The sequence below is a fragment of the Pseudomonas sp. QL9 genome, assembly GCF_041409665.1.
Classification (GTDB): domain Bacteria; phylum Pseudomonadota; class Gammaproteobacteria; order Pseudomonadales; family Pseudomonadaceae; genus Pseudomonas; species Pseudomonas knackmussii.
Genome location: NZ_CP166971.1, coordinates 1,015,527 through 1,237,297 on the forward strand (window position 1 = coordinate 1,015,527; position 221,771 = coordinate 1,237,297).

The following is a 221,771-nucleotide window of genomic DNA, read 5'->3' on the forward strand; positions in this document are numbered from 1 at the left end:
TTGAACGGCGAGGCATCGCTGCCATAATCGTGGGAATCGCCGATGATCAGCTCGCCGTGCGGCGTCGGACTGATCAGCAGGTGGATGCCGTAGGTGTCCAGTTCCGGCGCCTCGCGCAGGATCTGCTGGCGAATGGCCTCGGCCTCCGGCAGCTCGGCGAAGGCGCCGTAATGCACGCAGCTCAGGCCGGTGAGTACCGCGTGGCCCAGGCCGATGTCGCGCTCGGCGCGGGCGCGCAGCATCTGCAGGCGGCAGACCTGAGGCTTGAGCACGGCCATCTGCTCGGCCAGCAGCGTCTGGTAGTCGTGGCCCGAGCAAACCACGATGTGCCCGGCGCGGAATTCGCCGGCAGTGGTGCGCAACACGCCCGGTTCGATGTCGCGAACCAGCGTGGAGAAATGGAACTGCACGTCGTGCTCGCGACGCAGCCAGTCGATCAGCGCGGGCAGCGCCTCGCGGGAATACAGCTGCTGGTCGTCGAGGCTGTGCAGGGCCGCGCGGTGCTTGCTGAAGGCGCCGTCATAGAGCTCGTCCAGCGAGGCGCCGCGCAGCAGTTCGGCGCGATAGCCGTGGGTCTTCGCGCGACCGGCGATGAAGGCTTCCAGCAGCGCTTCCTCGGCCTCGGTGCGGGCGAACAGCAGCGAGCCGTTGCGGCGGATGGAGAAGCCGGCGCGCTCGGCCCACTCCGCCCAGAGCGGCCGACTGGCCCGCGCCAATTCCAGCATCGGGCCCGGCGGCTGGCCACCGACCAGCGCCTGGCCGAAGTTGCGCACCGAGGCGCCCAGCGGCGTGGCGCTGCGCTCGAAGACGGAAACACGCAAGCCGCGACGGGCCGCGGCGTAGGCATGGGAAAGACCGAGGATGCCGGCGCCGACGATGGCGACGTCGCTGTGCGGGTGATTCATGGCGGGAAATCCTTGCAGGCGAAAAAGGCCCGGACCGGCCCGCCCGCCGCTGGCGAGGGGTGGACGGCGCTAGCGCACCGTCCTGCCGACAAATCCCCCCGCCGTCGGCGAGGGGCCGGTCATGGGCGAACGCGGGGTTACTGCTGGGCGACCTTCTCCGACTTGCCGTCGTAGCGCTTGCGCCATTCGTTGAGGATGTTGTCGCGGTTCTTCGAGGCCCAGGCGAAGTCGTTCTTGATCAGGTGCTGCTCGTAGTCCGCCGGCAGCTCGGCCTGCGGCTTGGCGATGCCCGGCTGGGCCAGCACGGCGAAGTTTTCCTTGTACAGGTCCATGGCCGCGGGGCTGGCGGAGAAGTCGGCGAGTTTCTTCGCCGCGTCCAGGTGCGGGGTGCCCTTGATGATGCCGGTGGCCTCGATCTCCCAGCCCAGGCCTTCCTTCGGCAGGATGATGTCCAGCGGCGCGCCCTGGCGCTTGAGCTGGATGGCCGGGTACTCGAAGGAGATGCCGATCGGGAACTCGCCGGCGGCGGCCAGCTTGCACGGCTTGGAACCGGAGTGGACGTACTGGCCGATGTTCTCGTGCAGCTTGTCCATGTAGCCCCAGCCGTTCTTCTCGCCGAAGGTCTGCAGCCAGGCGGAGACGTCGAGGAAGCCGGTGCCCGAGGAAGCCGGGTTCGGCATGACGATCTTGCCCTTGTATTCCGGCTTGGTCAGGTCCTGCCAACTGGTCGGCTTGGGCAGGCCCTGTTTCTCGGCCTCGGCGGTGTTGAAGCAGATGGTCGCGGCCCACACGTCCATGCCCACCCACGCCGGCGGGTTGGCCGGGTCGCGGTAGTTCGGGCCGATGGCGACGAGGGTCTTGGGCGCGTATTTGTCGAGCATGCCCTGCTGGTCGAGGATCGCCAGGCTGGAAGCGGCCAGGCCCCAGACCGCGTCGGCCTGCGGGCGATCCTTCTCGGCCAGCAGCTTGGCGGTGACGATGCCGGTGGAGTCGCGCACCCACTTGATCTCGACGTCCGGGTTCTGCTTCTCGAAGGCCTGCTTGTAGGCGGTCAGTTGTTCCGGCTCGAGCGCGGTGTAGACGGTCAGTTCGGTGGCGGCGCTGGCGTGCAGGCTGATACCGGCGAGTACGGCAGTGGCGAGGGCGAGACGTTTGAACATGGTGCGCTCCTTTTATTTACTGGGTCCCCGCGTTCGCGGGGATGACGGGTGCGTTCGCGGGGACAACGGGTGCTTTCGCAGGGACGACGGTCAGTGCAACAACAGGGAAATCAGTGGCCGGGCTGGCGCCAGGCCTGCGAGCGGCGCAACAGGCCGCGCGAGGCCAGGGCCAGCAGCAGCGAGGCGGCGGCCGAAGTAAGCAGGATCAGGGTGGACATGGCGGCGGCGCCGCCGACGTTGCCGGAGTCGTCCATGTTCAGCACCGCCACCGCGGCGAGGATGCTGTCCGGGCTGTAGAGGAAGATCGCCGCCGAAACCGTGGTCATGGCCGCGACGAACAGGTAGCGGACGATGTCCAGCAGCGCCGGCAGGCAGATCGGCAGGGTCACCTTCAGGTAGTGGCGCCACAGCGGCATCTTCAGCGACAGCGCGGCGGCCTCGAACTCGCCGTCGAGCTGGCGCAGCGCGGTGGTCGCGGTCATCTGCGCGGTAGTCAGGTAGTGGGCGATGGTGCAGACCACCAGCAGGGTCATGCTGCCGTAGAAGATGTGCAGCGGGTTGCCCGGCAGGTTGAAGAAGAACACGTAGCCCAGCCCCAGCACGAGGCCCGGCACCGCCATGGGCACGAAGCAGAGCATGCGCAGCAGCTGGTTCAGCCAGGCCTGCTCACGGGTCTTCTCCAGCAGGTAGGCGCCGGTGAAGATCAGCGCGCCGCCGAACAGCGCGGTGCAGGTCGCCAGGGTCAGGCTGTTGCGGTAGGCCAGCCAGCCGCCGCCGGCGGTTTCCTCGAAGGCGTAGTGCTTGAGCGACAGCGACAGGTTGTACGGCCAGAACTTCACCAGCGAGGAGTACACGGCCATGCCCAGCACCGCCAGGATCACCGCGCTGACCGCCAGCACCACGCCGAGGTAGGCCAGGTCGCGACCGGTCGAGGGCTTGGGCTGGTAGACCTGGGCGCGGCCGCTCATCGAGTCGCCCTGGCGGCGACGCAGCCAGGCGTCCACGGCGAAGCTGAAGATCGCCGGCAGCAGCAGGAGCATGCCGATCTGCGCGCCGCGGCCGAACTGCTGTTGGCCAACCACCGCCTTATAGGCTTCCAGGGCCAGTACCTGGTAGTCGCCACCGACCACCACGGGCACGCCGAAGTCGGTGATGGTCAGGGTGAAGACCAGGCAGAAGGCAGCGAACACGCCCTGCCGCGAAGCCGGCCAGGTGATGCTGCGGAAGGCCTTCCAGGGGCTGGCGCCCATGCTCGAGGCGGCGTCGAACAGCCGCGCATCGGCCAGCGACAGCGCCGAGAGCAGGATCATCAGCGCATGCGGGAAGGTGTAGATGGCCTCGCCGAGGACGATGCCCCAGAAGCCATAGATGTTGTCCGGCACCCAAGAACGCAGCAGGCCCTGGTTGCCGAACAGGTAGATCAGCGCGATGCCCGGGAGCATCGACGGCGCCAGCAGCGGCAGCAGGGAAATCCCCCGCCACAGGCCCTTGGCCGGGATCAGCGTGCGCTGCAGCGCGTAGGCGAAGACATAGGCAGTCGGCACCACGATGGTGGCCACGCTCAGCGAGACCTTGAGACTGTTGCCCAGCAGCCAATGGAAGTTGGCGCTGCGCAGCAGTTCGGCCATGGCTGCAATGCCCGCGCCCTGTTGCGCTGTGCCGCTGAAGCCACGCCAGAAGATCGCCAGCAGCGGCAGCAGCACCGCCAGGGACAGCAGCGCGAGCAACAGCAGCTTGCCGCCGAGGATGAACAGGCGGTCGCCGATGTCGCTGGGCGCACGCTCGGCGGCCAGGGTCTGCTCGAGTTTCATCACCGCATCCATCTCAAGCGAACACCTGCAGGCTGTGCGGCGGCAGCGACACCCAGATGTCCGGGCTGGCCAGGTGCGGCATGCGCTCGGGCGCCAGCTCCGCGAGCAGGGCGTGGCCGGGCAGTTCGTGCAGCTCGAAGCTCATGCGGCAGCGGTTGCCGAGGAAGGTGATCTCGCGCACCTGGGCGCGGAACAGGTTCTCCTCGTGCACCGTGGGGTTCACGCCGATGGCTTCCGGACGGCAGAAGATCCGCCCGTGGGCGATAGCTGCGCGCTCGCCGTGCAGGCGCAGGCTCAGCCCGCCAACCCGCGCATGGCCGTCGGCGCCGCGCTCGAAGGGCAGCCAGTTGCCCTGGCCGACGAACTCGGCGACGAAGGGCGTGGCCGGTGCGCTGTAGATTTCCTGGGCAGTGCCGTACTGCTCGACCTTGCCGTGGTTCATCACGGCGATGCGGTCGGCCATCAGCATGGCCTCGTCCTGGTTGTGGGTAACCATCAGGGTGGTGATGCCCAGGCGCTTCTGCAGCTGGCGCAGCTCGCCGCACAGGTGCTCGCGGACGCGGGCGTCGAGCGCCGACATCGGTTCGTCGAGCAGCAGCAGCGAAGGCGACGGCGCCAGCGCACGGGCCATGGCCACGCGCTGTTGCTGGCCGCCGGAAAGCTGGCCGGGGTACTTCTTCTCGCTGCCGGCCAGGCCGACCAGCTCGAGCATCTCGCCAACGCGGCGACGCGCCTCTTCGCGGCTCGCGCCGGTCAGGCCGTAGGCGATGTTCTGCTCGACAGTGAGGTTCGGGAACAGCGCATAGGACTGGAACAGGATGCCGTAGTCGCGAGCCTGCGGCGGCAGGCGCGAGACGTCGCGCGAACCGATGTGGATGACGCCGCCATCCTGCCGCTCCAGCCCGGCGATGCAGCGCAGCAGCGTGGTCTTGCCGCAGCCCGAGGGGCCGAGCAGGCAGACCAGTTCGCCGCCCTTCACGTCCAGCGACACGCCATCGAGGGCGGCGAACTGGCCGAAGCGCTTGTGCATGTCCTGCACCCGCAGCGGGGTACCGGTGGAGAGGGAATGGGGCATGGCGGGACCTCATGGAACTGGCCGACGGCGACGGGCCGCGCGACTCGATGAGGGGTCATGCTAGGGACGGAATACGACCGCACTGTTGCGATGGCGAAAACTGAGCCAATAGATGTATTGGCAGATTTGGGATGCTGGCACGGGGGTTTTCGTGGCTGGCGAACGTCACGGCACAGCACGGTGCTCACCTGTAGGAGCGGCCCATGGCCGCGAATCGCGCGCATGGCGCGCTCCTACAGGTGGGACTCGGTGCGGGGAATTTCGCGGATGACTCCGCGCCTACAGGGAAACGCCGATCAGTCCCCTCTCCCGCTTGCGGGAGAGGGTTGGGGAGAGGGAATGGAAGCACAGCGGTATACCGGCGCATCCGGGACACGCCGTTCGCAGACGAGGTCCGGGCCTCGGCGTTACTCCAGCCCTTCCGCCCGCTCCCGCGCCAGGCTGAGGAAGGCGCTGGTCAGGCGCGCCTGGCGGCGCTCCTTGAGGCAGAACAGGTATTCGGTGATCAGCGGCGCGCCTTGCAGCTCCAGCACGCGCAGCTCCGGGTTATCCGGCACTTCCTGGCGGGCGATGATGCTCACGCCGAGGTTGCGGATCACCGCTTCGCGGATGGACTCGCGGCTGCCGATTTCCAGCATCGACGCCGGCGTCACGCCCGCCTCGCGCAGCAGTTTCTCGGTCAGCTCGCGGGTGGTGGAGCCGGGTTCGCGCATCAGCAGGCAATGGTTGCGCAGCTCGCCGAGTGCCACCGCGCGTTGCGTTGCCAGCGAGTGGCTGCGATGGACCGCGAGCACCAGCGGATCGCGACCGAGCACCAGGTGGACCAGCCGGGCGTCGTCCACCGGCTGCGACGAGGCGGCCAGGTCGACGCGGCATTCGTAGAGGGATTCCAGCACCTGCTGCGAGTTGCCGATCTCCACCGACACCTCGATCTGCGGGTACAGCAGGCGGAACTCCTTGATCAGACCCAGCACGTAGTAGGGCGAAGTGGCACCGATGCGCAGGCTGCCCTGCATCTGCCCACAGTTGCGCAGGTAGAACTCGATGTCCGCCTCCTGCTGCAGCAACCCCTGGACCATCGGCAAAAGGCGCACGCCCTCCTCGGTCAGCGTCAGGCGACGGCTGCCACGGTAGAACAGCTCCACCGCGTACTGGCTTTCCAGGTTGCGGATCTGCGTAGTCACCGTCGGCTGGCTGAGGCCGAGCTTCTTCGCCGCCTGGGTGATGCTGCCCAGGCGGGCGACCATGTAGAAGGCCTTGAGTTCGGCGCTCAGCATCCGTTCATGCACTCCGTGTTGTGGCGACTGTATCCAAGGCAACCCCGCCCAAACGCCGACACCCTGGCGTCAATCCTTTGAATTCAAGCACTTGGCTGATGCTCGCCGTGAAATAAAAGGTCAATGAATTTGACCTGCGTCATCGGTGCCCGGCTTTGCGCTGGACAGGCCTGGCGGCGGGGACTTTCATTTCCTCGGAACTTTCCTACTCGACTGCGACTAGACCGGAAGGACCCGGCCTGACGGATGGAATCGACATGACCTACAAAGTGATGATGGTCTTCGGCACCCGCCCGGAAGCCATCAAGATGGCCCCGCTCGCCCGCGTATTGCGGACGATGCCGGAACTGCAACTGCACATCTGCTCCACCGGCCAGCACCGCGAGATGCTACAGCAAGTGCTGGACTCCTTCGAGTTGAAGGCCGACGAGGATCTGGACGTGATGACCCAGAACCAGAGCCTCAACGGCATGTCCCAGCAGATGCTCGGCAAGCTCGACGCCGCCTTCTCGCGCTTGCACCCGGACATGGTCCTGGTCCACGGCGATACCACCACCAGCTTCATCGCCGCCCTCGCCGCCTTCTACCGCAAGATCCCGGTCGGCCACGTCGAGGCCGGCCTGCGCACCGGCAACCTGCAGCAACCCTGGCCGGAGGAAGCCAACCGGCGCCTCACCGGGGTGATCGCCGACCTGCACTTCCCGCCGACCAAGAAGGCCCGCGACAACCTGCTGCGCGAAGGCACCTCCATCGACCAGATCGAGGTCACCGGCAATACCGTGATCGACGCCCTGCTGTGGATGCGCGACCACCTGCACGAAAGCGGGTGGCAGCCGGCCGCCGACTCGCCGCTGGCCGCCCTCGACGCCGACAAGCGCCTGGTGCTGATCACCGGCCACCGGCGGGAGAACTTCGGCCTGGGCTTCCAGCACATCTGCGAGGCGCTGGCCGAGCTCGCGCGGCGCTATCCCGACGTGCAGTTCGTCTATCCGGTGCACCTCAATCCACAGGTGCAGCAGGCGGTCTACGGATTGCTGGCCGACAAACCGAACATCCACCTGATCGCTCCGCAGGACTACCAGCACTTCGTCTGGCTGATGGACCGCGCCTACCTGATCCTCACCGACTCCGGCGGCATCCAGGAGGAAGCGCCGGCCCTGGGCAAGCCGCTGCTGGTGCTGCGCAAGGTCACCGAGCGACCCTCGGTGCTCGAAGGCGGCACCGTGATGCTGGTGGGCACCAACACCAAGCGCATCGTCGGCGAGACCTCGACCCTGCTCGACGACGCCGAAGCCTATGCCCATATGAACCGGGTCTACAGCCCCTATGGAGACGGGCACGCCAGCGAGCGCATCGGCGCCCGGCTGATCGCCTGGCTGCAGGAACACAAGGCGAGTGAGGTCTGATGAGTCTGTTGCTGGTCGACGTACTGGCCTATGTGCTGTACGCCCTGAAGTGGTTGGCCATCGTCCTCGCCATCCTGATGTTCCTGCTCGGCCTGGATGACCTGTTCATCGATCTCGTCTACTGGGGACGCCGCCTGATCCGCCGGCTACGCATCTACAGCCGCTTCGAGCCGGCCGACGAGCAGCGCCTCTACGCCACCCCGGAGAAGCCGCTGGCGATCATGGTGCCGGCCTGGAACGAGGTCGGTGTGGTTGGCGAGATGGCGCGCCTCGCGGCCTCGACCCTGGACTACGAGAACTACCAGATCTTCGTCGGCACCTACCCCAACGACCCGGACACCCAGGCCGACGTCGACGCCGTCTGCCTGCACTTCCCCAACGTCCACAAGGTGGTCTGCGCGCGCCCAGGGCCGACCAGCAAGGCCGACTGCCTGAACAACATCATCGACGCCATCCTGCGCTTCGAGGCTGACGCCCGCGTGCAGTTCGCCGGCTTCATCCTGCACGACGCCGAGGACGTCATCTCGCCGCTGGAACTGCGCCTGTTCAACTACCTGCTGCCGGCCAAGGACATGATCCAGATCCCGGTGTATCCCTTCGCCCCCGAATGGAAGGGCTTCACCGCCGGGCACTACGTCGACGAGTTCGCCGAGAACCACGGCAAGGACGTCATCGTCCGCGAGGCGCTCACCGGCCAGGTGCCCAGCGCCGGGGTCGGCACCTGCTTCAGCCGCAAGGCCATCGCCTCGCTGCTGGAGGATGGCGACGGCATCGCCTTCGACGTGCAGAGCCTCACCGAGGACTACGACATCGGCTTCCGCCTCAAGCGCAAGGGCATGAAGTGCATCTTCGCGCGCTACTCGGTGAGCGATCCGCGGCTGGCCCTGGAGCGCCACTTCAGCTTCGGCATGAACCGCCGCTTCGCCCAGGTGATCTGCGTGCGCGAGCACTTCCCGCGCAACCTCGAGCACGCCATCCGGCAGAAGTCGCGGTGGATCACCGGCATCGTCTTCCAGGGCACGCGCAACCTCGGCTGGAGCGACAAGGGGATGCTCAACTACTTCCTCTGGCGCGACCGCCGGGGCCTGATCGCCTACCTGCTCAGCTTCCTGGTCAACCTGCTGTTCCTGGTGCTGATCAGCATGTGGCTGATCACCCTGCTGGCGCCCAACGCCTGGCACTTCCCCTCGCTGCTGGCCGACAGCCAGTTGCTCAGCACGCTGCTCTGGCTCAACGGCCTGATGCTGCTCAACCGACTGTTCCAGCGCGGCTGGTTCGTCACCCGCTACTACGGCATCGGCGAAGGCCTGCTGTCGGCGCCGCGGATGATGTGGAGCAACTTCGTCAACTTCTTCGCCAACCTGCGCGCCCTGCGCCAGGTGCTGGAAATGGGCGACTCGCGGCGCGTGGCCTGGGACAAGACCACCCACGAGTTCCCCGCCCTGGCCAGCCCCAAGCGCATGGCACTCGGGCAGAAGCTGATAGCCCAGGGGCTGATCGACGAGGCGCAACTCGAAGCCGCGGCGACCAACCCGATACGCCGGCGCCTCGGCCATGAACTGCTGCTGCGCGGCCTGATCGACAGCCGCCAGCTGGTCGAGGCCCTGGCCGAACAGCTGGACGAACCCTGGGCGCCGCTGAATCCCTTCAAGCTCGACGCTGCGCTCATTCATGCCTTTCCGCGCCGACTGGCGATGCGCTACGCAGTGCTGCCAGTGGCGGAGGAAGACCAGATGCTGGTGCTGGCCAGCGAACGCCAGGTCAGCCAGGTATCCCTCGGCGCCATCAGCCGGCAACTCGGCCGCCCGGTGACTTGGCGCCTCGCCCCCCAGGGTCGGGTCACCCTGGGCCTGCGCTACTGGTACGGCGGCGACCGGCTGAACGAGCAAACGCGCACCGTGCTCGAGGTCGCGCACAAGCACCAGGACGACGAGGCCCTGCTCGAGCGGATCTGCGTCCGCCAGGTGCTCTTTGGCGATCTCCTCCAGGTGCGCGGGATCCTGCCTTCGGCACTGTTCAACCAGGCGCTGATCGACTTCGACCCCGAGCGCCAGTCCCTCGGCCAGCACCTGATGGAGCGCGGCATGATCGACCGGTCGGTACTGGACGACGCCTTGCGGCGGCAGGCCGAGGAACAGCACGAGTCCTACCTGCTCGCCAAGGAGGCCCTGTGAAGCTGCATCACAGCGCCCTCCTCGGCGCCCTGCTGCTGGCCGTGGGAACTTCGCTCTGCGCGGCCCAGCCGCTGACCGACTTCCAGAAATTCCGCAGTTATCCGTACATGGATCGCGCCTACCGCGAGGCCGGCAAGGACAACTGGAGCGAGGTCGAGCACTTGATGCGCCACCTCCTCAAGTCCGTGCCGAACAACCAGGAAGCGCGCGTGCTGCTGGTCGAGGCGCTGGCCAAGCAGCGCCGCTATGCCGATGCCGAGCGCGAAGCCCAGACCGAAACCGACGGCCGTGCGCTGATGGAACTGCGCCTGGCCTGGATCGAGCAGGACCCGCCGCCCGCCGCGACCGTCAATGCCTGGCTGACCCAGGCCGAAGGCAACGACCGCGTGCGCCTGTGGCAGGCCTACAGCCTCAGCCTCGGCAAACGCCAGGGCGCCCGCGCGGCGCTGGACTGGCTCGCCACCGTGCCGCCCGGCAAGGACGGCCGGGTGCTGCGCGAAGCCCGCGCCAACTGGGCCGAGCAACTGCGCGACTGGAATACCACCATCGACCAGTTGGCACCGCTGGCCGAGCGCGGCCAACTCTCGACCGAAGACTGGCAGCGCCTGGCCAACGCCTACGCCCAGCGCCTCGACGAAGCGCCGCTGGAGAAGCTACTGCTGAGCGCGCCCAACCCGGCCGCCGAGCGCCGCGCACGCCAGGCCATGGCTGAACGCGCCATCGCCGTCGGCGACCAGCCACTGGCCAAGCGTTGGCTACAGTCGCTGCCCGCCGCCGACCAGGCCGACCCACGCCAGCGCGAGCAGCTCTGGGAGCTGGCCCGGCAAAGCGGCGACGTCGCCCTCACCCAACGCCTGAGCAATGAACTGCAACGCCCCTGCCTGGAAACCGTGGACTGGCTCTCCAGCCGCGACCAGCAACTGGCGCTGCAGCAGCTGCGCCAATGCCCTCCGCAAGAGAATCCACAGGCCTGGCTGGCCCTGGCCCAGCGCCTCGGCGCGAGCGACCTGCTGAGCCAGACGACCCTGCCCGAACCCTGGGACAGCAAGCGCCGCCAGGGCCTGGTGGACACCCTGCGCGCCGAAGGCCGCAGCCGCGAAGCCCTGGCCCTGCTCGCCAACCAGCCACAGACCCCGACGGTGCTGCGCCAGCGCGCCGAGCTGCTGCAGGCCAGCGGGCGCCGTGCCGAGGCCGCCGACCTGTGGGAACGCTACTATCGCCAGAGCGGCAACCTGACGGCGCTCGACCAGGCCAGCTACCTGACCCTGAGCAATGGCCAGGCGGACCGCGCCCAGGCGCTGCTCGAACCGGCCTTCGACCGCTACGGCGCGCGCCTGCCGCGTCCCCTGCTGCAACGCCTGGCCGACCTCTACAGCCGGCCTGGCGCGCCGCTCGATCTGGCGCGCATGCAGAAGCTGCTCGCCGTCCTGCCCGCCGACCAACGCGGCCAATTGGTCGCCCGCCTGGCCGAGAGCGGCAATTGCGCAATAGTGCAGCGCCAGATCGGCGCCAATCCGACCTCCGCCGGCGACTTGCGCGCCCTCGGCCGCTGCGCCATGCCCGGCCAGCCGGGCAGCGCGGTGGTCTACTACCAGGCCGCCCTGGCCAAGGGCGACACTAGCGCGCGCCTGCCGCTCGCCTATGCGCTGGACGCCGCTGGGGACCCGGCCGGCGCCCTGCGCATCTGGCGCAGCGTCCCGGAAACCGAGTTGGATGACAGCGCACGCCTGACCGCCGCCCGCGATGCCCTGGCCGTGCAGGACAACGCCGCTGCCGAGCGCTATTGGCAACAAGCCAAGCGCCGCGGCGCGGATGACTGGGCTCTGGGCGCGACCATCGCGACCGGCCGCAAGGATTATCGCGAAGCCCTCGCCCGCCAGCGCCAAGCCCTGCAGAACCAACCAGAAGCCGCGCATTTCTACGCCGCCGCCGGCACTGCTCAACTCGCTGGCGACAGCGCGCAGAGCACCGCCTGGCTGGCGGAGGCGGTACGTCGGGAACCGGACAACCCGCGCTATCGCGCCGACTACGGCATGCGCCTGGCCGGCGCGGCCACACCCGAGGAACGCCGCCAGGCCATCCCCTACCTGCAACGCGCCACCCGCGACTATCCCGAGGACTATCGCCTGGGCGAGACCCTCGCCTGGCGCTACGACGAAGCCGAAGACAGCGCCGCCGCACGCAGCGAACTGCGCCGCGTCATCGACCTGGAACAGGCCCCGGTGGCCGGCGACGACGACTACGGCAGCCTGGAAGAGCGGCGCTTCCGCCAGCGCCGCGCCCACCAGACGCTGTCCCAGCGCGACAACCTGACCCTGGCCAGCACCTGGTCGCCGGCCGGCACTTCGACCAACGACTTCATCCGCGACGACGGCAGCACCGGGCAGCAACGCCGCGCCCGCGCGCAGAACGTGCAGATGGCCGTCTGGGACCACGCCCTGGGCGAGGAACCGACACGCAACGGCAGCAGCCTGTCGATCTACGGCCGCGCCCTGGTCGGCGGCGACGAGCGCGACCGCTACGGCCGCTTCGTTGCCACCGGCGTCGGCCTGCGCTACAAGCCGTTCGGCGACTACAACCTCAACCTCTACAGCGAGCTGTACAAGCAGAACTCGGTGGACGAGAGCGTGTTCGACGGCCTGCACCTGCACGACCTGCTCTCTCCCGACAAGGTCAACAAAGGCATCCGCGACCACGAGCGCGACGGCCAGACCAGCACCGACTTCCTCCTGCGCGCCACCGCGTCCTTCCTCGACCAGGGCAAGTACCGCAACGACTGGCGCGTCGACGAGGACCAGTGGGACGAGCGCTTCCTCTACCTCGATGCCGCCTGGTGGACCCACGCCGGTGACCACCAGTGGGTCTCGCGCTTCCAGCAGGGGCACGCCTGGAAACTGCCCACGCAAACGCCGCAGACACTCATGCCCTACGGCTTCGGCGAGTTCTCCGCGCAAGACCCGAGCAACGACTGGCGCCAGGACCTGCGCAGCGGCGTCGGCCTGCGCTGGCAGTACTGGTACGGCGAGGATCGCTACAACGCCTACCGCGCGCACGTGACGGTGCGCAGCGAGTACCAGCTCGGCCTGGGCGGCAACCTGTACGAACAGGCCAACGGCTGGCTGGTCGGTGTGGAGGTGAATTTCTGATGCGCCGCTTCCTGTTCGTCCTGGCCCTGCTCTGCACATTCGCCAGTGCAGTGCGAGCCGAGGAAAGCCTGTTCTACCAGCCGCTGAACGCCGATGCCTCGCTCTCCCAGGAGCAATGGCGACAACTCTGGCAAGCCACCGCCAAGCAGGGCGTACACACGCTGATCGTGCAATGGAGCGCCTATGGCACCGAAGACTTCGGCGGCCCGCACGGCTGGCTGGCGCAGTCGCTGAAACAGGCCCACGCAGCCGGGCTGCAGCTGGTGCTCGGCCTGTACATGGACCCGGCCTACTACCAACGCCTGAGCGAGCTGGACGGCCCCGGGCTGGAGAGCTACTGGCAATACCAGCTGGGCCGCTCGCTGACCCAACAGCGCATCCTCCGCCGCGACTGGCAATTACCGCTGTCGGCCTGGTACATGCCCATGGAGCTGGACGACCTGCACTTCCTCGACGCCGCCCGCCGGCAGAACTTGCAACGCCAGCTCAAGGACTTCGCCAGCCAGCTGGATGCGCCGCTGCAGCTCAGCGCCTTCAGCACCGGCAAGCTCGCGCCGACGGTCTATGCCGCCTGGCTGCAGGACATCGCCGGCCTCGGCATCCAGGTCTGGTGGCAGGACGGTGCTGGCACCGGCAGCCTGCCGGCGTCCGTGCGCCAGGCGTACGCCGGCGTCCTGCCCTGCAGCATCGGTGTGGTCGACGAAGCCTTCCGCCAGACCAGCGCGCCTGGCCAGCCCTTCCGCGCAGAGCCGGCAGCACCAGAAACCATCGGCAGTACCTGTCACCCTCGGGCTTCGTTCGAGCTACGCTATCGGCCATGGGCCGCAGTCCTGCTCGAAGCACACAGGAGCAGCGCCCACCCCTGACCCCGAATCCCGCAAGGCACGACGCCCACCGACATGTTCAAGACCGTCGAACAAGAAGCCCTGCAGCGCCCCATCACGGCGGCGCTGCGCCAGGAATTCCAGCAGTACGAGTACGAGCGGCAGCACAGCTTCTGCCTGCTGGTATACGCCATCAGCATCGGCATCTGGTTCCTCTTCGACCTGATCGTGAGCTTCCAGGGCGGCCAGGGCTTCACCCTGTATTCAGTGCTCGCCCTGGTCCTGCTCTACGCGCAGCTGGCCATCCTGCAAGGCATCCGCAAGGCCTGGCAGTTCGACCTGTTCAACCTGGTCTTCGCGCTCAGCTACGGTATCGGCCTACGGCTGATCATTGATGGATTGCCGGTGATCCTGCAGCCGGTCTGGGCGACCCTGAGCGCCTCGGCAATGCTCTATTGCGCCTCGATCCTGCCGCTGCGGACCTGGGCCTTCGCCGGCGTGATGGCGCTGGACTGGCTGCTGCTTTCGCCGATCTTCGGTTCGACGGAAGTCGGCCCCTTCCGCATGACCCTGCTGATCAGCTACTGGCTGTTCTTCACCGGCATCATTTCCTACAACTTCCACCACACCCGGGAGGCCAGGCTACGCAACTTCGCCATGGCCAAGCTGCTGCTGGACCAGGCGTACATCGACGTGCTGACGGAGATACCCAACCGCCGCGCCTTCATGCTCAACGTCGAGCAGCGGATCCACGCCGCCAACGGGCAGCGGCAGTACCTGGCGATGGTCGATGTCGACGACTTCAAGAAGGTCAACGACCGCTACGGCCATGACATCGGCGACGAAGTGCTCAAGCATGTCGGCCGGCAGTTGAAGCACGTGATGAATGGCCACGAGTTCGCCCGCCTGGGCGGCGAAGAATTCGGCATCTTCCTGTGCGGGCTGACGCGCCTGGAAGCCGAGCGGGCGGTGGACGAACTCTGTCGCCAGGTCCGCGAGGCGCCCAGCGAGCCGCCCGTGACGATCAGCATCGGCCTCGCCCTGCTGGGCCCCGGCGACAGCCTTAGCCAGGCGCTGATCAAGGCCGACAAGGCCCTGTACGAGTCCAAGCACAACGGCAAGAACCGCTTCACATACGCGGCGTGAGGGAGAGACGCAGAAGAACGGGCGGGATGGCGTCCCCAACTGGATTCGAACCAGTATCTAGCCCTTAGGAGGGGCTTATTCTATCCATTGAACTATGGGGACACGCCGAGGAGCAGTACGCCTGGTGGCGACCGGGTCGGCATGTTAACCAGCGTCGACGGATTTGTCATGCCGCCGGCAGGCCGCATAGGGCGAAATCGTCCTCTCCCGTGGAATTCGCAGATGACCCAGGACAGCCACAGCTCACACCCGTTGATTCCCGACTCGCCGCTTGCCACCTTTGACGTGCGCTCCGCCGAGGGTAGCGACGCCGTGGCCCTGGCAGCGCTGCTGCAGCAACTCGGCAATGACGAGCCCCCGCTGGATACGCTGCGACTGGCTCGCTGCCTGGAACAGCCGGGAACGCAAACCCTGACCCTGGTCGCCGAGCGCGACGGCACCCTGCTGGGCACATGCAGCCTGCACCTGATCGAACATATCGCGCACAACTTCGCCCGTTCCGCAGTGCTGGAAGACATGGTGGTGGACAGCCGCGCACGCGGCCAGGGAGTCGGCCAGGCGTTGATTCGCCGAGCGGTGGAACAGGCGCGAGAGTGGGGTTGCTACAAGCTGGCGCTGTCCAGTCATCTGCAACGCGAAGCCGCCCATCGCTTTTATGCGGCCATGGGCTTTAGCGCCCACGGTGTCAGCCTCTCGTTGTCTCTGGACTGATAGCCGCAGTGCTTGCCACAAGGACCAGCAGGCGCTGCACGCAGTCTTCCAGTGCGGCCGAGTTGTCCAGCACCACCAGCGGTCCCTGCAACCCTTCGGCGAACGAGGCATTGCGGGCCAGGCGCGCTTCGATCTCGTCCAGCGACTCGCGTCCACGCGCCAGAAGACGTTTCCGGAGCACCTCCGGTTCGACCTTGAGCAATACGGCAAGCAAGTCCGGATAACGTCGGCGTGCCTCAGCCAGGTATCCGCGCGAGCCATTCACCAGCACCGCCTTGCCTTGCGCGAGCCACGCGTCTATTTGTCGCGGAATGCCGTAGCACAGCCCGTTGGCGCGCCAGCTCATGGCGAAGGCGTCAGTCGCTTCGCGCTCGGCAAAGGCCTCAGGCGTGACCGCCTCGGCATCTTCGCCAACCGCCTCGGCCGAGCGTGTGATCACCCGCCGCACGATGTGCGCGCCGTGATCGGCCAGGGGCCGCGCAGCCGCTTGCAACAGGCTGTCCTTGCCCGCCCCCGAAGGTCCCATCAGATAGATCAGTCTGCCCGTCATTTCATCTCTGCCCGCATCCGCCGAGTGCCTGGCGAACGGCGTGCATCATACCCTCGGGAGATGTAGCAATGAGAAAAGCCGCCGATTTTGCCGGGCTGCACCGGCGCCCGCACTGTGCCATCATTTCATCCAACGCGGGAAATGCCGTTTTTAGCCCGTAGAATGCTGGCGCAATGGCAGCTGAGCCCTTGGACATGGACTAATCTCAATAACGTGTCTCAAGGTGTCATTAACCAATCGAAAGAAAGTTCTGCCGATAGGCTCGCATTTCGGACGATTGGTGCTGGCAATTAGCCTTCATCGAAAGCAAAATACGTCGCAGAATTGACGTCAAGTAATTGGTTATTCACCAGAACACTGACTCTGCGCTGAACGGCCGACGGATTTCGCTGTCCAAGGGACTCGAACATAGCCCTGGCACCGTTTCCCTGACTTACAGGTTTATTGTATGCGCCCACTGAAACAGGCAACCCCCTCCTACTCCAGCCGCACCGCTGACAAATTCGTTGTCCGCCTGCCCGAAGGCATGCGTGAACGCATCGCCGAGGTCGCCCGCGGCCACCATCGCAGCATGAACTCGGAGATCATCGCCCGCCTGGAGCAGAGCCTGCTGCAAGAGGGCGCCCTGCAGGACCACATGAACCTGCGCCTGGACAGCCCCGAGCTCAGCCTGCACGAGCGCGAGCTGCTGCAACGCTTCCGCCAACTGACCCATCGCCAGCAGAACGCGCTGATCGCGCTGATCGCCCACGATGCGGAAATGGCGCAAAACGAAGGCTGATCGCCTTCACCCCGAAAAAGCCGGCCCAGCGCCGGCTTTTTTCGTTGGACGCCGACATGGCGGCTGCGGACTGACCTACCCGTTCGAAGACCTGGCCCGTGACGGCCTGATAGGACTCGCTTTCGCTCGTCACGTCGAGATGCACGGCGAGCAGGTTCGATCGCATCCCAGATGATCGATGACGTCAGGAGCCTTGCGTGCAGCGGCGATAACCGCGTCACCCGCCTGCACGGTGACCGGGCACATCGTCGCGGTCTTGTTGATGAGCGGGAGAAGTTCTATGGCAGGAACACTACCGTGATAATCCCTGCTGCATTTCACCGGCCTTTGAGAAGCTTTCACCGACTTGGCACCCACCTAGCGCCCCCCAAAAGCAAAAACCGCCCGAAGGCGGTTCGCTTGCAGCCTTGGAGGCTACATGAGGAACAGGGTGGCCAGGCCGAGGAAAATGAAGAAGCCGCCGCTGTCGGTCATCGCAGTGATCAGCACGCTGGAGCCCATCGCCGGGTCGCGCCCCATGCGCAGCAGGGTCATCGGGATGATCACACCGGCCATGGCCGCAAGCAGCAGGTTGAGCGTCATGGCCGCGGTCATCACCAGGCCAAGCTCCCAGTTGCCGTAGAGGTAGTAGGCGACGATACCGATCACGCCGCCCCATACCAGGCCGTTGACCAGGGAGACGCCTACTTCCTTGCGCAGCAGCCTTGAGGCATTGCTGGCCTGCACCTGATCCAGTGCGATGGCACGGACGATCATGGTGATGGTCTGGTTGCCGGAGTTGCCGCCGATGCCGGCAACGATCGGCATCAGCGCAGCCAGCGCCACCAGCTTCTCGATGGAGCCTTCGAACAGGCCGATCACGCGCGAGGCGATGAAGGCCGTGATCAGGTTGGTGGCCAGCCAGGTCCAGCGGTTGCGTACCGACTTCCACACCGAGGCGAAGATGTCCTCCTCCTCGCGCAGACCGGCCATGTTCAGCACTTCGCTTTCGCTTTCCTCGCGGATGAGGTCGACCATCTCGTCGATGGTCAGACGGCCGATCAGCTTGCCGTTCTTGTCCACGACAGGCGCGGAGATCAGGTCGTAACGCTCGAACGCCTGGGCCGCGTCGTAGCCGTCTTCGTCGGGCTGGAAGGTGACCGGGTCGGTAGCCATGACCTCCGCCACGTCCTTGTCCGGATCATTGACCAGCAGGCGCTTGATCGGCAGCACGCCCTTGAGCACGCCGTCGTAGTCGACCACGAAGAGCTTGTCGGTGTGGCCCGGCAACTCCTTCAAGCGACGCAGATAGCGCAGGACCACTTCCAGGCTGACGTCGTCGCGGATGGTGACCATCTCGAAGTCCATGAGCGCGCCGACCTGGTCTTCCTCGTACGACAGCGCAGAGCGAACACGCTCGCGCTGCTGCGCATCGAGGGTTTCCATCAGTTCGTGGACCACGTCGCGCGGCAGTTCCGGCGCGAGGTCGGCGAGTTCGTCGGCGTCCATCTCCTTGGCCGCGGCGAGGATCTCGTGATCGTCCATGTCGGCGATCAGCGTCTCGCGGACGGCGTCGGATACTTCGAGAAGGATGTCGCCGTCGCGCTCGGCCTTGACCAACTGCCAGACCGTCAGGCGGTCGTCCAGCGGCAGGGACTCGAGGATGTGGGCGATGTCGGCGGGGTGCAGGTCGTCCAGCTTGCGCTGGAGCTCGGCGAGGTTCTGCCGGTGGACCAGGTTCTCGACGAGCCCCTGGTGCTGGCCTTCCTGGCGGTGCGCCAGGTCTTCAACCAGCTTGTGCTTGTTCAGCAGTTCGACCACCTGGTTCAGGCGGTCCTGCAGGCTTTCCTGCGGCTTTTTGGCTTCTACTTCAGTCATGGCACGGCTCCACCCCCAGCGGCGGAGCGCGTGGGGGCTTAAAACATCAGGTCGTGTTCAGGCAATCGAGGTTCGGAGTAACTACTGGGTAAGTCCATGGTGGTGTGCCCACGCGCCCATGTCGGGCAGATAGAGGGAATGATAACACTCAGTTGCGGCTTTCGCGTCACAAAAACACGGATATAACAATCGCTTGCACGAAAAAGCTCGCAGGTCTCTCACTCAGCAAATGCGACGCCGGAAGTCTCACTCAGGGCACTCGGAGAATTCGCTTTCAGGGTCGCGGATAAGCTGCGCGCAGGCTCGGCAATGAGGACCGAATATGTGCAACCCCCACCCACGATGGATAGCCCTCGCCTTAACAATCGGAACAGCCCTGGAATGCCAAGCAGCGACGCTTTACCGCTGCGAGTCGGCAGACGGACACCTGACCTTCAGCCAGCATGGTTGCCCGCCAGATCAGTTGCAGAACCTGCAGAAAGCTTTCAACCCAACACCTGGAAGCGGCAAACCGGTCCCCCTCGCCCGCCCAAAGGCACCACGCACGACAAAACGCACGACAGCCGAAGAAAGCCCAGCACTGACCATTGTCGGGGAACGCCAGGATGGATGCGGCAACCTGCTCGACGAGAGCGAACGCCGCACGGCGATCATCCAAGGCCGGATCAGGACCGGCATGACCCGCGCCGATGTGGAGAACGCTTTCGGCAAACCCGACAGAGTCGCCCAGACCGACAGTCGCACCCGCTACATCTACAACGCCCGTCCGGGCAAGGCACAGCGCAGTGTGACCTTCGACGAGTTCGGCTGTGTGAAGGGATCGGCGAAGAAAAAGCGCTAGGAAAAAAAATCGGCGCAAAGAAAAAGGGCCTGCATTTCTGCAGGCCCTTTCGTATATGGCGCACTCAGGAGGATTCGAACCTCCGACCGCTCGGTTCGTAGCCGAGTACTCTATCCAGCTGAGCTATGAGTGCGCTGGTTGGTGCAGTTTAGCCAGATTCACCAACTGGCGCAGTATCTCGGGCCTAGGCCCTTGTTACCGCTGACGCTTGCTTGCGCAACCGCCTTGAATAATGGCGCACTCAGGAGGATTCGAACCTCCGACCGCTCGGTTCGTAGCCGAGTACTCTATCCAGCTGAGCTATGAGTGCGCTGATGGGGCGCAAATTCTAGTTTGAACATCTCGCTCTGTCAACAAGATTTTTCAATCTTTTCAGCAGCTTAGCTACCTGACAGCGCATTCACACCAGAGCGTGCAAATGGCGGAGAGGGGGGGATTCGAACCCCCGACACCCTTTTGAGGTGTACTCCCTTAGCAGGGGAGCGCCTTCGGCCACTCGGCCACCTCTCCGCAACACGGGGCGCATGATAACCATGTTTTCCCCGTTTGCAAAGGAAAAATTTGAGAAAAATTAATGGTTTGGTTCTTGATCTTTTTCTTTCTGGATCCGCTGGTAGATCTCTTCGCGGTGCACCGCGACTTCCTTCGGCGCATTCACACCGATGCGCACCTGATTTCCCTTGACGCCCAGCACGGTCACAGTGACGTCATCACCAACCATCAGGGTCTCTCCGACCCGGCGAGTCAGAATCAGCATTCCTTTCTCCTTACGTGTTTCGGATAAGCAGTCTGCAAAAAAGAAATGGCGGCAGAGCCACGAAAATCAAGTGTGTGCTCCTTCACCCAAGTATTGACCAGTCCGCTGGGAATGAAAGTTCCTACGCCCCGATCAAAAACGACAAAAGGCGCGGGATTAGCCGCGCCTTTTGCATAACCTGCTCTTACTCGCCCTGACGGGCCGGAGCGTCGAGCTCGAATGCGGTGTGCAGGGCACGTACCGCGAGCTCCAGATACTTCTCCTCGATGACCACGGAAACCTTGATTTCCGAGGTGGAGATCATCTGGATGTTGATGGTCTCCTTGGCCAGCGCCTCGAACATGCGGCTGGCGACGCCAGCGTGGGAACGCATACCGACACCGACGATGGAAACCTTGGCGATGTTGGTGTCGCCAGTAGCTTCGCGCGCACCGATGTTGGCGGCGGTCTGCTTGAGGATTTCCAGAGCGGCGAGGTAGTCGTTGCGATGGACGGTGAAGGTGAAGTCGGTGGTGTTATCGTGCGAAACATTTTGCACGATCATGTCGACTTCGATGTTCGCCGCGCTGATCGGACCAAGGATCTTGAAGGCCACGCCGGGAGTATCCGGTACGCCACGGATGGTCAGCTTGGCTTCGTCGCGGTTGAAGGCGATGCCGGAGATGATCGGCTGTTCCATGGATTCCTCTTCATCAAGGGTAATGAGGGTGCCCGGACCCTCCTGGAAGCTGTGCAGCACGCGCAGCGGAACGTTGTACTTGCCGGCGAACTCCACCGAGCGGATCTGCAGCACCTTGGAACCGAGGCTGGCCATTTCCAGCATCTCTTCGAAGGTGATCTTGTCCAGTCGGCGAGCCTGCGGCACTACGCGCGGATCGGTGGTGTAGACGCCATCGACGTCGGTATAGATCTGGCACTCGTCGGCCTTCAGCGCCGCAGCCAGGGCCACGCCCGTGGTATCGGAGCCACCACGGCCGAGGGTGGTGATGTTGCCGTGTTCGTCGACGCCCTGGAAACCGGCGACTACAACCACGCGACCGGCCTTGAGGTCGGCACGGATATTGGCGTCGTCGATGCTCAGGATGCGTGCTTTAGTGTGCGCGCTGTCGGTCAGGATGCGCACCTGGTTGCCGGTGTAGGAGACCGCCGGCACGCCGCGCTTGATCAGGGCCATGCTCAGCAGGGCGATGGTGACCTGCTCGCCGGTGGAGACCATGACGTCCAGTTCGCGCGGAACCGGTTGCTCCATGATCTGCTTGGCCAGGCCAATCAGGCGGTTGGTCTCGCCGCTCATGGCGGAAACCACCACGACGATGTCATCTCCCGCTTCGCGGAATTTCTTGACCTTCTCGGCCACCTGCTCGATTCGCTCGACGGTGCCGACGGAGGTCCCTCCAAATTTCTGTACGATCAAAGCCATTTCAAAGCCGCCTGATTCCTGAAGGGCGCCCATTTAACATGCATCGCAGCATGCTGCCAAGGTCCGCCGGACGCGCTGCGGACCTTGGTTTTCGAGGTTTTAGCCAGCCTGTTCGACGAAGGTCTTCGCCAGTGCCAGTGCTTCGTCCAGCTTGCCGGCTTCGGTGCCGCCGCCCTGGGCCATGTCCGGACGACCACCGCCCTTCCCGCCCACGGACGCCGCGGCCTGCTTCATCAGGTCGCCGGCCTTCAGCTTGGCGGTCAGGTCCTGGGTTACGCCGGCAACCAGCACCACTTTCTCCTCGAAAACACCGCCGAGCAGGATGACGCCGCTGCCCAGCTTGTTCTTGAGTTGGTCGACCAGCGCCAGCAGCGCCTTGCCGTCCAGGCCATCGAGACGCGCAGCCAGGACCTTCACGCCAGCCACTTCGACAGCCGAGCCGGCCAGGTCATCGCCTGCTGCGCTGGCAGCCTTAGCCTTGAGCTGCTCGAGTTCTTTCTCCAGCTGGCGATTGCGCTCGATCAGCCCGGAGAGCTTGTCCAGCAGGTTGTCGCGGCTGCCCTTGACCAGATTGGCCGCTTCCTTGAGCTGCTCTTCGGCACCATTGAGGTAGGCCAGCGCGGCAGCGCCAGTCACCGCTTCGATGCGGCGCACGCCAGCGGCCACGCCGCCTTCGCTGGTGATCTTGAACAGGCCGATATCACCGGTACGGGACACGTGGGTACCGCCGCACAGTTCGACGGAGAAGTCGCCGCCCATGCTCAGCACGCGCACCTGGTCACCGTACTTTTCACCGAACAATGCCGTGGCACCCTTGGCCTTGGCGGTCTCGATGTCGGTCTCTTCGGTCTCGACTTCGCTGTTCTTGCGGACTTCGGCGTTGACGATGTCTTCCAGCTGCTTCAGCTGCTCTGGCTTGATCGCCTCGAAGTGGCTGAAGTCGAAGCGCAGGCGCTGGCTATCCACCAGCGAGCCCTTCTGCTGAACGTGATCGCCCAGCACCTGGCGCAGCGCAGCGTGCAGCAGGTGGGTGGCGGAGTGGTTCAGCGCAGTGGCCTGGCGCACCGAGGCGTCGACTTCGGCTTTGACCGCAGCGCCAACAGCCAGGCTGCCCTGGGCTACGACACCGTGGTGCAGGTGGGCGCCACCGGCTTTGGTGGTGTCGCGCACGTCGAAGCGCACGCCGGCGCCAGCGAGGATGCCGCAATCGCCAACCTGGCCGCCGGATTCAGCGTAGAACGGGGTCTGGTCGAGGACGACCACGCCCTCCTCGCCTTCATTCAGTTGATCGACGGCCTTGCCGTCCTTGAACAGCGCAATGATCTGACCGGCGCCGGAAACGCCCTGGTAGCCGAGGAAGCGGGTGTCCCCATCGACCTTGACCAGGCTGTTGTAGTCCATGCCGAAGGCGCTGGCGGAACGAGCGCGCTCGCGCTGGGCCTCCATCTCGCGCTCGAAGCCTTCTTCGTCGATGGTCAGGCTGCGCTCGCGGGCGATGTCGTTGGTCAGGTCGACCGGGAAGCCGTAGGTGTCGTACAGCTTGAACACCACGTTGCCGGGGATGACGCTGCCTTTGAGTTCGTTCAGGTCCTGCTCGAGGATCTTCAGGCCCTGCTCCAGGGTCTTGGCGAACTGCTCTTCTTCGGTCTTCAGCACGCGCTCGATGTGCGCTTGCTGCTGTTTCAGTTCGGGGAAGGCTTCGCCCATCTCGCCGACCAGGGCGGCGACGATCTTGTGGAAGAAGCTGCCCTTGGCGCCGAGCTTGTTACCGTGGCGGCAGGCGCGACGGATGATGCGGCGCAGCACGTAGCCGCGACCTTCGTTCGACGGCAGCACGCCGTCGGCGATCAGGAAGCTGCAGGAACGGATGTGGTCGGCGACCACCTTCAGCGAAGGCGCGTCGTCGTTGCCGCAGCCGATGGCCTCGGCGGAGGCCTTCAGCAGGCTCTGGAACAGGTCGATCTCGTAGTTCGAGTGGACGTGCTGCAGCACGGCGCTGATGCGTTCAAGGCCCATGCCGGTGTCCACGCTTGGCGCCGGCAGCGGGTGCATGACGCCGTCCGCGGTGCGGTTGAACTGCATGAACACGTTGTTCCAGATCTCGATGTAGCGGTCGCCATCTTCTTCCGGCGAGCCGGGCGGGCCGCCCCAGATGTCGGCGCCGTGGTCGAAGAAGATCTCGGTGCAGGGGCCGCATGGACCGGTGTCGCCCATCGCCCAGAAGTTATCCGAGGCGTAGGGGGCACCCTTGTTGTCGCCGATGCGAACCATGCGCTCGGCGGGGATGCCGACCTCTTTGGTCCAGATGTCGTAGGCCTCGTCATCGCTGGCGTAGACGGTGACCCAGAGCTTTTCCTTCGGCAGGTTCAGCCACTTCTCGGACGTCAGGAACTCCCAGGCGTAGGTGATGGCGTCGCGCTTGAAGTAGTCGCCGAAGCTGAAGTTGCCCAGCATTTCGAAGAAGGTGTGGTGGCGCGCGGTGTAGCCGACGTTTTCCAGGTCGTTGTGCTTGCCGCCGGCGCGGACGCACTTCTGGCTGGTGGTGGCGCGGGTGTAGGCGCGTTTTTCCAGGCCGAGGAAGCAGTCCTTGAACTGGTTCATGCCGGCGTTGGTGAACAGCAGGGTCGGGTCGTTCGCCGGAATCAGCGAACTCGACGCTACGCGGGTATGCCCCTTCTCTTCGAAGAAGCGGAGGAAGGCTTCACGGATTTCAGCGCTTTTCATAGGTTCTTCCACGGAAAAATGCGGCCACGAATCGCCGACAAAGGGCCGCATTATATCGGCCCTTGATCAAGGTTGTAGTGTCTTTGCGCGATAGTTAACGCCGATAGCGACGCAGACGAGGCTCAGTTTCGACGAAAGGCGGCAAAAGCCTCGACGATACGCGGAATATCCCCGGCTTTCACGTCGAGGTGGGTGACCAGGCGCAGGCGCGGCGCGGCACTGACGCGAATGCCCCGCTCGCCAAGGAAGGCGCGGAGGGCTGCGGCCTGCGCGCCGATGTCGACGTAGACCATGTTTGTCTGCACCGGCTCGACGCCGTAGCCCAGCTCCGCCAGTTCGCGGCCCAGGGCTTCGGCGTTGGCGTGGTCCTCGGCCAGGCGCTCGACCTGATAGTCCAGCGCGTACAGCCCGGCCGCCGCCAGCCCGCCAGCCTGGCGCATGCCGCCGCCGACCATCTTGCGCAGACGCCTGGCCTTGCCGATCAGCTCGGCGCTGCCGCACAGAACCGAGCCCACCGGGGCACCCAGGCCCTTGGACAGGCACACGGAAACCGAGTCGAAATAACGGGTGATCTCGCCGGCATCGACGCCAAGCTTCACCGCAGCGTTGTACAGACGAGCGCCGTCCAGGTGCAGGCCAAGGCCACGGCGGCGAGTCAGCTCACGCGCGGCAGCCAGGTAAGACTGCGGCAAGACCTTGCCCTGCATGGTGTTTTCCAGCGCCAGCAGGCGCGTGCGGGCGAAGTGGAAGTCGTCTTGCTTGATCGCTGCTTCGACCTTGGCCAGGTCGAGCGTGCCGTCGGCCTCGCCGTCGATGGGCTGTGGCTGGATAGATCCCAACACGGCAGCCCCGCCGCCTTCATATTTATAGGTGTGTGCCTGCTGGCCGACGATGTACTCGTCGCCCCGGCCACAGTGCGCCATCAGTCCGAGCAGGTTGCTCATGGTGCCGGTCGGCACGAAGAGCCCGGCTTCGAAGCCCAGGCGCTCGGCCAGGGTCGCTTCCAGGCGGTTGACGGTCGGGTCTTCGCCGTAGACGTCATCGCCCAGCTCGGCCCGAGCCATGGCTTCGCGCATGCCGGTGGTCGGCAGGGTGACGGTATCGCTGCGAAGATCGACGACGGACATGACGGGCTCCTGGGAAACGGGAAAGGAGCCCGATGCTATGCGCTTGATGCCCCAGGGACAAGGCAAGCTGAGCGTAGGAGCGGACCTTGTCCGCGATGGCCGGAAGGACCGGCGCGATTCGCGGATGAGATCCGCTCCTGTGGAGGGAGTCAGAGCTCGGTGGGGACTACCAGGATGCCGGCGCGCAGGCCGTTCTTCACCCGCGGATTGGGGAAGATGATACGGGCGCCCTGCTCTTCCACTATCCAGCGGGTTCCACCGATGTCCTCGGCCAGCAGGTAGCCATGATCCAGTTCGGTGAAGTTATCCACCGCGTCGTCCAGGTGCAGGCGGAAGTGATCGCTGTGCTTGATCACCTCGCGCGACACGGCGAACAGCTGGAGGCCGTCCAGCCCGGCATCGCCCGATGCTGCTTCGCTGCCGTCGACCAGCGACTCCAGCAGCGCTTCCAGGCGCTCCAGGTTGACCGTCTGGTTCTGCCCGAACGGGCGCGCCTTGCCCAGTTCAAGGGTAAAGGCCTCGGCGCCGAGTTGGCTGTAGGTGTAGGAGCTGAATGTGATGCCGGTCTTTTTCTGCAGCAGCACCGCATCGATGCCTGCGCGGCGCAGGCGCGCCAGCTCGGAACGGGAATGCTCGCGCCCCTCGCTCCAGGGATAGAGGGCGAACTGCTCGATCTTCGAGCCGCGGATCGCCGTATGCAGGTCGTAGTGCAGACGCGGACGCCCATCGCGGGAAAAGAAGGCTGCCGCGAGTCGTTCCAACTCGGAGGCGCGCAGGGCTTCGTTGCCGCTGCCGTCTTCATGGCGCCCGCAGAACAGGCGGTTGATGTCCTGTTCCAGGTAGCGTTCGCCCTGACGCATGGCATCGGGATTGCCGAACAGGAACAGCAGACGCACCGCCGGTTTCAGCTGCCCCCGGGCGATACGCTGGATGAGCCGGTCGAGCAGTTCGATCGGCGCCGTCTCGTTACCGTGAATGCCGGCTGAGAGCAGCAGGTCCAGGCCATTGTCCCGGCCGCTGGCAGGAGTCACTTCGAGGGCGCCTTCGGCCAGCCAATGCAGGCGGGTGCCGTCGGCGGTCAGCTGGATCTTTTCAGTCGGTTCGCGACCGACGAGTGTCAGGTCGAGCAGCTTGCCCAGTGCTAGCATGCGCGGGTCTCCCTGGCAGCCACCGCCCTAAGCGGGCGGCGGCTCCGGCGATCAATGATGGTCACATCCACAGTCTGGACCATGTTCGTGGACTTCGGCGGGTTCCAGCTCCAGGCTCAGGCCCAGCTGGTTGACCGCCTGCGGACGAACCACCAGCAGCGGCACCTCGGTGTCCTCTTCGAAGGACTCTGCGTAGATCAGCAGGCCGCCCTTGCCGTCGGCCTCCAGCCACAATTCGCGGCCTTCCAGGCGGATGGCCAGGCGCGCGGTGTGGGTCTCGCGGCGCTCGCCCTTGTTGTCTTCGAGAATCAGCGGGAGGCTTTCGGTGGTCATGGTGCTCAACTCATCTGGAAGGGATAGACGGAGCCCAGTTTAAGGATCTGGCTCAGTTCATCCAACGCCGTCCGGCATTCCACGAGCAACTGCGGGTCGGCCAGATCGGCCTCGGACAGACGGTCGCGGTAGTGCTTGTCGACCCACGCGACCAGGGTGTCGTAAAGGCTCGGGGTCATGATCACGCCCGGGTTCACCGCCGCCAGCTCGGCGTCGTTGAGCGCCACGCGCAGGCGCAGGCAGGCCGGGCCGCCGCCGTTCTGCATGCTCTGCTTGAGATCGAAGACCTTCACCTCGCGGATCGGGCCGTCCTCGGCGGTCAGGCGCGACAGGTAGTTCCACACGCGCTCGTTCTTGCGGCATTCCTCCGGAACGATCAGCAGCATGCTGCCGTCGGCGCGGCTGAGCAGCTGGCTGTTGAACAGGTAGGAACGTACCGCGTCTTCCACGGTGACCTGCTCTCGCGGCACACATACGGCGCGGAAGCGGCCGCCACGGCGGCCCAGCTTGTCGTGCAGTTCGGCCAGTACGCGCTCGGTGTCGAGGAAGGCGTCTTCATGGTGGAACAGCACTTCGCCATTACCCACCGAAATCACGTCGTTGTGGAACACGCCCTGGTCGATCACCGCCGGGTTCTGCTGGGCGTAGACCACGCCCTCCTCGCCCAGGCCGTGTAGACGGGCGACCGCCTGGCAGGCTTCCAGGGTCTGCCGCGCCGGATAGCGTTGTGGCGCCGGGAAACGGCTGTCGAAGGCACTGCGGCCAAAGACGAAGAACTCCACGCCGGCTTCGCCGTAGGACTTGCAGAAGCGCGTGTGGTTGGCCGCACCTTCGTCACCGAACTGCGCCACCGCCGGCAGCGCGGCGTGATGTGCGAAGTGCTTCTCGTCGCGGAACATGGCGCCGAGGATGCGGCTGGTGACCGGGTGTTCGATGGAGCGGTGGAACTTGCAGTTCAGGTTGGCCGCGGTGAAGTGCACGCGGCCGTCTGCCGTGTCAGCGCTAGGGCTGACAGTTGCGGCGTTGGCCGTCCACATGCAGGAGGCCGAGCTGACCGCGGCGAGCAAAGGCATTGCTTCCTTCGCTGCCTTGGCGATTACCTCGGCGTCGGTGCCGGAGAAGCCGAGCGCGCGCAGCGAGGCGACTGCCGGGCGCTCCTGCGGGGCCAGCACGCCCTGCTTGAAGCCCATCTCCATCAGCGCCTTCATCTTCGCCAGGCCCTGCTTGGCGGCTTCCTTCGGGTTGGAAGCCGCCTGGCTGTTGCTCTGCGAAGCGACGTTGCCGTACGACAGTCCACCGTAGTTGTGAGTCGGTCCGACCAGACCGTCGAAGTTCATTTCATAGGCAGTCATCACAGGCTCACTCCCGGAGTCAGGGTTGCAGGCAGGCTGAGGCTTTCGCTTTCCAGCGAGGCGACCGGATAGGCGCAATAGTCGGCCGCGTAGTAGGCGCTCGGACGGTGGTTGCCGGACGCGCCGATGCCACCGAAGGGCGCGCTGCTGGCGGCGCCGGTGAGCTGCTTGTTCCAGTTGACGATGCCGGCGCGGCTCTCGAGGAGGAAGTCCTCGAAGCGCTCGCGGGAGTCCGACAGCAGGCCGGCGGCCAGGCCGTACTGGGTAGCGTTGGCTTCGCGCACGGCGGCGTCGAAGTCGGCGTAGCGGATGACCTGCAGCAGCGGGCCGAAGAATTCCTCGTCCGGGCGATCGGCAACCGCCGTCACGTCGAGGATACCCGGGGTCAGCAGGGCCGCGCCCGGCTGCGGCTGGGTCATCGCCAGCAGGGCCTCGGCGCCCTTGGCCAGCAGGTTTGCCTGGGCCTTGAGCAGTTGCTCGGCGGCGGCCAGCGAGACCACGGAGCCCATGAACGGTGCTGGCTGCTCGTCGAAGCGACCGACCTTGATGTTCGCTGCCACCGCAACCAGGCGCGCCAGCAGGGCATCGCCCCACTCGCCGGCGGGCACCAGCAGGCGGCGCGCGCAGGTGCAGCGCTGGCCAGCAGAAATGAAGGCGGACTGGATGATGGTGTAGACGGCAGCTTCGACGTCCTTCACCTGATCGACGATCAGCGGGTTGTTGCCGCCCATCTCCAGCGCCAGGATCTTCTGCGGCTGCCCGCCGAACTGGCTGTGCAGCAGGTTGCCGGTGCGGCTGGAGCCGGTGAAGAACAGGCCATCGATGTCGGCATGGCCGGCCAGGGCGACACCGGTTTCACGGGCACCCTGCACCAGGTTGAGCACGCCGGCCGGTAGGCCGGCGTCGATCCAGGCGCGCACGGTCAGCTCGGCGACCTTGGGGGTCAGCTCGCTGGGCTTGAAGATCACCGCGTTGCCGGCCAGCAGCGCCGGAACGATGTGCCCGTTGGGCAGGTGGCCGGGGAAGTTGTAGGGACCGAACACGGCGACCACGCCATGCGGCTTGTGCCGCAGCACAGCGGTGGCATCGGCCAGCGGGCCGGACTTCAGCCCGGTACGCTCGCGATAAGCCTGCACCGAGATGGCCACCTTGTTGACCATGCTGGTGACTTCGGTGGCCGCTTCCCACAGCGGTTTGCCGGTTTCCTCGCCGATCGCCCGGGCCAGCTCGTCGCTGCGCGCCTTGAGGGTTGCAGCGAAGGCCTCCAGCACGGCGATGCGCTCTTCCAGCGGGCGACGAGCCCAGGCCGGGAAGGCCGCACGGGCGGCCGCGACTGCGGCGCCGACCTGCGCGGCACTGGCGCCACGGCCGTGCCAGACCACGGCCTGGCTGACCGGGTCGAGGGATTCCAGGGTCTCGCCCTCGCCCGCCAGCCACTGGCCGGCGATGTAGTGGGTAGTCATCTCTTGTTCTCCTCCGATCCGCGCGGGATCAGCTGCGTTTTCCGGCGGACAGCGGCACCGCGCGCACCGAGGCGCCCGCGGCAAGACGCAAGCGCTTGGCGGTCTGCGCGTCGACCACCAGGGAGCCGGCGGCGACCCGCGCCGGCGCCGCGGTGATGCGGCACTCCTCGCGCTTGCGGTTGTGGATCAGGAAGGGCTCGGCGTCGTCACCCGGCGTGCCGATGGCCAGCACCAGCGTCTGGCTGTCGGCGATGGCACGGATCTTCTCGGTCGGCGCCTCGATGGCCGGGCCGGCGTCGAAGATGTCGACGTAGCCCTGGTAGCTGAAGCCTTCCCCCTTGAGCATGGCCAGCGCCGGCTCGGTGTCCGGATGCACGCGGCCGATCACGTTGCGCGCCTCTTCCGAGAGGAAGCAGGTGTACAGCGGGAATTTCGGCATCAGTTCGGCGATGAAGGCCTTGTTGCCGACGCCGGTCAGGTAGTCGGCCTGGCTGAACTCCATCTTGAAGAAGTGCCGGCCCAGGCTTTCCCAGAACGGCGAGCGGCCGGCAGCGTCGGACATGCCGCGCATCTCGGCGATCACCTTGTCGCCGAACAGTTCGCGGAACTCGGCGATGAACATGAAGCGCGCCTTGGACAGCAGTCGACCGTTGAGGCCGGTCCGCGCATCGGCGTGCAGGAACAGCGAGCACAGCTCGGACTGCCCGGTGAGGTCGTTGGCCAGGAACAGCGTGGGAATCTCGCGATGGATGCCCAGTTCCTGGGAGGCGCTGACGGTGAGGCCGACGCGGTAGTTGTACCAGGGCTCGCGCAGGCCGACTGCGCCAGCTACGGCGGAGATGCCGACGACCTTGCCGTCGTCGTTTTCGAGGACGAACAGGTAGTCGGCGTCAGCGCGCTCGGCTTCGCCGCGGAAGGCCTTCTCGGCCCAGCTGACGCGGTGCGCCAGGCGCTGCTCGTTGGCCGGCAGTGTAGTCAGGCCGGTGCCGGTGCTGCGCGCCAGATCGAAGAGGGCCGGCAGGTCGGCGCTGGTGACAGGACGAACGATCATATGGATTCCCCGGAACTGGTTAGACCGCCACCAGGCGGACGCTGGCGCCTTCGCCGATGCCCAGGGCCTCGGCGGTTTCCGCACTCAGGGTGACCGGCTTGCCGGGAACCCAGTCGAGCTCGGCGACCACCGCGCGGTAGTCCTGGAGCAGGCCGTTGGTGACCAGGTAGCTGCGGGTCGCCTTCGGCACTTCGCCGATGCGCACCGGCACCAGGCGGCTCTGGGCGATAGAACGGATGCCCGAAGTGCGCGCATGCAGGGTCGGACCGCCATCGAAGATGTCGATGTAGTTGTCGGTCTCGAAGCCTTCGCGCATCAGGATGTCGAAGGTGATCTGCGCGCGCGGATGCACCTGGCCCATGGCCTCTTGCGCCTCGTCCGGCAGCAGCGGCACGTAGATAGGGTAGTGCGGCATCAGCTCGGCGAGGAAGGTGCGGCTCTTCAGCCCGGACAGCTTCTCGGCCTCGCTGTAGTTGAGGTCGAAGAAGTTGCGCCCGACGGCATTCCAGAACGGCGACTCGCCCTGCTCGTCGCTGTAGCCGACGATCTCGGTGACGACAGCATCGGCGAAGCGCTCCGGATGACTGGCCATGAAGAGCAGGCGACCACGGGAGTTGAGCTCGGCGATGGGCGTATTCACCAGGTCGCGCTCGACGTAGAAGCTGGTCAGCAGGCTGTTGCCGGTGAGGTCGTGGCACAGCGAGAGGACATGGATCTTGTTGTGGATCTTCAGCTCGCGCGAGGCGTGCACGAAGGTCTCGTTGCGGAAGCTGTAGAACGGCTCGGAAAAGCCGGCCGAGGCGACGATCGCCGAGCAGCCGACCAGGCGCCCGCTCTGCGTATCCTCGAGCACGAAGAAGTAGCTTTCTTCGCCGTTGAAGCTGACTTCGGCGGCGAACGAGGCCTCCGAGGCGAGAATCTTCTCTTTCAACCGTTCCGCGTCGTCCGGCAGCGACGTGACGCCGACCGGGCTGTCCGCGGCGAGACGCTGCACCTGCTGCAGGTCGGCCACTTGGGCGGGGCGCATCACCAGCATGGCGTCACTCCTCTATCCAGACAAAACCACATGAAACATCCCTCCCTGGGTTGCGCGCAGGACGCAGCCTGCGCCAACGCATTCGGGGCCTGCTAAGAACGGCCGGACCACGTCCGGCCGGATCGAACCGGCGCCGGAGACTCCCGGCGCCGTACGGCGAATCAGCCGCGGGTCAGCTTGGCGACCGCGCGCTCGAGGCGATCCAGGCCTTCGTCGATGTCGGCATCGGCGATCACCAGGCTGGGCGCGAAGCGAACCACGTCCGGACCGGCCTGCAGGACCATCACGCCTTCCTTCTCGGCGGCGTTGAAGACGTCCTTGGCCTTGCCTTTCCAGGCGTCGGAAAGCACCGCGCCGATCAGCAGGCCGAGACCGCGAACCTGGGTGAAGATGCCGTATTCCTGGCCGATCTTCTCCAGGCGCGCCTTGAAGCGCTCGTGCTTGGCGCGCACGCCTTCGAGCACTTCAGGAGTATTAATCACATCGAAGGCGGCGCCAGAAACGGCACAGGCCAGCGGGTTGCCGCCGTAGGTGGTGCCGTGGGTACCGACGACCAGGTGCTCGGCGATCTTCGCGGTGGTCAGCATGGCGCCGATCGGGAAGCCGCCGCCCAGGCTCTTGGCGCTGGAGAGGACGTCCGGGGTCACGCCGTAGTGCTGGTAGGCATACAGGTGGCCGGTCCGGCCGAAGCCGCTCTGCACTTCGTCGAAGATCAGCAGCGCGCCGTTGTCGTCGCACAGCTTGCGCACGCCTTCCAGGTAGGCCTTGTCGGCCGGCAGCACGCCGCTCTCGCCCTGAACCGGCTCGAGGATCACCGCGCAGGTCTTGTCGGAGATGGCGGCTTTCAGCGCGGCCAGGTCGTTGAACGGAATATGGGTGATGCCCTGTACCTTCGGACCGAAGCCGTCGGAGTACTTGGCCTGGCCACCGACATTGACGGTGAACAGGGTACGACCGTGGAAGCTGTTGACCATAGAGATGATCTCGAACTTCTCGGGGCCATATACGTCATGGGCATAGCGACGGGCCAGCTTGAGCGCGGCTTCGTTGGCCTCGGCGCCCGAGTTGGCGAAGAACACGCGTTCGGCGAAGGTGGCGCCGATCAGTTTCTGCGCCAGGCGCAGGGCCGGCTCGTTGGTGAACACGTTGGACACGTGCCAGATCTTGTTGGCCTGTTCGGTCAGCGCACCGACCAGCGCCGGATGGCAATGGCCCAGGGAGTTCACGGCGATGCCGCCGGCGAAGTCCACCAGCTCTCGGCCGCTCTGGTCCCAGACTCGCGAACCCTGACCACGCACCGGAATGAAAGCGGCCGGGGAGTAGTTGGGGACCATCAGCTGGTCGAAGTCGGAACGTTGAACCTGCGCTTGCGGAGCGGACATCGGAGTTCTCCTGCCTGGTAGGGCGGCTATCGATGGAGGGATTGTAGGGGCTGATCAGGGGCTGGCATTGCCGCGAAGCGACAACTTCTTATAGCGCCAACCCGGGGATTTCCGCGGTTTTCGGAAATGCGACAGAAAGCGTCGGGAAGGCGCAGTGTAAAGGCAGGGAGCCCCAGTGGGTACAAGGCGCTTGGTGAATTTGTGCGGTGTAAGGACAGGGCCGGCCCAGGTGATTCTCCGGAAACCCAAAAGCTGTTCGTAGAAGCGAACCTCGATGCACGACGTGCCCCTGTAGGAGCGGACCTTATCCGCGATTCGCGCGCATGGCGCGCTCCTAGGTGGATGTATCGGTGCGGGGATCTTCGCGGATGAGATCCGCTCCTACAGGGAGGCCCCCTGCTGGGAACGGACTCAGCCGCGCTCGCTGCCTGCAGCCGGCGTAGCTTCCGCGGAGCCCTGGCCGCGACGCTGGTTGCGGTCTTCGCGCGGGGTCACGCCGAAGAAGTTGCGGTAGGCGCTGGAGAAGTGCGGGCCGCTGGAGAAGCCGCAGGACAAGCCGATCTGGATGATCGACTTGCTGGTCTGCATCAGCATCTGCCGCGCGCGGTTCAAGCGCAGCTCCAGGTAGTACTGGCTGGGCACGCGGGTCAGGTACTGCTTGAAGATGCGCTCCAGCTGACGACGCGAGACGCAGACGTGCTGGGCAATCTCGTCGGTGGTCAGCGGCTCCTCGATGTTGGCCTCCATCAGCAGCACCGCCTGGGTGAGCTTCGGGTGGCTGGAGCCGAGGCGGTTCTTCAGCGGGATGCGCTGGCGCTCGTTGCCTTCGCGGATGCGCTCGACCACCAGCTCTTCCGACACTGCACCGGCCAGTTCCGCACCGTGGTCTCGAGACAGCACGGCCAGCAGCAGGTCGAGCACAGCCATGCCGCCGCAGGCACTGAGGCGGTCGCGATCCCACTCGAACAGGTGGTTGGTGGCGATGACTTTCGGGAAGCGCTCGGTGAAGTCGTCGTGCCAGCGCCAGTGCACCGCGGCGCGATAGCCGTCGAGCAGGCCGAGTTGGGCCAGCGGGTAGATGCCGGCCGACAGCGCGCCGATGCTCACGCCGCCGCGGGCGAGTTGCTTGAGCGCGGCAGCCAGCGGTGCGGAGATATGTTGCGGCGCCTCGTCGGCAACCAGGAAGACTCGCTGGCACTGTTCCAGCATGCCCTGCCAGGACTGCCCCGGCAGGCGCCAGCCCTCCCCTTCGACCGACGGCTCGACGGACATGAAGACCGGATCGTAGAGCGCTTCGGGGTGCAGGCGCCGGGCGACCCGCAGGGCCTCCTCGGCGAGCGCCAGGGTCAGCGCGCGAGTCTGGGGCCAGAGCAGGAAACCGATGCGTTGGGCAGTCATTCGAAGGCTTCTGTCGACATGGACGAGGTACAGCTTACTTCAAGCTGCCGGACAGGAACTGCTTGAGGCGGTCCGATTGCGGGTTGGCCAGCACTTCCTTCGGGCATCCACGCTCTTCCACCAGCCCCTTGTGCAGGAACACCAGCTGGTTGGAAACCTCGCGGGCGAAGCCCATCTCGTGGGTCACCACCACCATGGTGCGGCCTTCCTGGGCGAGGTCCTGCATGACCTTGAGCACCTCGCCGACCAGCTCGGGGTCGAGCGCCGAAGTCGGCTCGTCGAACAGCATCACCTCCGGCTCCATGGCCAGCGCACGGGCGATGGCCACGCGCTGCTGCTCACCGCCGGACATATGCGCGGGGTAGGCGTCCTTGCGGTGCGAAACACCGACCTTCGCCAGGTAATGTTCGGCCTTCTCGCGGGCTTCCGCCTTGGATACGCCCAGCACGTGCACCGGCGCTTCCATCACGTTGTCCAGGGCGCTCATGTGCGACCACAGGTTGAAGTGCTGGAACACCATCGACAGGCGCGAACGCATGCGCTGCAGCTGCTTGGTGTCGGCGGCCTTGAGCCCGCCGTCCTTGTTCGCTACCAACTTCAGTTCCTCGCCATTGAGGAGGATCTTGCCGGCGTGCGGCTGCTCCAGCAGGTTGATGCAGCGCAGGAAGGTACTCTTGCCCGAGCCGGAGGAGCCGATGATGCTGATCACGTCGCCCGCCTTGGCCGCCATGGAGACGCCCTTGAGCACTTCGTGATTGCCGTAGCGCTTGTGCAGGTCTTGGATTTCCAGTTTGTACATGTCGGTTACTCGAATTCAGTCGTTGATCAGCCGGCCCGTACGGAACGGCTCACGCCCGGCCACCTTGGCCATCCAGTGTCCTGCCAGCGCGTATCGCCCTCGCTCGAGGGCGAAGAGCACGCCGGAAGTCCCGGCGCGCACGGTGCTGACCTTGTCGTTCAGGGGGTCCACCACCTCGAACAGCGCCTCGCCCTTTTCCACCCACTCGCCGGCGTAGCGCAGGAAGCTGACTACACCCGCATGGGGCGCGGCCAGGTATTCGGTGCCTTCGAAAGGCATGCCCTCGCAGCACTGCTCGGGCATTGCCGGCCATTCGCCGGCGATCAGCCCCTGTTCGGCGAGGAAGCCGAGGATCGCCTCGGCGTTGTCGCGAGCCTGTTCGACGCGGGTGTCCCCCATGCTGCCCAGCTCCACGGTGGTGGCCAGGCAAGCCGGCGGAATCGCCGCCTGTGGATAAGCCCGCGCCAAACGCAGCCAGGGCAGCGAACAGGATTCGTCGAACGAGTTGCCGCCGGAATCTTCCGCCAGCAATGCGACTCCCGCCTTGAGGCGTGCAGCCAGCGAGCGCCAGCGCGGCCAGTGCTGCGGGAGGGCGTAGAGGTGCACGCAGGCCTCGAAGTCGCAGTGCAGGTCGAGCACGATTTCGGCATCGCAGGCATGGCGCAGCAACAGGCGCTGCATGGCCTGCAGCTCGCCGACCGGTGGCGGCAGTTCGTCCAGCACTTCGCGCATGGCCTGCCGGATGAGCCGCACGTTGGCCTGCTCATCACCACTCAACTGGGCGACGACGCGCGGACCGACCAGCGATGCCAGCTCGACGAAGCCGCGGTTGAAGTTCTGCCCGCCGCTCATCTCGAAACGCCCGAGGTGGCTGGCCTGCAGCCACTGGCCGAGGCCGATCGGGTTGGCCACCGGGACCAGCTCGACCACGCCGTTCAGCCGACCTTCTGCCTCCAGCGCGGCGAGGCGCTGCTTCAGCTCCCAGGCGGTGCGCATGCCCGGCAGTTCGTCGGCATGCAGGCTGGCCTGGATGTAGACCTTGCGTTCGCCGGCGCCGAAGCGGAATACGCTCAGGTGCCGCTCGCTGCCCAGGCTCGCGCCGGGCAGCAGGTGATCGACTCGTTGCATGCTGCTTCCCTCTTCCGGCTCAGTGCTTGCGCGGCGCCAGGTAGGCCAGCCAGCGGCGCTCGGCCATCTTGAACAGGCGCACCAGGATGAAGGTGAGGATCAGGTAGAACAGGCCGGCGGTGATGAAGGCCTCGAACGGCAAGTAGTACTGCGAGTACACGGTGCGCGCGGCGCCGGTGATGTCCACCAGGGTGACGATGGACGCCAGGCTGGTGGTCTGCAGCATCATGATCACTTCGTTGCTGTACTGCGGCAGCGCGCGGCGCAGCGCCGAGGGCAGGAGGATGCGGCGGTACATCTTCAGGCGCGACATGCCGACCGCCTTGGCCGCCTCGATCTCACCGTGCGGGGTAGCACGGATGCTACCGGCGAGGATTTCGGCGGTGTACGCGCTGGTGTTGATGGCAAAGGCCAGGCAGGCACAGAAGCTGGCATTGGACAGCCACGGCCAGAACACGCTGTTGCGCACCGCCTCGAACTGCGCCAATCCGTAGTAGATGAGGAACAGCTGCACGAGCATCGGCGTGCCGCGGATGACATAGGTGTAGAGCCATGCCGGCAGGTTCACCGCCGGCTGCTTGGACACACGCATCAGCGCCAGCGGTACGGCGAACAGCAGGCCGATGAGCAAGGAGATGGCGAGTAGCTTGAGAGTCACCAGCAGACCACTGAAGTACAGCGGCAGGTTTTCCCAGACGATGGCGTAATCGAAGATCATTGCTATGCCCTCTCCTTACAGGTCCGCGACTTTCACGCCGACCGAATAGCGGCGCTCGAGCACACGAAGCAGAACCAGGGAGACAGTGGTGACGACCAGGTACAGCGCCGCCACGGCCAGGTAATAGGTGAAGGGCTCGCGGGTGGCGTCGGAGGCCTGCTTGGCCTTGAACATCATGTCCTGCAGGCCGACCACCGAGATCAGCGCGGTGGCCTTCACCAGTACCAGCCAGTTGTTGGTGAAGCCGGGGATGGCCAGGCGGATCATCTGCGGCACCTGCACACGGAAGAACACCTGCAGGTGGCTCATGCCGTAGGCGAAACCGGCTTCGGCCTGGCCCTTGGGGATGGCCATGAACGCGCCGCGGAAGGTTTCCGAGAGGTAGGCGCCGAAGATGAAGCCAAGGGTACCGACACCAGCCACGAACGGGTTGAGGTCGATGTAATCCTCGTAACCCAGCTGTGGCGCGATCCAGTTGAGCAGGCCCTGGCCGCCGTAGAAGATCAGCAGGATCAGCACCAGGTCGGGCACGCCGCGGATCACGGTGGCGTACAGATCGCCCAGCCAGGCCAGCCAGCGAATTGGCGAAAGGCGGAAGGCCGCACCCGCCAGGCCAAGCACTATGGCCAGCAGCATCGACAGCAGGGCCAGCTGAAGCGTCAGCCAAGCGCCGTCGACGATGGTCGCCCCGTAACCGTGAATCATGGTCAGCACCTCATGGAACTACTCGCCGTCCGGGCAAGCGCAGATCGGCAGGCTGCGCGGCGCGCAGCCCGGATTGTCCGCGGCGGTCGCTACAGCGTCCGCCGCCCAATAAAAAAGTGGCACAAACTTCAGGTCTCGGCCCGGGTTTGCGCCACTTCGGGATCAGGCGTCAGTTCGAGCCGTAGACGTCGAACTTGAAGTACTTGTCCTGGACCTGCTTGTACTTGCCGTTGGCGCGGATGGCGGTGATGGCATCGTTGAACTTGCCAGCCAGGGCGCTATCGCCCTTGCGCACGGCGATGCCCACGCCTTCGCCGAAGTACTTCTCGTCGGTCAGCTGCGGGCCGACGAAGGCGTAGCCTTTGCCAGCATCGGTCTTCAGGAAGCCGTCATCCAGGTTCACCGAGTCGGCGACGATGGCGTCCAGGCGACCGGCAACCAGGTCCATGTTGGCTTCTTGCTGGGAGTTGTAGCGCACGACCTCGACGCCGGCCGGAGTCAGCTCGGCGGTGGCGTAGCGATCGGCGGTGCTGCCGCGCAGAACGCCGATCTTCTTGCCTTTGAGGTCGGCCTTCGGATCGTTGAGGCTGGCGCCCTCCTTCATCACGAAGCGCGCCGGGGTGTTGTAGTACTTGTTGGTGAAGTCGACCGACTTCTTGCGCTCGTCGGTGATGGTCATCGACGACAGGATGGCGTCGATCTTGCGCACTTTCAGCGCCGGGATCAGGCCGTCGAATTCCTGCTCGACCCACACGCACTTGACCTTCATCTCTTCGCAGAGGGTGTTGCCGATGTCCACGTCGAAGCCTGCCAGCTTGCCGTCGGGAGTCTTGAAGGAGAACGGCGGGTAGGCCGCTTCGATACCGATACGCACCGGTTTGTCATCGGCGTGGGCCAGGGCGGTAAGAGCGGAAAGCGCCAGCGCGCCGAGAAGTGCGAACTTCTTCATCAGAGACTCCTTCGAGGGTAGGACTTCGATTGGCAGGAGAAAGGGGGTTGGCCCAGGCTGCCTGTGCAGAAGTGAAGGTTGTTGTTTTCTGCGCATTGCCGTGGCGTGTTTCTCGTGAAAATCACGCCTACCAGGGTGAGCGGAATGATAGCGACAGCACCCGAGTGGTTATTTCTTCAATGCGACAAGTAATTACAGAAGCGCCGGACAGAGGCAGCCAGCGCCTTGACGGAGGGGATTTTAGGTGATCAAGGAATGAATAGTAAAACCAATTCTTAAAGCATGTTATGGGCCAACTTTGTATAACCTCAATAACGGCGCGGCCTGCAGCGAAGTTTCACCTGAATGCCCTACAGATAAAGCGCACTGAACTTGTGCGAATGTTCCCGGCGACCCCACTTTCGCGCTCCTGTTCCGTGTGAGGTGTTACCGCGCGAAGGGCGAGTCGAGCATGCCAACTTGACGTCGGGCTCCTATCACCCCCGAATCCAAAGGTTCGCTCCAAAAGAAAAACGCCCCGGCAAGCGGGGCGTTTTCGTTTCACGGACGGATCAGGCGGCTTTCATCGCCCGATGGGTGTCCACCAGGTGCTGTACCACGCCCGGGTCGGCCAGGGTGGAGATGTCACCCAGGGCGTCGTACTCGGCGGTGGCGATCTTACGCAGGATGCGGCGCATGATCTTGCCCGAGCGGGTCTTCGGCAGGCCCGGGGCCCACTGGATGACGTCCGGGGTTGCGATCGGGCCGATCTCCTTGCGCACCCAGGCCTTGAGCTCCTGGCGCAGTTGCTCGTTGGCTTCCTCGCCGGCGTTCAGGGTGACGTAGACATAGATGCCCTGCCCCTTAATGTCGTGCGGTACGCCAACCACGGCAGCCTCGGCCACTTTCGGGTGGGCGACCATGGCGCTTTCGATCTCGGCGGTGCCCATGCGGTGGCCGGAGACGTTGAGCACGTCGTCGACGCGGCCAGTGATCCAGTAGTAGCCGTCTTCGTCGCGACGGGCGCCGTCGCCGGTGAAGTACATGCCCTTGAAGGTCTTGAAGTAGGTGTCGACGAAGCGGTCGTGGTCACCGAACAAAGTGCGCGCCTGACCCGGCCAGGAGTCGAGAATCACCAGGTTGCCCTCGGCGGCGCCCTCGATGATGTTGCCCAGGTTGTCCACCAGCGCCGGCACCACGCCGAAGAACGGCTTGGCGGCGGAGCCCGGCTTCATGGCGTGGGCACCCGGCAACGGGGTCATCAGGCAGGCGCCGGTTTCGGTCTGCCACCAGGTGTCGACGATCGGGCAGCGCGACTGGCCGACGGTCTCGTAGTACCACTGCCAGGCTTCCGGGTTGATCGGCTCGCCCACAGAACCCAGCAGGCGCAGGCTGGAGCCGTCGGCGCCGGCGACCGCCGCCTTGCCCTCGGCCATCATGGCGCGAATGGCGGTCGGCGCGGTGTAGAGGATGTTGACCTTGTGCTTGTCGACGATCTTGGCGACGCGGGTGATGTCCGGGTAGTTCGGCACGCCCTCGAACAGCACGGTGGTCGCGCCGTTGGCCAGCGGGCCGTAGACCACGTAGCTGTGGCCGGTGACCCAGCCGATGTCGGCGGTGCACCAGAAGACTTCGCCGGGGCGGTAGTCGAACACGCGCTCGTGGGTCAGCGAGGCATACACCAGGTAGCCGCCAGTGGTGTGCAGCACGCCCTTGGGCTTACCGGTGGAGCCGGAGGTATAGAGGATGAACAGCGGGTCCTCGGCGCCCATTTCCTTCGGCGCGCAGGTGGAGCCGGCGACCTTCATCAGGTCTTCGTACCAGACGTCGCGATGCTGGTTCCACTTGATGTCGGAGCCGGTGCGCTTGCAGACGATGATCTTCTGCACGCTGCTGGTTTCCGGGTTGGTCAGGGCGTCGTCGACGTTGGCCTTCAGCGGGGTTTTCTTGCCGCCGCGCACGCCTTCGTCGGCGGTGATCACGATCTTCGAGCGGCAGTCGATGATGCGGCCGGCCAGCGCTTCGGGGGAGAAGCCGCCGAACACCACGGAGTGGATGGCGCCGATGCGGGTGCAGGCGAGCATGGCGACGACCGCTTCCGGGATCATCGGCATGTAGATGGTCACTACGTCACCGCGGTGCACGTCCTGGCCGCGCAGGGCGTTGGCGAACTTGCAGACTTGCTCGTGCAGTTCGCGGTAGGTGATTTCCTTGTGGTCGGCGGGGTCGTCGCCTTCCCAGATGATCGCCACCTGGTCGCCGCGTTCGGCGAGATGGCGGTCGAGGCAGTTGTAGGAGACGTTCAGGGTGCCGTCGGCGAACCACTTGATGTCGACGTGGTGGTCGTCGAAGGAGGTCTGCTTGACCTTGGTGAAGGGCTTGATCCAATCCACCCGCTGCCCCTGCTCGCGCCAGAAGCCGTCCGGGTTCACCACCGACTGCTGGTACAGCTTCTTGTAGGTGGCTTCGTCGGTCAGGGTATTGGCGGCCACTTCGGGACGCACGGGATACACGGATGCCGCAGTCATGACGCATTACCTCGGTACGGAGTGTTGTTTTTGTTGCGTCAAGTTGTAGCGAGAGGGGTCTGTAGGAACCATACGACCATGGTCTTACCAATCCATGTTCGTACTGATGAGGCGCATAAGCCCGACTGACGGGGCCTGCGACAAAGCGCCACAGGCCCCGTTCAGGGAGAGAGGGAAGCTGGAAGGGAACCTCAGGAGGCCGGGTGCAGCCGCGCGCTGTGCTCGACCATCAGTTGCTCGTGCTCGGCGAGCATGCCGGGGATGCAGTCGCGCAGGAACTCGACCCAGGTGCGGATCTTGGCGTCGAGGAACTGCCGCGATGGGTAGAGCGCATAGATGTTGAGGTGGAACAGGCTGAAGTTGGGCATCACCCGCACCAGCTTGCCGCTGCGCAGCCCTTCGACGGCCGAATACACCGGCAGCGCGCCTATGCCCATCCCGGCGACCACCGCCTCGGTCAGGGCGTCGGCGGTGTTGACCTGGAAGTGCGTGTGGTCCACGTGGGCCAGCTCTTCGCCGTCCGGGCCGTGGAACAGCCACTTGTCCAGGGACATCACGTTGTTCACCAGGCGCAGGCAGCGGTGCGTGGCGAGGTCGGCCGGCACGTTAGGGAAGCCGTGCCTGGCGACGTAGCCCGGCGCAGCGCAGAGCACGCTGTAGGTCTGCCCCAACTGCTTGGAGACGAAACCGGAGTCCGGAAGCTCGGGGGCGATCACCACCGAGATGTCGTAGCCCTCGTCGAGGATGTCGGTGGTGCGGTTGGCCAGGGTCAGGTCGAAGCCGACCTCGGCGTACTTCTCGCAGTACCGCGAGATCGCCTTGATCAGGTAGTGCTGGCCGATCCCGGTCATGGCATGCACCTTGAGCTTGCCGGCCGGACGCGAGTGCGCGTCGCTGGCCTCGGCCTCCGCTTCCTCGATGTAGCCGAGGATCTGCTGGCAGCGCAGCAGGTAGCGCTGGCCGGCCTCGGTCAGGGCTATGCGGCGGGTGGTGCGGTGCAGCAGGCGGGTACGCAGGTGGGCTTCGAGCTTGGCCACGGTACGCGAGACGTAGGCCGTGGTGAGGTCCATGCGCTGGGCGGCGGCGGTGAAGCTGCCGGTCTCGGCGACACAGACAAAGGCACGCATGTTGTGCAGCAGGTCCATCATTTCTCCTCAAAGCCTGTCGGCGAGCCAAGGCTTGCGGCGGCACTCGCCACCAAGCAAAACCTTGTTACAGACTCAAGACAGGCGGCGAATTGTCGCACATCGACCCCGGCAAAATTATTGCTCCATCAGGCAACAATCATTCTTCCATCCGTCAACTTATCCCGCCTCCGCCCGCCTTCTAGAATCGCCCTCCCACCGCGGCCCCCGCTGTATCCAGGATCCGAAGCTGTGTTCCGCCATTCGTGCCAGGCGCTTCATCCCGCTGTTATCCCTTCGACCTTCCCAGCCCTTCCTGCATCGATCTCGAGGCATGTCCCATGAGCAGTCTGAGCATGCGTCTGCCCGACGCGAACGCCCTGCGCCAGGCCCTGGCCGAGTGGGCACGCAGTGACGGCATCACCTGGGTGTTCATCGCCAAGACCCTGATCACCGCCTTCACCGCCCTGTGGCTGGCCTACCGCCTCGAACTGCCGCAGCCGAACACCGTGCTGGTCAGCGCCTTCATCGTGCTGCAGCCGCAGAGCGGCCAGGTGCTGGCGAAGAGTTTCTACCGCATCCTCGGCACCCTCGCCGGGCTGACGGTGATGGTCACCTTCATCGCCCTGTTCGCCCAGGAGCGCGTGCTCTTCCTGCTCTGCGTGTCGATCTGGGTCGGCCTGTGTACCGCCGGCGCCGCACGCTACCGCGACTTCCGCGCCTACGCCTGCCTGCTTGCCGGCTACACCGCGGTGATGATCGGCATCCCCGCCACGCTGCACCCCGAAGGCGCCTTCATGCAGGCGTTGTGGCGCGTGCTGGAGATCACCCTGGGCATCTTCTGCACCGGCCTGGTCAGCGCGCTGATCTTTCCGCAGACCAGCAGCGCCGCCCTGCGCAATGCCCTGGATGCCCGCTTCGGCGACTTCGCCGGGCTGGCCGCCGCCGGCCTCGAAGGCACCCTCGACGCCACACGTTTCGAGCAGGCCGCCGCACGCATCGCCGCCGAAGCGGTGGGCCTGGAGAACCTGCGCAACGTCACCGCCTTCGAGGATCCGCACATGCGCCTGCGCAGCGGCCGCCTGGCGCGCCTGAACAGCGAGTTCATGCAGCTGACCACGCGCTTCCACGCCCTGCAGCGCCTGCTCGATCGCTTGCGCGAACGCCAGGCCGCCGCCGTGCTGGAAGTGCTCATGCCGTGCCTGGTCGAGGTCGGCAGCCTGCTCGCCGGCTGGCATGGCCGGCCCCTGCGCGATGCCGACGCGGCCTTCCTCGCCGCCCAGCTGGAGCACTGCCGCCAGCAGCTCATGGCGCAGATCCGCGAGGCGCGCGCCAAGCTCGGCCACAGCTGCCCGCGCGAGGCCGACCAGCTCGATTTCGAGACCGCCGCCGAGCTGCTGTACCGCTTCGCCGGCGACCTCCACGACTACGCCCAGACCCACGCCTCGCTGGCCGCGCACAAGCATGCCCGCGAACACTGGAAGGAACGATTCACACCCAAGGCCAACGCGTTGGCCGCGAGCGTCGCCGGCCTGCGCTGCGCGCTGCTGGTGCTGGTCGGTGGAGTGCTCTGGATCGAAACCTCGTGGCTCAGCGGCGCCACCTTCACGCTCACCTCGGTGCTGATCGCCGCGCTGTCCTCGGCCTCGCCCAACCCCAAGCGCCTGTCGCTGCAACTGACCCTCGGCACGCTGCTCGGCGCCACCCTCGGCTTCATCCTGACCTTCCGCGTGCTGCCGCACCTGGATGGCTTCCCGCTGCTGTGCTTCGTGCTCGCCCCGGTATTCGCCCTCGGCGCCTTCCTCCTCTCGCGGCCGCAGTGGAGTGGCTACGGCGTCGGCCTGCTGGTGTGGTTCTGCATCGCCTCGCTGCCGGCCAACCTGGCGCGCTACGACGCCTACACCTTCATCAACGAGTACCTGGCCATGCTGCTGTCGATGGGCATGGCGGTGATCGCCTCGATGGTGATACTCCCGCCCAACCGCCCCTGGCTGTGGAAACGCCTGGAGACCGAGCTGCGCATGCGCGTGGTGCACACCATCAGCGATCCGCTGAAGGGCCTGTCGTCAGGTTTCGAGAGCGGCACCCGCGACCTCCTAAACCAGGCCTACGGCCTCGCCAGCGGGCGCCCCGACGTGCAGCACCGTCTGCTGCGCTGGATGTTCCAGGTCCAGGAAGTGGGCCACGCGATCATCGAACTGCGTCTCGAGCAGGCCAACCTGCCAAACGAGCCCTGGTACGCCGAGACCATGCCCTGGCGCAACGCCATCCGCGTCATGGGCCGGGCGCTGATCCGGCTGTTCATCCAGCCCGGCGAGAACAACCGGCTGCGCGCACTGGCGGCGGTCGAGCACGCCATCTACTGCACCCGTACCACCCACGAGCCGCGCCCGCCGCACTTCGAAACCTCGCCGCTACGGCGAACTTGCAGCTACCTGCACTTCATCCGCACGTCCCTGCTCGACCCCAGTTCGCCGCTGCGCGGCTGAACATCGCCCCCTGTAGGAGCGACTGTCTTTTGGGCTCCCGCGTTCGCGGGAGTGACGGGATTGGGACTCGTGCCCTCCTTCATCTTCCCCGCGAACGCGGGACGCGGCTTCATCGCGAACAGCGCTTGCGCTGGCCCGAAGGGGAATCACCCAGACAACAACGTAGGAGCGGACCTTGTCCGCGATTCGCGCGCCTGGCGCGCTCCTACAGGGGCACCTCCTGCACGACCATTCGCGGACAAGGTCCGCTCCTACGAGAGCATTCGGGCTGTGACGCCAGGTCACGGGCGACGATTTCGCACGCCCTGTCTCCAACCGCACGAAAACCTCGCCGCCAGATCGCCCGCCCCGCCCGCAAACCCGCGCCACAGCTGGATTATTGCCTTTTAGTACGAGGTATTTAAGGCGTCCAGACATATGAATCGACGCCCTGCGGACCTACCATTTGCTTGCTGTCGAAGCGCGCTGAAACACCCCAAGAACCCGATCGAAATTCCCTAAAGACACCCTCCCGATGAAGCCGAATATCTTCGTCCTGGCCGCGTGCGCCCGGATGCGGCTCCCGCTCGGGAAAAAGGCAGGTAAAAACATGAAAGCCCTAGTCGTTCTGGCCCTGGCCGGTTTCTCTTCGCTCGCCCTCGCCGAGCAGGCGGACGCCGCTGCCCAACCTCAGAGTCCGGCTGTCGAGCAATACACCTACGGCATGAAACTGGACATCGCCCACGTGGTTTCCACCACCGATGTTTCCAACGTCTGCGGCGTCGTTCCGGCCCAGATGACCTACGAGGATTCCCAGGGTCAGCGCCACACCCTCGAATACCAGGTCATGGGCAGCGGCTGCACTGGCGGCTAAGCCCTACCCGATGCCACCGCGAAGGGTCCACGCCCCCTTCGCGGCGCGTCGCCCGCACCGCTCCACTCCCCGCTCCTCTCAAGGCTCCAGCACCGAACGCACCAGGTTGCGGCTGTGCGCACCGAACGCCTTCAGCAACCCCAGCAACTGCTCGTCCAATTGCGCATCGTGCTGCAGCGGCGCCAACTGATTCCCCGCACTGAAACCCTGGCCGGCATTCGCCGGGATTGTTGCCAACCAGTGACCTATTGCCGCATCTAAGGCCGCTGCGTGGGCATGCGATTCCGCCGCTACCACTTCGCGCGGATACTCGCTGGAGTACGCCGGGTAATCCCCATCGCTGCTCGTGTCGTCGTAAGCCATCAGCAAAGCCGCGCCCTGCGGATTGCGCAGCGATTCCAGCAACCAGTCCAGCTGGTAGTGCTCCATGCCGATGTGGCGGGCCGCCACGCGGCTGATCGCGGCCTTCTTGTCGGCATCGAAGCCGGCCATGGCCTTCACCGCCGTCCACAGCATGCTGGTGGTGGTTTCGCCGGGCAGCGGCGTGCTGTGGTAGGGCTGGGTCAGGTCCTGGACGTAGTGCAGGGACCAGCCGAGAAAGCGGTAGCCCCAGTACGGATGGCCGTGTTCGAAGGCGTAGCGCGCCAGGCCGTGGAACTGGTAAGCACGCCACTCCGGCCAGCTGCGCTTCAGGTAGGGCGCGCCGGCGAAGATGATCGCCGACTCATGGTAGAAGCCCATGTGGAACGGCGCCTGCGAGCTGAACTCGTAGCCCGGATCGCCAAAGGGCTGCGGGCCGAAGCCATAGCGCTGGCCGGCCGCGCCGGGGTTGTCGCTGAACAGGTGGATGTCGTGGCCGAAATCCGGCTCGTCGCTGGCGCTGGCCAGCACCGCCAGGGCGGCGACCGATTCACCCGGCTGCAAGGCGATGAAACGCCAGGTCGCCCAGCCGGCGAGTTCGTGGAACACCAGCACCTCCGATGCCTTCAGGTGCGGGCGCCCGGGCTGGTCGTTGCCTGGCAACGGCTGGATCGCGTCGGCCAGCTTGATCTCGGGATTCAGGCGCAGCGCCATGAGGAAGGCCTGGCGTCGTTCGCCCTGTTCCTCACCACTGAAGCGCAAGTCGTCCGGCCGCGACGGATAGGCGCGGAAGTGCTCGCGGGCGAAGCGCTCCTGCTCATCGAGCAGTTGCGCGAGCCCCGGGCCTTCGGCGGCGAGGAAGGCCTCCAGCGTCTCCACCGAAACCGCCGGCGCCTGGGCCACGGCCGGCAATTTCTCCAGGGCCTCATAGGTGCCCATGGCGTGATTGGACCAGGCCCACAGGCAGCGTGGCAGGAGCAGCAGGGACGACAGCAGGGCCAGGCGGGTCAGGCGATTCATCGAGATTCCCTTGTTGTTTTTTGCCGCGCAGCCTAGCAACCCTGCCGGCGCCGGCCCAGCCGCGGCGGGCCAGCGCAAGTCACCGATAGCGCCATGCCTGACCATCATCAATGGCACCCGCGATGCCGGCCACTACACTTCCCCGGCATGGCGGGCCGACGCGCGACCAACGGCGCCGGCCGCTCCGCACAAGGACTCACCCCATGCTGCAATCCGTTTCGCCCAAGCACGACCTGCCGCTGCAGAACGACCCCGAACCGCAACGCAGCGGCGTGCTCGCGCCCTTCTCCATCGCTGCCTTCCGCATCATCTGGATCTGCAACCTGTTCGCCAACCTGGGCACCTGGGCGCAATCGGTGGCCGCCGCCTGGGTGGTCACCGAGGCCCACGCCAGCCCGCTGATGGTGGCGATGATCCAGGTCGCCTCGGCGCTGCCGCTGGTGCTGCTGTCGATCCTTTCCGGGGTGCTGGCGGACAACCACGACCGCCGCAAGATCATGCTCATCGGCTTGTCGATCGAACTGTCCGGCGCGGCGCTGGTGACGCTGCTGGCATTCCTCGGCTACCTCGACCCGCTGATGCTGATCCTGTCGATCCTCTGGCTGTCGCTGGGCAGTTCCATCACCATCCCGGCCTGGCAGGCGGCGGTGAACGAACAAGTGCCGGCGCGCCTGGTGGGCGACGCGGTGCTGCTCAACAGCGTCAACTACAACGTCGCTCGCGCTGTCGGCCCGGCCATCGGCGGCCTGCTGCTGTCGGTCACCGGTGCTCCCTGGGTCTTCCTCTTCAACTGCCTGTGCTACGCCTCGCTGATCTGGGCGATCTGGCAATGGCGCCGCGACGTACCCAAGCGCAGCCTGCCGCCGGAGCACCTCCTCGAGGGCGTGGTGGCGGCGCTACGCTTCACCCAGTACTCCAGCGTCACCCGCCTGGTGATGCTGCGCTCGGCGGTGTTCGGCCTGTCCGCCAGCGCGGTCTGGGCGCTGCTGCCGCTGCTGGCGCACCGCAACCCGGACGGCAGCGCCTCGGTGTACGGCTACATGCTCGGCGCCCTGGGCCTGGGCGCCATCCTCGGCAGCACCCTGGTCGGCCGCCTGCGCCGGCACATCGGCACCAGCCGCCTTATCAGCCTGGGCGGCGGCACCCTGGGCCTGGTGCTGCTGGTGCTCGGCGCGGTGGACAACCTCTGGATACTGTTCCCGGCCCTGATCCTCGGCGGCACCTGCTGGATCGCCGCGGTGGCCAGCTACAACTCGGCGGTGCAGATCCTCGTGCCCGACTGGGTCAAGGCGCGCGCCCTGGCGCTCTACCAGACCGCGATCTACGGCGGCCTGGCGGCGGGTTCGTTCCTCTGGGGCCACTTCGCCGAGACCATGGGCGTTCAAGGCGCAATGCTCGCCGCGGGCTGCCTGCTGCTGATCTCGGTGGCGCTGCTCTACAACTCGCGCCTGCCGGAGCTCGACCCCGGAGGCATCGCCCGCGCGCCGGCACCGCGTCCGGGACAACCGAGCTTCGCCTTCGACGAACAGCGCGGCGCCGTGCTGGTGAGTATCGAGTATCGCATCCCGGCCGAACGCACCCGCGACTTCGTCCGCGCCGCCAAGCCGCTGCGCCGCCTGCGCCTGCGCAACGGCGCCGAACGCTGGTCGCTGTACCGCGACGTCAGCGACCAGGAGTCCTGGCAGGAGCTGTTCCTGGTGGACAACTGGATCGGCCACCTGAGGATGCTCGACCGCCTGACCCTCGAGGACAAGACGATCATCGACAACGTCGCGAGCCTGCATGTCGGCGACGCGCCACCGAAGGTGCGGCATGGGGTGAGCTACGAGTCGGGGAGCTACGAGGCGCCGCCGGATACGTTGGGGTGAGCGTAGGGCGTACAACCGTTCGCGGTTGTACGCCGTTACACGGGCCTCATCGCCCTGCCAGGGCTGAACCTGACGCTTTCGGATCGCCCCGTTCAACCTCGAGCGGACCGGCAGCCATGGTTAAACGGCGGATAAGCCGGAGGCTTATAGGCCCTGTGCCCTACATAGCAACGCCGCATCCTCCCAACGTCATCCCCGCGAACGCGGGGACCCAGAAGCGCTTTTGGCTTGGGTGTTTCTGCGCCGCTTAGGCGTGCGTTGAAATTTCTTGTTTCGCCCCCTCGGGCGAGTCACTTTCTCAAACGCCAGAAAGTAACCAAAGCGCTTGCCCCGACATACGGGTCCGGCGGAGCCGGACTTCCCTCGCACATCCCCACGCACCCGGAGGCCCGCCCCGACAGTACGTCCCTGTACTGGTCGGGGCTTTTGCGACATCCATGTCGCGCAACCTCCTCTGCGTGGGCTTAGCTCGGCCTTCTGTAAGGGGCGTTCGGCGCGCGCGGATGTTTCTCTGGAAATCCCAAGAGCGAAGCGCGCGTGCGCTCTTCGTAGGAGCGGATTTATCCGCGAACCGCACGGCACGATGCTTCCCTTGTAGGAGGGTCGGGGACGCCTAGCTCTTGTCCGCGAATCGCGGGCATGGCCCGCGACAAGCCACACCGCCCCTCAGATCGCCAACGCCACCAGTACCGCACATTCGACCAGCTCGACCAGCGCCCCGGCGGTGTCGCCGGTGGTGCCGTCCAGGCGCGCCATCAGGCGGCTGCGCCACCAGATGAACACGGCCAGCGCCACTACTATGGCTACTACGCCCGTCAGGCCGGTGAGCGGCATCAGCACCACGTTCAGCGCCAGCATCCAGGGCAGCGCGCGGCGCGGCAGGTGGTCGGACAGCGCCTGGCCGAGGCCGCCGGGGCGGGCGTAGGGCGTGGTGAGGAACAGCAGCGGCAGCGCGGTGCGCGCCAGCCAGGGCGCCAGCAGCAGTGGCCACAGGTGGCCTTTCTCCAGAAGCGTGAGGATCGCGGCGAACTTCAGCAGCAGGATCATCACCAGCACCACCACGGCCACCGGGCCGCTGCGCGGGTCCTTCATGATCGCCAGGGTGCGTTCGCGGTCGCCCAGGCCGCCGACCCAGGCATCTGCCGTGTCGGCCAGGCCGTCGAGGTGTAGCGCGCCACTGAAGGCGACCCACGCCGCCAGGATCAGGGCCGCATGCAACGCCCCCAGGGTATCGCCCAGCCACCAGCCTAGGCCGCCCAGCGCGGCGCCCATCAACAGCCCGACCAGCGGATAGAACAGCGTCGCCCGGCCGAACTGCTCGGGCGTCGGCGCCTCGCCCAGGCGAATCGGCAGGCGCGTGAGGAACTGCAGGGCGATCAGCGGCAGGTACAGGTTGCTCATCGGGGCGTGCTCGCGTCCTCGGGCTCGACCGGTCGAATGTCCCAGCCACCGGCGCGCGGTTCAACGCGCAGCCTCAGCAGCTCACCGTGGGCGACGCTCACCTGCAGCAGTTGCTCGCGCGCCAGCCCCTGGGCGCGGGCGCCGAGCAGACGCATCACCCCGCCGTGGGTCAGCAGCAACAGGTGCTGTCCGGCATGCGCCGCGTACAGTCGCTGCAAGGCTGCGTCGACCCGCGCTTCGAACGCCGGCAACGGCTCGCCGCCCGGCGGATAAAAGGCATAGGGGTCGGCCCAGAAGCGGGCCAGTGCTTCGCCATCACTCTCCATCAGCGTAGCCGCGGAAAGCCCCTCCCACTCGCCGAAGTCGAGCTCGCGCAGGTCCGCTTCCAGCTGCAAAGGAAGGCCGCTGTCGGCGGCCAGTCGCTCGGCGAATGCCGCACAACGCCGCAGCGGCGAGCTGACCAGCGCGTCCCACGGCCGCGCATCGCCGATGCCGGCACGCATTTGCGCCCAGCCCTGCGCGGTCAGCTCGTCGTCCAGGCGACCGCGAAAGCCGCCGCCGAGCTCGGTCTCGCCGTGGCGCAGCAGGTCGAGGCGCAGGCTCATGCCGGGCGGTCGGACACCGCCGCCTCGGCGAAGGTAGCCATCTCACCGTGCAGCTGGCAGGCCTGGCGCAGCAGCGGCACTGCCAGGGCGGCGCCGCTGCCCTCGCCCAGGCGCAGGCCGAGGTCGAGCAACGGCTGCGCTTCCAGCACTGCGAGTACGCGACGGTGACCCGGCTCGGCGCCGTTGTGGGCGAACAGCAGCCAGTCGCGGCATTGCGGGTTCAGGCGCACCGCCAGTAATGCGGCGACGCTGCAGATGAATCCGTCCACCAGCGCGACCATGCCCTTCTGCGCGCACGCCAGGTAGGCGCCGGCCAGCGCCGCCACCTCGAAGCCGCCGAGACGGCACAGTGCCTCGAAGGGATCGGCGCAATGCTCGCCGTGCAGGGCCAGGGCGCTCTCGATCACTTCGGCCTTGTGCGCCACGCCCTTCTCATCCAGCCCGGTGCCCGGACCGACCAGGGTCACGGCGCGCTCGCCGAGCAGACCGCAAGCCAGGGCGGCAGCGCAGGTGGTATTGCCGATACCCATCTCGCCGCCGATGAAGAGTTCGCTGCCGGCCTGCTGCGCTCGGCGCACCGACTCACGCCCGGCTTCCAGGGCGAGCAGTGCCTGGGCAGCGGTCATCGCCGGCTCGCGGGCAAAGTTCAGGGTGCCGGCGCCGAGCATCAGGTGCAGCACGCCGGGCAGCGGCTCCAGGGGCACGGCGGTGCCGAGGTCGATGACTTCCAGGCGGGCATCCAGGTTGCGCGCCAGCACGCTGATGGCCGCACCGCCGCGCACGAAGTTGCGCAGCATCTCGACGGTCACCGCCTGTGGATAGGCCGACACGCCCTCTTCCACCACGCCGTGGTCGCCGGCGAACAGCGCGATCCACGGGCGATTCAGGCTCGGCCGCTCGCGGCCCTGCAGGCCGGCGAGCTGGATGGCGACTTCTTCCAGCCGCCCCAGCGCACCGCGCGGTTTGGTCAGCTGGTCCTGGCGTGCGGCAGCTTTGTCGCGCGCCACGCGGTCCACGGGTTGGCACGGCTCGCGCCACCACTGCAGGCTCATACGGGTTCTCCCTTGAGGGTCATGGGCAGGCCGGCGACGGTGAAGACCACCCGCTCGCTGCATTCGGCGACGGCCTGGTGCAGCCAGCCGGCTTCGTCGACGTAGCGGCGGGTCAGTTCGCCCAGCGGCACCACGCCCAGTCCGGTTTCGTTGCTGACCAGGATGATCCGCCCCGGCAGGGCAGGCAGCGTGGCCAGCAGCTCGTTGATCTCGTGTTGCAGGTGCGCGCCGTCGTCGGCGAGCAGCAGGTTGGTCACCCACAGGGTCAGGCAGTCCACCAGCAGGCAACGATTCGGTGCGGCGTGCTCGCGCAACGCCTGCGCCAAGCGCAACGGTTCTTCGACCAGGCCCCATTCGGCGGGGCGGCGCTCGCGGTGCTGAAGGATGCGCGAGCTCATCTCGCCATCGCCGGCCTGGGCAGTGGCGAAATAGGTGACCGGCAAACCGCTGTCGCGCGCCAGGCGCTCGGCCAGGCGGCTCTTGCCGGAGCGGGCGCCGCCGAGGATGAGTTCAAGCATTCGGGTGCTCTTTATTGGGTCCCCGCGTTCGCGGGGATGACGAATCTTCAAGCGCGTACCCCAGGCGTCTTCCCCGCGCACGCGGGGACCCAGAAAAGCGCGTCAGGCCAACCGACATAACGCCCTCAACCGCTCGGTATCCAACTGCGCCTCGACCTGGTCGGCCAGGCGCTCGATGTCGCGCTCGCGCAGGGCCTGGTAGTCCAGCTCCGCCACCTCACCCAGCCCCGCCCAGCGCAGCAACGCGGCGCAGGCGGCGGAGGACTCGAACAGGCCATGCAGGTAGGTGCCCATCACCTGGCCATCGGCACTCAGGGCGCCATCGCAGCGGCCGTCGTCGAGCCGCACCGCCGGGCGCTCCAGCGCAGTCCCCGAAGTGACGCCAGCGTGAATCTCGTAGCCGCCCACTTCGGCGTCATCCAGCGCCAGGCGGCCACGCACGTTGCGCAACTGTTTCTCCGGCTCCAGCACGGTGTGCAGATCGAGCCAGCCGAGGCCGGCGCTCTCCCCCGCCGCGCCTTCGAGGCCGTGCGGGTCGGCCAGCGTTCGCCCGAGCATCTGCAGCCCGCCGCAGATGCCCAGCAACTTGCCGCCGTAGCGCAGGTGCCGCTCGATGGCGGCGTCCCAGCCCTGGGCGCGGAGGAGGGCCAGGTCGGCGCGCACGCTCTTCGAGCCAGGCAGGATGATCAGGTCGGCGGCCGGCATCTTCTGGCCGGGGCCGGCGAACGTCAGATCCACCTGCGGGTGCAGGCGCAGCGGATCGAAGTCGGTGTGGTTGCTGATGCGTGGCAGCACCGGCACCACCACCTTCAGGCGCTCGCCGTCCTTCGCGGCCTGGCGGGTGTCGATGGCGTCCTCGGCTTCCAGGTGGAAGTCCATCAGGTACGGCAGCACGCCCAGCACCGGGATGCCGGTGCGCTCTTCCAGCCAGTCGAGTCCTGGCTGCAGCAGCGCGATATCGCCACGGAAGCGGTTGATGACGAAGCCCTTCACCCGCGCCCGCTCGCTGTCGGAGAGCAGCTCCAGGGTGCCGACCAGATGGGCGAAGACACCACCGCGGTCGATGTCGGCGACGAGGATCACCGGACAGTCCACCGCCTCGGCGAAGCCCATGTTGGCGATGTCGTTGGCGCGCAGGTTGATCTCCGCTGGCGAGCCCGCGCCTTCCACCATCACCACGTCATAGGCGCCGCTCAGGCGCTGGTGCGACTCCAGCACAGCCTGCATCGCGACACGCTTGTAGTCGTGGTAGGCGGCGGCATCCATGCTGGTCACCGCGCGGCCGTGGATGATGATCTGCGCGCCTATGTCGCTGTTTGGCTTGAGCAGCACCGGGTTCATGTCGGTGTGCGGCGCCAGCCGGCAGGCCTGGGCCTGCACCGCCTGGGCGCGGCCGATCTCGCCGCCGTCGGCGGTCACCGCGCTGTTCAGCGCCATGTTCTGCGGCTTGAACGGCGCCACCGCCACGCCCTGGCGCTGCAGCCAGCGGCACAGCGCGGTCACCAGGGTGCTCTTGCCGGCATCGGAGGTGGTGCCTTGCACCATCAGGGTGGTCATGCGGGTCTCCATTCGCCGAGGGCCTGGTCCAGGCGCGCCCAGCCGGCTTCGTCCGGCGGCAGGCCGAAGCGCAGGCTCGGCGGCGTATCGAAAAGGCGGACGAGAATGCCTCGACGCGCCAGGTGTTCATGCAGCTCGGCGGCTTGTGGATAAGCGAGCCACTGGAACAGCGCCGTGCCCTGCGCAGCCAGGCCGTGCCCACGCAGCAACCCGGCCAGGCGCACGCCAGCTTCGCCCAATTCACCACGCCGGGTTTGCTGGGTACCGACATCGGCCAGCGCCGCGCGCGCCACCCAGCGGGTCGGCCCGCTGACGGTCCAGGGACCGAGCAGCTCGGCCAGTTGATCCAGCAACACGGCTTCGGCGAAAGCGAAGCCCAGCCGCGCACCGGCCAGGCCGAAGAACTTGCCCAGCGAACGCAGCACGATCAGCCCCGGCTCGCCGCCGGCCCGCGGCAGCAGGCTGTGCTGCGGGGTGCAGTCCATGAAGGCTTCGTCGACGACTAGCCAGCCGCCGCGCGCCCGCAGGCGGGCATGCCAATCCAGCAGGCGCTCGGCGTCGAGGCGGCGGCCCGTGGGGTTGTTCGGGTTGACCAGCAGCAGCACGTCGAGCTGGTCGATCAGCCCGTCCACCTGCTCGTCGGCGAGCTCGATAACTTCGTGACCGTGACGCTGCCAGGCTGCCGCGTGCTCGGCATAGCAAGGCGCGAGCACGCCGATTCGCCCCGCCGCACGCAGGCGCGGCAAGGCCTGGATCGCCGCCTGGCTGCCGGAGAGCGGCAACAGCGAGTCGCATTGGTAGTAGTCGCGCGCAGCCTGCTCCAGCCCATCGTCGTCTTCCGGCAGTCGTTGCCAGAGGCTCGAAGGAATCGCCGGCAGCGGCCAGGGCCAGGGCGCGATCCCGGTGGACAGGTCGAGCCAGTCGCGCAGCTCGATGCCGTAGCGCTGCGCCGCCGCGCGCAGGCGTCCGCCGTGCTCAAGCATGCAGCAGCACTCCCGCGCCGAGGATCGCCAGCAGCCAGAGCAGCACGCCCTGGCGGACCAGAGCGAGCGCGCGCCAGATGTCGCCAGCGCCCGGCGCGGAGCCGGCGCCCAGCTGCGGACGCTCGTGCAGTTCGCCGTGGTAGACGGCATTGCCGCCCAGCTGCACGCCGAGCGCACCGGCTCCGGCAGCCATCACCGGGCCGGCGTTGGGGCTGTCCCACTGCGGCGCCTGCTCGCGCCAGCTGCGCAGGGCCAGGCGGGTGTTGCCGAGCAGCGCGTAGGTCAGCGCCACGAGCCGCGCGGGGATGTAGTTGAGTACGTCGTCGATCTTGGCCGCCGCCCAGCCGAAGCGCTCGAAGCGCGGGTTGCGGTAGCCCCACATGGCGTCGAGGGTGTTGCTCAGACGATAGAGCACCACGCCCGGTGCACCGGCCAAGGCGAACCAGAAGAGCGCAGCGAAGACCGCATCGCTGCCGTTCTCCAGCACGGACTCGGTCGCTGCCTTGGCCACCGCGCTGGCATCCAGCTCGGCGGTTTCGCGGCTGACCATGTAGCCCACACGCAGGCGCGCTTCGGGCAGGTCGCCCTGGCGCAGCGCTCGCGCCACCGGCTCGGCATGCTCGCCCAGGCTGCGCAGGCCAATGGCGGCATACAGCGCCACGGCTTCGACCAGCCAGCCGATATGCGGAATCAGCGTAAGTAGCCAGGCGACCAGCGTCAGCGGCAGCACCGCCAAGGCCCAGGCGGTGACGCCATGGCTGCGCCAGCCAAGGCCGGGCGCGTCTGCTGCGAGCCCATCGCGCGGGCCGTTGAAACGGCGTTCCAGGCGATTGGCGAAACGACCGAAGGCGACCAGCGGGTGCCAGCGTTTCGGCTCGCCCAGCAGGCTGTCCAGGGACACGCCCAATACGCTCAAAAGGGCCAGGCTCATGGGTGTTCTCCCCAGTGGTTCTCGTACAACAAATCCGCCAGCGGGCGCGGCTGGCGCCAGCCTTCCAGGGCGAGCATCGGCGCCGGGTAGAACTCGCGTACCGGCCCCAGGCAAAGCACCGCAACCGCCTCGCTGCCTTCCGGCAGACCGAGCAGTTCGCCCAAAGCGGCGGGATCGAACAACGACACCCAGCCCATCCCCAGCCCTTCGGCGCGCGCCGCCAGCCAGAGGTTCTGGATGGCGCAGGACAGCGAGGCCACGTCCATCTGCGGCAGGGTGCGGCGGCCGAAGACATGGGCCTCGCGGCCATCCATCAGCGCCGCCACCAGCAGTTCGGCGCAGTCGCGGACGCCCTCGACCTTGAGCTTCATGAAGTCGTCGGAACGCTCGCCCAGCGCCTCGGCGGTCTTCACCCGCTCCTCTTCCACCAGACCGTGGATGGCCTCGCGCAGCTCGGGACGGGTGATGCGAATGAAGCGCCAGGGTTGCATCAGGCCGACGCTCGGCGCCTGGTGCGCAGCTTCGAGCAGGCGCGCCAGCAATTCGGGCGCGACCTCGCCACCGCTGAAGTGACGCATGTCGCGGCGCTCGGCGATGGTCCGGTAGAGGGCGGCGCGCTCTTCGGCGCTGTAGGCGTGTTCGCTCATGGGCGGAAGATCGCGGCGGCCGCCGCCGGGTTGGACGGCAGGTAGAAGTGGATGTACGAAGCCGTCAGCCGGCCCAGGCGGAACACCGCCTCGGCCACCGGCTTGGCGTTCGGGCAAGTGCCGCGCAAGGCAGGCTCCACCTCGGTATCCAGCAGCGAATGGTGGAAGGTGTGACCGCGCAGCGGCCCCTCCGGCAGCTCGACTTCCTGCAGCGCAAGGGCAGCCAGCCTTTTTTGCAGCGTGGCGCGGCCGGGCAGCAGGCCGAGCAACTGGCCGCACAAGCCATTGGCGTCGGTCAGGTGGTCGAGCAGGTAGAGCATGCCGCCGCATTCGGCGAGCAACGGCTTGCCGTCGGCGTGATGGGCGCGGATGGCATCGGCCATGGCGCGGTTGTTTTCCAGCTGCGGCAAATGCAGCTCGGGGTAGCCGCCGGGCAGGTACAGGCTGTCCACCTCCGGCAGGTGCTCGTCGTGCAGCGGCGAGAAGAATTCCAGTTCGGCGCCCAGCTCACGCAACAGGTCGAGGTTGGCCTGGTAGAGGAAGGCGAATGCCGAGTCACGGGCCACGCCGATGCGCACGCCGGCCAGCGACGGCGACACCCCATGCTCGGTTGGCGGGGCAAAGGCCACCGGCGGCGGCAGGTCCACCGCGCTGCTCGCGGCCAACGCATCGGCGGCGGCGTCCAGGCGGGCGTCGAGGTCGGCCAGTTCGTCAGCCTGCACCAGACCGAGGTGGCGGCTGGGCAACTCCAGATCGGCGCTGCGCGGCAAGGCGCCGTACCAGCGAATCCACTCCGGCAGGCTTTCGCGCAGCAGGTCGCTGTGGCGCTGGCTGCCGACACGGTTGCCGAGTACGCCGGAGAACGGCAGCCCCGGCTGGTAAGTGGCGAGGCCCACGGCGAGGGCGCCGAAGGTCTGCGCCATGGCCTGGCCGTTGATCACGCCGAGCACCGGCACATCGAAGGTGCGCGCGAGATCGGCAGCGGACGGCGTGCCGTCGAACAGGCCCATCACGCCCTCGATGAGGATCAGGTCGGCGTCTCCCGCCGCTTCCCAGAGCAGCCGTCGGCTCTGCGCCTCGCCAACCATCCACAGATCGAGCTGGTAGACCTGCGCACCACTGGCGCGGGCGAGGATCATCGGGTCGAGGAAGTCCGGGCCGACCTTGAACACCCGCACCTTGCGCCCCTGTCGCGCATGCAGGCGAGCCAGGGCGGCGGTGACGGTGGTCTTGCCCTGCCCGGAGGCCGGCGCGGCGATCAGCAGCGCCGGGCACTGGCGCGCCTGCGGCATCAGAACTCCACCCCTTTCTGCGCCTTGATCCCGGCCTTGAAGGCGTGCTTGACCAGGCCCATCTCGGTGACGGTGTCGGCGGCCTCGATCATCCCAGGCTGCGCGGCGCGGCCGGTGACGATCACATGCTGGTGCGCGGGGCGCGCGGCGATATCCGCGAGCACCGTCTCCAACTCCAGGTAGCCGTGCTTGAGGGCGATGTTCAGTTCGTCGAAGACGATCAGGCTGACGGCCGGATCGGTCAGCAGCTCGCGGGCAACGTCCCAGGCCTGCTGAGCCTTTTCGATGTCGCGCTGGCGGTCCTGGGTCTCCCAGGTGAAGCCCTCGCCCATCACGTGGTAGCGGACTTCCTCGGGGAAGCGGCGGAAGAAGGCTTCCTCGCCGGTGCTGGCGGCGCCCTTGATGAACTGCACCACACCCGCCTTCATGCCGTGGCCGAGGGCGCGGGCGAGCATGCCGAAGGCCGAGCTGCTCTTGCCCTTGCCATTGCCGGTGAGCACCAGCAGCACGCCGCGCTCGTCCTGCGCCTGGGCGATCATTTCGTCGATCACCGCTTTCTTGCGCTGCATGCGTGCGCGGTGACGCTCGTCCTTTTCCACGGATTCGCTCATCGGGGATTCTCCTGGCCACGGGCGGCCGTGCTCGCGACGCTCGTGCGCCGGGGCTGAAGGGGCGGGATGAAGGACGCGGCGGCAATGACCGCAGGATGACGACGGACGACAGCCGCGCGGCCTGGGGCCGTGGCTGCAAGAGAAATGCTCATCTGCCTGATCGCTCCACCGCTCTCACCCGCGCGGTACAAAACCTTGAGGACGTCGGGGCGGTCGGAACGCGGTCAGGAAGGCACGCGGCCGACGGCTTCCTGCACGTCGTCTGCGCTACGGGCCGGTCTCCGGGCTCGCGAGTGGAGGTCCGTATGGACTTCCCCGATCGCGCCTTCCCATGCCGGAGCACAGTGGCCATTGCGATCGTCTGACTCGCCTACCGTTGCGGGGGCAGCGCCGGAATGACCGAAGGTTCGGTGTCACCGGCTTCCCTGTTTCACCTTCAGATGGATCTGAAGGCACCTGTAGCAGGCGCGCAGCTTAGAGGCTGGCGGGGTGGCCGGTCAATCGACGCCAGCCAGGCCTTCGAGAGCGGCGGCCGACGGCGCCCGCGCTGCCGGAGGGATTGCAGCTGGAAGGATGTCCATCGCCGCACGGCTCATTTGTCTTGCGCCTTGCGTGCAATGAAGGCGGCCTTTATCTCCGCTAGACTCGCCGGCATGACCGAAACCACTCAGACCAGCCAGCTGCGCCTGGACACCTCCGCCTCCCCGCCCCTGCTGCGCATCAGCGGCGACTGGACACTCGCCCACTTCGCCGACCTGCAGAAGCAGATAGCCGGCCTCGACGCCCAGCACCGCCAAGCCGCGCATTGCGATCTCGACGGCCTCGGCGCGCTCGACACCGCCGGCGCCAGCCTGCTCGCCGACCTGCTGGGCAGCACCGGCCTGCAACACCTGGACGAGCTGGCCGCCAACGTGCCGGCCGAGCGCCGCGCCCTGCTCCGCGCGGTCGGAACCTCTATCCGCCAATGCCGGCTGGAAGAGCGCACACCACCCCCGGGCAACGCCCTGATCGATCTGCTGGAACGCATTGGCCGCGCCATGCTCGCCTTCCGCAGCGACCTGGTCGGCGTGCTCGGCTTCATCGGTCTCACCCTCGAGAGCCTGCTGCGCTGCATGCTCAACCCGCGTCGCTGGCGACCCACCGCACTGGCCGCACACATGGAACAGACTGGCCTGGACGCCGTGCCGATCGTGGCGCTGCTGACCTTCATGGTCGGCGCCGTGGTGGCCTTCCTCGGCGCCACGGTGCTGAACAAGTTCGGCGCGGCCATCTACACCGTCGACCTGGTCGGCTTCTCCTTCCTCCGCGAATTCGGCGTGCTGCTCACCGCCATCCTGCTCGCAGGGCGCACCGCCAGCGCCTTCACCGCACAGATCGGGTCGATGAAGTCGAACCAGGAAATCGACGCCATCCGCGCCCTCGGCCTCGACCCGATGGAGCTGCTGGTGCTGCCACGGGTGCTCGCCCTGCTGCTGGTGCTGCCCATGCTGACTTTCCTCGCCATGCTCGCCGGCATCGCCGGCGGCGGCGTGGTCTGCGCGCTTGCCCTGGACATCTCGCCGCGGCTGTTCATCGTCACCCTGCAGAACGACATATCCTTGCAGCACTTCCTGGTCGGCATGGTCAAGGCGCCGATCTTCGCCTTCCTGATCGCCGTGATCGGCTGCCTGGAAGGCTTCCGCGTCAGCGGCAGCGCGCAATCGGTGGGCGAGCACACCACCTCGGCGGTAGTGCAGTCGATCTTCGTGGTGATCCTGCTCGACGCGGTGGCCGCGCTTTTCTTCATGGAGATGGGCTGGTGAATACGGACGAACCCATCATCCAGGTCCGCGACCTGTGCAACCGCTTCGGCGACCACGCGGTGCACGAGCACCTCGACCTGGACGTGCGCCGTGGAGAAATCCTCGGCGTGGTCGGCGGCTCGGGAACCGGCAAGTCGGTGCTGCTGCGCAGCATCGTCGGCCTGCGCCGGCCGCAGGAGGGCGAGGTGCGGGTGTTCGGCCAGAACCTGCTGGCGCTGTCCCCCGAACAGCGTTCGCCGCTGGAGCGACGCTTCGGCGTGCTGTTCCAGAACGGCGCGCTGTTCTCCTCGCTGACCGTCGCGGAGAACGTCTGCCTGCCACTGATCGAACACGCCGGCCTGCCCCGCGAGGCCGCGCAGTACCTGGCCAAGGTGAAGATCTCCCTCGCGGGTCTGCCGCCGGACGCCGGTGACAAGTACCCGTCCGAGCTGTCCGGCGGCATGGTCAAGCGCGCCGCCCTCGCCCGCGCCCTGGCGCTGGACCCGGACATCCTGTTCCTCGACGAACCCACCGCCGGCCTCGACCCCATCGGCGCGGCGGCGTTCGACCAGTTGATCCTGACCCTGCGCGACGCCTTCGGCCTCAGCGTGTTCCTGGTCACCCACGACCTCGACACCCTCTACACCATCTGCGACCGGGTCGCCGTGCTGTCGCAGAAGCGCGTGCTGGTGATCGGCACGCTGGACGAGGTCGCTGCCACCGACGATGCCTGGATACAGGACTATTTCCATGGCCCGCGTGGCCGTGCTGCGCAGCAGGCGACGCAGCGCCTTACGGAGGAAAACTAATGGAAACCCGCGCCCATCACGTGCTGATCGGCCTGTTCACCGTGCTGGTGGCGGCCGGCGGGCTGCTCTTCGGCCTGTGGCTGGCCAAGTCCAGCAGCGACCAGGCCTACAACTTCTACGACGTGATCTTCACCGAGGCGGTGACCGGCCTGTCCCAGGGCGGCACCGTGCAATACAGCGGCATCAAGGTCGGCGACGTGGTCAGCCTGCGCCTCGACCCGCAGGACCCGCGCAAGGTGCTGGCGCGCATCCGCGTGTTCGACAGCACCCCGGTCCGCCAGGACACCCGCGCCAAGCTCGCCATCACCGGTGTCACCGGGACCGCGATAATCCAGCTCAGCAGCGGCTCACCGGAGAGCCCGCCGCTGGTCGGCGAGAACGGCAAGATCCCGGTGATCAAGACGATACCCTCGCCGCTCAGCAAGCTGCTGGCCAACGGCGAGGACATCGCCACCAACGTCAGCAACCTGATCAACAGCGTGAACCGAATGTTCTCCCAGGAGAACGCCGACCGCGTCAGCCGCACCCTCGACCACATCGACCAGGCCACCGCGACCATCGCCGAGCAGCGCAGCGACATACGCAAGATCGTCAGCGAACTGGCCACCGCCAGCACCCAGGCGCGGCAGACCCTGGCCAATGCCAACCAGTTGCTCGGCAACGCCAACCAACTGCTCGGCAGCCAGGGCAAGCAGACCCTGGAGAGCGCCCAACAGACCCTCGCCGCGTTGCAGCGCAGCAGCGAGAAGATCGACCGCCTGCTCGACAGCAACTACAACGCGGTCAACGGCGGCCTCAATGGCCTCGGCGAAGTGGGCCCGGCCCTGCGCGAGTTGCGCGCGACCCTGGAGAGCCTGCGCGGGGTGACCCGACGCCTGGAAGAAAACCCCACCGATTACCTGCTCGGCGGCCACCGAACCAAGGAGTTCCAGCCATGACCGCGCCCCTGCGCCTGCTCGGCACCTGCGCACTCGCCACCCTGATCGGCGCCTGCTCGATCCTGCCCAAGGCGGAAACCCCGGACGCCTACCTGCTGCCGGCCAAACAGCACCCGGCGCGCGCCACGCCGCCGGTGAACTGGTCGCTGCGGATTACCGCGCCCAATGCCAGCCAGGTGCTGGACAGCAATCGCATCGCGGTGCTGCCCAAGGGCGACCTGCTCAGCGTCTACCAGGGCGCCCGCTGGAGCGACACCGCCCCGCGGCTGCTGCGCGACCGCCTGCTCGACGCCTTCCGCGCCGACGGCCGCATCCAGGCCCTGAGCAGCGACGCCGTCAGCCTGCAGGCCGACCTCGAACTGGACGGCGACCTGCGCGCCTTCCAGAGCGAATACCAGGGCCAGCAAGTGGCAGCAGTGGTGGTGCTGGAAGCCCGCCTGGTGCAAACCGCAACCCAGCGCATCGTCGCCAGCCGCCGTTTCGAAGCACGCCAGCCAAGCAGCGGAACCCAGGTCGCGGAAGTGGTCACGGCCTTCGGCCAGGCCAGCGACCGCCTTGCCGCGGAAGTGGTGAGCTGGACGTTGCAGCAGGGGCAGAGGCAGAAGCTCGAGCGCTGATCCGAGGCGCCCAGGCTTCCTGTAGGAGCGAATTTATCCGCGAATATCCCTGCGCCGATGCCAACCCGTAGATACCGTGTCATCTACCCCCGAGCAAGGGCCAGTTCCGGATTGAAGGGCTGGCCCGACTTGAGGACGCCGTAGGCGATCTGCAGCAGCTTGCGCATCGCCGCGCAGATGATTTGCTTACCGACTTTGCCGTTCTTTTTCAGCCGTATCCGCAGTGCTCGAATCGGCGCGTTGTGGCGCATGGCGCTGATGGCGGGCATGAACAGGCCGGCTCGCAGGAGCCGTGAACCCATCTTGGAAATGCTCGTCTGGCCCTTGGCTGGCCGGACTCGCGCAACCTTGGGTTGAGCCCGGCAAAGGCCACGACGGCACGAGCACTGTCGAAGCGGCTGATCGTTCCGAGCTCGGCCAACAGCAGCGCGGCAGTCTGGTCACTGATGCCGTCGATGCTTTTGAGCAGATCACGCTTGCCGCGCAAATCCGGGTCATCGTCGATGTGATCTCGGATGGCCTTCGCAGTCTGTTCGATCTGCCGTTCCAGATGTGCCGCTACCGACAGGATCGATTCCTTGACCGGGTCGGTCTTCGCCGTTTCCAGCCGATTAACCTCCATCTGGAACAGCTCTTTGAGCTCCTCGTAGCGGCGCACCAGGGCTTGCAGCTGGCGCACACTCAGCGGCTCCGGCTGCCAGGGCTGGAGGTCGCCGACATGCCGGTCGCCGTACAGTGCAATTAGCTTGGCGTCGACCTTGTCGGTCTTCACGCGCTGCATCTGGCTCTGCGCGTAGCTGGCAATGCGCGCCGGGTTCATCACGCAAACCCGGTACCCCCTGGCCAGCAGGAAGTCGCCCAACGCTTCATGGTAGATGTTGGTCGCCTCCACCACGATCCAGGCCCCTGGCTCGGCATACTGCTGCAACCATTGCTCAAAGACCCTAAAGCCCGAGGAGTCGTTGCTCAGATTCCCTTTGGTGCGGTACTTGCCATTGCCTTGCAGTACCGCGATGTCGAACGTTTTCTTGGCGATATCCACGCCAACGACGATGGTCATATTCGATTACCCCCGATGTAGCCGCTGTCCCAGAACACCACTCCATCCAACCTTGCTTATGCGAGCTCTCACCTGCGGTGGGCTCTAGATACCGTTCGGATTCGTGAGTGGGGTGGGAAGGCAGGAGACCATCTACGTTGCAAGCTCGAAGCTTAAGGGCGCATTCGTCTTCCTGGCCTTCCTTCCGGGGATCAGCCGGAGACTACCCACCAATCTGGCGGGGCGTCGACATACAAGGGCGCATAACCGTTCGCGGTTATGCGCCGCAGCCCAACACGAAACGGCGGATAACCCCTTCGGGGTTATTCGCCCTACAGGGTCGACATTCGTGTCGTGCGGTTCGCGAGGATGACGAAGAATTGTAGGAGCGGATTCATCCGCGAAAATCCCCGCGCCGATTCCAACCTGTAGGAGCGCGCCATGCGCGCGAATCGCGGATAAATCCGCTCCTACAAGGGAATGCCGAGCCGTGCGGTTACGGTCTGGCCTTAGTCTTCGGCCTTGCGCAGCAGGTAGGTATCCATGATCCAGCCATTGGCTTCGCGGGCCGCCAGGCGAGTCTCGCGGATACGCTCGGCGACTTCGTCCAGGCGACCGGCGATGAGCAGCTCGTCCGGCGTGCCGACGTAGGCGCCCCAGAAGATTTCCAGGTCCTGGCCGCGCAGGCCGGTGTAGCTGTCCTGGGCGTCGAGCATCACCACCACGTCCTGCACGCCCGCCGGCATGCCTTCACGGGCGAGGCGGCGGCCGGTGGTGATCTGCACCGCACCGCCGATGTGGTTCAGCGCGATGCGATGCCGCGCAGCCAGTGCCTGCACGCTGGTGATGCCGGGAATCACTTCGTAGTCGAAGCTCAGTCGGCCGCTGGCGAGGATGGCGTCGAGGATGCGGATGCTGCTGTCATACAGCGCCGGGTCGCCCCAGACCAGGAAGGCGCCGCACTCGCCTTCGGCGACATGCTCGTCGATCAATTGCTCGAACAGAGCCTGCTTGGCTGCGTTGAGGTCGACCACGCTGCCGGCATAGTCGGCCACGCCGCGCTCGCGCTCCGGCAGCTCGGCCTCGACCATGCGGAAGTCGCGGTTCTCGACGTAGCGCTCGCAGATCTCGCGGCGCAGGTCGAGCAGCTTGGTCTTGCTGCTGCCCTTGTCGAGCAGGAAGAAGACGTCGGCGCGATTCAGCGCCTTGACCGCCTGGATGGTCAGTTGCTCGGGGTCGCCGGCGCCCACGCCGATCAGCAGCAGTCGTTTCATGGTCACTTGCAGTGATGGGGGCTTTCGCCGGCCAGCTCCTGGTCGGCATCGACGTCGCGGATGATCACCGTCGCCTTGGGGTAGCTGGAGCAGAGGGTGTTGCGCACGGTGTAGATGCCGCTGCCCTGGGCCAGGAAGGGCTTCTTGTTCAGCTTGTGGCCGTTGGCGTCCACCGCGTCGAGCTCGTAGTGGCCGCCGAAGGTCTTGCAGCCGGCCAGGGCCAACAGGCCGACGCCCAGCAGCAGGGGAAGTGCTCTCATCACTGCTCCTTCAAGAGAAGGCCGACAGGGAAGCCCGGCCGGCCGATCAGGAAATTCAGGACCTGTTTCGACAAGTCCCAGCGCCCAACGCTCCCGACCGCAGGTCGGCTCAGCGCTTGCCCATCGAGCGGCGCGAACCGCGCGGCGCCGGCGGACGACGCACGTCCTTGTCGTGGGCCTTGCGGTGCTGGTAGCCGGAGGCGGCTTCCTTCTGCGCGGCGAGGGCGGCCTTGGCCAGTTCGGCGAGGGACAGCGGGGCCTTGGTTTCTGCGCTGTCGTCGCGCGGCGGCTGTTGCGAAGTCATGGGGGTGAACCGATGGGTAACGAAAAATGGCGCCTATCATACCCGATAGGCGCCCTGCCCGCTCTCTCAGGCGCTGGCCGTCTCGCCCAACGGCAGCGGCGGACGCGGCTGGCCAAGGCTTTCATCGAAGCGCAGCAGGCGCCCGGCATTGCCCAGCACCAGCAAGGTGCTGAGGTTGTGCAGCACAGCGGCGATCATCGCCCCGGCGGCGCCCAGCAGCCCGAAGGCGGCGGCCGCGACTATCGCCAGGGTCCAGCCCAGGCCGATCAGCACGTTGACCTGCAGGGTGCGCCGGCACTGGCGGCTCAGGCGCACGCAGGTGCCGAGGCGGCGCAGGTCGCTGCCGATCAGCACCACGTCAGCCGAGGCCAGGGCGATGTCGGCGCCACCAGCCCCCATGGCCACGCCGACCACGCCGGCCTTGAGCGCCAGCGAATCGTTGATGCCGTCGCCGACCACCAACGGGCGGAAGCCCTTGCGGATTTCGTCGCTCACCCGGCGCAGCTTGTCTTCCGGCAGCGCCTGGGCGCTGACCTCGGCGATGCCGACCTCGCTGGCCACGGCATCGGCCACGCTCTGCCGGTCGCCGGTGAGCAGCAGCTGGCGGCCCAGGCCCAGTTCGCGCAGGTCGGCCAGCGCTTGCGGCGCTTCCGCTCGCAGGCTGTCTGCCAGGCGCAACCAGGCGCGGAAGCGGCCATCCAGGGCCAGGCCGGCTATCGGGCCGTCATGCGCTGGCACGGGCGGCGTGGCGATGCCCAGTTGGGCGAAGAGTTCGGGACGACCGAGCGCCGCCTCGCCGTGCGGCGTATGGGCAATCACGCCCAGGCCCTGGCGCTCGCGGATGTCCTGCAGCGGGTGGTAGGCGTCGTGCGGCACAAGCGCGGCCAGCGCACGGCTGACCGGGTGGCTGCTCGCCGCGCCGAGGCTGGCGGCCAGTTGACGCAAGACCTGTGGGTCTTCGCCGGGTTCACCGTCGAGGGCCTGCAGGCGCAGGCTGCCGTGGGTCAGGGTGCCGGTCTTGTCGACCACCAGCGAGGTCAGGTCGGCCAGTTCCTCGAGGAAGGCCGAACTGCGGATAAGGATGCCGTGTCGCGCAGCCACGGCGATGCCGGCGATGGCCGTGGCCGGCGCCGACAGCACCAGGGCACAGGGACAGGCGGCGACCAGCACGGCGAGCATCGCCTGCGGGTCGTTGGTGATAAACCAGGTGACCGCGGCGATCAGCAGCACCAGCACCATGTAGCGCCCGGCGTAGCGCTCCAGCAGGCGGGTGATCGGCGGCTTGGAGCGCTCGGCGCGCTGCATCAGGGCGATCACCTTGCCGAGGGTCGAGGCCTCGCCGGTGCGGGTCACTTCGATGCGCAGCAGGCCGTCGAGGTTGATCGCGCCACCGTAGACCTCCATGCCGGCGCGCGCCTCCAGCGGCACCGACTCACCGGTGATGGGCGCGGTGTCCAGGCTGGCCTGGCCTTCGAGCACGCGGCCGTCGGCCGGCACGCGGTCGCCGGCGCGCACTTCCACCTGGTCGCCGGCGCGCAGCTCGGCGTTGTCCACTTCCTCCACGCTGCCGTCGGCGCGGATGCGCCGCGCCAGGCTACGGGTCAGCCGGCCGAGGGCCTCGATGGCCTCTTGCGAGCCGATCACGCTGCGCTCTTCGAGGACGTGGCCGAAGATCATGATGATCGGCAGCAGCGCCGCCGTAAGCAGATCGCCGGTGGCCCAGGCGCCGAGCATGGCGAGGGCGATCAACTGGTCGGTAATGCCGTGCAGGCTCGGATGGCGCAGGCTCGACCAGGCCGAACGCAGCACCGGCACCGCCACCAGCAGCGAGGCGACGCCCAGGAGCATCTGCGCCACGCCCTCCTGCTGCGGCGCGAACCAGCGCCAGAGCAGGCCAAGCAGCAGCAGGCCGAGGGCGACCATGGCCAGGCTCAGTTGGCGCGCGGCGACCCGTTGCTCGTCCTGGCTGAGCATGCCGCCGGTGAGGTGGCCATGATGGTGGTGATGGCCGTGGTGGTGATGGTGGTGTGCGCTCATCTATCGATCATTCACTGGACGCAGTGCTGCCGTCCTTGAGGATGGTTGCCTGCGGCGGGAAACGGGTGCCCGGACGCTTCACGTAGTCGGCGGCCTCGGCCTCGGTCATCACCCAGATCTGGTTGACCTCGCCGTTGATGCCGTTCTTCAGGCCGACGAACTTGCCCTTCAGCTGCGGCATCAGGCCGTTGACGACGAACAGGTTGTTCTCGTTGCGGATGCGCACGGAAACCGCCACCGGGTAGCTGACGGTCTTCTCGTAGAAGCCCAGGCTGACCACTTGCTTGACCAGGCTGGGTTTGGGCCGCTTGAGGGTGATCACCGGGAAGCTGGCGCTATCGACCACGCCAACCAGCATGCCCGCGGGCAGGTCACGCCCGGCCTCGGCGGTGCCGGTGAAGAGCAGAAGCATGGCCGCCAGGGCCAGCGCCCCGCGCAGCGGCGTCGCCCATCCGCGGGCCTTGAGGAAGTGCTGTAGTCCTGCAGCGATCATGGGGTGTCCTGCCTTTTCTGAGTCGTCGGGAAATGCTGGCGATGGGCCGCCGGGGTCCTTTGCGAGCCTAGCGCGTCCGCATGACAGTGTCCGCTCATTGCTTCACAGCCGCCGCTCACGGCTTGGGCCCCGGAAGGATCAGGTGGCCGGCGTCGCGCGGATCGACCGTAGTCACCGCCCCGGCCTTGCCGAGGATCGCCGGCAGGCGCTCACGGTACAGCCGCTGCAGCAGGCCCGGGTCCTGGCTGCCGGCCAGGCTGGCGATGGTCGCGGTGTCGGTACGCGCCTTGGCCAGGCGCTCGCCGGCCTGGGCATGGGCGACCTGCAGGGTGCGGTCGGCCGACTGGGTCGCCGCCTGGGTCTGCCGCGCCGCGTCGTTCTGCGCAGCGGCGACGTTCTGCTCGGCGAGTTGGCTCGCAGTCAGCACGGCATTGAAGGCGCTGACCGCATCGCGCGGCAGCGAAGACTGCACGTCGACCCGCTCGATCTGCACGCCCAGCCCGTTGCCGGTGGCGGCCAATGCCGCCAGATTCTGGTTGATGCCCTGTTGCAGGTCACCGCGCAGGCGCTCGCGGCGCTCCGCTACATGGCTGTCGCTGCCGACCAGCTCGGGGCGGGCGACCAGGATGGTGTCCAGGTCACGCGCGGCGCACACGGCGACCGCACTGCGCTCGACCAGACGGTCCAGCGCTGGCAGCACGTGCTCGCCCTGCAGCACGAAGGCGTAGGGATCGGTGACCTTGTAGAACACCCGCACATCCAGCTGAACCACGCCGGCGTCGCCCGTCAGCAGGTATCCGGAACCGGCGGTGGCGTCGTTCGAGAGGCTGACGTCGAGATCGGCCTTCTGCGCCTGGACCGAGCGCAGCAGGGTCTCGACCCGACGCTCGATCACCCGCTCAGCCGACGGCAGCATCACCACCTGCTCGAAGGGGCGCGGCCAGGCCAGCAGCAACCCGGGGTTCTGGATGCGGTTCAACGCGCCCATGCGCAGCACCACGGCGCGGCTGTCCGGGCCGACCTCGCGGACGTTGGACAGCGCCCAGCCGAGCGCCGCCAGCAGGGTCACGCCATAGAGTGCGACGAACGCCAGGCGCCCGGCCTGCAGCCAGGGCCCGCCGCCCTGCTCGCGCTCAGTCATGTTGCGCATCCGCCTTCGGCGCCGGCAGCTGCGGCGGGCCGTCGACCAGCACGCGGAACGGTGCGGCGTCGGTACGCAGCACCAGGCGGGTGCCGGAGTTGACGATGGTGCCGAGGGTGTCGAGCGAGCGCAGCAGGTTGTACAGCTCCGGCGAGCCGGCATAGGCCTTGGCGTAGATCTGCGCCGCCTCGACGCGCGACTGCGCCTCGATGTCGGCGGCCTTCACGGTTGCATCGGCCAGCGTGATACGCGCGTCGCGTTCGGCAGCGGAGCGGATTTCGGCGGCCTTGCGCTTGCCCTCGGCAGTGCGTTCGGTGGCGATGGTCTCGCGCTCGGCGCGCATGCGGTCGACGGTCGCGCCGAGGGTCACGGAAGGCAGGGTCAGGCGCTCGACGCCAACCTGCAGGACGCGCACGCCATAGGTTTCCAGCAACTGCTTGTCGATCTGCTCGCGCAGGCGCTGCTCGAAGTCGGCGATGCGCACCTTGCTGCCATCGGTGTTCACCAGCTCGGCCAGGTCGAAGCCGCTGGCGGTGGTTTCCAGCGCCGAGCCGACGAAGGTGCGGATCTGCCGCGCCGCCTCGTCCGGCTGGTTCTGCACCGCGCGCATGAAGCGCTGCACGCTGGCGGGATCCGGCTGCACCTGCCAGGCGACGTAGGCCTGCACGATGATCCGCAGGCCATCGCGGGTGCCGACGTCCTGCAGGCCGCTGGAAGTGGTGCGCAGGCGCAGGTCCACCGGAATCGCCGCCTCGAAGGGGATCGGCAGGCGCCAGGCCAGGCCCGGCTGCAACAGCACCCGCGCCGGGTTGCCGAAGCGGGTGATTACCGTGGCCTCGCCGGAACGCACCTGCACCAGGCAAGCGGTGGCGGCGGCGAACAGCACCAGCAGCGCGGCCAGGCCGGCGCGGCGCCACGGGAAAGGAGTGGCCTCGTCGTGGTCGTGATCGTGGTCGTGATGGCCGTGGTCATGATCATGTTCGTGATCGTGCGCGTGGCCGTGATCGTGGGTATGCGGCGAACTCAAGGGACGAGCTCCTATCTGGCGGCCGGCGGGCGCGCCGGATCGATGGGCGCGGCGAAGCTGCGCAGGTCGAGGGTCGGGGCCTCGGCGGCGCCCAGGCGATGATCGATGACCAGGGCCGGGGCATTGCCCAGGGCCTGGCCGAGACGGTCGAAATACTGCTCCAGCAGGAAGGCCTGGCCGGCGTCCTGCCAAGCCTTGCGCTCGGCGCCGAAACGCAGCTCGGCGGCCTGCGCCGCGGCGAGGTTCTCGCGGGCGTCGGCGTTGGCCTTGTCGATTGCCGAACTGGCCGCCAGCTGCGCCTCGTTGGTCTGCTCGGCGGCCTTGCCGCGCTCGCGGGAAATCAGCGCCTGCGCAGTGATCTGCGCGGCCTGCACGGCATGGTAGGCGTTGGCCGCACCGGCCGGCGGATGGATCGCCTCGACCACGGTTGCGAGGATTTCCACGCCGCTGTGCAGGCGCTCCAGGTCGGCTTGCACCGCCTTGCCGATGTCCTCCGCCAATGCCTGGCGCTGTCCGCTGAGGACCTCGTCGAGGGTACGCGAAGCGAAGTCATGCACCAGCACACGGCTGGCAGTACTACGGATCAACGCCGGCACATCGGCGCTGTTGTAGGTCGCGGCCAGGGCGGCCTCATCGCTCAGGCCGATCCGATAGACGAAGCGCACGTCCATGTTGACCACCTGGAAGCTCTGCTTGCCCCCCGCCTCGCTCGCGATCACCTGCGACTTCTCGCTGGCATGGGAGGCATCCCACAGCCGGTTGGCGGCATCCGGCGCCGGGCCTTCGGCGGGGGCCAGTTGGTCCGCCACGTTGGAGTCGCCGGAAGTGGCCAGCTCATGGATGGTGCCGTTCTCGACCGCGATCACCCGGCCCAACGGCCAGGGCAGCCCGGCGTGCAGGCCTGGCTGCAGCACCGCTTCGGGCTTGCCGAAGCGCTCGTAAATGCCCCGGCCATCCATGGGAATCTCATGAATGCCGCTGAGCAGCCAGCCCACCAGCGCCACCAGCGCCGCCACCGGCAGGAAGGCGCGGCGCATGAAGGAGAAGGCCCAGATCTGCCGCAGGTCGATGCCGAAGCGCTGCTGCAGTTCGTCCTGCAGGAACGCCAGCGGACGCGGCGGCCAGCGCAGTTGGCCGGCGACCAGGCTTTCGCCGACCAGGCGCGGTTCCAGGCGTGCGCGCTGCGGGCTGAACACCGAAAGCAGCGCGCGCAGGATCAGCTCCAGCGCAACCGCCGCCGGCAGCAGACCGATCAGCACCAGCAGGCGCTCCGGCCAGACACTCTCGGCACTGGCGAACAACAGCCCGGGAATCGACAGCAGCTGCACTGCAATGACCATCCGCAGCAGCGGCGCCAGCCCGGCAGCTTCCGGCCACTGCGCCTCGCTGTTGCTTGCGAAATGCCGCTCCAGCACCAGCAACCCGAAAGCCACGAGCAACAGCAGGCCGGCACCGACATACGCGGACTGGCCAAGGGCAGTGGCGGGCAGTGCGAGGTTCCAGCCGGCGCGGATCACCAGCAAGGCAGCGAGCGCCAGGCCAGCCAGCCAAAGTGCGCCCACTCCGATCCGCTGCAGAAGCGTGCGCAAGCCACGGCCAATGCCGTCGAGGAAGCGGTCGTAGGCGCTCAGCGTATCGGCCGTCGTGGTTTCGTCCGACTCCTCACGTGCGCCGAACCATCGCGCAAAAGGGGAAGCCGGTTGGCCAAGGACGGCGGCGCGCCAGGCATCCACGCGCCAAGCCGACTGCGCGGCAGCAGCCAGCAGCAGCATGGCAGCGGCGTTGTTGCACAGCAGCGGAAGCCAGGGAGAGTCGGCGGCGAACAGGCCGATGAGAATGGCCAGAAGGAACAGCAGCGCAGCCAAAACCCCGCTGCCCAGGGCCAGGAAGAACAGGCGTCGTGCATGCCCCGCGGCCTGCTGGAAACGCGGCAGCGCCTGCAGCTCTTCGCCCGCGCTATCCAGGTCGACTCTCATCGCAACTCCAAAGGCGGCCATCGCCGGCCGGCCGGTACTTCAGTGGTGTCGGCTTGGCGCAAGAGCCAGCTGACGCTGGGCGCGGCGACGAAAATGTAACCTTATAACAATCGGCGTGAAATTCTCGTCGAAGGCGCAGGTAAAGGGAAGCCCTGATCAGGGCGCCGATTGCCCGGAAGTTGTCCACGAACTATCTTGCTCAATCGTTCAACTACCGCGAGCCGCCCCATGAGCACCCTGCGCGAAGCCCTCGCCCGCTTTCCCCGACTGGACCTGATCGGCGCCCCTACCCCGCTCGACAAGCTGGAACGCCTGTCGAGCCGGCTCGGCCGTGACCTGTACGTCAAACGCGACGACGTAACGCCGCTGGCCATGGGCGGCAACAAGGTACGCAAGCTCGAATTCCTCGCCGCCGATGCGCTTCGCGTAGGCGCCGATGTCCTGGTCACCGCCGGCGCCATCCAGTCCAACCACGTACGCCAGACCGCCGCCGTCGCCGCAAGCCTGGGCCTGGGCTGCGTCGCCCTGCTGGAAAACCCGATCGGCACTGACGATGCCAACTACCTGAACAATGGCAACCGCCTGCTGCTCGACCTGTTCGGCGCGCAGGTGGAACAGGTGCCAAACCTCGATAACGCCGACGCGCTGCTGCAAGAGGCGGCGGAACGCCTCCGCCGCAAAGGCCGCAAGCCGTACCTGGTGCCCATCGGCGGCTCCAATGCACTCGGTGCCCTGGGCTATGTGCGAGCAGGGCTCGAACTGGCTGAACAGGTGCGCGCTAGCGGCGTGCACTTCGCCGCCGTGGTGCTGGCCTCCGGCAGTGCCGGCACCCACGCCGGGATGGCGCTAGCACTGGCCGAGGCGCTGCCGGAAACCCCGGTGATCGGCGTAACGGTGTCGCGCACCGATGCGGCACAACGTCCCAAGGTAGAAGGTCTGGCGCAGCAGACCGCTGACCTGCTCGGCTGCCCGCTGCCGGCACATTTCTCGATCACGCTGTGGGACGAGTATTTCGCTCCACGATACGGCGAGCCCAATGCTGGCACTCTGGAGGCCGTACGCCTGCTAGCCTCTCAGGAAGGCCTGCTGCTCGATCCGGTGTACACCGGCAAGGCCATGGCCGGTCTGCTCGATGGCCTGGCCCGCCAGCGCTTCGCCGAAGGCCCCGTGCTGTTCCTGCACACCGGCGGTTCGCCCGCATTGTTCGCCTACATGACTCAAATCAAAAACTGAATAACCATAAAACCGGTAATTATTTTCTGGAATAACAACCGACCTATATAGTCGGCGGCCTTGACTAACCTGCTTGAAACACCAAGAACGAGGGAAATCATGAATTTCAGCATCCTGCGACGCGGTTTCATCTTCGCCAGCCTGACCCTGGCCCTCGGCGCCAGCCTGCTCGGGCAGCAAGCCTCGGCCGACGAGGGTCTGCTCAAGCAGATCCAGAGTAGCGGCGTGCTCAAGGTCGGCCTCGAAGGCACCTACCCGCCCTTCAGCTTCGTCGACGAGAACGGCAAGCTGACCGGCTTCGAGGTGGAGTTCGGCGAGCTGCTGGCCAAGGAACTGGGCGTCAAGGCCAAGTTCCAGCCGACCAAGTGGGACGGCATCCTCGCCGCGCTGGAGTCCAAGCGCCTGGACGTGGTGATCAACCAGGTGACCATCACCGACGAGCGCAAGAAGAAGTACGACTTCTCCGAGTACTACACCGTCTCCGGCATCCAGGCACTGGTGCGCAAGGGTGACGAAACCAAGTACGACAAGCCGGAGAAACTCGCCGGCGTGAAAGTCGGCGTTGGCCTGGGCACCAACTACGAGCAGTGGCTGAAGCAGAACGTGCCGCAAGCCGACGTGCGCACCTACGAAGACGACCCGACCAAGTTCCAGGACCTGCGTAGCGGCCGTATCGACGCCATCCTGGTCGACCGCCTGGCAGCCTTCGACATGGTCAACAAGACCAAGGGCGCCATGGCCCTGGCCGGCGCACCGTTCGCCCGCCAGGAAGCCGGCATCGCCCTGCGCAAGGACAACCCCGAACTGCTCGCGGCGATCAACAAGGCCATCGACAAGCTGAGAGCCGACGGCACGCTGAAGAAGCTGTCGGAGAAGTACTTCCAGGCTGACGTGACTCAATGATCGACGAAAGCCTGCAGCTTGCGCTGGATTCCGCGCCCTTCCTGTTGAAGGGCGCGGTCTTTACGGTAGTCCTCAGCGTAGGTGGCATGTTCTTCGGACTGCTGCTCGGTTTCGCCCTGGCGCTGATGCGCCTCTATGGCTTCTCCGCCCTGCGCTGGCTGTCGCGCATCTACGTGTCGTTCTTCCGGGGCACGCCGTTGCTGGTGCAGCTGTTCATGATCTATTACGGCCTGCCGCAGCTGGGGATCGAGCTCGACCCGCTGCCGGCAGCGCTGATCGGCTTCTCGCTGAACATGGCGGCGTACGTCTGCGAAATCCTTCGCGCCGCTATCGGCTCCATCGATCGCGGCCAGTGGGAAGCGGCCTCCAGCATCGGCATGACCCGCGCGCAAACCCTGCGCCGGGTCATCCTTCCGCAAGCGGCTCGCACTGCCCTGCCGCCGCTGGGCAATAGCTTCATCTCGCTGGTCAAGGACACCGCCCTCGCCGCCACCATCCAGGTGCCGGAGCTGTTCCGCCAGGCGCAACTGATCACCGCACGGACCTTCGAGGTCTTCACCATGTACCTCACCGCCGCGCTCATGTACTGGGTGCTGGCGAGCATCCTCGCGCACCTGCAGAACCGCCTGGAAGCGCGGGTCAACCGCCATGACCTGGAGCACGAGGCATGATCGAAGTACGCAAGCTGACCAAGCAGTTCCACGGCCAGGACGTGCTCAAGGGCATCGACCTGACCGTCGAGGCCGGCGAAGTGGTGGCGATCATCGGCCCCAGCGGTTCCGGCAAGACCACCCTGCTGCGCTGCCTGAACCTGCTTGAAACGCCCAGCGGCGGCACCATCCGCGTCGGCGACATCGAGATCGACGCCGCGCGCCCGCTGAGCGGCCAGCAAGCGCTGATCCGCAAGCTGCGCCAGCACGTCGGGTTCGTCTTCCAGAACTTCAACCTGTTCCCGCACCGCACCGCGCTGGAGAACGTGATCGAAGGCCCGGTGATCGTGAAGAAGGAATCGCGCGAAAGCGCCGTGCAGCGCGCGCGCCAACTGCTGGCCAAGGTCGGCCTGGCCGGCAAGGAAGACGCCTATCCCAAGCGCCTTTCCGGCGGCCAGCAGCAACGCGTGGCCATTGCCCGCGCGCTGGCGATGCAGCCGGATGTGATCCTCTTCGACGAGCCCACCTCGGCGCTCGACCCGGAACTGGTCGGCGAGGTCCTCGCGACCATCCGCGGCCTGGCCCAGGAAAAGCGCACCATGGTCATCGTCACCCACGAGATGAGCTTCGCCCGCGACGTCGCCAACCGGGCGATCTTCATCGACAAGGGCGTGATCGTCGAACAGGGCGAAGCCAAGGCGCTGTTCGCCCATCCGAAGGAAGAACGCACCCGACAATTCCTCAGCAAATTCCTCAATCCAGAGCAGGCATCCGGCTAGTCTATAGTCAACTTTATCGATAGATATCGCCGGATATTTGCGCTTTTTTATCGATCATATCGAGATCAATATAGCCTCCATGAACCGCGCAAACCGCCCACCAGGGCGGTCAAGCGCCCCTAGAGGACTGACTCCATGATCGAACGCAGACCCTTCAACCAACTCGGCGGCGCCAACCACGGCTGGCTGAATGCCAAGCACCACTTCTCCTTCGCCGAGTACTACGACGACGAACGCATGAACTGGGGCCCGCTGCGCGTCTGGAACGACGACGAGATCGCCGCCGGCACCGGCTTCCCGCCGCACCCGCACCGCGAGATGGAAATCATCACCTACGTGCGGCAAGGCGCGATCACCCACCAGGACAGCCTGGGCAACAAGGGCCGCACCGAAGCCGGCGACGTGCAGGTAATGAGCGCGGGTAGCGGCATCGTCCACTCCGAGTACAACCTGGAGAAGGATGTGACCAAGATCTTCCAGATCTGGATCCTGCCGACTGTGCGTGGCGGCCAGCCGTCCTGGGGCGCCAAGCCGTTCCCCAAAGGCGACCGCGCCGGACGTTTCGTCACCCTCGCCAGCGGTTACGAAAGCGACGCCGATGCCCTGCGCATCCGCGCTGACGGCCGCCTGGTAGCCGCCACCCTGAAGGCCGGGGATAGCGCCGAGTACGAACTCGGCAACCGCCGCGCCTACCTGGTGCCGGCAACCGGCAAGCTGGAGGTCAACGGCGTAACCCTGGAAGCCCGCGATGGCGCCGCCATCGAAGGCGAAGCAGTGGTGAAAGTGACGGCGCTGGAAGACAGCGAAGTCATCCTGGTGGACGTCGCCTGACGGCTTCGCCGGGAACGAAAAAGGCACGCAATGCGTGCCTTTTTTCATGTTGGTGTCCCGTCCTGAATAAGGTTTACACCTTCGCCCTTATTTCAGGAGAGCCCCCGATGGCAGAAGGTGTTCGTCGCAGCCAGCGTGATTACACGCTGGCTTTTAAACTGGCGGTGGTCGACCAGGTCGAAAAAGGCGAAATGAACTACAAGGAGGCTCAGGCCCGCTATGGCATCCAGGGCCGCTCGACGGTGCTGGTGTGGTTACGCAAGCATGGCCGGCAGGACTGGAACCAGGGCGCCTCCCTTCGAAAGGCTCGGAGCCCGGATATGAATACCCCGAAATTGCCGTTGACCCCGGAACAACGCATCAAGGAACTCGAGCAGCAGCTTGAGGTGATGAGCCAGAAGGCGCAGTTCTTCGAGGCCGTGGTGAATGTGCTGGAGAATGACTACGGCGTTTCGATCGTAAAAAAGCGTCCCGGCAAGTCCTCACGCAAAGGCAAGTCCAAGCGCTGAGTGTTAGCAGGGCTTGCCAGTTCATGGGCATCAGCCGCCAGGCGTACTACCAGCGCAACCGGGCGGCGGATCAGCGCAGCCAGCAGGATCGACAGATCGCCCAGTTCGTGCGGCAGGTGCGGATGCGTCAGCCGCGCCTGGGAGCACGCAAGCTGCATTATCTGTTGCAGCAGCAAGCGGAAGCCGCGTTGCGAGTTGGGCGCGATCGCCTGTTCCGGGTGCTGGCCGAGCACCGCCTGCTGGTTCGACCCAAGCGGGCGTACCACAAGACCACCCACAGTTTTCACCGGTTCCATCGCCATCCCAATCTGCTCAAGCCAGGGCCGCAACAGGTCTTGCCCGATGCGCCGGAGCGCGTCTGGGTTGCCGACATCACCTATCTGCCCAGCCAGAGCGGCCCGCTGTACCTGAGCCTGGTCACCGACGCCTATTCGCGCAAGATCGTCGGCCATCACGTCCACGACAGCCTGCACGCCGAGTCGGTGGCCCATGCCTACAGCCAGGCGCTGCGGCGCCGCACGACGCAGGAACCCCTGGTGCATCACTCCGACCGAGGAATTCAGTACTGCTCGGGGCTTTACCAACGCCTGCACGCGCAGCACGGAGCAATCTGCTCGATGACCGACGGCTACGACTGTTACCAGAATGCGCTGGCTGAGCGCGTCAACGGCATCCTGAAGAACGAGTTGCTGGAGCATCCTCCCGCCGACCTCGCGCAGGCGCGCCGCATGGTGCGTGAAGCCGTCGACATCTATAACCGCGAGCGCCCTCACCTGGCCCTGAAATACAAAACGCCCGATGCGGTGCATCGGGCGTTCTGAGGTCTGGAGCATGGCCTGAGAGGTGTAAACCTATTTCAGGACTAGACACAGTTCATGGGCATCAGCCGCCAGGCGTACTACCAGCGCAACCGGGCGGCGGATCAGCGCAGCCAGCAGGATCGACAGATCGCCCAGTTCGTGCGGCAGGTGCGGATGCGTCAGCCGCGCCTGGGAGCACGCAAGCTGCATTATCTGTTGCAGCAGCAAGCGGAAGCCGCGTTGCGAGTTGGGCGCGATCGCCTGTTCCGGGTGCTGGCCGAGCACCGCCTGCTGGTTCGACCCAAGCGGGCGTACCACAAGACCACCCACAGTTTTCACCGGTTCCATCGCCATCCCAATCTGCTCAAGCCAGGGCCGCAACAGGTCTTGCCCGATGCGCCGGAGCGCGTCTGGGTTGCCGACATCACCTATCTGCCCAGCCAGAGCGGCCCGCTGTACCTGAGCCTGGTCACCGACGCCTATTCGCGCAAGATCGTCGGCCATCACGTCCACGACAGCCTGCACGCCGAGTCGGTGGCCCATGCCTACAGCCAGGCGCTGCGGCGCCGCACGACGCAGGAACCCCTGGTGCATCACTCCGACCGAGGAATTCAGTACTGCTCGGGGCTTTACCAACGCCTGCACGCGCAGCACGGAGCAATCTGCTCGATGACCGACGGCTACGACTGTTACCAGAATGCGCTGGCTGAGCGCGTCAACGGCATCCTGAAGAACGAGTTGCTGGAGCATCCTCCCGCCGACCTCGCGCAGGCGCGCCGCATGGTGCGTGAAGCCGTCGACATCTATAACCGCGAGCGCCCTCACCTGGCCCTGAAATACAAAACGCCCGATGCGGTGCATCGGGCGTTTTGAGGTCTGGAGCATGGCCTGAGAGGTGTAAACCTATTTCAGGACTAGACATGGTGGACCGAAGGAGGATCGAACTCCCGACCTCCGCATTGCGAACGCGGCGCTCTCCCAGCTGAGCTATCGGCCCGAGGTAGGCAGAATCTAGCCTAGCCACTGACCGTCAGCAATGCCTTCGAACTGACTTTCAGCGCTTGCGACACAGGCTCATGCCGTCGCCCAACGGAAGCAGCGAATAGTCGATGCGGGCGTCTTGCTTCAGCGCCAGGTTGAGTTGCTGGATCGCCTGGGTATCGACGCTTTCCGGATCTCGCTCGAGCACCCGGCCGCTCCACAACACGTTGTCGAAGAGCACGAGACCGCCCTGGCGTAGCAGCGTCAGCGCGTACTCCAGGTAGAGCGGATAGTTGGCTTTGTCGGCATCGATGAAGGCAATGTCGAAGCTGCCCTTGTGCCCTTCCCTTTCCAAGGCCGCCAAAGTGTCCAGTGCAGGGCCGAGGCGCAATTCGATGCGATCGGCGACACCGGCCTCCTGCCAGTACGATCTTGCCGTCGCGTTGTAGTCACCGGGCAGGTCGCAGCAGAGGATGTGGCCGTCTTCCGGGAGCGCCTCAGCCATGCACAGTGCGCTGTAGCCAGTGAAGGTGCCGACTTCTAGGATGCGCCGAGCGCCGATGAGTTTGACCAGCAAGGCCAGGAACTGCCCCTGTTCCGGCGCTATCTGCCAGCGCGCCATGGGCAGCGCTGCAGTTTCCGCGCGCAGCCTCGCCTTAAGCGGGGAATCGCGCAGGGAAACGTCGAGCAGGTACTGGTAAAGCGCGTCATCCAGATTGAGCGTGCGAGTAGTCATGGGCCCTCCCGTGGTGTGTCAGGGGTGGAGGGCGAGACTCTGCACCGCGAGGACGCGCTTGGCCTCCAGGAAGGCCTTCTGCCAATAGGGGCTGTCGATGCTGTCCAGGCGAACCGTCCCGCCCGTACGGGGCGCATGCACGAAGCGCCCTTCACCGACATAGATACCCGCATGACTGACGTTGCGTCCACCGCTGGTGGCGAAGAACACCAGATCACCGCTCTGCAGGGCCTCGCGACCGACGACGGGGGCTCGCATGACGATCATTTCGCGTGTCGAGCGCGGCAGTTGCAAGCCAGTGGCGTCGCGGTAGACGTAGCCGATCAGGCCACTGCAGTCGAAACCGCCATCGGGGGTATTACCGCCCCAGCGATAGGGCGTTCCCACCAGACCGATAGCACGAATCAGAACGTCATCAGCGGCCTGCGAATTGACTCCGGGGTTGCCTGAGGGGGCGTAGACAACCGGTGGAGGGGCAGTCGCCTTGTGACTGGCGCAGGCGGCCAGCAAGGAAATGAGCGCGAGGGCTGCGATGCGGAGAACGGTGGACATAGCAATGGCACCCCTGATACAGGAATGCCATCACTTTGTATCAACAATGACTTGAGCGCAATACTTAAAGTAAAACTTTAAGTTTAGCGAGTCTCTGCCAGCCGTGCCTGGAATCCAGGCTCAAGCACGCGCTTGGCTTCGAGGAAGCTCAGGCGCCAATAGCTGTCGTCCAGGTTATCCACGCGGACACCACCACCACGACGGCTGGCGGAATGGATGAACTGGCCATCACCAATATAGATACCGGCGTGACTCACGCGACCGCGACCGCGGTTGTTGAAGAAGATCAGGTCGCCCGGTTGCAGGTCTTCTTTGGAGACCAGCGGGACGTCCATGTTGATCATTTCACGCGTGGAACGCGGAAGGTTGATCCCAGCCTCTTCGCGGTACAGGTAACCGACGAAGCCGCTGCAATCGAATCCGGTTGCTTCCGATCGGCCACCGAAACGGTACGGAGTACCGATCAGCGCGAATGCGCGATCAAGAATGCTCGAAACTCGCCCCGACGAGTTTCCACTGTTATTTCCTGCCCCCTCGTCTTCCACACCCGCCAGTGTTGCCTTGTGGTGGTCAATCTGAATCCAGCTACTGCGGTTGGCCTGCTCTACGGCGACCTGTTGACCCTGCTGGGATTCTGGCGAATGGCTGGCACAAGCGGCCAGCAGCAAGACGAAACTCATGGGCACGAGGGGTGCGAAGCGTTTAAGCATGGGCACGACCGTGTCTCATTAGTTCCATTAGCGCGCTAATTTGCCCGCTCGATCGGATCCATGCAAGTTTTTTATCGAGAAATGTGACTTATCAGACGCGGCAAAATGTCTAAGGCTCGTCCTTCAATTTTTACATCGACCACCGAACTGAGGTCGGTCGACGCCGGATTCACCTCGACGGTGAAGCCCCCGGCCGCTCTGGTCCGCAGCACAGGCTCGACAATGTACGGGAAGCTCGCGGTGGTTCCCACCAGCAGGACCAGGTCGAAGCCCTGGCGCAATTGCGCATAGAGCGTGTCGATAGCCTCCTCCGGCAACATTTCCTCGAAGAGCACCACAGGCGGTCGCAGCACCCCGCCGCAAGCCGCGCAACGCGGCGGTAGCGGACGAACCAGGTGCTCCCGCAACTCATCGCTCTCTGCGCCGCAGGATTGGCAGTACAGCGGCTGTAGCTCCCCGTGGATCTCGATCAACCGCTCGGCCGGCGAACCAGCGCGGCGATGGAAGCCGTCGATGTTCTGCGTCAGTACCCAGCATTGCGCCTTGCGCCGCTGCAATTCGACGATGGCCTCATGCCCGGCGTTGGGGACGGCATTGAGGCATGCCTTGCCAAGCTCGGCGAGATACTTCCAGCACAACGCCGGATCGCGCCGCAGCATCGGCCCGGAGATCGCAACCTCGATGGGCACGCCCTCTTCGGTCACACCGTTGTAGAGCCCACCCAGGCCACGATAGGTCGGCATACCGGAATCGGCGGAGAGCCCGGCCCCGGTGATCACCAGGATGCGCTCTGCACGCTGCAGTACTTCGGCGGTACGTGCGATGGCGTCTTCCATGGCTCCCCTCCCCCGCGCGCCCGGCGCGCCTTAGTGATTGACGGTATGCGCCAGCATCACCGACAGCTGGCAAAGCGGTCGACCGCTCTGCTCATGCCAGACATTGAAGGCGGCCTGAACCGCCGCGAGGTCCTTCTGACTGGTCGGTGCCTTGTCGATGATTTCCTGTGCCTTGAGCGCGGCGACCATGTCGTCGGTGGGAATAAAGGTGTCCTTGCCGGCCATCCGCAGGAAACGCGGCGCCGACAGCCCGCCAAGCTGGTTGCCGCGCTTGGCCAGCAGCTTCCACAGGCCGACGATATCGGTCACCGGCCACTGCGCGAGCAGCTTGCCGAAGCTGCCGTAGTCGCGGGCGATGTCGAGGATCATCTGGGCGTTGCGCGGCACGCTCTTGAGCTTGCCCAGGTGGCGGATCAGGCGGGCGTCCTGCATCAGGTTCTCCAGGCGCTCGCCGCCCATCAGCACGACCTTCTCCGGATCGAAGCCGAAGAAGACTTCCTCGAAGGCCGGCCACTTGGCGTCCACCAGGCTGTGCTTGAGGCCCGCGCGGAAGATACGCAGGCTGAGCAGCGACAGATAACGATCATCGCCGACCGAGGCCAGCTCCGCCGGGCTCTTCGGCTGCGGCAGTCGCGCTTCCAGCGCCTCCACCGAGCCGAAGCGGTTCAGGCAGTACTCGTACAACCACTGGTAGTCGCGCATCGCCCTTCCTTGATTAGAGGCTCATCACGTCGAGGAAACGCGGGGTGGCGCTGTCGTCGATCTTCAGGCTCTTGAAGTCGAACAGGTTGCGGTCGGCCAGTTGCGAAGGCACTACGTTCTGCAGTGCGCGGAACATGATCTCGGTGCGGCCCGGCGACTTGCGCTCCCACTCCAGCAGCATCTCCTTGACCACCTGGCGCTGCAGGTTCTCCTGCGAGCCGCAGAGGTTGCACGGGATGATCGGGAATTCCTTGAGCACCGAGTAGGCTTCGATGTCCTTCTCGTTGCAGTACGCCAGCGGGCGAATAACCACGTTACGGCCGTCGTCCGACAGCAGCTTGGGCGGCATGGCCTTGAGGGTGCCGCCGTAGAACATGTTGAGGAAAAAGGTTTCCAGGATGTCGTCGCGGTGGTGACCGAGCGCCATCTTGGTCGCGCCGATTTCATCCGCGTACGTATAAAGAGTGCCGCGGCGCAGGCGCGAGCACAGCGAGCAGGTGGTCTTGCCCTCGGGGATCTTCTCCTTGACCACCGAGTAGGTGTCCTTCTCGATGATGTGGTACTGCACGCCGATGGACTCCAGGTAGGCCGGCAGCACGTGCTCGGGGAAGCCGGGCTGCTTCTGGTCCATGTTCACGGCGACGATTTCGAACTGGATCGGCGCGACCTTCTGCAGGTACAGCAGGATGTCGAGCATCGTGTAGCTGTCCTTGCCGCCGGACAGGCAGACCATGACCTTGTCGCCGTCCTCGATCATGTTGAAATCGGCGATGGCTTCGCCGACCTGGCGGCGCAGGCGCTTCTGCAGTTTGTTCTGGTTGACCGAAAGGGTGCTGGGCATGGTGCGGGGAGATCCGGGTGGAGACGAAAAGCTGGCTATTTTACGCACAAAGCGAAGCGCGCCCCAGCCCCCTGTGAGCCCGAATGCTAGGCTCCACTCTTATGAACACCGACCTCGACACCAGCCTCGACCTTGCCGACCAATTGCTTCAGCTGCTGCGCGAGGCGCCCGATGGCGCTTCCGAGTACCAGCTGATCCAGCAGCTGAAGTCGCGGCATTCCACGCACATCCCGAACTTGCCGCTGATCGACAAGCTGGTGCTGTTCCGCGTCCACTTCCTGGTGTTCAACGCGCTCTATCGATTGCGTGATCGGCTCTGCGAGCAGGCGAGCGAATTTCTCCAGATCGGCCCGCTGCAAATTCGCTTGCTGCCCTGGCAGGCTGGTGCGCAGGGATTAGTCGAGGCCGATCCGCTGCGTGCCTACTACCTCGACGAGAGCAATCTGCGCGACACCACCGAGCGTGACGTGGAGAAGCTGCTGGAAAGCTTCTGGACGCGCATGCAGGGCGATGGCGAGAAGGCCGCCGCCCTGGCGTTGTTCGAGCTGGAGGACGGCCCGGTGGATTACGCGCTAATCAAGCTGCGCTACCGGCAACTGGTCAGCCAGCACCATCCCGACCGCGGCGGTAGCACGGCGCGCCTGCAGTCGATCAACAAGGCGATGGAAATACTGCAGCGCTATTACAGCCGCCCGTGAAACTCCGATTTGCTCTAAACCCACGGACGACGCGGGCTCCAGCCTCTTCCTATACTGCGACACAAGGTCGCACGAGTCTGACGTGCACCGGGCAACGCTGGCCATGCGTACCCGGCGCGGCGCTGGGAGGCGGCCTGCATAATAACGAGGAGGTCGTCGAGATGATCCATCACGTGTGGGGGCTCTTCACCCATCCCGATCAGGAATGGCAGGAAATCCGTGGCGAAGAGGAAAGCATCAGCCATATGTACCTGACCCATGTCCTGATCCTTGCTGCCATTCCCGTAATCTGCGCCTACATAGGCACCACTCAGGTGGGCTGGGTGCTGGGCGGAGGCGGACCGGTCAAGCTGACAGCCGCAAGCGCGATACAACTTACGATTCTGACCTACCTGGCGATGCTGGCCGGCGTTGCCGTCATGGGCGCCTTCATCCACTGGATGGCGCGCACCTACGACGCCACTCCCAGCCTGACCCAGTGCATCGTGTTCGCAGCCTACACCGCGACCCCGCTGTTCATCGGCGGCGTGGCGGCGCTCTACCCGCACCTCTGGCTGGGCATGGTCATTGGCACCGCGGCCATCTGCTACACCGTTTACCTCTTGTATGTGGGCATACCCACTTTCATGAACATTCCCAAGGATGAAGGCTTCCTGTTCTCCAGTTCGGTGCTGGCAGTAGGCTTGGTGGTTCTGGTGGCGATGATCGCGCTCTCGGTGATCCTCTGGGGCAGCGGCGTCGGGCCGGAATACACCTGACCCTTTAACGTGTCGATGAACCGGGCCCTTGCGGCCCGGTTTTCGTTTCCGCGCGGTCTTGCCTGGATCTCATCTCTGGTTTCCCGCATTCGCGGGAATGACGGGGTGAGTGACGCGTCCCATTCACCTCGGTCATCCCCGCGAACGCGGGGACCCAGCAACCCGGCACAGCCCCTCGGCTTGCCTGAAAGCCCAAAGCACTTGCCTGAAGCTGCACGGCGGACGAGCGGCCGGCGCAAAGTCGCCGACTCCGGCATAATCAGCCCCCGCCGGAGAAAACACTGTATGCCCGAACAGCTCAATGCCCGCGTAGAAGCCTGCTACCAAATGGCCGAAAGTTTCTTCCAGCGGCGCTTCCCGCGCCCGGAAGTGAGCTTCCGCCTGCGCGGGCAGAAAGCCGGGGTGGCGCACCTGGACGAGAACCTGCTGCGCTTCAACCCCCAGCTCTATCGCGAGAACCACGAACACTTCCTCAAGCAGACGGTGGCCCATGAGGTCGCGCACCTGATCGCCCACCAGATGTTCGGCCCGCGTATCCGCCCGCATGGAGAGGAGTGGCAGCTGATCATGCGCGGCGTCTACGGCCTGCCGCCGGATCGTTGCCATACCTACGAGATCAAGCGGCGCCGCGCCACGCGCTACATCTATCGCTGCCGCTGCGACGAGAGCCCCGACTTCCCCTTCTCCGCCCAGCGCCACAATCTGGTCGCCCAGGGCCGCCGCTACTACTGCCGGCGCTGCCGCACCACGCTGGTGTTCACCGGCCAGGTCGTGCGCGAGTAAAGCTGTCTCAGGCGATCACCTTGGCGGCCTTCAGCTCGGCAACCTGCGCCTCCGAATAGCCCAGCTCACGCAGTACTTCGGCGCTGTGTTCGCCAACGGCCGCGCCTATGTGCTTCGGCTCCGGAAGGCCTGCCGAGAAGCGGATCGGACAAGCCATCTGCCGCTGTGTGCGCCCTTCGCCGCGCGGCACTTCGACGATCAACCCGCGCGCCTGGATTTGCGGATGCTCGACCGCCTCGGACAGCGGCAACATCGGTTCCACACAGGCGTCCACGGCTGCGAAGCGCTCGCACCAGTCGGCGAAGTCGCGCTTCTCGAAGGCGACGGCGATCTCGCGCTTGAGCGCCTGCTGATCCTCGGCCTTCGGCGACAGGCCCCGCGCCGCCAGTTCCGGATGGCCGATAACGGCACAGAACAGCTGCATGAACTGCGGCTCCAGGCTGCCGACCGAGAACCAGCGGCCGTCGCGGGTGCGGTAGTAGTCATAGAAGCTGCCGCCGTTGAGCGCCTGGTTTTCCATGTCCGGCTCCACGCCGCAGGCCAGGTAGCCGGCGCCGGCCATGCCGTTCAGGCTGAAGGCACAGTCGGTCATGCTGACGTCCACCTGCTGCCCCTCGCCGGTGTGCTGGCGATGGATGACCGCGGCGAGCAGCCCCATCACTCCATGCAGCGATCCGCCGCCAAGGTCGGCCAATTGCACGCCCAACGGCAGCGGCCCGGTATCGCGCCGCCCGGTGTAGCTCGCCACGCCGGCCAGGGCGAGGTAGTTGATGTCGTGCCCGGCGCGGTCGCGATACGGCCCGGTCTGGCCGTAGCCGGTGATGGAGACGTAGATCAGCTTCGGGTTGATCGCCTTGAGCGCCTCGTAGCCGACGCCGAGCTTGTCCATCACACCCGGGCGGAACTGCTCGAGGACGATGTCGTACTCGCGCACCAGTTGCTTCACCACTTCCACCGCCTCCGGCCGCTTGAGATCCAGGGCAATGCTGCGCTTGTTGCGGTTGAGGTAGGCGTGGCTGGCCGAGACGCCGTCGTCATGGGGCGGCAGCACGCGGACCAGGTCCATGCGCGAGGGCGACTCCACGCGCAGCACTTCGGCGCCCATGTCGGCCAGCAGCAACGAGGCGAAGGGGCCTGGCAGCAGGGTCGAGAAGTCGAGGATCTTCAGCGAGGCGAGCGGGCCTTTCATGGCGAACTCCTGGTTGTTCTTATGGGCGGACCTCGCCCGGCGAGGTCCGCTGATTTTCAGCTCAGAGCTTCATGCCGCGGCTGATGATCTCCTTCATGATCTCCGAGGTGCCGGCGAAGATGCGCTGGATGCGCGCGTTGGCGTACATGCGGCAGATCGGGTACTCCCACATGTAACCCCAGCCGCCGTGCAGTTGCACGCCTTCGTCGACGACTTTGCCGAGCAGCTCGGTGGTGAACAGCTTGGCTTCGGCCGCCACTTCGGGCGTCAGCTTCTTCTGGTTGTGATCCATCACGCAGCGGTCGGTGAAGACCTGCGCCACATCGACCTGGGTGCGCATCTCGGCGAGCTTGAAGCGGGTGTTCTGGAAGTGCGCGATGGGCCGGTCGAAGGCCTTGCGTTCCTTCACGTAGTCGATGGTCGCCTGCAGCGCCGCCTCGGCTCCAGCCACCGCGCCGCAGGCGTTGGTCAGGCGCTCCTGGGCAAGCATGTTCATCAGGTAGTAGAAGCCGCCCTTGGCGTCGCCCAGCAGATTCTCCTTGGGCACCTTCACGTCGTTGAAGAACAGCTCGGCGGTGTCCTGGCTCTTCATGCCGAGCTTCTTCAGGTTGCGCCCGCGCTCGAAGCCGGGCATGCCGCGCTCGACCAGGAACAGGCCCATGGCGTGCTTGTTGTTCGGGTCGGTCTTGGCCGCGACTATCACCAGGTCGGCAAGCAGGCCGTTGGAGATGAACACCTTGGAGCCGTTGAGGACGTAGTGGTCGCCCTTGTCCACAGCGGTGGTGCGCATGCCGGCCAGGTCGGAACCGGCTGAGGGCTCGGTCATCGCCACGGCGAGGATGGTTTCGCCGCGGATGATCCCCGGCAGGAAGCGCGCCTTCTGCTCAGCGTTACCGTATTCGGCGATGTAGGGGCCGCACAGCGCTGAATGCAGCGGGATCATGAAGCCCGGTTCGTTTATGTGCGCCAGCTCCTCGCACATGATCTGTTCGTAGCGGAAGTCCTTCAGCCCGGCACCGCCGTATTCCTCATCCGCCCAGGGCAGCAGGAAGCCCAGTTCGCCGGCCTTGCGCCAGACGCTGCGGTCGACCACGCCGGCCTCTTCCCAGGCCTCCTGGTGCGGTACCACTTCCTTGTCGAGGAAGGCGCGGAAGGCGTCGCGGAACAGGTTGTGCTCGGTCTCGAAATGAATGCGCTGCATGACGGCGAACCTTGTCGGTGGAGGTGCCGGCAGGTTAGGTGGCGCACCCTTCCCTCTCAATGACGCCAGCGCTCAGGCTCGATTGACGCTTTCGATCAGCGCGCCACGCATAAAAAAACCCCGCCAGCAGGCGGGGTTAAACCATTAGGAGTTGCGTCGTCCGTGACGCGGAGGTCAATGCCTACGACCTCTCTCGGATTTCTGTTACCACAGCGGCATGGTGTAGCTGACGATCAGACGGTTTTCGTCGGCAGCGTTGCTGGCAGCGCTGTTGTTGGCAAAGTTGCTGCGGGTGGTCGCGTTACGCCACTTGACGCCCAAGCCCTTCAGGTAGCCGTCCTGGAATACGTAGGCGATGTCGGTGTCGCGTTCCCACTCGGTGCCTTCGTCGTTGGTGGTCAGGCGGTCGACGTTGTCACCCTTGACGTAGCGGGTCATGAAGGTCAGACCGGGGATGCCGAGGCCGGCGAAGTTGTAGTCGTAGCGCGCCTGGTAGGACCGCTCGTCCTTGTTGGCGAAGTCCAGGATCTGGACGTAGTTCACCAGGAACGGGTCGGTGCCGTTGATATAGGCGAAGCCGGTGTCGCCGCTCATCTTCTGGTAGCCCAGGCCGAAGGCGTGGTAGCCCAGGTTGTAGGTGACCATGCCGTTGAGGGCCTTGTTGTCGACGTTGCTGCCGCCGTCGTCGGTGGACTTGGCCCAGCGCAGGTCGGTCTTCAGCGACTGGCCGTCGGCGATCGGCAGGGTCCAGCCCAGGGTCAGGTAGTGCTGCTTGTAGAAGTCGTTCAGCTCGCCGTAGTGGTAACCGGTGCTGAAGTTCTTGGTCCAGTTGTAGGTCGCACCGGCGTAGTCGAACTCGTTGGTGGTCAGACCCTTGGTGGTGGTGATGTTCTTCTTGCCACCGGTGGTGACGGTCATCTCTTCGTAGTTGGAAGAGTCACGACGGTTAGTCTGGTTCAGGCGACCGGCGTCGAAGTTCAGGCCATCGATCTGGGTGGAGTTGAAGCCGGTACCCACGAAGAGTTGCGGCAGCAGGCGGCTGTCGTTGGGCACGATGACCGGCAGCTTGGGCATCAGGGTGCCGGCTTTCAGGACGTTCTTCTCGTAGCGCAGCTTGGCGGTAGCGCCACCCTTGCTGAAGTCGTCCGGAGCGGAGCCGTCGGCGGTCTTCGGCAGCAGGCCGGTGCCAGTGCGGTCCGGGCTGGAGTCCAGTTTCAGGCCCAGGGCGCCGATGGCGTCAACGCCTACGCCGATGGTGCCTTCGGTGTAGCCCGATTCGAACTTGGCGATGAAGCCCTGGCCCCACTCTTCCTGCTTGTTCTGCTGAGCCGGAGTGGAAGTGCGGAAGTCACGGTTGAAGTAGAAGTTGCGCAGTTCAACGCTGGCTTTACTGTCCGAAATGAAGTCGGCGTGAGCGACGGCGGGCAGGACAATGCTGGCGCCCAGCACGGCCTTCGCCAGGCTGCTCTTGGCAAAACCGGCGTAGTTATTACGGATCATCACTTTCCCCTTAGTAGTGTTATAGCGTTGAACACGCCGGGTGCCGGGCTATGGGGCGCGGCCCCCATGGTCACGCGCGCAGCCGTTCTGGCAGCCCTTTTGTGTTGCGGGGAATGTTGGCGAGGGGTTATTTCAGCGCCGCTGCATATAGATTAACTTTTTGTTACATCTTGCCCTTTGGCTGGTTTTTCCCGCGATTTCAGCTACCTGGATGGCAAACGCCGGACAGGACTGACGGCCGCGACGAGCGGCAGTATGCTGTCGGCTTCCCGCCCTGGTACGCCCCGCCATGTCCGAACTGCAACCCCTGATCGAACGCTACGGCCCCGCCGTGCTCTTCCTCAACGTGCTGCTCGAACAGCTGGGGCTGCCGATACCCGCGTACCCGGCGCTGATAGTCGCTGGAGCCCTGGCCATCCAGGGCCACGGCATCTCCCTGGGCGAAGCCCTGGCGGTCGCCACCCTCGCCTGCCTGCTCGCCGACAGCGCCTGGTATTTCGCCGGCCAGCGCTACGGTGGCTTCCTGTTGCGCAGCATCTGCCGGGTCTCGCTCTCGCGCGACAGCTGCATCCGCCAGAGCCAGAGCCTTTATCTGCGCATCGGCCCACGCGCGCTGCTTATCAGCAAGTTCCTGCCCGGCGCCGGTGCGCTGTCCACCAGCCTGGCCGGCATGACCGGCACTTCGATGCGCCGCTTCCTCGGTTACGACCTGGCCGGCTCGGCACTCTGGGCTGGTTCCGCGCTGCTGCTGGGGGCGATCTTCAACGACGCGGTCGACCACCTGCTGAGCCTGCTGCACGACTACGCATCGCTTGGCGCGTTGGTGATTCTCGGCGCCTTCGTGCTGTTCCTCGCCTGGCGCGTGTTTCGCCGCCAGCGCCTGCTGCGCCGCACCGCACGCATTCCACGGATCAGCGTGAGCGAACTGCGTCGGCGGCTGGACCAGGGCAATGCACCGCGCATCCTCGACGTGCGCGCCGAGTTGGGCGAGGACGGCATTCCCGGCGCCATTTCGGTCGGCCTGGACACACCGCTGGACAGCCTGAAGGACACCCTCGGCGATGCCGACGTCGTCATCTATTGCGCCTGCCCGCACGAACTCTCCGCTGCCATGCTCGCCGAGCGCCTGCAGGCGGGCGGCTATGCGCGGACCTGGGCGCTGTCGGGCGGACTGGATGCATGGCATGCCCACCAGGAAGAAGCGCTTTCGTAGGTGTGGGATCAGCGACCTAGTTGATCGCGACGCAAGGCAGCCAAACGAACAGCGAGCAACTCGCCGTCGGCAGCCGACGGCTCCGGCAGCAGGCGCAGGGTCGCCTGGGTCAGGCGCATCTGGCGGATGAAGCGCCGGCAATTGCGGCACAGCAAAAGGTGCCGGCGCAGGGCCAGCTTCTCGCGAAAGCCGAGCTGCCCGTCCAGCAGATCGCTGGACTGGGCTACCAGCTGCTTGCAAGTCAGCATTGGCCGGTCTCCTCGAAGTGCTCCAGGGTGGCGAACAGCTTCAGTCGTCCGCGATGCAGCAGCACCCTGACATTGGAGAGCGAAAGCTCGAGAAGATTACAGATCTCTTCCAACTCCAGCCCCTGGCGCTCGCGCAGCAGCAACACGCTGCGCTGCATCTCGGAAAGGCTGAGCAGGGTCTTCTCCAGGCATTCGCGCAGCTCGTCCTCGGCCAGCAGTGCCTCGGGCGAGTCCGAGTGCCAGGCCAGCGGCGCCGCGCTCCAGTGGCCGTCGGCGGCGAAGCGGTTGTCGTCGATGCTGCCGTGCGGCGCCGGAAGGTCGTCGAGCGACACTTCACGGCGCACCTGGCGCAGGCGCGACTTGGCGGTATTGGCGGTGATGGTCAGCAGCCAGGTCTTGAGGCTGGAGCGTTCCTGGAAACCATCGAGGTGGCGAACCACTGCGAGCCAGGCGTCCTGCACCACCTCGTCGGCGCCGGATGCGCCGACGATGGCGTAGGCCACCGCGCGCATGGCGCCCTGGTAGGTGTCGACCAGCTCGCGGAAGGCCTGCTCCTCTCCGTTGCGCAGCCGCGCCAGGAGGTCAGCGTCGGCTGCGGCCATGGATCAGCGCTTGCGCAGGATCACGCTGCCGATGGAGTACCCGGCACCGAAGGAGCTCAGCACGCCGATGGAGCCGGCGGGCAGGTCGTCCTGGTACTTGTGCAGGGCGATGACCGAGCCGGCCGAGCTGGTGTTGGCGTAGGTGTCGAGGATCACCGGCGCTTCGTGCGGTTCGGCGTCGCGGCCGAGCAGCTTGCGGGTGATCAGCAGGTTCATGTTGAGGTTGGCCTGGTGCAGCCAGAAGCGCTTGACGTCGCCGACCGGGATGTCGTTCTGCGCCAGGTGCTCGCCGATCAGTTCGGCGACCATCGGGCAAACGTCCTTGAACACCTTGCGGCCTTCCTGGACGAACAGCTTGTCGCGCTGGCCGATGCCCTCTTCCGCGGCGCGGTTGAGGAAGCCGAAGTTGTTGCGGATGTTGTTGGAGAACTGGGTCAGCAGCTTGGTGCTGACGACGTCGAACTGGTGCTTGCTGGTGGCCTGGTCGGCACGCTCGACGATCACCGCGGTGGCCGCGTCGCCGAAGATGAAGTGGCTGTCGCGGTCGCGGAAGTTCAGGTGGCCGGTGCAGATTTCCGGGTTGACCATGAGGATCGCGCGTGCCTGGCCAAGCTGCACGCTGTTCACCGCGGCCTGTATGCCGAAGGTTGCCGAGGAGCAGGCGACGTTCATGTCGAAGCCGAAGCCCTGGATGCCGAGGGCGGCCTGCACTTCGATGGCCACGGCCGGGTAGGCGCGCTGCAGGTTGGAGCAGGCGACGATCACGCCGTCGATGTCCGCCGGGGTGCGGCCGGCGCGCTCGAGGGCCTGCTTGGCAGCGTGGACGGCCATCTCGCAGAGGATGCCCCAGTCTTCGTTGCTGCGCTCGGGGATGCGCGGGGTCATGCGCTGCGGATCGAGGATGCCTTCCTTGTTGACCACGAAGCGGCTCTTGATGCCGGAGGCCTTCTCGATGAACGCCGAGCTGGATTCGCTCAGCGCTTCCATCTCGCCCTTGGCGATGGCTTCGGCGTGCTGGTCGTTGAAGTGGCGGACATAGGTATTGAAGGACTCCACCAGTTCATCGTTGGAAATGCTGAATGGCGGGGTGTACAGACCGGTCCCACTGATCACGACGTTATGCACGGTCAATCCTCTTCTCAATCTGGCTGCCGCGTCCGGCAGCGTGGTTAGGCATTCAATGCCCGCGCGGCGGGCAACAAAAAAGCGTTTCGCGGACGGCGCCCGGCGATGGCGCACTTGATGACCAGGCAGTGTGCCACCCACCTGTGGAGGCAGCACTTCCGGCCGCCCAACGGTGTCGACGGCGGAGTCCGCGCGAATAGCCGCGGATTATGCGGCAAATGCGCGCCAAATGCCGCCATTGCGCTGCACATTTCCACCCAGTGAACGGGGATTGGACTGGCTGGAGGCGGCCTTCGACACAAGCAGAGGCGCCAATGGCCGAGGCGCCCCATGATTTTGCACTTTTGCCTTGGCCGGTCGGCTGACTTCAATCAGCGTCGTTGCACACCAGGCGATTGCGCCCCTGCGCCTTGCCCTGGTAAAGGCGGCGGTCGCTGCAGCGATAGAGGGCTTCCAGGTCATGGCCGTCGTTGGGCCATTCGGCCAGGCCGAAGGTGGCCGACAGGGTGATCAGGTTACCGGCGTAGAGCAGCGGATTGGCTACCAGATCCAGGCGCAGGCGCTCGACCAGTGAAGCGGCATCCAGGCGCGCGGTGTTGCGCAGCAGCAGGCCGAACTCCTCTCCTCCCAGCCGACCGACCAGATCGCCGGCACGCAGGTGCTGGCGCAGGCGCGTACAGATGTGCTGCAGCGCCTTGTCCCCGGCATCGTGCCCCCAGCGGTCGTTCACCGCCTTGAAGTGGTCGACGTCCAGCAACACCAGCACCCAGCGCGGACCGCCGTGCTCGGCCTCCTCCAGGCACCGTTGCACCGCGCGCTGGAACGCCTCCCGGCTGGCCACGCCGGTCAGCGCATCGTTCAGCGCCAGGCGCCGCAGCAGCCGCTGGGCCTCGGCGCGGCGGGATTCGTAGATGTGCACGAAGGTCATGATCAGCAGGCCGCACAGCAAAGCGTTGCCGATGTCGATCATGCCCGGCGCGTCCATCGTCACCGGGTGCTGGCGCAGGTACATCAGGGTGGCGATCACGACGAACGGAGTCGACAGCAGGAAGCCGCGCATCGCCCCGAGCAACAGGTAGGCCATCACCGGCATCAGGTACAGCCAGACGAAGGCCGTGGCCGAGGCATGCGGCATGACGATGATGTAGACCAGGAAGCAGAATGTGGGCAGCAGGTAGGCGTAGATCCAGGGTGTGAGATTGGCCACGCGTTTCAGGCGCCCGGCAGCCCACATCAGCAAGGCGAACACCAGGAATTCCAGGCTGGCGAGCGAGTAGTTCCCGGACAACGCCTGGAGGATCGAGAACACCGCGAGGGTGACACCGGTGCAGACGAAGATCAGGCGCATCACCAGGCGCTGGTCCGCGAGATCGAGCCCGCCGCTGCCGGTCGTGCTTTCTGGAGTCGTCTGGTCTTTCGCCTTGTTGGACATTCTGCCCTTTCCCTGGCCGCCGCCTGGCGGACACCGAGCAGCGGAAGCGCCCGGCCCCCGCTGCATTGCGCATGATTCTAGTCGTACGCGCAGAAACGCGTTGATACCCGCCACAGGCAATCCGACGAGCGCCCCCGATGGTGCTGGACTAGCCTAGGTGGAGTCCAATCCCACGGAGGGTTTTCATGCGCGCATTCATCGTTTCGCTGTCCTTGCTGGCCCTGGCCGGTTGCTCTTCGTTCCAGGCCAAGGAAGCCAGCGCCGTGCCGCCGGACCGGCTGCTCGGCTACCAGCAGGAGGATAACGGCAGTGCCCGGCTGGAAGTGGAGCGCGACCTGGGCTTCCTCGGCGGCGGCTGCATGGTCGCCTTCAAGATCGACCGCCAGCTCGCCGCGCGCATCGCCGTGGGCGAAATCGCCAGCTTCCACCTGCCGCCCGGCCCGCACATCGTCGGCATCGGCGCCGACGAGAAGGGAGAAGGCCTGTGCAGCAAGGCCAGGCTGCTGCGCGAACTGAACGTCGACCTGGTGGCCGGGCAGACCGCGCAGTTCCGCATCCTCAGCGATGCCCAGACAGGCTTCGACATCAAGCCCGCCGAACAGAAGTGAGTAACGAATACAGCGACGGGGCCTGCTTGGCCCCGTCGTCGTTTCAGCCTTCGATGCGCTGGCGCAGGCGCGCCTGCAGCTGCTCCAGCTCGGCTGGATCGGCCTTCTGCGCGGCATGGATGCCCAGGCCCTGGCCGGCGTAGCGCGGGACGATGTGCATATGGATGTGGAACACCGTCTGCCCGGCTGGTGCGCCGTTGAACTGGGCCACCTGCACACCGTCGGGATTCAGTTCGTCGACGATCACACGGGTCAGGCGCTGGACCACGCGCATGACCTTGCCCAGGGCCTCCGGGTCGACTTCGAGGATATTGCGCGCGGCGCTGCGCTTGGGGATCACCAGCGTGTGCCCGAAGGACTGCGGGAAGAGGTCGAGGAAGGCGAGCACATCGTCGTCCTCGTACAGCTTGTAGCAGGGGGCATCGCCGCGAATGATCTGGGCGAAGATGTTCTGCGGATCGTAGGTGCCTTGCAGGCTCATGCGACAGTCCTTGAGCGTTGGATCGGAGGCCGCACCATACCGGTTGGCGCCTCCCCTGCGCCAGCCGGGCGGGCTATGCTGGCTGCTTTCTTCAAACTGAAGCGGAGACTCCATGTCAGTGCTTGCCGATTTCCCGATCACCCGCAAATGGCCCGCCACCCGTCCCGACGTGTTGCAGCTGTACTCGCTGCCCACGCCCAACGGCGTGAAGGTCTCGATCACCCTGGAAGAGACCGGCCTGGCCTACGAGCCGCACCTGGTGAGCTTCGAGCGCAACGACCAGTTCAGCCCGGAATTCCTCTCGCTGAACCCGAACAACAAGATCCCGGCGATCATCGACCCCAACGGCCCGAACGGCCAGCCGCTGGCGCTGTTCGAGTCCGGCGCCATCCTCATCTACCTCGCCGACAAGACCGGCCAGTTGCTGCCGCAGGACCCGGCGCAGCGCTACGAGGCCATCCAGTGGCTGATGTTCCAGATGGGCGGCATCGGCCCGATGTTCGGCCAGGTCGGCTTCTTCAACAAATTCGCCGGCCGCGAATACGAGGACAAGCGCCCGCTGAACCGCTACGTGGAAGAATCGCGGCGCCTGCTGGCGGTGCTCGACCAACGCCTGGAAGACCGTGATTGGGTGATGGGCAAGGACTACAGCATCGCCGATATCGCCATCTTCCCCTGGGTACGCAACCTGGTGGGCTTCTACGAGGCCGGCGAGCTGGTGCAGTTCGAGCGCTTCGACAACGTGAAGCGCGTGCTCGAAGCCTTCCTCTCCCGCCCGGCGGTGCAGCGCGGGTTGGGGATTCCGAAGCGGGATTGAGTCACAGCACGACGACGGCATGGGTTTCGTTCCTCAACCCATCCTACGAACACACTCCGTAGGATGGCGTTGAGCGCAGCGAAACCCATCGACTGCGCCAAACGGCGAGCGATCAGACCTCGACCTGGCTCCACTGCTTGGTCAGGCGCTTGTCGGACACCGGCATCTTCGTCCCCAACTGCTGGGCGAACAGCGAGACGCGGTACTCCTCCAGCATCCAGCGATACAGCGTCAGCTCCGGGTCGCGCTTGCCTTCCTGGGCGTGCTTGGCCTGGCGGGCCTTGTACTGGTCCCAGTAGCCGGCCATCTCGCCGCTCCACACGCGGTCGCGCTGGACCTGGCCGGCGACCTTGTCCAGGCGCTGCTCGATAGCCTTGAGGTAGCGCGGGATTTCCTTCAGCCATTCCAGCGGTGTGTCGCGCACGAAACCCGGGTAGACCAGGTTGGCCAACTGCCCCTTCACGTCGTTGAGCGGCACCGTCATGGCCAGGTCGACCTTGCCCTTGAAGCGCTTCTGCAGGCCGTGCCAGAGCTTGAGGATTTCCAGTGTCAGGCGGGCGATGCGTTCGGCATGCTCCGTCCAGGCGCCGCGCTTCTTCTCCGCCAGCGAGGCGAGCGCCGCACCGTCGCGTGGCAGGCTGGCCTCGCCTTCGAGGATGCAGCTATCCAGGCTGGCCAGCAGGATGTCCTCGACCAGCGCCTCGACGCGGCCCATGTCGCGGTACAGCAGGCCCATGTCGGTCTGCCCCGGCAGCTTGCCGCGCAGGAACTTGGCCGGCTCGGCGAGCTGCTGCAGAAGCAGGCGCTGCAGGGCGCGGCGGTGCTGGTACTCGGCTTCGGCCTGGGTCGGGAAGCGGTTTTCCTTGACCGTGCCGCCCTCTTCCACCAGCGCCGGGTAGACCGTCATCGACAGCCCGGCGATCTTCTGCTGGGCCTTTTCCGCGACTTCGGCGAAACCCTTGGCTTCCACCGGCTTCTGCGGCTTGTCGGCCTGCGGGATGGCCAGGGCGGCCTGGCTGGCTTCGGCGAAGCGGGCGGTGAGTTCGGCGAGATCGCGGCCTTCGCCGAGGAACTTGCCGCGCGCATCAACCACCTCGATGTTCATGCGCAGGTGACTCTCCACCAGCGCCGCCGCCTCGCCCCATGCTTCCTCGGGTACGCGGCTGCCGGTCATGCGCTGCAGTTCGCGGCCGAGCGCTTCGGGCAATGCGCCTTCGGCGAAGGTCATCTTGCCGATGGCGGCGCGGACGAAGTCCGGCACCGGCACGAAGTTCTTGCGGATGGCCTTGGGCAGGTTGCGCACCAGCGCCACGCACTTGGCTTCCAGCAGGCCGGGCACCAGCCACTCCAGGCGCTCGGCCGGCAGTTGCGGCAGCAGCGGCGCCGGCACGCGCAGGGTCACGCCGTCGCGCACGTGGCCCGGCTCGAAGTGATAACTCAGCGGCAATTGCAGCTCGCCCAGGCGCAGGCGGTCCGGGTAGAGACCGGCGGTGACTTCGCTGGCGTCGCGGGCCAGCACGTCTTCCTCGCGCATGATGAGCAGGTTCGGCTGCTGCTTGTGCTCGCGCTCGTACCACTTCTCGAAGCTGGCGGTCTGGTAGATGTCCGCCGGCAGGCGCGCGTCGTAGTAGCCGAACAGGGTTTCCTCGTCGGCGAGAATGTCGCGGCGGCGCGCCTTGGCTTCCAGCTCGTCGAGCTTTTCCAGCAACTGGCGGTTGGCCGAGAGGCACTTGGCGCGGCTGTTGATCTCGCCGCGCACCAGCGCTTCGCGGATGAACAACTCGCGCGCCACCGGCGGATCGATGGGGCCGTAATGCACGGCGCGGCGACCGACGATGATCAGGCCATAGAGGGTGACCTGCTCGTAGGCCACGACCTGGCCGCGCTTCTTCTCCCAGTGCGGCTCCAGGTGGTTCTTCTTCAACAGGTGGGCGGCCAGGGGCTCGAGCCAGTCGGGCTCGATCTTGGCGACCATGCGGGCGAACAGCTTGGTGGTCTCGACCAGTTCGGCGGCCATGATCCACTGCGGCTTCTTGCGGCCGATGACGCTGGACGGGTGAATCCAGAAGCGCCGCTGACGCGCGCCGAGGTAGTCGCCCTCCTCCGCCTTCTGACCGATCTGGCTGAGCAGGCCGGAGAGGATCGCCTTGTGCACGGCGGCGTAGTCGATGTCGCGCTGTTTCTGCTCGTCAGGCTTGGCCGGCTCCTTGCGCACCGGCGCCTTGTCCGACTTGCCGAACGGCAGCTTCAGCTCGCGGCAGATCAGCGTCAGCTGACGATGCGCATCGCGCCACTCGCGAAGCCGCAGATAGTTGAGGAAGTTCTTCCGGCACCAGGCGCGCAAGGCATTGGAGCCGAGCGCCTGGCGCTGCTCCTCGAAGCCGCGCCAGAGGTTGATCAACGCGGCGAAGTCGGAGTCCGGGTCCTTCCATTGCGCGTGCGCCTGGTCGGCCGCCTGCTGGCGCTCGATCGGGCGCTCGCGCGGGTCCTGCACGGACAGCGCGCTGGCCACGGTGAGCACTTCGTCGAGGCTGCCCTGGTTGGCCGCTTCCAACAGCATGCGACCCAGTCGCGGGTCGATCGGCAGACGCGCAAGCTGGCGGCCGAGCGGAGTCAGCTGGCCTTCGCGGTTAACCGCCGAGAGTTCCTGCAGCAGGGTGAAGCCGTCCTTGATCGCCTTGCCGTCCGGCGGCTCGATGAAGGGGAAGGCCTCGATGTCGCCCAGGCGCAGGTGGAGCATCTGCAGGATCACCGCCGCCAGGTTGGTGCGGAGGATCTCCGGGTCGGTGAAGGCCGGACGCGAGTTGAAGTCTTCCTCGCTGTACAGGCGCACGCAGATGCCCGGCTCGACCCGCCCGCAACGGCCCTTGCGCTGGTTGGCGCTGGCCTGGGACACGGCTTCGATGGGCAGCCGCTGGACCTTGGCGCGGTAGCTGTAGCGGCTGATGCGCGCGGTGCCGCTGTCGATCACGTAGCGGATGCCCGGCACCGTCAGCGAGGTTTCCGCGACGTTGGTGGCCAGGACGATCTTGCGACCGGGCATGGGCGCGAAGATCTTCTGCTGCTCCGCCGGGGTCAGGCGCGCATAGAGCGGAAGCACCTCGGTGTGGCGCAGGTTGGCCTTGCGCAGCATGTCGGCGGCATCGCGAATCTCGCGCTCGCCGGGGAGGAACACCAGCACGTCGCCGGGGCGTTTGCCGACTTCGCGCTCATGGGCGGCGATCTCGTCCAGTGCGCGGAGGATGCCCTGGTCGACGGACAGGTCGTCGAACAGCGCCTCGCCGTCCTCGTCCACTTCCGCCGCCAGCGGGCGATACCAGGTGTCCACCGGGTAGGTGCGGCCAGACACCTCGACGATAGGTGCATCGCCGAAATGCTTGGAGAAGCGCTCCAGGTCGATGGTCGCCGAGGTGATGATCAGCTTGAGGTCGGGGCGGCGCGGCAGGAGTGTCTTGAGGAAGCCGAGGAGGAAGTCGATGTTCAGGCTGCGTTCGTGAGCTTCGTCGACGATGATCGTGTCGTAGCGTTCCAGGTAGCGGTCGTGCTGGGTTTCGGCGAGCAGGATGCCGTCGGTCATCAGCTTGATCAGGGTGCTGTCGTCGCTCTGGTCCTCGAAGCGCACCTGGTAGCCGACCAGCGAGCCCAGCGGCGTACCGATTTCCTCGGCAACCCGCGTGGCGACGCTGCGCGCGGCCAGGCGGCGCGGCTGGGTGTGGCCGATCAGGCCGTGGGTGCCGCGGCCCAGTTCCAGGCAGATCTTCGGCAGCTGGGTGGTCTTGCCCGAGCCGGTTTCGCCGGCGATCACCACTACCTGGCTCTTCTGCAGGGCAGCCTTGATCTCATCGCGCTTGGCGGCGATTGGCAGGCTGTCGTCGTAGCGGATCGCCGGGATGCTCGCGCGGCGCCCCTCGACCTTGGCGCAGGACGCCTGGAAGCGCTCGACCCACTGCGCCAGCTTGCCCTCGTCGGGCTGCTTGCGCAGGTCGTGGAACTGACGGCGCAGGCGATGACGGTCGCGGATCAGGGCCTGGTCGAGGCGTTGCAGGAGCTGTTCGGGGCTGGGCGTGGCTTGGGTCATTGGCTGCGCAATACCGGCGTGCGCGGCCTGGCGCCTTGAAGGCGGGCCGCTGCGGAATAAAGGAAAGGCGGGATTGTCGCAGAGGAGCGCCCCGCGCCGCCACGCCCAATGCGTGGCGACGGGGGTTCAGGGATGGATCAGATGCGGAACTGGCTGACCAGCTTGTGCAGCTGATCCCCCAGGCCGTTCAACTGACCGGCGGTTCGCGCACTGTGCATGGCGTCGTCGGCGACCTGGTCCACCGCGCCGGCGATCTGGTGCACGCTGCGGTTGATCTCCTCGGCCACCGCGGTCTGTTCCTCGGCGGCGCTGGCGATCTGCGCGTTCATCGAGTTGATGGTGCCGATCAGGTGGGCCATGGCGTCCAGCGACTGGCCGGCCTGGTTGGCTTGCCCGCGCGTACGCTCGGCCATCTCGCTGGCTCGCTGCATGGCACTTACCGAACCGGCAGTGGTGGCCTGCAGACGGTCGATCATCTGCTGGATTTCGCCGGTGCTCTGCTGGGTGCGGCTGGCCAGCGCACGGACCTCGTCGGCAACCACCGCGAAACCGCGCCCCGCCTCGCCGGCGCGGGCCGCTTCGATGGCCGCGTTGAGCGCCAGCAGGTTGGTCTGCTCGGCGATCGAGCGGATCACTTCAAGTACGCCGACGATGCCGCGCACGTCCTGGCTGAGCGTGTCGAGCGCCTCGCTGCTGCTGCCGACTTCGCCGGCCAGGTCGTTGATCTGCGCCACGCACAGGCCCACTTCGCGCTTGGCCGATTGGCCCTCGCGGTCGGTTTCCTGGGCGGCATCGGCAGCACGCTGGGCGCTGCGCGCCACTTCCTGGGCGGCGGCGGTCATTTCGTTGATCGCCGTGGCGACCTGGTCTGTCTCGCTGCGCTGGCCGTTCATCGCCTGCTCCGAGCGCTGCGCTTGCTGGGCAACATCGCCGACCAGCCCGGACAACTGCTGGGTGGTACCGGCAACTTGCTGCACCAGGGCGTGGATCTTCTCGACGAAGCGGTTGAAGGAGGTCGCCAGCTCGCCCAGTTCGTCGCGGCTCTCCACCGCCAGTCGGTGGGTCAGGTTGCCGTCGCCGGCGGCCATGTCGTCGAGGTTGGCCTTGATCCGCAACAGCGGGCGGACGATGGCGTTGCCGGTGGGCAGGGCCACCAGGGTGATGACCACCAGCAGCGCCAGGGCGGAGCCGAGCATGAGCAGCACCAGGTCGTGCACGCGGCCCTGGAACTCGTCACGCGCCTTGGCCACGTCGCGCTCGATGTCGTCGAGGTTCAGCGAGGTGCCGAACACCAGGTTCCATTTCGGCAGGTACTGCGCGTAGCCGATCTTCGGCACGATCTTGTTGCTGCCTGGCAGGGTGAAGCTGTAGTGCACGACGTGGCTGCCGTCCTGGCCCGCACGCACCAACTCGCGAATGGCATAGACGCCGTTGGGGTCCTGGTAGCCGCTGAAGTCCTCGCCAATGCGCTCTTCGCTGGTGCCCTGGAAGACGCGTACGGCGTGGGTGTCGTAGCCCCAGAAGTAGCCGCCGTTGCCGTAGTTAAGACGCTTGAGCACGGCGATTCCCGCAGCCCGGGCGTTGGCATCGCCCTCGCTCGCGGCATCGTATTGCGGGCCGACCGCGGCCAGGGCGACATCGACGAACTGCTTGAGCTGGGTCTGGCGGTCGGCGATCAGGCTCTGGCGAATCTGCTGTTCCTGCTGGTCGGCCAACTTGTTCAGGGCGACCAGGGTAACGGCACAGAGCACCACGGTGAGGATCAGGATGGGAACGAGGGCAAGGCTCAGGACCTTGGCGCGCAGGCGCAGGGAGGGGATCACGGCGGCAGACCTCCAGGACGACAAGACAGAAAACCCGCCATGTGGCGGGTTCTCTGGTTATCGGCTCAGGCCTTGGCCTTCTTTAGCTCTTCGTCACGCAATTCCCGACGAAGGATCTTGCCGACATTGGTGGTCGGCAGGCTTTCGCGGAACTCGACGTACTTCGGTCGCTTGTAGCCGGTCAGGTTGTCGTGCATGTGCTGGACGACCTGCTCCTTGGTCAGGTTGACGCCCGGCTTGGGCACCACGAAAACCTTGATCACCTCGCCCGAACGCTCGTCCGGTACGCCGATGGCCGCGCACTGCAGCACGCCGGGCAGGGTCGCGAGGACGTCTTCAAGCTCGTTCGGGTACACGTTGAAGCCGGACACCAGGATCATGTCCTTCTTGCGGTCGACGATGCGCATGTAGCCATCGGCCTCGATGATTGCCACGTCGCCGGTACGCAGCCAGCCGTCCTTGTCGAGGATCTCGTCGGTAGCTTCCTGGCGCTGCCAGTAACCCTTCATCACCTGCGGGCCCTTCACGCACAGCTCGCCGCGCTCGCCCAGCGGCTGCTCGACGCCGGCGTCATCGACGACCTTGCACAGGGTCGAGGGAACCGGGATGCCGATGGTGCCGATCTGGATGTTCTGGAACGGGTTCACCGACACCACCGGGCTGGTCTCGGTCATGCCGTAGCCTTCGCAGATGGCGCAGCCGGTGACTTCCTTCCAGCGTTCGGCGGTGGCCTGTTGCAGGGCCATGCCGCCGGAGAGGGTCAGCTTCAGGCTGGAGAAGTCCAGCTTGCGGAAGGCTTCGTTGTTGCACAGGCCGACGAACAGGGTGTTCAGGCCGACGAAGCCGGTGAACTTCCACTGCGACAGCTCCTTGGCCAGCGCATTGAGGTCGCGCGGGTTGGTCACCAGGATGTTGTGGTTGCCGGTGAGCATCATCGCCATGCAATGGAAGGTGAAGGCGTAGATGTGGTACAGCGGCAGCGGCGCGATGAGGATCTCGCAGCCTTCGTCCAGGTTGGCGCCCATCAGTGCCTTGCACTGCAGCATGTTCGCCACCAGGTTGCGGTGGGTCAGCATGGCGCCCTTGGCCACGCCGGTGGTGCCGCCGGTGTACTGCAGCACGGCGACGTCGTCGCTCTTGGGCGAGGCTTCGCGCACGGTCTGGCCACGGCCCTTGGCCAGGGCGTCGTTGAGTTTGACAGCCTGGGCGATGTGGTAGGCCGGGACCATCTTCTTGACGTACTTGACCACCGAGTTGACCAGCAGGCGCTTGAGCGGCGGCAGCAGGTCGGCGACTTCGGTGATGACCACGTGGCGGATGCCGGTCTTGGGCAGCACTTCCTCGGCCAGGTGGGCCATGTTGGCCAGGCAGACCAGTGCCTTGGCGCCGGAGTCGTTGAACTGGTGCTCCATTTCCCGCGCGGTGTACAGCGGGTTGGTGTTGACCACGATGAGGCCGGCGCGCATGGCACCGAACACAACCACCGGGTACTGCAGCACGTTAGGCAGCTGCACCGCGATGCGGTCACCCGGCTGCAGGCTGGTGTTCTGCTGCAGGTAGGCGGCGAAGTCACCGGAGAGCTTGTACAGCTCGCCGTAGGTCAGGGTCTTGCCAAGGTTGCTGAAGGCAGGCTTGTTGGCAAAGCGTTGGCAGGACTCCTTGAGTACCGCGAGGATGTTCGGGTACTGGTCGGGATTGATCTCGGCAGAGATACCTGCGGGATATTTGTCCTTCCAGAAATTGTCGATCATGGAAGCCCACTCCTAAGCAACAGCTTGTCGTTACCGCGTACGCGGTTCTTGTTGTGTTTGTGCCGCTTTCCCCTGAGTCGGGGAGCGAAAAGCGGGCCGAGAGTAGCAGCTTTGCCAAAACGCGACCAGCACCAAACACAGCCTACCCAGTCATAAAAATGACCGGAATCAGGTAAATCGGTCACAACCCGCCCATCGGTCGGAAAAGCCCGTGCCAGAAGGGCTGCAGCCTTGTTGGATTGTCTGACAAAGCTGCCGTAGGGGAAAGCGAAGCGAAAAAAAACGGAGGCCGGTCATCGGACCGGCCTCCGTTCGGATCGATAAAACGCCTGAATCGATCAGGCGCTCTCGCGCAGCTCCCGGCGAAGGATCTTGCCGACCGGCGTCATCGGCAAGGCGTCCTTCAGGACGATCTGCTTGGGCACCTTGTAGCCGGTGAAGTTTTCCTTGCAGTAGGCCTTCAGCTCCTCGACCGTCAGCCCCGGCTCGCGGGCCACCACGAAGAGCTTCACGGCCTCGCCGGAACGCTCGTCCGGCACGCCGATGGCCGCGCAGTTGGCCACCTTCGGGTGGGCCATGACCACGTCTTCGATCTCGTTGGGGTAGACGTTGAAGCCGGAGACGATGATCAGGTCCTTCTTGCGGTCGACGATGCGCACGAAGCCGTCAGGGTCGATCACCGCGACGTCGCCGGTGCGGAGCCAGCCCTCGGCGTCGAGCACCTCGGCGGTGGCTTCCGGGCGCTGCCAGTAGCCCTTCATCACCTGCGGGCCCTTCACGCACAGCTCGCCGCGCTCGCCCTGCGGCTGCTCGTTGCCTTCGTCGTCGATCACTTTCAGCGAGGTGCCGACAACCGGGATACCGACGGTGCCCAGGCGCGCCTGGTCGCCATACGGGTTGGTGGTGACCACCGGGGAAGTCTCGGTCAGGCCGTAGCCCTCGACCACCGAGCAGCCGGTGGCGGCCTTCCAGCGCTCGGCGGTGGCCGAGACCAGCGCGGTGCCGCCGGAGTTGGTGACCTTGAGGTTGGAGAAGTCGATTTCCTTGAACTCGGGATGGTCCATCAGCGCAACGAACAGGGTGTTCAGCCCCAGCAGCGCGGAGAAGCGCCACTTCTTCAGCTCCTTGATGAAGCCGGGAATATCGCGCGGGTTGCTGATCAGCACGTTGTGGTTGCCGTTGTGCATCATGCACATGCAATTCGCGGTGAAGGCATAGATGTGGTACAGCGGCAGCGGCGCGATCATCACCTCGCCGCCTTCGCTCATCAGGCGATGGCCGTCCGGGCCGAGCTGCGACAGGCAGGCGTCGACCTGCAACATGTTCGCCACCAGATTGCCGTGGGTGAGCATCGCGCCCTTGGCCACGCCCGTGGTGCCGCCGGTGTACTGCAGCACGGCGATGTCTTCCAGGCCCACCTTGATCGGTTGCAGCGCATGGCCGCGGCCCTGCCGCAGCACTTCCTTGAAAGCCACGGCCTGCGGCAGTTGGTAGTCGGGCACCATCTTCTTGACGTGCTTGACCGCGGCGTTGACCAGCAGGCCCTTGAGCGCCGGCTGCATGTCGCCCATCTGGGCTTCGATCAGGTATTCGATGCCGGTGTCCGGCAGCACTTCCTGCACCAGCTTGCCGAACAGGTTGACGTAGACCAGCGCCCGCGCGCCCGAGTCCTTGAACTGGTGGCGCATCTCGCGGGCGGTGTACAGCGGGTTGGTGTTGACCACCACCAGGCCGGCGCGCAGCGCGCCAAATACGGCGATGGGGTATTGCAGGATGTTCGGCATCTGCACGGCGATGCGCTCGCCGGGCTTGAGGTCGGTGTGCTTCTGCAGGTAGGCGGCGAAAGCGGCGGACAGGCGGTCCAGCTCAGCGTAGGTCAGGGTCACACCCATGTTGCTGAACACCGGGCGGTCGGCGAAGCGCTTGCAGGAGCGCTCGAACACTTCGACCACCGATTTGTAGGCGGTCAGGTCGATCTGGCTGGGTACGCCGGCCGGACGCTTGTCGTTCCAGAAATCCGCTTGCATGTGTTGTTGTCCTCTTTATTTACCTGCAAGGCTGTTTCGCGCCGGCATCCTTGGGCGGGCCCGGCACGGGCATCCGTCGGAAAGTAGCAGTTGCCCCGGTTTGCGCAAATACTCGCGCAGCCCCTATCCATGACGTGAATCTTCGTCCACCGGCCAGGATTCTGCCGCCCGGAACGCGCTGCTAGAATGCCGCGACCCCGAGCCGGCACAAGGATTGCCCATGCCGTACACCGCCTACTGGCTGCCCGCCAGCGATGACACTCCGTTGTACATCCACCTCTGGGCCAGCGAAGCGCCCCGGGGCGTGGTGATGCTGTCCCACGGCATGGCCGAGCACGCCGGCCGCTACGCGCGCCTGGGCGAGGCGCTGAACACCGCCGGCTACACGCTTTGCGCCCTCGACCAGCGCGGCCACGGGCGCACCGCCGAGCACGGCGACCTCGGCCACTACGCCGACCACGGCGGCTGGGGCAAGGTGGTCGGCGACCTGCTGACGCTCAACCGCCACCTGCGCGAACGCCATCCGGAGCTGCCGGTCTTCCTGCTCGGCCACAGCATGGGCAGCTACATCGCCACTGCCTATCTGCAGCAGCACAGCGAGACGCTGCGCGGCGCCGTGCTCTCCGGCTCCAACTACCAGCCGGTGGCGCTGTACCGCGTGGCGCGGCAGATCGCCCGTTTCGAGCGCTGGCGCCAGGGCCCGCTCGGGCAGAGCGCGCTGATCGAGTTCCTCTCCTTCGGCTCGTTCAACAAGGCGTTCAAGCCCAACCGCACCGCCTTCGACTGGCTGAGCCGCGACGCCCACGAGGTGGACAAATACGTCAGCGACCCGCTGTGCGGCTTCCGCTGCAGCAACCAGCTGTGGATCGACCTGCTCGGCGGCCTGGAGGACATCACCCCGCCGGAGCACCTGGCGCGCATCCGCCAGGACCTGCCGCTGCTGATCGTCGGCGGCGAGCGCGACCCGGTCAGCCAGGGCAAGCGCCTGCGCGATCTGGCCCAGGCGATGACTCGCGCCGGGGTTCGCGACGTCCAAACGCAGATCTATCCCGAGGCCCGTCACGAAATCTTCAACGAGACCAATCGCGACGAGGTCACCCGCAACCTGATCGCCTGGCTGGATGCCCAACTCGCATCCGGCGCCGGCGTGAATTCCGAGGAAAGAAAATGACCCAGGTGCAGAACGTCCCCTACGCGGAACTCGAAGTCGGCCAGAAGGCCAGCTTCCAGCGCACGGTCGGCGAGCGCGACATCCAGCTGTTCGCCGAAGTCTCCGGTGACCGCAACCCGGTGCACCTCGATGCCGAGTACGCCGCCGGCACCCTGTTCAAGGAGCGCATCGCCCACGGCATGCTCAGCGGCGCGCTGATCAGCGCGGCGATCGCCACCACCCTCCCCGGCCCGGGCACCATCTACCTGGGGCAGAGCCTGCGCTTCACCCGCCCGGTGAAGATCGGCGACCAACTGATCGTGGAGCTGGAAGTGCTGGAGAAGCTGCCGAAGAACCGCGCGCGCATCGGCACCCGCGTGCTCAACCAGAACGGCGAGGCGGTGGTCGAGGGCGAAGCCGAGGTGCTGGCGCCCAAGCAGAAGCTGGACATCGTTCTGGCTGAGCTGCCGCCGATCACCATCGGCTGAGCGGTCCCGTAATGCAGAACGCCGTTTCTTCCCTGAGGAGAAACGGCGTTTTCGTTTGTGCTCGGCCCCCCCATTCGCAGGAGCGTACCTTCTCCGCGAACCGCACGGCACGGTGCATCCCTGTAGGAGCGGCCCATGGCCGCGAATCGCGCGCATGGCGCGCTCCTACAAGGGAGCTTCGCTGATGAGGCCCGCTCCTACGCAGGAGCAGCGGGTAAAAATCGCGGGCAAAAAAAACGGGCGACCGAAGTCGCCCCAAGTGCCTTGCGTGCTCTGTGTATCCGGAAGGTCAACCGCGCTTGTGCGAGTCCTTCCAGATGAAATATCCGACTCCACCAAAGAACAGGACCATCAGGCCAACGGTGACAATGCCGGCGAGAACCACTTCGTCGATGAACATGATGCTGGCCTCCTGTTTCTCTTTGCGTTTGGAAGATGGGTTCACTTTATCCGCGCCACGCAGGCGCTTATTGACGTGGATCAATAGCCGCGAGCCCCCGTGGCCAGGGGCTTCGGATCACTGATCCAGGTCAAGTTCGGAAGGGGTTCGGGTGCGGCACGGAGCCGCGAGATGCGGCTCCAGAGGGGCAAAACAGCGAGGCGGAGCGGATCAGCGTTTCTTCGGCTTGTTCTTGCCCTTCTTGCGCGTCCTGCCCAGCGGCAGGGCCTGCTCGAAGGCGTTGCGCACTTCCTGCAGGCGCTTTTCGTGGACGTCGTGGATGCGCTTGTCGCGCTCGGCGTTCAGGTCGATCAGTTTGTCGTCGTTGCTCATGGCTAGGCGTGCACCAGGCGGAATGTCAGGTTCAGGCGGGGAGCGACCGGACGCCGCGTCTTGGCCACCTGATGCTGCCAATAATGCTGCGTTGCGCCGGCCATGACCAGCAGGCTGCCGGAGGTCAGCTCCAGGGAGTGCTCGATGGCGTTGCGGCCCTTGCGGCGCAGGTCGAAGCGCCGTGTGCCACCGAGGTTCAGCGAGGCGACCAGCGGATTGCGCCCCAGCTCCGGCTCGTCGTCGCTGTGCCAGCCCATCGAGTCCTGGCCGTCGCGGTAATAGTTGAGGAGCACGCCGTTGAGGCGCTGGCCGACCGTCGCCTGCACGCGCTCGCGGATCTGCGCCAGCAGCGGCGTCCACGGCAGCGGCTCATGCACCAGGCCGGAATAGCGGTAGCTCGCCTCGGGGTCGCCGTACCAGGCGACCAGGCGTGGCACCGGGTAGTCACGACCATGCAGGTGCACGCTGGGTTGCTCCCAGGGCGTGCGCTCGACCAGTTCGCCGAACCAGGCGTCAGCGCTGGCGGCATCGCACCAATCGGTCAGCAGGCGAAGTTCGGCGTGTTCGAGAAGGATGGGGGCATCGGCGAACAGCATGGCGAAAGGTCAGGCGATAGGAGGAGGAACAGCTTACTACGGCGTGCCGTTCAGACCTCGATGTCGATCCACTGGCCCTTGCGCGGCGGCGCCTCCTGGCCATCGGGCAGCAGCGTCCCGTCCGCCTCTTCCGCCCTGGCTTCCTCCGCTTCGGCGGCGGTTTGCGGCGGACGCCGGCGCCGCCGCGAGTAGCCCTCGTCCTGCGTCTGCTCGGCCGGGCGCTTCTCCAGGGCCACGGCATCGTCGCCGGCGGCGGGTTCTACAGGCGTCACTGGCGCCACTTCCGGGCGCGAGCGCACCGGGTCCTGCTGTGCCGTGACCGGCTGGAGATTTGGGGTGATCGGCGGAAACATGCGCTTGGGCCCTGCTCTTTCGCTTCAGGTTGTCGGTTCGCGGCATCAGGCCAATTGAGCCTCGCTACACTTTCCGGAGATTTCCGCTGTCCATCCCGGTCCTGGCCGGCCGCGCGGCGCTGGCCCAGGAGCCTTGTCGCCGATCGGCGGCATTCCTGGCCTGCGACGCCGACGGTCATCGCTGAAAGCCGCGCGTTCCGTTACCATAGCCGGCTTTTTTCGGGAGGTGTCCATGGCGCAGTATCAACCGGGTCAACGCTGGATCAGCGACAGTGAAGCAGAACTTGGGCTGGGAACCATCCTGGCGCTCGACGGACGCATGCTCACCGTCCTCTATCCGGCCACCGGCGATACCCGCCAGTACGCCGAGCGCAACGCGCCGCTGACCCGCGTGCGCTTCGCCCCGGGCGACGAAGTGACCCACTTCGAAGGCTGGAAGATGACCGTGCGCGAGGTCGAGGAAATCGACGGCCTGCTGGTCTACCACGGCCTGAACTCCCACAGCGAAGCGAAGATCCTGCCGGAAACCCAGCTGTCCAACTTCATCCAGTTCCGCCTGGCCAGCGACCGCCTGTTCGCCGGACAGATCGACCCGATGCCCTGGTTCGCCCTGCGCTTCCACACCCTGGAACACCGCACCCGCCTGCTGCAGTCCTCGCTCTGGGGCCTGGGCGGCGCCCGCGCGCAACCCATCGCGCACCAGCTGCACATCGCCCGCGAAGTCGCCGACCGCATCGCCCCGCGCGTTCTGCTGGCCGACGAAGTGGGCCTGGGCAAGACCATCGAAGCGGGCCTGGTGATCCACCGCCAGTTGCTCTCCGGTCGCGCCAGCCGCGTGCTGATCCTGGTGCCGGAGAACCTGCAGCACCAGTGGCTGGTGGAAATGCGCCGGCGCTTCAACCTGGAAGTGGCGCTGTTCGACCGCGAGCGCTTCACCGAAAGCGACGCCGGCAACCCCTTCGAGGACAGCCAGCTGGCGCTGGTCGCCCTGGAGTGGATCAAGAACGACGAACGCGCCCAGGACGCCCTGTGCGCCGCCGGCTGGGACCTGCTGGTGGTCGACGAAGCCCACCACCTGGTCTGGCACCCGGAACAGGCCAGCCCCGAATACCAGCTGGTGGAAACCCTGGCGCAGATCATCCCCGGCGTGCTGCTGCTCACCGCGACCCCGGAACAGCTCGGCCTGGACAGCCACTTCGCCCGTCTGCGCCTGCTCGATCCGGACCGTTTCCATGACCTGGAAGCCTTCCGCCAGGAAAGCACCCAGTACCGCCCTGTAGCAGAAGCGGTGCAGGAACTGATCGACCACGGCCGCCTCTCCCCCGCCGCGCGCCAGGCCATCCACGGCTTCCTCGGCGCCGCCGGCGACGAGCTGCTGGCCAGCGTCGAAAGCGGTGACGACGACGCCCGCGCGCGCCTGGTCCGCGAGCTGCTCGACCGCCACGGCACCGGCCGTGTGCTGTTCCGCAACACCCGCGCCGCAGTTCAGGGCTTCCCCGAGCGCCAGCTGCACGCCTACCCGCTGCCCAACCCGGTGGAGTACATGGAGCTGCCGATCGGCGAGCACCCGGACCTGTACCCGGAAGTCAGCTTCCAGGCCCAGGCCGAGGACGGCGACGAGAACGCCCGCTGGTGGCGCTTCGACCCGCGCGTCGAGTGGCTGATCGACACCCTGAAGATGCTCAAGCAGTACAAGGTGCTGGTGATCTGCGCCCACGCCGAGACCGCGCTGGACCTGGAAGACGCCCTGCGCCTGCGCTCGGGCATTCCGGCCACGGTCTTCCATGAAGGCATGAGCATCCTCGAGCGCGACCGCGCCGCGGCCTACTTCGCCGACGAGGAATTCGGCGCCCAGGTGCTGATCTGCTCGGAAATCGGCAGCGAAGGCCGCAACTTCCAGTTCGCCCATCACCTGGTGCTGTTCGACCTGCCGGCCCACCCGGACCAGCTGGAACAGCGCATCGGCCGCCTGGACCGTATCGGCCAGCGCCACACCATCCAGATCCACGTGCCGCACCTGGAAACCAGCCCGCAGGAACGCCTGTTCCAGTGGTACCACCAGGCGCTCAACGCCTTCCTCAATACCTGCCCCACCGGCAACGCCCTGCAGCACCGCTTCGGCCCGCGCCTGGTGGAACTGCTGGACGGCGGCGACGACGACGCCTTCGCCGCCCTGCTGGAAGAAGGCCAAGCAGCCCGCCTGGCTCTGGAAGCGGAAATGCACAGCGGCCGCGACCGCCTGCTCGAACTCAACTCCGGCGGCGCCGGCGAGGGCGAGGCGCTGGTCGAGGCGATCGAGGAACAGGACGACCAATTCGCCCTGCCGATCTACATGGAGAAGCTGTTCGACACCTACGGCATCGACAGCGAAGACCACTCTGAGAACGCCCTGATCCTGCGCCCGAGCGAGAAGATGCTCGACGCCAGCTTCCCGCTGGGCGACGACGAAGGCGTGACCGTCACCTACGACCGCGCCCAGGCCCTGGCCCGCGAAGACATGCAGTTCCTCACCTGGGAACACCCCATGGTGCAGGGCGGCATGGACCTGGTGCTGTCCGGCTCGCTGGGCAACACCTCGGTGGCGATCATCAAGAACAAGGCGCTCAAGCCCGGCACCGTGCTGCTGGAAATGCTCTTCGTCAGCGAAGCCGTCGCGCCGCGCAAACTGCAGCTCGGCCGTTTCCTGCCGCCGGTGGCGCTGCGCTGCCTGCTCGACGCGAACGGCAACGACCTGGCCGCGCGGGTGTCCTTCGAAACCCTGCACGAACAGCTGGAAAGCGTGCCGCGCGCCAGCGCCAACAAGTTCGTCCAGGCCCAGCGCGACGTGCTCGCCAAGCAGTTCGCGGTCGGCGAGAGCAAGATCGCCCCGCGTCACGCCGAGCGCGTGGAGAAGGCCCGCCAGCAACTGGTCGCCAGCCTCGACGAGGAACTGGCACGCCTGACCGCGCTCAAGCAGGTCAACCCCAGCGTGCGCGACAGCGAGCTGGAAGCCCTGCGCGCCCAGCGCGACCAGAGCCTGGCGCTGCTGGACAAGGCCTCCCTGCGCCTGGAAGCGATCCGCGTGCTGGTCGCCGGCTGATTCGCCGCTGAGCAAAAGGCCGCCCCGGGAAACCGCGGCGGCCTTTTTCATGGTTTTTCCTTCGGACCTGTAGGAGCGCGCCATGCGCGCGAATCGCGGCCATGGGCCGCTCCTACGGGGAAGCCGTGCGATCCGTGGGCAAATTCGCTCCTACAGACGGTGTCCTACTATTGACCCCGCGCAAGGGAATCTCCCGGAGACAGCGCTAGAGTCAATTTACCAAGCCACTCATTGAGGGAAACATCATGTACGAGCGCATTCTGGTAGCCGTGGACGGCAGCTCGGTGTCCGACCGGGCGCTGAACGAAGCCGTGAAGCTGGCGAAGCTGAGCGGAGGCGAACTGCGAGTGGTCACCATCGTCGACAGCCCGCTGCGCCACCTGCCCGACTACGCCGTCTACTACAACCCCGAGCCGCTGCGCGAAGCGGCGCTCAAGGCCGCTGACGACGTGCTGGGCAAGGCCCGCCAGATCGTCGGTGATCAGGTCAAGGCGAGCTTCGACCGGGTCTGCCAGGAACGCGCCAGCGAAGAGATCGCCGAACGCATCGAGGTCGAAGCCGATGCGGCCAAATCCGACCTGATCGTCATGGGCACCCACGGCCGCCGCGGCGTGCGTCGGCTGATGCTGGGCAGCGTCGCCGAGGGCCTGCTGCGGGTGAGCAACCGCCCGGTGCTGCTGGTTCGCGACAAGTAATCCACCCCAGAAACGAAGAAAGGCCCCGCGGGGCCTTTTTTTGTTTCTGGGGTGGATTGTAGGAGCGAGCTTGCTCGCGAACAGGCTCAGGATCGGTTCGCGAGCAAGCTCGCTCCTACGAAAGGCGTCTCAGTTACCGCCAGTCGCCACCGCATTACCCCGGCAGGAATGGAAGATATCCAGCGCCGGCTGGTACAGGCTGGTGTGCACGTCCAGCAGGCCGAGCACCGAGTGGAACACGTTGTCGTGGCTGAGATCGGCCTCGTCGCGCTTGCCGGCCAGGCAATTGCGGTCGATGCCCTGGTTGCCCAGGGTCGAGGGGCCGAACCACATGACCATCGGCACGTGGGTCTGCGCTTCCGGGGCGATGGCGTAGGGCGCGGCGTGCAGGTACATGCCGTTCTCGCCGAGCGACTCGCCGTGGTCGGAGACGTAGAGCATCGAGGTGTCGTACTTGTCGCTGTTGTGCTTGAGCAGCTCGATCACCTTCGACAGGAAGAAGTCGGTATAGAGGATGGTGTTGTCGTAGACGTTCACCAGCTCGTCCTTCGAGCAGCTGCCCAGCTGGTTGGTGTGGCACACCGGCTTGAAGCGCTCCAGGCTCGCCGGGTAGCGGTCGTAGTACTCCGGGCCGTGGCTGCCATCGGCGTGCAGGACGATGATGGCGTTGTCCTTCAGGCCGTCGATGTACGCCTGCAGGTTCTGCAGCAGGGCCTCGTCGAGGCAGTTGCTGCCGTTGCAGAACGGCCCCGGCTGGTTCTTCGGGATATCCTTGTGCGGAACGCGCAGGCAGGTGCCCTTGCAGTCGCTGTTGTTATCCAGCCAGATCACCGACAGGCCGGCGCGCTGGAGCACGTCGAGCAGGCTCTCGTAGGTCTTGCCCTTCTTGTCGCTGTAGTCCTCGCGGGGGAACTTGGAGAACATGCAGGGCACCGAGACCGCGGTGGAAGTACCGCAGGAATGCACCTGGGTGAAGTTCAGGATGTCCAGCTTGGCCAGCTCGGGGTTGGTGTCGCGGGTATAGCCGTTGAGCGAGAAGTGGTCGGCACGCGCGGTCTCGCCGACCACGAAGACGAACAGCGACTTCTTCGCCTTCTGGCTGGCAGCGGCGCTCTGCACCGCATCCTCACCGATCTTCTGCACCACCAGCTCGGCCTTCTTGATACCCAGGCGCTGCTTGCCGTACTTGGTCACGGCGTAGATGTAGTTGGTCGGGTTGATGAAGTGGGTCAGCTTGGCTTCTTCTCGGAAGATCGGTGCGTAGGTCGAATAGAAGCTGCCCACCATTACCGCCACTGCCACTACGCAAGCGACCAGCACCAGCACCTTGTTGAGCAGGCCGCGGAAGAACGGCTTGTAGACCACCGGAGTGCACCAGATGAGCACCGAGGGCAGCACGCCAAGCAGGAGCAGGTAGGCAATCAGCTTGCCGCTGAACAGCGCCGCGGCCTCGCCCGGATTGGTCTCGAAGACGTTCTGCACCATCACCGTGTCGATGGCGATGCCATAGCTGTTCATGAAGTACGCGGCCGCGGCGGAGCACAGCGCCACCAGGGTCATCGCAGGCTTGAGCAGCGGGCGGAACGACACCAGGGTCAGCAACAGGGTGAAGAAGGCACCAAGAAAGACCGCGAATGAGCCGAAAAAGGCGAGGCGATAGAAGCCTTGCAGCGGCACCAGGCCGGCAAGCGCCTTCCAGGTGGCGAAGTTGTAGAACAGCACCAGGGCCAGAGAAAACAGCAGGATCAGCCGGGTCGAGCTGATCGTGGGGAAAAAGCGGCTCTTGCCCTCGGACATCGAGTGCACTCCTTGGATTACGTGCGGCAGGAAAACCAATGGCCCACCGCCACTGCGGGCGGCGCGACCGGAAAGGCTGACAGGTCAAAAAGGCGTCAATTTTGCCAGCTTTCCGGCACCTGGAAAACCGCCAGGAACGCTGTTCAGGCGTCGCGCAGACGCTCCCGCCAGCGCCGCAGCCAGCCCAGGCCCGCCGTCGTGGCGCCGACGGGGCGGTATTCCGCTCCCAGCCAGCCGGCAAAGCCCTGCTCTTGCAGCGCGACCAGCGCCGGTTCGAAGTCCAGGGTCCCGCTGCCCGGCTCGCCACGCCCCGGCGCATCGGCGAACTGCACATGGCCGATGTGGCCGCGCAGCTGGCGCACGCTGGCGGCCAGGTCCTGGTCCATGCGCGCCATGTGATAGAGGTCCAACTGCGCGCCCAGGTTCTCGTTGCCGACCCGCTGCAGCATGTCCAGCAGGTGTTCAGGCGTGTTGAGCAGGAAGCCCGGCATGTCGTGGTGGTTGATCGCCTCCGTCAGCACCGGTACGCCGCTGGCGGCGAAGGCTTCGGCGGCCTGCCGAAGATGCCGAGCGAGCAGAGACAGCGCCTGTTCGCGCTCAACGCCTTCAGCCAGGCGGCCGGCCAGTACGTTGATCCGCTGCGGCTGCACCACTTCGGCGTAGGCCAACGCCTGCTCCAGCGCCTCGGCGAACTGCGCCTCGCGCCCCGGCACTGCGGCCAGGCCCGCACCGCCCTGCATAAGGTCGCCGGCGGGCACATTGATCAGCACCAGCGGCATTGCGTTGCGCTGCAGTTCGGCCCGCAGATCGGCGGCTGGTACTTCATAGGGAAACTGGATCTCGACACCGGCGAAACCGGCATCGGCCGCGGCGCGCACACGCTCGATCAGCGGCAGCTCGGTGAACAGCAGGGACAGATTGGCGCAGATCTGCATCGGTCAATCCTCAGTCGCGGCTCTGGCGATATTGCTCGACCAGGGTGGCCGGGTCGTGTTCGAGATGGCCCTGGCTGCCGTGCAGGCGCATGAGCTGCGCGGCGAGGCCGCTCATGGGCGTGGCGGAGCCCTGCTCGCGGGAGAGTTTCACTGCCGTATCCAGGTCTTTCAGCAGCGTGCGCACGTGCCATTTCACCGGCTCGTAGCGGCTCTCGGCCATCTGCGGCGCAAGGATCTGCAATGGCTTGGAATCCGCGAAGCCACCGGCCAGCGCCGGGGCGATCAGGCTGGCATCGACACCGGCGCTCTCGGCCAGCGCAACCACTTCGGCAATCACCAGCGCATTGCAGGCGACGATCATCTGATTACAGACCTTGGTCACCTGGCCGGCACCGACCTCGCCCATGCGCGTCAGGCGTTGCCCCAGATGCGCCAGCACCGGACGGATGCGTTCGATGTCCTCGACCCGGCCGCCCGCCATGATCGCCAGGCTGCCGGCCTCGGCGCCCGGCGTGCCGCCGGAGACCGGCGCATCGACCCAGCGCATGCCCGTGCGCGCCTCCAACTCGGCAGCCATCTCGCGGGTGGCCGCCGGCTCCAGGCTGGAAAAGTCCACCAGCAGTTGCCCCGGCTTCGCGCCCTCGACGATGCCGCCCGGGCCGAAGACCACCTCGCGCACCGCCGCGGTATCGGCCAGGCAGAGCATGACGATCTCGGCATCCGCGCACAGCTCGGCGGGGCTGCCCACCGTGCGTGCGCCCTCCCCAACCAGTAGCTCGCGCTTGGCGGCAGAGCGGTTCCACACGGTCAGCGGGTAACCAGCGGCGAGAAGACGGCGACTCATGGGCACGCCCATCAGGCCGAGGCCGGCGAAGGCGATGGAAGGCGAAGCGGCGGACATGGGCGACTCCTGGTGAACAAGATGGCGGGCACGGGGGCGGCCATATTAACGCCCACCCAAGCCATCGCCGAGCCTGTATATTGCGGCCCGCTGCGACCATCCGCCCAATGCGCAGCAGCAGACCGCCACTATACTTCCCGGGCTTTCTGCCGCTATTGAACCGGAGACTGCTTCCATGCTGAAACGCACCCTGGCGCTCGCCGCCTGCTTCGCGCTGTCCCTTTCCGCCAGCTTCACCCAGGCCGAAACCCTCAAGGAATTGAAGGTCTCGGCGATCCCCGACGAAGCCCCCACCGAACTGCTGCGCAAGTTCAAGCCGCTGGGCGAGTACCTGCAGGCACAACTGGGCATCCCGGTGAAGTTCGTCCCGGTATCCGACTATGCCGGCGTGGTCGAGGCGCTCGCCGCCGACCGCCTGGACATGGCCTGGCTGGGCGGTTTCACCTTCGTCCAGGCGCGCCTGAAGACCGGCAACGCCATCCCGCTGGTACAGCGCGAGCAGGATCAGCAGTTCACCAGCAAATTCATCACCGCCGACCCGAACGTGAAATCGCTGCAGGACCTCAAGGGCAAGACCTTCGCCTTCGGCTCCGTGTCTTCCACTTCCGGCAGCCTGATGCCGCGCTACTTCATGCAGAAGGACGGCATCGTCCCCGAGCAGTTCTTCTCCCGCGTGGCCTACTCCGGCGCCCACGACGCTACCGTCGCCTGGGTCCAGGCCGGCAAGGTCGACGCCGGGGTGCTGAACGCCTCGGTGTGGAACAAGCTGGTCGACGCCGGCAAGGTCGACACCAATAAAGTGAAGGTCTTCGCCACCACCCCCAGCTACTACGACTACAACTGGACCGTGCGCGGCAACCTCGATCCGGCCCTGGCCGAGAAGATCAAGAAGGCCTTCCTCGCCCTCGACCCGAGCAAGCCGAGCGACAAGGCGATCCTCGACCTGCAGGCCGCCAGTCGCTTCGTCGAGACCAAGCCGGAGAACTACAAGGGCATCGAGGAAGCGGCGCGTTCCGCCGGCCTGTTGAAGTGACCCTGAAGCTGACCGGCGTGGAGCACGTCCACGCCAACGGCCAGCGCTCGCTCGCCGGCATCGACCTGCGCGTCGATGCCGGCGAAAGGGTGGCTGTCATCGGCCCCTCCGGAGCCGGCAAGACGACCCTGCTGCGCATCCTCGCCACCGCCCTGAAACCGAGCAGCGGCACCCTCGAAGTGCTCGACAGCCAGCCCTGGCAACTTGGTAGCGGAGCGCGCCAGCGCCTGCGTTCGCGCATCGGGCTGATCCACCAGGCACCGCCGCTGCCGCCGCGTCAACGGGTGGTCAACGCCGTGCTGGCCGGCCGCCTGGGCCAGTGGCCGCTGTGGAAGAGCCTGGCCAGCCTGCTCTATCCACAGGACATCGAGGGAGCGCGCGCCGCACTGCAACGCCTGGACCTGGCGGACAAGCTGTTCGAACGCTGCGACCAGCTCTCCGGCGGCCAGCTGCAGCGGGTCGGCATCGCGCGCGCGCTCTACCAGCAGCCGGAACTTCTGCTTGCCGACGAACCGGTCTCGGCGATGGACCCGGTGCTCGCCGGGCACACGCTCGGCCTGCTCACCCGCGAAGCCGACGCCCGTGGCCTCACGCTGCTGGCCAGCCTCCACGCGGTGGAACTGGCGCTGGCGCACTTCCCGCGCATCGTCGGCATCCGTGACGGGCGCATCGCTTTCGACAAAGCGGCCAGCGCGGTCAGCCAGGACGACCTGCAGCAGCTCTACGCCAACGAGCAGCTGAACGACCAGCACTCGCCACCGGTCGAGCCGCTGCACGTGGTGCAGATTCCGCGATGCTGAACAGCAGCCAGCGCGACCCGGCGGCCCTGCCCCGCCTGCTCCTAACCCTGCTCGCCCTGGCGCTGCTCTGGCCAGGCGTGCGCCTGAGCGAGCTGAACCTCGGCGCGCTGTTCAGCGGCGACAGCGCCCACACCATGGCCGGCTTCCTCGCCGGCTTCTGGCCACCGGCGCACGACAGCGAATTCCTCGCCATCCTCGGCCGCGCCACCCTGGAAACCCTGGCCATCGCCACCGCCGGCATGGCCTTGGCCTGGCTGATCGCCTTCCCCGCGTCGCTGCTCGCCACCCGCGCGCTGTCGCTCTCGGCACTGCCACGTGGCGGCCTGCCGGCCTGGTGGGCGCGCGCGCTGCGCTGGCCGGTGCGCGGGCTACTCATCGTGCTGCGCAGCATTCCGGAAATCGTCTGGGCGTTGCTTTTCGTCCGCGCCGTCGGCCTGGGCGCCACCGCCGGGGTCATGGCCATCGCCATCACCTACGGCGGCATGCTCGGCAAGGTCTACGCGGAGATCTTCGAGTCGGTGGACCCGCGCCCGACCCGCGCCCTGCTCCTGGGCGGCGGTTCACGCCTGGGCGCCTTCGCCTACGGCGTGCTGCCGCAGGCCGCCGCCGAGATGATTTCCTACACCGTCTACCGCTGGGAATGCGCGATTCGCGCCTCGGTGGTGATGGGCTTCGTCGGCGCCGGCGGGCTCGGCCAGCAGGTCGACCTTTCGCTGCGCATGTTCGCCGGTGGCGAAGTGGCCAGCCTGCTGCTGACGTTCCTGGTGCTGGTACTGGGCGCCGACCGCCTCAGCCGCTTCCTGCGCCGGAGGCTCGAATGAATCGCGCGCGACGCGGGCTATTGCATGCCCTTGGCTGGACGCTGGCGATCCTGGTCGCGGTGGCCGCTTCCTTCATCTACCTGCAGATCGACAGCGGCAGCCTGCTCAGCAGCGAAGGCCTGGGGCAGATGCTCGGCTATGCCCGCGAGTTCTTCCCGCCGGACCTGACCTCCGTACAGCTGAGCGCAGTGGCCAAAGGAGCACTGGAAACCCTGGCCATGTCGGCCCTGGGCACCCTGCTGGCGGCGCTGCTCGGAATGCTCTTCGCGCTGCCCGCGGCCGGCCGCTTCGGCGCTGCGGCCCAGACGCTGGCGCGCTTCCTGCTCAACGCCTTGCGCGCGGTGCCGGAGTTGGTCTGGGGCGCACTGATGGTGCTGGCTGCCGGCCTCGGACCGAACGCCGGCACCCTGGCGCTGGCCCTGCACACCGGCGGCGTGCTCGGCCGATTGTTCGCCGAAGCGCTGGAAAACACCCCGGCCGAACCCGCGGAGGCACTACGCCTGGCGGGCAGCGGACGGGTCGCAGCCTTCGCCTACGGCACCCTGCCCGGAGTGTGGCCGCAATTGGTGGCCTACATCCTCTATCGCTGGGAGAACAACATCCGCATGGCCAGCGTGCTCGGCTTCGTCGGCGCCGGCGGGCTGGGGCAGATGCTCTATTTCAGCCTCAGCCTGTTCCAGCAGGCCCAGGCCGCGACCGTGATCCTCGCCATGCTGGTGCTGGTCCTCGGGGTCGACGCCCTGAGCGCCTGGGCGCGGCAACGCTGGGTCAGCGCCTGAGCCCAATGAAAAAGCCCGGCACGAGCCGGGCTTTTTGCGAGGGAATGCGCGATCAGTCGCTGCCGCGAAGCACCTGATCCAGGTCGACCGGGTCGCCCGGGTGGGTGCCCAGCTTGGCGCGGATGTCCTCGAACATCGCGTCGTATTCCTTGTGGATGCGCACCACCGGCCCGAAACGCGGATGCAGGCCATGCTTCTGGGCGATGCGGGTGGCATCGCTGGCGAAGTTGAAGGCCTGGTCCTTGGGCATGTCGAACTCTTCCTTGAACGGGTTGCCGTCGATGCTGCCGTCCATGGTGAAGTGGACGAAGGCCCCCTTCTCGACGTCGTGGCGAACTTCGTAGTGCAGATGGATATCCACCGCCTGTTGGTCGAGGCCAGGCAGGGCGTGGAGATGCAGGTGACCAGGCTCAAACATGACGTACCTCCTTGCTGTGATCCGCCAAGTCTAGCTCGCCTTTACTCCTCCACGCGGCGTCCGGGCTCAATTCGAAGAAGTTCTTGCCCCGCGCTCCTGGATCAGCACCCAGGGCGCCACTACCACCGCCCATAATTGCGGGTCGCGGGCGAGGAAATCCTCGGCGCGCGCCTCGTCGACCTTGGCCAGGTCGCCACTGCCGAGCCAGGCCGCGACCTTCGTGCGGTCGTCCTCGGCCAGGGCCTGCGCGGCCTCTACCAGATCGAGTGCGGCACTCACCTGCAGCAGGGCGCCGCGGGCGAAATAGGGTTGCAGCTCCTGCCAGGAAATCTGCGCGGTTTCGCCGAGCAACTTGGCATAGAGGGTGCTAGTTTGATCTGTCATGGGTCTCACCGGGAAATGAAGCGGCGTCATGATACCGCCCGACCGGCGCCAGGCAAGTTTCCCGGGAGTCACTCGGGGTGGAAGAGGACCAAAGGAGGGGTTCGGCGACAGCGCCGTTTTTCTATACGTTTGTTTCATTCATGCGACATGAGCCGAAGGGCCCCGCCGCCCCCCGCTTTTCAAGCGGCGAAGCGGCACTCTACACTGTACCGGTACAGTTGCCGTCGGACTTCTCCCGGGTGCAAAGCCCGGGTGACCACGGCCACGGACCACAAAAACGAAAACACAAGAACGAGTGGAGCATTATGAAAAAGGGTACTCAGCGTCTTTCCAAACTGTTGACCGCCATGGCCCTCGCCGGCGTCGCCAGCTACTCCATGGCTGCCGACACCATCAAGATCGCCCTGGCCGGCCCTGTGACCGGCGCGGTCGCCCAGTACGGGGAGATGGAATTCGTCGGCGCCAAGATGGCCATCGAGCAGATCAACAAGGCAGGCGGCGTAGACGGCAAGCAACTCGAAGGCGTGGTCTATGACGACGCGTGCGATCCCAAGCAGGCCGTGGCAGTCGCCAACAAGATCGTCAACGACGGCATCAAGTTCGTCGTTGGCCACCTGTGCTCCAGCTCCACTCAGCCGGCTTCGGACATCTACGAGGACGAAGGCGTCCTGATGATTTCCCCGGCCTCCACCAGCCCGGACATCACCAACCGCGGCTACAAGCTGGTGTTCCGCACCATCGGCCTGGACAACATGCAGGGCCCGACCGCTGGCAAGTTCATCGCCGAGCACGTCAAGCCGAAAGTCGTTGCCGTCATCCACGACAAGCAGCAGTACGGCGAAGGCATCGCTACCGCGGTCAAGAAGACCCTGGAAGCCTCTGGCGTGAAAGTCGCCCTGTTCGAAGGCATCAACGCCGGCGACAAGGACTTCTCCTCGCTGATCGCCAAGCTGAAGCAGAACAACGTCGATTTCGTCTACTACGGCGGCTACCACCCGGAACTGGGCCTGCTGCTGCGTCAGACCTCCGAGAAAGGCCTGAAGGTCGGCTTCATGGGTCCGGAAGGCGTAGGCAACAAGGAAATCTCGGCCATCGCCGGCCCGGCTTCCGAAGGCATGTACGTGACCCTGCCGAAGTCCTTCGACCAGGATCCGAAGAACCAGGCTCTGGTTGCTGCCTTCAAGGCCAAGAACCAGGACCCGAGCGGCCCGTTCGTGTTCCCGGCCTATGCCGCCGTGCAGGTCATCGCCGACAGCATCAAGAAAGCCGGCAGCGCCGACACCGACAAAGTCGCCGCCGCTCTGCGTAGCAACAGCTTCGACACCCCGACCGGCACCCTGGCCTTCGACCAGAAGGGCGACCTGAAGGACTTCAACTTCGTGGTCTACCAATGGCACAAGGACGGCACCAAGACCGAAGTCAAATAAGGTCCGCTGCCTATCGCCCAAAGCCCACTGCATCTGCAGTGGGCTTTGTTTATTCCGAGTATTCCGGGGGTCCGTCGCGCCACAAGCGCCGCTTCACGCGACGCCCGAGGAGTTAGGTAATGCCTGATCTCTATCACTACCTGCAACAGCTGGTTAACGGTCTCACCGTTGGCAGCACCTATGCCCTGATCGCCATCGGCTACACCATGGTCTACGGCATCATCGGCATGATCAACTTCGCCCATGGCGAGGTTTACATGATTGGCTCGTACGTAGCCTTCATCGTGATCACCGGACTGGCCATGATGGGCATCGTCAGCCTGCCGATCGTGATCGTCTGCACCTTCGCTGCCAGCATCATCGTCACCAGTGCCTACGGCTACAGCATCGAACGGATCGCCTACCGCCCGCTGCGCGGCAGCAACCGGCTGATCCCGCTGATCTCGGCCATCGGCATGTCGATCTTCCTGCAGAACGAAGTCCTGCTCGCGCAAGACTCCAAGGACAAGGCCATTCCCAACCTGCTTCCGGGCAACTTCGTCTTCGGCGGCGACTACGGCGTGACCGTCTCCTACATGCAGGTGCTGATCTTCATCGTCACCCTGCTGACCATGTACGGCCTCAGCATGTTCATCTCCCGTTCTCGCCTGGGTCGCGCCTGCCGCGCCTGCGCCGAGGACATCAAGATGGCCAACCTGCTGGGCATCAACACCAACAACATCATCGCCCTGACCTTCGTCATCGGCGCCACCCTGGCCGCCGTGGCCTCGGTGCTGCTGGGCATGCAGTACGGCGTGATCAACCCGCAGATCGGCTTCCTGGCCGGTATCAAGGCCTTCACCGCGGCCGTACTCGGCGGCATCGGCAGCATCCCCGGCGCCATGCTCGGCGGCCTGGTGCTCGGCGTGACCGAAGCCTTCGGCGCCGATGTCTTCGGTGACCAGTACAAGGACGTGGTGGCCTTCAGCCTGCTGGTCCTGGTCCTGCTGTTCCGTCCGACCGGTATCCTCGGCCGTCCGGAGGTGGAGAAGGTATGAACAAGCGACTCAAGACCGCCTTCTTCAGCGCCCTGCTGGTGCTGGCAGTGGCCTACCCCGTCCTCGGCATCAAGCTCAGCGTGATCGGCATCGGTCTGCAGCTGGAGGGCGTCAGCCCGGTCACCCTGTGGACCATCGCCGCGTGCGCCGTGGGCATGTTCGTCTGGCAACTGGTGCGCCACCGCTTCAGCTTCGGCGGCCTCAACGTGCTGCCGGGCGAGAACAGCCCGCTGTTCCGCGCGCTGACCAAGCCGTCCGTACAGCGCAAGGTGATCATCGGCATGATCGCCGTCGCCCTGGTCTGGCCCTTCTGGGGCTCGCGCGGCGCCGTCGACATCGCCACCCTGGTGCTGATCTACGTGCTGCTGGGCCTGGGCCTGAACATCGTGGTGGGCCTGGCCGGCCTGCTCGACCTCGGCTACGTCGGCTTCTACGCCGTGGGCGCCTACAGCTACGCGCTGCTGTCGCACTACTACGGCCTGGGCTTCTGGACCTGCCTGCCGATCGCCGGCGGCATGGCCGCGCTGTTCGGCTTCCTGCTCGGCTTCCCGGTGCTGCGCCTGCGCGGTGACTACCTGGCGATCGTGACCCTGGGCTTCGGCGAGATCATCCGCATCCTGCTGCGCAACCTCACCGGCCTGACCGGCGGCCCCAACGGCATCAGCAACATCGACAAGCCGACCCTGTTCGGCCTGAGCTTCGAGCGTCGCGCGCCCGAAGGCATGCAGACCTTCCACGAGTTCTTCGGCATCGCCTACAACTCGAACTACAAGGTCGTGGTGCTCTACCTGGTCGCCGTGCTGCTGGTACTGCTGGTGCTGTTCGTCATCAACCGCCTGCTGCGCATGCCGCTGGGCCGCGCCTGGGAAGCCCTGCGCGAAGACGAGATCGCCTGCCGTGCGCTGGGTCTGAACCCGACCATCATCAAGCTCTCCGCCTTCACCCTCGGCGCCTGCTTCGCGGGCCTGGCCGGCAGCTTCTTCGCCGCGCGCCAGGGGCTGATCACGCCTGAGTCCTTCACCTTCATCGAGTCGGCAACCATCCTCGCCATCGTGGTGCTGGGCGGCATGGGCTCGCAGCTGGGGATCATCCTCGCCGCCGTGGTGATGATCCTGCTGCCCGAGCTGATGCGCAGCTTCAGCGAATACCGCATGTTGATGTTCGGCGCCGTCATGGTGCTGATGATGATCTGGCGTCCGCAGGGCCTGCTGCCCATGCAGCGTCCGCATCTGGAGTTGCGCAAATGAGCCGACCGATTCTCGAAGTAAGTGGCTTGACCATGCGCTTCGGCGGCCTGCTGGCCGTCAACGGGGTGAGCCTCAACGTTGAAGAAAAACAGGTGGTCTCGATGATCGGCCCGAACGGCGCCGGCAAGACCACCGTGTTCAACTGCCTGACCGGCTTCTACCAGCCCACCGGCGGCGAGATCCTCCTGCGCGGCGAGGCGGTGCACGGCCTGCCCGGGCACAAGATCGCCCACCGCGGCGTGGTGCGGACCTTCCAGAACGTCCGTCTGTTCAAGGACATGACCGCGGTGGAGAACCTGCTGATCGCTCAGCACCGCCACCTCAACACCAACTTCTTCGCCGGCCTGCTGCGTACCCCGAGCTTCCGCCGTAGCGAGGCCGAGGCGCTGGACTACGCGGCGCACTGGCTGGAAGTGGTCAACCTGAAGGAAGTCGCCAACCGCCCGGCAGGCACCCTGGCCTACGGTCAGCAACGCCGCCTGGAAATCGCCCGCTGCATGATGACCCGCCCGCAACTGCTCATGCTCGACGAGCCGGCGGCCGGCCTGAACCCGCGCGAGACCGAGGACCTCAAGGCGCTGATCGCCATGCTGCGTGCCGAGCACAACGTCACCGTGCTGCTGATCGAGCACGACATGAAGCTGGTGATGAGCATTTCCGACCACATCTACGTGATCAACCAGGGCACTCCCCTGGCCGACGGTACCCCGGAGCAGATCCGCGACAACCCGGACGTGATCAAAGCCTATCTGGGGGAGGCCTGAGCCATGCTGAAGTTCGACAAGGTCTCCACCTTCTACGGCAAGATCCAGGCGCTGCACGAAGTCAGCATGGAAGTGCAGCAGGGCGAGATCGTCACCCTGATCGGCGCCAACGGCGCCGGCAAGTCGACCCTGCTGATGACCCTCTGCGGCTCGCCGCGCGCGGCCTCCGGCAGCATCAAGTACCTCGGTGAGGAACTGGTCGGCCAGGAGTCCTCGCACATCATGCGCAAGAGCATCGCGGTGGTGCCGGAAGGCCGTCGCGTGTTCGCCCGCCTGACCGTCGAGGAAAACCTCGCCATGGGTGGCTTCTTCACCAGCAAGGGCGAGTACGACGAGCAGATGGAGCGCGTCCTCGGGCTGTTCCCGCGCCTGAAGGAGCGCTTCAACCAGCGCGGCGGCACCATGTCCGGCGGCGAACAGCAGATGCTCGCCATCGGCCGTGCGCTGATGAGCAAGCCAAAGCTGCTGCTGCTCGACGAGCCGTCCCTGGGCCTGGCGCCGATCATCATCCAGCAGATCTTCGACATCATCGAACAGCTGCGCAGCGAAGGCGTGACCGTCTTCCTCGTCGAGCAGAACGCCAACCAGGCGCTGAAACTCGCCGACCGCGGCTACGTGCTGGAGAACGGTCGCATCGTGATGCAGGACACCGGCGCCAACCTGCTGGTCAACCCCAAGGTACGTGACGCTTACCTCGGCGGTTGAGCCTTTTCGCAGGCAAGAAAAACGGCCCTTCGGGGCCGTTTTTTATGGGCTTCGCATGACCGGCTTCGGCGGGTGCCTCCTGGCTCGCTGTAGGAGCGGCCCATGGCCGCGATTCGCGCGCATGGCGCGCTCCTACAGGGAAATATCGCTACGACAATTCGCGGATGAGTCCGCGCCTACGAAGAGACCGTCAGTCGGCGGCCAGCGTCTCCTCCACCTGGGCGATGAACTCCAGCATCTTCTGGCTGCCATCGGTGAGGTCCGCGCAGATGGCAGCGCGCGCCGCGGCGCCGTCGCCCTTTTGCAGGGCGTGCAGCACTTCCCAGTGGTGCTCCACCGCCATGCGCTCATTGAAGCTTCCATAGGCGCGGGCGATCAGCGGGCCGGTGCGCATCCACAGGCTGTCGAGGAAGCTGCGCAGCAGCGGCATCCCGGCGATGTCGGCGAGAGCGAAATGAAAGGCCTGGTTGAGCTTCAGCGCCGCGATCTGGTCGTCGGCGTGGATGGCCGCGAGGTTGTCGCGGATGTTCGCCTCCAGCATCGCCAGTTGCTCGGAGTCGACAAGGGCCGCCGCGGTTTCCGCCGCCAGCCCCTCGAGGGCGATGCGGATGCTGCGGATCTCCAGGTACTGCGCCTGGCTGAGCACCGGCACGCGAATGTCGCGCGGGGTCTTGAGCACCAGCGCCTGCTCCTTGGCCAGCTGCAGGATGGCATCGCGCACCGGCGTCACGCTGGTGCCCAGCTGCTGCGCCAGGTCGCGGATGCGCAGGCGGTCGTCGGGCTGGAAGCGCCCGGTGATCAGAGCTTCGCGGAGCAGCGCATAGACGCTACTGCCCAGCAGGGAGTGGGTGATGCCTTCGATGGGATAGTTCATGGGCGGCTCGTCCGGGTTCGCGGCGGGATGATGGGCATTTGCGCGGTGATTTGCCAGCTCAGACGTGCTGACCGCCGTTGACGTGGATTTCCGCGCCATTCACGTAGGACGCGCCCTGGGTGCAGAGGAAATGGATCAGCGAGGCCACCTCCTCCGGTTTGCCCAGGCGGTGCATGGGAATGTCGCGCTCGACGATCAGCTCGGTGCCCGAGGACAGGATCGAGGTGTCGATCTCCCCCGGCGCGATGGCGTTGACGCGCACGCCGTGGCGGCCGAAGTCGTAAGCCATCTCGCGGGTCAGCGCCGCCAGCGCGGCCTTGGACGAGGCATAGGCGACCCCGGCGAACGGGTGCACCCGCGATCCGGCGATGGAGGTCACGTTGATGACCGTGCCCTGCGCCACCTTCAGTTCCTCGAACAGCCCGCGCGCCAGCAGCGCAGTGGAGAACAGGTTGACGTTGAAGACCTTCAGCCAGTTTCCGTAGTCGCTCTCCAGCACACCCATGCGCTGCCCTTCCGGGCCCTTGGGCGAGATGCCGGCGTTGTTCACCAGGGCATCCAGGCGGCCGCCGAGCTTCTCGCGGATCGCTGGCAGGGCACGCTCGACGCTTTCGATGTCTTCCAGGTCGAGGTGGATGTGGTTGAGCAGGCCCTCGGCCCAGGGGCAGTCGTCCACCCAGCTTTGCCGCGAGGCGGTGAAGATGCGCCAGCCGGCGGCGTTGAAGTGCTTCACGGTGGCGTGGCCGATGCCGCGGCTGGCGCCGGTCAGCAGCAGGGTCTTGGCTTGGCTCATGGGTGCGATCCGTCCATTCGGGCCTGTGGATGCCAGGCATGATGGACCCGTTCGAGCGAAAATAAAACATGATGCATCATGTTTTTAATGTGCTTTAATGGCCGCCAGCCAAGAACGACAAGAACCGGAGCCCGCGCGCATGCCGCAGTCCCCTACCCCCTCCCGCCCGGAGCCAAGCCCATGCCGTTGAACGCGCCCGCCCACGATGCGCTGTTGGAAGCGGCCCAGGCGCAGGTCAGCCTCGAACAGGCCGCCGCCATCGCCGCCGAACGCTTCGCCGAGCGCGGCGAGCTGCTACGCCTGGCCGGCGAGCGCGACCTGAACTTCCAGATCACCCGCACCGACGGCTCGGCTTGCCTGCTCAAGCTTTCCCACCCGCTGGAAGATGTACAGGTGGTGGACTTCCAGACCGGCGCCCTGCTCCGCGTGCAGCAAGCCGACCCGACGCTGCCAGTGCAACGCGTCTACCCCGACCAAGAAGGCAACTATCAGGGTTGGGTGGAAGTGGACGGCCAGCGCATGCTGGCGCGGCTGTTGTCCTTCGTCGAAGGCCTGCCGCTGCATCGCATCAAGCAACGCAGCCCGGCGCTGCGGCGCAATCTCGGTGACGCCCTGGCGCGCCTGGACCTGGCGCTGCACGGCTACAGCCATCCCGCTTCCGGCCACGAGTTGCTCTGGGACATGCAGCAAGCCGCGCGCCTGCGCCCGCTGCTGCAGCACATCGAGAACGCTGACGAACGCGCACTGGTCGAGCGCAGCCTCGACGCCTTCGAGACCCACGCTCTGCCTCTGCAGAAAGAGCTGCGCGCCCAGGTCATCCACAACGACCTCAACCCGCACAACGTGATCGTCGATGCGGAGCACCCCGAGGTGCTGCGCAACATCCTCGACTTCGGCGACATGGTCTACGCACCGCTGATCAATGAGCTGGGCGTGGCCGCTGCCTACCAACTGGGCACCGAGGGCGACGTGCTTGCCCCAGCCCTGGAGTTCATCGCCGCCTACCACTCACGCAACCCGCTGCAGGAGGTCGAGCAGGCGATCCTCGCCGACCTCATGGCCACCCGCCTGGTAATGACCCTGAGCATCACTGCCTGGCGCGCCAGCCTGCACCCGGAGAACCGCGACTACATCCTGCGCAACGCCCACCAGGCCCGCGCCAGCCTGCAGGGACTGGCCGCACTATCCCGTTCCGAGGCGCGCGAGCGTATCGCCCGCGCCTGCCAAGAGGAGTCCCACGCATGACCATGATCAACGGCTACAGCTCGGCCGACGGCGAGCGCCTGAGCGAGAAGGAACGCAGCCTGATCGAACGCCGCGAGCGCCTGCTCGGCCCGGCCTACCGGCTGTTCTACGAACGCCCGCTGCACACCGTTCGCGGCGACGGCGTATGGCTCTACGACGAACAGGGCAGGCGCTACCTGGACGCCTACAACAACGTCGCCTCCATCGGCCATTGCCACCCACGCGTGGTGCAGGCCATTGCCGAACAGGCGGCCGTGTTGAACACCCACACCCGCTACCTGCAGGAAGGCATCCTCGACTACGCCGAAGACCTGCTGTCGACCTTCCCCGCCGAACTCGGCCAGGTCATGTTCACCTGCACCGGCAGCGAGGCCAACGACCTGGCCCTGCGCATCGCCCGTCACCATACCGGCGGCACCGGCGTGATCATCACGCGCTTCGCCTACCACGGCGTCACCGGCGACATCTCCGCCCTCTCGCCGTCCCTTGGCAGCGGCATCACCCTGCCCGCCCACGCGCGCACCGTGCGTGCACCCGACGCTTACCGGCTGGGTGCGGAAAACGTCGGCCGGCTATTTGCCGAAGACATACGCGCGGCCATCGCCGACCTGCGCGCCAAAGGCATCAAGCCGGCGGCCCTGCTGCTGGATGGCATCTTCGCCAGCGACGGCGTCTTCGCCGAGCCGGCCGGCTTCCTCGCCGAGGCGGTGGCCTTGGCCCGCGCCGAAGGCCTGCTCTACATAGCGGACGAGGTGCAATGCGGTTTCGCCCGTACCGGCGCGCACATGTGGGGCTTCCAGCGCCACGGCGTGCTGCCGGACCTGGTCACCCTCGGCAAGCCGATGGGCAACGGCCAGCCCATCGCCGGCGTAGTGGCGCGCCCGGAAGTGCTCGCGAGCTTCGGCCGCAGCGTGCGCTACTTCAACACCTTCGGCGGCAACCCGGTGTCCTGTGCCGCCGGCCAGGCGGTGCTGAACGTGATTCGCGAGGAGAAGCTGCAACAGCGTTCGGCGGAAATCGGCGACTACCTGCTGCAGGGCTTCCGTCGCCTGGCGGAGCGTCACCCGCTGATCGGCGACGTACGCGGCGCCGGGCTGTTCCTGGGTGTGGAGCTGGTGAGCGACCGCGAAAGCAAGGCACCGGCCGCCGCGCAGACGCGCCAGGTGGTCAATGCCATGCGCGAGCGTGGCGTGCTGATCAGCGCCGCCGGCCCACTGGAGAACATCCTGAAGATCCGTCCGCTGCTGGCCTTCGAACGAGAGCACGCCGACCTGCTGATCGACACACTGGACGCCGCCCTCACCGAAGTCGTCGGCTGAACGAGTTGCGCCCTTACAGGCGCACCCCCACGTTGATCATCCCGGCGGAGTTGCCCAGCACCACGAACTCGGCGCCGAAGCGGCCGAACTGTGCGCCTACCGAGGGAATCACCGCCGGCGCCACGCCGCAGTGGTTGAGCGGGATTTTGTCGCGGTACTTGCCATGGTAGCCCTGCAGGGCACCGGCGGTGACCTTGAAGTACAGCGGCGAGTCGGCCATCTCGTAGCGCTTGCCCGCGTAGACATAGTTCGAGCGCTGGCTGAACGAGTTGCGGAAGGTCGCGCCCCCCACCAGCCAGCCGTCAGCGCGGTTGCGCTCCAGACCAATGAGGTCCTGGTGGTTGTTGTGGTCGGGATCGTGGTGCCAGTGGCGGGTTATGACGCTGGTCTGCAGGTACCAGTAGTCGCCGTCCCCCTCGCCGGACCAGGCGAGGGGCATACCAAGCATCAGGACGACGAAAAGGACGAGGGGTTTCATGATGCCTCCGAATCAGCGGGTTACAGGGTCACGCGGCTGGCACCGTTGACGCTCATGATGCGTACACGGTCGCCGATGTTGAACCGCTGCGACGGGTCCACCGCCTGGACATAGGCGCGGGAGATGCCGCTGTCTTCGCGAACCACGATTTCCACGCCCTGGGTACGAGTGACGCCTTCCTCGATGGCCGAACCGGCAGCCCCGCCGGCCACGCCGCCGAGGATGGTGGCGATGCTCGCCCCGCGCCCGCCGCCGATACCGCTACCGGCGATGCCACCGACGGCGGCGCCGGCCAGGGTGCCGATCGGCGTCTTGGTGCCCTCGATCTGTACCGGGCGCAGCGACTCGATGGTGCCCATGCGCACGGTCTGCACGGCGCGGGCGTCGGCGCGGGAGTAGCTGCTACCGGAGAGGTTCGAGGCGCAGCCGGTAAGAACCAGCGCACTGGCAGTAAAGGCAGCGATCAGAAGGGTTTGAGTGGCTTTCATGTTCAGGTCCTCGCGGACGTTTGAAGACGATGGACAAAGCCTATTCCTCGCCCACTGAACGTCCCCTGAACCCTCTCTGAACCTCCGCTGAACGAAGCTGAATGAACCTGAACGGAGCTGAATGACGGGCTCAGCCCTGCAATTCCAGCAGGCGCTGGCGGCTGCGCTCGAACCAGCGCAGCAGGTAGTCCATCAGCAACTGGGTGCGGCGCGGCAGGCCGCCCTGGTACGGGTGCACGAGATACACCGGCGATGTCCGCGTCTGGTAGTCGCACAGCAGCCAGCGCAGGCGGCCGGCGGCGAGTTCGTCGTGAATCATGTAGGACGGCAGGCGGACGATGCCGACGCCGGCCAGCGCGGCCTTCTTCAGCAGGGTGTAGTGATTGCTCGCCAGCACGCCGGAAACCGGCACGCGGAAGAGTTCGTGTCGGCGCTGGTAGAGCCACTGCTCGTGGTCGGCATAGTGGGTATTGAGCAGGCAGTTGTGCTGCGCCAGCTCCGCCGGCGTCGTCGGCTCGCCGTGCTCGGCCAGGTACTGTGGCGCGGCGCAGGTCAGCTCCTGCAGGGCGAACAGCGGCCGTGCGACTAAACGCTCGTCACCGGCCATGCCGGAGCGGATCGCCAGGTCGAAACCGTCGGCCACCAGGTCGCGGCGGTCGTTGGCCAGGTCCAGCTCCAGGCGGATGTCCGGGTGTGCGCGGGAGAACTCCACCAGCCAGGCATCGAAGAAGGTTTCCCCCAGCGACACCGGCACCGTGAGGCGTACGGTGCCGTGCTCCTGCTCCTGCATCCGCGCCACAGCCTGGCGGGCACGCGCGGCCTGCGCATTGAGCGCCTGCGCCTCGGGCAGCAGCGCGCTGCCGGCGGCGGTCAGCGACAGGCGCCGCGTGGTGCGGTGCAGCAGGGTCACGCCCAGGGCCTGTTCGAGCGCGCTGATGCGCTTGGACAACTGCCCCTTGCTACAGCCCAGGCGCTCGGCGGCGCGGGTGAAGCTGCCGCTTTCCAGCAGCACGGCGAAGGCCGACAGATCTTCCAGTTCGCCCATTATTGTTTCCCCATGAAAACCAAAGGTTGCCGATTGCCCGGATTATCAAAACAAAATACGCCCCTAGACTGGCTCCGTCACTTTCCCCCAACAGCAGGAGCCAACATGAAGATCATCCTCATCGGAGCCAGCGGTACCCTCGGCCAGGCCGTGGCCAACGAGCTGGGTCAGCGTCACGAGATCATCCGCGTCGGCCGCAGCAGCGGCGACTTCAACGTGGACATCACCGACAGCGCCTCGATCCAGGCGCTGTTCGACAAGGTCGGCTCGTTCGACGCGCTGGTCAGCGCCGCCGGCAAGGTGCACTTCGGCGCGCTGTCCGAGATGGGCGAAGCCGAATTCGCCGTCGGCCTGAAGGACAAGCTGATGGGCCAGGTCAACCTGGTGCTGATCGGCAGCCGCTACGCCAACGACGGCGCCTCCTTCACCCTGACCACCGGCATCCTCAGCGAAGACCCGATCCGCTTCGGCAGCTCGGCGACCATGGTCAACGCCGCGGTGGAAGGCTTCGTCCGCAGTGCAGCCCTGGAACTGCCGCGCGGCCAGCGGATCAACGCGGTCAGCCCGAACGTGCTGGTGGAGTCGATGGAGGGCTATGCGCCCTTCTTCCGCGGCTTCAAGCCGGTGCTGGCGGCCGACGCGGCGCTGGGCTTCGCGCGCAGCGTGGAAGGCGCACAGACCGGGCAGGTGTACAAGATCTGGTAACGCGTCAATGAGGCTCCCCTGTAGGAGCGGCCCTTGTCCGCGATTCGCGCGCATGGCGCGCTCCTACAAGGGGCGTCAGCGCAATGGATTTTCGCGGATGAGATCCGCTCCTACGCGTCGCGATCCGCATAGCAGGTCGGCGAACTCCCCGGCTGCACCCTTTCCAGTTCGTCCTCGAGGAACTCCGCCAGCACCCGCGCGTTGTTGTGCTCGGTGTCGCGGGCGCCGTAGAGCAGGGTCAGATTGCCCTTGCCGGCAATCTCCAGCAGCTTCCACCAGTGCTCCGGGTGCGCCGTGAGTTCGGCGTGATAGGCGCTACGAAACGCCTCGAAACGCGTGGGATCGTGGTGGAAGCGCCGGCGTAGTTCGTTGGACGGCGCGGCTTCCTTCAGCCATTCGTGCAAGGCCAGATCCTCCTTGCGGATGCCGCGTGGCCACAGCCTATCCACCAGTACCCGGTAGCCATCATCCGCCCCGACCGGGTCGTAGGCGCGCTTGTAGAGAATCATCCTGCCCCTCCTTTGTGCCGATGCGGCACCGCATCCCTTGAGATAGCACGGCACGCTCGGTAACGTGGGCGCATTTTTCCGGGAGCCCCCACAGCATGCGTCCAGCCCGTTTCGCCCTCTATAGCCTCCTGCCCCTGTTCGCCGCCTGCCAGGTGTGGAAACCCGCGCCCGTCGACACCCACGCGCAAACCCGGGTGCAGGGCGAGCTGACCCGCCAGGGCAACGACCTGATGTTCCGTCCGTGCCAGGAGCAACGCCACTTCCTGCTGGTGGACGGTCCCAACGGCAGCGTAGCCCGCGAGTCCCGCGACCTGTTCGCCGATGGCGCCGCCAAGCTCTTTGTCGACGTTCGCGGCGGCTACTCCGGCGGGCAGTCGAGCAACACCGACGGCAAGCTGGAGGTCGACACCCTGTACCGCATCCAGGGCGAAGGCCGCGGCTGCGAAGACCCCAACTTCAAGCACACCATCGTCCAGGCCATCGGCAACGAGCCGGCCTGGAACGTGATGATCAACGCCCAGGGCCTGCTGCTGCAGCGCCCCGGCAAGCCGGCGCTGGTGGTGCCCTACGTGGTCGAAAGCGTGCCCGGTGGCAGCAGCAGCTACTCCAGCGAGGCCAATGGCGAGAAGCTGGAACTGTGGGTCGCCCCGAGCCGCTGTGTGAACAGCATGACTGGCGCGGTGACCCAGATGTCCGCCGAGCTGCGCCTGGACAACCAGGTCATGCGCGGCTGCGCCTATCCGGGCGGCGCCTACGCCGAGTGATCCCGACGAGGGCGGCCCGCAACGGGCCGCTCCCGCTTCAGGCGCGCAATCCCAGGCTGCGGATCTCCTCCGGCAGCGGCACGCCCTCTTCCGCGCAACGGCGCACGGCCTCGATCAGCGGGTCCAGCTCGAAGCCCTTCTGCTTCAGCCAGAGCGGATCGTAGTAGCTGGTGGCATAGCGTTCGCCGCCATCGCAGAGAATCGCCACGATCGACCCCGACTCGCCGTGCGCCACCATGTCCTGGGCGGCCAGTAGCGCGCCTATCAGGTTGGTGCCGCTGGAACCGCCGACATGCCGGCCCAGGCGCTGCGCCAGGTAGTGCATGGCAGCGAGCGACCAGGCGTCGGGCACCTTGGCCATGGCATCGATGACCGAAGGCAGGAAGGACGCCTCCACGCGCGGACGGCCGATGCCTTCGATGCGCGAGCCGCAGTCCAGGGTCAGGCTGCGGTCACCGGTGCGATAGGCGTCGAAGAACACCGAGCGCTCGGCGTCGGCACAAAGCACGTGAGTCTCGTGACGCCGATAGCGGGCAAAGCGCCCGAGGGTGGCCAGAGTACCGCCGGTGCCGGGGCTGGAAACCAGCCAGCGCGGCTCGGGAAAGCGCTCATGGCGCATCTGCTGGAAGATCGACTCGGCGATGTTGTTGTTCGCCCGCCAGTCGGTGGCCCGCTCGGCATAGGTGAACTGATCCATGAAGTGACCACCGCTTTCCCGCGCCAGGCGCTCGGACTCGGCATAGATCTGCGTGGGGTCGGCCACCAGGTGGCTCTGTCCGCCATAGAAAGCGATCTGCGCGATCTTCTCCTTGGAAGTGCTGGCCGGGACCACCGCGATGAAGGGCAGCCCGAGCAAGCGGGCGAAGTAGGCCTCGGAGATTGCCGTCGACCCGCTGGAAGCCTCGATCACCGGCGCCCCCGGCTTCAGCCAGCCGTTGCACAGCGCGTAGAGGAACAGCGAGCGCGCCAGGCGGTGCTTGAGGCTGCCGGTGGGGTGGCTGGATTCGTCCTTGAAGTACAGGTCGATGCCCCGCATGCCGGGCAGGCCCAGGGGGATCAGGTGGGTATCGGCGCTGCGCTGGAAATCCGCCTCGATGATGCGGATGGCTTCGCAGGTCCAGCTGCGGAAATCGACGGACATGGTCGGCACCTCGATGGATTAGTCCAGGACCCCGGCCGGCGGCGGGGCAGCGGTGCTGCGCCACTGGCTGAGCGCCACCCCGGCAAAGACCAGCGCGGCGGCCAGCGCCTGCTGGCCGTTGAGCCGTTCGTCCAGCAGCAGCCAGGCGAAGACCAGGGTGAACACCGGGATCAGGTTGATGAAGCCGGTGGCCTGGCTCGCCGGCAGGCGGCTGACACCGAAGTTGTACAGGCCGTAGGCGCCCACGGTGACCACGCTGCCCAGGTAGATCAGGGCCAGCAGCCCCTGGTCGCTGGGCATTGGCGGCGAGCCGGAGCTCAACGCGGCCACCGGCAGGAAGAATATCGAGCCGATGAAGGCCTGCATCGCGGTGAGGATGAACGCCGAGTAGCGCGCCGACAGGTGCTTCAACAGCAGGGTGTAGCCGGTGGCGCAGACCATCGCCAGCAGCTCGAAGAAGTTGCCCAGCAGCGGCGCCGGCGCATGGCTGTCAGGCTCGCTGGCCAGGGTCAGCCAGAGTGCGCCGAGCACCGCCAGGGCGAAGCCGGCCCAGGTGTTGCGGGAGATCCTTTCATGCAGCAGCAGGAAGGCGCCCACCGCGACCATCAGCGGCAGCAACGCCGTGATCATCCCGGCCTGGGCGGCGCTGGTGTAGTGCAGGGCGAAGGACTCGAAAACGAAGTACAGGCAGGGCTCGCACACCGCGAGGCCGACCAGGTACTTCCAGTCGCCCTTGCGGTACTCGATGCGCCCGCGCCAGCGCCAGGCGGCAAGGAAGATCAGGCTGCCGATGGCCATACGGGCGAAGATGACCCACATGGCCGGCATTTCGGCGAAGGCGAGTTTGAGGGCAATGAAGGAACTGCCCCAGAGCGCCATGGCCAACACCAGGCACGCGAGGGCGAACGGCCGGGACTGCTGCACGGAACGCTCCGAAGGACGAATCAGACAAGTATAGGAGTTCGCCCAATCGCCCCGACAGGCACAGCGGCGCGGCAAAACTGTAATGGCTGTGCTTTTCGCGGGAGCGAGCTTGCTCGCGAATGAGTCGGCACGCGGCCTGTTCGCGAGCAAGCTCGCTCCTACAAGAGCCCTTTCATTCCCAGGGCTCGCCCTGGGTACCCGGAGCGCGCGCATCGCGGCGCTGCATGGCCGCCTTGGCCAGCAGGTGCGCACTGACTGGCGCGGTGATGAACAGGAACAGGGTGATCAGCACTTCGTGCAAGCTGATGCCCTGCCCGTTCGTGCTGAAGTACAGCAGGGAGCCCAGCACTACCCCGCCCACGCCCAGGGTCGAGGCCTTGGTCGGCGCGTGCAGGCGCGTGTAGAAGTCCGGCAGGCGGTACAGGCCGACGGCGCCCAGCAGCGCGAACAGGCTGCCGCCCAGCAATAGAACCGAGACCAGGGTGTCGATCAGCAGCTTCATTCGATGATGTCTCCGCGCAGCAGGAACTTGCACAGCGCCACTGTGCTGACGAAGCCCATTACCGCGATCAGCAGCGCGGCCTCGAAATACAGGCCGCTGCCCTTCCAGATGCCGAACAGCACGATCAGGGCGATGGCCTCGATCGACAGCGTGTCCAGGGCGAGGATGCGGTCGGCCACGCTCGGCCCGCGCACCAGCCGGGCCACCGTCAGCAGCAGCGCCGCCGCCAGCATCGCCAGGCACAGCGGAATCAGGTAGGCGAGCATTCGAACACCTCCTTGAGCGGCGCCTCGTAGCGTGCCTTGATGTCTGCCACCAGCGCCTGCGGATCGGGCACGTCGAGGCCATGCACCAGCAGGCTGCGGCGATCGCTACTGAGGTCGGCGGACACCGTGCCCGGGGTCAGGGTGATGACGCTGGCGAGGATCGCGATCGGCAAGTCCTCGCGCAGCTCCAGCGGCACCTCGACGAAGGCCGGCCGAAGCTTGCGGGTCGGGCCGATGACTAGGCGCGCGACCTGCAGGTTGGCCACGACTATGTCGTGCAGCACCAGGCCGATGAAGCGCAGCAGCAGGCCCGGACGGTGGATGCGCAGCGGCGTCAGCAGCATGTCCCGGCACAGCAGCGGGATCGCCACGGCGAGGAAGGCCGCGAACAGCCAGTGGCCGAAGGAGAAATCGTTCACCAGCAGCACCCAGCCGAGCAGCAGGCACAGGCTGAGCACTGGATGCGGCAGCAGGCGGCGGATCATGCGCCACCTCCGGCCAGGATCGCCTGGCGATAGAGGTCGACATCCAGCAATTGCGCAGCCGTGGCCTGTGCATAACCCAGCAGCGGCTTGGCGAAGATCACCAGCGCCGGCGCACAGGCGAGCAGGCCGACGGCCGCGAGCAGACGGATCGGATCACGCTCGGCGCTGCCTAGCACGCTGCGTCCGCAACGCCAGAACAGCGTGCTTCCGGCGCGCGCCAGGGCAATGATGCAGACCAGCCCGCTGACCAGCACCACGCTCCACAGCGCCACCGCGCCCCAGCCCGACGGCAGGGCCTGCAGCAATAGGAGCTTGCCGATGAAGCCAGACAGCGGCGGCAGGCCGGCGACGGCGATTGCCCCGGCAAAGAACAGCGCGCCAAGCAGTTGCGGCTGCAGCAGCGCCGGCCCCTGCACCAGCTCCCCGGCCTTGTCGCCGCGCTGCCGGGCGATCAGGTCGGCGAGCAGGAACAGCCCCCCGGCCACCCAGGTGCTATGCAGTAGGTAGTAGAGAGCCGCGCCGAGCGCCGCCTGGGTGCCGATCGCCAGCGCCGCCAGCAGCGTCCCGGCGGAGAGCACGACCAGGTAGGCCAGCAATCCCTGCAGAGTCGTCGCCGCCAATGCGCCGAAGGCACCGGCCAGCACACCGAGCAGGGCCAGCGGCCAAAGCCAGGCCTGCGCCAGGTCGGCCAGCTCGCCGGCGTGGCTACCGAAGATCAGGGTGTAGACGCGCAGGATCGAGTAGATGCCGACCTTCGTCATGATCGAGAACAGCGCCGCCACTGGCGCGGTTGCTTCGGAGTAGGCACGCGGCAACCAGAAGTACAACGGCAGCAGCGCCGCCTTGAGGCCAAACACCACCAGCAGGAGCAACGCCGCGGCGCGCACCAGCGGAGCATCGGCGGCACCGATCTGCGCCACGCGACCAGCCATGTCGGCCATGTTCAGCGTACCGGTAATGCCATAGAGCACGCCGACCGCGATCAGGAAGAATGCCGAGCCGACCAGGTTGAGCACCACGTAGTGCAGGCCGGCGCGCACCCGCCCTGCCCCGCCGCCGTGCAGCAGCAGCGCATAGGAGGCAATCAGCAGGATCTCGAAGAACACGAACAGGTTGAACAGGTCGCCGGTGAGGAAGGCTCCGTTCAGGCCCAGCAACTGGAACTGGAAGAGCGCGTGGAACTGCTTGCCGCGCAGGTCATCGCCACGCAGCGCGTAAAGCATGGCGAAACTCGCCAGCAGCGCGTTGGCCAGCAGCATCAATGCGCTCAGGCGGTCCAGCACCAGGATGATGCCGAAGGGCGGCTGCCAGTTGCCGAGGGCGTAGTACTGCACCTCGCCGGAGGCCGCCTGCTGCAGCAGACAGGCGCTCAGCGGCAGCAACGCCAGGGTCGCGAGCAGGGACAGCGCACGGCTGGCGCGCAGGCCGAGGCCGGCGAGCAGCAGCAGGCAGCCGCTGAACAGCGGCAGCAGCACGGGCGCGATCAGCAGGTGGCTCATCGCTCCTCCTCCTCTGCCTTGCCGTCGACATGGTCGCCGCCAGTCTCCGCCAACCCGCGCAAGGCCAGGACGATGACGTACGCGGTCATGGCAAAGCCGATGACGATGGCCGTCAGCACCAGCGCCTGGGGAATCGGATCGCCCGGCTGGCTCACCTGCCCAAGCACCGCCGGCTCACCGGCCAGGCGGCCCATGGCGAAGAGGAACAGGTTGACCGCGTAGGACAGCAGAGTCAGGCCCAGCACCACCGGGAAGGTGCGCGCGCGCAGCAGCAGATACACACCGCTGGCGGTGAGCAGGCCGAGGGCGATGGCGAACAGCGCCTCCATCAGAAGTCCTCCTGTGCCCGCTCGACGGGCTCCGGCGGTGGGTTCAGCTCACCGATGCCGGCGAGGATCAGCAGGGTCGCGCCGACCACGGTGAGGTAGACGCCGAGATCGAAGAGCATGGCGGTGGCCAGTTCGAACTCGCCCACCAGCGGTAAGTGGAAGTGGCCGAAGGACGAGGTCAGGAACGGATAGCCGAAGGCCCAGCTTCCCAGGCCGGTGAGGCCGGCGATGAACACCCCGAGGCCGGCCGTGCGCGAATAGTTCAGCGGCAGGCGGGTGCGCATCCAGCGGCTGCCGCAGGCGATGTACTGCAGGATCAGGGCGACGGCGGTGACCAGGCCGGCGATGAAGCCGCCGCCCGGCAGGTTGTGCCCGCGCAGGAAGATGAACACCGCGACCAGCAGGGCCAGCGGCAGCAACAGGCGCGCCAGGGTCGCGAGAATCGGCGGATGGCGATCGGCCGACCAGGCGCGGTCGTGGTCATCGTGCGTGCGCGCCGGCAGGCGCAGGCCCTGCAGCATGGCGAAGACACCGAGCGCGGCGATGGCCAGCACGCTGATCTCGCCGAGGGTGTCGAAGCCACGGAAGTCCACGAGGATGACGTTCACCACGTTGTGCCCGCCGCCGCCGCTGACGCTGCGCTGCAGGTAGTAGCCGGCAATGCTGTCGTACGGGCGGGTCAGCACGGCATAGGCCAGCAGCATCACCACCATGCCGCTGGCGGCGGCCAGGACGAAGTCGCGCAGCTTGCGCAGGCTGCTGCTCTCCACCGGCGTGCGCGCCGGCAGGTAGTACAGCGCCAGCATCAGCAGGACCATGGTCACCACTTCCACCGACAGCTGGGTCAGCGCCAGGTCTGGCGCGGCGAAACGCGCGAAGGCCAGCGCCACCAGCAGGCCGGCGATGCTCAGGAGGATCAGCGCCACCAGCCGGCGACGATGGAAGGCCGCAGTCAACGGGCCGCACAGAGCTAGCAGCGCCAGGCCCAGCGCGGTCACGCCATCCAGCTCGGAAAGCGGCCGCGCCCCCGGCAGGCTCGACAGCCCGGCCAGGCCGACGCACACCACGACTACCGCCGAGAGCAGGAGCAGCAGCAGGTAACGTTGCAGCGAGCCGTTCTCCATGGCGCGGGTCACGGCGCCGGCGAAGACGGCGAAGCGCACAACCTGGGCGTCGAAGACTTCCTTGGCGTCCACTTCCGGCAGGCCTGCGTACCAGGCGAACAGCGGCTTGCGCAGGGCGTACAGAAGCACCCCGCCGAGCGTGGCGATCACGCTCATCAGCAGCGGCGCGTTGAAACCATGCCAGATCGCCAGGCTGTATCCGGGCAGCGGCCCATTCAGGCTTGCCGAGGCCGCACCGGCCAGCAGCGGCGCCACCGTCAGCGACGGCGCCATGCCCACGAGCAGGCACAGGCCGACCAGCACCTCCACCGGCACCTTCATGTAGCGCGGCGGCTCATGGGGCTGCTTGGGCAGGTTGCGCGGCTCGCCGCCGAAGAACACTTCGTAGATGAAACGCACGGAATAGCTCACCGAGAACAGCGCGCCGAGCGTGGCCAGGGTCGGCAGCAGCCAGCTGAAGCTGCCGGCGAGGTTATGTTCCAGCGTCTGCCCGAAGAACATTTCCTTGCTGAGGAAGCCGTTGAGCAGCGGCACGCCGGCCATCGACGCCGAGGCCACCATCGCCAGCACGGCGGTGTGCGGCATGTAGCGCCACAGGCCGCTGATGCGGCGCAGGTCGCGGCTGCCGGTCTCGTGGTCGATGATGCCGGCGGCCATGAACAGCGAGGCCTTGAAGGTGGCGTGGTTGATGATGTGGAAGATCGCCGCGACGTTGGCCATGGGCGAGTCCAGGCCGAACAGCAGGGTGATCAGGCCCAGGTGGCTGATAGTCGAGTATGCCAGCAGGCCCTTGAGGTCGTTCTGGAACAAGGCCAGGAAGGCCCCCATCAGCAGGGTCGCCAGGCCCGTCAGGCCGACCATGTAGAACCACAGGTCATTGCCCGACAAAGCCGGGTAAAGGCGCGCCAGCAGGAAGACCCCGGCCTTGACCATGGTCGCCGAGTGCAGATACGCGGAGACCGGCGTCGGCGCTGCCATCGCGTGCGGCAGCCAGAAATGGAAAGGGAACTGCGCCGACTTGGTGAACACGCCCAGCAGCACCAGCACGAGGATCAGCGGGAACAGCGCATTGGCCTGCAACAGGTCGCGCGCGGCGAGCACGTCGGTCAGCTCGTAGCTGCCCACCACATGGCCGATCAGCAGCACCCCGGCGAGCAGTGCCAGCCCCCCGCCGCCGGTCACCGCCAGCGACATGCGCGCGCCCTTGCGTGCGTCGGAGCGATGGTTCCAGAAGCCGATCAGCAGGAACGACGACAGGCTGGTGAGCTCCCAGAACACCAGCATCAGCAGCAGGTTCTCGCTCAGCACCACGCCGAGCATCGCGCCCATGAACAGAAGCAGATAGCCGTAGAAGCGCCCGGTGGGCTCCTGCTCGGACAGGTAGTAGCGCGCGTAGAGGATCACCAGCAGGCCGATCCCGAGGATCAGCAGGGCGAACAGGAAGCCCAGGCCATCCAGGCGCAGGCTGAGGTTCAGCCCCAGGCTCGGCAGCCACTCGTAGCGGTCGATCAGCCGTTCGCCGGCGAGCACGCCACGCATCGAAAACAGCAGGATCAGGCCAACCAGCGGCGCGAACCCCGCCGCCAAGGCGCAGGCGTTGCGCCCGAAACGCTCGGCCAGCGCCGGCAGGAAGCATCCCAGGAAGGGCAGCGCGATCAGCAGCGCCAGCGTCATGAACGACTCCTCGATCCTAAAGAGCCTGGCAAACATCCAGGAAAGACGACAGAACCCGTCGATTATCCATATCTATCGGTCTGACGTCATGGATAGAAATATTACGAAAGGCTGTCAGACGGCTCGCCCATGGCGACCCCGAAAACGATAGCGCGCGGCACCGGAGACCGGTGCCGCGCGCCAGAAGAATCACCGCGCCGGCCTGAGCCGGCGGGTTTGCGGATCAGTGCGCTACGCGGCTGGTGCCGTTCACGGTCAGGATGCGCACGCGCTCGCCGACGCGGAACACCGCGCCCTGGTCGACTTCCTGGACGTAGGCGCGGGAGGTGCCGTCGTCTTCACGCACGGTGATCTCCACGCCCTGGGTACGGGTCAGGCCTTCCTCGGCCGCCGCACCGGCCAGGCCACCGGCCACGGCACCGATGATGGCGGTCACGTAGCTGCCACGGCCACCACCGATGGCGCTGCCGCCAATACCACCCACGGCGGCGCCGGTCGCGGCGCCGATCGGGGTCTTGGTGCCTTCGATCTTCACCGGGCGCAGCGCCTCGATGGTGCCCCAGCGTACGTTCTGCACCGTGCGGGCTTCGTCACGGGAATAGCTATCGCCGGTCAGGCTGGATTGGCAGCCGCCCAGGGTCAGGGCAAGAGCGGTGAAACCGGCGACGAGGAAGGCGGAATTACGCATACGGAAACCTCCGAATAGATATGTGGATATTAGACTCTGCCGCGCACCTTGCTGTCACGCCGGGCAGATCAAACATTTCGTTCGGTTCAGCCGCCGTACAGCTTTCTCCGCCGCCTGCGGCAAAAACCCGCGTTCGTCGCCCGGCCCGCTTCGGCTAGGGTGGGCGACCGTGCGAGGAGCACCCCATGGACTACTTCATCATCGTCGTCACCACCGCAGCCGGGCTCTATTTCCATTGGTGGCTGTTCGTTCGCATCCGCCGCTGGATGGATCGCGACCTCGCGCTGTCGCTGGCCGGCGAAGACCCGATCAAGCGCGAGTACATGCTGCACTGCCTGCAACTTGCCCGCGACGAGCGAGTTGCTCGACGCGACCTAGCAGAGTGGCTGCAGCGTGCCGCCAAGGACTATCGCGACGCCTGAGCCAGGCTCCACAGCCGCGCCAGTTCCTCGGCACGCGCCTCCAGTTCGACAGCCGCGCCAGCCATGGCCTGGGCCAGGCTGATCGGCCCTGGGGTCAGACTGAATGCTGCGGCGATACCGTTGTCGTGCACCCGCAAATACCCCTCGCCCAGACTGCCTGCCAGGGCGATGACCGGAACACCTGCAGCCGCGGCGACGCGCGCCACGCCAACCGGCGTCTTGCCGTGCAGGCTCTGCGCATCGAGACGGCCCTCGCCGGTAATCGCCAGAGCCGCGCCCTGCATCGCCTCGGCCAGCCCGGCAACCTCGGCGACCAGTTCGATGCCCGGCCGGAATCGCGCGCCGAGGAAGGCCCGCGCGGCAAAGCCGAGGCCACCCGCAGCGCCAACGCCGGGATAAGCGCTGTGATCCTCACCGAGTACCTGCGCGGCGACCTGTGCATAACGCTGCAGCGCGGCGTTCAATTGCTCGACCTGCGCCGGGCTCGCGCCCTTCTGCGGGCCGAACACCGCCGAGGCGCCGCGCGGACCGTAGAGCGGATTGTCGACATCGGCAGCCACTTCGACCTCGACCGCACGCAAGCGCGCGTCCAGGCCAGCTACATCGATCGCATGCAGACGAGCCAGTTCGGCGCCGCCATCCCCCAGGAGCGCCCCCTGCTCGTCGAGGAAGCGCACACCCAGGGCCTGCAGCAAGCCGAGGCCGCCATCATTGGTGGCGCTACCGCCGAGTCCGAGGATGATCTTGCGCGCCCCGGCATCCAGCGCCGCGCGGATCAGCTCGCCGGTGCCAAAACTGCTGGTACGGGTTGCGTCGCGCTGATGGGCCGGCACCAGATGCAGGCCACTGGCGGCGGCCATCTCGATCACCGCAGTACCCTCTTCCAGCCAGCCCCAATGCGCCTGTACCGGCGTGCCGAGCGGGCCACGCACCAGGCATTCGCGGCGCTCGCCGCCAGTGGCTTCCAGCACCGCGTCCACCGTGCCTTCACCACCATCGGCCATGGGCCGCAGGAGAACCTCGTCCGCCGGCCGGGCACGCAGCCAGCCGCGCGCGATGGCGGCCGCGACGTCGGGAGCGGACAGGCTTTCCTTGAAGGAGTCGGGGGCGATGACGAGTTTCATGGGGAGGTCCGTTGTCAGGCGATGGGACGCATCCTACCTCGCCACCCCCACGGGAAGCGCAGCCATGTAGGAGCGAGCTTGCTCGCGAACCGATTCGGCACGCGGCCATTCGCGAGCAAGCTCGCTCCTACGAAGAACCTATGGCGCCAGGCGCTCGCGCACCCAGGCATCGCCTTCGCGGCGGTAGTTCAGGCGGTCGTGCAGGCGACTCGGGCGGCCCTGCCAGAACTCGATGCGCGTGGGCACCAGGCGATAGCCGCCCCAGTGCTCGGGGCAATGCGGCGCGGTATCCATGAAGCGCTTCTCGGTCTCCGCCAGCAGCCGCTCCAGTTCCTCGCGACCACTGATCACCCGGCTCTGCGGCGAGGCCCAGGCACCGAGGCGGCTCCCCAGCGGGCGCACGCGGTAGTAGGCGTCGGACTCTTCCACAGAGACTTTCTCCACCTGCCCTTCGATACGCACCTGGCGCTCCAGCGCCGGCCAGAAGAAGGTCATGGCGGCACGCGGGTTGGCGGCCAGTTGCTCGCCCTTGGCGCTGTCGTAGTTGCTGAAGAAGGTGAACCCGCGCGCGTCGAGCCCCTTGAGCAGCAGCACGCGACAATGCGGCTGGCCTTCGCTATCGACTGTCGCCAGGGTCATGGCGTTGGGCTCGACCGGCAACTGCTCGGTCTTCACCGCCTCTTCGAACCACTGCTGGAACAGGACGAACGGTTCGGCGGGCGCTTGCGCCTCGCTGAGTCCGTCACGGGTGTATTCGCGGCGCATGTCGGCCAGGGTCTGGGCCATCGATCTCTCCTCCGGATGACGGGACTGCTGGCGCTTCCCGAGCGGAAAGCGCCTCTGATTCAGCCCTCTAGATTAACCAGAGCTCGAAGGGATTGCTTGACCGGCGACAAGGCGCCCACGTTTCAGTTGGCCTGGGCCAGGGGCAGCAGGTTGCCGCGCGGGGTCAGCATGACTTCGACGCGGCGGTTCTTCGCCCGGCCGGCCTTGGTCTTGTTGTCGGCGACCGGCTTGTCGGAGCCGACCCCCTTGTAGCGCAGGCGGTCGTTGCCCAGGCCGCTGAGGCGGAAGATCGCCGCGATGGCCACGGCGCGCTGCTGGCTGACCTTGTCGTTGGTGGCCTTGTCGCCGCTGCTGTCGCTGTGGCCGAGGATGAACACGCCGCTCTGCGGTTCCTTTTCGATGACCTTGGCAACGCTGGCCAGCGGCGCGAGGGTGACCGGCAGCAGCAGCTCCGGGCGCTTGGGATTGAAGGAGCCGTCTACCGGGGCGGTCAGCACCAGGGCATTGTCGCGACGCTCGACCTTGAACTTGCTGCCGGCGACGGCGGCGCGCACGGGCGCCTCGTGCTGGTCCAGCCAGGCTTTGTTGTCCGCTGCGCTGGGCACCGGTAACGGCTTGTCGGCGGCTTCAACCTTCGCCGACTCGCCCGCGGCGCTGCCGCCGAACGGCCACCACCAGTGGTTGCCGGCGGATTTGTCGGATGCCGCGTTCGCATTCGCTTCCGCAGGCTTGGGCGCCTCCGCCGGCGCCTTGGCGTCAGCCTTGTCTGTGCCACCGAAAGGCCACCAGCTGTGTTTGCCGGAGTCAGCCTGGGCTGCACCGGGCGTGCTGGCGTCCTGGGATTGGAATTGGCTGCAGGCGGACAGGCCGAGACAGAGGACCAGAGTGGAAGTCTTGAACAGGTTCATGGACGGATACCGACAGGCGAGACAAGGGACAGACGCGCCCGGCGGCGGGCGCGAATCAGATTTTCAACTTAGAAATCGATCATAACTTACTAAGCCAATTGGCCTTTTTGATATTCGACTGGCAAGCGGCGACACCCATCCCGCGGGCAGGCGATGCCGCAAGCTGGGTCTTTCGAGCGAAGTCGTGAAGGAAGGTTCCCACGGCTCGTCGGCGCGTATCGGCCGACGAGCCGCGAGCCGATCAGAGGCAGGTGCCGACGACGCGCGCCAGTTGCTGCGCACGCGGATCCATCAGCACGTACGGGCCGAGGGTGTTGGTGACGAAACCGAAGGCCAGTTCGCGCTCCGGATCGGCGAAGCCCACCGAACCGCCGGCGCCGGGATGGCCGAAGGCGCGCGGGCCGAGGCCGTAGGTGGCGTTTGCCAGCTCCGGTTGGTCAAGCATGGTGCCGAGGCCGAAACGGGTGCTGGTGAGCAAGGTGCGGTCCTCGCCACGGGCGTGCTCGCGGGTCAACTCGGCGAGCAGTTTTTCGTCCAGCAGGCGTCCTTGCAGCAGGCCGCTGTAGAAGCCGGCTAGGGATCGCGCGTTGCCGTGGCCGTTCGCCGCCGGCTGCTGCATGCGCCGCCATTCCGGCTTGTTGGTGCTGGTGAGGATCGACGGCGGGTTGGTGAAGGCGCGGGTGGTCAGTGCGTTCGGCTCGCTCATCATGGTGCGCAGCAAACGCTGCGCCGCCGCGTCACCAAGGTTGCCCTTGGCCCGGGCGATGTGCGCCACGCGCGGGAACTCGGCATCGTCCAGGCCAATGTGGAAGTCCAGCCCGAGCGGCTTGGCGGTGCGCTCGACGATGGCCACGCCCGGCTCACGGCCATCGACCCGGCGGATTACCTCGCCCACCAGCCATCCGTAGGTGATGGGCGCGTAGCCATGCTGCTCGCCCGGCTGCCACCACGGCTCTTCGGCGGCCAGCGCAGCGGTCATCGCCTGCCAGTCGTACAGCGCTTCGGCCGGCAGCATCTGGTGCAAAGCCGGCATGCCGGCGCGATGGCAGAGCAACTGGCGCACCGTGATCGCCTGCTTGCCGGCGGCGGCAAATTCGGGCCAGTAGCGGGCCACCGGGGCGTCCAGTTCAAGCTTGCCCTCGCCCACCATTTGCAGGGCGGCGACGGCGGCAAAGGTCTTGGTGCAGGAGAACAGGTTGAGCAGGGTGTCCGCCTGCCAGTCCTGGCCCTCGTCCTTGCCGGCGGCACCGGCGAACAGGTCCACCAGCGTTTCGCCGCCGACCTGGATGCAAAGCGCAGCGCCGCGCGCCTGCGGGTCCTCGAAGAGTGCCGCGAATGCGTCGGCGACGGGGGTGAAGCGGCTATCGCAATGGCCTTGCAGGGTCATGGAGGCACTCCGGGACGGGGAACGGAAAGGCGCATTCTTCCAGCGCCCTCCGCCCTTGTGAACCCTGCCCAAGTTGGGCCGCGGCCATCATGGCCCCGGCGAATGCCGGCTCATTGCGCGGCCGGGGTGTCGTCTCGGCTGGCCGTGGCGTCCGGGTCTATCGGCTTGCTCGGCGCTTCCGGCGGCGCCTTGGCGGCGGCGCGCGCCTGCTCCTGCAGGACCTTCGCAGCCTGCTGGTTACCCTTGCGCACGGCATCGACGAAGCTGGCGAACGGCAGGTCGGTGATGCCGACCAGGCCGATGTGGCCGTTCTCGCCATCGAGCAGGCGCCCGGAGGTCGGCTGGTCGAGGTATTGGAACCAGTGTGCGCCGACGATCTGCGGATCCTTCACCGCGGCGCTGAGGAACTGCTGGTAGCGCTCGCCGCGCTGCTGTTCGTTGTAGACCTCGGAAACGCCACCCCAGAACGGCCCGCGGTCGCGCGAGCCGAAGTGGAATTCGCTGATCAGCACCGGCTTGTCCAGGCTGCGCACGTAGTTGGCGTCGTAGCCCTGCTGCGGGGTCGGGGCGTACAGGTTGAAGCTCAGCAGGTCGCAGTAATGCGCGCAGGAGGCCAGCATTTCCGGGGTGGTCACCGAGAAACGGCCGCCCAGCAGCAGGTGGTTCGGGTCGTGCCAGCTCAGCGAATCGCGCAGGGTGCGGAAGTACTGGTCGGCGTACAGGCGCAGGAACGCGCTGTAGTCCTGTTCGATGGCCGGGTGCGCAGCGTTCGGCTGCGGTGCCTGGAAGCCCGGCACGTCCAGGTCTTCCCAGGCCGCCATGTCGATGCCCCAGGCCTGCTCCAGGGCCTGGTGGTCGTGGTACTTGTCCTTCAACTGCTTGATGAAGGCGCGCTTGGCCGGGCTGTCGGTGGACAGCGCCAGGGCGCCGAAGGCCAGGGCGTAGTGGTTGCGCGCATCGCTGCCCTGCCCGGCCCAGGCCAGTTCGTTGTCCGCGTAGTAACCGAGCAGCCAGGGGTCTTCACGGTGGTCGCGGGTGGCGATGGCGATGGCGCGCTCGGCAGCCATGGCGAAGCGCGGGTCGAACGGGTCGGGCATGGCGCCCCACCAGTCGTAGCCGGTGCTGACGGTGGCGTAGTCGCCGCTGATCGCCAGCGGCAGGCTGTAGGGGATGCGCGAGGCGCCGGCGAAGGCCGGCTGGCTCCAGTTGCCCAGCGAGTTGAAGCCCCAGGCGTCGAGGCGCGCCAGGGTGCGCTCGAACCAGGCGTCGGCGAACGGCTGCCCGCTCAGACCGCCGGTGGCGCGGTAGCGGTTCGCGGCATAGAAGTCATACCAGCGGCCGTGACCGAAGGCGCGACCCTGCTGCGCGCCGACGCCGTCGCGGTCGTCGCTGCTGCCGTAGAAGGCCGCCAGCGGATCGCCCTCGCGGGGCAGCCCGTCGAACATGTACTCGCGGCCCTCGATGTAGGTCTGGCTGCTTTCGTTGTTCACCGTGTTGACGCCCAGCGACCAGTAAGCATGGCCGTCTGGCGTGACCAACCACCACCGGCCGTTGCGCTTCTCGCTGCGGAAGAAGCCTGTGGCGTCAAAGTTCGGGCCCTCCAGCAGCCCACCGAAGGTGTCGCGCTGCTCGTTCTGCGCCTGCCACTTCTTCAGTTGCTCGCCCTCGGCCTTCCAGGCATTGGCCAGCTGTTCGACGCTTTTCACCTTCTCCGGCCATTCGCTGCGGGTCGACTGTCCGTAAGCGTCGATGATGCCGCTGTAGGCCTTGTGCAGTTCGTCACCGCCAGCGCGGGTGCCGAAGCGGCCGACGAGGATCTCCTGGGCCGCTTTCGGGGTGTCCAGATAAAGCTTCACCGCGCCGACCTGGCTGCGCTTCAACTCGCCGGTGACCACCGGGGCGATGAGCAAGCGCTGGCCATCAAGGGTGAAGGGCATGGGGACGCCGGCGCGCATGCCGAACAGTTGCGGCGCGGTGGCCTGCAGCGGCACCAGCAGGGTCTGCGCGGGACCTGCGGGCAGCGCGATGCTGGCATGCAGGCCGGGCGTGCCATCGGCGTTATCGATCTCGACTTCCAGGGTCAGCGCCCAGTCCATGGCGTTCTGCACGCGCAGGCTCAGGCTGTCGGCCTGCGACCAGTCCCAGCTGCCGCTGGCCGGCTTCAGGGTCAAAGTCGGACGTGCCGCCGGGTGGAACTTCACGCGCCGCAGGATTTCACCGCCCGCGGCGGTTTCCGCGGTGTGATTGGGCAGGTCGGCGTCCTGCAGACCGACGCTCACCACAGCCATCGGCTTGACGAAGTTGAACAGGGTCTCGTTGCCCTCGGCGGCCCACAGCGGGGCGCTGGCGAGGCTCAGGCTGAACAGCAGGGGCAGGAATGAACGCATGCAGCTCTTGTCCTTGTGGCGGCGCCAGGCACCGCCGGTGTCTTCGGGCGGCAGCGCAGGGCACGCCGCCAGCGGATTCGGCCGCCGCGGCCGTCAGGCGATCTCGCGGCGGAACGGTGGCAGGGCGTTGAGGATCGCCTTGCCGTAACGCTGGGTCACTACGCGCCGATCGAGCAGGGTGATGGTGCCGCGGTCCTGCTCGGTGCGCAGCAGACGCCCGCAGGCCTGCACCAGGCGCAGCGAAGCGTCGGGCACGGCGATCTCCATGAAGGGATTGCCGCCGCGCGCCTCGATCCACTCCGAGAGCGCCGCCTCGACAGGATCGTCCGGTACGGCGAAGGGAATCTTGGCGATCACCACGTGTTCGCAATAAGCGCCGGGCAGGTCGACGCCCTCGGCGAAGCTGGCCAGGCCGAAGAGCACGCTGTGCTCGCCGTCGTCCACGCGCGACTTGTGCTTGTTCAGCGTCTCCTGCTTGGACAGGTTGCCCTGGATCAGCACGCGCTTGCGCCAATCACGGTCCAGGCCGTCGAACACTTCCTGCATCTGCTTGCGCGAGGCGAACAGCACCAGCGTGCCGCGTGCGCCTTCGACCATCGCCGGCAGATCGCGGACGATGGCCGCGGTGTGCGCGGCGGCGTCGCGGGGGTCGGCCTTGAGATCGGGCACACGCAGCAGGCCGGCTTCTGCGTGATGGAACGGGCTCGGCACGACAGCGGTGACTGCCGCGCGCGGCAGGCCGGCACGCATGCGGTAGCGGTCGAAGGTGCCAAGCGCGGTCAGGGTTGCGGAGGTCACCAGCACGCCGTAGGCCACGTTCCACAGGTTGCGGCGCAGGGTCTCGGCGGCGAGGATCGGGCTGGCGTTGGCCTCGATGTCGTAGAAGCTGCCGCTTTCAGCCAGGGTCAGCCAGCGCGCCATCGGCGGGCTGTCTTCCGGGTCCTCGCAGGTGAAGGCGGTCCACAGTTCCCAGTTGCCCTGGGCGCGCGCGAGCAGGCTGCCGAACAGCGGGTACCACTCCTCGGCCTGGTAGCTGGCGACGCCGGCAGCGCCCTCCCCGTCCATCGCTTCTTTAAGCAGCTCGGTGAGACGGGTGAAGAGGTCGGTGAGTTTGGCGAAGCCCTTCTTCAGCTCGATGCCCATCTCGCGGATGTGCTCGGGAATCACCCCGCCCTCGAAGCGATGGCGCGGCCGCTCGCGGCCTTCCATGTCTTCGCCGGCGCGGAAGTCGCCGATCTCCTCGCAGGCGGTGAACATGAACTGCTGGTGGGTGCGCAGATCGCGTGCCAGTTCCGGCACCTGCTCGATCAGACGGCCGAGGTCGCCCGGCAGAGGGTTCTGCGCCAGCAGCTTGGTGAGGTTCTTCTCCACCTGGCCCAGCCAGTCGGCGGTGGCGCGCAGGCGGGTGAAGTGGGCGAAGTGGCCGATGGCCTTGTCCGGCAGGTGATGGCCTTCGTCGAATACGTAAATGGTTTCGCGCGGGTCGGGCAGGATCGCGCCGCCGCCGAGGGCGAGGTCGGCCAGCACCAGGTCGTGGTTGGTGACTATGACGTCGACCTTGGTCATGCCTTCGCGCGCCTTGTAGAAGGAGCACTGCCCAAAGTTCGGGCAATGGCGCCCGGTGCACTGGCTGTGGTCGGTGGTCAGCTGCGTCCAGTGCGCATCCTCGATCGCTTCCGGCCAGCTGTCGCGGTCGCCATCCCAGCGGTTGCCGGCCAGGCGCTCGATCATCTGGTTGAACAGCTTGGTGCCGCTCTCGTCGACGTCGATGCGGAAGCCTTCTTCCTCGAACAGCTGCGCGGTGGCGCTCTGTGCATGGCCTTCCTGCAGCAGGTGGTCGAGCTTGGACAAGCACAGGTAGCGGCCGCGGCCCTTGGCCAGGGAGAAGCTGAAGCTCAGGCCGCTGTTGCGCAGCAGGTCGGGCAGGTCCTTGTGGACGATCTGCTCCTGCAGGGCGACGGTCGCGGTGGCGATCACCAGGCGCTTGCCGGCGGCCTTGGCGCAGGCGATGGCGGCCAGGCTGTAGGCGACGGTCTTGCCGGTGCCGGTGCCGGCCTCGACGGCGACTACCGCCGCCTCGCCGACGCGATGGCCTTCGTCGTCGCTCTGGATGGTGCCGAGGACCTTGGCCACTTCGGCGATCATCAGGCGCTGGCCATAGCGTGGCTTGAGTTCCTTGGCCTCCAGGAAACGCGAGTAGGCGCCCTGGATCTGGGCCTTGAGTTCGGTGCTGAGCATGGAATTCCCGGGCGCCGGATCGACCGCGAGGTCTTCCGGAGGCTGGATAAATTTTCAGTGGGGCCGGCTATGATAGCGCGCTTCATCCCAACCGCCAGCGGAGATCGCCGAATGACCGCCTTTGCCCCCGTCTACGCCCTGCACGTCCTGGCCGCCCTGGTCTGGGTCGGCGGCATGTTCTTCGCCTGGATGATTCTGCGTCCGGCCGCCGTCACCGCGCTGGAGGCACCGGCCCGGCTGAAGCTGTGGAGCGAAGTGTTCCGGCGCTTCTTCGTCTGGGTCTGGGCGGCGGTCGTGGTGCTGCCGGTGACCGGCATCGGCATGCTGCAGCTGAGCTTCAACGGCGTGGCCGGCGCACCGCGCTATGTGCAGGTAATGATGGGCCTGTACGTCGCGATGCTGGCGCTGTTCCTGCGTGTGCAGGCCCTGCAGCTGCCGGAACTGCGCCGTGCGATCGAGGCTTCGGACTGGCCGGCGGGTGGCGCCGTGCTGGGGCGGATTCGCCGCACCGTAGGCAGCAACTTGCTGCTCGGCCTGGCGCTGGTGGCGATAGTCGCGGCACGCCCGCACTGGTAAGACGAAGGCGCGGGCCTGGCCCGCGCCGGATCGATCAGAAGCGCACCACGTCCAGGTGACCTTCGGCGCCGACCGCGCCTTCATGGCCGGTCTGGCCTTCGCGCCCGGCGTCGCCGCCGCTTGCCGAGTAGAGCCAGCACTCCTTCTCGCCGCTGCTCGCGCCGGCCTTGCCCGGCTTGCCCGGTGCGCCGCCGGCACCGCCGTTCAGGCGGACCTTGACCACTTCGACGGTGAATTTCGCCGGCACTTCCAGGCGCACCTGGCCACCCGCCCCGCCAGTTTGTCCGTCGCCGCCGCTCTGCCCGTCACCGCCGGCCAGCGAGCTACCCCAGAGGCAGCCGGCCGGGCGCGCATTGGCGCCGTCCAGGCCGTCGTAGCCAGGCGCGCCGACACCGCCGCGAACGTCCACCAGCAGGTTGGTGACGCTGACGCTCTGCAGACGCAGGGTCAGGTTCCGCCCGGCGCTGGCCGGACGGTGGAAGCTGCCAGCCGCACCCTGGGCGGCGATTACGCTGCCGTCGGCAAACTGGCCGCGAATCACCTCGATGCGCAGCGGATGCTCTCCCGGGAACACGCCGATGCGAGCATTTTTCTGCAGGTCCAGCTCCTGAACGCGCAACAGGGTGACCCGCGAGGGAATCAGCAGCGCTCCACCCGGGGCGACACTGATACGCTCGAGGGTCAGGGCGTCGGTCTTGGCCGGAAGCCGCAGAACGGTATTGGCATCGACATGCACGGAGGCGGCAATGGCGGCCTGCAGGGGCGCCAGCAAGGCCAAGGCGCAGAGCAGCTTACGCATGGCGATCCTCCTGGCCGGCCGCCGGCACCGAGAGCAGGTGGAAGACACCGAACAGCAGCACCTGCAGGCGATCCATCCAGGGATGCGGACGGCCCTTCAGGCGACTGCCGAGCACCAGCAATTCGACGATGTGGATCAGCAGGATCAGGCCACCGGCTGCCAGCAGCAGCGTGGCGAAAGGTTGGGCGAAGGGCTGCAGGATGTTGAACAGCACCGCCCCCCAGAATGCCAGGGCAACCAGTTTGCCCAGCCCCGCAATAGCTTTCATGAAAGCGCTCCCCGGTGTTTTCTTGTGCCCGCACCATACCCCGCCGGGGCGGGCGATTCCAGACACCCCCGCAGAAACGAGAAAGGGGCCGCAAGGGCCCCTTCTCCACTGCACGCCCCGGTTACTGGCGCTTGATCTGGATTTCTACGCGACGGTTATCGGCGCGGCCTTCTTTGGTCTTGTTGTCGGCAACCGGCTTGCTTTCGCCATAGCCTTCGACCGACTTGATGCTGGAGGCCGGAACGCCAGCATTGACCAGGTAATCCGCCACCGCATGAGCGCGGCGATCGGACAGTTTCTGGTTGTAGGCGTCGGAGCCGACACTGTCGGTATGACCGGAGATGTCCAGCTCGGTGCTGGCAGGTTCGGCTTTCAGTTTGCTAGCAATGGTGTCGAGCTTGTCCTTGTCGCGCGAATCGATCTTCGACGAGTCGAAGGCGAAGTGCAGGTCGCGGACAACGATGGTCTCTTCCTTCGGCGGCGGAGCCGGAGCCGGTTCCGGAGCAGGCGCGGGCGGAGCCACGGCAACTTGTTCGCTGGCGCCGTGTACCCAGCAGTACGAAGCACCGAGCACGCCGCCGATCAGCGCGCCCCAGCCAGCCCAGGTGCTGTTCTCGATGGAGCCCAGACCGGCGCCCCCCACACCGCCGACCAGAGCGCAGGTCGGCCAGTCGGACTTTTGCAATCCTGCGCAACCGGTGAGCAGAGTGCTTACCAGCAGCAGGGGTAAAGCGGTCCTTGTGATGCTCATATATCAGTCTCTCCTCTGAGATGGGTCTGAACCGACAGTTCGAGTAAAGACGCCACTGCGAAAATGCGCCAGCACTAGGCCATAAGGACGTCTCAAGCTAGTCTCTGCGCATCCGCCAAACGATTCAGAAGAGCCCGATGATCTCCGATCGCACTCCGCAGCAGGCGCTGGCCGCCCTGCTCGACCGCTACGCCCCCAAGCACCTGTTGCTGGTGGGCGCCACGCGCATTCCCGCTGTTGATGCTTTTCTCCAAGCGCACCCGGACTGTCAGTTGGATAGCTGCGCCGCTGGCCCACTGCCGGCGGACCTGGCGGCGAAACGCTACGACCTGGCGCTGCTGGCCGACTGCCTGGAGCACCTGGAACGCCGCGATGCCCTGCAATTGGTAGGCGGCATCCGCAACCTCAACAGCAGCCGCGTCGCGGTGCTGGTCGACCTGCAGGCAGCCGGCGCCCGCGAAACCGACTTCTACGCCCTGGCCATGCAGGCCAGCGAGCGCTTCCAGCGCGACGAACAGACCCTGACCCTGTTCACCTACGATCTACGCGAATACAAGCAGGTACCCGACTGGCTCAACGCCAAGTTCTGGGCCAATCCGGAAAACTTCGGCAAGTACTGGTGGTGACCATGAGCGAACCGTCCTGCCCCTGCGGAAGCGGCCTGCCGTTGGCGGACTGCTGCGGCCGCCTGCACGCAGGCCAGCCGGCGCCCACCGCCGAGGCGCTTATGCGCTCGCGCTACAGCGCCTATGTGCTGGGCCTGGTCGACTATCTGCGCGACACCACGCTACCGGCGCAACAAGCCGGACTGGACCTCGATGCCATCCGTGCGTGGAGCCTGGGCAGCACCTGGCTGGGCCTGGAGGTGGAAAGCCACGAGGTGCTCGGCGGGATTCCCGAGCATGCGCGGGTCGCCTTCACGGCGAGCTGGCACGACGCCAATGGCGAGCACAGCCACCGCGAATGCTCGGGCTTCGTCCAGCGCGAGGGACACTGGTATTTCCTCGACCCGACGGTGCCGCTCAAGCTCGGCCGCAACGACCCCTGCCCCTGCGGCGCGGGCGGCAAGCTGAAGAAATGCTGCGGGCCCTGGATCGGCTGAACGGCGTTTCCGCAGGCGCGAGCTTCAGCCGATGCATGCACCCGTTGGGTGCATGCCGGGCTTCGACTAGAATGCGCGCTTTTTTTCGGGACCCACCATGCTGCTGACCGTGCTCTACATCATCGCCATTACTGCCGAAGCCATGACCGGCGCGCTCTCGGCCGGACGGCGCAGCATGGATCTGTTCGGCGTGGTGCTGGTGGCCTGCGTCACCGCGCTGGGCGGCGGTTCGGTTCGCGACATGCTGCTCGGCCACTACCCGCTGACCTGGGTGCGCCATCCCGAGTACCTGATGTTGACTGCGTTCGCGGCGCTGGTGACGGTCTTCATCGCACCGCTGATGCGCCACCTGCGCTCGCTGTTCCTCGTGCTCGACGCCGTGGGCCTGGTCGCCTTCACCCTGATCGGCTGCCGGGTTGCCCTGGAGATGGGCCACAGCCTGCTGATCGCTGCGGTTTGCGGGGTGATCACCGGGGTATTCGGCGGGATACTGCGGGATATCTTTTGCAACGACGTGCCGCTGATCTTCCGCCGCGAGCTCTACGCCAGCGTGTCCTTCGCCAGCGCCTGGTGCTACCTGATCTGCATCCAGCTGTCGTTGCCCAACGAACAGGCGCTATTGATCACGCTGTTCGCCGGCTTCCTGTTCCGCCTGCTGGCCATCCGTTTCCACTGGGAAATGCCCAAGTTCGTCTATCAGGACGACCCGCAGCAGAACGGCTGAAGACTCAGTCCGCCAGCTTCAGGTGGCTGGTGTCCGGCGCAGGCGCGGCGGGCGCCGGGCGGGCCTGACCCATGTCGCTGCCGACCGGGGCGAGGTTGAACTGACTGAGGTCGACCTGCGGCGCGCGCGGCTCGGCCTTGGCATCCTGCAGATCCGCACCGACCGGCGCCAGGCCGAAGTCCGGCGCATCGACATCGGCGAACGCCGCCATGTACTCGTCGCGCGGTGCGACCTTGAGTCGCCCCGGGGCTGCAGGCACAGTCTCTTCACTCGGCGCGGGCGGCGGCGCAAGCTCGATCTCCTCCACCGGCGCATCGATGTCGACCACCTCGATGCGCGCTCCTGCCCGCTCCAGAGCGGTGCGATACTTCTCGGCAGCGGCCTCGTCGAGGTTGTTCTTCAGCACCAGGCGGCGGCCGGAGAACAGCAGGGCAATGCGCTGGGCGTCGGCCTGGAAGAGCTTGGCCAGGTTGGCCTTGACCGTTTCCAGATCGGATCCCGGAAGGGCCTGACCGGAAAAAACGATTTCGTAACGGCTCATCCTTCACACTCCTGTGTTTTGCCCCAGAGCTGGGTCGGACCAGTATGGGACAACTTCTTTTAACGTAACAACAACTTGCGGCCGAGCAGTCGCTTGGTACACTGGGGCGTCTTGGGGGATTGACATGAATTATCAGGCGCAAATGATAAGAATTATCAGCCTAGTCTGGATCTTCTCGCTCCTGTCCGGCTGCAGCTGGATGACCGGCAGCTTCGAGAGTCCCGATGTCAAGCTGGTGAAAGTGGACGTGGTCAAGGCCCGCCTGCTCGAACAACAGTTCATGCTGCACTTCAGCATCGACAACCCGAACGACTTCAGCCTGCCCGTGCGCGGCCTGGCCTATAAGGTCAAGCTGAACGATGTAGACCTTGCCGAAGGCGAATCCAGCCTGTGGTTCACCGTGCCCGCCAATGGCCGGCAGAACTTCCAGGTGCCGGTCAACACCAACCTGTGGCGGCACATGAAGTACATCGTCAAGCTGCTGCAGAAGCCCGACCAGCCGATCCGCTACAACCTCGAAGGCGACATCAAGACCGGCATCCTGTTCGGCCACACCGTGCATATCGCGCGCAATGGCGAGATAATCCCCGGCGATTTCATCCCGGAGTAAGGCATTCATGAGCCAGGAACCCCATGTGCATGGTCCCGATTGCAACCACGACCATGATCATGACCACGACCATCCCCACCACGTCCACGGCCCGCACTGCAACCACAGCCACGAGCCGGTGCGCAATCCGCTGAAGGACGTGGGCCGCAACGACCCCTGCCCCTGCGGCAGCGGCGCCAAGTTCAAGAAGTGCCACGGCGCCTGATGCGCCTGTCCGAAGAAGGCCCGCCCAGCGGGCCTTTTTCATTTCCGCGCGGACCCCGGCCAATCGGTCTGAAAGCCGCGAAATGCCTGCCTCCGCAGCTTGCGCGGCGAGGCGCTCCTCACTAACGTAGCGGCTTTCCGCCAGCCCAGTGCAGGAGCACGTTCCCATGGCCTCGCGAGCCTTCCGCCCGCTACCCCGTTTCGGCCTCGCCGCCACCCTCAGCGCCGCCGTCAGCCTCACCGGCTGCCAAGCCTGGCTGAACGACCAGTACGCCGACAGCCTGCCGCCCACTTCCGGCGTGCAACCGATCAAGGGCCTGGCGGAAAGCGTGTCGATCCGGCGCAACAGCCTGGGCATGCCGCTGATCGAGACCACGACCTTCCACGACGCACTCTTCGCCATGGGCTACGTGCATGCCAGCGACCGCATCAGCCAGATGGTCGGCATGCGCCTGCTGGCCCAGGGTCGCCTGTCGGAAATGGTCGGCCCGGGCGCCCTGGAAATCGACCGTTTCATGCGCACGGTCAACCTCCGACAAGCCGCCGACGCCCTCTACAAAGGCGCGTCGCCGCGCACCCAGCGCTTCTTCGAGACGTACGCGCGCGGCGTCAACGCCTACCTCTATCGCTACCGCGACAAGCTGCCGATGGATCTCGCCGAATCCGGCTACCGCCCCGAGTACTGGAAGCCGGAGGACTCGGCGCTGGTCTTCGCCCTGCTGAATTTCGGCCTGGCGGTGAACCTGCAGGAAGAGCTCGACTCGCTGACCCTGGCGCAAAAAGTCGGTGCGGAAAAACTCGCCTGGCTGACGCCCATCTACCCGGACGAAGCCCTTCCCTTCGACGAAGCGGACAAGCTCAAGGGCCTGAAGCTCAGCGGGCGGATTCCCGGCCTCGCCGACATCGGCACGGCGGTCGAGCAGGTCGCGGGCCTGCAGATGATGGGTGTCGCCGCCTCGAACAACTGGGCCATCGCCCCGCAACGCAGCCGCAGCGGCAAGAGCCTGCTGGCCAACGACACGCACCTGCCGCTGTCGATGCCCTCGGTGTGGAACTTCATGCAGGTGCGTTCGCCGAAATACACCGCCGCCGGCGTCACCATCGCCGGCGTGCCGGGCGTGGTTGCCGGCTACAACGGCAAGCTGGCCTGGGGCATGACCATGGTCATGGGCGACAACCAGGACGTGTTCCTCGAACAGGTCCGGCGCCAGGGCAGCAAGCTCTATTACCTTGCCGACGGCCAGTGGAAGCCGGCCATCGAGCGCAATGAGACCTTCTTCGTCAAAGGCCAGTCGCCGATCCGCGAAACCGTCTACGAAACCCGTCACGGCCCGCTGCTCAACAGCGCCCTGCTCGGTGCACGAAAGAACGACCTGCAACCGCTGCCGGTCTCCAGCAGCTACGGCCTGGCCTACCAGAGCATCCAGGCGGTTTCGGACAAGAGCCTCGACGCCTTCTTCGACCTGTCGCGCGCGAGTGGCGTCGAGCAAGCCTTCGACGCCACTCGCGAAGTCCGCGCCATGCCGCTGAACATCGTATTCGCCGACGAGAAGCACATCGGCTGGCAGGTCACCGGTCGCTTCCCCAACCGCAAGGAAGGCCGCGGCCTGCTGCCCTCCCCTGGCTGGGACGGCCGCTACGACTGGGACGGCTATGCCGATCCGATCCTGCACCCGTCCGACCAGGACCCGCAGCAGGGCTGGCTGGGCACCGCCAACCACCGCACCGTGCAGCCTGGCTACGGCGCGCAGCTGTCGAGCTCCTGGTACTACCCGGAACGCGCCGAGCGCATCGCCCAGTTGGCCAACGCCAGCAACCGCCACGATGCACGCAGCATGATCGCCATGCAGTACGACCAGACCACGCCCTTCGCCGCCAAGCTGCAGGCGATGTTCTCCGCACCGGGTATGGCCACACCGTTGAAACAGGCGATCCAGGCGCTGCCGGACGGCCAACGGGAACGCGCGCGGGAAGCACTCGACCGGCTGATGGCATTCGACGGCAAGCTCGCCGCGACCTCCTCCGACGCCGCACTGTACGAAGCCTTCCTGCAGGAAAGCACCAAGCAGATCTTCCTCGACGAACTGGGTCCGGAAGACAGCCCGGCCTGGAAGGCTTTCGTGGAGAACGCCAACCTGTCCTACTCGGCCCAGGCCGACCACCTGCTCGGCCGCGACGACAGCCCGTTCTGGGACGACGTGCACACCCCGCAGAAGGAAGACAAACCGGCAATCCTGGCGCGCAGCCTGGCCGCCGCCACCAGCTTCTGCGAACAGAAGCTGGGCGCCGACCGCCATGCCTGGCAGTGGGGCAAGCTGCACACCTACAACTGGGTCAGCGACAGCACCAAGATGGCGCCCTACCTCGACGCCAGCCAGCGCGCAGGCCTTGGCGCAATCAAGGGTTACCTGGATCGCGGCCCTTACCCGGCCGGTGGTGACCACAGCACCCTCAACGTCTCCGCCTACGGCTGGGGCAAGGACTTCGACACCTGGCTGATCCCGGCCATGCGCATCGTCGTCGACTTCGGCCAGAGCGAACCCATGCTCGGCGTGAACAGCAGCGGCCAGTCCGGCAACCCGGCCAGCCCGCACTACGCCGACGGCATCGACGCCTGGCTGAAGGGCGACTACATGAGTTTCCCGTTCCAGCCGCAGAACCTCGACCGCGTCTACGGCAACAAGCGCCTGACCCTGATTCCGCAGAAATAAACCGGGAGCGGCGGAACTTCCGCCGCACTGACGGATCAGATCAGTCGACTTACTCCATGATCATCTTGAAGGCACCCTCGGGTGCCTTTCTTTTTTTCTCCCGCCCGCACACCTCTCTCCCCCGCACATTCCCGCACCACTTTGTTACCGAACGCCTCGCGGTAGCGCACCGACGTGGGGCGGTGTTTCCGACAGCCGATGCTATACCTGTCCTAGGACCACGTCCGTCGTCTCGTTCAGACCGCCGAGACCCGTCGGATGCGTGTGGTTCAAAATTTGCTATCAAATTGATGTTGCAACTTTTCCCTGTCGTTCCACTGCTCAAATCTAAGGATTCCAATCGATGAAAAAAGCATGGCTGACTCTTTCCGCCCTGGCCCTGATGGCTGCCGCGGGCGCCCTGCAAGCCAAGGAATACAAGGAAATCCGCTTCGCTACCGACCCGTCCTACGCGCCCTTCGAGTCCAAGGCTCCGGACGGCAGCCTGGTCGGTTTCGACATCGACCTGGGTAACGCGATCTGCGAACACCTGAAGGTCAAGTGCGTCTGGATGGCCAACGACTTCGACGGCATGATCCCGGGCCTGAAGGCACGCAAATTCGACGGCGTGATCTCGTCGATGACCGTCACCGAAGCGCGCAAGAAGGAAATCGACTTCAGCGACAAGCTGTTCACCAGCCCGACCGCGATGATCAGCAAGAAGGGCTCGGGCCTGATGGCCACCCCGGAATCGCTGAAAGGCAAAAGCGTCGGCGTCGAACAGGGCACCATCCAGGAGACCTACGCCAAGGCCAAGCTGGAGCCGGCCGGCGTTACCGTGAAGAGCTACCAGAACCAGGATCAGGTCTACGCCGACCTGGTGTCCGGCCGTCTCGACGTGTCCCTGCAGGACATGCTGCAAGCCGAACAGGGCTTCCTGACCACCGAGCAAGGCAAGGGCTTCGAAATCAGCAAGCCGGTGCATGACCCGCTGATGCCGGCCGACATCGCCATCGGCATCAAGAAGGGCAACAACGATCTGCGCGAGATGATCAACAAGGGCATCAAGGCGATCCACGCCGACGGCACCTACGACAAGCTGCAGAAGAAATACTTCGGCGAGATCGACATCTACAACGACTGATCCGCGCCACCACCTACCGCGCCCGGCCGCCTGTTAAGGGGCCGGGCGCGGTCTATTCTGCTAACGACGTACAAGAACAAGGAGCGCTCCGCGCATGCTCCCAGACTTTCTCGGGACCCTGGCCGACAGCTTGAGCCTCAAGGGCTATGGCTCGATCCTGCTGGACGGCACCTGGATGACCATCAAGCTGTCGATCTGCTCCCTGCTGCTCTCCGTGCTGCTGGGCCTGATCGGCGCCACCTCCAAGCTCTCCGGCTCCAAGCTGCTGCGCTTTCCCGCCATCTGCTACACCACGCTGATCCGTGGCGTCCCCGACCTGGTGCTGATGCTGCTGATCTTCTACAGCCTGCAGACCTGGCTGGCCGACCTCACCGACTACATGGAGTGGGAATACATCGAGATCGATCCTTTCAGCGCAGGGATCATCACCCTCGGCTTCATTTACGGCGCGTACTTCACCGAGACCTTCCGCGGCGCCATCCTCGCCGTGCCGCGCGGGCAGATGGAAGCGGCCACCGCCTATGGCCTGTCGCGCATGCAGCGTTTCCGCTTCGTGCTCTTCCCGCAGATGATGCGTTTTGCCCTTCCGGGGATCGGCAACAACTGGATGGTGCTGATCAAGTCCACCGCGCTCGTTTCCATCATCGGCCTCTCCGATGTGGTCCGCGCCGCTCAGGACGCCGGCAAGAGCAGCTACCGACTGCTGTTCTTCCTCCTGGTCGCCGCGGCCATCTACCTGGTGTTCACCACCGTATCCAACATCGTGCTCAGGAAACTTGAGCGCCGTTACGCCACCGGTGTGCGCGAGGCCCTGCGATGATCGAGTTGCTGCAGCAATACGGCAAAGCCTTCCTCTGGACCGACGGCTACCACATCACCGGCCTGGCCATGACGCTCTGGCTGCTGGTAGTTTCCATCGCCTTCGGCTTCACCTTTGCCGTTCCCCTTTCCATCGCCCGCGTCTCGCGCAACCCGCTGATCCGCTGGCCGGTGCAGTTCTACACCTACGTGTTCCGCGGCACGCCGCTGTATATCCAGCTGCTGGTCTGCTACACGGGCATCTACAGCCTGGCCTCGGTGCGCGCCGAACCCATCCTCGACGCCTTCTTCCGCAACGGCCTGAACTGCACGCTGCTGGCCTTCGCGCTGAACACCTGCGCGTACACCACGGAGATCTTCGCCGGCGCCATCCGCAACACCGCCCACGGCGAAGTCGAGGCAGCCCACGCCTACGGCCTGAGCGGCTGGCGGCTGTACCGCTACGTGATCATGCCGTCGGCACTGCGCCGTTCGCTGCCCTACTACAGCAACGAAGTGATCCTCATGCTGCACTCCACCACCGTGGCCTTCACCGCCACCGTGCCGGACATCATGAAGATCGCCCGCGACGCCAACGCCGCCACCTTCATGTCCTTCCAGTCCTTCGGCATAGCCGCGGCGCTGTACCTGGTGACCTCCTTCACCCTGGTCGGCCTGTTCCGCCTCGCCGAACGCCGCTGGCTGGCCTTCCTCGGCCCGAGCCACGGCTGACTCATCCCTGCAAGGCCGCCCTCGTCGGCGGCCGGAGATAGAGAACTCCATGACCACACTGAAGATCGACGCCCTGTACAAGCGCTACGGCGACAACGAAGTCCTCAAGGGCGTGTCGCTGGAAGCGAAAACCGGCGACGTGGTGAGCATGATCGGCGCCAGCGGCTCCGGCAAAAGCACCTTCCTGCGCTGCATCAACTTCCTCGAGCAGATGGACGAAGGCACCATGAGCTTCGACGGCGAGGACATCCGCATGATCGCCAGCCCCGGCGGCATGCGCGTGGCCGACCCGGCGCAGCTGCAGCGCATCCGCACGCGCCTGGCGATGGTGTTCCAGCATTTCAACCTGTGGAGCCACCTGACGGTGCTGGAGAACGTCACCCTCGCCCCGCGCCGCGTGCTCGGCGTCGACCGCAAGGAAGCCGAGGACCGCGCGCGCAACTACCTGGCCAAGGTCGGCCTGCCGGCACAGGTGGTCGACAAGTACCCGGCCTTCCTCTCCGGCGGCCAGCAGCAGCGCGTGGCCATCGCCCGCGCGCTGGCGATGGAACCGGAAATCATGCTGTTCGACGAACCGACCTCTGCGCTCGACCCGGAATTGGTCGGCGAGGTGCTCAAGGTGATCAAGGCCCTGGCCGAGGAAGGCCGCACCATGATCCTGGTGACCCACGAGATGGCCTTCGCCCGCGAGGTATCCAGCCAGGTGTTGTTCCTCCACCAGGGCCGCGTCGAGGAACAGGGTCCGCCGCAGGAAGTGCTGGGCAAGCCGAAGAGCGAACGGCTGCGACAGTTCCTCAGCGGCAACCTCAAATAGCTTATCCGCGTCCCCTGTAGGAGCGCGCCATGCGCGCGAATCGCGGACAAGGTCCGCTCCTACAGGGAAACGCAGGCAACAAAAAACCGGGCAATCGCCCGGTTTTTTTTTCGCTCCGCGTCGGCCTCAGGCCTTGGGCAGAGTCACTCCGGTCTGGCCCTGGTACTTGCCACCGCGATCGCGGTAGGAGACCTCGCAAGCCTCGTCGGATTGCAGGAAGAGCATCTGCGCCACGCCTTCGTGGGCGTAGATCTTCGCCGGCAGGTTGGTGGTGTTGGAGAACTCCAGGGTCACATGACCTTCCCACTCCGGTTCCAGCGGGGTGACGTTGACGATGATGCCGCAGCGAGCATAGGTGCTCTTGCCCAGGCAGATGGTCAGCACGTCGCGCGGAATGCGGAAGTACTCGACGGTACGGGCCAGGGCGAAGGAGTTCGGCGGAATGATGCAGACGTCGCTATTGATGTCGACGAAGCTCTTCTCGTCGAAGTTCTTCGGATCGACCACGGCCGAGTGGATGTTGGTGAACACCTTGAATTCGGCGGCGCAGCGCACGTCGTAGCCGTAGCTGGAAACGCCGTAGGAGATCACCCGGCTGTCGTCGGCGCCGCGCACCTGGCGCTCGACGAACGGCTCGATCATCCCGTGCTCCAGGGCCATGCGGCGAATCCACTTGTCCGATTTGATGGTCATGGCGGGCGTCCCGTAGCTGCTGAAAAAGAAGGCGAATCTTACCGGCAGGCGCGCCGGCGGGCAAAGGGGCGCGCCGGACGGGCCAATCTTCTGGGTCCCCGCGTGCGCGGCGATGACGGAAGGCAGATGTCGGCCTCCTAACACGTCATCCCCGCGAACGCAGGAACCCAATCAACGACTCAGTCCTCGCTGATCGAAATGCTCGGCATCGCCGGCGCGTCCTTCTCGCTCAGGGCGATGCGGGCGCCGACGCAGCGGGCCATTTCCTGGTAGATCATCGCCAGTTGGCTTTCCGGGTCGGCCACCACGGTCGGCTTGCCACCGTCGGCCTGCATGCGGATGGCCATCGACAGTGGCAGCGAGGCCAGCAGTTCGACGCCGTACTGCGCGGCCAGCTTCTCGCCGCCTCCTTCGCCGAACAGGTGCTCGGCGTGGCCACAGTTCGAGCAGATGTGCACGGCCATGTTCTCCACTACGCCCAGCACCGGGATGTTCACCTTGCGGAACATCTCCACGCCCTTCTTGGCGTCGAGCAGAGCCAGGTCCTGCGGGGTGGTGACGATCACCGCGCCGGCCACCGGCACTTTTTGCGCGAGGGTCAGCTGGATGTCGCCGGTGCCCGGCGGCATGTCGATCACCAGGTAGTCGAGGTCATTCCAGGCGGTCTGGGTGATCAGCTGGATCAGCGCGCCGGAGACCATCGGGCCGCGCCAGACCACCGGGGTGTTGTCGTCCGTGAGGAAGGCCATGGACATGACTTCCACGCCATGCGCTTCCAGCGGTACGAACCACTTCTGGTCACGCACTTTTGGCCGGGTGCCTTCGGCAATGCCGAACATGATCCCCTGGCTGGGGCCGTAGATATCGGCGTCGAGGATGCCGACCTTCGCGCCCTCGCGGGCCAGCGCCAGCGCCAGGTTGGCGGCGGTGGTGGACTTGCCCACGCCGCCCTTGCCCGAGGCCACGGCGATGATGTTCTTGACGTTGCTCATGCCCGGCACCTGGGCCTGGGCTTTGTGCGCGGCAATTTTCACCTCGACCTTCACCTGCGCAGAATCCACGCCGTCGGCGGCTTCCAGGGCCATCTGCACGGTCTGCGCCAGGCCGTTCTTGAACAGGCCGCAGGCATAGCCCAGCTCCAGAGAAAGGACGACGCGCCCGCCCTGGATATCGAGGTCGCGCAGGTAGCCGGCGTCGAGCAGGTTCTGGCCGGTGTGGGGATCGTTGATCTGGCGGAGGACGGTTTCCACCGTGGCACGGGTGACGACGCTCATGGGTTCTCCCGAAAAAAGACTGAGCACAATAGGCGGGCATCTTACCGCTGTAGGCGCGCGCTTGCTCGCGAACAACCGCGAGGCGGCCGTCGGGGACCTTCGCGGGTGAAAAAAATGTCCCGCGCCTATATAGTTGCCGACTTCCCTCGATTTACCGCCACGGCCTGACCACCATGTCCGAAAACCGCCAGATCCTCGTCACCAGCGCCCTGCCCTACGCCAACGGTTCCATTCACCTGGGCCACATGCTGGAATACATCCAGACCGACATCTGGGTGCGCTTCCAGAAGATGCGCGGCAACCAGGCGGTGTACGTCTGCGCGGACGACGCCCACGGCTCGGCCATCATGCTGCGCGCCGAGCGCGAAGGGATCACCTCGGAACAACTGATCGATGGCGTGCGCGCCGAGCACATGGCCGACTTCGCCGAATTCCTGGTGGACTTCGACAACTACCACTCAACCCATTCGGAAGAGAACCGCGAGCTGTCCTCGTCGATCTACACCGCGCTGCGCGAGGCCGGGCACATCGCCACCCGTCCGGTGACCCAGTACTTCGACCCGGAAAAGCAGATGTTCCTGGCCGACCGCTTCATCAAGGGCACCTGCCCGAAGTGCGGCACCGCCGACCAGTACGGCGACAACTGTGAGTCCTGCGGCGCGACCTACTCGCCGACCGAGCTGAAGGACCCGAAATCGGCGATCTCCGGCGCCACCCCGGTGCTCAAGGAGTCGCTGCACTACTTCTTCAAGCTCCCCGACTTCGACGCCATGCTCAAGCAGTGGACCCGCAGCGGCGCCCTGCAGGAGTCGGTGGCCAACAAGATCGCCGAGTGGCTGGACGCCGGCCTGCAGGAGTGGGACATCAGCCGTGACGCGCCCTACTTCGGCTTCGAGATCCCCGACGCCCCGGGCAAGTACTTCTACGTCTGGCTGGACGCGCCCATCGGCTACATGGCCAGCTTCAAGAACCTCTGCGCGCGCCGTCCGGAGCTGGACTTCGACGCTTTCTGGAACAAGGATTCCAAGGCCGAGCTGTACCACTTCATCGGCAAGGACATCGTCAACTTCCACGCGCTGTTCTGGCCGGCCATGCTCGAAGGCGCCGGCTACCGCAAGCCGACCGCACTGAACGTGCACGGCTACCTGACCGTCAACGGGCAGAAGATGTCCAAGTCGCGCGGCACCTTCGTCAAGGCGCGCACCTACCTGGACCACCTGAACCCGGAATACCTGCGCTACTACTACGCCTCCAAGCTCGGCCGCGGCGTCGACGACCTCGACCTGAACCTCGAGGACTTCGTGCAGAAGGTCAACTCCGACCTGGTCGGCAAAGTCGTCAACATCGCCAGCCGCTGTGCAGGTTTTATCCACAAGGGCAACGCCGGCGTGCTGGTCGACGCCAACCCGGCGCCGGAACTGAGCGAAGCCTTCAAGGCCGCCGCTCCGAGCATCGCCGCCGCCTATGAAGCCCGCGACTTCGGCCGCGCCATGCGCGAGATCATGGCCCTGGCCGACCAGGCCAACGCCTGGATCGCCGAAAAGGCGCCGTGGGCCCTGGCCAAGCAGGAAGGCAAGCAGGACGAGGTCCAGGCCGTGTGCGCCCTGGGCGTCAACCTGTTCCGCCAGCTGGTGATCTTCCTCAAGCCGGTGCTGCCGAAGCTCGCCGAAGCCGCCGAAGCCTTCCTCAACGTCGCCCCGCTGAAGTGGAGCGACCACGAGCAACTGCTGGCCAACCACCAACTGAACCCGTTCAACCCGCTGATGACCCGTATCGAGCCCGCGAAAATCGAAGCCATGATCGAAGCCTCCAAGGAAGACCTCGCCGCCGCCAACCAGCCCAAAGGCAATGGCGAACTGACCAAGGACCCGCTGGCCGCGGAGATCAACTTCGACGCCTTCGCCGCCGTCGACCTGCGCATCGCGCTGATCGAGAAGTGCGAGTTCGTCGAAGGCGCCGACAAGCTGCTGCGCCTGTCCCTGGATATCGGTGACGAGAAGCGCAACGTGTTCTCCGGCATCAAGAGCGCCTACCCGGACCCGAGCAAGCTCGAAGGCCGCCTGACCCTCTACGTGGCAAACCTCGCGCCGCGCAAGATGAAGTTCGGCATCTCCGAAGGCATGGTCCTGGCCGCCGGCCCGGGCGGGGAAGAAATCTACCTGCTCAGCCCCGACAGCGGCGCCAAGCCGGGCCAGCGCGTGAAGTAAGCGCCAGCCTCCCGAACAACGCCGGCCTCTGGGCCGGCGTCGTCGTTTTCCGGGGGGGCTACTTGTCGCATGTGCCAGCCGAGCAAAGCAGTCGGATCAATGATTACTTACTGCGGAACAGGGCAACTTTTCGCTGCAGCCTGCAATGCCCTGACGTAGTCCACGTAGGTCTCAGGGTCGTAGGGTTCGGCCGTGATCTCGAAACTCGAATTTCCGTTGTAGTCGATTTCTTGCCAAACTCTTAACGCCCACTGCTTGCCTTCATAATTCCCCAACAAGCCAAAGACATGGCTATTCAGGTCGCTGTACTCACTTAGTACGGAGTAGCGATAACGCAATCTCTTGTGCCACTCTGGAATTGCCGTTATGGCTCTGATGGCCATTTTCGCGAGCTTTTCATTAGCATCATTTAATTCATACATTTTCCCGATAGTTAACTTATTGACCTGTTCCAGATCCGCAATTGGTACAGGCAGCGGCTCTCGACTTATAAGGCGTGAACGACCGCAGTGAAAAACCCAACGACCTGTCTTTACATAGTCGTCAGCATGGATCACTACGCCGCTCCCCATATCAGTCTTGCATACACTTGTCATTACTTTTAGTCCGTAGTAGCTCGCGACCACTAGTAGCGGAAAGAAAATGGCCATTAGCATCCATAAGGTCTTATTTTGGTAAAAACTCAAAGTAGCCTCTCGGTACACCAATAGGTGTGTCGCCTGAAATCACGGGGTTAATTGCACCTACGGTCTGATAGGTGAAATCAAGCAAATCGTTACTGTTTTTTCGCTCCTTGGCCAACTCATTCCACCTCCGACACCACTCCTCCCCCGGCGTCGCGTTGTCGCTGATCTCACATAACTTGCCCAACTGTCGCTCTTCGAACGTCCCCCAAGTGTTCCTGTAATCCGACCGCCGAATGAAAGCACGCACCTTGATCTGGAGATGATCGGCCAGCAGTTGCGCCAGGCTCTCGTTGGTCTGCGGGAGGAACTGGATGCCTTCTTCGATAGGGTATTCCGGGCGATTGCCCATGCCGGTGCGGCAGGCGTAGCTGTCGATTCGCGCAGTGCGGGAAAACGCCTGCGGCGAAGTCTTGCTGTAGCGCAAGAAGTCGAGAGACATCTGGCAGCCCCTGGAGTTAATAGTTTCTGGGCACGTCACAGGGGATTCCATAAATCATGGGAGTTATCAACCCCCATGACTTGGCATATGAACGTAGGACCTGCTCAAGAGGATGAAACTTCCACTATTATTGTGGAGCAGGACAACTCTTGGCTGCGGCCTGTAACGCCTTGGTGTAGTCCACGTAAGTTTCGGGGGCGTAGGGTCTAGCAGTTACTTCGAAACTAGATTTTCCGTTGTGGCCGATTGATTGGTCGACCTCTACCGCCCATGGCTGTCCTGCGTATTGGGTAACAAAATAGAACATGTGCGAATTTAAATCGCTATCCTCATCCAGTGCAGAGTAGAGATAGCGTAGATTCTTATACCAGCCCGGCATACCAACGATAGCCCTCAGTACCTCTTGGGAGCGCTGTTGGTCCGAGCTATTCAAATAGAACATATTACCTATGGCGAGCTCCTTGGCGCTCTCCAATTCAGATATTGGCGCAGGCAACGGCTCGCGACTGATCAAGCGTGAATTATTGCAGTCGAACACCCAGCGCCCCGTCTTTACGTATTTGTCCGCGTAAACAACAACGCCATTACCGAAATCCTGCTTAAATTCGCTCATCATAGTATTCAACTTGTAATTACCAAAAATTAGCAGCAGTGGGGAAATGATAGCGAGGGCAGTCCAAAATCTTCTATTTTGGCGAAAACTCAAAATGACCTCCCGGTACGCCTAGCGGTGTATCGCCAGAAATCACGGGGTTAATCGCCCCAATTCTCTGGTAGGTAAAATCACCGAGTTTGTTGTATTGGCTTCGCTCTTTCTTCAGCAAGCGCCACTTCCGACACCACTCATCTCCCGGCGCCGCGTTGTCGCTGATCTCGCACAACTTGCCCAACTGCCGCTCTTCGAACGTCCCCCAAGTGTTCCTGTAATCCGACCGCCGAATGAAAGCGCGCACCTTGATCCGCAGATGATCGGCCAACAGTTGCGCCAGGTTTTCGTTGGTCTGCGGAAATAACTGGATGCCTTCTTCGATAGGGTATTCCGGGCGATTGCCCATGCCGGTGCGGCAGGCGTAGCTGTCGATTCGCGCGCTGCTGGAAAACGCTTGCGGCGAGATCTTGCTGTAGCGCAGCACGTCGAAAGCCATCTGATAGGCATGACGCTCGGAAGTTCTATAAATCATGGGGCTATTAACCCCCATGATTTGGTTTGTAAAGGCAGAACCTGTCCGAGAGGATGAAACTTCCACCCTTATTGTGGAATGGGGCAGCTCTTGGCTGCGGCCTGTAACGCCTTGGCGTGGTCCACGTAGGTTTCGGGATCGTAGGGCTCGGCCGTTATATCGAAGCTTGAGTCGCCGTCGTAGCCTATCTCTTGCCATATTTCCAATCCCCACTTACGACCATCCAGCGATGCTGTCATTTCGAAAGAGTGACCATTCAAATTACTACTTTCACCTAGCACGGAGTATCGGTAACGTAAATTTTTGTACCAGTCGGGGATCTCTGTGACAGCTCGGATGACCACTTTTGCATGATTCTTATCGTCGCCGCTCAATGCATACATTTTTCCAATAGTGAGCCTATTGGTCCTTTCCAACTCATCTATCGGGACAGGCAGCGGTTGGCGGCTAATCAAGCGGCGATACTTGCAGTCGAATACCCAGAGACCAGTCTTCACGTAGTCGTCTGCATAAATTACCACGCCGTTACCCAGATCCTTTTTGTATATACTCGTCATCACCTTGAATCCGTAGTTTGTCGCGATTAGCAGTAAGGGAAGGAAAATGGTGAAGGCAATCCAAAAGCCCTTACTTCGGTAGAAACTCAAAGTGGCCTCCCGGTACTCCGATGGGTGTATCACCTGAAAGCACAGGACTGATTGCACCTATGGCCTGATAGGTAAAATTGAACACACGGTCGCTATCCGCCCGTTCCTTTTCCAACACTCTCCACTTACGACACCACTCCTCGCCCGGCGCCGCGTTGTCGCTGATCTCGCACAACTTACCCAACTGGCGCTCCTCGAACGTCCCCCAAGTGTTTCTGTAATCCGAACGGCGAATGAACGCGCGCACCTTGATCTGGAGATGGTCGGCCAGTAATTGCGCCAGGCTTTCGTTGGTCTGCGGGAAGAACTGAATACCTTCTTCGATGGGGTATTCCGGGCGATTGCCCATGCCAGTACGGCAGGCGTAGCTGTCGATTCGCGCGGCACTGGAAAAGGCCAGAATCGAAATCTTGCTGTAGCTCAGGACATCGAGGGACATCTGATAATCCCCCGCGAGTTGATAACCAAAGGCAATGCGATGCGGCACGCCATGGCTGAAGAACGACAGATGTTCGATGGGCGACTGCTCTCGGTCCTTGCCTCGGTTCAGGTAATCGATCAGTTCCTGGACATTGCTCACGCTGACGAAACCTGCACCGTAGGCCTCGGCAGAGCCGCGTGCGGCATTGAGCATCGCTTCGTTGTAGGACGGCGTGAATACCACCAGCGTCCGAGTCAGGGCCGGTTTGCTGCGTTTGAATTCGCTCAGTTCGCGCACGGCCTGGCCGATGAACATCATCTTGTTGCCGGAACTGTTGTCGTGCTGGCTGCCGGCGACGGCAATCAGCTCCGGCGTTAACTCTGGTTTGGGGTTGGCTTCGGGCTTGTCCGGCGCGCTCTGGGGCTGAGCTAGCGGCACAGGGGAAGAGGCTTGGGCGGAAGTAGCCATCCGCACAGGTTCTGCATGGTGAGTGGGCTGCGCCGTGGTCGACGCAGCTGGCTGCGATGCACTGGCCGACTGCGCGTCGGAGACGGTCGAGGTGTATTGGGTGGTGGAGCCGTACACCACATGATTCGGGCAACGACAGGCCACCCGGTCGCCAGTGGCGACGTAAGGCACGCTTTCGAGCCAGTCGGTCACGCTGCCGATGATGGGAAAGGCGCCCTTGCAGTTGCTGCACCAGGCCATGTCGCCTGTTTTGGCAAGGGGCTTGCCCTCTTCGTACCAGGTGGCGGTAGCGGAAATGATCTTCCCGTAGGTGGTCTGGTCGCCCAGACAGGCCAGTGCTCTCATCTTTTATCCCTCGCTTTGCGTGCAATCCAGCGGCGCCAGCCACCGCACGGGCACTTGCGACTTATGTTGCTAGCGAGATGCGACGGCCCGGCGCCTTGCTAAAAGGCCGAAAATTATCCACGCGGGGTACGAGCAAAGGGGGACCACGCCGAGATCAAGAAATCTCCGCCTACAGTTACGGATTTCGGAGTCAGACAGACCGATTCCGTTAGCGCTCTTTTCAGAATCGCCTGACTTGCACGCCCCACTTTCGCTCGGATTGAGATATCTGACAGATGCAATTCCGGAGGGCTTAAGTGACTCAATACATGGGCGGCCGCACGCAGTACATCGGCCTGACCAACGCCGCTTTCATGGCCTATAAGGCGGCGACTACTGCTGGGTTTTGTTGTCCCACTGGGGCACCAGCATCGCCTCCTTGCGCCCTTCCCCGCCCCACTTGTCGATGAGCGCCTTGTAGGCCGGATCGTCCTTGACCACTTCGTGCAGTGACTTGTCGCTGAAGCTGAAGGCAGCCAGATCGCGGGCCGCATCGGCGCTCTTGTCGCCCTTGAACAGGCCCAAGGTCCAGCCCTGTTTCGCGTCCCAGCCGGCGGCTTGTAACGCCTGCTGGAAGCTCTGCAGAGCCGAACGCTGCAGCTGCTGCCGCTCGATGGGCGTCGGCGCCTGCTGCGACAAGCGTGAAAGCGCCGCCGCCAGGAGGGCGCTGGCGGGTGGGTCGTCGCCGCTGCCGCGGGCCAGGCCCAGGTATTCCTTGGCGTTGTTGTAGTCCTGGGTCACCAGGTAGGCCGCGCCCAGCAGGATGTAGCCGGGGTCGAACTGGTCGTTGTCGCGGTTGCGCGCCAGGATCATCGCCACCCGCGCCTGCAGATCCGCCGGCAGGCTGGTGGCGGTCTGCTCCAGAACTGGCTTGAGCAGCCGCTGCAGGTCCTGCTCGTCGCGCCAGCCGTGCTCAAATTTCTGCTGCTGGGCAATCACCTGGTCGAGCCCGCTCTTGTCCGTCGCCTTCTCGTAGCTGGCGATCTCCGCCGCGAAGCTCTTGCTCTTGGTCTCCTTGAGCACCATGGCCGTGTCGAACTGGCGGTCCTTGCGGCCCTGATAGGCCTGCCAGATGCTCGACAAGCCGCCGATCCAGGCCACGATGATGGTGGTCACCACGCCTATCGTCTTGAGCGCTTTCATGCCGCCTCCCGCCGCCGAGCAGTCCCGCATTCCCCTGGAGTCTAGAAGCCGCTTGCCGCAGCAGCCGCAACCTTCGCCGAACCTGCACTAACCTGAAGCCAGAGCAATGAAAGCGACGCCACGGCTTGAGCCGCCAGGGCGGCTTCCCGATAATGTGCGCCCCTTTTCCGGCCCAGCCTGCATGAGACGGTAGCCTCGATGACCGAACTCGCCCTGATCCTGGTCAGCGCCATCCTGGTCAACAACTTCGTGCTGGTGCAGTTCCTCGGCCTCTGCCCGTTCATGGGCGTCTCGCGCAAGATCGAGACCGCCATCGGCCTGGCCCTCGCCACCACTTTCGTCCTGACCCTGGCGTCGGTCTGCAGCTACATCCTGCAGCGCTACGTGCTGCGCCCGCTGGACCTGGAATTCCTGCGCACCATCGGCTTCATCCTGGTGATCGCCGTGGTGGTGCAGTTCACCGAACTGCTGGTGCGCAAGACCAGCCCGCTGCTGTACCGCGTGCTGGGCATCTTCCTGCCTCTGATCACCACCAACTGCATCGTCCTCGGCGTCGCCCTGCTCAACGCCCACAAGCCCGAGTTCGGCTTCCTCCAGTCGACCATGCAGGGTTTCGGCGCGGGCCTGGGGTTCTCCCTGGTGCTGGTACTGTTCGCCGCCATGCGCGAGCGCATCGCCATCGCCGACGTACCCAAGCCGTTCCAGGGCGCGGCCATCGGCATGATCACCGCCGGCCTGATGTCCCTGGCCTTCATGGGCTTCACCGGGCTGATCAAGCTATGAGCACGGTACTGCTCGCGGTCGGCGTACTGCTGCTCCTGTGCCTGGCCAGCGGTGCCTTGCTCGGCTTCGCCGCGGTGCGCTTCAAGGTCGAGGGCGATCCGATCGCCGAGCAGGTCAACGCCCTGCTGCCGCAGACCCAGTGCGGCCAGTGCGGCTACCCCGGCTGCAAGCCCTACGCCGAGGCCATCGCCCAGGGTGACGCGATAAACAAATGCCCGCCCGGCGGCGCAGCCACCATCGCCGCCCTCGCCGACCTGTTCGACATCGAGGCCCCGCCGCTGGACGCACCGGCAGAAACCCCGCCGCGCGTGGCCTATATCCGCGAGGCGGAGTGCATCGGCTGCACCAAGTGCATCCAGGCCTGTCCGGTGGACGCCATCGTAGGCGCCGCGCGCCTGATGCACACGGTGATCGCCAGCGAATGCACCGGCTGCGACCTTTGCGTCGAGCCCTGTCCGGTGGATTGCATCGAAATGCGCGACCTGGAGGTCGGCGTACGCGACTGGAAATGGCCGCTGCCGGCGACGCGCCTGATCGCCACGGACCGGGAGCAGGCGGCATGAACGCCAAGGTCTGGGACTTCCCCGGCGGCCTGCACCTGCCGGCCAACAAGCAGCAGTCCACCGCAGCCCCCAGCGTCTGCGCGCCGCTGCCGGCCCGCCTGATCCTGCCACTGCAGCAGCACACCGGCGCACCGGCCCTGCCCTGCGTGGCGGTCGGCGAGTACGTGCGCAAGGGCCAATGCATCGCCCTCCCCGGCAGCGCCATCAGTGCCGCCGTGCACGCACCCACTTCCGGCACCGTGGTGGCCATCGGCGAGCAACCTTATCCACACCCTTCCGGCCTGCTGGCCGAGGCCATCGTCATCGACGCCGACGGCCGGGACGAATGGGCCGAACTGAACCCCTGCCCGGACTACCGCCAGGAATCCCCCGTCGCCCTGCTCGAACGCATCCGCCTGGCTGGCATTGCCGGGCTCGGCGGCGCCGGCTTCCCCACGGCCGCCAAGCTCGCCGCGCGCGCTGCCGAGGACTTGCACGTCCTGGTGATCAATGGCGCCGAGTGTGAGCCCTACATCAGTGCCGACGACATGCTGATGCGCGAGCGCGCCACCGAACTGGTAGAAGGCATCGAGATCCTCGCCCACCTGCTGCAGCCACCGCAGGTGCTGATCGGTGTCGAGGACGACAAGCCGCAAGCCATCGAGGCGCTGCGCCAGGCCATAGGCGAACGGCCTTTCGAGCTGCGTGTGGTGCCAACCAAATACCCCTCCGGCGGCGAGCGCCAGCTGATCCTCCTGCTCACCGGCCGCGAAGTGCCCAGCGGCGGCCTGCCGGCGGACATCGGCATGGTCTGTGTCAACGTCGGCACCGCCGTGGCCATACGCGACGCGGTGCTGCTCGGGCGCCCGCTGATCTCGCGCCTCACCACCCTGACCGGCGAGGCTCTGACGCGGCCAATGAACGTCGAGGCGCTTCTCGGAACACCCATCGGCGAATTGCTGGAATTCGCCGGCCTCGATCGCGCGAAACTGGACCGCCTGATCATGGGCGGCCCGCTGATGGGCGTCACTCTGAGCGATGCGCAGGCACCGCTAATCAAGACCGCCAACTGCCTGCTTGCCGCCAGCGCCAGCGAGCTACCGCCTCCGCCGCCGACGCTGCCGTGCATCCGTTGTGGCGACTGTGCCCAGGTCTGCCCGGCCAGCCTGCTGCCGCAGCAGCTGCACTTCTTCGCCAAGGGCGAGGACCACGAGCAACTGCAGGCGCACAACCTGTTCGACTGCATCGAATGCGGCGCCTGCGCTTACGTTTGCCCTTCAAGCATTCCGCTGGTGCAGTACTACCGCGCGGCAAAAGCGGACATCCGCGAGCTGCAGTTGAAACAGCAGAAGGCAGAGCATTCGCGCCTGCGCTTCGAGCAGCGCCAGGAGCGCCTGCGCCACGAGGAAGCGCGCAAGGCAGAGGAACGCCAGGCGCGCCAGGAGCGCGCCGCGCGTGTACGCGAAAACCAGGCCGCAGCACCGGTTGCTGAAGCGCCGCAATCGGCCATCGAAAGGGTGAAGTCGGAGAAGGCAGTAGGCAATGCCGGCGCCGATCTGAAGAAACTAAAGATCGAAGCCAGCATGGCTCGCGTCGCCCTGCAGAAGGCCGAGAAGCAACTGGCCGCCCACGACAGTGATGCGCTGCGCGCCCAGGTCGAGTCGCTGCGCCAAGCCGCCGAGCAGGCCCGCCTGGCGCTGGAAGCCGCGGAGGCCACCGAGGTTGCGGCGCCATCTGCCGCTCCGGCAACGGATGAAGCGGCGCTGAAGAAGGCGAAGATAGATGCCGCCATGGCGCGCGCCCAGTTGAAGAAATCCGAGAAGGCTTTCGGCGAAACGCCCGACGAATCGCAACAAGCCACCCTGGCTCAACTTCGCAAAGCCGCCGACCAGGCCGATCGACATCTGGCGCAACTGCAGGCAGCCCCCGCGCCGGAAGTGCAACCCAGCGGCGACGGCATGGCGCTACTGAAGAAAGCCAAGATCACGCTGGCCACCCGCCGCGCCGAGCTGAAGAAAGCCGAGCAGGCGGGTGCCGACGAAACCGAACTGGTGCCACTGCGAGCGGCGCTGAAAGAGGCCGAACAGCAACTGCACGCCGCCGAGGACGCCAGCGGCAAGCCGGCGCCGGACCTGCAGCGCATCGACAAGCGCCCTGTGGATAACGAAACCCGCGCGCTCAAGACCGAACTGGCCTACGCCCGCGCCGACCTGAAGAAGCTCGAGCGCGAAGGCGCCGACGATACCCGCCAGGCCGCCGCTCGCGAGCGTCTGGCACTGGCGGAACGCGCGCTGGCCGCGCGCGATACGGAGTGACCCCATGGCCCTGCCGCGCTCTTCCTCGCCCCACGCCACCGGCGCCAATCGCACGCAGAAAGTCATGCTGCAGGTGCTCGCCGCGCTCGCGCCGGGCGCCCTGGTGCTGCTTTCCCTATACGGCGTCGGCACCCTGTTCAACCTGCTCTGGTGCTCGGCCGTCGCGCTCGGCACCGAGGCGCTGATGCTGCACCTGCGCAAGCGTCCGCTGGGGGTCTTCCTCATGGACGGCAGCGCCCTGGTCACCGCCGTGCTCCTGGCCCTCGCCCTGCCGCCCTACGCGCCCTGGTGGCTGACCCTGCTGGCCACCGCCTTCGCCCTGGTGTTCGGCAAGCACCTCTACGGCGGACTCGGGCAGAACCCGTTCAACCCGGCGATGCTCGGCTATGTGGTGGTGCTGGTGTCCTTCCCGCTGGAAATGACCCGCTGGCCGAACCCGGACACCGGTCTCGGCCTGGTCGACGGCCTCTCGCGCATCCTCGGCCTGAGCGCGCCGCCGCCGGACGCCTGGGCCGGCGCCACTGCCCTCGACGTGCTGAAGAACAATCACAGCCTGACCATCGACGAGCTGCTGGCGCAGAGCACGGCCTTCGGCCACTTCGGCGGCAAGGGCGTGGAGCTGGTCAACCTGGCCTTCCTCGCCGGCGGCCTCTACCTGCTGTGGCGCAAACTGTTCACCTGGCACGCGCCGGTGGGCATGCTCGGCGCGCTCTTCGTCATGAGCCTGCTGTTCTGGAACGGTTCGGGTTCGGATTCCCACGGCTCGCCACTGTTCCACCTGTTCAGCGGGGCGAGCATGCTCGGCGCCTTCTTCATCGTCACCGACCCGGTGTCCGGCGCCACCAGCAACCGTGGCCGGCTGGTCTTCGGTGTCGGCGTCGGCGTCATTACCTACGTGATCCGCGCCTGGGGCGGCTATCCCGACGGCGTGGCCTTCGCCGTGCTGCTGATGAATCTGGCGGCGCCGACCATCGACTACTACACGCGACCGCGCACCTACGGGCACAAGAAGCCCAAGCGCGGCTTCAAGCTGGGGGAGTGAGATGACCGACGCTCGCCGCTCCATGCTGAAGAACGCCCTGGCGCTCGGGCTGTTCGCCGTGCTCTGCGTCGGCCTGGTAGCCGTCGTCCACCAGCTCACCCAGGCGCGCATCGAAGAGGCCCAGCGCGACGCGCGCGGGCGCATGCTGCTGGACCTGCTGCCCGCCGGCAGCTACGACAACCATCCGCTGGATGCGCCCGTCGCGGTGTTCGACCCCAAGCTGCTGGGCAAGACGCAGCCTGCGTCTGGATTCGTCGCTCGCCTGCAAGGTCGCGCGACAGCGGTGATTCTTCCGGCCACCGCGCCGGACGGCTACAGCGGCGCCATCGAGCTGCTCGTCGGGGTCAGTGCCGAAGGCCGCCTGCTCGGCGTGCGCGTGGTGGCCCACAAGGAAACGCCGGGCCTGGGCGACAAGATCGAGCTGGGCAAGAGCAACTGGTTGCACGGTTTCGATGGCCACTCGCTGAACGATCCGGACGACGCCGGCTGGAAAGTGAAAAAGGACGGCGGCCAGTTCGACCAGTTCGCCGGCGCCACCATCACCCCGCGCGCGGTGGTCAAGGCGACGCACAAGGCGTTGCAGTACTTCGACGCGCACAAGGCGGAACTGCTCGCACCGGCGAGTGGAGGCGAAAGCCATGAGTGATTACCGCGAAATCGCCAAGCAGGGCCTGTGGCAGAACAACGCCGGACTGGTCCAGCTGCTTGGCCTGTGCCCGCTGCTGGGCACCAGCAATTCCATGGTCAACGCCCTCGGCCTGGGCCTGGCGACCATCTTCGTGCTGGCCTGCTCCAACGCCGCCGTCTCTGCCTCGCGGCGCTGGCTGAGCGACGCCGTGCGCCTGCCGGCGTTCGTCCTGATCATCGCTGCGCTGACCACCTGCATCGAGCTGCTGATGCAAGCCTGGACCTTCGAGCTGTACCAGATCCTCGGCATCTTTATCCCGCTGATCACCACCAACTGCGTGATCCTCGGCCGCGCGGAAGCCTTCGCCGCGCGCAACGGCGTTCTGCGCTCGGCCTTCGACGGGCTGATGACCGGCGCCGGCTTCGCCCTGGTCCTGCTGGTGCTGGGCACCTTGCGCGAGCTGTTCGGCCACGGCACCCTGCTGGCCGACATGAACCTGCTGTTCGGCCCCGCTGCCGCCAGCTGGAAGCTGCAGGTCCCCGGCTACCAGGGCTTCCTGCTGGCCGTGCTGCCGCCCGGCGCCTTCCTGCTGCTCGGCCTGCTGATCGCCTTGAAGAACCGTATCGATGAAAGCCTGGCGGAACGCACCCAGGCGCAGGCGGGCAACGTACCCGCCAGCGAGCGCCAGCGCGTCCGCGTGACCGGAGTGATCGAATGAATGCCGCCAAGCGCGCGGAGATTTTCCGCCGTCTGCGTGAAGACAACCCCAACCCCGAGACCGAGCTGGCCTACAGCACGCCGTTCGAGCTGCTGATCGCGGTGATCCTTTCCGCCCAGGCCACCGACGTCGGGGTGAACAAGGCCACGGCGAAGCTCTACCCGGTGGCCAACACGCCGGAGGCGATCTACGCCCTTGGTGTCGAAGGGTTGTCGGAGTACATCAAGACCATCGGCCTGTACAACAGCAAGGCGAAGAACGTCATCGAGGCCTGCCGCATCCTCGTCGAGAAGCACGGCAGCCAGGTGCCGGACAATCGCGAGGACCTCGAGGCGCTGCCCGGCGTAGGCCGCAAGACTGCCAACGTAGTACTCAACACGGCTTTCCGGCAGCCGGCCATGGCAGTGGATACGCACATCTTCCGCGTCGCCAACCGCACCAACATCGCGCCGGGGAAGAACGTCCTGGAAGTCGAGCGCCAGCTGCTCAAGTTCGTGCCCAAGGAGTACCTGCTCGACGCGCACCACTGGCTGATCCTGCATGGCCGCTACGTCTGCAAGGCCCGCAAGCCGCAGTGCGGCAGCTGCCGGATCGAGGATCTGTGCGAGTACAAGCACAAGACTTCCGACGATTGAGTGCTATCGTCAAAAGCATCGCCGCTCATTGAAAAAATCTTTTTTACCGCCCCGAGCTTTGTCGCTATAAGGGGCGCCAAGCACACCCCGCATGCTGGAGTGATCGTTATGGCTGATAAAGAAGATCTAGAGCTCGAAGAAGAAGTGAGCACTGACGATTCGGATGACAGCGAAGCTGCAGCCGAAGTCGCCAAGACCAACCTGACCAAGCGCCGCATCATCGACAACTACCTCGAAGAACGCCGCCTGCAACGCCAGCTGTCGGACTACGACTTCGACCTCTGAGCCTTGCCCCCTGCATGAAAAAGCCCCGCACTTGGCGGGGCTTCGTCTTTTCTGGGCCGCGGCGTTCGCGGCCCCCAGAGAACAACCTTCCTCAATCCTGGCGCTTGGGCGACAGCAGCTCGATCTTGTAGCCATCCGGGTCCTCGACGAAGGCCAGGATGCTGGTGCCGTGCTTCATCGGCCCCGGCTCGCGGGTGATCTTGCCGCCGCGCGAACGGATGTCCTCGCAGGCCTTGTAGACGTCATCCACTTCCAGGGCGATGTGGCCGTAGGCGCTACCCAGCTCGTACTTGTCCACACCCCAGTTGTAGGTCAGCTCGATGACGCTGTTCTCTTCCTCGCTGCCGTAGCCGACGAAAGCCAGGGTGAACTGGCCGTCCGGGTAGTCCTTGCGGCGCAGCAGGGTCATGCCCAGGATCTCGGTGTAGAAGGCGATGGACTTGTCCAGGTCGCCGACGCGCAGCATGGTGTGCAGCAGACGCATGATGAATCTCCTCAGGATGGAATCGGGCCGGCGCGGGCCCGTCTCGGCGCCCCACGGAGCAGCGCTCCCCAGCGGGTTGCCAGACATGCTTTCACGGTATTCCGACAGTTTCACGGTGGCGGCCGTTCAGCGACCGCGACGCTTGGCGGCCATTGTCTCGCCGCACCAGCTTGGCGCGCCAGTCGCACAATGAAAAAGGCCCCGTGCGGGTCGGAATCCGCACGGGGCCGAAACACCAAAGGGGTGTTCGTTACAGCGGGCTGCGGCCCTTGCCTGCGGCAATGCGCATGCGCAGAGCGTTCAGCTTGATGAAGCCACCGGCATCGGCCTGGTTGTAGGCGCCGCCGTCTTCCTCGAAGGTCGCGATGTTCGCGTCGAACAGCGAGTCGTCGGACTTGCGGCCGACCACGATGACGTTGCCCTTGTACAGCTTCAGGCGCACGACACCGTTCACATTGACCTGCGAGGCGTCGATCATCTGTTGCAGCATCAGACGCTCGGGGCTCCACCAGAAGCCGTTGTAGATCAGGCTGGCGTATTTCGGCATCAGCTCGTCTTTCAGGTGCGCGACTTCGCGGTCGAGGGTGATCGACTCGATGGCGCGGTGGCCCTTGAGCATGATGGTGCCGCCGGGGGTCTCGTAGCAGCCGCGCGACTTCATGCCGACGAAGCGGTTCTCGACGATGTCGAGGCGGCCGATGCCGTTCTCGCCGCCGATGCGGTTCAGTTCGGCCAGCACTTGAGCCGGGGTCATGTCCTTGCCGTCGATGGCGACGATATCGCCCTTGCGGTAGGTCAGCTCGATGTAGGTCGGCTGGTCCGGCGCGTTTTCCGGGGACTTGGTCCAGCGCCACATGTCCTCTTCGTGCTCGGTCCAGGTGTCTTCCAGCACGCCGCCTTCATAGGAGATGTGCAGCAGGTTGGCATCCATGGAGTACGGCGATTTCTTCTTGCCGTGGCGCTCGATCGGGATGGCGTGCTTCTCGGCGTAGTCCATCAGCTTCTCGCGGGACAGCAGGTCCCACTCGCGCCAGGGAGCGATCACTTTCACGCCCGGCTTCAGCGCGTAGGCGCCCAGCTCGAAGCGAACCTGGTCGTTGCCCTTGCCGGTAGCGCCATGGGAGATGGCGTCGGCGCCGGTCGCGTTGGCGATCTCGATCAGACGCTTGGCGATCAGCGGGCGAGCGATGGAAGTACCCAGCAGGTACTCGCCTTCGTAGATGGTGTTGGCGCGGAACATCGGGTACACGAAGTCGCGGACGAACTCTTCGCGCAGGTCCTCGATGTAGATTTCCTTCACGCCCATTGCCTGGGCCTTGGCGCGAGCCGGCTCGACTTCTTCGCCTTGTCCCAGGTCAGCGGTGAAGGTCACCACTTCGCACTGATAAGTATCCTGCAGCCACTTCAGAATCACCGAGGTATCCAGGCCACCGGAATACGCCAGGACTACCTTCTTCACGTCCGCCATGCCATCACTCCACGGGGGGTTGTCACGAAAACCACCGATTCTACTGTCGCGCTGTAGGAAATTACAGAGGGGCGACAGCTTTAGACGACAACGCGACAGATTCTATCGAAGGTGCGACTAGGCGCCGCGGTTCGTCGCGCCCAGTCCAGGTGCCGGCGCAGCAGGTGCCTTGGCCGCAGACGCGGCGGGCGCTGCCGGTGCGACAGGCGGAGCAGCAGGGGCTGTCGGCGCTGCCGGTGGTGTGGCGGCGGGCGCTTCGGGCACCGCCTCGCGCGACAGATGGACGGTCACCCGGCGGTTGCGCGCGCGGTTGGCCTCCGAATTGTTCTTCACCAGCGGATAACTCTCGCCGTAGAAGCGCACGGTGATCTGGTTCTCCGGCACGCCATTGGCTTTCAGGTATTCCTGCACCGCAACCGCACGGCGCCGCGAGGCGTCGCGGTTGCTCAGGCGGTTGCCGCTGTTGTCGGAATGCCCGTCGAGCTCGATGCGGTTCACCGACGGATCGGCCTTCAGGTACTGGAGAATGATGTCGAGCTTGGCGCGGGCCAGCGGATCGAGCGCGTCACCGCCGCCGGGGAAGCCGACCTGGCTGGTGCGCACCTGGTCGAAGTTGACCGGCAGCATCTTCGCCGAGCAGTCCTGCAGTTGCGTGTAACCATCGGCGAAGCGTGTCGCCAGCAAGCGCACGCGCAAGTCCTGACCGGTGCCGCGCAGGCGCACTTCCGGACTGCGGCCTTCCAGCACGCCATCGAGCAGACGCCCGGCCTGCTGCTGGCTGCTGGTGAAAGGCACTTCGCCGGCAACCAGGGACACCGAGCCGAGGTTGATATCACCCTGACTCGGACGCCAGGGCGGCGCCGCCGCCAGCAGCGTCGCCGAACCGCCGCCGTACCAGTTGCGCTGCGGTTTGAGACGGAAGGTCGGGGACTCGCCCGCACGCCAGACGAACTCGCCGACGCCGAACCCGGCCACCTGTTGCGACAGACGGCACTCGAACTGATCGCCGGCGACCGTCCACTGCGCATTCTCCAGGCGCGTCTGGAAGGTCAGCCCCCAGGCCGGCAGGCTGGCGCAGAGGCCGAGCAGGAGAAGGTAGCGATGGCGCACGGGGGGCTCCGGGAAAAGCTGGAAAGTACCCAGGGGATATCGGACGGCCCCGGCAAAACTTGATAGCGAGTGCCGGGAGCGGGCTTTTCCGGTAGCATTTCCCCACTTTTTCCGCTGCAAACCGCCCCCCTGGAATTCCCATGTCCGACCGCCTGACCCTGCTGCGCCCCGACGACTGGCACATCCACCTGCGCGACGGCGCCGCCCTCGCCCAGACCGTCGGCGATGCCGCGCGCACCTTCGGCCGCGCCATCGTCATGCCCAACCTTGTTCCGCCCGTGCGCAACGCCGCCGAAGCCGACGCCTACCGCCAGCGCATCCTCGCTGCACGCCCGGCCGGCAGCCGCTTCGAGCCGCTGATGGTGCTCTACCTCACCGACCGCACCAGCGCCGAAGACGTGCGCGCGGCCAAGGCCAGTGGCTTCGTGCACGCCGCCAAGCTTTACCCGGCCGGTGCCACCACCAACTCCGATTCCGGCGTGACCAGCATCGACAACATCTTCCACGTCCTGGAAGCCATGGCCGAAGTCGGCCTGCCGCTGCTGGTGCACGGTGAAGTGACCCACGCCGAAATCGACGTGTTCGACCGCGAGAAGCGCTTCATCGACGAGCACATGACTCGCGTAGTCGCGCGCTTCCCGACCCTGAAAGTGGTCTTCGAGCACATCACCACCGGCGACGCCGCGCAGTTCGTCAAGGCCGCCCCGGCCAACGTCGGCGCCACCATCACCGCGCACCACTTGCTGTACAACCGCAACCACATGCTGGTCGGTGGCATTCGTCCGCACTTCTATTGCCTGCCGATCCTCAAGCGCAACGTGCACCAGGAAGCCCTGCTCGACGCCGCCACCAGCGGCAATCCGAAGTTCTTCCTCGGCACCGACTCGGCGCCGCACGCCCGTCACGCCAAGGAAGCCGCCTGCGGCTGCGCCGGCTGCTACACCGCGTACGCCGCCATCGAGATGTACGCCGAGGCATTCGAGCAGCGCAACGCGCTGGACAAGCTGGAAGCCTTCGCCAGCTTCCACGGCCCGGACTTCTACGGCCTGCCGCGCAACACTGACAGCATCACCCTGGTGCGCGAGGAATGGTCCGCTCCGACCAGCCTGCCCTTCGGCGACCACGAAGTGGTGCCGCTGCGCGCCGGCGAAAAACTGCGCTGGCGCCTGCTGGAGGCCGGCGCATGAGCGAAGAAGTCTACGAAGAAGAGTTCGACGGCAATTACCCGCCCGGCCCGCGCCACCCGATGGCGCGGCGCTTCCGTGGCTACCTGCCGGTAGTAGTCGACGTCGAGACCGGTGGCTTCAACGCCGCCACCGACGCCCTGCTGGAAATCGCCGCGGTGACCATCGGCATGGATGAGAGCGGGTTCCTGTTCCCGGAACACACCCACTTCTTCCGCGTCGAGCCTTTCGAAGGCGCCAACATCGAGCAGGCGGCCCTGGAATTCACCGGCATCAAGCTGGACCACCCACTGCGCATGGCGGTGGCCGAGGAACAGGCGCTCACCGAGATCTTCCGTGGCGTACGCAAGTCGCTGAAGGCCAACGGCTGCAAGCGCGCGATCCTGGTCGGCCACAACAGCAGCTTCGACCTCGGCTTCCTTAACGCCGCGGTGAACCGCACCGGTCTCAAGCGCAACCCGTTCCACCCGTTCTCCAGCTTCGACACCGCGACCCTGGCCGGCCTGGCCTATGGTCAAACGGTGCTGGCCAAGGCCTGCCAGGCCGCCGGCATGGAGTTCGACAACCGCGAGGCACACTCGGCGCGCTACGACACCGAGAAGACCGCCGAGCTGTTCTGCGGCATCGTCAACCGCTGGAAGGAATGCGGTGGCTGGATGGAAGACGAGGACTGATCCTCGCCTTCCTTTAATGCCCCCGACAAAGCCCCGCCCGCGCGGGGCTTTGTTTTTGCTTCCTGCTGACAACCGCAAAGAAAAAGCCCCGCCAAGCAGACTGTGTGAAAACCTAGCCGTCTGAGCACAAGCCAAAGACAATGCCCGTATCGATCGATACGGGCATTGTCGTTCATGGGCTATATCCGCGGTGAAGGGCGTGATCAGGGCAGCTTGTTTCCAGTGTCGCTGGATGAGTTGGTTCCCGAAGAACATCTGGTCCGCGTGATCGAGGCCTACGTGGCGCGGTTGGATTTGCAGCGGCTGGGCTTCAGCAAGGCGCAGGCGAGCCGGACGGGGCGCCCGGCCTATGATCCGGCCGACTTGCTCAAGCTGTACCTGTATGGCTACTTCCAGCGAATTCGCTCCTCGCGCCGACTGGAAGCCGAATGCCAGCGCAATGTCGAAGTGATGTGGCTGCTGGGTCGCCTGTCGCCGGACTTCAAGACCATTGCCGACTTCCGCAAGGACAATGGTTCGGCGTTTCAGGCGACCTGTCGTGCTTTCGTGCAGTTCTGCCGCCAGGTCGGGTTGCTCGGTGGTCAGTTGGTGGCCATCGATGGCAGCAAATTCCAGGCGGTGGCTTCACGGCGCAAGCACCTGAGCCTGGCGCGGCTCAAGCGTCAGCAAGCCAAGCTGGAGGCCGAGATAGCCCGCTATCTGAGCGACCTGGATGAAGCCGACCGCGCCGAAGCGGGCGATGGGGGCGACCGGTGTGCCGTGAAGACTGCGCTGGAGCAGTTGCAGGCTCAACACGCGGACAACCTGACCTGCCAGGTACTGATGCAGGCCCAGGGGCTCGAGCAGTTCGTGATCGGCGAGCCCGATGCCCAGTTGATGCGAACTCACCAGGGCGCGCGGGTCGCCTACAACGTGCAGAGTGCCGTCGATGACAAGCATTGCTTGGTGCTGCACCACGAGGTGACCCAGGATGGCAATGACACTCGCCAGTTGCAGCCGATGGCGGAAGCCGCTCAAGCCGTGCTGGAACAGGCGCAACTGACGGTCACGGCGGACGCCGGCTACTCCAATGGCGAGCAATTCCAGGCGTGCGAGGATGCAGGCATCAGCGCGTATGTGCCGCCGAATCGCGGCGTTAACAATCATGGCAACGGCACGGCGCTGTTCGATCGCAGCGCCTTTACCTACGACGTGGATCATGACCGCTATCAGTGCCCGGCAGGCCAGTGGCTCCCGCTCAAACAGGTACGAGGCACAGAGAGGCTTTATGCGATCGCCGGCGACTGCCGCGCTTGCCCTTTGAAGGCGCGTTGCACGAATAGCCAGCGTCGTCATCTCAGCCGTCATACCCATGAGTCAGCGTTCGAGCGCATGCAGCAACGCCTGAAGGCCCGGCCGGAGATGATGGCCAAGCGCCGGGCGATCGTCGAACACCCCTTCGGTAACCTGAAACAGTGGATATTCGGCAACGGCCGCTTCCTGCTGCGGCAGTTAGCGGGCGCCAGTACGGAAATGGCCCTGGCCGTGCAGGCCTACAACCTCAAACGCGCGATTCAGGTACTCGGCGCGCGTCGCCTGATCGAGTTGATGGGCTGATCCCTCCAAAAAAACAAACGCCCCGAACCAGTCGGGGCGTTTGTTTTGCCTTGCTCACAGCGTGTTTTCACACGGCCTGCAAGGCGGGGCTGTTTCACAAGCGGAACGCGGCTTACAGGTTACCGGCGTTCTCGGCCAGGTAGCTGGCAACGCCTTCCGGCGAGGCAGTCATACCCTTGTCGCCTTTCTTCCAGTTGGCCGGGCAGACTTCACCGTGCTCTTCGGTGAACTGCAGGGCGTCGACCAGACGCAGCAGCTCGTCCATGTTACGGCCCAGCGGTAGGTCGTTGACGATCTGCGAGCGCACTACGCCGTTCTGGTCGATCAGGAAGGCGCCACGGAAAGCTACGCCATCAGCGGACTCGACGTCGTAGTCCTTGGCGATGCTGTGGGTCATGTCGGCGGCCAGGGTGTACTTGACCGGGCCGATGCCGCCCTTGTCCACCGGGGTGTTACGCCAGGCGTTGTGGGTGAAGTGGGAGTCGATGGAAACGCCGATCACTTCCACGTTGCGCGCCTGGAAGTCCGGGATGCGGCGATCCAGGGCAATCAGCTCGGACGGGCAGACGAAGGTGAAGTCCAGCGGATAGAAGAACACCAGGCCGTACTTGCCCTTGATGGCGTCGGACAGACGGAAGCTTTCGACGATCTCGCCGCTGGCCAGTACAGCCGGTACGTTGAAGTCGGGCGCTTTCTTACCTACGAGTACGCTCATTCCATGTCTCCTTGAAGGGTGAGGTCGGAGTGGCCTGCAGTCCGTCGGCTGGCTTGCTGGAAGCCTTGCCGGGCGTGCTGCGCAGCCCTAAATTGGCCCGGCATCATACACCGCAGCTCCCGCCCGCGCCCAGTGGCAGCCGTCCCCTCCGCCACGCAAGTCCTTGTTTGAAAACGCTAATCGGTCTCCTTTGGAATACCCGACAAATGAACTTTGACAATCATTCTCATTAACATTAGTATCGCCACCAACAACCCATTACTTAGTAGTAGCCACCATGTACGTCTGCCTCTGCCAAGGTGTCACCGATACCCAGATCCGCGAAGCGATCTATGAAGGTTGCTGCAGCTACCGTGAAGTGCGCGACAGCACCGGCGTCGGCACCCAGTGCGGGAAATGCGCCTGCCTCGCCAAACAGGTGGTCCGCGAGACCCTGGGCGAGCTGCAAAGCACGCAGACGATGAACTACTCGCTGGCCTACGCTGCCAACTGATTCATGCCGATTAGGCATGAGCAAACGAAACCGGGCTCCAGCCCGGTTTTTTTGTGCCTGAATTTCAACGACTTATCGCTTAATCGCAGAGTGAAAGCATTCGTATTCATATTCCTTTTCATAACGAATTCAATCACTTACGTTTGACTTGAAGTTATAAGAGGACCACACTTTTCAACCTCCCCACCCCGCACGGCAGGACTCGGCATGAAAGGCGACAAGAAAGTCATCCAGCATCTGAACAAGGTCCTCGGTAACGAGCTGATCGCCATCAACCAGTATTTCCTGCACTCGCGCATGTGGAACGACTGGGGCCTGAAGCGCCTCGGCGCGCACGAGTACGAGGAGTCGATCGACGAGATGAAGCATGCGGACAAGCTCATCGAGCGCATCCTCTTCCTCGAAGGCCTGCCGAACCTCCAGGACCTGGGCAAGCTGCTGATTGGCGAGAACACACAGGAAATGCTGCAGTGCGACCTGAACCTCGAGCTCAAGGCGGCCAAGGACCTGCGCGACGCCATCGTCCATTGCGAAAGCGTGCATGACTACGTCAGCCGCGACCTGCTCAAGGACATCCTCGAGTCCGAGGAAGAGCACATCGACTACCTGGAAACCCAGCTCGGCCTGATCCAGAAGGTCGGCCTGGAGAACTACCTGCAGTCGCACATGCACGAAGACGACTGATATGCGAAGGGGCGCCATTTGGCGCCCCTTTTCTTTTCCTACCCCCTCTTTTCGGGGCGGCGCACCAGCCGCGCCTGCAGTACCAGCCCCGCGCAAAGCCCGATCACCACCAGCAGAGACAAACGCAGCCCCACGTGTTCGGCGAGGAAGCCGATCAGCGGTGGCCCCAGCAGCAATCCGCCGTAGCCGAACGACGCCACCGCAGCGACCCCACTAGAGGGTTCGACGCCAGGCCGATTACCTGCGGCGCCGATCAGAATCGGAACCACCACCGACAACCCCGCACCTACCAAAGCAAAGCCGGCGATCACACTGGCGACCCACGGGCTGAACAGCGCCAGCAGCATGCCCGCGCATGCCAGCAGCGCCAGCGTGCGCACCAGCGTCTCGTCAGCGAAACGCACCCGCAGGCGATCGCCGAACAGGCGCCCCATCACCATGGTCGCGGAGAACGCGGCAAAGCCCAGCGCAGCGACCCGCTCGGAGGCGCCCATCACCTGGTGCAAGAGCAACGCGCCCCAGTCGGCGACGGCGCCTTCGGATACGAAAGCGCACAGCGTCAGCAAGCCAAGACCGATCAAGGCCGGTGGCGGCAGGCGCCAGCCGCGTTGGGCTGGCGCCTCTTCCTCCTTGGGCTCGGGCCGACCTTCGAACAGGTGGCGAGCGAAGAACGGCAGGATCGCCACAGCAAGCACCGCCAGCAGCGTGAAGTGCCAGATCGGCGCCAGGCCAGCGAACGCAGCTGCGCCGACGGCACCTACAAGGCCGCCAAGGCTGTACATGCCATGCAGACCGGAGATGCACGGGCGCCCAAGGCGCCTCTCCACCTCGACGGCCTGGGTATTCATCGCCACGTCCATGGTCGCGAAGGTCAGGCCGACCAACAGCAGACCCGCTGCCAGGTACCAGACGTTCTGCGCCAGCCCCAGCAAGGGGAAGCACGCCATCAACGCCAGCCCAGAAGCAACGGTAATCGCCCGGCTGCCATAACGGCGCACCAGCGCTCCAGCGAAGACGAATGCCAGCAGCGCACCGAACCCTGCACCCAACAGGGCTTGGCCGAGCTCCTGCTCGTCCACGCCGGTCATGCTCTTGAGCGCCGGAACCCGTCCCATCAGGCTGCCATGCACCATTCCGCCCATGGCGAAGCAGTAGCCACACGCCCAGCGCGCCGCGTTGGCTCGCGATTGCTCGGTCATTTCAATCACCCCAAAAACAAAGCCCCGCCGGAGCGGGGCTTTGTGCGACAGCACGAAAGACTCAGGCGTTGGCCTTGCCTACGGCGTCTTTGATCAGCGGCTGCAGTTCGCCCTTCTCGAACATCTCGGCCAGGATGTCGCTACCGCCGACCAGCTCACCGCCCACCCACAGTTGCGGGAAGGTCGGCCAGTTGGCGTACTTGGGCAGGTTGGCGCGGATTTCCGGGTTCTGCAGGATGTCGACGTAGGCGAATTTCTCGCCGCAAGCCATCAGAACCTGTGCAGCACGGGCCGAGAAGCCGCACTGCGGAGCATTCGGCGAGCCCTTCATGTACAGCAGGACAGGGTTGTTGGCGATCTGCTCTTTGATGGTATCGATGATATCCATGAACTTCCTCGGCTGAACTATCAGATACTGATCCGACCCAGCGATGGCCGGCACGGTAGCGCGCATTGTACTGCAAAGCCGAGCGCTACGCTCGGCTTTGCCGAAAGCGCACTCAGGCGGCCTCCACCTCCACCGGCACGCCGTTCAGCGCGGCGTTTCCAGAGAGCGCGTCGAGGTAACGCTCGTCGGTGAGATCGTTCGCACTGGCGCCGCCCTGCTCCGCTGCGATGGACAACTGGACGCCCGGCCGGGCATGTCCCCAGCCATGCGGAAGGCTGACTACCCCCGCCATCACCTCGTCGCTGGCAGCCACTTCGACTTCGATGCTGCCGACGCGCGACCGCACCCGGACCCGCTGACCATCGACCAGGCCACGGTGCGCCAGGTCCTGCGGATGCATCAGCAGCTGATAGCGCGGCTTGCCCTTCACCAGGCGGTGATAGTTGTGCATCCAGGAGTTGTTGCTGCGCACGTGCCGCCGACCGATCAGCAGCAGTTGGCCGTCCGTCGGCGCCTGAGTGTCAGCGAAGCGCTTCAAGTCAGCCAGGAGCAGCTCCGGAGCCGCCTCCACTTTGCGGCTTGCTGTCTTCAGGCGCGCCGCCAGGTTCGGCCGCAGCGCCCCCAGGTCGAGGCCGTGCGGGTGCTCGCGCAGACGAGCCAGGTTGAGCTTGTGTTCGCTGGAATCACCATAGGGGCCGAAGCGCAGCCCCATATCGATCATCTGCTCCGGCGCCAGCGTCGGCTTCAGCTCTGCGCCAGTGCGCGCGGCATAGGCCTTGGCCAGCCCGACGAAAATCTCCCAGTCGTGCAGCGCACCGTCGGGCCTGGGCAGTACCGCCTCGTTGAAACGGGTGACATTGCGCACCGCGAACACGTTGAAAGTGGTGTCGTAGTGGTCGTGCTCCAGCGGCGCGGTCGGCGGCAGGATGAGGTCCGCGTAACGGGTCGTCTCGTTGATGTAGAGGTCGATGCTGAGCATGAACTCCAGCCCGTCCAGCGCCTGCTCCAGGCGTCGGCCATTGGGCGTGGAAAGCACCGGATTGCCGGCCACGGTGACCAGCGCGCGGATCTGCCCTTCCCCTTCGGTGAGCATCTCCTCGGCCAGCGCGGCGACCGGCAGCTCGCCGCCGTATTCCGGCAGACCGGACACCCGGCTCTGCCAGCGGTTGAAGGCGCCGCCGGAAGTGGTCGCCACCAGATCGACCGCCGGCGTCGTGCAGAGGCTGCCGCCGACCCGGTCGAGATTGCCGGTGACCAGGTTGATCAGTTGCACGAGCCACTGGCAGAGAGTGCCGAAGCGCTGGGTGGAGACGCCCATCCGTCCGTAGCACACCGCCTTGTCGGCGGCAGCGAAATCACGCGCCAGCTGACGGATCTCATCCGCCGGTACGCCACAACGCGGAGCCATGGCCTCGACGCCGAAAGGCGCCAGCGCCTCTCGCACTTCGTCCAAGCCTGCCGCAGGCAGATGGCTGTCACGGGTGAGCCCTTCGCTGAAGAGCACGTCGAGGATGCCGAGCAGCAGCGCGGCATCCTGGCCGGGGCGGACGAACAGGTGCTGGTCGGCAATGGTCGCGGTCTCGGTCCGCCGCGGGTCGACCACCACCAGGCGCCCGCCGCGCGCCTTCAGCGCTTTCAGGCGTTTTTCCACGTCCGGCACGGTCATGATGCTGCCGTTGGAAGCCAACGGATTGCCGCCGAGGATCAGCATGAAGTCGGTGTGGTCGATGTCTGGAATCGGGATCAGCAAGCCATGGCCGAACATCTGCAGGCTGACGAGGTGATGCGGCAGTTGGTCCACCGAAGTGGCGGAGTAGCGGTTACGCGTTTTCAGCAGGCCCAGGAAGTAGTTGCTGTGCGTCATCAACCCGTAGTTGTGCACGCTGGGATTGCCCTGGTACACGGCAACCGCGTTGTTGCCGTGGCGCTCACGAATGTCGGCCAGGCGCGTGGCGACCAGGTCGAATGCGTCATCCCAGGAGATTGCCTGCCATTCATTGCCAACCCGGCGCATGGGTTGGCGTAGTCGATCGGGGTCGTTCTGGATGTCCTGCAGCGCTACTGCCTTGGGGCAGATATGGCCGCGGCTGAAGCTGTCCTGGGCATCGCCCTTGATCGACAGGATCTGCTCGCCTTCTGTCTCGATGGTCAGGCCGCAGATGGCTTCGCACAGGTGGCATGCACGGTGGTGGAGGGTCTTGCTCATGGCTCGCCTCTTGTTGTTCCGCCGGCCTTCGAAGGCCAGTCGTTGCTCAGAAGACGAACTATGGAATGCCCGTGGGACTAACGCCACAAGCCTAAGCACAGTGAATCAGGGGATATAGGCGGGAAGTCGGGCCGGAATACAGCCGGCCCGCCAACCAGGGGAACGCGACCGGCTACGGGAGGGCGCCGGCCGCGACGACATCAGTGAATGCCGTTGATGTTGCCTTTGTTACCGGTGACCTTGACGTTGACCTTCTTGAACAGGAAGAAGTCCTGCACGGTGACCTCGTAGCGCGGGGCCACGATCAGGTCCGCGCCGGAGGTCTTGACCGCCTTGAAGGCCGCTGCGGACTTGGCGCTGGACACCGGGTCGAATGCATTCAGCATGGAGCCGCCATCGGAGCCGCCGTAGGTCACGCCATCGGCGAACTGGCTGTCGCCGCCGAGCTTGAGGAAACCGAAGAGGATGTTGATCGAGGACTGGCCGCTGATCGGCTCGCCTACCTTCACATCGGCCTTCAGATCGGTTTTCACCGAACCGTCGATCGGTGCGGTGGGCTGGTTGACGTTGTAGCTGGTGCAACCGCTGGCGGTCGCGATCACCGCGGCTACTACGGCGCTCATCCAGAGTTTCTTCATTGAATGCTTCTCCATTGACTGGCCACCGGAATCGATGGCGGCGAGAAGCTATCAATTACCCGCAACATCTCGATGTAGGCTCAATCGCCGAAAATCATCAGAAATTTCCTCCAGTTTCAGCCATACATTTAAATGGCAGCTGCGGCCATGACCCTGGTCATTTCCTGGGCTCGGCGCCGCCCCCGGGGCAAACTTGCGTGAATGCGTAATTTCCTTATAGGATCGCGCCCTCCCCCTAAATTTCCGCTGCATGCGGTCAGGCCGCAGGTTCAGTCCGTTTTTTCTCGAAAAGCCGGCCAGACCCTCGGTCGCAAACAGAGAATAAGTAGTAGGTACTGAATCATGAACGCTAGGCACTTCCTCTCGATGCTGGATTACACGACCGACGAACTCCTCGGTCTGATCCGCCGTGGCAGCGAGCTGAAGGACCTGCGCGATCGAGGCGTGCTCTACGAACCGCTGAAGAACCGTGTGCTGGGCATGATCTTCGAGAAGGCCTCGACGCGTACGCGTATCTCCTTCGAAGCCGGCATGATCCAGCTCGGCGGCCAGGCGATCTTCCTGTCCCCGCGCGACACCCAGCTGGGGCGTGGCGAGCCGATCGCCGATGCGGCGAAAGTGATGTCGCGGATGGTCGATGCGGTAATGATCCGCACCTTTGCCCACAGCAATCTCACCGAGTTCGCCGCCAACTCCCGCGTGCCGGTGATCAACGGCCTCTCCGACGACCTGCACCCGTGCCAGTTGCTGGCCGATATGCAGACGTTCCACGAGCACCGCGGCAGCATCGCCGGCAAGACGGTGGCCTGGATCGGCGACGGCAACAACATGTGCAACAGCTACATCGAGGCGGCCATTCGCTTCGACTTCCAGCTGCACGTGGCCTGCCCGGACGGCTACGAGCCCAATGCAGCGCTGCTGGCCCAGGCGGGCGAGCGTGTGCGCATCTTCCGCGACCCGCGCGAAGCCGTGGCCGGCGCGCACCTGGTGAGCACCGACGTCTGGGCTTCCATGGGCCAGGAAGACGAAGCGGCGGCGCGCCTGCGCACCTTCCGTCCGTACCAGGTGACCCGCGAACTGCTCGACCATGCCGCCGCGGACGTGCTGTTCATGCACTGCCTGCCGGCACACCGCGGCGAAGAAATCAGCGAAGACCTGCTGGACGACCCGCGTTCGGTCGCCTGGGACCAGGCCGAGAACCGACTGCACGCGCAGAAGGCCCTGCTTGAACTGCTGGTCGAACACGCCCACTACGCCTGACCCTCCATACCCTGCTCGACCGCACGGAGCCTGGCTCTCCGTGCGGCGCATCGCCTCGCCATGGAGCCAGCGGCGAGTAATTCTCATTCGCCGCGTGTAAACTCCCCGCCTCCGCTTTTGCTTACACGGCCTGCCCCATGACCACATCGCTGTTGCTCGAACTCAGAAACCTCTCCTGTGGCTATGGGCAACAACGCGTGGTGCAGGACGTCAGCCTGCACCTGAACGCCGGCGACATCGGTTGCCTGCTCGGCCCCTCGGGATGCGGCAAGACCACCACGCTACGTGCCATCGCCGGTTTCGAGCCGGTGATGGCTGGCGAGATCGGCCTGGCCGGCGAAGTCATTTCGCGCACCGGTTTCACCCTCGCACCGGAGAAGCGCCGCATCGGAATGGTGTTCCAGGACTACGCGCTGTTCCCCCACCTGACCGTGGAGGACAACGTCGCCTTCGGCATCCGCAAGCACCCCGAGCGCCAGCGCATCGTCCGGGAACTGCTGGAACTGGTGAAACTCGACAAGCTAGGCCGGCGCTACCCCCACGAGCTGTCCGGCGGCCAGCAGCAACGTGTGGCGCTGGCCCGCGCTCTGGCGCCCGAGCCGCTGTTGCTGCTGCTCGACGAACCCTTCTCCAACCTCGACGTGGAACTGCGCCGCAAGCTCAGCCACGAGGTGCGCGACATCCTCAAGGCGCGCGGTACCAGCGCGGTGCTGGTGACTCACGACCAGGAGGAAGCCTTCGCTGTAAGCGACCACGTCGGCGTGTTCAAGCAGGGTCATCTGGAGCAGTGGGACACGCCCTACAATCTCTACCACGAGCCGCAGACGCCCTTCGTCGCCAGCTTCATCGGCCAGGGCTACTTCATCCGCGGGCAGATGCTCGATCCGGAAAGCGTGCAGACCGAACTCGGCGTACTGCGCGGCAACCGCGCCTATGGACTGCCGGCCGGCAGTGCAGTGGATGTGCTGCTGCGCCCCGACGATCTCGTGCATGCTCCGCAAGGCCCGCTGAAGGCGCGGATCGTTGGCAAGTCTTTCCTTGGCGCGGCGACCCTGTACCGCCTGCAGCTACCCACGGGGACGCAGTTGGAATCCATCTTCCCCAGCCACGCCGACCACCAGCCGGGCGACGAGGTCGGCATCAGCGTCGCCGCCGACCATCTGGTGCTGTTCAAGGCCGAAGGCAGCGTGGCGGTAGACTCCCGCAGCTAACGCCTGCACCAGGACCTTTTCAGCCCCGACGCAGGGCGCCCGGCGTCAGTCCCAGGTGACGGCGCATTGCGGTGGTCAGCGCGCTCTGGCTGGAGAAACCGCATTCGCCGGCGACCCGCACCAGCGAGAGATCGCTTTCCCGTAGCAGCCGTGCGGCGCAGTCCAGGCGCAACTTGAGCAGGTATTGGTGCGGCGTCAGGCCAACGCTGTCCTTGAACTGCGCGTGGAAATGGCTGGGGCTCAGGCAGGCGAGCTGAGCCAACTCGGCAATGCAGATGCGCCGACCAAGGTTGGCCCGCATATGCGCATCCAGGCGCTGCAGATCCAACGGGCCGCCAGGTTCCGGCGCCCGTTCGTCAATCAGCCGAAGATGCAGGGCCCGGATCAGCGCGCCACCCAAGGCGCGCGCCAAAAGCGGATCACGGCCATGGCGTTCGAGCTCTGCGCCAGCGCAGCCGAGCAGGCTCTGCAGATCGGCGTCCAGGGTCGGATAGCGCGGCCTGTCGAATAGCCGGGCCAGCATTTCGCGCTCTTCGTCGGCGCCGTCCTGCGGGTCGAGATCGACGATCAGCATGCGGTTGTCGCCAACGCCGGCGAACGCATGCCCAGCCTCGCCGGGAACCAGGCAGGCGCGCATCGGGCAGACCTCGCCGCCCTTCCCGTCCACTTCGAACGCGGCACGCCCGGCCAGCGACATCACCAGCTGGTGATGCACGTGAGCGTGGGCGTGAGACTGCTCTGACAATTGAGCGACGCGGGTTTCCAGCATGGCGGACGGCTTCGCGGGTTGGGCGCGCACTCTAACGGAGATAGCCGGACCTGCCCAGCGGCCGTCGTCCATACGACATCTTTGGCAACAGCGGCGTCGGAACAGGCATTGAAAGGCGTCGGAGGATTCCCCATCTAGACTGTCATGTTCAATCAGTCAGGTGCCTCATGAGCGACCACGACGAGATTCACGACATTCACAGCGCCGAGGAGGTCAACGCCACCAGCCTGGCGCTGCCCGGCCAGAATCTGCCGACCACCGTCTACGTCATCCCGATCCATAACCGCCCGTTCTTCCCGGCCCAGGTGCTGCCGGTGATCGTCAACGAAGAACCCTGGGCGGAAACCCTGGAGCTGGTGGCCAAGACCGACCACCACAGCCTGGCGCTGTTCTTCATGGACAATCCGCCGGAAGACCCGCGCCACTTCGATCCGAACACCCTGCCCGAGCACGGCACCCTGGTGCGCGTGCACCACGCCAGCCGCGAGGGCGGCAAGCTGCAGTTCGTCGCCCAGGGCCTGTCGCGTGTGCGCATCCGCGGCTGGATCAAGCGCCACCGCCCGCCCTTCCTGGTCGAAGTGGACTATCCGCACACCCCCGCCGACGCCAGCGACGAGGTCAAGGCCTACGGCATGGCGCTGATCAACGCGATCAAGGAACTGCTGCCGCTCAACCCGCTGTACAGCGAAGAGCTGAAGAACTACCTGAACCGCTTCAACCCCAACGACCCGTCGCCGCTCACCGACTTCGCCGCCGCCCTGACCACCGCGCCGGGCAGCGAGTTGCAGGAGGTGCTGGACACGGTGCCGATGCTCAAGCGGATGGAGAAGGTCCTGCCGCTGCTGCGCAAGGAAGTGGAGGTGGCGCGCCTGCAGAAGGAGCTGTCCGCCGAGGTCAATCGCAAGATCGGCGAGCGCCAGCGCGAGTTCTTCCTCAAGGAACAGCTCAAGACCATCCAGCAGGAACTGGGCATCACCAAGGACGACAAGAGCGCCGATGCGGACGAGTTCCGCGCCCGCCTGGACGGCAAGATCCTCCCCGAACAGGCGCGCAAGCGCATCGATGAGGAGCTCAACAAACTATCGATCCTCGAGAGCGGCTCGCCGGAATACGCGGTTACCCGCAACTACCTCGACTGGGCCACCTCGGTGCCCTGGGGCGTACTGGGCAAGGACAAGCTCGACCTCAAGCATGCGCGCAAGGTGCTCGACCGCCATCATTCGGGCCTGGAAGACGTCAAGGATCGCATCCTCGAATTCCTCGCCGTAGGTGCCTTCAAGGGCGAGATCGCCGGCTCCATCGTGCTGCTGGTCGGCCCGCCGGGCGTGGGCAAGACCAGTATCGGCAAGTCCATCGCCGAGAGCCTTGGCCGGCCGTTCTACCGCTTCAGCGTCGGCGGCATGCGCGATGAGGCCGAGATCAAGGGCCACCGCCGCACCTACATAGGCGCCCTGCCCGGCAAGCTGGTGCAGGCGCTGAAGGACGTCGAGGTGATGAACCCGGTGATCATGCTCGACGAGATCGACAAGCTCGGCGCCAGCTACCAGGGCGACCCGGCCTCGGCGCTGCTGGAAACCCTCGATCCCGAGCAGAACGTCGAGTTCCTCGATCACTACCTGGACCTGCGCCTGGACCTGTCCAAGGTGCTCTTCGTCTGCACGGCGAACACCCTGGATTCGATTCCAGGGCCGCTGCTCGACCGCATGGAAGTGATCCGCCTCTCCGGCTACATCGGCGAGGAGAAGCTGGCCATCGCCAAGCGCCACCTGTGGCCCAAGCAGCTGGAGAAGGCCGGCGTGCCGAAGAGCCGCCTGTCGATCAACGACGCAGCCCTGCGCGCGGTGATCGAGGGCTATGCCCGCGAAGCCGGCGTGCGCCAGCTGGAGAAGCAGCTCGGCAAGCTGGTGCGCAAGTCGGTGGTGAAACTGCTGGAAGATCCCGAGGCGACGGTGAAGATCGGCGCCAAGGACCTGGAGGATTACCTGGGCATGCCGGTGTTCCGCACCGAGCAGCTGCTCTCGGGCATCGGTGTGATCACTGGGCTGGCCTGGACCAGCATGGGCGGCGCGACGCTGCCGATCGAAGCGACGCGTATCCACACGCTCAACCGCGGCTTCAAGCTCACCGGCCAATTGGGCGATGTGATGAAGGAATCGGCGGAGATCGCCTACAGCTACGTCACCGCCAACCTGAAGAAATACGGCGGCGACCCGAGCTTCTTCGACCAGGCTTTCGTCCACCTGCACGTGCCCGAGGGCGCCACGCCCAAGGATGGCCCGAGCGCCGGCATCACCATGGCCAGTGCCCTGCTCTCCCTGGCGCGCAACCAGGCGCCGAAGAAAGGCGTGGCCATGACCGGCGAGCTGACTCTCACCGGCCAGGTACTGCCGATCGGAGGGGTTCGCGAGAAGGTGATCGCGGCGCGTCGGCAGAAGATCCATGAGCTGATCCTCCCGGAAGCCAACCGCGGCGACTTCGCGGAACTGCCGGACTACCTCAAGGAAGACCTGACCGTGCACTTCGCCCGGCGCTTCATCGATGTGGCCAAGGTGCTGTTCCCGGCCTGACCGCCAGCCCCGCCCGTAGGAGCAGACCTTGTCCGCGATGCTCGCGATTCGCGGATGAGATCCGCTTGTACATTTCTTCTGGGTCCCCGCCTTCGCGGGGAAGACGATGAAAAGCGTGCACCTTTTCTCGTCTCTCCCGTGAACGCGGGAGCCCAAAGGACAGTTGCTCCTACGGCACGTCGAGCTAGCCAACCCTCCCGGCCTTTGCGCTATCCTCGGGCCCAATTCGAACTCGCCCGAGGAGCCGTCATGCCGTCGCCCCGCCTGTTGCTTCCCCTGTCCCTGCTGTTGCTCGCCGGTTGCGCCAGCCAGAAGCCGGTGGTCAGCCTGGAAAGCGAGCACGACTGCAAACCGCTGAAACTGCACCAGGGCCAGGAACTGGTGCTGATGCTGCCGAGCAATCCCACCACCGGCTTCCGCTGGGAGATCCGCAATCCGGCGGCTAGCGTCCTCCACAGCCTCGGCCCCGAGGTCTACAACAACCCCGAGGACGCCGGCGTGGTCGGCAGTGCGGGCGAGTCCACCTGGCGCTTCCGCGTCGCCGGCACCGGCGAGGACCATCTGCAGCTGATCTACCACCGCCCCTGGGAACCCGAAGTCGCCCCCGAGCGCACCTTCGACTGCGCCATCAGCGCGCGCTGAGCAAGACGCCAAATACCACCCGGTCTGACGCGCCCGGCCTGGGCGCCGCCCCACCGATTGCGGCATGTTGGCGACTCCTGACCGACAAGGAGTCGCACATGCGCTGGCTACTGCCCCTGGCCGTTCTCGGCGGCCTCGCTCACCTGCTCGGCATGGCGCTGGATCTGCCCTGGCTGCGCATGCTGAGCAAACCGCTACCAATCCTCGCCCTGCTCCTGTGGGTTGGCGCCGCAAACCCCTCGGCCTACCGCCGCTGGATTCTGCTCGGCCTGGGCCTCTCGCTGCTCGGCGACATTCTGCTCGAATGGCCGCTCAACGCCTTCGTCCCAGGGCTCGCCACCTTCCTGCTCGCCCATGTCGCCTACCTGGTCGCCTACCTCAGCGAAACGCGGCGACTCGCCCCACTGGCTCTGGTCTGCGCGGCCCTGCCCGGCATCGGCCTGTTCCTGCTTCTCGACAGCCACGGATTGGGCGAACTGCGCCTGCCCATCGTCCTCTACAGCCTGACCATCAGCAGCATGCTCTGGCGCGCCCTGGCCCGCCTCGCCACGCCCATTTCACCCAGCGCCTGGTTGGCCGCCAGCGGGGCGCTGCTGTTCATGCTGTCCGACAGCATGATCGGCATCAGCCGCTTCCTGGACGCCTTCGACGGCTCCGGCTACGCCATCATGCTCACCTACTGGCTAGGCCAGCTCGGCATAGCTGCCTCGGTTAGTTTCGGGCGTAGGGCTCTGCCATACTCGCTGTCGGAATCCGCCACGTGAGCAATCCATGCTGCGATCCGCCATCGCTTCCCTGCTCTGTACAGCCGCCCTGGGCGCCGTCGCCGAACCCCTGCGCCTGGGCGGCGACGACTGGTGTCCGTACCTCTGCCCGGAGACACCCAACAAGCCCGGTTACCTGGTCGAGGGCCTGAGGCACCTGCTGCCCGAACCCCCCGAAGTCCAATCGCTGCCCTGGTCACGCGCCCTGCAGATGGCCCGCGACGGCCAACTCGACGGCGTGATCGGCGCCTACGCCGAGGAGGCCGAAGGCCTGCTGATCGGCCGCGAACCCATCGGCTGGGTGGAAATGCGCTTCTACACCCGTGCCGACAGTGCCTGGCAGTACCGCGGCCCGGCCTCGCTGGACAGCCTGAAGATCGGCCTGGTCCAGGGCTACTCCTACGGCCCGCAACTCGACGCCTGGCGCGACAGCCACCTCGACGCCCCTGAGCAGGTGCAGGTGCTCAGTGGCGAACGCGTGCTCGAGCGCAATCTGCAGAAGCTGCTGCTCGGACGCATCGATGTGCTGGTCGAGGACCATCGCATCGACGACCGCTACCTGCATCGGCAGCATCTCGACAAGCAGGTTCGCAGCGCGGGCGGCCTACCGCACAAACGCCCCATGTACGTCGCCCTCAGCCCGCACCTGAAAGACGCGGCGGCGCGACTCGAAGTGCTAGACCAGGGCCTGCGCCGCATGCGTGAAAGCGGCGCCTGGGAGCCTCTGATGCGCGGCTATCTGGTATCTGTCGACTGATGCGGACCATCCGAAGAAAAGTCCGGCAGGTACACGCCCCATCGTCTATAGATCAAGGTACTCGGAAGTATCGAATGGAGACGTTTCATGCGTGCTGAAGTCCGTTTGATGGTAGTGCTGTGCGCCTGTTTGATGCTTTCCGCGTGCGGCAGCCTGTTGCCCAGCGAACGTGCAGAAGTGCAGTCGCCGTTCCTCGATTACCAGGATGCCCAGCACCGCTACGAACAGGTCGTGCCCGGCAGGACCACGCGCTCCCAGCTCCTCAGCCTGGGCTTCGATCCGCTGAGCCAAGGCAACGCCAAGATGCTCTCGTTCATCGACGTGCGTCTGCTCTTCGTACAGCCGAACATTCCCATCGACTACCTGCCGGACGGCCTGGTGACCTGCCTGCAGGCCAAGGATCGTTGCATCGGTTACTCCTTCGACTTCAGCAAGACCGACAGCCAGCGCGTCGGCAGCTTCTGGGCCGACCTGTTCAACTTCCGCAAGCGCCGCCAGGTCCAGGGCTGGTCGTTCCGTCCGGTGTTCGTGCTGATCGACGATGTGGTGGTGCACAAGGTCAGCAACGGCGAACCGAACATCCGCCGCGTCGAAGACAAGAAGAACCCCCTCGGCCCGCTGCAAGGCGCCGGCGAATACTTCTCCGACCAGCTCAAGTAACCCCAGCCCCCGTCGCCCGACGGTTGGGCCGACCGCCCTGCTCGGCTACAATGCGCACCCGGCGCCAACCCTGGCGGTCCGCCGGCTTTCCGCAGCATCCGTACCGAGGCCCTTCGCGTGAGCGAATCTGATCGCATCTTCTCCCAGCCCCTGGACCACGTCGCCGACTTCACCTTCAACGAGGATGTGGCGCGCGTCTTCCCGGACATGATCAAGCGCTCGGTGCCGGGCTACCCGACCATCGTCGAGAATATCGGCGTGCTCGGTGCGCGCTTCGCCCAGCCGGGCAGCCGGCTCTACGACCTGGGCTGCTCGCTGGGCGCAGTGACCCAGGCGCTGCGCCGCCACGTGAAGACCGACGGTTGCCGGGTGATCGGCGTGGACAACTCCGCCGCCATGCTCGCCCGCTGCCGTGAATACCTCAGCGCACAGGACGCCATGTACCAGGAGCTGCTGCCCGCCGAATTGGTGGAAGCGGACATCCTGCAGATGGACTTCCAGCCCTGCGCCCTGGTGGCGCTGAACTTCACCCTGCAGTTCATCGAGCCGGAGCGTCGTCTGGAACTGCTGCAGCGCATCCGCCAGGCCCTGCTGCCCGGCGGCGCGCTGATCCTCTCGGAAAAACTGCGCTTCGCCGACGCCGCGGAGCACGAACTGCTCAATGAACTGCACCTGGACTTCAAGCGCGCCAATGGCTACAGCGAACTGGAAATCGCCCAGAAACGCACCGCCATCGAGAACGTGATGCGCCCCGACACCCTCGAGGAGCACCGCGAGCGCCTCGCGCAGGCCGGTTTCTCCAAGGTGGTGCTGTGGTTCCAGTGCCTGAACTTCGCCTCGCTGATCGCCCTGCCATGATCGAACGCTTCGCCCTCGACAGCCTCTGCCGGGAACTGGCCGGCACGCCCCTGCAAGCCTGGAGCGAATCCCTCGCCGGGCAACTCGCCGCCAAGATCGAAGACGGCCATGGCGACCTGGAGCGCTGGCTCGGCGCGGTCGACCAACTGCCCGAGATACGCACGCAAATCGTGGAGCTGGCCGAGCATTTCGCCCTGGAAGGCGATTGCGACGACGCGACCCGCCATACGCTGCGCAGTGCCCTGCAAGGCCTGATCCCGTGGCGCAAAGGGCCGTTCGACGTGTTCGGCGTGCACATCGACACCGAATGGCGCTCGGACTGGAAATGGGAGCGCGTCTCGCCGCACCTGGACCTGGCCGGCAAGCGCATCCTCGATGTCGGTTGCGGCAACGGCTACTACCAGTGGCGCATGCTCGGCGCCGGCGCGCGCAGCGTGGTGGGCGTCGATCCGAACTGGCTTTTCTTCTGCCAATTCCTGGCGATGAAGCGTTATCTGCCGGACCTGCCGGCCTGGCACCTGCCGCTGACGCTGGAAGAGCTGCCGGAGAAGCTGGAAGGCTTCGATACCGTGTTTTCCATGGGCGTTCTCTATCACCGCCGCTCGCCCATTGACCACCTCTACGCGCTCAAGGACTGCCTGCGCCGTGGTGGTGAACTGGTGCTGGAAACCCTGGTGGTGGAAGGCGACGTAAACACCGTGCTGGTGCCGGAAGACCGCTACGCGCAGATGCGTAACGTCTGGTTCCTGCCCTCGGTGCCGGCACTGGAGCTGTGGCTTCGCCGTGCCGGTTTCAGCGACGTTCGTTGCGTCGACCAGAGCCACACCACCGTGGAAGAGCAGCGCTCGACCCAGTGGATGCGCTACCAGTCGCTGCCGGAGTTCCTCGATCCGCACGACCACAGCCGCACCATCGAAGGCCTGCCGGCGCCGCTGCGCGCCACACTGGTGGCGCGCAAGCCCTGACAGTTATCTGGGTTCCCGCGTTCGCGGGAATGACGGATTCGAGGCTCACGCTTCCTGGCGTCATCCCCGCGAACGCGGGGACCCAGAATCGCGAGCTCAGCGGTTGGCCGCTGCCACGATCAGCGCCTTCATCTCCGCCACCGCCTGCTTGAAGCCGACGAACAGCGCGTGGGCCACCAGCGCGTGGCCGATGTTCAGCTCGTTGATGCCGGCGATTGCCGCCACCGGCTCGACGTTGTGGTAGTGCAGGCCGTGACCGGCGTTGACGATCAGCCCATGCGAAAGACCGAACTCCACGCCATCACGGATGCGCGCCAGCTCCTGGGCGGTTTCCGCAACGCTGTGGGCGTCGGCGTAGCGGCCGGTGTGCAACTCGATGGCCGGCGCGCCAACGCGGGCGGACGCCTCGATCTGCCGCGGATCGGCATCGATGAACAACGACACTTCGCAGCCGGCGGCGGCCAGGCGCTGCACGGCAGCATGGATGCGCGCTTCCTGTCCGGCGACGTCCAGGCCACCCTCGGTGGTCAGCTCCTGACGGGTTTCCGGGACCAGGCAGACGTGCGCCGGACGAATGATCTCGGCGAAGGCCATCATTTCCTCGGTGACGCCCATCTCGAAGTTCATGCGCGTCTGCAGCACTTCGGCGAGCACGCGTACGTCGCGGTCCTGGATGTGCCGGCGGTCTTCGCGCAGGTGCACGGTGATACCGTCGGCGCCGGCTTCCTCGGCGTCCAGCGCGGCCTTCACCGGGTCAGGGTATCGGGTGCCGCGAGCCTGGCGCAGGGTCGCCACGTGGTCGATGTTGACGCCCAGGAGGATGCGGTTGGCTTCAGTCACGGGGAGGTTCCTTACGATTCATGAAGAGTTCGCGGCTGACCAGTGGCCGGCCGCCGAGATGGGGTGCGAGGGCTTGGCGCATCAGGCGCTTGGCCGCGGCCAGGGCGCCGGGAGCACTCCAGTCCGCCTCGGCCATGGCCAGCAGGTCGGCGCCATGGAACAGCCCCGGCTGCAGCTCGCCCACCGGTTCCAGTCCGGCGTCCGGCAACAGGCGGTAAAGGCCCTTGGGTACCACGGCTTGTCCGACAATATCCCGATCGAGGGCGAAACCATAGCCCAGCTCGTCCAGCAGGCGCCATTCGAAAGCGCGCAGCAGTGGCTCCAGCGGGCGTCCGGCGGCAAGCAGTGGCAGGGTCGCGCAGTAGTGTTCGAAGAGGTCGGGATGCGGGACTTCCGCCGGTAGCAGCCGTATCAACAGCTCGTTCAGGTAGAGCCCGCTGAACAGCGCTTCGGCAGCCAGCAAGTTGGGAATGCCGGCGGCTTCGAGGCGCGAGACGTTCTTCAGCTCGCTGCGCCCGCGGAACTCAGCCTCCAACGGCACGAACGGCCGGGCCAGCGCGCCGGACTTGCCGCGCGCGCCACGCAGGACCGCGCGCAGGCGTCCCTCAGGCGTGAAAAAGTCCACCAGCGCGCTGGTTTCCTTGTAGGGACGGCTGTGCAGGATGAAGGATGGCAGGGGGACGCTGACGAGGCTCATGCGCGGGAGCGGCCTTCAGGCAGCCCGCAGGTGCAGGCTGCCCTGATGGAAATCAGAGGTCGCCGTAGCCCAGCGAACGCAAGGCGCGTTCGTCGTCGGACCAGCCGCCTTTGACCTTGACCCAGAGGTTGAGCATGACCTTGGAGTCGAACAGCACTTCCATGTCCTTGCGCGCGTTCTGGCCGATGCTTTTGATGCGCTCGCCCTTGTCGCCGATGATGATCTTCTTCTGGCCTTCGCGTTCCACCAGGATCAACGCGTGGATATGCAGGACGTTGCCTTCCTGCTTGAAGTCTTCGATCTCCACGGTGATCTGGTACGGCAGCTCGGCGCCAAGCTGGCGCATGATCTTCTCGCGCACCAGTTCCGCGGCGAGGAAGCGGCTGCTGCGGTCGGTGATCTGGTCTTCCGGGAAGAAGTGCTCGCTTTCCGGCAGACGCTCGGCAACCAGCTGCTCGAGCAGCTCGAGGTTCTGCCCGTGCTGGGCGGAAATCGGCACCACTTCGGCTTTCGGCAGTTGCTCGGTTAGCCATGCCAGGTGCGGCAGCAGCTCGGCCTTGTCTTCCATGCGGTCGACCTTGTTCACCGCGATCAGTACCGGGCAAGTGACGTGCACCACGCGGTCGAGAACCATCTGGTCCTCATCGGTCCAGCGCGTGCGGTCGACGACGAAGATCACCACGTCGACGTCCTTCAGCGCGGCACTGGCCGAGCGGTTCATGTAACGGTTGAGCGCCTTGTCGTTGTCCTTGTGCAGGCCGGGGGTGTCGACGTACACCGCCTGGATCGGACCTTCGGTCTTGATGCCCAGCAGGGTGTGGCGAGTCGTCTGCGGCTTGCGCGAGGTGATGGCCAGCTTCTGCCCGAGGATGTGGTTGAGCAGCGTCGACTTGCCCACATTGGGGCGGCCGACGATGGCGACGTAGCCGCAGCGGCTGAGGTCGTCGAGTTGTTCAGTCATGGCCATTCTCCACGCCCAGGGCCACCAGCGCGGCGGCGGCGGCCACCTGCTCGGCGATGCGGCGACTGCCGCCATGACCATGGGTCTTGTCGTTCAGCAGGGCCACTTCGCACTCGACGAAGAAGGTCCGGCAATGCGGTTCGCCCTGGATATCCACCACGTCGTAGCGCGGCAGTTCGCAGGCACGCGATTGCAGGAACTCCTGCAGGCGCGTCTTGGGGTCCTTGTTGGTGTCTACCGGGGTCAGCTCGCGCAGTTGCGGGCCGAGCCAGGCGAGGATGCGCTCGCGCGCGGAGTCCATGCCGGTATCCAGGTAGATGGCGCCGATCAGCGCTTCCATGGCGTCGGCGAGGATCGACTCGCGACGGAAGCCGCCGCTCTTGAGCTCGCCGGAGCCCAGGCGCAGGTAGTCGCCCAGCTCAAAGCCACGGGCCAGCAAGGCCAGGGTCTCGCCCTTGACCAGCCGCGCGCGCAGGCGCGACAGCTGCCCCTCGCGGGCCTGCGGGAAGTGGGTAAACAGCGCCTCGCCGATGACGAAGTTGAGGATGGCGTCGCCAAGGAACTCCAGGCGCTCGTTATTGCGCCCGGCGAAGCTGCGGTGCGTCAGGGCCAGGACCATCAGGTCCTGGTCCTTGAAGGTGTAGCCGAGCTTGCGCTCGAGTCGGTCCAGGGTATTGCTCACGGTGTTCTTACACGGAAGTCTTTGTCAAAGTGGACCACCAGATCGAGGTTCTCGATCAGCGGTTCGCGTTTTTCATATTTCAGGTGCACGCGGAACTCGTTGTTGTCCAGTTGCACATCCATCGCATCCTGAAGCTTCAGGTCACGAATGTTGTTGATGGTCAGCGCCTTGTCCACGTAAGAGTAGAACTCCGGGACGCTGCGCACCTCCGCGGCCTTGTCGGTTTCCACCGAAGTGATGGCTTTCTCGATGGAGTAATAGTCCAGGTAGTGCGGAATGATCTTGAACGCCGTACTGGCAAAAAACGCCACAATAGCCAGCACTACCATCCAGCCCAGCAGCGACAGCCCCTTCTGCGAATGCGCGTAAGTCATGGCGACCTCATTGTCGGTATGGTTCTTATGTCCCGCCGGTGGCGGTTCCAAGTGCAAGCGGGGCTGACCCGCTCCCCGCGTGCAGCCCCGCCTTATCGTTCTAGCACCGACTGCAGGGTCGGCGCTCGACGCATCTCACAATCAGTGAATCACGCCAACCCGCGAGAAGTTCGGCAGGTTGTGCAGCTTCGGATCCGGCCAGCTCATCCATACGGCAAATGCCTTGCCGACGATGTTGCGGTCCGGAACCATGCCCAGCAGCTGCTTGGGAATGCGCGGATCGTTCCAGTAGCGGCTGTCGTTCGAGTTGTCGCGGTTGTCGCCCATCATGAAGTAATGGCCGGCCGGCACCTGCCATTCGCGACCCGGCTCGATGCGGTAGCGAGTCATCTCCTGGCGGATCAGGTGTTCGACGTCACCCAGCTTTTCCTTGAACAGCGTAACGCTGCCCAGGCTGCCCGGCTCCTCGCCGAGCAGTTGCTGCGCCACCAACTGGTCGTTGATGTACAGGCGCTTGTCGCTGGTGTAGCGGATCTTGTCGCCCGGCACGCCAACCACACGCTTGATGTAGTTGATGTTCGGGTCGCTGGGATAGCGGAACACCATCACATCGCCGCGCTGCGGGTCGCCAACCGGGATCACCTTGGTGTCCAGCACCGGCAGGCGGATGCCGTAGGCGAACTTGTTGACCAGGATGAAATCACCGACTTCCAGGGTCGGCTTCATCGAGCCGGACGGAATCTGGAACGGTTCGACCAGGAAGGAGCGCAGCACCAGCACGATGAACAGCACCGGGAAGAAGGACTTGCCGTACTCGACCAGCACGGGCTCCTTGTTCAGCTTGTCCAGCACTTCCGGATCGGGCTCGGTGACCGAGCCCTGGTAGGCGGAGATGGCGGCTCGGCGACGCGGTGCGAAGAGCACCAGGTCGACCAGGGCCAGAGCGCCGCAAACGGCAACGGCGATCACCAGCAACAGCGGGAAATTCAGCGTCATAGAATCTAACTGTCCACTTTGAGCACGGCGAGGAAGGCTTCCTGCGGAATCTCCACGCTACCGACCTGTTTCATCCGTTTCTTACCGGCCTTCTGCTTCTCCAGCAGCTTGCGCTTACGGCTCACATCACCACCATAGCACTTGGCCAGCACGTTCTTCCTGAGCGCCTTGACCGTCGAACGGGCGATGATCTGCCCACCGATGGCCGCCTGAATCGCCACGTCGAACATCTGCCGCGGGATCAGCTCTTTCATCTTCTCCACCAGCTGACGGCCCTTGTAGGGGGCGTTGTCGCGGTGAACGATCAGAGCGAGGGCGTCTACCTTCTCGCCGTTGATCAGCACGTCGAGACGGACCAGGTTGGCCGGCTCGAAGCGGTCGAAGCTGTAGTCGAGCGAGGCATAGCCGCGGCTGGTCGACTTCAGGCGATCGAAGAAGTCCAGCACCACTTCGTTCATCGGCAGGTCGTAGATCACCTGGACCTGGCCGCTGAGGAAGTGCATGTCGCGCTGCACGCCGCGCTTCTCGATGCAAAGGGTGATGACGTTGCCCAGGTGCTCCTGGGGCACGAGGATGGTGGCACGGCAGATCGGCTCGCGCATCTCGTCGATGGACGAGATATCCGGCAGCTTGGACGGGTTGTCGACATAAAGGATGTCGCCGTTCTTCTGCACGATCTCGAAGATCACGGTCGGCGCGGTGGTGATCAGGTCCAGGTCGTATTCGCGCTCCAGGCGCTCCTGGATGATCTCCATGTGCAGCATGCCGAGGAAGCCGATGCGGAAGCCGAAGCCCAGGGCCTCGGAGCTCTCCGGCTCGTACTGCAGCGCAGCGTCGTTCAGGGTCAGTTTCTGCAGGGCTTCGCGGAAGTCCTCGAAGTCATCAGAGCTGACCGGGAAAAGTCCGGCGTAGACCTGCGGCTTGATACGCTTGAAGCCCGGCAGTACTTCCACGTCCGGGGTGTTGGACAGGGTCAGGGTATCGCCCACCGGCGCGCCCAGAATTTCCTTGATGCCGGCGATGATGAAGCCTACCTCGCCGGCCTTGAGGTCCGGAGTCTCGGTGTGCTTCGGTGTGAAAACGCCGACGCTGTCCACCTGGTGGACCTTGCCGGTGGACTTCACCAGGATCTTGTCGCCCTTCTTGACGCGGCCGTGCTTGACGCGCACCAGCGAGACCACGCCCAGGTAGTTGTCGAACCAGGAGTCGATGATCAGCGCCTGCAACGGCGCCTCGATCTCGCCCTCGGGCGGCGGAATGGTCGCGACCAGGCGCTCGAGCACCTCGTCAACACCCATGCCGCTCTTCGCGGAGCAGGCCACGGCGTCAGTGGCATCGATGCCGATGATGCTTTCGATCTCGTCCTTAACGCGGTCCGGATCGGCCTGCGGCAGGTCCATCTTGTTCAGCACCGGCATGACTTCCAGGCCCTGCTCGATGGCGGTGTAGCAGTTGGCCACCGACTGCGCCTCGACACCCTGGCCGGCATCCACCACCAGCAGCGCGCCCTCGCAGGCGGCCAGCGAGCGGCTGACTTCGTAGGTGAAGTCGACGTGGCCGGGAGTATCGATGAAGTTCAGCTGGTAGGTCTTGCCGTCCTTCGCGTTGTAGTGAAGGGTGACGCTGTGGGCCTTGATGGTGATGCCGCGCTCACGCTCGAGGTCCATGGAGTCGAGGACCTGGGCCTCCATCTCGCGGTCGGACAGACCACCGCACATCTGGATGAAGCGGTCGGCCAGGGTCGACTTGCCATGGTCGATGTGGGCGATGATGGAGAAATTGCGGATATGACTCAGGTCACTCACGGCTTGACACACTCGGAAGGCTGAAGGCGGTGATCCGCCGAAAAATAGCCGGGGAGTTTACCTGAAAATGCCGCGGCACGTCACGCCCGCGGCAGTTCGTCGGACATGAAAAAGGGCGGTGAACACCGCCCTTTTCCGTCCTAGCCGGTCAATCGCCCAGCTTGAAGGTGATGAAGCTGGCGCGCCCCTGACGAAGTACTCGCATGGAGACCGATTTGCCCTTGGGCAGCGCCTTGGCGATATCGGAGAATGCCTTGGCCGAATCCACCTGGCGGTTGTTCAGGTGGGTGATGACGTCCCCCGGACGCAGGCCGATCATCGCCGCCGGACCGTCCTGAACGTCCTTGATAACCACGCCACCCTTGATATCCAGGGTCTTGCGCTGATCGGCGCTGAGGTCGGATACGGTCAGGCCGAGGCTATTGCTGCTGCGCTCGGCACCTTGCCCTTCCATCGCGGCGACTTCGTCCTCTTCGTCCGGCAAACTGCCGATAGACATGTTCAGGGTCTTGCGCGAACCATCGCGGAATACGTCCAGAGACGCCTTGTCGCCCGGCTTCATGCCTCCGACCAGGTGCGGCAGATCGGCCGACTCGTTGATGGCTTGGCCGTTGAGGCTGAGGATCACGTCGCCAACCTGCAGGCCGCCCTTCGCTGCCGGGCCATCCTGTACCAGCTGGGCCACCAAGGCGCCGGCCGGCTTGTCCAGACCGAGGGATTCGGCGAGATCCTTGCTGACCTCCTGAATCACCACGCCGAGCCAGCCGCGGCTGACCTTGCCGCCTTTCTTCAGCTGATCGGCCACGTTCATCGCCACATCGATCGGAATGGCGAAGGACAGGCCCATGAAGCCACCGGACCGGGTGAAGATCTGCGAGTTGATACCGACCACTTCACCCTGCAGGTTCAGCAGCGGACCGCCGGAGTTGCCCGGGTTGATCGCCACGTCGGTCTGGATGAAGGGCACGTAGTTCTCGTTCGGCAGGCTGCGCCCCTTGGCGCTGACGATGCCGGCGGTCACCGAATGGTCGAAGCCGAACGGCGAACCGATGGCCAATACCCACTCGCCGACCTTGAGCTTGTCGGAGTCGCCGAACTTGAGGGTCGGCAGACCTTTCGCGTCGATCTTCAGCAGGGCCACGTCGCTGCGCGCGTCGGCGCCGATCAGCTTGGCCTTGTGCTCGCTGCGGTCGGACAGGCGGACGACGATCTCGTCGGCGTCGGCGACCACGTGGTTGTTGGTCAGCACGTAGCCATCGTCGGAGATGATGAAGCCCGAGCCCAGGGACTGGGCCTCGCGCTGCGCGCCGCGGGGCGGACGCTGACCACCCTGGCCACGCGGCATGCTGCGCTCGATGAAGTCGCGGAACATCGGCGGCAGGCCTTCAAGATCGGGCATCTGCCCGCTGGCGACCTGATCCGGCACCTTCTGCGTGGTACTGATGTTCACCACGGCCGGCGAGGCTTTCTCCACCAGTTGAGTGAAGTCAGGCAATTCAGCGCGGGCGACGGCTGTCAGGCTCAAAGCCAACAGGGCGACCATCGCAGCCATACTGCGTTTCAGGGTTTGCATGGACTACAGCTCCCGTATTGAAAGGGAAGTTTGACTAGGCGGGCCCCTCGGCCCTCGTGATCAGCGCGCGCAACACGACGGGTTGCGACGCCGGATCATCCGAATGGCGTCGCGCATGGCGACGCACCAGCAGCCAGGCCGCGAGGAATCCCGCCAGTCCAGCCACGATCAACCAGGAATCGCTCAGACCATAGCACTGCGCCAGCAGAGCGCCAGACAACAGTCCAAGCAGGGGAAGCAGGTAGAACATCAGGGCGCTTTTCAGCAGCAGGTCTTCGCGCAGGCCGAGCACCACGGAATCACCCATGTTCAGATGCAGATCACAGAGGGCGCGCACCTGCCCGCGCGAAGCGCCAGCGCCCAAACGCTGCAACACGCCTCGGCCGCAGCCGGCATTCGCGGCGCAACTGGAGCAGGTGCTCTGACGCAGGGTTTCGACCCAGACGGCGCCGGGCTCGACGCCAACCACCCGCCCCCGCTCTTCGATCACTGGCCGGCAGCCCCCTGCGCCCGGGGCCGTACCGACATGGCGATCCGCTCGGCGGTGCCACTGGGAATCTCACCGACGACAGTGACCATCATTCCGCCGTCTTCGGTATTCAAGCGCTTGGAGACTACCGCGGTCGGACCTAGCTGGGTCCGCGCATCGTCGATCTTGGCGCCGTGCAACGGCTCGATGAAGATCGAGAAACGCGCCAGACCATCGCCGTAATCGAGGCTGACGACTTGATCATCGGAAACCGAACTGCGGCGCATGAATGTGCTGCTGAGGGTAAAGCCGGGCGGAACCCACTCGGACTGCCAGGCTACTTTGGACGCCTCGCTGGGCTTGCCCTCGGGCACCGCCTGGCAGCTGTCCGAAGGCTTGAGGGCGTCATCCCCAGGAGCGTCGACGCTCAGCTGGGTGAACTGCAGGCGCTCGAGAATCTGCCCTTTCTCATTGAGCAACAAGGACTTCAGGGGCAACCCGGTTTCCTTGTCGATGTGCAGCTCGAATCCATAGCGATACTGGTCACGCGGGACCAACCCGACGACCACGGCATCGCGACCGGCGATTCGCGACTCACCGACCACACGCATGTCGTACCAGGAGGACAGGTCTGCAGCATTCAGCTGACGCGCTGGCCACAGCTGCCCCGCGCCGAGCTGGCCGGACATCCCACCGGCAATGCACTGGGTGACTCCGCCGGCGCGCACCACTTCCTGGCGCGGCCCGTCCAGCTGCAACAGGCGCTCGCGCACCGCACCGTCGCCGTTGACCTGATGCCAGATTTCATGGGTGGAGAAGACGCCGTTGCGCTCGTAGACGAAGGTGCCGTGGAAGCTCTGTCGCTGCTCGACACCCGCGAGGCGCTTGACCCAAGACATCGCATCGGCGGCTTGCACAGGACCTGTCAGCAAACCGCCAAGGACGAACAACAGAATGGTGGCGCGCATGTCGCTCCTTACTGGGTATCAGCGACTTTCCAGGCTCGCGGCACGCGCATAGGGCAAGGCGCTGTCAGTTCCGTTCACTGCCGACTGCTGGGCATGCTGACGGAGATACCCGGGAAGCCGCTGTTCATGCCAGGTGGTCGGGCTGCCCGAACCGCCAGTGATGACCTGCGGCGCGTCTTCATCCTGGTTGTAGCCAGCCAGAACTGCCGGCCCCTGCACCTGCGGAAGAGCAATCTGCGGGGTGGCGCCTTGCTGGGCCAGCGCACCAGGAGCAACGCTGTCATTTTGATGGTATAGACGAACACCCGCCAGAACGGCCAGCGTCACCGAGGCGGCGACCGCCAGACGGCCGACATTGCGCCACGGATTGCGGCGCGGTTGTGCCGGCGCAGCCTCTTCGGCCAGCGCAGCGGACACAGCGGCGGCGATGTCCAGCTTCGGCATCACCGGCTCGCGGTGCATGACTGAGCGTGCCAACTGGTAGCGCGACCAGGTCGCGCGCAATTCCGCATCTTCGCCGCAGGCTGCGAGCACGCGGCGCAGTTCGAGCTCATCCGCTTCGTTATCCATCACAGCGGACAGCGACTCCTGCAGGGCTTCACGACTCATGGCGTACCTCTCTTGGCTTTTGCCGCCGTATCAGGACTCATCATGCAGCAAAGGCTGCAAAGCTTTGTCTATCGCCTCCCGCGCACGGAAGATCCGTGAGCGGACGGTTCCCACCGGGCATTGCATCACGGTGGCGATATCCTCGTAGCTCAATCCCTCGAATTCGCGCAGGGTCAAAGCCGTACGCAAGTCCTCTGGCAACTGCTGGATGGTGCGATGGACCGTTTCCTCGATCTCATCCCGCAACATTGCCCGCTCCGGTGACTCGATATCCTTCAGCGCGTGATCGCCCTCGAAGAATTCCGCGTCCTCGGCTGTTACATCACTGTCTGGAGGCCGTCTACCGCGAGCCACCAAGTGGTTTTTCGCGGTGTTGATGGCAATCCGGTACAGCCAGGTATAGAAGGCACTTTCGCCGCGGAAGTTGCCCAAAGCGCGATACGCCTTGATGAATGCTTCCTGGGCGACATCCTGGGCCTCTTGGGCGTCGTGCACGAACCGCACGATCAGGCCGAGGATCTTGTGCTGGTACTTCATTACCAGCAGATCGAATGCCCGCTTGTCTCCGCGCTGTACCCGTTCTACCAGTTGCTGATCCTGTTCCTGGGTTAGCATGCATGCTCCTCTACGTGCCTGAAGGAGCTGCGAGTGCCCTGCATAATCACCTTGCCAAAATAGACTCGGACGTTTCGCAAAAGTTCTCCCCTCCAGGCGTACGCCGCACAGTTTTTTTTACCGCTTCGCGGAAACCGGCCCGAATTCTCTGTATCAGGCCGCTGAAATCACTGTAACGGACGAACAACCGCCGCCTTTTCCTGTCCACTTTTGATTACAGAAAAAGGCTTCAGACATTCACCGTTAGAACCGGAATGACTGGAAAAAGTTCCAGTCGCGACACCCGTGTACATGAGCTGCAGCCTGGGCGCTGCGCTGTACTCGGGCAGAAGGCCGCTATTGTGCCGCTCCCCCCATCTATATACTAGGCCGCCACCATCGGGAGTCAGCGCATGAGCGAGCATTTTCAGCATGATGTACTAGTGATCGGCAGCGGTGCTGCGGGCCTGACGCTGGCCCTCACCCTGCCTGATAACCTGCGCATCGCAGTGCTCAGCAAAGGCGAACTGGCGCAAGGCTCGACGTTCTGGGCCCAAGGTGGCGTCGCGGCAGTGCTTGACGACACCGACACCGTTGAATCCCACGTCGAAGACACCCTGAATGCCGGCGCCGGCCTCTGCCGCGAAGACGCCGTGCGCTTTACCGTCGAGCACAGCCGCGAATCCATCCAGTGGCTCATCGACCAGGGCGTACCCTTCACCCGCGACAGCGAACCGGCACGCGAGGATCGCGGCTTCGAGTTCCACCTGACCCGCGAGGGCGGCCACAGTCACCGGCGTATCATCCATGCCGCCGATGCCACCGGCGCGGCCATCTTCAACACCCTGCTGGAGAAAGCCAGGCAGCGTCCGAACATCGAATTGCTGCCGCAGCGGGTCGCCGTCGACCTGATCACCGAGCGCAAGCTGGGATTGCCCGGGCAACGCTGCCTCGGCGCCTATGTGCTGAACCGCGACAGTGGCGAGGTCGACACCTTCGCCGCGCGCTTCACCGTGCTTGCCTCCGGCGGCGCCAGCAAGGTCTACCTCTACACCAGCAACCCGGACGGCAACTCCGGCGACGGCATCGCCATGGCCTGGCGCGCCGGCTGCCGCGTCGGCAACCTGGAGTTCAACCAGTTCCACCCCACCTGCCTTTACCACCCGCAGGCCAAGAGTTTCCTGATCACCGAAGCGCTGCGCGGCGAAGGTGCGTACCTGCGCCTGCCCAGCGGCGAGCGCTTCATGAAACGCTTCGATCCGCGCGCCGAACTGGCGCCGCGGGACATTGTCGCCCGCGCCATCGACCACGAGATGAAACGCCTGGGTGCCGATTGCGTGTACCTGGACATCAGCCACAAGCCGGCCGAGTTCATCAAGGAACACTTCCCCACCGTCTACGAACGCTGCCTGGCATTCGGCATCGATATCACCCGAGAGCCGATCCCGGTGGTCCCTGCCGCCCACTACACCTGCGGCGGCGTATTGGTGGACGAGCACGGTCATACAGATGTCCCGGGCCTGTATGCCATCGGCGAAACCAGCTTCACCGGTCTGCATGGCGCCAATCGCATGGCCAGCAATTCGCTGCTCGAATGCTTCGTCTATGCCCGCTCGGCTGCCGCCGACATTCAGGTACGCCTGGCGCAGACGCCGGAGCCGCAAGCGCTGCCGAGCTGGGACGCCAGCCAGGTCACCGACTCCGACGAAGACGTGATCATTGCGCACAACTGGGACGAACTGCGGCGATTCATGTGGGACTACGTTGGCATCGTGCGCACCAACAAGCGCCTGCAACGTGCCGAGCACCGCGTACGCATGCTGCTCAGCGAGATCGACGAGTTCTACAGCAACTACAAGGTCAGCCGCGACCTGATCGAGCTGCGCAACCTGGCCCAGGTCGCCGAGCTCATCATCCATTCGGCCATGCGCCGCCACGAGAGTCGGGGCCTGCATTACACCCTGGACTATCCGCAGCAGTTACCTGAAGCGCACGACACTATTCTGGCGCCGCCCACCTATCACGACTGAAGCGCAAGCGCAGCCGCAGGCGCCGGTGTTCATCCGGCGCCAGGCTGTCGGCCGGCAGGCACAGACCGCGCGTGATGAGGCTGCCGGGCAACCGGAAACGCAACACGATCAGACTAGGCAGCGCCAGGCTGTCGGCACACAGCTGCACCGGGCTCCAGCCCTGGTGCGGACACCACAGCTGCCAGCCTTCGTTATCGTGACGCAGGGCGCCGAAGGATTGCGGACTTCGCAGCAGAATCTGTCGCGGCAATGCCCAGAGGGCGTGGGACAAGCAGAGCAGCAGACCCAGGATCTGCCAGAGAGGAGGTATGGCGGCAAGCAACAGCGCCGCGATGGCCAGCGCAAGGCAGGCCAGATATGCCGCCAGCAGCCAGGTGGAGGGCCGCCAGCGGCATTCGAAGGGATCAATGCGGCTGGACACGATCCAGGATCATGCGAACGATGTGGCGCAGGTCGGCATCTTCCGGCTCGCCGCGCTGCATGAACCAGCCGAACATGTCCTGGTCCTCGCACTCGAGCAGCTTGCGGAAGCGCGCCTGGTTCTCCGCGTCGAGACCCGGGTAGACCTCCTGCACGAAAGGCACCAGCAGCACGTCGAGTTCCAGCATGCCGCGGCGGCTGTGCCAGAAGAGTCGTTTCAGTTCGGTTTCGTCGGTCATCTGCGGTTCCTCGGCGCTACATCGAAAGCTCCCGGCAGGGCGCCAGCCCGATTCCGTGAAGCGAGCGGCATTATACGCATGCCCCGCCCTCCCGGCACCCGCTGACAAGCGCAGGTCCCGGCTCTATGATGAGGCCCCTAACTTTCTTCCAGCGACACGTAATGGCCGATTCCGCGCTCTACACCGCCCTGACCCACGAAGGGGTCCTTGCCATCCAAGGCGTGGACGCCAGCAAATTCCTCCAGGGCCAGGTCACCTGCAATCTCAACTACCTCGACGCCGGAACCTCCAGCCTGGGCGCGCGCTGTACGCCCAAGGGCCGCATGCTGTCCAGCTTCCGCATCCTCGCCCAGGGCGAAGGCTTCCTGCTGGCCATGGCCGCCGAGCTGCTGGAAGCGCAGCTGGCCGACCTGAAGAAGTACGCAGTCTTCTCCAAGGCCACCCTGAGCGACGCTAGCGGCGACTGGACGCGCTTCGGGTTGATCGGCGGCGACGCCGTGCTCGCCAGCCTGGATCTGACCCTTCCGGCTGCCACCGATAGCGTTGCCCGCGCCGGCGAGTTGCTTGCCGTTCGTCTGGGTGAAGGCCGCGCCGAACTCTGGGTGCCCGCCGCGCGCGCCGCAGAAATCCGCGAGCTGCTGGACGCCAGCCTGAACGAAGGCAACCTCAACGACTGGCTGCTGGCCCAAGTCCGCGCTGGCGTTGGCCAAGTCTTCGGCGCCACCCGCGAGCTGTTCATCCCGCAGATGATCAACCTGCAGGCTGTCGGTGGCGTGAGCTTCAAGAAAGGCTGCTACACCGGCCAGGAGATCGTCGCGCGCATGCAGTACCTGGGCCGCCTGAAGCGTCGCCTGTACCGCCTGGCGCTCGACGGCTCGGACCTGCCGGAAGCTGGTAGCGAACTGTTCTCGCCGGTGCACGGCACCAGCGTCGGCGAAGTGGTGCTGGCCGCGCGCGCGGACGCTGGCGTCGAGCTGCTCGCCGTGCTGACGGACGAATCCGTCACCGACGGCCGTATCCGTCTAGGCCAGGCAGAGGATGGCCCTGTGCTGCGCCTGCTGGATCTGCCTTACACGCTGGACAGCGACCGCGAGATCCAGCGCTGACCGAATTCCATGCCGGGTGGGGAGCCCGGCGTCCCTGAAGGAAACGCCATGAGCAAGCTTGCCGAGAAAGTACAACAAGACCTGCTGCGCGCCATCGACAACGACGAGCTGGTGCTGCCAACCCTGCCGGAAGTGGCTCTGCGCGTTCGCGAAGCGGCCGAGGACCCGGATGTCAGCATCCAGGACCTGAGCCGGGTGATCGGCAACGACGCCGCCCTCACCGCACGCATCATCAAGGTGGTGAACAGCCCGCTGCTGCGCACCAACAAGGAAATCACCGACTTGCAGATGGCCATCGGCCGCCTGGGCATCAACTACACCAGCAACCTGGCGACTGGCCTGGCGATGGAGCAGATGTTCCAGGCCACCTCCGACGTGGTCGACCGCAAGATGCGCGAAGTGTGGAACAAGAGCACCGAGATCGCCGGCATCTGCCACGCCCTGTGCCGCCACTACACCCGCCTGATGCCTGACCAGGCGACCCTCGCCGGCCTGGTACACCAGATCGGCGTGCTGCCGGTGCTGACCTATGCCGAGGAGCACAGCGAACTGCTGGCCGACTCCATCAGCCTCAATCACGTGATCGAGCGCATCCACCCGATCATCGGCGACCGCATCCTCAAGACCTGGGAATTCCCGGCGCCCATCGCCTCGGTGCCAAGCCAGTACCTGAACTTCGAGCGCGACTCGGCGAAGGTGGATTACGTCGATCTGGTTCAGGTCGCCACGCTGCAGAGCTACGTGGGCACCCAGCATCCGTACACGGCGATGGATTGGACGCGTATTCCGGCCTTCGCCAAGCTCGGCATCGACCCGAACGCCGACCTCAAGGACGACGAAGACCTATCGGCTGCCATGGAAGCTGCCATGGGCATGCTCCAGTAACGTCCGCACCACGGCCGCGCCGAGCACTCACTCGGCGCGCGCCAATTCCTCCACCGGGAAATTAACCCGGACCAGCAGCCCGCCCAGTTCGCCATACGCCAGCTCGATGCGCGCGCGGTGAGCACTGCAGATCTCCCCGACGATAGCCAACCCCAGACCGGTACCTTGCTGCCTACGCCGATAGAAGCGCTGGAAGACCTTGTCGCGCTCCTCGAGCGGAATACCGGGCCCGTCGTCTTCCACTTCCAACACCGCCGCCGGGCCGACGCGGATGACCACGCTGCTGGCGGCATGCGCCAGCGCGTTGTCCACCAGGTTGGCGAGCAGCTCATGCAATAGCGTCGGATCGCCCTTGATCCAGGCGGCGCTGTCCGCCTCGAAGGCCAGCTCGATACCCCGCGCATGAGCCAGCGGCGCCAACACCATGCCCTGCTCGCGCGCCAGTTGGCCGAGTTCGATGAGCTCCCCGCCCCCCTCGGCAATAGCGCGTGCGCCACTTTCGATCCGTGCCAGCGAAAGCAGCTGGTTGGCCAGGCCGGTGACCTTGTCGGTGTACTGCACGGCCTCTTCGAGCGTCGAACGCCAGCGTTGCGGATCGTCTTCGCGCAGGCCCAGTTCCAACCGCGCCTTCAAGGCCGCGAGTGGAGTGCGCAGTTCGTGGGAGGCATCGGCGATGAAGTGCGACTGACGCTCGAACAGGCCGAGTAGACGTGCGGTGAAATGGTTGAGCGCCGCAACAAGCGGGCGCAGCTCTCGTTGCACGCGGACCAGCGGCAGCGGCCGCAGGTCGTCGGGCTGGCGCTCCTCCACCGCGGCGCGCAGCCGATCGAGCGGGCGCAAGCCGGCACTCACCGCGTACCAAACCATCGCCAGCGCGGCCAGGGCCGACAACGCCAGGTTCAGCAGGGTATCGGCGAGCAGGTCGCGGGCGAGACGCTCGCGCGCGCCCAGGGTTTCCGCCACGCGGATTTCCGCCATGCCGTTGACCGTCGGCTGGCTCACCGGCTGGGCCAGGCTGACCACGCGCACGTCCTGGCCCTGGAATTCAGCATCGTAGAAACGCGCCAGCGCCGGATAGTCATTGGTGCGCGGCGTGCCCGGCGGCGGTGGCGGCAGGTTTTCGTAGCCGGAGATGGACTGCCCCTGGGTGTCGATCACCTGGTAGAAGATGCGCCCGGCACTGTCGTAGGCGAAGCTGTCCAAGGCCACGTAGGGCACGTTGGCGCGCAGTGCGCCGTTGCTGTCGTAGAGCCCGCTGGCTATGTCCCGCGCCGAGGCCAGCAGGGTGCGGTCGTAGGCGATGTCCGAGGCATGCCGGGCGCGCCAGTAGGTGGCCACGCTGCCCAGCAGCAACAGCACCAGCAGCATGGCGCCGAGCCGCCAGAGCAGGCGCCCGCGCAGGCTGCCCGTGCCGGGCAGGCGTGCCTCAGGCATCCAGGGCCTCGAGCAGGTAGCCCAGCCCGCGGAAGGTGACGATGCGCACGCCGCTGCCTTCGAGCTTCTTGCGCAGGCGGTGCACGTAGATTTCGATGGCGTCGGCGCTGGCCTCCTGGTCCAGGCCAAATACCTGGGCCGCCAGTTGCTCCTTGCTCATCACCCGACCGGGCCGGGCGATCAGGGCCTCCAGCACGGCCTGCTCGCGGGAGGTCAGGGTCAGCCCCTCGCCGCCCAGGGAGAAACGCCGCGCCCCCAGGTCGTAGACAAGGTTGCCGCAACTCTGCTGCTGCTCGCCGCCGAGCACGCTACGCCGCAGCAGTGCCTTCACCCGCGCCTCCAGCTCGCTCAACTCGAATGGCTTGGCCAGGTAATCGTCGGCCCCGAGATTGAGCCCGTGCACGCGGTCCTTCACTTCGCCGCGCGCGGTCAGCATCAGCACCGGCAGGGTCTTGCCGCGCCCGCGCAGGCGCGCCAGCACCTCGAAGCCGTCCAGGCGCGGCAGGCCGACGTCGAGGATTGCCAGGGCGTATTCCTCGCTGGCCAGCGCCAGGTCGGCGGCAATGCCGTCGCGCAACAGGTCCACCGTCCAGCCGGCGCCCTTGAGGGCCTGCTGCACGCTCTCGCCGAGCTGGGGATGGTCTTCGACCAGCAGAATGCGCACCGCGGTAGTCCTCGCTCGGGATGGGATGACCGCGCAGTTTACTCGTCCGTGGGCGCCTGTGAATGGCTGAAAGCCTGGTGAAAGGCAGCGGCGCTAGGATCGCCGGCAGACGACGTAGATCGTCCCCGATTCGGAAGGCGGCGTGGCGCCTCCGCGACAAGAACAAGAAATGGAGACCACCGATGCTGACTGCCCAGCAGCCTGAGCGCACAGCCGTTCCCGCTTATTTCCGCCTGATTCCCGCCGCCCTCGCCCTCGGCGGCCTGGCTGGCGAAGCCAACGCCAGTGGCTTCATCGAAGACAGCAGCCTCAAGCTGCAAGCCCAGAACATCTACTTCAACCGCGACTTCCGCGACGGCGCCGGCCAGTCCAAGCGCGAAGAGTGGGCACAAGGCTTCATCCTCGACTATCAGTCCGGCTACACCGACGGCACCGTCGGCATCGGCCTCGACGCCCTGGGCATGCTCGGCCTGAAGCTCGATTCCAGCCCCGAACGCACCGGCACCGGCCTGCTGCCGACCCACGACGACGGCCGCGCC

215 protein-coding genes, 5 tRNA genes, 2 pseudogenes and 1 riboswitch (2 of these 223 cut by a window edge) are annotated in these 221,771 nt (G+C 65.6%); of the genes and pseudogenes, 84 read left to right on the forward strand and 138 right to left on the reverse strand.

Going from position 1 to position 221,771, the window contains the following annotated elements; translation table 11 throughout:
- From ACA097_RS04770 to ACA097_RS04790, 5 genes are all read right to left on the reverse strand, one after another.
- Positions 1 to 905, reverse strand: partial view of a TIGR03364 family FAD-dependent oxidoreductase gene (locus tag ACA097_RS04770; RefSeq protein WP_371368811.1) — the 5' portion only. 226 nt of this gene lie to the left of the window's left edge; the window shows 905 of its 1,131 coding nt (coding positions 1–905); the start codon lies at positions 903 to 905; its stop codon lies beyond the left edge, outside the window.
- 137 nt (positions 906 to 1,042) lie between these two features.
- A complete protein-coding gene (locus tag ACA097_RS04775; protein WP_371368813.1) occupies positions 1,043 to 2,065 on the reverse strand; it encodes a putative 2-aminoethylphosphonate ABC transporter substrate-binding protein in 1,023 nt (340 codons plus the stop codon).
- A 110-nt stretch (positions 2,066 to 2,175) separates the two neighbouring features.
- A complete protein-coding gene (locus ACA097_RS04780; protein ID WP_371368815.1) occupies positions 2,176 to 3,888 on the reverse strand; it encodes a putative 2-aminoethylphosphonate ABC transporter permease subunit in 1,713 nt (570 codons plus the stop codon).
- Position 3,889: 1 nt separating this feature from the next.
- On the reverse strand, positions 3,890 to 4,951 hold the full coding sequence (locus tag ACA097_RS04785; protein ID WP_371368817.1) for a putative 2-aminoethylphosphonate ABC transporter ATP-binding protein: 1,062 nt from the start codon (positions 4,949 to 4,951) through the stop codon (positions 3,890 to 3,892).
- A gap of 407 nt (positions 4,952 to 5,358) precedes the next feature.
- Positions 5,359 to 6,228, reverse strand: a complete 870-nt coding sequence (locus tag ACA097_RS04790) for a LysR substrate-binding domain-containing protein (RefSeq protein ID WP_371368819.1) — start codon at positions 6,226 to 6,228, stop codon at positions 5,359 to 5,361.
- 257 nt (positions 6,229 to 6,485) lie between these two features.
- Between ACA097_RS04790 and wecB the strand changes: the two genes are divergently transcribed.
- Genes wecB through ACA097_RS04815 form a run of 5 tightly spaced genes read left to right on the forward strand, consistent with a single transcriptional unit; the run spans position 6,486 to position 14,924 of the window.
- A complete protein-coding gene (gene wecB, locus ACA097_RS04795; RefSeq protein WP_371368821.1) occupies positions 6,486 to 7,634 on the forward strand; it encodes a non-hydrolyzing UDP-N-acetylglucosamine 2-epimerase in 1,149 nt (382 codons plus the stop codon).
- Positions 7,634 to 9,808, forward strand: a complete 2,175-nt coding sequence (gene nrfB / locus ACA097_RS04800; protein WP_371368823.1) for a cyclic di-3',5'-guanylate-activated glycosyltransferase NrfB — start codon at positions 7,634 to 7,636, stop codon at positions 9,806 to 9,808. Before wecB ends, nrfB begins: the two co-directional genes overlap by 1 nt.
- Positions 9,805 to 12,954 (forward strand): phage receptor, encoded by a 3,150-nt coding sequence (locus ACA097_RS04805; protein ID WP_371368825.1) that lies wholly within the window; start codon positions 9,805 to 9,807, stop codon positions 12,952 to 12,954. Before nrfB ends, ACA097_RS04805 begins: the two co-directional genes overlap by 4 nt.
- Entirely contained in the window at positions 12,954 to 13,820 is an 867-nt protein-coding gene (locus ACA097_RS04810; RefSeq protein WP_371368827.1) for a DUF4434 family protein, read from the forward strand. The genes ACA097_RS04805 and ACA097_RS04810 overlap by 1 nt, the downstream gene beginning before the upstream one ends.
- Positions 13,821 to 13,853: 33 nt before the next feature.
- The gene (locus ACA097_RS04815) at positions 13,854 to 14,924 is read left to right on the forward strand and encodes a diguanylate cyclase domain-containing protein (protein WP_371368829.1); all 1,071 of its coding nucleotides are present in this window, start codon (positions 13,854 to 13,856) and stop codon (positions 14,922 to 14,924) included.
- 27 nt (positions 14,925 to 14,951) lie between these two features.
- Here ACA097_RS04815 and ACA097_RS04820 read toward each other — a convergent pair.
- A tRNA-Arg gene (locus ACA097_RS04820) sits at positions 14,952 to 15,026 on the reverse strand.
- 120 nt (positions 15,027 to 15,146) lie between these two features.
- Here ACA097_RS04820 and ACA097_RS04825 point away from each other — a divergent pair.
- On the forward strand, positions 15,147 to 15,635 hold the full coding sequence (locus tag ACA097_RS04825) for a GNAT family N-acetyltransferase (protein ID WP_043250581.1): 489 nt from the start codon (positions 15,147 to 15,149) through the stop codon (positions 15,633 to 15,635).
- Here the strand turns inward: ACA097_RS04825 and phnN are convergent.
- Positions 15,610 to 16,185, reverse strand: coding sequence for a phosphonate metabolism protein/1,5-bisphosphokinase (PRPP-forming) PhnN (gene phnN, locus ACA097_RS04830; RefSeq protein WP_043250579.1), 576 nt, complete (start codon positions 16,183 to 16,185; stop codon positions 15,610 to 15,612). The genes ACA097_RS04825 and phnN overlap by 26 nt on opposite strands.
- 448 nt (positions 16,186 to 16,633) lie before the next feature.
- Between phnN and ACA097_RS04835 the strand changes: the two genes are divergently transcribed.
- Positions 16,634 to 16,966, forward strand: coding sequence for an Arc family DNA-binding protein (locus tag ACA097_RS04835; RefSeq protein WP_043250577.1), 333 nt, complete (start codon positions 16,634 to 16,636; stop codon positions 16,964 to 16,966).
- Between the two features lie 414 nt (positions 16,967 to 17,380).
- On the opposite strand, the gene mgtE is transcribed toward ACA097_RS04835, so the two are convergent.
- Positions 17,381 to 18,823: a magnesium transporter gene (mgtE, locus tag ACA097_RS04840; protein ID WP_160286219.1), complete on the reverse strand. Its 1,443-nt coding sequence runs from the start codon at positions 18,821 to 18,823 to the stop codon at positions 17,381 to 17,383.
- 322 nt (positions 18,824 to 19,145) lie between these two features.
- On the opposite strand from mgtE, the gene bamE reads away from it, so the two are divergent.
- Positions 19,146 to 19,664: an outer membrane protein assembly factor BamE gene (bamE, locus tag ACA097_RS04845; RefSeq protein ID WP_160286218.1), complete on the forward strand. Its 519-nt coding sequence runs from the start codon at positions 19,146 to 19,148 to the stop codon at positions 19,662 to 19,664.
- A 56-nt stretch (positions 19,665 to 19,720) separates the two neighbouring features.
- On the opposite strand, the gene ACA097_RS04850 is transcribed toward bamE, so the two are convergent.
- The 22 genes from ACA097_RS04850 to ACA097_RS04955 all read right to left on the reverse strand — a co-directional run bounded on the left by ACA097_RS04850 (position 19,721) and on the right by ACA097_RS04955 (position 42,806).
- Positions 19,721 to 19,797, reverse strand: a tRNA-Arg gene (locus tag ACA097_RS04850).
- Between the two features lie 100 nt (positions 19,798 to 19,897).
- Positions 19,898 to 19,974 (reverse strand) — tRNA-Arg (locus ACA097_RS04855).
- A 109-nt stretch (positions 19,975 to 20,083) separates the two neighbouring features.
- Positions 20,084 to 20,174 (reverse strand) — tRNA-Ser (locus ACA097_RS04860).
- A 61-nt stretch (positions 20,175 to 20,235) separates the two neighbouring features.
- Positions 20,236 to 20,421 carry a carbon storage regulator CsrA gene (gene csrA / locus ACA097_RS04865; protein WP_003085981.1) on the reverse strand — a complete coding sequence of 62 codons (186 nt, stop codon included), beginning with the start codon at positions 20,419 to 20,421 and terminating at the stop codon, positions 20,236 to 20,238.
- A 184-nt stretch (positions 20,422 to 20,605) separates the two neighbouring features.
- Positions 20,606 to 21,841: an aspartate kinase gene (locus ACA097_RS04870; RefSeq protein WP_043250570.1), complete on the reverse strand. Its 1,236-nt coding sequence runs from the start codon at positions 21,839 to 21,841 to the stop codon at positions 20,606 to 20,608.
- A gap of 99 nt (positions 21,842 to 21,940) precedes the next feature.
- Positions 21,941 to 24,565 (reverse strand): alanine--tRNA ligase, encoded by a 2,625-nt coding sequence (alaS, locus tag ACA097_RS04875; protein ID WP_371368833.1) that lies wholly within the window; start codon positions 24,563 to 24,565, stop codon positions 21,941 to 21,943.
- A 122-nt stretch (positions 24,566 to 24,687) separates the two neighbouring features.
- Complete coding sequence (gene ltaE, locus ACA097_RS04880) at positions 24,688 to 25,692, reverse strand: low-specificity L-threonine aldolase (protein WP_371368835.1); 1,005 nt, start codon at positions 25,690 to 25,692, stop codon at positions 24,688 to 24,690.
- 149 nt (positions 25,693 to 25,841) lie between these two features.
- On the reverse strand, positions 25,842 to 26,840 hold the full coding sequence (gene astE, locus ACA097_RS04885) for a succinylglutamate desuccinylase (protein ID WP_371368837.1): 999 nt from the start codon (positions 26,838 to 26,840) through the stop codon (positions 25,842 to 25,844).
- Positions 26,841 to 26,891: 51 nt separating this feature from the next.
- Positions 26,892 to 27,173 (reverse strand): hypothetical protein, encoded by a 282-nt coding sequence (locus ACA097_RS04890; RefSeq protein WP_043250562.1) that lies wholly within the window; start codon positions 27,171 to 27,173, stop codon positions 26,892 to 26,894.
- Positions 27,174 to 27,178: 5 nt separating this feature from the next.
- Positions 27,179 to 28,525 (reverse strand): N-succinylarginine dihydrolase, encoded by a 1,347-nt coding sequence (astB, locus tag ACA097_RS04895; protein ID WP_371368839.1) that lies wholly within the window; start codon positions 28,523 to 28,525, stop codon positions 27,179 to 27,181.
- On the reverse strand, positions 28,525 to 29,988 hold the full coding sequence (gene astD / locus ACA097_RS04900; RefSeq protein WP_160286213.1) for a succinylglutamate-semialdehyde dehydrogenase: 1,464 nt from the start codon (positions 29,986 to 29,988) through the stop codon (positions 28,525 to 28,527). The genes astB and astD overlap by 1 nt, the downstream gene beginning before the upstream one ends.
- Before the next feature lie 28 nt (positions 29,989 to 30,016).
- Positions 30,017 to 31,039 (reverse strand): arginine N-succinyltransferase, encoded by a 1,023-nt coding sequence (gene astA, locus ACA097_RS04905; protein ID WP_160286212.1) that lies wholly within the window; start codon positions 31,037 to 31,039, stop codon positions 30,017 to 30,019.
- A 19-nt stretch (positions 31,040 to 31,058) separates the two neighbouring features.
- A complete protein-coding gene (gene aruF / locus ACA097_RS04910; protein ID WP_043250555.1) occupies positions 31,059 to 32,075 on the reverse strand; it encodes an arginine/ornithine succinyltransferase subunit alpha in 1,017 nt (338 codons plus the stop codon).
- A gap of 161 nt (positions 32,076 to 32,236) precedes the next feature.
- Entirely contained in the window at positions 32,237 to 33,457 is a 1,221-nt protein-coding gene (locus ACA097_RS04915; RefSeq protein WP_371368842.1) for an aspartate aminotransferase family protein, read from the reverse strand.
- A gap of 411 nt (positions 33,458 to 33,868) precedes the next feature.
- A complete protein-coding gene (gene argR, locus ACA097_RS04920; protein WP_043250552.1) occupies positions 33,869 to 34,855 on the reverse strand; it encodes a transcriptional regulator ArgR in 987 nt (328 codons plus the stop codon).
- 34 nt (positions 34,856 to 34,889) lie between these two features.
- Positions 34,890 to 35,654 (reverse strand): ABC transporter ATP-binding protein, encoded by a 765-nt coding sequence (locus ACA097_RS04925; protein ID WP_160286211.1) that lies wholly within the window; start codon positions 35,652 to 35,654, stop codon positions 34,890 to 34,892.
- Positions 35,655 to 35,669: 15 nt separating this feature from the next.
- On the reverse strand, positions 35,670 to 36,782 hold the full coding sequence (locus ACA097_RS04930) for a succinylglutamate desuccinylase/aspartoacylase family protein (RefSeq protein ID WP_371368844.1): 1,113 nt from the start codon (positions 36,780 to 36,782) through the stop codon (positions 35,670 to 35,672).
- A 19-nt stretch (positions 36,783 to 36,801) separates the two neighbouring features.
- Positions 36,802 to 37,500 (reverse strand): ABC transporter permease, encoded by a 699-nt coding sequence (locus tag ACA097_RS04935; RefSeq protein ID WP_160286209.1) that lies wholly within the window; start codon positions 37,498 to 37,500, stop codon positions 36,802 to 36,804.
- Positions 37,501 to 37,515: 15 nt separating this feature from the next.
- Complete coding sequence (locus tag ACA097_RS04940) at positions 37,516 to 38,205, reverse strand: ABC transporter permease (RefSeq protein ID WP_043250543.1); 690 nt, start codon at positions 38,203 to 38,205, stop codon at positions 37,516 to 37,518.
- 169 nt (positions 38,206 to 38,374) lie between these two features.
- Complete coding sequence (locus ACA097_RS04945) at positions 38,375 to 39,154, reverse strand: ABC transporter substrate-binding protein (protein ID WP_160286207.1); 780 nt, start codon at positions 39,152 to 39,154, stop codon at positions 38,375 to 38,377.
- Positions 39,155 to 39,705: 551 nt separating this feature from the next.
- Positions 39,706 to 41,661 carry an acetate--CoA ligase gene (gene acs, locus ACA097_RS04950; RefSeq protein WP_371368850.1) on the reverse strand — a complete coding sequence of 652 codons (1,956 nt, stop codon included), beginning with the start codon at positions 41,659 to 41,661 and terminating at the stop codon, positions 39,706 to 39,708.
- Positions 41,662 to 41,852: 191 nt separating this feature from the next.
- Entirely contained in the window at positions 41,853 to 42,806 is a 954-nt protein-coding gene (locus ACA097_RS04955; protein ID WP_043250533.1) for a LysR family transcriptional regulator, read from the reverse strand.
- 320 nt (positions 42,807 to 43,126) lie between these two features.
- On the opposite strand from ACA097_RS04955, the gene ACA097_RS04960 reads away from it, so the two are divergent.
- Complete coding sequence (locus tag ACA097_RS04960) at positions 43,127 to 45,274, forward strand: FUSC family protein (protein WP_371368853.1); 2,148 nt, start codon at positions 43,127 to 43,129, stop codon at positions 45,272 to 45,274.
- 589 nt (positions 45,275 to 45,863) lie between these two features.
- Entirely contained in the window at positions 45,864 to 46,127 is a 264-nt protein-coding gene (locus tag ACA097_RS04965) for a DUF2790 domain-containing protein (protein WP_043257045.1), read from the forward strand.
- A gap of 78 nt (positions 46,128 to 46,205) precedes the next feature.
- Here ACA097_RS04965 and ACA097_RS04970 read toward each other — a convergent pair whose 3' ends face one another.
- Entirely contained in the window at positions 46,206 to 47,507 is a 1,302-nt protein-coding gene (locus ACA097_RS04970) for a phospholipase (protein ID WP_371368855.1), read from the reverse strand.
- Positions 47,508 to 47,710: 203 nt separating this feature from the next.
- Between ACA097_RS04970 and ACA097_RS04975 the strand changes: the two genes are divergently transcribed.
- Entirely contained in the window at positions 47,711 to 49,375 is a 1,665-nt protein-coding gene (locus ACA097_RS04975; protein WP_043250529.1) for an MFS transporter, read from the forward strand.
- 666 nt (positions 49,376 to 50,041) lie between these two features.
- Here ACA097_RS04975 and ACA097_RS04980 read toward each other — a convergent pair.
- The 10 genes from ACA097_RS04980 to cobO all read right to left on the reverse strand — a co-directional run bounded on the left by ACA097_RS04980 (position 50,042) and on the right by cobO (position 58,972).
- A complete protein-coding gene (locus ACA097_RS04980; protein ID WP_160286202.1) occupies positions 50,042 to 50,776 on the reverse strand; it encodes an adenosylcobinamide-GDP ribazoletransferase in 735 nt (244 codons plus the stop codon).
- On the reverse strand, positions 50,773 to 51,381 hold the full coding sequence (gene cobC, locus ACA097_RS04985; RefSeq protein ID WP_371368858.1) for an alpha-ribazole phosphatase family protein: 609 nt from the start codon (positions 51,379 to 51,381) through the stop codon (positions 50,773 to 50,775). Before cobC ends, ACA097_RS04980 begins: the two co-directional genes overlap by 4 nt.
- Positions 51,378 to 52,433, reverse strand: a complete 1,056-nt coding sequence (cobT, locus tag ACA097_RS04990) for a nicotinate-nucleotide--dimethylbenzimidazole phosphoribosyltransferase (protein ID WP_371368860.1) — start codon at positions 52,431 to 52,433, stop codon at positions 51,378 to 51,380. Before cobT ends, cobC begins: the two co-directional genes overlap by 4 nt.
- On the reverse strand, positions 52,430 to 52,951 hold the full coding sequence (gene cobU / locus ACA097_RS04995; protein WP_371368862.1) for a bifunctional adenosylcobinamide kinase/adenosylcobinamide-phosphate guanylyltransferase: 522 nt from the start codon (positions 52,949 to 52,951) through the stop codon (positions 52,430 to 52,432). The genes cobT and cobU overlap by 4 nt, the downstream gene beginning before the upstream one ends.
- Before the next feature lie 102 nt (positions 52,952 to 53,053).
- A complete protein-coding gene (locus ACA097_RS05000) occupies positions 53,054 to 54,520 on the reverse strand; it encodes a cobyric acid synthase (protein WP_371368864.1) in 1,467 nt (488 codons plus the stop codon).
- The gene (cobD, locus tag ACA097_RS05005) at positions 54,505 to 55,491 is read right to left on the reverse strand and encodes a threonine-phosphate decarboxylase CobD (RefSeq protein WP_043250515.1); all 987 of its coding nucleotides are present in this window, start codon (positions 55,489 to 55,491) and stop codon (positions 54,505 to 54,507) included. The genes ACA097_RS05000 and cobD overlap by 16 nt, the downstream gene beginning before the upstream one ends.
- A complete protein-coding gene (gene cbiB / locus ACA097_RS05010; protein ID WP_371368867.1) occupies positions 55,484 to 56,422 on the reverse strand; it encodes an adenosylcobinamide-phosphate synthase CbiB in 939 nt (312 codons plus the stop codon). Before cbiB ends, cobD begins: the two co-directional genes overlap by 8 nt.
- Positions 56,419 to 57,069 carry a 5,6-dimethylbenzimidazole synthase gene (gene bluB, locus ACA097_RS05015; RefSeq protein WP_371368869.1) on the reverse strand — a complete coding sequence of 217 codons (651 nt, stop codon included), beginning with the start codon at positions 57,067 to 57,069 and terminating at the stop codon, positions 56,419 to 56,421. Before bluB ends, cbiB begins: the two co-directional genes overlap by 4 nt.
- On the reverse strand, positions 57,066 to 58,361 hold the full coding sequence (locus ACA097_RS05020) for a cobyrinate a,c-diamide synthase (protein WP_371368871.1): 1,296 nt from the start codon (positions 58,359 to 58,361) through the stop codon (positions 57,066 to 57,068). Before ACA097_RS05020 ends, bluB begins: the two co-directional genes overlap by 4 nt.
- Positions 58,361 to 58,972 (reverse strand): cob(I)yrinic acid a,c-diamide adenosyltransferase, encoded by a 612-nt coding sequence (cobO, locus tag ACA097_RS05025; protein WP_371368873.1) that lies wholly within the window; start codon positions 58,970 to 58,972, stop codon positions 58,361 to 58,363. Before cobO ends, ACA097_RS05020 begins: the two co-directional genes overlap by 1 nt.
- 254 nt (positions 58,973 to 59,226) lie before the next feature.
- Positions 59,227 to 59,447, reverse strand: a riboswitch (cobalamin riboswitch).
- Positions 59,448 to 59,625: 178 nt separating this feature from the next.
- Between cobO and ACA097_RS05030 the strand changes: the two genes are divergently transcribed.
- Genes ACA097_RS05030 through ACA097_RS05045 form a run of 4 tightly spaced genes read left to right on the forward strand, consistent with a single transcriptional unit; the run spans position 59,626 to position 63,117 of the window.
- Positions 59,626 to 60,774 carry an MlaE family lipid ABC transporter permease subunit gene (locus tag ACA097_RS05030; RefSeq protein WP_371368875.1) on the forward strand — a complete coding sequence of 383 codons (1,149 nt, stop codon included), beginning with the start codon at positions 59,626 to 59,628 and terminating at the stop codon, positions 60,772 to 60,774.
- Positions 60,771 to 61,562, forward strand: a complete 792-nt coding sequence (locus ACA097_RS05035; RefSeq protein WP_371368877.1) for an ABC transporter ATP-binding protein — start codon at positions 60,771 to 60,773, stop codon at positions 61,560 to 61,562. Before ACA097_RS05030 ends, ACA097_RS05035 begins: the two co-directional genes overlap by 4 nt.
- Positions 61,562 to 62,500 (forward strand): MlaD family protein, encoded by a 939-nt coding sequence (locus ACA097_RS05040; protein ID WP_371368879.1) that lies wholly within the window; start codon positions 61,562 to 61,564, stop codon positions 62,498 to 62,500. The genes ACA097_RS05035 and ACA097_RS05040 overlap by 1 nt, the downstream gene beginning before the upstream one ends.
- Complete coding sequence (locus ACA097_RS05045) at positions 62,497 to 63,117, forward strand: ABC-type transport auxiliary lipoprotein family protein (RefSeq protein ID WP_371368881.1); 621 nt, start codon at positions 62,497 to 62,499, stop codon at positions 63,115 to 63,117. The genes ACA097_RS05040 and ACA097_RS05045 overlap by 4 nt, the downstream gene beginning before the upstream one ends.
- A gap of 208 nt (positions 63,118 to 63,325) precedes the next feature.
- Here the strand turns inward: ACA097_RS05045 and ACA097_RS05050 are convergent, their stop codons facing one another.
- The 9 genes from ACA097_RS05050 to hflK (ACA097_RS05090) all read right to left on the reverse strand — a co-directional run bounded on the left by ACA097_RS05050 (position 63,326) and on the right by hflK (ACA097_RS05090) (position 72,668).
- Complete coding sequence (locus tag ACA097_RS05050) at positions 63,326 to 64,177, reverse strand: IS110 family transposase (protein WP_371368883.1); 852 nt, start codon at positions 64,175 to 64,177, stop codon at positions 63,326 to 63,328.
- Between the two features lie 488 nt (positions 64,178 to 64,665).
- Entirely contained in the window at positions 64,666 to 65,430 is a 765-nt protein-coding gene (gene cobF, locus ACA097_RS05055; protein ID WP_371368885.1) for a precorrin-6A synthase (deacetylating), read from the reverse strand.
- 2 nt (positions 65,431 to 65,432) lie between these two features.
- Positions 65,433 to 65,690: a hypothetical protein gene (locus ACA097_RS05060; protein ID WP_043250495.1), complete on the reverse strand. Its 258-nt coding sequence runs from the start codon at positions 65,688 to 65,690 to the stop codon at positions 65,433 to 65,435.
- 109 nt (positions 65,691 to 65,799) lie between these two features.
- Positions 65,800 to 65,994, reverse strand: coding sequence for a hypothetical protein (locus ACA097_RS05065; protein WP_043250493.1), 195 nt, complete (start codon positions 65,992 to 65,994; stop codon positions 65,800 to 65,802).
- A gap of 66 nt (positions 65,995 to 66,060) precedes the next feature.
- Positions 66,061 to 68,031, reverse strand: a complete 1,971-nt coding sequence (locus ACA097_RS05070) for a cation-translocating P-type ATPase (RefSeq protein WP_371368888.1) — start codon at positions 68,029 to 68,031, stop codon at positions 66,061 to 66,063.
- A gap of 7 nt (positions 68,032 to 68,038) precedes the next feature.
- Positions 68,039 to 68,524 carry a hypothetical protein gene (locus ACA097_RS05075; RefSeq protein WP_236658360.1) on the reverse strand — a complete coding sequence of 162 codons (486 nt, stop codon included), beginning with the start codon at positions 68,522 to 68,524 and terminating at the stop codon, positions 68,039 to 68,041.
- Between the two features lie 115 nt (positions 68,525 to 68,639).
- Positions 68,640 to 69,665 carry a protease modulator HflK gene (gene hflK / locus ACA097_RS05080; protein WP_371368890.1) on the reverse strand — a complete coding sequence of 342 codons (1,026 nt, stop codon included), beginning with the start codon at positions 69,663 to 69,665 and terminating at the stop codon, positions 68,640 to 68,642.
- Positions 69,658 to 70,692, reverse strand: coding sequence for a protease modulator HflC (gene hflC, locus ACA097_RS05085; protein WP_371368892.1), 1,035 nt, complete (start codon positions 70,690 to 70,692; stop codon positions 69,658 to 69,660). Before hflC ends, hflK (ACA097_RS05080) begins: the two co-directional genes overlap by 8 nt.
- Before the next feature lie 11 nt (positions 70,693 to 70,703).
- Positions 70,704 to 72,668 (reverse strand): protease modulator HflK, encoded by a 1,965-nt coding sequence (hflK, locus tag ACA097_RS05090; protein ID WP_371368895.1) that lies wholly within the window; start codon positions 72,666 to 72,668, stop codon positions 70,704 to 70,706.
- Between the two features lie 228 nt (positions 72,669 to 72,896).
- Here hflK (ACA097_RS05090) and ACA097_RS05095 point away from each other — a divergent pair, with 228 nt between their 5' ends.
- From ACA097_RS05095 to ACA097_RS05125, 7 genes and pseudogenes are all read left to right on the forward strand, one after another.
- The gene (locus ACA097_RS05095) at positions 72,897 to 73,901 is read left to right on the forward strand and encodes a D-cysteine desulfhydrase (RefSeq protein ID WP_371368897.1); all 1,005 of its coding nucleotides are present in this window, start codon (positions 72,897 to 72,899) and stop codon (positions 73,899 to 73,901) included.
- 99 nt (positions 73,902 to 74,000) lie between these two features.
- Positions 74,001 to 74,804 (forward strand): cystine ABC transporter substrate-binding protein, encoded by an 804-nt coding sequence (tcyJ, locus tag ACA097_RS05100; RefSeq protein ID WP_371368899.1) that lies wholly within the window; start codon positions 74,001 to 74,003, stop codon positions 74,802 to 74,804.
- Positions 74,801 to 75,475, forward strand: coding sequence for a cystine ABC transporter permease (tcyL, locus tag ACA097_RS05105; RefSeq protein ID WP_371368901.1), 675 nt, complete (start codon positions 74,801 to 74,803; stop codon positions 75,473 to 75,475). The genes tcyJ and tcyL overlap by 4 nt, the downstream gene beginning before the upstream one ends.
- Positions 75,472 to 76,233 (forward strand): L-cystine ABC transporter ATP-binding protein TcyN, encoded by a 762-nt coding sequence (gene tcyN, locus ACA097_RS05110; protein ID WP_371368904.1) that lies wholly within the window; start codon positions 75,472 to 75,474, stop codon positions 76,231 to 76,233. Before tcyL ends, tcyN begins: the two co-directional genes overlap by 4 nt.
- 135 nt (positions 76,234 to 76,368) lie before the next feature.
- Positions 76,369 to 77,064 carry a pirin family protein gene (locus ACA097_RS05115; protein WP_160286181.1) on the forward strand — a complete coding sequence of 232 codons (696 nt, stop codon included), beginning with the start codon at positions 76,369 to 76,371 and terminating at the stop codon, positions 77,062 to 77,064.
- 107 nt (positions 77,065 to 77,171) lie between these two features.
- Positions 77,172 to 78,394 (forward strand): IS3 family transposase gene (locus ACA097_RS05120; RefSeq protein ID WP_371365016.1). Its coding sequence is split into 2 segments (ribosomal slippage): positions 77,172 to 77,523 and positions 77,523 to 78,394, totalling 1,224 coding nucleotides; the frame shifts between segments, so codons are not numbered across the junction.
- A gap of 48 nt (positions 78,395 to 78,442) precedes the next feature.
- Positions 78,443 to 79,246: pseudogene (locus ACA097_RS05125) on the forward strand (IS3 family transposase); the annotation flags it as partial.
- Positions 79,247 to 79,294: 48 nt separating this feature from the next.
- On the opposite strand, the gene ACA097_RS05130 reads toward ACA097_RS05125, so the two are convergent.
- The 7 genes from ACA097_RS05130 to ttcA form a co-directional block, all read right to left on the reverse strand.
- Positions 79,295 to 79,370, reverse strand: a tRNA-Ala gene (locus ACA097_RS05130).
- Positions 79,371 to 79,427: 57 nt separating this feature from the next.
- Positions 79,428 to 80,090 carry a class I SAM-dependent methyltransferase gene (locus ACA097_RS05135; protein WP_160286180.1) on the reverse strand — a complete coding sequence of 221 codons (663 nt, stop codon included), beginning with the start codon at positions 80,088 to 80,090 and terminating at the stop codon, positions 79,428 to 79,430.
- Between the two features lie 18 nt (positions 80,091 to 80,108).
- Positions 80,109 to 80,642, reverse strand: coding sequence for a C40 family peptidase (locus ACA097_RS05140; RefSeq protein ID WP_160286179.1), 534 nt, complete (start codon positions 80,640 to 80,642; stop codon positions 80,109 to 80,111).
- Between the two features lie 83 nt (positions 80,643 to 80,725).
- The gene (locus ACA097_RS05145) at positions 80,726 to 81,322 is read right to left on the reverse strand and encodes a C40 family peptidase (protein WP_371370482.1); all 597 of its coding nucleotides are present in this window, start codon (positions 81,320 to 81,322) and stop codon (positions 80,726 to 80,728) included.
- A gap of 101 nt (positions 81,323 to 81,423) precedes the next feature.
- A complete protein-coding gene (locus tag ACA097_RS05150) occupies positions 81,424 to 82,188 on the reverse strand; it encodes an NAD-dependent deacylase (RefSeq protein ID WP_371368907.1) in 765 nt (254 codons plus the stop codon).
- A gap of 30 nt (positions 82,189 to 82,218) precedes the next feature.
- Positions 82,219 to 82,890 carry a DNA-3-methyladenine glycosylase I gene (locus ACA097_RS05155; RefSeq protein ID WP_371368910.1) on the reverse strand — a complete coding sequence of 224 codons (672 nt, stop codon included), beginning with the start codon at positions 82,888 to 82,890 and terminating at the stop codon, positions 82,219 to 82,221.
- Positions 82,891 to 82,903: 13 nt separating this feature from the next.
- Entirely contained in the window at positions 82,904 to 83,731 is an 828-nt protein-coding gene (gene ttcA / locus ACA097_RS05160; RefSeq protein ID WP_160286175.1) for a tRNA 2-thiocytidine(32) synthetase TtcA, read from the reverse strand.
- A 101-nt stretch (positions 83,732 to 83,832) separates the two neighbouring features.
- On the opposite strand from ttcA, the gene ACA097_RS05165 reads away from it, so the two are divergent.
- From ACA097_RS05165 to ACA097_RS05175, 3 genes are all read left to right on the forward strand, one after another.
- A complete protein-coding gene (locus ACA097_RS05165; RefSeq protein ID WP_371368913.1) occupies positions 83,833 to 84,429 on the forward strand; it encodes a DNA-J related domain-containing protein in 597 nt (198 codons plus the stop codon).
- Between the two features lie 161 nt (positions 84,430 to 84,590).
- A complete protein-coding gene (locus tag ACA097_RS05170; protein WP_043250455.1) occupies positions 84,591 to 85,187 on the forward strand; it encodes a Yip1 family protein in 597 nt (198 codons plus the stop codon).
- Positions 85,188 to 85,472: 285 nt separating this feature from the next.
- A complete protein-coding gene (locus ACA097_RS05175; protein ID WP_371368915.1) occupies positions 85,473 to 85,970 on the forward strand; it encodes a SprT family zinc-dependent metalloprotease in 498 nt (165 codons plus the stop codon).
- 7 nt (positions 85,971 to 85,977) lie between these two features.
- On the opposite strand, the gene ACA097_RS05180 is transcribed toward ACA097_RS05175, so the two are convergent.
- The 3 genes from ACA097_RS05180 to ACA097_RS05190 form a co-directional block, all read right to left on the reverse strand.
- Positions 85,978 to 87,159 (reverse strand): CaiB/BaiF CoA transferase family protein, encoded by a 1,182-nt coding sequence (locus tag ACA097_RS05180; RefSeq protein ID WP_371368917.1) that lies wholly within the window; start codon positions 87,157 to 87,159, stop codon positions 85,978 to 85,980.
- A 61-nt stretch (positions 87,160 to 87,220) separates the two neighbouring features.
- A complete protein-coding gene (locus ACA097_RS05185) occupies positions 87,221 to 88,360 on the reverse strand; it encodes an acyl-CoA dehydrogenase family protein (protein ID WP_043250449.1) in 1,140 nt (379 codons plus the stop codon).
- A 204-nt stretch (positions 88,361 to 88,564) separates the two neighbouring features.
- The gene (locus ACA097_RS05190) at positions 88,565 to 89,860 is read right to left on the reverse strand and encodes an OprD family porin (protein WP_043250447.1); all 1,296 of its coding nucleotides are present in this window, start codon (positions 89,858 to 89,860) and stop codon (positions 88,565 to 88,567) included.
- 289 nt (positions 89,861 to 90,149) lie between these two features.
- On the opposite strand from ACA097_RS05190, the gene ACA097_RS05195 reads away from it, so the two are divergent.
- Positions 90,150 to 91,073 carry a DedA family protein/thiosulfate sulfurtransferase GlpE gene (locus ACA097_RS05195; RefSeq protein WP_371368919.1) on the forward strand — a complete coding sequence of 308 codons (924 nt, stop codon included), beginning with the start codon at positions 90,150 to 90,152 and terminating at the stop codon, positions 91,071 to 91,073.
- Positions 91,074 to 91,081: 8 nt separating this feature from the next.
- On the opposite strand, the gene ACA097_RS05200 is transcribed toward ACA097_RS05195, so the two are convergent.
- From ACA097_RS05200 to ACA097_RS05215, 4 genes are all read right to left on the reverse strand, one after another.
- Positions 91,082 to 91,321, reverse strand: a complete 240-nt coding sequence (locus ACA097_RS05200; protein ID WP_160286171.1) for a zf-HC2 domain-containing protein — start codon at positions 91,319 to 91,321, stop codon at positions 91,082 to 91,084.
- Positions 91,315 to 91,923: an RNA polymerase sigma factor gene (locus ACA097_RS05205; protein WP_371368922.1), complete on the reverse strand. Its 609-nt coding sequence runs from the start codon at positions 91,921 to 91,923 to the stop codon at positions 91,315 to 91,317. The genes ACA097_RS05200 and ACA097_RS05205 overlap by 7 nt, the downstream gene beginning before the upstream one ends.
- Positions 91,924 to 91,926: 3 nt before the next feature.
- Positions 91,927 to 93,048, reverse strand: coding sequence for a beta-ketoacyl-ACP synthase III (locus ACA097_RS05210; RefSeq protein WP_043257037.1), 1,122 nt, complete (start codon positions 93,046 to 93,048; stop codon positions 91,927 to 91,929).
- 367 nt (positions 93,049 to 93,415) lie between these two features.
- Positions 93,416 to 94,480, reverse strand: coding sequence for a GGDEF domain-containing protein (locus tag ACA097_RS05215; protein ID WP_043250437.1), 1,065 nt, complete (start codon positions 94,478 to 94,480; stop codon positions 93,416 to 93,418).
- A gap of 185 nt (positions 94,481 to 94,665) precedes the next feature.
- On the opposite strand from ACA097_RS05215, the gene ACA097_RS05220 reads away from it, so the two are divergent.
- Positions 94,666 to 95,088 carry a 3-isopropylmalate dehydratase gene (locus ACA097_RS05220; RefSeq protein WP_371368924.1) on the forward strand — a complete coding sequence of 141 codons (423 nt, stop codon included), beginning with the start codon at positions 94,666 to 94,668 and terminating at the stop codon, positions 95,086 to 95,088.
- 43 nt (positions 95,089 to 95,131) lie between these two features.
- Here the strand turns inward: ACA097_RS05220 and ACA097_RS05225 are convergent, their stop codons facing one another.
- Positions 95,132 to 95,569, reverse strand: coding sequence for an HIT family protein (locus ACA097_RS05225; protein ID WP_371368926.1), 438 nt, complete (start codon positions 95,567 to 95,569; stop codon positions 95,132 to 95,134).
- A gap of 112 nt (positions 95,570 to 95,681) precedes the next feature.
- Here ACA097_RS05225 and ACA097_RS05230 point away from each other — a divergent pair, with 112 nt between their 5' ends.
- Entirely contained in the window at positions 95,682 to 96,386 is a 705-nt protein-coding gene (locus ACA097_RS05230) for a glutathione S-transferase N-terminal domain-containing protein (protein WP_043250430.1), read from the forward strand.
- Positions 96,387 to 96,498: 112 nt separating this feature from the next.
- On the opposite strand, the gene hrpA is transcribed toward ACA097_RS05230, so the two are convergent.
- The 5 genes and pseudogenes from hrpA to fadD2 all read right to left on the reverse strand — a co-directional run bounded on the left by hrpA (position 96,499) and on the right by fadD2 (position 106,065).
- Positions 96,499 to 100,464, reverse strand: a complete 3,966-nt coding sequence (gene hrpA, locus ACA097_RS05235) for an ATP-dependent RNA helicase HrpA (RefSeq protein WP_371368929.1) — start codon at positions 100,462 to 100,464, stop codon at positions 96,499 to 96,501.
- A 137-nt stretch (positions 100,465 to 100,601) separates the two neighbouring features.
- Positions 100,602 to 101,357, reverse strand: a complete 756-nt coding sequence (locus tag ACA097_RS05240; RefSeq protein ID WP_371370483.1) for a methyl-accepting chemotaxis protein — start codon at positions 101,355 to 101,357, stop codon at positions 100,602 to 100,604.
- 150 nt (positions 101,358 to 101,507) lie between these two features.
- A pseudogene (locus ACA097_RS05245) lies at positions 101,508 to 102,287 on the reverse strand (cache domain-containing protein); the annotation flags it as partial.
- Between the two features lie 65 nt (positions 102,288 to 102,352).
- On the reverse strand, positions 102,353 to 104,038 hold the full coding sequence (fadD1, locus tag ACA097_RS05250) for a long-chain-fatty-acid--CoA ligase FadD1 (RefSeq protein WP_371368931.1): 1,686 nt from the start codon (positions 104,036 to 104,038) through the stop codon (positions 102,353 to 102,355).
- Positions 104,039 to 104,376: 338 nt separating this feature from the next.
- Entirely contained in the window at positions 104,377 to 106,065 is a 1,689-nt protein-coding gene (gene fadD2, locus ACA097_RS05255) for a long-chain-fatty-acid--CoA ligase FadD2 (RefSeq protein ID WP_371368933.1), read from the reverse strand.
- Positions 106,066 to 106,285: 220 nt separating this feature from the next.
- Between fadD2 and ACA097_RS05260 the strand changes: the two genes are divergently transcribed.
- Both ACA097_RS05260 and ACA097_RS05265 read left to right on the forward strand, forming a co-directional pair.
- Positions 106,286 to 107,236 carry an alpha/beta hydrolase gene (locus ACA097_RS05260; protein WP_160286164.1) on the forward strand — a complete coding sequence of 317 codons (951 nt, stop codon included), beginning with the start codon at positions 106,286 to 106,288 and terminating at the stop codon, positions 107,234 to 107,236.
- A complete protein-coding gene (locus tag ACA097_RS05265; protein WP_371368936.1) occupies positions 107,233 to 107,703 on the forward strand; it encodes a MaoC family dehydratase in 471 nt (156 codons plus the stop codon). Before ACA097_RS05260 ends, ACA097_RS05265 begins: the two co-directional genes overlap by 4 nt.
- 289 nt (positions 107,704 to 107,992) lie before the next feature.
- Here ACA097_RS05265 and ccoM read toward each other — a convergent pair whose 3' ends face one another.
- From ccoM to ACA097_RS05285, 4 genes are all read right to left on the reverse strand, one after another.
- Positions 107,993 to 108,103 carry a cytochrome c oxidase subunit CcoM gene (ccoM, locus tag ACA097_RS05270; RefSeq protein WP_015478370.1) on the reverse strand — a complete coding sequence of 37 codons (111 nt, stop codon included), beginning with the start codon at positions 108,101 to 108,103 and terminating at the stop codon, positions 107,993 to 107,995.
- A gap of 210 nt (positions 108,104 to 108,313) precedes the next feature.
- The gene (locus ACA097_RS05275) at positions 108,314 to 108,475 is read right to left on the reverse strand and encodes a hypothetical protein (RefSeq protein ID WP_371368939.1); all 162 of its coding nucleotides are present in this window, start codon (positions 108,473 to 108,475) and stop codon (positions 108,314 to 108,316) included.
- Between the two features lie 2 nt (positions 108,476 to 108,477).
- Positions 108,478 to 109,071 carry an alpha-ketoglutarate-dependent dioxygenase AlkB gene (locus ACA097_RS05280; RefSeq protein WP_371368941.1) on the reverse strand — a complete coding sequence of 198 codons (594 nt, stop codon included), beginning with the start codon at positions 109,069 to 109,071 and terminating at the stop codon, positions 108,478 to 108,480.
- A gap of 50 nt (positions 109,072 to 109,121) precedes the next feature.
- The gene (locus ACA097_RS05285) at positions 109,122 to 109,424 is read right to left on the reverse strand and encodes an aspartate-semialdehyde dehydrogenase (protein WP_371368943.1); all 303 of its coding nucleotides are present in this window, start codon (positions 109,422 to 109,424) and stop codon (positions 109,122 to 109,124) included.
- Positions 109,425 to 109,650: 226 nt separating this feature from the next.
- Here ACA097_RS05285 and rapA point away from each other — a divergent pair, with 226 nt between their 5' ends.
- Positions 109,651 to 112,503, forward strand: a complete 2,853-nt coding sequence (gene rapA / locus ACA097_RS05290) for an RNA polymerase-associated protein RapA (RefSeq protein WP_371368945.1) — start codon at positions 109,651 to 109,653, stop codon at positions 112,501 to 112,503.
- Positions 112,504 to 112,748: 245 nt separating this feature from the next.
- Positions 112,749 to 113,198 carry a universal stress protein gene (locus ACA097_RS05295; RefSeq protein ID WP_371368947.1) on the forward strand — a complete coding sequence of 150 codons (450 nt, stop codon included), beginning with the start codon at positions 112,749 to 112,751 and terminating at the stop codon, positions 113,196 to 113,198.
- A 129-nt stretch (positions 113,199 to 113,327) separates the two neighbouring features.
- Here the strand turns inward: ACA097_RS05295 and ACA097_RS05300 are convergent, their stop codons facing one another.
- From ACA097_RS05300 to ACA097_RS05310, 3 genes are all read right to left on the reverse strand, one after another.
- A complete protein-coding gene (locus tag ACA097_RS05300) occupies positions 113,328 to 114,995 on the reverse strand; it encodes a phosphoethanolamine transferase (protein ID WP_371368949.1) in 1,668 nt (555 codons plus the stop codon).
- Positions 114,996 to 115,138: 143 nt separating this feature from the next.
- Positions 115,139 to 115,930 (reverse strand): hydroxypyruvate isomerase family protein, encoded by a 792-nt coding sequence (locus ACA097_RS05305; protein ID WP_371368951.1) that lies wholly within the window; start codon positions 115,928 to 115,930, stop codon positions 115,139 to 115,141.
- Positions 115,931 to 115,940: 10 nt separating this feature from the next.
- On the reverse strand, positions 115,941 to 116,831 hold the full coding sequence (locus ACA097_RS05310) for an NAD(P)-dependent oxidoreductase (protein ID WP_160286158.1): 891 nt from the start codon (positions 116,829 to 116,831) through the stop codon (positions 115,941 to 115,943).
- A 175-nt stretch (positions 116,832 to 117,006) separates the two neighbouring features.
- Here ACA097_RS05310 and ACA097_RS05315 point away from each other — a divergent pair, with 175 nt between their 5' ends.
- Genes ACA097_RS05315 through phnE form a run of 4 tightly spaced genes read left to right on the forward strand, consistent with a single transcriptional unit; the run spans position 117,007 to position 120,264 of the window.
- Positions 117,007 to 117,864: a putative selenate ABC transporter substrate-binding protein gene (locus ACA097_RS05315; protein WP_043250396.1), complete on the forward strand. Its 858-nt coding sequence runs from the start codon at positions 117,007 to 117,009 to the stop codon at positions 117,862 to 117,864.
- Complete coding sequence (locus tag ACA097_RS05320; protein ID WP_160286157.1) at positions 117,861 to 118,664, forward strand: phosphonate ABC transporter ATP-binding protein; 804 nt, start codon at positions 117,861 to 117,863, stop codon at positions 118,662 to 118,664. Before ACA097_RS05315 ends, ACA097_RS05320 begins: the two co-directional genes overlap by 4 nt.
- Entirely contained in the window at positions 118,658 to 119,485 is an 828-nt protein-coding gene (locus ACA097_RS05325) for a PhnE/PtxC family ABC transporter permease (protein WP_371368954.1), read from the forward strand. Before ACA097_RS05320 ends, ACA097_RS05325 begins: the two co-directional genes overlap by 7 nt.
- The gene (gene phnE / locus ACA097_RS05330) at positions 119,482 to 120,264 is read left to right on the forward strand and encodes a phosphonate ABC transporter, permease protein PhnE (RefSeq protein WP_052355205.1); all 783 of its coding nucleotides are present in this window, start codon (positions 119,482 to 119,484) and stop codon (positions 120,262 to 120,264) included. Before ACA097_RS05325 ends, phnE begins: the two co-directional genes overlap by 4 nt.
- 52 nt (positions 120,265 to 120,316) lie before the next feature.
- On the opposite strand, the gene ACA097_RS05335 is transcribed toward phnE, so the two are convergent.
- Positions 120,317 to 120,682: a DUF5064 family protein gene (locus tag ACA097_RS05335; RefSeq protein WP_043250389.1), complete on the reverse strand. Its 366-nt coding sequence runs from the start codon at positions 120,680 to 120,682 to the stop codon at positions 120,317 to 120,319.
- 66 nt (positions 120,683 to 120,748) lie between these two features.
- Positions 120,749 to 121,066 carry a DUF2288 domain-containing protein gene (locus ACA097_RS05340; protein WP_043250386.1) on the reverse strand — a complete coding sequence of 106 codons (318 nt, stop codon included), beginning with the start codon at positions 121,064 to 121,066 and terminating at the stop codon, positions 120,749 to 120,751.
- A 305-nt stretch (positions 121,067 to 121,371) separates the two neighbouring features.
- Here ACA097_RS05340 and ACA097_RS05345 point away from each other — a divergent pair, with 305 nt between their 5' ends.
- The 5 genes from ACA097_RS05345 to ACA097_RS05365 all read left to right on the forward strand — a co-directional run bounded on the left by ACA097_RS05345 (position 121,372) and on the right by ACA097_RS05365 (position 126,246).
- The gene (locus ACA097_RS05345) at positions 121,372 to 122,493 is read left to right on the forward strand and encodes a branched-chain amino acid ABC transporter substrate-binding protein (RefSeq protein WP_043250384.1); all 1,122 of its coding nucleotides are present in this window, start codon (positions 121,372 to 121,374) and stop codon (positions 122,491 to 122,493) included.
- Positions 122,494 to 122,612: 119 nt separating this feature from the next.
- Positions 122,613 to 123,530 (forward strand): high-affinity branched-chain amino acid ABC transporter permease LivH, encoded by a 918-nt coding sequence (livH, locus tag ACA097_RS05350; RefSeq protein WP_043250381.1) that lies wholly within the window; start codon positions 122,613 to 122,615, stop codon positions 123,528 to 123,530.
- On the forward strand, positions 123,527 to 124,777 hold the full coding sequence (locus ACA097_RS05355; protein WP_160286154.1) for a high-affinity branched-chain amino acid ABC transporter permease LivM: 1,251 nt from the start codon (positions 123,527 to 123,529) through the stop codon (positions 124,775 to 124,777). Before livH ends, ACA097_RS05355 begins: the two co-directional genes overlap by 4 nt.
- Positions 124,774 to 125,541, forward strand: a complete 768-nt coding sequence (gene livG, locus ACA097_RS05360) for a high-affinity branched-chain amino acid ABC transporter ATP-binding protein LivG (protein WP_371368958.1) — start codon at positions 124,774 to 124,776, stop codon at positions 125,539 to 125,541. Before ACA097_RS05355 ends, livG begins: the two co-directional genes overlap by 4 nt.
- A 3-nt stretch (positions 125,542 to 125,544) precedes the next feature.
- Complete coding sequence (locus ACA097_RS05365; protein ID WP_043250375.1) at positions 125,545 to 126,246, forward strand: ATP-binding cassette domain-containing protein; 702 nt, start codon at positions 125,545 to 125,547, stop codon at positions 126,244 to 126,246.
- Between the two features lie 190 nt (positions 126,247 to 126,436).
- On the opposite strand, the gene ACA097_RS05370 is transcribed toward ACA097_RS05365, so the two are convergent.
- The gene (locus ACA097_RS05370; RefSeq protein WP_371368960.1) at positions 126,437 to 127,120 is read right to left on the reverse strand and encodes a GntR family transcriptional regulator; all 684 of its coding nucleotides are present in this window, start codon (positions 127,118 to 127,120) and stop codon (positions 126,437 to 126,439) included.
- A 58-nt stretch (positions 127,121 to 127,178) separates the two neighbouring features.
- A complete protein-coding gene (locus ACA097_RS05375) occupies positions 127,179 to 127,913 on the reverse strand; it encodes an SDR family NAD(P)-dependent oxidoreductase (RefSeq protein WP_371368962.1) in 735 nt (244 codons plus the stop codon).
- A gap of 180 nt (positions 127,914 to 128,093) precedes the next feature.
- Between ACA097_RS05375 and ACA097_RS05380 the strand changes: the two genes are divergently transcribed.
- Together ACA097_RS05380 and ACA097_RS05385 are read left to right on the forward strand one after the other, a co-directional pair.
- Positions 128,094 to 129,158: a phosphotransferase gene (locus ACA097_RS05380; RefSeq protein ID WP_371368964.1), complete on the forward strand. Its 1,065-nt coding sequence runs from the start codon at positions 128,094 to 128,096 to the stop codon at positions 129,156 to 129,158.
- Positions 129,155 to 130,477, forward strand: a complete 1,323-nt coding sequence (locus ACA097_RS05385) for an aspartate aminotransferase family protein (protein WP_043250367.1) — start codon at positions 129,155 to 129,157, stop codon at positions 130,475 to 130,477. The genes ACA097_RS05380 and ACA097_RS05385 overlap by 4 nt, the downstream gene beginning before the upstream one ends.
- Positions 130,478 to 130,490: 13 nt before the next feature.
- Here ACA097_RS05385 and ACA097_RS05390 read toward each other — a convergent pair whose 3' ends face one another.
- The 3 genes from ACA097_RS05390 to ACA097_RS05400 form a co-directional block, all read right to left on the reverse strand.
- Positions 130,491 to 130,955, reverse strand: a complete 465-nt coding sequence (locus ACA097_RS05390) for a sn-glycerol-3-phosphate transporter (RefSeq protein ID WP_371368966.1) — start codon at positions 130,953 to 130,955, stop codon at positions 130,491 to 130,493.
- A 20-nt stretch (positions 130,956 to 130,975) separates the two neighbouring features.
- A complete protein-coding gene (locus tag ACA097_RS05395; protein ID WP_043250360.1) occupies positions 130,976 to 131,443 on the reverse strand; it encodes a glycine zipper 2TM domain-containing protein in 468 nt (155 codons plus the stop codon).
- Positions 131,444 to 131,573: 130 nt separating this feature from the next.
- Positions 131,574 to 132,488, reverse strand: coding sequence for a LysR family transcriptional regulator (locus ACA097_RS05400; protein WP_043250358.1), 915 nt, complete (start codon positions 132,486 to 132,488; stop codon positions 131,574 to 131,576).
- Between the two features lie 105 nt (positions 132,489 to 132,593).
- Here ACA097_RS05400 and ACA097_RS05405 point away from each other — a divergent pair, with 105 nt between their 5' ends.
- Positions 132,594 to 133,193: a short chain dehydrogenase gene (locus tag ACA097_RS05405; RefSeq protein ID WP_043250356.1), complete on the forward strand. Its 600-nt coding sequence runs from the start codon at positions 132,594 to 132,596 to the stop codon at positions 133,191 to 133,193.
- A gap of 110 nt (positions 133,194 to 133,303) precedes the next feature.
- On the opposite strand, the gene ACA097_RS05410 is transcribed toward ACA097_RS05405, so the two are convergent.
- Positions 133,304 to 133,702 (reverse strand): DUF488 domain-containing protein, encoded by a 399-nt coding sequence (locus ACA097_RS05410; protein ID WP_043250353.1) that lies wholly within the window; start codon positions 133,700 to 133,702, stop codon positions 133,304 to 133,306.
- A gap of 95 nt (positions 133,703 to 133,797) precedes the next feature.
- On the opposite strand from ACA097_RS05410, the gene ACA097_RS05415 reads away from it, so the two are divergent.
- A complete protein-coding gene (locus ACA097_RS05415; protein ID WP_043250351.1) occupies positions 133,798 to 134,466 on the forward strand; it encodes a COG3650 family protein in 669 nt (222 codons plus the stop codon).
- Between the two features lie 37 nt (positions 134,467 to 134,503).
- Here the strand turns inward: ACA097_RS05415 and ACA097_RS05420 are convergent, their stop codons facing one another.
- From ACA097_RS05420 to ACA097_RS05460, 9 genes are all read right to left on the reverse strand, one after another.
- Positions 134,504 to 135,607 (reverse strand): PLP-dependent cysteine synthase family protein, encoded by a 1,104-nt coding sequence (locus ACA097_RS05420; protein WP_371368969.1) that lies wholly within the window; start codon positions 135,605 to 135,607, stop codon positions 134,504 to 134,506.
- An 18-nt stretch (positions 135,608 to 135,625) separates the two neighbouring features.
- Positions 135,626 to 136,531, reverse strand: a complete 906-nt coding sequence (locus ACA097_RS05425; protein WP_160286144.1) for a DMT family transporter — start codon at positions 136,529 to 136,531, stop codon at positions 135,626 to 135,628.
- Positions 136,532 to 136,703: 172 nt separating this feature from the next.
- Complete coding sequence (locus ACA097_RS05430) at positions 136,704 to 137,033, reverse strand: Na+/H+ antiporter subunit G (RefSeq protein ID WP_160286143.1); 330 nt, start codon at positions 137,031 to 137,033, stop codon at positions 136,704 to 136,706.
- The gene (locus ACA097_RS05435; protein ID WP_371368972.1) at positions 137,030 to 137,299 is read right to left on the reverse strand and encodes a K+/H+ antiporter subunit F; all 270 of its coding nucleotides are present in this window, start codon (positions 137,297 to 137,299) and stop codon (positions 137,030 to 137,032) included. Before ACA097_RS05435 ends, ACA097_RS05430 begins: the two co-directional genes overlap by 4 nt.
- Positions 137,284 to 137,784, reverse strand: a complete 501-nt coding sequence (locus ACA097_RS05440) for a Na+/H+ antiporter subunit E (protein ID WP_371368974.1) — start codon at positions 137,782 to 137,784, stop codon at positions 137,284 to 137,286. The genes ACA097_RS05435 and ACA097_RS05440 overlap by 16 nt, the downstream gene beginning before the upstream one ends.
- Complete coding sequence (locus ACA097_RS05445; RefSeq protein ID WP_371368976.1) at positions 137,781 to 139,283, reverse strand: monovalent cation/H+ antiporter subunit D; 1,503 nt, start codon at positions 139,281 to 139,283, stop codon at positions 137,781 to 137,783. Before ACA097_RS05445 ends, ACA097_RS05440 begins: the two co-directional genes overlap by 4 nt.
- Complete coding sequence (locus ACA097_RS05450; protein WP_043250339.1) at positions 139,280 to 139,612, reverse strand: Na+/H+ antiporter subunit C; 333 nt, start codon at positions 139,610 to 139,612, stop codon at positions 139,280 to 139,282. Before ACA097_RS05450 ends, ACA097_RS05445 begins: the two co-directional genes overlap by 4 nt.
- A complete protein-coding gene (locus ACA097_RS05455) occupies positions 139,612 to 142,410 on the reverse strand; it encodes a monovalent cation/H+ antiporter subunit A (RefSeq protein WP_371368978.1) in 2,799 nt (932 codons plus the stop codon). Before ACA097_RS05455 ends, ACA097_RS05450 begins: the two co-directional genes overlap by 1 nt.
- Before the next feature lie 223 nt (positions 142,411 to 142,633).
- On the reverse strand, positions 142,634 to 143,098 hold the full coding sequence (locus ACA097_RS05460; RefSeq protein WP_043250335.1) for a glycine zipper 2TM domain-containing protein: 465 nt from the start codon (positions 143,096 to 143,098) through the stop codon (positions 142,634 to 142,636).
- A gap of 185 nt (positions 143,099 to 143,283) precedes the next feature.
- Here ACA097_RS05460 and ACA097_RS05465 point away from each other — a divergent pair, with 185 nt between their 5' ends.
- Entirely contained in the window at positions 143,284 to 143,520 is a 237-nt protein-coding gene (locus tag ACA097_RS05465; RefSeq protein ID WP_371368981.1) for a hypothetical protein, read from the forward strand.
- Here ACA097_RS05465 and ACA097_RS05470 read toward each other — a convergent pair.
- From ACA097_RS05470 to dinG, 6 genes are all read right to left on the reverse strand, one after another.
- Entirely contained in the window at positions 143,505 to 144,644 is a 1,140-nt protein-coding gene (locus tag ACA097_RS05470) for a glycerate kinase (protein ID WP_371368983.1), read from the reverse strand. The two genes, ACA097_RS05465 and ACA097_RS05470, sit on opposite strands and share 16 nt — an antisense overlap.
- Positions 144,645 to 144,782: 138 nt before the next feature.
- Positions 144,783 to 145,430, reverse strand: a complete 648-nt coding sequence (gene pdxH / locus ACA097_RS05475; RefSeq protein ID WP_043250330.1) for a pyridoxamine 5'-phosphate oxidase — start codon at positions 145,428 to 145,430, stop codon at positions 144,783 to 144,785.
- A 122-nt stretch (positions 145,431 to 145,552) separates the two neighbouring features.
- Positions 145,553 to 146,338, reverse strand: coding sequence for an OmpA family protein (locus ACA097_RS05480; RefSeq protein ID WP_371368986.1), 786 nt, complete (start codon positions 146,336 to 146,338; stop codon positions 145,553 to 145,555).
- Positions 146,339 to 146,579: 241 nt separating this feature from the next.
- The gene (locus ACA097_RS05485; RefSeq protein WP_371368988.1) at positions 146,580 to 147,725 is read right to left on the reverse strand and encodes a serine hydrolase domain-containing protein; all 1,146 of its coding nucleotides are present in this window, start codon (positions 147,723 to 147,725) and stop codon (positions 146,580 to 146,582) included.
- A gap of 110 nt (positions 147,726 to 147,835) precedes the next feature.
- Positions 147,836 to 150,112: a beta-galactosidase gene (locus ACA097_RS05490; protein ID WP_371368990.1), complete on the reverse strand. Its 2,277-nt coding sequence runs from the start codon at positions 150,110 to 150,112 to the stop codon at positions 147,836 to 147,838.
- 93 nt (positions 150,113 to 150,205) lie between these two features.
- Positions 150,206 to 152,350 (reverse strand): ATP-dependent DNA helicase DinG, encoded by a 2,145-nt coding sequence (dinG, locus tag ACA097_RS05495; RefSeq protein WP_043250327.1) that lies wholly within the window; start codon positions 152,348 to 152,350, stop codon positions 150,206 to 150,208.
- Positions 152,351 to 152,461: 111 nt separating this feature from the next.
- On the opposite strand from dinG, the gene ACA097_RS05500 reads away from it, so the two are divergent.
- Positions 152,462 to 152,926, forward strand: a complete 465-nt coding sequence (locus ACA097_RS05500; RefSeq protein WP_043250326.1) for a CopD family protein — start codon at positions 152,462 to 152,464, stop codon at positions 152,924 to 152,926.
- A gap of 34 nt (positions 152,927 to 152,960) precedes the next feature.
- Here the strand turns inward: ACA097_RS05500 and ACA097_RS05505 are convergent, their stop codons facing one another.
- From ACA097_RS05505 to ACA097_RS05515, 3 genes are all read right to left on the reverse strand, one after another.
- Positions 152,961 to 153,725 (reverse strand): collagen-like protein, encoded by a 765-nt coding sequence (locus ACA097_RS05505; protein WP_371368993.1) that lies wholly within the window; start codon positions 153,723 to 153,725, stop codon positions 152,961 to 152,963.
- On the reverse strand, positions 153,718 to 153,993 hold the full coding sequence (locus ACA097_RS05510) for a DUF1145 domain-containing protein (protein WP_371368995.1): 276 nt from the start codon (positions 153,991 to 153,993) through the stop codon (positions 153,718 to 153,720). Before ACA097_RS05510 ends, ACA097_RS05505 begins: the two co-directional genes overlap by 8 nt.
- A 121-nt stretch (positions 153,994 to 154,114) precedes the next feature.
- Entirely contained in the window at positions 154,115 to 154,744 is a 630-nt protein-coding gene (locus ACA097_RS05515; protein ID WP_043250321.1) for an OmpA family protein, read from the reverse strand.
- A gap of 137 nt (positions 154,745 to 154,881) precedes the next feature.
- On the opposite strand from ACA097_RS05515, the gene ACA097_RS05520 reads away from it, so the two are divergent.
- From ACA097_RS05520 to ACA097_RS05530, 3 genes are all read left to right on the forward strand, one after another.
- Positions 154,882 to 155,370 (forward strand): DUF6231 family protein, encoded by a 489-nt coding sequence (locus ACA097_RS05520; RefSeq protein WP_371368998.1) that lies wholly within the window; start codon positions 154,882 to 154,884, stop codon positions 155,368 to 155,370.
- A 2-nt stretch (positions 155,371 to 155,372) separates the two neighbouring features.
- Complete coding sequence (locus ACA097_RS05525) at positions 155,373 to 155,846, forward strand: YchJ family protein (RefSeq protein WP_371369001.1); 474 nt, start codon at positions 155,373 to 155,375, stop codon at positions 155,844 to 155,846.
- A gap of 97 nt (positions 155,847 to 155,943) precedes the next feature.
- The gene (locus tag ACA097_RS05530) at positions 155,944 to 156,570 is read left to right on the forward strand and encodes a trimeric intracellular cation channel family protein (protein ID WP_156958001.1); all 627 of its coding nucleotides are present in this window, start codon (positions 155,944 to 155,946) and stop codon (positions 156,568 to 156,570) included.
- A 4-nt stretch (positions 156,571 to 156,574) separates the two neighbouring features.
- Here the strand turns inward: ACA097_RS05530 and ACA097_RS05535 are convergent, their stop codons facing one another.
- Positions 156,575 to 157,111, reverse strand: coding sequence for a hypothetical protein (locus ACA097_RS05535; RefSeq protein ID WP_371369003.1), 537 nt, complete (start codon positions 157,109 to 157,111; stop codon positions 156,575 to 156,577).
- 124 nt (positions 157,112 to 157,235) lie between these two features.
- Here ACA097_RS05535 and ACA097_RS05540 point away from each other — a divergent pair, with 124 nt between their 5' ends.
- The 7 genes from ACA097_RS05540 to ACA097_RS05570 all read left to right on the forward strand — a co-directional run bounded on the left by ACA097_RS05540 (position 157,236) and on the right by ACA097_RS05570 (position 164,103).
- Positions 157,236 to 157,721, forward strand: coding sequence for an LEA type 2 family protein (locus tag ACA097_RS05540; protein WP_371369005.1), 486 nt, complete (start codon positions 157,236 to 157,238; stop codon positions 157,719 to 157,721).
- A 7-nt stretch (positions 157,722 to 157,728) separates the two neighbouring features.
- The gene (locus ACA097_RS05545; RefSeq protein WP_043250311.1) at positions 157,729 to 157,926 is read left to right on the forward strand and encodes an SEC-C metal-binding domain-containing protein; all 198 of its coding nucleotides are present in this window, start codon (positions 157,729 to 157,731) and stop codon (positions 157,924 to 157,926) included.
- Between the two features lie 166 nt (positions 157,927 to 158,092).
- Positions 158,093 to 160,636 carry a penicillin acylase family protein gene (locus tag ACA097_RS05550; RefSeq protein WP_371369007.1) on the forward strand — a complete coding sequence of 848 codons (2,544 nt, stop codon included), beginning with the start codon at positions 158,093 to 158,095 and terminating at the stop codon, positions 160,634 to 160,636.
- Between the two features lie 343 nt (positions 160,637 to 160,979).
- Positions 160,980 to 161,759, forward strand: a complete 780-nt coding sequence (locus tag ACA097_RS05555) for an ABC transporter substrate-binding protein (RefSeq protein WP_043250307.1) — start codon at positions 160,980 to 160,982, stop codon at positions 161,757 to 161,759.
- Between the two features lie 94 nt (positions 161,760 to 161,853).
- Complete coding sequence (locus ACA097_RS05560) at positions 161,854 to 162,579, forward strand: ABC transporter permease (RefSeq protein ID WP_043250306.1); 726 nt, start codon at positions 161,854 to 161,856, stop codon at positions 162,577 to 162,579.
- Positions 162,576 to 163,289, forward strand: a complete 714-nt coding sequence (locus ACA097_RS05565; protein ID WP_043250305.1) for an ABC transporter permease — start codon at positions 162,576 to 162,578, stop codon at positions 163,287 to 163,289. Before ACA097_RS05560 ends, ACA097_RS05565 begins: the two co-directional genes overlap by 4 nt.
- A gap of 49 nt (positions 163,290 to 163,338) precedes the next feature.
- The gene (locus ACA097_RS05570) at positions 163,339 to 164,103 is read left to right on the forward strand and encodes an ABC transporter ATP-binding protein (RefSeq protein ID WP_043250303.1); all 765 of its coding nucleotides are present in this window, start codon (positions 163,339 to 163,341) and stop codon (positions 164,101 to 164,103) included.
- 126 nt (positions 164,104 to 164,229) lie between these two features.
- Here the strand turns inward: ACA097_RS05570 and dcd are convergent, their stop codons facing one another.
- Together dcd and apbC are read right to left on the reverse strand one after the other, a co-directional pair.
- The gene (dcd, locus tag ACA097_RS05575) at positions 164,230 to 164,796 is read right to left on the reverse strand and encodes a dCTP deaminase (RefSeq protein WP_028631034.1); all 567 of its coding nucleotides are present in this window, start codon (positions 164,794 to 164,796) and stop codon (positions 164,230 to 164,232) included.
- Between the two features lie 179 nt (positions 164,797 to 164,975).
- Positions 164,976 to 166,070, reverse strand: coding sequence for an iron-sulfur cluster carrier protein ApbC (apbC, locus tag ACA097_RS05580; protein ID WP_371369011.1), 1,095 nt, complete (start codon positions 166,068 to 166,070; stop codon positions 164,976 to 164,978).
- A gap of 164 nt (positions 166,071 to 166,234) precedes the next feature.
- Here apbC and metG point away from each other — a divergent pair, with 164 nt between their 5' ends.
- Positions 166,235 to 168,277: a methionine--tRNA ligase gene (gene metG, locus ACA097_RS05585; protein WP_371370484.1), complete on the forward strand. Its 2,043-nt coding sequence runs from the start codon at positions 166,235 to 166,237 to the stop codon at positions 168,275 to 168,277.
- Between the two features lie 107 nt (positions 168,278 to 168,384).
- Here the strand turns inward: metG and ACA097_RS05590 are convergent, their stop codons facing one another.
- The 7 genes from ACA097_RS05590 to ACA097_RS05620 all read right to left on the reverse strand — a co-directional run bounded on the left by ACA097_RS05590 (position 168,385) and on the right by ACA097_RS05620 (position 173,646).
- Positions 168,385 to 168,927: a hypothetical protein gene (locus ACA097_RS05590; RefSeq protein WP_371369013.1), complete on the reverse strand. Its 543-nt coding sequence runs from the start codon at positions 168,925 to 168,927 to the stop codon at positions 168,385 to 168,387.
- Positions 168,928 to 168,943: 16 nt separating this feature from the next.
- Positions 168,944 to 169,402, reverse strand: coding sequence for a hypothetical protein (locus tag ACA097_RS05595; RefSeq protein WP_371369016.1), 459 nt, complete (start codon positions 169,400 to 169,402; stop codon positions 168,944 to 168,946).
- Between the two features lie 127 nt (positions 169,403 to 169,529).
- Complete coding sequence (locus ACA097_RS05600; protein WP_371369018.1) at positions 169,530 to 170,108, reverse strand: hypothetical protein; 579 nt, start codon at positions 170,106 to 170,108, stop codon at positions 169,530 to 169,532.
- The gene (locus ACA097_RS05605; protein WP_371369020.1) at positions 170,089 to 170,583 is read right to left on the reverse strand and encodes a hypothetical protein; all 495 of its coding nucleotides are present in this window, start codon (positions 170,581 to 170,583) and stop codon (positions 170,089 to 170,091) included. Before ACA097_RS05605 ends, ACA097_RS05600 begins: the two co-directional genes overlap by 20 nt.
- 68 nt (positions 170,584 to 170,651) lie before the next feature.
- Positions 170,652 to 171,230, reverse strand: coding sequence for a hypothetical protein (locus ACA097_RS05610; protein WP_371369022.1), 579 nt, complete (start codon positions 171,228 to 171,230; stop codon positions 170,652 to 170,654).
- Positions 171,211 to 172,464, reverse strand: a complete 1,254-nt coding sequence (locus tag ACA097_RS05615; RefSeq protein ID WP_371369025.1) for a PAAR domain-containing protein — start codon at positions 172,462 to 172,464, stop codon at positions 171,211 to 171,213. Before ACA097_RS05615 ends, ACA097_RS05610 begins: the two co-directional genes overlap by 20 nt.
- A 372-nt stretch (positions 172,465 to 172,836) precedes the next feature.
- Positions 172,837 to 173,646, reverse strand: coding sequence for a hypothetical protein (locus tag ACA097_RS05620; protein ID WP_371369027.1), 810 nt, complete (start codon positions 173,644 to 173,646; stop codon positions 172,837 to 172,839).
- A 198-nt stretch (positions 173,647 to 173,844) separates the two neighbouring features.
- Between ACA097_RS05620 and rsxA the strand changes: the two genes are divergently transcribed.
- From rsxA to ACA097_RS05660, 8 genes are all read left to right on the forward strand, one after another.
- Entirely contained in the window at positions 173,845 to 174,429 is a 585-nt protein-coding gene (gene rsxA, locus ACA097_RS05625; RefSeq protein ID WP_371369029.1) for an electron transport complex subunit RsxA, read from the forward strand.
- Positions 174,426 to 174,992, forward strand: coding sequence for an electron transport complex subunit RsxB (rsxB, locus tag ACA097_RS05630; RefSeq protein WP_371369031.1), 567 nt, complete (start codon positions 174,426 to 174,428; stop codon positions 174,990 to 174,992). Before rsxA ends, rsxB begins: the two co-directional genes overlap by 4 nt.
- Positions 174,989 to 177,286, forward strand: a complete 2,298-nt coding sequence (gene rsxC, locus ACA097_RS05635) for an electron transport complex subunit RsxC (protein ID WP_371369033.1) — start codon at positions 174,989 to 174,991, stop codon at positions 177,284 to 177,286. The genes rsxB and rsxC overlap by 4 nt, the downstream gene beginning before the upstream one ends.
- A gap of 4 nt (positions 177,287 to 177,290) precedes the next feature.
- Positions 177,291 to 178,328, forward strand: coding sequence for an RnfABCDGE type electron transport complex subunit D (locus ACA097_RS05640; protein ID WP_371369035.1), 1,038 nt, complete (start codon positions 177,291 to 177,293; stop codon positions 178,326 to 178,328).
- 1 nt (position 178,329) lies between these two features.
- Positions 178,330 to 178,974 carry an electron transport complex subunit RsxG gene (rsxG, locus tag ACA097_RS05645; protein WP_371369037.1) on the forward strand — a complete coding sequence of 215 codons (645 nt, stop codon included), beginning with the start codon at positions 178,330 to 178,332 and terminating at the stop codon, positions 178,972 to 178,974.
- Positions 178,967 to 179,674, forward strand: a complete 708-nt coding sequence (locus tag ACA097_RS05650) for an electron transport complex subunit E (RefSeq protein WP_371369039.1) — start codon at positions 178,967 to 178,969, stop codon at positions 179,672 to 179,674. The genes rsxG and ACA097_RS05650 overlap by 8 nt, the downstream gene beginning before the upstream one ends.
- A complete protein-coding gene (gene nth, locus ACA097_RS05655) occupies positions 179,671 to 180,309 on the forward strand; it encodes an endonuclease III (protein WP_043250283.1) in 639 nt (212 codons plus the stop codon). Before ACA097_RS05650 ends, nth begins: the two co-directional genes overlap by 4 nt.
- Positions 180,310 to 180,417: 108 nt before the next feature.
- Positions 180,418 to 180,594: a PA3496 family putative envelope integrity protein gene (locus ACA097_RS05660; RefSeq protein WP_043250282.1), complete on the forward strand. Its 177-nt coding sequence runs from the start codon at positions 180,418 to 180,420 to the stop codon at positions 180,592 to 180,594.
- A 91-nt stretch (positions 180,595 to 180,685) separates the two neighbouring features.
- On the opposite strand, the gene gloA is transcribed toward ACA097_RS05660, so the two are convergent.
- From gloA to ACA097_RS05675, 3 genes are all read right to left on the reverse strand, one after another.
- A complete protein-coding gene (gene gloA, locus ACA097_RS05665) occupies positions 180,686 to 181,078 on the reverse strand; it encodes a lactoylglutathione lyase (RefSeq protein WP_043250281.1) in 393 nt (130 codons plus the stop codon).
- A gap of 250 nt (positions 181,079 to 181,328) precedes the next feature.
- The gene (locus ACA097_RS05670; protein ID WP_043250280.1) at positions 181,329 to 182,546 is read right to left on the reverse strand and encodes an argininosuccinate synthase; all 1,218 of its coding nucleotides are present in this window, start codon (positions 182,544 to 182,546) and stop codon (positions 181,329 to 181,331) included.
- A gap of 117 nt (positions 182,547 to 182,663) precedes the next feature.
- Positions 182,664 to 183,656, reverse strand: coding sequence for an OmpA family protein (locus ACA097_RS05675; RefSeq protein ID WP_371369043.1), 993 nt, complete (start codon positions 183,654 to 183,656; stop codon positions 182,664 to 182,666).
- 140 nt (positions 183,657 to 183,796) lie between these two features.
- On the opposite strand from ACA097_RS05675, the gene pyrC reads away from it, so the two are divergent.
- The 3 genes from pyrC (at position 183,797) to ACA097_RS05690 (ending at position 187,110) form a co-directional block, all read left to right on the forward strand.
- On the forward strand, positions 183,797 to 184,843 hold the full coding sequence (gene pyrC / locus ACA097_RS05680; RefSeq protein ID WP_371369045.1) for a dihydroorotase: 1,047 nt from the start codon (positions 183,797 to 183,799) through the stop codon (positions 184,841 to 184,843).
- Positions 184,840 to 185,514, forward strand: coding sequence for a ribonuclease T (gene rnt / locus ACA097_RS05685; protein ID WP_043250277.1), 675 nt, complete (start codon positions 184,840 to 184,842; stop codon positions 185,512 to 185,514). Before pyrC ends, rnt begins: the two co-directional genes overlap by 4 nt.
- A gap of 174 nt (positions 185,515 to 185,688) precedes the next feature.
- Positions 185,689 to 187,110, forward strand: coding sequence for an IS1182 family transposase (locus tag ACA097_RS05690; protein WP_371366310.1), 1,422 nt, complete (start codon positions 185,689 to 185,691; stop codon positions 187,108 to 187,110).
- A gap of 112 nt (positions 187,111 to 187,222) precedes the next feature.
- On the opposite strand, the gene ACA097_RS05695 is transcribed toward ACA097_RS05690, so the two are convergent.
- Positions 187,223 to 187,825 carry a peroxiredoxin gene (locus ACA097_RS05695; protein ID WP_043250276.1) on the reverse strand — a complete coding sequence of 201 codons (603 nt, stop codon included), beginning with the start codon at positions 187,823 to 187,825 and terminating at the stop codon, positions 187,223 to 187,225.
- Positions 187,826 to 188,102: 277 nt separating this feature from the next.
- On the opposite strand from ACA097_RS05695, the gene ACA097_RS05700 reads away from it, so the two are divergent.
- Together ACA097_RS05700 and bfrB are read left to right on the forward strand one after the other, a co-directional pair.
- Positions 188,103 to 188,318, forward strand: coding sequence for a bacterioferritin-associated ferredoxin (locus ACA097_RS05700; protein WP_043250275.1), 216 nt, complete (start codon positions 188,103 to 188,105; stop codon positions 188,316 to 188,318).
- Between the two features lie 207 nt (positions 188,319 to 188,525).
- On the forward strand, positions 188,526 to 189,002 hold the full coding sequence (gene bfrB, locus ACA097_RS05705; RefSeq protein ID WP_043250274.1) for a bacterioferritin BfrB: 477 nt from the start codon (positions 188,526 to 188,528) through the stop codon (positions 189,000 to 189,002).
- 38 nt (positions 189,003 to 189,040) lie between these two features.
- Here the strand turns inward: bfrB and ACA097_RS05710 are convergent, their stop codons facing one another.
- The 4 genes from ACA097_RS05710 to ACA097_RS05725 form a co-directional block, all read right to left on the reverse strand.
- Positions 189,041 to 190,201, reverse strand: coding sequence for an MFS transporter (locus ACA097_RS05710; protein ID WP_371369048.1), 1,161 nt, complete (start codon positions 190,199 to 190,201; stop codon positions 189,041 to 189,043).
- A gap of 61 nt (positions 190,202 to 190,262) precedes the next feature.
- Entirely contained in the window at positions 190,263 to 190,589 is a 327-nt protein-coding gene (gene grxD, locus ACA097_RS05715) for a Grx4 family monothiol glutaredoxin (protein ID WP_043250272.1), read from the reverse strand.
- A gap of 112 nt (positions 190,590 to 190,701) precedes the next feature.
- Complete coding sequence (locus ACA097_RS05720; protein ID WP_371369051.1) at positions 190,702 to 192,795, reverse strand: molybdopterin oxidoreductase family protein; 2,094 nt, start codon at positions 192,793 to 192,795, stop codon at positions 190,702 to 190,704.
- Between the two features lie 200 nt (positions 192,796 to 192,995).
- Positions 192,996 to 193,433, reverse strand: coding sequence for a hypothetical protein (locus tag ACA097_RS05725; RefSeq protein ID WP_043250270.1), 438 nt, complete (start codon positions 193,431 to 193,433; stop codon positions 192,996 to 192,998).
- A 342-nt stretch (positions 193,434 to 193,775) separates the two neighbouring features.
- Here ACA097_RS05725 and argF point away from each other — a divergent pair, with 342 nt between their 5' ends.
- Both argF and ACA097_RS05735 read left to right on the forward strand, forming a co-directional pair.
- Positions 193,776 to 194,693 (forward strand): ornithine carbamoyltransferase, encoded by a 918-nt coding sequence (gene argF / locus ACA097_RS05730; protein WP_043250268.1) that lies wholly within the window; start codon positions 193,776 to 193,778, stop codon positions 194,691 to 194,693.
- 137 nt (positions 194,694 to 194,830) lie between these two features.
- The gene (locus ACA097_RS05735) at positions 194,831 to 195,904 is read left to right on the forward strand and encodes an ABC transporter ATP-binding protein (protein WP_371369055.1); all 1,074 of its coding nucleotides are present in this window, start codon (positions 194,831 to 194,833) and stop codon (positions 195,902 to 195,904) included.
- Positions 195,905 to 195,923: 19 nt separating this feature from the next.
- Here ACA097_RS05735 and ACA097_RS05740 read toward each other — a convergent pair whose 3' ends face one another.
- Positions 195,924 to 196,673, reverse strand: a complete 750-nt coding sequence (locus ACA097_RS05740; RefSeq protein WP_043250263.1) for an AraC family transcriptional regulator — start codon at positions 196,671 to 196,673, stop codon at positions 195,924 to 195,926.
- Between the two features lie 167 nt (positions 196,674 to 196,840).
- On the opposite strand from ACA097_RS05740, the gene lon reads away from it, so the two are divergent.
- From lon to cmoB, 7 genes are all read left to right on the forward strand, one after another.
- Positions 196,841 to 199,240: an endopeptidase La gene (lon, locus tag ACA097_RS05745; protein ID WP_043250261.1), complete on the forward strand. Its 2,400-nt coding sequence runs from the start codon at positions 196,841 to 196,843 to the stop codon at positions 199,238 to 199,240.
- Between the two features lie 249 nt (positions 199,241 to 199,489).
- Positions 199,490 to 199,882, forward strand: a complete 393-nt coding sequence (locus ACA097_RS05750) for a protease inhibitor I42 family protein (RefSeq protein WP_371369057.1) — start codon at positions 199,490 to 199,492, stop codon at positions 199,880 to 199,882.
- A 98-nt stretch (positions 199,883 to 199,980) separates the two neighbouring features.
- Positions 199,981 to 200,646, forward strand: coding sequence for a lysoplasmalogenase (locus ACA097_RS05755; RefSeq protein ID WP_371369059.1), 666 nt, complete (start codon positions 199,981 to 199,983; stop codon positions 200,644 to 200,646).
- A gap of 7 nt (positions 200,647 to 200,653) precedes the next feature.
- Positions 200,654 to 201,403, forward strand: coding sequence for a substrate-binding periplasmic protein (locus ACA097_RS05760; RefSeq protein WP_371369061.1), 750 nt, complete (start codon positions 200,654 to 200,656; stop codon positions 201,401 to 201,403).
- Between the two features lie 87 nt (positions 201,404 to 201,490).
- On the forward strand, positions 201,491 to 202,063 hold the full coding sequence (locus ACA097_RS05765; protein WP_043250253.1) for a hypothetical protein: 573 nt from the start codon (positions 201,491 to 201,493) through the stop codon (positions 202,061 to 202,063).
- A 117-nt stretch (positions 202,064 to 202,180) separates the two neighbouring features.
- Positions 202,181 to 202,921, forward strand: coding sequence for a carboxy-S-adenosyl-L-methionine synthase CmoA (gene cmoA / locus ACA097_RS05770; RefSeq protein ID WP_043250251.1), 741 nt, complete (start codon positions 202,181 to 202,183; stop codon positions 202,919 to 202,921).
- Entirely contained in the window at positions 202,918 to 203,886 is a 969-nt protein-coding gene (gene cmoB, locus ACA097_RS05775) for a tRNA 5-methoxyuridine(34)/uridine 5-oxyacetic acid(34) synthase CmoB (protein WP_043250248.1), read from the forward strand. The genes cmoA and cmoB overlap by 4 nt, the downstream gene beginning before the upstream one ends.
- A gap of 96 nt (positions 203,887 to 203,982) precedes the next feature.
- On the opposite strand, the gene pdxJ is transcribed toward cmoB, so the two are convergent.
- The 12 genes from pdxJ to rpoE all read right to left on the reverse strand — a co-directional run bounded on the left by pdxJ (position 203,983) and on the right by rpoE (position 214,475).
- Entirely contained in the window at positions 203,983 to 204,726 is a 744-nt protein-coding gene (gene pdxJ / locus ACA097_RS05780) for a pyridoxine 5'-phosphate synthase (protein WP_371369064.1), read from the reverse strand.
- On the reverse strand, positions 204,719 to 205,423 hold the full coding sequence (gene recO, locus ACA097_RS05785; protein ID WP_371369067.1) for a DNA repair protein RecO: 705 nt from the start codon (positions 205,421 to 205,423) through the stop codon (positions 204,719 to 204,721). Before recO ends, pdxJ begins: the two co-directional genes overlap by 8 nt.
- 52 nt (positions 205,424 to 205,475) lie before the next feature.
- A complete protein-coding gene (gene era / locus ACA097_RS05790; RefSeq protein WP_371369070.1) occupies positions 205,476 to 206,390 on the reverse strand; it encodes a GTPase Era in 915 nt (304 codons plus the stop codon).
- Positions 206,377 to 207,066 (reverse strand): ribonuclease III, encoded by a 690-nt coding sequence (gene rnc / locus ACA097_RS05795; protein ID WP_371369073.1) that lies wholly within the window; start codon positions 207,064 to 207,066, stop codon positions 206,377 to 206,379. The genes era and rnc overlap by 14 nt, the downstream gene beginning before the upstream one ends.
- The gene (locus tag ACA097_RS05800) at positions 207,063 to 207,440 is read right to left on the reverse strand and encodes a DUF4845 domain-containing protein (RefSeq protein WP_371369075.1); all 378 of its coding nucleotides are present in this window, start codon (positions 207,438 to 207,440) and stop codon (positions 207,063 to 207,065) included. The genes rnc and ACA097_RS05800 overlap by 4 nt, the downstream gene beginning before the upstream one ends.
- A gap of 141 nt (positions 207,441 to 207,581) precedes the next feature.
- Positions 207,582 to 208,436, reverse strand: coding sequence for a signal peptidase I (lepB, locus tag ACA097_RS05805; RefSeq protein WP_371369078.1), 855 nt, complete (start codon positions 208,434 to 208,436; stop codon positions 207,582 to 207,584).
- A gap of 5 nt (positions 208,437 to 208,441) precedes the next feature.
- A complete protein-coding gene (lepA, locus tag ACA097_RS05810; RefSeq protein ID WP_043250233.1) occupies positions 208,442 to 210,241 on the reverse strand; it encodes a translation elongation factor 4 in 1,800 nt (599 codons plus the stop codon).
- A gap of 148 nt (positions 210,242 to 210,389) precedes the next feature.
- Positions 210,390 to 211,814 (reverse strand): DegQ family serine endoprotease, encoded by a 1,425-nt coding sequence (locus ACA097_RS05815; protein ID WP_043250230.1) that lies wholly within the window; start codon positions 211,812 to 211,814, stop codon positions 210,390 to 210,392.
- A 34-nt stretch (positions 211,815 to 211,848) separates the two neighbouring features.
- Positions 211,849 to 212,304 carry a SoxR reducing system RseC family protein gene (locus ACA097_RS05820; protein ID WP_371369081.1) on the reverse strand — a complete coding sequence of 152 codons (456 nt, stop codon included), beginning with the start codon at positions 212,302 to 212,304 and terminating at the stop codon, positions 211,849 to 211,851.
- Positions 212,301 to 213,251: a MucB/RseB C-terminal domain-containing protein gene (locus ACA097_RS05825; protein WP_043250225.1), complete on the reverse strand. Its 951-nt coding sequence runs from the start codon at positions 213,249 to 213,251 to the stop codon at positions 212,301 to 212,303. Before ACA097_RS05825 ends, ACA097_RS05820 begins: the two co-directional genes overlap by 4 nt.
- Before the next feature lie 18 nt (positions 213,252 to 213,269).
- On the reverse strand, positions 213,270 to 213,860 hold the full coding sequence (locus ACA097_RS05830; protein WP_043250223.1) for a sigma-E factor negative regulatory protein: 591 nt from the start codon (positions 213,858 to 213,860) through the stop codon (positions 213,270 to 213,272).
- Positions 213,861 to 213,890: 30 nt separating this feature from the next.
- Positions 213,891 to 214,475, reverse strand: coding sequence for an RNA polymerase sigma factor RpoE (gene rpoE / locus ACA097_RS05835; RefSeq protein WP_043250221.1), 585 nt, complete (start codon positions 214,473 to 214,475; stop codon positions 213,891 to 213,893).
- A 392-nt stretch (positions 214,476 to 214,867) separates the two neighbouring features.
- Here rpoE and nadB point away from each other — a divergent pair, with 392 nt between their 5' ends.
- Positions 214,868 to 216,484, forward strand: coding sequence for an L-aspartate oxidase (nadB, locus tag ACA097_RS05840; RefSeq protein WP_043250219.1), 1,617 nt, complete (start codon positions 214,868 to 214,870; stop codon positions 216,482 to 216,484).
- On the opposite strand, the gene ACA097_RS05845 is transcribed toward nadB, so the two are convergent.
- Complete coding sequence (locus ACA097_RS05845; protein ID WP_043250217.1) at positions 216,453 to 216,905, reverse strand: protein YgfX; 453 nt, start codon at positions 216,903 to 216,905, stop codon at positions 216,453 to 216,455. The genes nadB and ACA097_RS05845 overlap by 32 nt on opposite strands.
- Complete coding sequence (locus ACA097_RS05850; protein ID WP_043250215.1) at positions 216,889 to 217,143, reverse strand: succinate dehydrogenase assembly factor 2; 255 nt, start codon at positions 217,141 to 217,143, stop codon at positions 216,889 to 216,891. The genes ACA097_RS05845 and ACA097_RS05850 overlap by 17 nt, the downstream gene beginning before the upstream one ends.
- Before the next feature lie 161 nt (positions 217,144 to 217,304).
- Here ACA097_RS05850 and ACA097_RS05855 point away from each other — a divergent pair, with 161 nt between their 5' ends.
- The gene (locus ACA097_RS05855) at positions 217,305 to 218,249 is read left to right on the forward strand and encodes a folate-binding protein YgfZ (protein WP_043250213.1); all 945 of its coding nucleotides are present in this window, start codon (positions 217,305 to 217,307) and stop codon (positions 218,247 to 218,249) included.
- A 48-nt stretch (positions 218,250 to 218,297) separates the two neighbouring features.
- Complete coding sequence (locus ACA097_RS05860; RefSeq protein WP_043250210.1) at positions 218,298 to 219,134, forward strand: HDOD domain-containing protein; 837 nt, start codon at positions 218,298 to 218,300, stop codon at positions 219,132 to 219,134.
- A 27-nt stretch (positions 219,135 to 219,161) separates the two neighbouring features.
- Here ACA097_RS05860 and ACA097_RS05865 read toward each other — a convergent pair whose 3' ends face one another.
- Both ACA097_RS05865 and ACA097_RS05870 read right to left on the reverse strand, forming a co-directional pair.
- Positions 219,162 to 220,553 carry a sensor histidine kinase gene (locus ACA097_RS05865; RefSeq protein WP_371370485.1) on the reverse strand — a complete coding sequence of 464 codons (1,392 nt, stop codon included), beginning with the start codon at positions 220,551 to 220,553 and terminating at the stop codon, positions 219,162 to 219,164.
- Between the two features lie 7 nt (positions 220,554 to 220,560).
- Positions 220,561 to 221,232: a response regulator gene (locus ACA097_RS05870; protein ID WP_371369087.1), complete on the reverse strand. Its 672-nt coding sequence runs from the start codon at positions 221,230 to 221,232 to the stop codon at positions 220,561 to 220,563.
- Between the two features lie 182 nt (positions 221,233 to 221,414).
- Between ACA097_RS05870 and ACA097_RS05875 the strand changes: the two genes are divergently transcribed.
- Positions 221,415 to 221,771, forward strand: partial view of an OprD family porin gene (locus tag ACA097_RS05875; protein WP_371369091.1) — the 5' portion only. It continues 924 nt past the right edge of the window; 357 of the gene's 1,281 nt are visible here — the first part of the coding sequence; the start codon lies at positions 221,415 to 221,417; its stop codon lies off the right edge, out of view.

Excerpts from the sequence above, each read along its gene's own strand:
- ACA097_RS04935 (WP_160286209.1), bottom strand. The coding sequence starts at position 37,500 with ATGATCTTCGATTACGCCATCGTCTGGGAAAACCTGCCGCTGTACTTC.
- nadB (WP_043250219.1), top strand. The coding sequence starts at position 214,868 with ATGAGCGAGCATTTTCAGCATGATGTACTAGTGATCGGCAGCGGTGCT.
- ACA097_RS05265 (WP_371368936.1), top strand. The coding sequence starts at position 107,233 with ATGACCCAGGTGCAGAACGTCCCCTACGCGGAACTCGAAGTCGGCCAG.
- ACA097_RS05530 (WP_156958001.1), top strand. The coding sequence starts at position 155,944 with ATGCTGCTGACCGTGCTCTACATCATCGCCATTACTGCCGAAGCCATG.
- astB (WP_371368839.1), bottom strand. The coding sequence starts at position 28,525 with ATGACTGCCTATGAAATGAACTTCGACGGTCTGGTCGGACCGACTCAC.
- ACA097_RS04955 (WP_043250533.1), bottom strand. The coding sequence starts at position 42,806 with ATGGACCTGCTGCACAACATGCGTGCCTTTGTCTGTGTCGCCGAGACC.
- cobD (WP_043250515.1), bottom strand. The coding sequence starts at position 55,491 with ATGCTTGAGCACGGCGGACGCCTGCGCGCGGCGGCGCAGCGCTACGGC.
- ACA097_RS05465 (WP_371368981.1), top strand. The coding sequence starts at position 143,284 with ATGGACTACTTCATCATCGTCGTCACCACCGCAGCCGGGCTCTATTTC.
- ACA097_RS04980 (WP_160286202.1), bottom strand. The coding sequence starts at position 50,776 with ATGAGCAACCTGTACCTGCCGCTGATCGCCCTGCAGTTCCTCACGCGC.
- ACA097_RS05830 (WP_043250223.1), bottom strand. The coding sequence starts at position 213,860 with ATGAGTCGTGAAGCCCTGCAGGAGTCGCTGTCCGCTGTGATGGATAAC.
- grxD (WP_043250272.1), bottom strand. The coding sequence starts at position 190,589 with ATGGATATCATCGATACCATCAAAGAGCAGATCGCCAACAACCCTGTC.
- bamE (WP_160286218.1), top strand. The coding sequence starts at position 19,146 with ATGTGCAACCCCCACCCACGATGGATAGCCCTCGCCTTAACAATCGGA.
- ACA097_RS05525 (WP_371369001.1), top strand. The coding sequence starts at position 155,373 with ATGAGCGAACCGTCCTGCCCCTGCGGAAGCGGCCTGCCGTTGGCGGAC.
- ACA097_RS05700 (WP_043250275.1), top strand. The coding sequence starts at position 188,103 with ATGTACGTCTGCCTCTGCCAAGGTGTCACCGATACCCAGATCCGCGAA.
- ACA097_RS05800 (WP_371369075.1), bottom strand. The coding sequence starts at position 207,440 with ATGACTTACGCGCATTCGCAGAAGGGGCTGTCGCTGCTGGGCTGGATG.
- ACA097_RS05000 (WP_371368864.1), bottom strand. The coding sequence starts at position 54,520 with ATGGAGACCCGCATGACCACCCTGATGGTGCAAGGCACCACCTCCGAT.
- ACA097_RS05815 (WP_043250230.1), bottom strand. The coding sequence starts at position 211,814 with ATGCAAACCCTGAAACGCAGTATGGCTGCGATGGTCGCCCTGTTGGCT.
- ACA097_RS05670 (WP_043250280.1), bottom strand. The coding sequence starts at position 182,546 with ATGGCGGACGTGAAGAAGGTAGTCCTGGCGTATTCCGGTGGCCTGGAT.
- ACA097_RS05065 (WP_043250493.1), bottom strand. The coding sequence starts at position 65,994 with ATGACTTCGCAACAGCCGCCGCGCGACGACAGCGCAGAAACCAAGGCC.
- dinG (WP_043250327.1), bottom strand. The coding sequence starts at position 152,350 with ATGCTCAGCACCGAACTCAAGGCCCAGATCCAGGGCGCCTACTCGCGT.
- ACA097_RS05375 (WP_371368962.1), bottom strand. The coding sequence starts at position 127,913 with ATGAGCCAAGCCAAGACCCTGCTGCTGACCGGCGCCAGCCGCGGCATC.
- mgtE (WP_160286219.1), bottom strand. The coding sequence starts at position 18,823 with ATGACTGAAGTAGAAGCCAAAAAGCCGCAGGAAAGCCTGCAGGACCGC.
- fadD2 (WP_371368933.1), bottom strand. The coding sequence starts at position 106,065 with ATGCAAGCGGATTTCTGGAACGACAAGCGTCCGGCCGGCGTACCCAGC.
- cmoB (WP_043250248.1), top strand. The coding sequence starts at position 202,918 with ATGATCGAACGCTTCGCCCTCGACAGCCTCTGCCGGGAACTGGCCGGC.
- ACA097_RS05595 (WP_371369016.1), bottom strand. The coding sequence starts at position 169,402 with ATGTCTCTCGACTTCTTGCGCTACAGCAAGACTTCGCCGCAGGCGTTT.
- csrA (WP_003085981.1), bottom strand. The coding sequence starts at position 20,421 with ATGCTGATTCTGACTCGCCGGGTCGGAGAGACCCTGATGGTTGGTGAT.
- alaS (WP_371368833.1), bottom strand. The coding sequence starts at position 24,565 with ATGAAAAGCGCTGAAATCCGTGAAGCCTTCCTCCGCTTCTTCGAAGAG.
- ACA097_RS05190 (WP_043250447.1), bottom strand. The coding sequence starts at position 89,860 with ATGATCCGTAATAACTACGCCGGTTTTGCCAAGAGCAGCCTGGCGAAG.
- ACA097_RS04815 (WP_371368829.1), top strand. The coding sequence starts at position 13,854 with ATGTTCAAGACCGTCGAACAAGAAGCCCTGCAGCGCCCCATCACGGCG.
- ACA097_RS04930 (WP_371368844.1), bottom strand. The coding sequence starts at position 36,782 with ATGCAACGAGTCGATCACCTGCTGCCCGGCGCGAGCCTGGGCAGCGAG.
- ACA097_RS04915 (WP_371368842.1), bottom strand. The coding sequence starts at position 33,457 with ATGTCCGCTCCGCAAGCGCAGGTTCAACGTTCCGACTTCGACCAGCTG.
- ACA097_RS05570 (WP_043250303.1), top strand. The coding sequence starts at position 163,339 with ATGACCACACTGAAGATCGACGCCCTGTACAAGCGCTACGGCGACAAC.
- rsxA (WP_371369029.1), top strand. The coding sequence starts at position 173,845 with ATGACCGAACTCGCCCTGATCCTGGTCAGCGCCATCCTGGTCAACAAC.
- ACA097_RS05285 (WP_371368943.1), bottom strand. The coding sequence starts at position 109,424 with ATGTTTCCGCCGATCACCCCAAATCTCCAGCCGGTCACGGCACAGCAG.
- rpoE (WP_043250221.1), bottom strand. The coding sequence starts at position 214,475 with ATGCTAACCCAGGAACAGGATCAGCAACTGGTAGAACGGGTACAGCGC.
- ACA097_RS05710 (WP_371369048.1), bottom strand. The coding sequence starts at position 190,201 with ATGACCGAGCAATCGCGAGCCAACGCGGCGCGCTGGGCGTGTGGCTAC.
- bluB (WP_371368869.1), bottom strand. The coding sequence starts at position 57,069 with ATGAGCGAACACGCCTACAGCGCCGAAGAGCGCGCCGCCCTCTACCGG.
- ACA097_RS05220 (WP_371368924.1), top strand. The coding sequence starts at position 94,666 with ATGCGCGCATTCATCGTTTCGCTGTCCTTGCTGGCCCTGGCCGGTTGC.
- ACA097_RS04890 (WP_043250562.1), bottom strand. The coding sequence starts at position 27,173 with ATGACCACCGAAAGCCTCCCGCTGATTCTCGAAGACAACAAGGGCGAG.
- ACA097_RS05555 (WP_043250307.1), top strand. The coding sequence starts at position 160,980 with ATGAAAAAAGCATGGCTGACTCTTTCCGCCCTGGCCCTGATGGCTGCC.
- phnE (WP_052355205.1), top strand. The coding sequence starts at position 119,482 with ATGAATCGCGCGCGACGCGGGCTATTGCATGCCCTTGGCTGGACGCTG.
- ACA097_RS05420 (WP_371368969.1), bottom strand. The coding sequence starts at position 135,607 with ATGTCCGTCGATTTCCGCAGCTGGACCTGCGAAGCCATCCGCATCATC.
- dcd (WP_028631034.1), bottom strand. The coding sequence starts at position 164,796 with ATGACCATCAAATCGGACAAGTGGATTCGCCGCATGGCCCTGGAGCAC.
- ACA097_RS05345 (WP_043250384.1), top strand. The coding sequence starts at position 121,372 with ATGAAAAAGGGTACTCAGCGTCTTTCCAAACTGTTGACCGCCATGGCC.
- nth (WP_043250283.1), top strand. The coding sequence starts at position 179,671 with ATGAATGCCGCCAAGCGCGCGGAGATTTTCCGCCGTCTGCGTGAAGAC.
- ACA097_RS05550 (WP_371369007.1), top strand. The coding sequence starts at position 158,093 with ATGGCCTCGCGAGCCTTCCGCCCGCTACCCCGTTTCGGCCTCGCCGCC.
- rsxB (WP_371369031.1), top strand. The coding sequence starts at position 174,426 with ATGAGCACGGTACTGCTCGCGGTCGGCGTACTGCTGCTCCTGTGCCTG.
- ACA097_RS05365 (WP_043250375.1), top strand. The coding sequence starts at position 125,545 with ATGCTGAAGTTCGACAAGGTCTCCACCTTCTACGGCAAGATCCAGGCG.
- livH (WP_043250381.1), top strand. The coding sequence starts at position 122,613 with ATGCCTGATCTCTATCACTACCTGCAACAGCTGGTTAACGGTCTCACC.
- ACA097_RS04785 (WP_371368817.1), bottom strand. The coding sequence starts at position 4,951 with ATGCCCCATTCCCTCTCCACCGGTACCCCGCTGCGGGTGCAGGACATG.
- ACA097_RS05380 (WP_371368964.1), top strand. The coding sequence starts at position 128,094 with ATGCCGTTGAACGCGCCCGCCCACGATGCGCTGTTGGAAGCGGCCCAG.
- ACA097_RS05640 (WP_371369035.1), top strand. The coding sequence starts at position 177,291 with ATGGCCCTGCCGCGCTCTTCCTCGCCCCACGCCACCGGCGCCAATCGC.
- ACA097_RS04960 (WP_371368853.1), top strand. The coding sequence starts at position 43,127 with ATGAGCAGTCTGAGCATGCGTCTGCCCGACGCGAACGCCCTGCGCCAG.
- ACA097_RS05040 (WP_371368879.1), top strand. The coding sequence starts at position 61,562 with ATGGAAACCCGCGCCCATCACGTGCTGATCGGCCTGTTCACCGTGCTG.
- ACA097_RS05370 (WP_371368960.1), bottom strand. The coding sequence starts at position 127,120 with ATGAACTATCCCATCGAAGGCATCACCCACTCCCTGCTGGGCAGTAGC.
- ACA097_RS05115 (WP_160286181.1), top strand. The coding sequence starts at position 76,369 with ATGATCGAACGCAGACCCTTCAACCAACTCGGCGGCGCCAACCACGGC.
- ACA097_RS05240 (WP_371370483.1), bottom strand. The coding sequence starts at position 101,357 with ATGAACGGCCAGCGCAGCGAGACAGACCAGGTCGCCACGGCGATCAAC.
- ACA097_RS05620 (WP_371369027.1), bottom strand. The coding sequence starts at position 173,646 with ATGAAAGCGCTCAAGACGATAGGCGTGGTGACCACCATCATCGTGGCC.
- phnN (WP_043250579.1), bottom strand. The coding sequence starts at position 16,185 with ATGACGGGCAGACTGATCTATCTGATGGGACCTTCGGGGGCGGGCAAG.
- cobO (WP_371368873.1), bottom strand. The coding sequence starts at position 58,972 with ATGAGCGAATCCGTGGAAAAGGACGAGCGTCACCGCGCACGCATGCAG.
- ACA097_RS05135 (WP_160286180.1), bottom strand. The coding sequence starts at position 80,090 with ATGACTACTCGCACGCTCAATCTGGATGACGCGCTTTACCAGTACCTG.
- rsxC (WP_371369033.1), top strand. The coding sequence starts at position 174,989 with ATGAACGCCAAGGTCTGGGACTTCCCCGGCGGCCTGCACCTGCCGGCC.
- ACA097_RS05445 (WP_371368976.1), bottom strand. The coding sequence starts at position 139,283 with ATGAGCCACCTGCTGATCGCGCCCGTGCTGCTGCCGCTGTTCAGCGGC.
- ACA097_RS05170 (WP_043250455.1), top strand. The coding sequence starts at position 84,591 with ATGATCCATCACGTGTGGGGGCTCTTCACCCATCCCGATCAGGAATGG.
- ACA097_RS05200 (WP_160286171.1), bottom strand. The coding sequence starts at position 91,321 with ATGCTGACTTGCAAGCAGCTGGTAGCCCAGTCCAGCGATCTGCTGGAC.
- ACA097_RS05140 (WP_160286179.1), bottom strand. The coding sequence starts at position 80,642 with ATGTCCACCGTTCTCCGCATCGCAGCCCTCGCGCTCATTTCCTTGCTG.
- astE (WP_371368837.1), bottom strand. The coding sequence starts at position 26,840 with ATGCTAGCACTGGGCAAGCTGCTCGACCTGACACTCGTCGGTCGCGAA.
- cobU (WP_371368862.1), bottom strand. The coding sequence starts at position 52,951 with ATGCTTGAACTCATCCTCGGCGGCGCCCGCTCCGGCAAGAGCCGCCTG.
- ACA097_RS05440 (WP_371368974.1), bottom strand. The coding sequence starts at position 137,784 with ATGATCCGCCGCCTGCTGCCGCATCCAGTGCTCAGCCTGTGCCTGCTG.
- acs (WP_371368850.1), bottom strand. The coding sequence starts at position 41,661 with ATGACTGCGGCATCCGTGTATCCCGTGCGTCCCGAAGTGGCCGCCAAT.
- ACA097_RS05860 (WP_043250210.1), top strand. The coding sequence starts at position 218,298 with ATGAGCAAGCTTGCCGAGAAAGTACAACAAGACCTGCTGCGCGCCATC.
- ACA097_RS05760 (WP_371369061.1), top strand. The coding sequence starts at position 200,654 with ATGCTGCGATCCGCCATCGCTTCCCTGCTCTGTACAGCCGCCCTGGGC.
- ACA097_RS05740 (WP_043250263.1), bottom strand. The coding sequence starts at position 196,673 with ATGCTGGAAACCCGCGTCGCTCAATTGTCAGAGCAGTCTCACGCCCAC.
- ACA097_RS05145 (WP_371370482.1), bottom strand. The coding sequence starts at position 81,322 with ATGAGTTTCGTCTTGCTGCTGGCCGCTTGTGCCAGCCATTCGCCAGAA.
- ACA097_RS05460 (WP_043250335.1), bottom strand. The coding sequence starts at position 143,098 with ATGCGTAATTCCGCCTTCCTCGTCGCCGGTTTCACCGCTCTTGCCCTG.
- ACA097_RS05515 (WP_043250321.1), bottom strand. The coding sequence starts at position 154,744 with ATGAGCATCACAAGGACCGCTTTACCCCTGCTGCTGGTAAGCACTCTG.
- ACA097_RS05390 (WP_371368966.1), bottom strand. The coding sequence starts at position 130,955 with ATGAAACCCCTCGTCCTTTTCGTCGTCCTGATGCTTGGTATGCCCCTC.
- tcyN (WP_371368904.1), top strand. The coding sequence starts at position 75,472 with ATGATCGAAGTACGCAAGCTGACCAAGCAGTTCCACGGCCAGGACGTG.
- ACA097_RS05260 (WP_160286164.1), top strand. The coding sequence starts at position 106,286 with ATGCCGTACACCGCCTACTGGCTGCCCGCCAGCGATGACACTCCGTTG.
- astD (WP_160286213.1), bottom strand. The coding sequence starts at position 29,988 with ATGACTACCCACTACATCGCCGGCCAGTGGCTGGCGGGCGAGGGCGAG.
- ACA097_RS04945 (WP_160286207.1), bottom strand. The coding sequence starts at position 39,154 with ATGAAGAAGTTCGCACTTCTCGGCGCGCTGGCGCTTTCCGCTCTTACC.
- ACA097_RS05030 (WP_371368875.1), top strand. The coding sequence starts at position 59,626 with ATGACCGAAACCACTCAGACCAGCCAGCTGCGCCTGGACACCTCCGCC.
- ACA097_RS05560 (WP_043250306.1), top strand. The coding sequence starts at position 161,854 with ATGCTCCCAGACTTTCTCGGGACCCTGGCCGACAGCTTGAGCCTCAAG.
- ACA097_RS04810 (WP_371368827.1), top strand. The coding sequence starts at position 12,954 with ATGCGCCGCTTCCTGTTCGTCCTGGCCCTGCTCTGCACATTCGCCAGT.
- ACA097_RS05540 (WP_371369005.1), top strand. The coding sequence starts at position 157,236 with ATGAATTATCAGGCGCAAATGATAAGAATTATCAGCCTAGTCTGGATC.
- ACA097_RS04970 (WP_371368855.1), bottom strand. The coding sequence starts at position 47,507 with ATGAATCGCCTGACCCGCCTGGCCCTGCTGTCGTCCCTGCTGCTCCTG.
- ACA097_RS05385 (WP_043250367.1), top strand. The coding sequence starts at position 129,155 with ATGACCATGATCAACGGCTACAGCTCGGCCGACGGCGAGCGCCTGAGC.
- ACA097_RS05435 (WP_371368972.1), bottom strand. The coding sequence starts at position 137,299 with ATGCTCGCCTACCTGATTCCGCTGTGCCTGGCGATGCTGGCGGCGGCG.
- ACA097_RS05095 (WP_371368897.1), top strand. The coding sequence starts at position 72,897 with ATGAGCACCCTGCGCGAAGCCCTCGCCCGCTTTCCCCGACTGGACCTG.
- ACA097_RS05400 (WP_043250358.1), bottom strand. The coding sequence starts at position 132,488 with ATGGGCGAACTGGAAGATCTGTCGGCCTTCGCCGTGCTGCTGGAAAGC.
- ACA097_RS05690 (WP_371366310.1), top strand. The coding sequence starts at position 185,689 with ATGGGCTATATCCGCGGTGAAGGGCGTGATCAGGGCAGCTTGTTTCCA.
- ACA097_RS05695 (WP_043250276.1), bottom strand. The coding sequence starts at position 187,825 with ATGAGCGTACTCGTAGGTAAGAAAGCGCCCGACTTCAACGTACCGGCT.
- ACA097_RS05340 (WP_043250386.1), bottom strand. The coding sequence starts at position 121,066 with ATGACAGATCAAACTAGCACCCTCTATGCCAAGTTGCTCGGCGAAACC.
- ACA097_RS05725 (WP_043250270.1), bottom strand. The coding sequence starts at position 193,433 with ATGAAGAAACTCTGGATGAGCGCCGTAGTAGCCGCGGTGATCGCGACC.
- ccoM (WP_015478370.1), bottom strand. The coding sequence starts at position 108,103 with ATGTTCATCGACGAAGTGGTTCTCGCCGGCATTGTCACCGTTGGCCTG.
- ACA097_RS05325 (WP_371368954.1), top strand. The coding sequence starts at position 118,658 with ATGCTGAACAGCAGCCAGCGCGACCCGGCGGCCCTGCCCCGCCTGCTC.
- lepB (WP_371369078.1), bottom strand. The coding sequence starts at position 208,436 with ATGACGCTGAATTTCCCGCTGTTGCTGGTGATCGCCGTTGCCGTTTGC.
- ACA097_RS05395 (WP_043250360.1), bottom strand. The coding sequence starts at position 131,443 with ATGAAAGCCACTCAAACCCTTCTGATCGCTGCCTTTACTGCCAGTGCG.
- astA (WP_160286212.1), bottom strand. The coding sequence starts at position 31,039 with ATGATCGTTCGTCCTGTCACCAGCGCCGACCTGCCGGCCCTCTTCGAT.
- ACA097_RS05750 (WP_371369057.1), top strand. The coding sequence starts at position 199,490 with ATGCCGTCGCCCCGCCTGTTGCTTCCCCTGTCCCTGCTGTTGCTCGCC.
- cobF (WP_371368885.1), bottom strand. The coding sequence starts at position 65,430 with ATGAAACGACTGCTGCTGATCGGCGTGGGCGCCGGCGACCCCGAGCAA.
- livG (WP_371368958.1), top strand. The coding sequence starts at position 124,774 with ATGAGCCGACCGATTCTCGAAGTAAGTGGCTTGACCATGCGCTTCGGC.
- ACA097_RS05470 (WP_371368983.1), bottom strand. The coding sequence starts at position 144,644 with ATGAAACTCGTCATCGCCCCCGACTCCTTCAAGGAAAGCCTGTCCGCT.
- ACA097_RS05045 (WP_371368881.1), top strand. The coding sequence starts at position 62,497 with ATGACCGCGCCCCTGCGCCTGCTCGGCACCTGCGCACTCGCCACCCTG.
- fadD1 (WP_371368931.1), bottom strand. The coding sequence starts at position 104,038 with ATGATCGACAATTTCTGGAAGGACAAATATCCCGCAGGTATCTCTGCC.
- ACA097_RS05510 (WP_371368995.1), bottom strand. The coding sequence starts at position 153,993 with ATGAAAGCTATTGCGGGGCTGGGCAAACTGGTTGCCCTGGCATTCTGG.
- wecB (WP_371368821.1), top strand. The coding sequence starts at position 6,486 with ATGACCTACAAAGTGATGATGGTCTTCGGCACCCGCCCGGAAGCCATC.
- ACA097_RS05490 (WP_371368990.1), bottom strand. The coding sequence starts at position 150,112 with ATGCGTTCATTCCTGCCCCTGCTGTTCAGCCTGAGCCTCGCCAGCGCC.
- ACA097_RS05825 (WP_043250225.1), bottom strand. The coding sequence starts at position 213,251 with ATGCGCGCCACCATTCTGTTGTTCGTCCTTGGCGGTTTGCTGACAGGT.
- recO (WP_371369067.1), bottom strand. The coding sequence starts at position 205,423 with ATGAGCCTCGTCAGCGTCCCCCTGCCATCCTTCATCCTGCACAGCCGT.
- ACA097_RS05415 (WP_043250351.1), top strand. The coding sequence starts at position 133,798 with ATGCGTCCAGCCCGTTTCGCCCTCTATAGCCTCCTGCCCCTGTTCGCC.
- ttcA (WP_160286175.1), bottom strand. The coding sequence starts at position 83,731 with ATGCCCAGCACCCTTTCGGTCAACCAGAACAAACTGCAGAAGCGCCTG.
- ACA097_RS05230 (WP_043250430.1), top strand. The coding sequence starts at position 95,682 with ATGTCAGTGCTTGCCGATTTCCCGATCACCCGCAAATGGCCCGCCACC.
- lon (WP_043250261.1), top strand. The coding sequence starts at position 196,841 with ATGAGCGACCACGACGAGATTCACGACATTCACAGCGCCGAGGAGGTC.
- tcyJ (WP_371368899.1), top strand. The coding sequence starts at position 74,001 with ATGAATTTCAGCATCCTGCGACGCGGTTTCATCTTCGCCAGCCTGACC.
- bfrB (WP_043250274.1), top strand. The coding sequence starts at position 188,526 with ATGAAAGGCGACAAGAAAGTCATCCAGCATCTGAACAAGGTCCTCGGT.
- ACA097_RS05165 (WP_371368913.1), top strand. The coding sequence starts at position 83,833 with ATGAACACCGACCTCGACACCAGCCTCGACCTTGCCGACCAATTGCTT.
- ACA097_RS05535 (WP_371369003.1), bottom strand. The coding sequence starts at position 157,111 with ATGAGCCGTTACGAAATCGTTTTTTCCGGTCAGGCCCTTCCGGGATCC.
- ACA097_RS05520 (WP_371368998.1), top strand. The coding sequence starts at position 154,882 with ATGATCTCCGATCGCACTCCGCAGCAGGCGCTGGCCGCCCTGCTCGAC.
- rsxG (WP_371369037.1), top strand. The coding sequence starts at position 178,330 with ATGACCGACGCTCGCCGCTCCATGCTGAAGAACGCCCTGGCGCTCGGG.
- ACA097_RS05060 (WP_043250495.1), bottom strand. The coding sequence starts at position 65,690 with ATGAGAGCACTTCCCCTGCTGCTGGGCGTCGGCCTGTTGGCCCTGGCC.
- ACA097_RS05225 (WP_371368926.1), bottom strand. The coding sequence starts at position 95,569 with ATGAGCCTGCAAGGCACCTACGATCCGCAGAACATCTTCGCCCAGATC.
- ACA097_RS05500 (WP_043250326.1), top strand. The coding sequence starts at position 152,462 with ATGACCGCCTTTGCCCCCGTCTACGCCCTGCACGTCCTGGCCGCCCTG.
- ACA097_RS05505 (WP_371368993.1), bottom strand. The coding sequence starts at position 153,725 with ATGCGTAAGCTGCTCTGCGCCTTGGCCTTGCTGGCGCCCCTGCAGGCC.
- argR (WP_043250552.1), bottom strand. The coding sequence starts at position 34,855 with ATGACTGCCCAACGCATCGGTTTCCTGCTCTGGCCCCAGACTCGCGCG.
- ACA097_RS05195 (WP_371368919.1), top strand. The coding sequence starts at position 90,150 with ATGTCCGAACTGCAACCCCTGATCGAACGCTACGGCCCCGCCGTGCTC.
- hrpA (WP_371368929.1), bottom strand. The coding sequence starts at position 100,464 with ATGACCCAAGCCACGCCCAGCCCCGAACAGCTCCTGCAACGCCTCGAC.
- ACA097_RS05765 (WP_043250253.1), top strand. The coding sequence starts at position 201,491 with ATGCGTGCTGAAGTCCGTTTGATGGTAGTGCTGTGCGCCTGTTTGATG.
- ACA097_RS05305 (WP_371368951.1), bottom strand. The coding sequence starts at position 115,930 with ATGCAGATCTGCGCCAATCTGTCCCTGCTGTTCACCGAGCTGCCGCTG.
- ACA097_RS05155 (WP_371368910.1), bottom strand. The coding sequence starts at position 82,890 with ATGCGCGACTACCAGTGGTTGTACGAGTACTGCCTGAACCGCTTCGGC.
- tcyL (WP_371368901.1), top strand. The coding sequence starts at position 74,801 with ATGATCGACGAAAGCCTGCAGCTTGCGCTGGATTCCGCGCCCTTCCTG.
- pyrC (WP_371369045.1), top strand. The coding sequence starts at position 183,797 with ATGTCCGACCGCCTGACCCTGCTGCGCCCCGACGACTGGCACATCCAC.
- ACA097_RS04975 (WP_043250529.1), top strand. The coding sequence starts at position 47,711 with ATGCTGCAATCCGTTTCGCCCAAGCACGACCTGCCGCTGCAGAACGAC.
- ltaE (WP_371368835.1), bottom strand. The coding sequence starts at position 25,692 with ATGTCCGTCGTCGATCTTCGCAGCGATACCGTCACCCTGCCGACCACC.
- ACA097_RS05855 (WP_043250213.1), top strand. The coding sequence starts at position 217,305 with ATGGCCGATTCCGCGCTCTACACCGCCCTGACCCACGAAGGGGTCCTT.
- ACA097_RS05850 (WP_043250215.1), bottom strand. The coding sequence starts at position 217,143 with ATGACCGACGAAACCGAACTGAAACGACTCTTCTGGCACAGCCGCCGC.
- cbiB (WP_371368867.1), bottom strand. The coding sequence starts at position 56,422 with ATGAGCCTGGCCCTTTTGAGCGTATTGGGCGTGTCCCTGGACAGCCTG.
- ACA097_RS05410 (WP_043250353.1), bottom strand. The coding sequence starts at position 133,702 with ATGATTCTCTACAAGCGCGCCTACGACCCGGTCGGGGCGGATGATGGC.
- gloA (WP_043250281.1), bottom strand. The coding sequence starts at position 181,078 with ATGCGTCTGCTGCACACCATGCTGCGCGTCGGCGACCTGGACAAGTCC.
- ACA097_RS04790 (WP_371368819.1), bottom strand. The coding sequence starts at position 6,228 with ATGCTGAGCGCCGAACTCAAGGCCTTCTACATGGTCGCCCGCCTGGGC.
- ACA097_RS05175 (WP_371368915.1), top strand. The coding sequence starts at position 85,473 with ATGCCCGAACAGCTCAATGCCCGCGTAGAAGCCTGCTACCAAATGGCC.
- ACA097_RS05650 (WP_371369039.1), top strand. The coding sequence starts at position 178,967 with ATGAGTGATTACCGCGAAATCGCCAAGCAGGGCCTGTGGCAGAACAAC.
- ACA097_RS05615 (WP_371369025.1), bottom strand. The coding sequence starts at position 172,464 with ATGAGAGCACTGGCCTGTCTGGGCGACCAGACCACCTACGGGAAGATC.
- ACA097_RS04925 (WP_160286211.1), bottom strand. The coding sequence starts at position 35,654 with ATGTACAAACTGGAAATCCAAGACCTGCACAAGCGCTACGGCAATCAC.
- ACA097_RS04965 (WP_043257045.1), top strand. The coding sequence starts at position 45,864 with ATGAAAGCCCTAGTCGTTCTGGCCCTGGCCGGTTTCTCTTCGCTCGCC.
- hflK (WP_371368895.1), bottom strand. The coding sequence starts at position 72,668 with ATGAGAGTCGACCTGGATAGCGCGGGCGAAGAGCTGCAGGCGCTGCCG.
- ACA097_RS05450 (WP_043250339.1), bottom strand. The coding sequence starts at position 139,612 with ATGGAGGCGCTGTTCGCCATCGCCCTCGGCCTGCTCACCGCCAGCGGT.
- ACA097_RS05185 (WP_043250449.1), bottom strand. The coding sequence starts at position 88,360 with ATGCAGCGCATTCATTTCGAGACCGAGCACAACCTGTTCCGCGACGCC.
- ACA097_RS05405 (WP_043250356.1), top strand. The coding sequence starts at position 132,594 with ATGAAGATCATCCTCATCGGAGCCAGCGGTACCCTCGGCCAGGCCGTG.
- ACA097_RS05335 (WP_043250389.1), bottom strand. The coding sequence starts at position 120,682 with ATGTTTGAGCCTGGTCACCTGCATCTCCACGCCCTGCCTGGCCTCGAC.
- ACA097_RS05300 (WP_371368949.1), bottom strand. The coding sequence starts at position 114,995 with ATGTCCGAGGGCAAGAGCCGCTTTTTCCCCACGATCAGCTCGACCCGG.
- ACA097_RS05215 (WP_043250437.1), bottom strand. The coding sequence starts at position 94,480 with ATGTCCAACAAGGCGAAAGACCAGACGACTCCAGAAAGCACGACCGGC.
- ACA097_RS05755 (WP_371369059.1), top strand. The coding sequence starts at position 199,981 with ATGCGCTGGCTACTGCCCCTGGCCGTTCTCGGCGGCCTCGCTCACCTG.
- ACA097_RS05720 (WP_371369051.1), bottom strand. The coding sequence starts at position 192,795 with ATGAGCAAGACCCTCCACCACCGTGCATGCCACCTGTGCGAAGCCATC.
- ACA097_RS05150 (WP_371368907.1), bottom strand. The coding sequence starts at position 82,188 with ATGGAAGACGCCATCGCACGTACCGCCGAAGTACTGCAGCGTGCAGAG.
- ACA097_RS04835 (WP_043250577.1), top strand. The coding sequence starts at position 16,634 with ATGCGCCCACTGAAACAGGCAACCCCCTCCTACTCCAGCCGCACCGCT.
- ACA097_RS05020 (WP_371368871.1), bottom strand. The coding sequence starts at position 58,361 with ATGCCGCAGGCGCGCCAGTGCCCGGCGCTGCTGATCGCCGCGCCGGCC.
- ACA097_RS05280 (WP_371368941.1), bottom strand. The coding sequence starts at position 109,071 with ATGCTGTTCGCCGATGCCCCCATCCTTCTCGAACACGCCGAACTTCGC.
- ACA097_RS05590 (WP_371369013.1), bottom strand. The coding sequence starts at position 168,927 with ATGGCCATTTTCTTTCCGCTACTAGTGGTCGCGAGCTACTACGGACTA.
- ACA097_RS05310 (WP_160286158.1), bottom strand. The coding sequence starts at position 116,831 with ATGTCCGCCGCTTCGCCTTCCATCGCCTTCGCCGGCCTCGGCCTGATG.
- hflK (WP_371368890.1), bottom strand. The coding sequence starts at position 69,665 with ATGACTGAGCGCGAGCAGGGCGGCGGGCCCTGGCTGCAGGCCGGGCGC.
- ACA097_RS04775 (WP_371368813.1), bottom strand. The coding sequence starts at position 2,065 with ATGTTCAAACGTCTCGCCCTCGCCACTGCCGTACTCGCCGGTATCAGC.
- ACA097_RS05480 (WP_371368986.1), bottom strand. The coding sequence starts at position 146,338 with ATGAACCTGTTCAAGACTTCCACTCTGGTCCTCTGTCTCGGCCTGTCC.
- ACA097_RS05355 (WP_160286154.1), top strand. The coding sequence starts at position 123,527 with ATGAACAAGCGACTCAAGACCGCCTTCTTCAGCGCCCTGCTGGTGCTG.
- aruF (WP_043250555.1), bottom strand. The coding sequence starts at position 32,075 with ATGCTGGTGATGCGCCCCGCCCAAGTGGCCGACCTGCAGCAGGTGCAG.
- ACA097_RS05430 (WP_160286143.1), bottom strand. The coding sequence starts at position 137,033 with ATGAAGCTGCTGATCGACACCCTGGTCTCGGTTCTATTGCTGGGCGGC.
- ACA097_RS05075 (WP_236658360.1), bottom strand. The coding sequence starts at position 68,524 with ATGATCGCTGCAGGACTACAGCACTTCCTCAAGGCCCGCGGATGGGCG.
- ACA097_RS05735 (WP_371369055.1), top strand. The coding sequence starts at position 194,831 with ATGACCACATCGCTGTTGCTCGAACTCAGAAACCTCTCCTGTGGCTAT.
- argF (WP_043250268.1), top strand. The coding sequence starts at position 193,776 with ATGAACGCTAGGCACTTCCTCTCGATGCTGGATTACACGACCGACGAA.
- pdxH (WP_043250330.1), bottom strand. The coding sequence starts at position 145,430 with ATGGCCCAGACCCTGGCCGACATGCGCCGCGAATACACCCGTGACGGA.
- ACA097_RS05605 (WP_371369020.1), bottom strand. The coding sequence starts at position 170,583 with ATGATTTATAGAACTTCCGAGCGTCATGCCTATCAGATGGCTTTCGAC.
- ACA097_RS04825 (WP_043250581.1), top strand. The coding sequence starts at position 15,147 with ATGACCCAGGACAGCCACAGCTCACACCCGTTGATTCCCGACTCGCCG.
- ACA097_RS05205 (WP_371368922.1), bottom strand. The coding sequence starts at position 91,923 with ATGGCCGCAGCCGACGCTGACCTCCTGGCGCGGCTGCGCAACGGAGAG.
- ACA097_RS05070 (WP_371368888.1), bottom strand. The coding sequence starts at position 68,031 with ATGAGCGCACACCACCATCACCACCACGGCCATCACCACCATCATGGC.
- ACA097_RS05565 (WP_043250305.1), top strand. The coding sequence starts at position 162,576 with ATGATCGAGTTGCTGCAGCAATACGGCAAAGCCTTCCTCTGGACCGAC.
- ACA097_RS05050 (WP_371368883.1), bottom strand. The coding sequence starts at position 64,177 with ATGACCATCGTCGTTGGCGTGGATATCGCCAAGAAAACGTTCGACATC.
- ACA097_RS05660 (WP_043250282.1), top strand. The coding sequence starts at position 180,418 with ATGGCTGATAAAGAAGATCTAGAGCTCGAAGAAGAAGTGAGCACTGAC.
- ACA097_RS04870 (WP_043250570.1), bottom strand. The coding sequence starts at position 21,841 with ATGGCTTTGATCGTACAGAAATTTGGAGGGACCTCCGTCGGCACCGTC.
- ACA097_RS04940 (WP_043250543.1), bottom strand. The coding sequence starts at position 38,205 with ATGATTCACGGTTACGGGGCGACCATCGTCGACGGCGCTTGGCTGACG.
- nrfB (WP_371368823.1), top strand. The coding sequence starts at position 7,634 with ATGAGTCTGTTGCTGGTCGACGTACTGGCCTATGTGCTGTACGCCCTG.
- ACA097_RS05180 (WP_371368917.1), bottom strand. The coding sequence starts at position 87,159 with ATGAAAGGCCCGCTCGCCTCGCTGAAGATCCTCGACTTCTCGACCCTG.
- ACA097_RS04780 (WP_371368815.1), bottom strand. The coding sequence starts at position 3,888 with ATGGATGCGGTGATGAAACTCGAGCAGACCCTGGCCGCCGAGCGTGCG.
- cobT (WP_371368860.1), bottom strand. The coding sequence starts at position 52,433 with ATGAGCCTGCAGTGGTGGCGCGAGCCGTGCCAACCCGTGGACCGCGTG.
- apbC (WP_371369011.1), bottom strand. The coding sequence starts at position 166,070 with ATGAGCGTCGTCACCCGTGCCACGGTGGAAACCGTCCTCCGCCAGATC.
- ACA097_RS05295 (WP_371368947.1), top strand. The coding sequence starts at position 112,749 with ATGTACGAGCGCATTCTGGTAGCCGTGGACGGCAGCTCGGTGTCCGAC.
- ACA097_RS05275 (WP_371368939.1), bottom strand. The coding sequence starts at position 108,475 with ATGAGCAACGACGACAAACTGATCGACCTGAACGCCGAGCGCGACAAG.
- rnt (WP_043250277.1), top strand. The coding sequence starts at position 184,840 with ATGAGCGAAGAAGTCTACGAAGAAGAGTTCGACGGCAATTACCCGCCC.
- ACA097_RS05315 (WP_043250396.1), top strand. The coding sequence starts at position 117,007 with ATGCTGAAACGCACCCTGGCGCTCGCCGCCTGCTTCGCGCTGTCCCTT.
- ACA097_RS05455 (WP_371368978.1), bottom strand. The coding sequence starts at position 142,410 with ATGACGCTGGCGCTGCTGATCGCGCTGCCCTTCCTGGGATGCTTCCTG.
- ACA097_RS05545 (WP_043250311.1), top strand. The coding sequence starts at position 157,729 with ATGAGCCAGGAACCCCATGTGCATGGTCCCGATTGCAACCACGACCAT.
- cobC (WP_371368858.1), bottom strand. The coding sequence starts at position 51,381 with ATGAGCCTGCGCCTCGACCTGCTGCGCCACGGCGAGACCGAGCTCGGC.
- era (WP_371369070.1), bottom strand. The coding sequence starts at position 206,390 with ATGGCCATGACTGAACAACTCGACGACCTCAGCCGCTGCGGCTACGTC.
- ACA097_RS05485 (WP_371368988.1), bottom strand. The coding sequence starts at position 147,725 with ATGACCCTGCAAGGCCATTGCGATAGCCGCTTCACCCCCGTCGCCGAC.